Origin of the sequence: Pseudomonas sp. BNK-45 (assembly GCF_047456255.1) — a bacterium.
In the GTDB taxonomy this organism is placed as follows: Bacteria; Pseudomonadota; Gammaproteobacteria; order Pseudomonadales; family Pseudomonadaceae; genus Aquipseudomonas.
In genome coordinates this window covers 6058461-6283431 of sequence record NZ_CP179909.1, presented here as the reverse complement: position 1 = coordinate 6283431, position 224971 = coordinate 6058461, and the positions used below count along the sequence as shown (strand labels likewise).

At 63.4% G+C, this 224971-nt stretch carries 222 protein-coding genes and 2 tRNA genes (2 of these 224 only partly in view); 144 read left to right on the top strand and 80 right to left on the bottom strand.

Annotation, left to right across the window (positions count from 1 at the left end):
* The 6 genes from tilS to ispD all read left to right on the top strand — a co-directional run.
* Positions 1-384, top strand: the final stretch of a protein-coding gene (tilS, locus tag ACMGG8_RS28590; RefSeq protein ID WP_414158840.1) for a tRNA lysidine(34) synthetase TilS. Its footprint begins 933 nt before the window's first position; the window shows 384 of its 1317 coding nt (coding positions 934-1317); its start codon lies beyond the left edge, outside the window; it ends in the stop codon at positions 382-384.
* Positions 385-658: 274 nt separating this feature from the next.
* On the top strand, positions 659-2290 hold the full coding sequence (locus ACMGG8_RS28585) for a CTP synthase (protein ID WP_016964687.1): 1632 nt from the start codon (positions 659-661) through the stop codon (positions 2288-2290).
* 5 nt (positions 2291-2295) lie between these two features.
* Positions 2296-3141 carry a 3-deoxy-8-phosphooctulonate synthase gene (gene kdsA / locus ACMGG8_RS28580; protein ID WP_042940934.1) on the top strand — a complete coding sequence of 282 codons (846 nt, stop codon included), beginning with the start codon at positions 2296-2298 and terminating at the stop codon, positions 3139-3141.
* 157 nt (positions 3142-3298) lie between these two features.
* Entirely contained in the window at positions 3299-4588 is a 1290-nt protein-coding gene (gene eno, locus ACMGG8_RS28575; protein ID WP_060837772.1) for a phosphopyruvate hydratase, read from the top strand.
* Positions 4589-4760: 172 nt separating this feature from the next.
* Positions 4761-5039, top strand: a complete 279-nt coding sequence (ftsB, locus tag ACMGG8_RS28570; RefSeq protein ID WP_011059544.1) for a cell division protein FtsB — start codon at positions 4761-4763, stop codon at positions 5037-5039.
* A complete protein-coding gene (ispD, locus tag ACMGG8_RS28565; RefSeq protein WP_108544478.1) occupies positions 5036-5743 on the top strand; it encodes a 2-C-methyl-D-erythritol 4-phosphate cytidylyltransferase in 708 nt (235 codons plus the stop codon). The genes ftsB and ispD overlap by 4 nt, the downstream gene beginning before the upstream one ends.
* A 116-nt stretch (positions 5744-5859) precedes the next feature.
* Here ispD and ACMGG8_RS28560 read toward each other — a convergent pair whose 3' ends face one another.
* Complete coding sequence (locus ACMGG8_RS28560) at positions 5860-6759, bottom strand: LysR substrate-binding domain-containing protein (protein ID WP_060837774.1); 900 nt, start codon at positions 6757-6759, stop codon at positions 5860-5862.
* Positions 6760-6863: 104 nt separating this feature from the next.
* On the opposite strand from ACMGG8_RS28560, the gene ACMGG8_RS28555 reads away from it, so the two are divergent.
* The 8 genes from ACMGG8_RS28555 to rpoS all read left to right on the top strand — a co-directional run bounded on the left by ACMGG8_RS28555 (position 6864) and on the right by rpoS (position 14102).
* Complete coding sequence (locus ACMGG8_RS28555; protein WP_060837775.1) at positions 6864-7976, top strand: S-(hydroxymethyl)glutathione dehydrogenase/class III alcohol dehydrogenase; 1113 nt, start codon at positions 6864-6866, stop codon at positions 7974-7976.
* 87 nt (positions 7977-8063) lie between these two features.
* On the top strand, positions 8064-8909 hold the full coding sequence (fghA, locus tag ACMGG8_RS28550; RefSeq protein WP_060837776.1) for an S-formylglutathione hydrolase: 846 nt from the start codon (positions 8064-8066) through the stop codon (positions 8907-8909).
* A 52-nt stretch (positions 8910-8961) separates the two neighbouring features.
* On the top strand, positions 8962-9435 hold the full coding sequence (gene ispF, locus ACMGG8_RS28545; protein ID WP_060837777.1) for a 2-C-methyl-D-erythritol 2,4-cyclodiphosphate synthase: 474 nt from the start codon (positions 8962-8964) through the stop codon (positions 9433-9435).
* Positions 9432-10490 (top strand): tRNA pseudouridine(13) synthase TruD, encoded by a 1059-nt coding sequence (gene truD / locus ACMGG8_RS28540; protein WP_108544480.1) that lies wholly within the window; start codon positions 9432-9434, stop codon positions 10488-10490. The genes ispF and truD overlap by 4 nt, the downstream gene beginning before the upstream one ends.
* Positions 10478-11227, top strand: a complete 750-nt coding sequence (surE, locus tag ACMGG8_RS28535) for a 5'/3'-nucleotidase SurE (protein WP_047302063.1) — start codon at positions 10478-10480, stop codon at positions 11225-11227. Before truD ends, surE begins: the two co-directional genes overlap by 13 nt.
* A gap of 41 nt (positions 11228-11268) precedes the next feature.
* Positions 11269-11904 carry a protein-L-isoaspartate(D-aspartate) O-methyltransferase gene (locus ACMGG8_RS28530; protein WP_173655928.1) on the top strand — a complete coding sequence of 212 codons (636 nt, stop codon included), beginning with the start codon at positions 11269-11271 and terminating at the stop codon, positions 11902-11904.
* 211 nt (positions 11905-12115) lie between these two features.
* Positions 12116-12988: a peptidoglycan DD-metalloendopeptidase family protein gene (locus ACMGG8_RS28525; RefSeq protein WP_414158839.1), complete on the top strand. Its 873-nt coding sequence runs from the start codon at positions 12116-12118 to the stop codon at positions 12986-12988.
* Positions 12989-13094: 106 nt separating this feature from the next.
* Positions 13095-14102, top strand: a complete 1008-nt coding sequence (rpoS, locus tag ACMGG8_RS28520; RefSeq protein WP_414158838.1) for an RNA polymerase sigma factor RpoS — start codon at positions 13095-13097, stop codon at positions 14100-14102.
* 517 nt (positions 14103-14619) lie between these two features.
* On the opposite strand, the gene fdxA is transcribed toward rpoS, so the two are convergent.
* Both fdxA and mutS read right to left on the bottom strand, forming a co-directional pair.
* Entirely contained in the window at positions 14620-14943 is a 324-nt protein-coding gene (fdxA, locus tag ACMGG8_RS28515; RefSeq protein ID WP_016964674.1) for a ferredoxin FdxA, read from the bottom strand.
* A 142-nt stretch (positions 14944-15085) separates the two neighbouring features.
* Positions 15086-17665, bottom strand: a complete 2580-nt coding sequence (gene mutS, locus ACMGG8_RS28510) for a DNA mismatch repair protein MutS (RefSeq protein WP_414158837.1) — start codon at positions 17663-17665, stop codon at positions 15086-15088.
* Positions 17666-17851: 186 nt separating this feature from the next.
* Here mutS and ACMGG8_RS28505 point away from each other — a divergent pair, with 186 nt between their 5' ends.
* The 40 genes from ACMGG8_RS28505 (at position 17852) to recX (ending at position 49917) form a co-directional block, all read left to right on the top strand.
* Positions 17852-18598 carry a LexA family transcriptional regulator gene (locus ACMGG8_RS28505; protein ID WP_414158836.1) on the top strand — a complete coding sequence of 249 codons (747 nt, stop codon included), beginning with the start codon at positions 17852-17854 and terminating at the stop codon, positions 18596-18598.
* Positions 18599-19115: 517 nt separating this feature from the next.
* On the top strand, positions 19116-19466 hold the full coding sequence (locus ACMGG8_RS28500; protein ID WP_016967167.1) for a phage holin family protein: 351 nt from the start codon (positions 19116-19118) through the stop codon (positions 19464-19466).
* An 80-nt stretch (positions 19467-19546) separates the two neighbouring features.
* Positions 19547-20068, top strand: a complete 522-nt coding sequence (locus ACMGG8_RS28495; RefSeq protein ID WP_414158835.1) for a hypothetical protein — start codon at positions 19547-19549, stop codon at positions 20066-20068.
* Positions 20065-20655, top strand: a complete 591-nt coding sequence (locus ACMGG8_RS28490) for a phage baseplate assembly protein V (protein ID WP_414158834.1) — start codon at positions 20065-20067, stop codon at positions 20653-20655. The genes ACMGG8_RS28495 and ACMGG8_RS28490 overlap by 4 nt, the downstream gene beginning before the upstream one ends.
* Before the next feature lie 80 nt (positions 20656-20735).
* The gene (locus ACMGG8_RS28485) at positions 20736-20939 is read left to right on the top strand and encodes a hypothetical protein (RefSeq protein ID WP_108544490.1); all 204 of its coding nucleotides are present in this window, start codon (positions 20736-20738) and stop codon (positions 20937-20939) included.
* A 4-nt stretch (positions 20940-20943) separates the two neighbouring features.
* Positions 20944-21270: a GPW/gp25 family protein gene (locus ACMGG8_RS28480; RefSeq protein WP_060837784.1), complete on the top strand. Its 327-nt coding sequence runs from the start codon at positions 20944-20946 to the stop codon at positions 21268-21270.
* Positions 21267-22148 (top strand): baseplate J/gp47 family protein, encoded by an 882-nt coding sequence (locus ACMGG8_RS28475; RefSeq protein WP_414158833.1) that lies wholly within the window; start codon positions 21267-21269, stop codon positions 22146-22148. The genes ACMGG8_RS28480 and ACMGG8_RS28475 overlap by 4 nt, the downstream gene beginning before the upstream one ends.
* 1 nt (position 22149) lies before the next feature.
* A complete protein-coding gene (locus tag ACMGG8_RS28470) occupies positions 22150-22755 on the top strand; it encodes a phage tail protein I (RefSeq protein ID WP_108544492.1) in 606 nt (201 codons plus the stop codon).
* On the top strand, positions 22752-25214 hold the full coding sequence (locus ACMGG8_RS28465) for a phage tail protein (protein WP_414158832.1): 2463 nt from the start codon (positions 22752-22754) through the stop codon (positions 25212-25214). The genes ACMGG8_RS28470 and ACMGG8_RS28465 overlap by 4 nt, the downstream gene beginning before the upstream one ends.
* Before the next feature lie 11 nt (positions 25215-25225).
* Positions 25226-25654 carry a phage tail assembly chaperone gene (locus ACMGG8_RS28460; protein WP_414158831.1) on the top strand — a complete coding sequence of 143 codons (429 nt, stop codon included), beginning with the start codon at positions 25226-25228 and terminating at the stop codon, positions 25652-25654.
* A 101-nt stretch (positions 25655-25755) separates the two neighbouring features.
* Positions 25756-26922, top strand: coding sequence for a phage tail sheath family protein (locus tag ACMGG8_RS28455; RefSeq protein WP_060842615.1), 1167 nt, complete (start codon positions 25756-25758; stop codon positions 26920-26922).
* Between the two features lie 12 nt (positions 26923-26934).
* Complete coding sequence (locus ACMGG8_RS28450) at positions 26935-27444, top strand: phage major tail tube protein (protein WP_016965333.1); 510 nt, start codon at positions 26935-26937, stop codon at positions 27442-27444.
* 12 nt (positions 27445-27456) lie between these two features.
* Positions 27457-27762, top strand: coding sequence for a phage tail assembly protein (locus ACMGG8_RS28445; RefSeq protein ID WP_414158830.1), 306 nt, complete (start codon positions 27457-27459; stop codon positions 27760-27762).
* A gap of 141 nt (positions 27763-27903) precedes the next feature.
* Positions 27904-30459, top strand: a complete 2556-nt coding sequence (locus ACMGG8_RS28440) for a phage tail tape measure protein (RefSeq protein WP_414158829.1) — start codon at positions 27904-27906, stop codon at positions 30457-30459.
* A 9-nt stretch (positions 30460-30468) separates the two neighbouring features.
* A complete protein-coding gene (locus tag ACMGG8_RS28435) occupies positions 30469-31314 on the top strand; it encodes a phage tail protein (RefSeq protein ID WP_060842618.1) in 846 nt (281 codons plus the stop codon).
* A complete protein-coding gene (locus tag ACMGG8_RS28430) occupies positions 31289-31495 on the top strand; it encodes a tail protein X (protein ID WP_047302087.1) in 207 nt (68 codons plus the stop codon). The genes ACMGG8_RS28435 and ACMGG8_RS28430 overlap by 26 nt, the downstream gene beginning before the upstream one ends.
* Positions 31496-31556: 61 nt before the next feature.
* Positions 31557-32600, top strand: a complete 1044-nt coding sequence (locus tag ACMGG8_RS28425; RefSeq protein WP_108544501.1) for a phage late control D family protein — start codon at positions 31557-31559, stop codon at positions 32598-32600.
* Between the two features lie 104 nt (positions 32601-32704).
* Positions 32705-33856 carry a glycosyl hydrolase family 18 protein gene (locus ACMGG8_RS28420; protein WP_414158828.1) on the top strand — a complete coding sequence of 384 codons (1152 nt, stop codon included), beginning with the start codon at positions 32705-32707 and terminating at the stop codon, positions 33854-33856.
* A 162-nt stretch (positions 33857-34018) separates the two neighbouring features.
* Positions 34019-34594: a hypothetical protein gene (locus ACMGG8_RS28415; RefSeq protein ID WP_060837794.1), complete on the top strand. Its 576-nt coding sequence runs from the start codon at positions 34019-34021 to the stop codon at positions 34592-34594.
* Entirely contained in the window at positions 34591-34773 is a 183-nt protein-coding gene (locus ACMGG8_RS28410) for a DUF2635 domain-containing protein (protein WP_047302105.1), read from the top strand. The genes ACMGG8_RS28415 and ACMGG8_RS28410 overlap by 4 nt, the downstream gene beginning before the upstream one ends.
* Positions 34773-36269, top strand: a complete 1497-nt coding sequence (locus ACMGG8_RS28405) for a phage tail sheath subtilisin-like domain-containing protein (RefSeq protein WP_414158827.1) — start codon at positions 34773-34775, stop codon at positions 36267-36269. Before ACMGG8_RS28410 ends, ACMGG8_RS28405 begins: the two co-directional genes overlap by 1 nt.
* 66 nt (positions 36270-36335) lie before the next feature.
* Complete coding sequence (locus ACMGG8_RS28400) at positions 36336-36683, top strand: phage tail tube protein (RefSeq protein ID WP_016965085.1); 348 nt, start codon at positions 36336-36338, stop codon at positions 36681-36683.
* A complete protein-coding gene (locus ACMGG8_RS28395) occupies positions 36680-36976 on the top strand; it encodes a phage tail assembly protein (protein WP_041116251.1) in 297 nt (98 codons plus the stop codon). The genes ACMGG8_RS28400 and ACMGG8_RS28395 overlap by 4 nt, the downstream gene beginning before the upstream one ends.
* A 130-nt stretch (positions 36977-37106) precedes the next feature.
* The gene (locus tag ACMGG8_RS28390) at positions 37107-38642 is read left to right on the top strand and encodes a hypothetical protein (RefSeq protein ID WP_060837797.1); all 1536 of its coding nucleotides are present in this window, start codon (positions 37107-37109) and stop codon (positions 38640-38642) included.
* Positions 38632-39876 (top strand): DNA circularization protein, encoded by a 1245-nt coding sequence (locus ACMGG8_RS28385; RefSeq protein ID WP_060837798.1) that lies wholly within the window; start codon positions 38632-38634, stop codon positions 39874-39876. Before ACMGG8_RS28390 ends, ACMGG8_RS28385 begins: the two co-directional genes overlap by 11 nt.
* Positions 39877-39879: 3 nt before the next feature.
* Positions 39880-40920: a phage baseplate assembly protein gene (locus ACMGG8_RS28380; RefSeq protein ID WP_414158826.1), complete on the top strand. Its 1041-nt coding sequence runs from the start codon at positions 39880-39882 to the stop codon at positions 40918-40920.
* 108 nt (positions 40921-41028) lie between these two features.
* Positions 41029-41535, top strand: a complete 507-nt coding sequence (locus ACMGG8_RS28375; protein WP_060837800.1) for a phage baseplate assembly protein V — start codon at positions 41029-41031, stop codon at positions 41533-41535.
* A 2-nt stretch (positions 41536-41537) separates the two neighbouring features.
* On the top strand, positions 41538-41936 hold the full coding sequence (locus ACMGG8_RS28370; RefSeq protein ID WP_060837801.1) for a phage GP46 family protein: 399 nt from the start codon (positions 41538-41540) through the stop codon (positions 41934-41936).
* A complete protein-coding gene (locus tag ACMGG8_RS28365) occupies positions 41926-42966 on the top strand; it encodes a baseplate J/gp47 family protein (RefSeq protein ID WP_414158825.1) in 1041 nt (346 codons plus the stop codon). Before ACMGG8_RS28370 ends, ACMGG8_RS28365 begins: the two co-directional genes overlap by 11 nt.
* The gene (locus ACMGG8_RS28360) at positions 42954-43562 is read left to right on the top strand and encodes a YmfQ family protein (RefSeq protein WP_414158824.1); all 609 of its coding nucleotides are present in this window, start codon (positions 42954-42956) and stop codon (positions 43560-43562) included. Before ACMGG8_RS28365 ends, ACMGG8_RS28360 begins: the two co-directional genes overlap by 13 nt.
* Complete coding sequence (locus ACMGG8_RS28355) at positions 43563-44312, top strand: hypothetical protein (RefSeq protein WP_414158823.1); 750 nt, start codon at positions 43563-43565, stop codon at positions 44310-44312.
* Positions 44313-44321: 9 nt separating this feature from the next.
* Entirely contained in the window at positions 44322-44744 is a 423-nt protein-coding gene (locus ACMGG8_RS28350) for a phage tail assembly chaperone (RefSeq protein ID WP_414158822.1), read from the top strand.
* A 50-nt stretch (positions 44745-44794) separates the two neighbouring features.
* Complete coding sequence (locus ACMGG8_RS28345; protein WP_414158821.1) at positions 44795-45358, top strand: glycoside hydrolase family 19 protein; 564 nt, start codon at positions 44795-44797, stop codon at positions 45356-45358.
* A 156-nt stretch (positions 45359-45514) separates the two neighbouring features.
* Positions 45515-46021, top strand: a complete 507-nt coding sequence (locus tag ACMGG8_RS28340; RefSeq protein ID WP_414158820.1) for a hypothetical protein — start codon at positions 45515-45517, stop codon at positions 46019-46021.
* A gap of 70 nt (positions 46022-46091) precedes the next feature.
* Positions 46092-46277: a Com family DNA-binding transcriptional regulator gene (locus ACMGG8_RS28335; RefSeq protein WP_414159989.1), complete on the top strand. Its 186-nt coding sequence runs from the start codon at positions 46092-46094 to the stop codon at positions 46275-46277.
* Between the two features lie 8 nt (positions 46278-46285).
* Positions 46286-47128 (top strand): putidacin L1 family lectin-like bacteriocin, encoded by an 843-nt coding sequence (locus ACMGG8_RS28330; protein ID WP_060837808.1) that lies wholly within the window; start codon positions 46286-46288, stop codon positions 47126-47128.
* Between the two features lie 177 nt (positions 47129-47305).
* Entirely contained in the window at positions 47306-47638 is a 333-nt protein-coding gene (locus ACMGG8_RS28325) for a hypothetical protein (RefSeq protein WP_020372545.1), read from the top strand.
* 166 nt (positions 47639-47804) lie between these two features.
* Positions 47805-48305, top strand: a complete 501-nt coding sequence (locus tag ACMGG8_RS28320; RefSeq protein ID WP_060842639.1) for a CinA family protein — start codon at positions 47805-47807, stop codon at positions 48303-48305.
* 83 nt (positions 48306-48388) lie between these two features.
* Positions 48389-49441, top strand: a complete 1053-nt coding sequence (gene recA, locus ACMGG8_RS28315) for a recombinase RecA (RefSeq protein WP_011059579.1) — start codon at positions 48389-48391, stop codon at positions 49439-49441.
* 8 nt (positions 49442-49449) lie between these two features.
* Positions 49450-49917 carry a recombination regulator RecX gene (recX, locus tag ACMGG8_RS28310; protein WP_060837811.1) on the top strand — a complete coding sequence of 156 codons (468 nt, stop codon included), beginning with the start codon at positions 49450-49452 and terminating at the stop codon, positions 49915-49917.
* 39 nt (positions 49918-49956) lie between these two features.
* On the opposite strand, the gene ACMGG8_RS28305 is transcribed toward recX, so the two are convergent.
* Positions 49957-51075 (bottom strand): TIGR00730 family Rossman fold protein, encoded by a 1119-nt coding sequence (locus tag ACMGG8_RS28305; RefSeq protein ID WP_060837812.1) that lies wholly within the window; start codon positions 51073-51075, stop codon positions 49957-49959.
* Between the two features lie 440 nt (positions 51076-51515).
* Here ACMGG8_RS28305 and ACMGG8_RS28300 point away from each other — a divergent pair, with 440 nt between their 5' ends.
* Positions 51516-51710: a hypothetical protein gene (locus ACMGG8_RS28300; RefSeq protein WP_060837813.1), complete on the top strand. Its 195-nt coding sequence runs from the start codon at positions 51516-51518 to the stop codon at positions 51708-51710.
* Here ACMGG8_RS28300 and ACMGG8_RS28295 read toward each other — a convergent pair whose 3' ends face one another.
* A complete protein-coding gene (locus ACMGG8_RS28295; protein ID WP_060837814.1) occupies positions 51711-52136 on the bottom strand; it encodes a quorum-sensing-regulated virulence factor family protein in 426 nt (141 codons plus the stop codon).
* A 191-nt stretch (positions 52137-52327) separates the two neighbouring features.
* Between ACMGG8_RS28295 and ACMGG8_RS28290 the strand changes: the two genes are divergently transcribed.
* On the top strand, positions 52328-53038 hold the full coding sequence (locus ACMGG8_RS28290; protein ID WP_060837815.1) for a tRNA-uridine aminocarboxypropyltransferase: 711 nt from the start codon (positions 52328-52330) through the stop codon (positions 53036-53038).
* Here the strand turns inward: ACMGG8_RS28290 and ACMGG8_RS28285 are convergent.
* Entirely contained in the window at positions 53022-53930 is a 909-nt protein-coding gene (locus ACMGG8_RS28285) for a DMT family transporter (protein ID WP_414158819.1), read from the bottom strand. The genes ACMGG8_RS28290 and ACMGG8_RS28285 overlap by 17 nt on opposite strands.
* A gap of 238 nt (positions 53931-54168) precedes the next feature.
* Between ACMGG8_RS28285 and erdR the strand changes: the two genes are divergently transcribed.
* Positions 54169-54819, top strand: coding sequence for a response regulator transcription factor ErdR (gene erdR / locus ACMGG8_RS28280; protein ID WP_060837817.1), 651 nt, complete (start codon positions 54169-54171; stop codon positions 54817-54819).
* A 69-nt stretch (positions 54820-54888) separates the two neighbouring features.
* Positions 54889-55257, top strand: coding sequence for a diacylglycerol kinase (locus ACMGG8_RS28275; protein WP_173655929.1), 369 nt, complete (start codon positions 54889-54891; stop codon positions 55255-55257).
* Here ACMGG8_RS28275 and ACMGG8_RS28270 read toward each other — a convergent pair.
* Positions 55254-56180, bottom strand: coding sequence for a LysR family transcriptional regulator (locus ACMGG8_RS28270; protein ID WP_060842641.1), 927 nt, complete (start codon positions 56178-56180; stop codon positions 55254-55256). The two genes, ACMGG8_RS28275 and ACMGG8_RS28270, sit on opposite strands and share 4 nt — an antisense overlap.
* A gap of 119 nt (positions 56181-56299) precedes the next feature.
* Here ACMGG8_RS28270 and fpr point away from each other — a divergent pair, with 119 nt between their 5' ends.
* Positions 56300-57079 (top strand): ferredoxin-NADP reductase, encoded by a 780-nt coding sequence (gene fpr, locus ACMGG8_RS28265; protein WP_016966062.1) that lies wholly within the window; start codon positions 56300-56302, stop codon positions 57077-57079.
* Positions 57080-57201: 122 nt separating this feature from the next.
* On the opposite strand, the gene tsaA is transcribed toward fpr, so the two are convergent.
* The 5 genes from tsaA to rimO all read right to left on the bottom strand — a co-directional run bounded on the left by tsaA (position 57202) and on the right by rimO (position 61203).
* Positions 57202-57897, bottom strand: coding sequence for a tRNA (N6-threonylcarbamoyladenosine(37)-N6)-methyltransferase TrmO (gene tsaA / locus ACMGG8_RS28260; RefSeq protein WP_108544532.1), 696 nt, complete (start codon positions 57895-57897; stop codon positions 57202-57204).
* Positions 57898-57973: 76 nt separating this feature from the next.
* The gene (locus ACMGG8_RS28255; protein ID WP_016966060.1) at positions 57974-58435 is read right to left on the bottom strand and encodes a DUF1456 family protein; all 462 of its coding nucleotides are present in this window, start codon (positions 58433-58435) and stop codon (positions 57974-57976) included.
* 66 nt (positions 58436-58501) lie between these two features.
* A complete protein-coding gene (locus tag ACMGG8_RS28250) occupies positions 58502-59212 on the bottom strand; it encodes an rRNA pseudouridine synthase (RefSeq protein WP_129405452.1) in 711 nt (236 codons plus the stop codon).
* Between the two features lie 82 nt (positions 59213-59294).
* Positions 59295-59768, bottom strand: a complete 474-nt coding sequence (locus ACMGG8_RS28245; RefSeq protein ID WP_414158818.1) for a GNAT family N-acetyltransferase — start codon at positions 59766-59768, stop codon at positions 59295-59297.
* 97 nt (positions 59769-59865) lie between these two features.
* Entirely contained in the window at positions 59866-61203 is a 1338-nt protein-coding gene (rimO, locus tag ACMGG8_RS28240) for a 30S ribosomal protein S12 methylthiotransferase RimO (RefSeq protein ID WP_047284184.1), read from the bottom strand.
* A gap of 380 nt (positions 61204-61583) precedes the next feature.
* On the opposite strand from rimO, the gene ACMGG8_RS28235 reads away from it, so the two are divergent.
* On the top strand, positions 61584-63425 hold the full coding sequence (locus ACMGG8_RS28235) for a potassium transporter Kup (protein WP_375136254.1): 1842 nt from the start codon (positions 61584-61586) through the stop codon (positions 63423-63425).
* 155 nt (positions 63426-63580) lie between these two features.
* Here the strand turns inward: ACMGG8_RS28235 and ACMGG8_RS28230 are convergent, their stop codons facing one another.
* The 5 genes from ACMGG8_RS28230 to ACMGG8_RS28210 all read right to left on the bottom strand — a co-directional run bounded on the left by ACMGG8_RS28230 (position 63581) and on the right by ACMGG8_RS28210 (position 68876).
* Positions 63581-63856 carry a DUF3077 domain-containing protein gene (locus ACMGG8_RS28230; RefSeq protein WP_016964747.1) on the bottom strand — a complete coding sequence of 92 codons (276 nt, stop codon included), beginning with the start codon at positions 63854-63856 and terminating at the stop codon, positions 63581-63583.
* 438 nt (positions 63857-64294) lie between these two features.
* Positions 64295-65593: a virulence factor family protein gene (locus ACMGG8_RS28225; protein ID WP_060837823.1), complete on the bottom strand. Its 1299-nt coding sequence runs from the start codon at positions 65591-65593 to the stop codon at positions 64295-64297.
* Entirely contained in the window at positions 65593-68244 is a 2652-nt protein-coding gene (gene mprF, locus ACMGG8_RS28220; RefSeq protein WP_060837824.1) for a bifunctional lysylphosphatidylglycerol flippase/synthetase MprF, read from the bottom strand. The genes ACMGG8_RS28225 and mprF overlap by 1 nt, the downstream gene beginning before the upstream one ends.
* A gap of 277 nt (positions 68245-68521) precedes the next feature.
* A tRNA-Met gene (locus tag ACMGG8_RS28215) sits at positions 68522-68598 on the bottom strand.
* A gap of 201 nt (positions 68599-68799) precedes the next feature.
* Positions 68800-68876: transfer RNA gene (locus ACMGG8_RS28210), tRNA-Met, on the bottom strand.
* A 294-nt stretch (positions 68877-69170) separates the two neighbouring features.
* Between ACMGG8_RS28210 and dinB the strand changes: the two genes are divergently transcribed.
* Positions 69171-70238, top strand: a complete 1068-nt coding sequence (gene dinB / locus ACMGG8_RS28205) for a DNA polymerase IV (RefSeq protein WP_060837825.1) — start codon at positions 69171-69173, stop codon at positions 70236-70238.
* 80 nt (positions 70239-70318) lie between these two features.
* Here dinB and ACMGG8_RS28200 read toward each other — a convergent pair whose 3' ends face one another.
* From ACMGG8_RS28200 to ACMGG8_RS28185, 4 genes are all read right to left on the bottom strand, one after another.
* Entirely contained in the window at positions 70319-71272 is a 954-nt protein-coding gene (locus ACMGG8_RS28200) for a hypothetical protein (protein ID WP_060837826.1), read from the bottom strand.
* A gap of 17 nt (positions 71273-71289) precedes the next feature.
* Positions 71290-73005, bottom strand: coding sequence for a proline--tRNA ligase (locus ACMGG8_RS28195; RefSeq protein WP_060837827.1), 1716 nt, complete (start codon positions 73003-73005; stop codon positions 71290-71292).
* A gap of 129 nt (positions 73006-73134) precedes the next feature.
* Positions 73135-74700 carry an AmpG family muropeptide MFS transporter gene (locus ACMGG8_RS28190; RefSeq protein ID WP_060837828.1) on the bottom strand — a complete coding sequence of 522 codons (1566 nt, stop codon included), beginning with the start codon at positions 74698-74700 and terminating at the stop codon, positions 73135-73137.
* Positions 74701-74742: 42 nt separating this feature from the next.
* Positions 74743-75096 carry an MGMT family protein gene (locus tag ACMGG8_RS28185; protein WP_060837829.1) on the bottom strand — a complete coding sequence of 118 codons (354 nt, stop codon included), beginning with the start codon at positions 75094-75096 and terminating at the stop codon, positions 74743-74745.
* A gap of 159 nt (positions 75097-75255) precedes the next feature.
* Here ACMGG8_RS28185 and ACMGG8_RS28180 point away from each other — a divergent pair, with 159 nt between their 5' ends.
* On the top strand, positions 75256-76263 hold the full coding sequence (locus ACMGG8_RS28180; protein WP_060842651.1) for a DUF481 domain-containing protein: 1008 nt from the start codon (positions 75256-75258) through the stop codon (positions 76261-76263).
* Between the two features lie 106 nt (positions 76264-76369).
* Here ACMGG8_RS28180 and ACMGG8_RS28175 read toward each other — a convergent pair whose 3' ends face one another.
* Positions 76370-76579: a cold-shock protein gene (locus ACMGG8_RS28175; RefSeq protein ID WP_002554837.1), complete on the bottom strand. Its 210-nt coding sequence runs from the start codon at positions 76577-76579 to the stop codon at positions 76370-76372.
* Positions 76580-76931: 352 nt separating this feature from the next.
* Here ACMGG8_RS28175 and dcd point away from each other — a divergent pair, with 352 nt between their 5' ends.
* Both dcd and ACMGG8_RS28165 read left to right on the top strand, forming a co-directional pair.
* Complete coding sequence (dcd, locus tag ACMGG8_RS28170) at positions 76932-77498, top strand: dCTP deaminase (protein WP_016965530.1); 567 nt, start codon at positions 76932-76934, stop codon at positions 77496-77498.
* A gap of 105 nt (positions 77499-77603) precedes the next feature.
* On the top strand, positions 77604-77816 hold the full coding sequence (locus ACMGG8_RS28165; protein WP_060837831.1) for a hypothetical protein: 213 nt from the start codon (positions 77604-77606) through the stop codon (positions 77814-77816).
* A gap of 69 nt (positions 77817-77885) precedes the next feature.
* On the opposite strand, the gene ACMGG8_RS28160 is transcribed toward ACMGG8_RS28165, so the two are convergent.
* The 7 genes from ACMGG8_RS28160 to ACMGG8_RS28130 all read right to left on the bottom strand — a co-directional run bounded on the left by ACMGG8_RS28160 (position 77886) and on the right by ACMGG8_RS28130 (position 85728).
* The gene (locus ACMGG8_RS28160; RefSeq protein WP_060837832.1) at positions 77886-78650 is read right to left on the bottom strand and encodes an ABC transporter ATP-binding protein; all 765 of its coding nucleotides are present in this window, start codon (positions 78648-78650) and stop codon (positions 77886-77888) included.
* 13 nt (positions 78651-78663) lie between these two features.
* Positions 78664-79782, bottom strand: a complete 1119-nt coding sequence (locus ACMGG8_RS28155; RefSeq protein ID WP_060837833.1) for a succinylglutamate desuccinylase/aspartoacylase family protein — start codon at positions 79780-79782, stop codon at positions 78664-78666.
* A 24-nt stretch (positions 79783-79806) separates the two neighbouring features.
* The gene (locus tag ACMGG8_RS28150; protein WP_016965526.1) at positions 79807-80517 is read right to left on the bottom strand and encodes an ABC transporter permease; all 711 of its coding nucleotides are present in this window, start codon (positions 80515-80517) and stop codon (positions 79807-79809) included.
* Positions 80514-81242 carry an ABC transporter permease gene (locus ACMGG8_RS28145; protein WP_060837834.1) on the bottom strand — a complete coding sequence of 243 codons (729 nt, stop codon included), beginning with the start codon at positions 81240-81242 and terminating at the stop codon, positions 80514-80516. Before ACMGG8_RS28145 ends, ACMGG8_RS28150 begins: the two co-directional genes overlap by 4 nt.
* A gap of 56 nt (positions 81243-81298) precedes the next feature.
* Positions 81299-82081 carry a transporter substrate-binding domain-containing protein gene (locus ACMGG8_RS28140; RefSeq protein WP_060837835.1) on the bottom strand — a complete coding sequence of 261 codons (783 nt, stop codon included), beginning with the start codon at positions 82079-82081 and terminating at the stop codon, positions 81299-81301.
* Positions 82082-82411: 330 nt separating this feature from the next.
* Positions 82412-84853, bottom strand: coding sequence for a penicillin acylase family protein (locus ACMGG8_RS28135; protein WP_414158817.1), 2442 nt, complete (start codon positions 84851-84853; stop codon positions 82412-82414).
* A gap of 233 nt (positions 84854-85086) precedes the next feature.
* Positions 85087-85728: a glutathione binding-like protein gene (locus ACMGG8_RS28130; protein ID WP_060837837.1), complete on the bottom strand. Its 642-nt coding sequence runs from the start codon at positions 85726-85728 to the stop codon at positions 85087-85089.
* 141 nt (positions 85729-85869) lie between these two features.
* Here ACMGG8_RS28130 and ACMGG8_RS28125 point away from each other — a divergent pair, with 141 nt between their 5' ends.
* Complete coding sequence (locus ACMGG8_RS28125; protein WP_414158816.1) at positions 85870-86445, top strand: cysteine hydrolase family protein; 576 nt, start codon at positions 85870-85872, stop codon at positions 86443-86445.
* 36 nt (positions 86446-86481) lie between these two features.
* On the opposite strand, the gene ACMGG8_RS28120 is transcribed toward ACMGG8_RS28125, so the two are convergent.
* The 4 genes from ACMGG8_RS28120 to ACMGG8_RS28105 are packed head-to-tail and all read right to left on the bottom strand — an operon-like array spanning position 86482 to position 88208.
* On the bottom strand, positions 86482-86682 hold the full coding sequence (locus ACMGG8_RS28120) for an SEC-C metal-binding domain-containing protein (protein ID WP_007923047.1): 201 nt from the start codon (positions 86680-86682) through the stop codon (positions 86482-86484).
* 6 nt (positions 86683-86688) lie between these two features.
* Positions 86689-87174 (bottom strand): LEA type 2 family protein, encoded by a 486-nt coding sequence (locus tag ACMGG8_RS28115; protein WP_414158815.1) that lies wholly within the window; start codon positions 87172-87174, stop codon positions 86689-86691.
* A 55-nt stretch (positions 87175-87229) separates the two neighbouring features.
* A complete protein-coding gene (locus tag ACMGG8_RS28110; protein ID WP_060837839.1) occupies positions 87230-87706 on the bottom strand; it encodes a YchJ family protein in 477 nt (158 codons plus the stop codon).
* Positions 87707-87710: 4 nt separating this feature from the next.
* Entirely contained in the window at positions 87711-88208 is a 498-nt protein-coding gene (locus tag ACMGG8_RS28105) for a DUF6231 family protein (RefSeq protein ID WP_060837840.1), read from the bottom strand.
* A gap of 190 nt (positions 88209-88398) precedes the next feature.
* Between ACMGG8_RS28105 and ACMGG8_RS28100 the strand changes: the two genes are divergently transcribed.
* The 3 genes from ACMGG8_RS28100 (at position 88399) to ACMGG8_RS28090 (ending at position 90368) form a co-directional block, all read left to right on the top strand.
* Entirely contained in the window at positions 88399-89088 is a 690-nt protein-coding gene (locus ACMGG8_RS28100; protein WP_060837841.1) for an OmpA family protein, read from the top strand.
* A gap of 247 nt (positions 89089-89335) precedes the next feature.
* Positions 89336-89617 carry a DUF1145 domain-containing protein gene (locus tag ACMGG8_RS28095; RefSeq protein WP_060837842.1) on the top strand — a complete coding sequence of 94 codons (282 nt, stop codon included), beginning with the start codon at positions 89336-89338 and terminating at the stop codon, positions 89615-89617.
* Positions 89610-90368: a hypothetical protein gene (locus ACMGG8_RS28090; protein ID WP_060837843.1), complete on the top strand. Its 759-nt coding sequence runs from the start codon at positions 89610-89612 to the stop codon at positions 90366-90368. Before ACMGG8_RS28095 ends, ACMGG8_RS28090 begins: the two co-directional genes overlap by 8 nt.
* A 57-nt stretch (positions 90369-90425) precedes the next feature.
* Here the strand turns inward: ACMGG8_RS28090 and ACMGG8_RS28085 are convergent, their stop codons facing one another.
* Positions 90426-90890: a CopD family protein gene (locus tag ACMGG8_RS28085; RefSeq protein WP_060837844.1), complete on the bottom strand. Its 465-nt coding sequence runs from the start codon at positions 90888-90890 to the stop codon at positions 90426-90428.
* Positions 90891-90989: 99 nt separating this feature from the next.
* Between ACMGG8_RS28085 and dinG the strand changes: the two genes are divergently transcribed.
* From dinG to pdxH, 5 genes are all read left to right on the top strand, one after another.
* Entirely contained in the window at positions 90990-93134 is a 2145-nt protein-coding gene (gene dinG, locus ACMGG8_RS28080; RefSeq protein ID WP_060837845.1) for an ATP-dependent DNA helicase DinG, read from the top strand.
* A 93-nt stretch (positions 93135-93227) separates the two neighbouring features.
* Positions 93228-95618, top strand: coding sequence for a beta-galactosidase (locus ACMGG8_RS28075; RefSeq protein WP_414158814.1), 2391 nt, complete (start codon positions 93228-93230; stop codon positions 95616-95618).
* Between the two features lie 112 nt (positions 95619-95730).
* Positions 95731-96876 carry a serine hydrolase domain-containing protein gene (locus tag ACMGG8_RS28070; RefSeq protein WP_108544553.1) on the top strand — a complete coding sequence of 382 codons (1146 nt, stop codon included), beginning with the start codon at positions 95731-95733 and terminating at the stop codon, positions 96874-96876.
* A gap of 140 nt (positions 96877-97016) precedes the next feature.
* Complete coding sequence (locus ACMGG8_RS28065) at positions 97017-98255, top strand: OmpA family protein (RefSeq protein ID WP_060837848.1); 1239 nt, start codon at positions 97017-97019, stop codon at positions 98253-98255.
* Between the two features lie 23 nt (positions 98256-98278).
* On the top strand, positions 98279-98926 hold the full coding sequence (gene pdxH / locus ACMGG8_RS28060; protein WP_108544555.1) for a pyridoxamine 5'-phosphate oxidase: 648 nt from the start codon (positions 98279-98281) through the stop codon (positions 98924-98926).
* A 10-nt stretch (positions 98927-98936) separates the two neighbouring features.
* Here pdxH and ACMGG8_RS28055 read toward each other — a convergent pair whose 3' ends face one another.
* Entirely contained in the window at positions 98937-99173 is a 237-nt protein-coding gene (locus ACMGG8_RS28055; RefSeq protein ID WP_016965080.1) for a hypothetical protein, read from the bottom strand.
* A gap of 174 nt (positions 99174-99347) precedes the next feature.
* Between ACMGG8_RS28055 and ACMGG8_RS28050 the strand changes: the two genes are divergently transcribed.
* Positions 99348-99812: a glycine zipper 2TM domain-containing protein gene (locus ACMGG8_RS28050; protein WP_016965081.1), complete on the top strand. Its 465-nt coding sequence runs from the start codon at positions 99348-99350 to the stop codon at positions 99810-99812.
* Positions 99813-99890: 78 nt separating this feature from the next.
* Here the strand turns inward: ACMGG8_RS28050 and nhaA are convergent, their stop codons facing one another.
* Positions 99891-101078, bottom strand: a complete 1188-nt coding sequence (nhaA, locus tag ACMGG8_RS28045) for a Na+/H+ antiporter NhaA (protein WP_060837851.1) — start codon at positions 101076-101078, stop codon at positions 99891-99893.
* Positions 101079-101400: 322 nt separating this feature from the next.
* Here nhaA and ACMGG8_RS28040 point away from each other — a divergent pair, with 322 nt between their 5' ends.
* Entirely contained in the window at positions 101401-102495 is a 1095-nt protein-coding gene (locus ACMGG8_RS28040; protein WP_060837852.1) for a PLP-dependent cysteine synthase family protein, read from the top strand.
* Positions 102496-102627: 132 nt separating this feature from the next.
* Here ACMGG8_RS28040 and ACMGG8_RS28035 read toward each other — a convergent pair whose 3' ends face one another.
* The 3 genes from ACMGG8_RS28035 to ACMGG8_RS28025 all read right to left on the bottom strand — a co-directional run bounded on the left by ACMGG8_RS28035 (position 102628) and on the right by ACMGG8_RS28025 (position 105824).
* Positions 102628-104241: an NAD(P)/FAD-dependent oxidoreductase gene (locus tag ACMGG8_RS28035; protein ID WP_060837853.1), complete on the bottom strand. Its 1614-nt coding sequence runs from the start codon at positions 104239-104241 to the stop codon at positions 102628-102630.
* A gap of 112 nt (positions 104242-104353) precedes the next feature.
* Positions 104354-105031 carry a hypothetical protein gene (locus ACMGG8_RS28030; RefSeq protein WP_414159988.1) on the bottom strand — a complete coding sequence of 226 codons (678 nt, stop codon included), beginning with the start codon at positions 105029-105031 and terminating at the stop codon, positions 104354-104356.
* Positions 105032-105224: 193 nt separating this feature from the next.
* The gene (locus ACMGG8_RS28025) at positions 105225-105824 is read right to left on the bottom strand and encodes a short chain dehydrogenase (protein WP_060837854.1); all 600 of its coding nucleotides are present in this window, start codon (positions 105822-105824) and stop codon (positions 105225-105227) included.
* 104 nt (positions 105825-105928) lie between these two features.
* On the opposite strand from ACMGG8_RS28025, the gene ACMGG8_RS28020 reads away from it, so the two are divergent.
* Entirely contained in the window at positions 105929-106837 is a 909-nt protein-coding gene (locus tag ACMGG8_RS28020) for a LysR family transcriptional regulator (RefSeq protein ID WP_060837855.1), read from the top strand.
* A gap of 71 nt (positions 106838-106908) precedes the next feature.
* Here the strand turns inward: ACMGG8_RS28020 and ACMGG8_RS28015 are convergent, their stop codons facing one another.
* From ACMGG8_RS28015 to ACMGG8_RS27975, 9 genes are all read right to left on the bottom strand, one after another.
* Complete coding sequence (locus ACMGG8_RS28015) at positions 106909-107418, bottom strand: DoxX family protein (protein WP_414158813.1); 510 nt, start codon at positions 107416-107418, stop codon at positions 106909-106911.
* A 2-nt stretch (positions 107419-107420) separates the two neighbouring features.
* A complete protein-coding gene (locus ACMGG8_RS28010; RefSeq protein ID WP_414158812.1) occupies positions 107421-108191 on the bottom strand; it encodes a putative DNA-binding domain-containing protein in 771 nt (256 codons plus the stop codon).
* Positions 108188-109078 (bottom strand): DUF692 domain-containing protein, encoded by an 891-nt coding sequence (locus ACMGG8_RS28005; protein ID WP_414158811.1) that lies wholly within the window; start codon positions 109076-109078, stop codon positions 108188-108190. Before ACMGG8_RS28005 ends, ACMGG8_RS28010 begins: the two co-directional genes overlap by 4 nt.
* Positions 109079-109103: 25 nt before the next feature.
* A complete protein-coding gene (locus ACMGG8_RS28000; RefSeq protein WP_060837859.1) occupies positions 109104-109406 on the bottom strand; it encodes a DUF2282 domain-containing protein in 303 nt (100 codons plus the stop codon).
* Between the two features lie 155 nt (positions 109407-109561).
* Complete coding sequence (locus ACMGG8_RS27995) at positions 109562-110263, bottom strand: ABC transporter ATP-binding protein (protein ID WP_016967589.1); 702 nt, start codon at positions 110261-110263, stop codon at positions 109562-109564.
* Positions 110264-111031 carry a high-affinity branched-chain amino acid ABC transporter ATP-binding protein LivG gene (gene livG, locus ACMGG8_RS27990; RefSeq protein ID WP_060837861.1) on the bottom strand — a complete coding sequence of 256 codons (768 nt, stop codon included), beginning with the start codon at positions 111029-111031 and terminating at the stop codon, positions 110264-110266.
* Positions 111028-112284 (bottom strand): high-affinity branched-chain amino acid ABC transporter permease LivM, encoded by a 1257-nt coding sequence (locus ACMGG8_RS27985; protein ID WP_047302207.1) that lies wholly within the window; start codon positions 112282-112284, stop codon positions 111028-111030. Before ACMGG8_RS27985 ends, livG begins: the two co-directional genes overlap by 4 nt.
* A complete protein-coding gene (gene livH, locus ACMGG8_RS27980; RefSeq protein ID WP_025127777.1) occupies positions 112281-113204 on the bottom strand; it encodes a high-affinity branched-chain amino acid ABC transporter permease LivH in 924 nt (307 codons plus the stop codon). The genes ACMGG8_RS27985 and livH overlap by 4 nt, the downstream gene beginning before the upstream one ends.
* 230 nt (positions 113205-113434) lie before the next feature.
* Entirely contained in the window at positions 113435-114562 is a 1128-nt protein-coding gene (locus tag ACMGG8_RS27975; RefSeq protein ID WP_060842659.1) for a branched-chain amino acid ABC transporter substrate-binding protein, read from the bottom strand.
* Positions 114563-114902: 340 nt separating this feature from the next.
* Between ACMGG8_RS27975 and ACMGG8_RS27970 the strand changes: the two genes are divergently transcribed.
* Positions 114903-115208, top strand: coding sequence for a DUF2288 domain-containing protein (locus ACMGG8_RS27970; protein WP_060841883.1), 306 nt, complete (start codon positions 114903-114905; stop codon positions 115206-115208).
* A gap of 253 nt (positions 115209-115461) precedes the next feature.
* On the opposite strand, the gene ACMGG8_RS27965 is transcribed toward ACMGG8_RS27970, so the two are convergent.
* The gene (locus ACMGG8_RS27965; RefSeq protein ID WP_060837863.1) at positions 115462-117642 is read right to left on the bottom strand and encodes a hypothetical protein; all 2181 of its coding nucleotides are present in this window, start codon (positions 117640-117642) and stop codon (positions 115462-115464) included.
* A gap of 197 nt (positions 117643-117839) precedes the next feature.
* Here ACMGG8_RS27965 and ACMGG8_RS27960 point away from each other — a divergent pair, with 197 nt between their 5' ends.
* Complete coding sequence (locus ACMGG8_RS27960) at positions 117840-118736, top strand: NAD(P)-dependent oxidoreductase (RefSeq protein WP_016967503.1); 897 nt, start codon at positions 117840-117842, stop codon at positions 118734-118736.
* Here ACMGG8_RS27960 and ACMGG8_RS27955 read toward each other — a convergent pair.
* On the bottom strand, positions 118627-120903 hold the full coding sequence (locus ACMGG8_RS27955) for a putative bifunctional diguanylate cyclase/phosphodiesterase (RefSeq protein ID WP_060837865.1): 2277 nt from the start codon (positions 120901-120903) through the stop codon (positions 118627-118629). The two genes, ACMGG8_RS27960 and ACMGG8_RS27955, sit on opposite strands and share 110 nt — an antisense overlap.
* Positions 120904-121045: 142 nt before the next feature.
* Positions 121046-121414, bottom strand: coding sequence for a YkgJ family cysteine cluster protein (locus tag ACMGG8_RS27950; protein WP_047302217.1), 369 nt, complete (start codon positions 121412-121414; stop codon positions 121046-121048).
* 325 nt (positions 121415-121739) lie between these two features.
* On the opposite strand from ACMGG8_RS27950, the gene ACMGG8_RS27945 reads away from it, so the two are divergent.
* Positions 121740-123086: a spinster family MFS transporter gene (locus tag ACMGG8_RS27945; RefSeq protein WP_060837867.1), complete on the top strand. Its 1347-nt coding sequence runs from the start codon at positions 121740-121742 to the stop codon at positions 123084-123086.
* Between the two features lie 90 nt (positions 123087-123176).
* Here ACMGG8_RS27945 and rapA read toward each other — a convergent pair whose 3' ends face one another.
* A complete protein-coding gene (rapA, locus tag ACMGG8_RS27940) occupies positions 123177-126026 on the bottom strand; it encodes an RNA polymerase-associated protein RapA (protein ID WP_060837868.1) in 2850 nt (949 codons plus the stop codon).
* Positions 126027-126245: 219 nt separating this feature from the next.
* Here rapA and ACMGG8_RS27935 point away from each other — a divergent pair, with 219 nt between their 5' ends.
* Entirely contained in the window at positions 126246-126587 is a 342-nt protein-coding gene (locus ACMGG8_RS27935; RefSeq protein ID WP_060837869.1) for a hypothetical protein, read from the top strand.
* On the opposite strand, the gene ACMGG8_RS27930 is transcribed toward ACMGG8_RS27935, so the two are convergent.
* From ACMGG8_RS27930 to ACMGG8_RS27920, 3 genes are all read right to left on the bottom strand, one after another.
* Positions 126584-127780: an aminotransferase class V-fold PLP-dependent enzyme gene (locus ACMGG8_RS27930; protein ID WP_414159987.1), complete on the bottom strand. Its 1197-nt coding sequence runs from the start codon at positions 127778-127780 to the stop codon at positions 126584-126586. The genes ACMGG8_RS27935 and ACMGG8_RS27930 overlap by 4 nt on opposite strands.
* Positions 127781-127785: 5 nt before the next feature.
* Entirely contained in the window at positions 127786-128256 is a 471-nt protein-coding gene (locus ACMGG8_RS27925) for a RidA family protein (protein WP_414158810.1), read from the bottom strand.
* A gap of 88 nt (positions 128257-128344) precedes the next feature.
* Positions 128345-129235, bottom strand: coding sequence for a LysR substrate-binding domain-containing protein (locus tag ACMGG8_RS27920; RefSeq protein ID WP_414158809.1), 891 nt, complete (start codon positions 129233-129235; stop codon positions 128345-128347).
* Between the two features lie 195 nt (positions 129236-129430).
* Between ACMGG8_RS27920 and ACMGG8_RS27915 the strand changes: the two genes are divergently transcribed.
* Together ACMGG8_RS27915 and ccoM are read left to right on the top strand one after the other, a co-directional pair.
* Complete coding sequence (locus ACMGG8_RS27915; protein ID WP_092320233.1) at positions 129431-129592, top strand: hypothetical protein; 162 nt, start codon at positions 129431-129433, stop codon at positions 129590-129592.
* Between the two features lie 145 nt (positions 129593-129737).
* Positions 129738-129854 carry a cytochrome c oxidase subunit CcoM gene (ccoM, locus tag ACMGG8_RS27910; protein WP_015634423.1) on the top strand — a complete coding sequence of 39 codons (117 nt, stop codon included), beginning with the start codon at positions 129738-129740 and terminating at the stop codon, positions 129852-129854.
* Positions 129855-129988: 134 nt separating this feature from the next.
* Here the strand turns inward: ccoM and ACMGG8_RS27905 are convergent, their stop codons facing one another.
* Complete coding sequence (locus ACMGG8_RS27905; RefSeq protein WP_060837872.1) at positions 129989-131464, bottom strand: inorganic phosphate transporter; 1476 nt, start codon at positions 131462-131464, stop codon at positions 129989-129991.
* A 374-nt stretch (positions 131465-131838) separates the two neighbouring features.
* Complete coding sequence (locus ACMGG8_RS27900) at positions 131839-132039, bottom strand: hypothetical protein (protein ID WP_016962562.1); 201 nt, start codon at positions 132037-132039, stop codon at positions 131839-131841.
* A gap of 685 nt (positions 132040-132724) precedes the next feature.
* Here ACMGG8_RS27900 and pcaR point away from each other — a divergent pair.
* The 11 genes from pcaR to pcaC all read left to right on the top strand — a co-directional run bounded on the left by pcaR (position 132725) and on the right by pcaC (position 143824).
* Positions 132725-133567 carry a pca regulon transcriptional regulator PcaR gene (gene pcaR / locus ACMGG8_RS27895; protein WP_060837873.1) on the top strand — a complete coding sequence of 281 codons (843 nt, stop codon included), beginning with the start codon at positions 132725-132727 and terminating at the stop codon, positions 133565-133567.
* A 289-nt stretch (positions 133568-133856) separates the two neighbouring features.
* Positions 133857-135203, top strand: coding sequence for an MFS transporter (locus ACMGG8_RS27890; RefSeq protein WP_060837874.1), 1347 nt, complete (start codon positions 133857-133859; stop codon positions 135201-135203).
* 309 nt (positions 135204-135512) lie between these two features.
* On the top strand, positions 135513-136370 hold the full coding sequence (locus ACMGG8_RS27885) for a CoA transferase subunit A (protein WP_060837875.1): 858 nt from the start codon (positions 135513-135515) through the stop codon (positions 136368-136370).
* Positions 136370-137149 (top strand): CoA-transferase subunit beta, encoded by a 780-nt coding sequence (locus ACMGG8_RS27880; RefSeq protein WP_060837876.1) that lies wholly within the window; start codon positions 136370-136372, stop codon positions 137147-137149. The genes ACMGG8_RS27885 and ACMGG8_RS27880 overlap by 1 nt, the downstream gene beginning before the upstream one ends.
* Complete coding sequence (pcaF, locus tag ACMGG8_RS27875) at positions 137146-138351, top strand: 3-oxoadipyl-CoA thiolase (protein ID WP_173655930.1); 1206 nt, start codon at positions 137146-137148, stop codon at positions 138349-138351. Before ACMGG8_RS27880 ends, pcaF begins: the two co-directional genes overlap by 4 nt.
* Before the next feature lie 37 nt (positions 138352-138388).
* A complete protein-coding gene (pcaH, locus tag ACMGG8_RS27870) occupies positions 138389-139093 on the top strand; it encodes a protocatechuate 3,4-dioxygenase subunit beta (protein WP_060837878.1) in 705 nt (234 codons plus the stop codon).
* A gap of 1 nt (position 139094) precedes the next feature.
* Positions 139095-139661 carry a protocatechuate 3,4-dioxygenase subunit alpha gene (pcaG, locus tag ACMGG8_RS27865; protein WP_414158808.1) on the top strand — a complete coding sequence of 189 codons (567 nt, stop codon included), beginning with the start codon at positions 139095-139097 and terminating at the stop codon, positions 139659-139661.
* A 239-nt stretch (positions 139662-139900) separates the two neighbouring features.
* A complete protein-coding gene (locus tag ACMGG8_RS27860) occupies positions 139901-141196 on the top strand; it encodes an MFS family transporter (protein WP_060837880.1) in 1296 nt (431 codons plus the stop codon).
* Between the two features lie 48 nt (positions 141197-141244).
* Positions 141245-142609 carry a 3-carboxy-cis,cis-muconate cycloisomerase gene (locus ACMGG8_RS27855; protein WP_060837881.1) on the top strand — a complete coding sequence of 455 codons (1365 nt, stop codon included), beginning with the start codon at positions 141245-141247 and terminating at the stop codon, positions 142607-142609.
* A gap of 11 nt (positions 142610-142620) precedes the next feature.
* The gene (gene pcaD / locus ACMGG8_RS27850) at positions 142621-143409 is read left to right on the top strand and encodes a 3-oxoadipate enol-lactonase (RefSeq protein WP_060842666.1); all 789 of its coding nucleotides are present in this window, start codon (positions 142621-142623) and stop codon (positions 143407-143409) included.
* A gap of 22 nt (positions 143410-143431) precedes the next feature.
* Positions 143432-143824, top strand: a complete 393-nt coding sequence (pcaC, locus tag ACMGG8_RS27845) for a 4-carboxymuconolactone decarboxylase (RefSeq protein ID WP_060837883.1) — start codon at positions 143432-143434, stop codon at positions 143822-143824.
* Positions 143825-143895: 71 nt separating this feature from the next.
* Here pcaC and ACMGG8_RS27840 read toward each other — a convergent pair whose 3' ends face one another.
* Positions 143896-145158: an OprD family porin gene (locus ACMGG8_RS27840; RefSeq protein WP_060842667.1), complete on the bottom strand. Its 1263-nt coding sequence runs from the start codon at positions 145156-145158 to the stop codon at positions 143896-143898.
* A gap of 607 nt (positions 145159-145765) precedes the next feature.
* On the opposite strand from ACMGG8_RS27840, the gene ACMGG8_RS27835 reads away from it, so the two are divergent.
* The 4 genes from ACMGG8_RS27835 to ACMGG8_RS27820 all read left to right on the top strand — a co-directional run bounded on the left by ACMGG8_RS27835 (position 145766) and on the right by ACMGG8_RS27820 (position 149736).
* Positions 145766-146023, top strand: coding sequence for an Os1348 family RiPP precursor (locus ACMGG8_RS27835; RefSeq protein WP_016965124.1), 258 nt, complete (start codon positions 145766-145768; stop codon positions 146021-146023).
* Between the two features lie 93 nt (positions 146024-146116).
* Positions 146117-146587: a GNAT family N-acetyltransferase gene (locus ACMGG8_RS27830; RefSeq protein ID WP_414158807.1), complete on the top strand. Its 471-nt coding sequence runs from the start codon at positions 146117-146119 to the stop codon at positions 146585-146587.
* Between the two features lie 20 nt (positions 146588-146607).
* Entirely contained in the window at positions 146608-147768 is a 1161-nt protein-coding gene (locus tag ACMGG8_RS27825) for an aKG-HExxH-type peptide beta-hydroxylase (protein ID WP_060842668.1), read from the top strand.
* A gap of 15 nt (positions 147769-147783) precedes the next feature.
* Complete coding sequence (locus ACMGG8_RS27820; protein WP_414158806.1) at positions 147784-149736, top strand: DUF692 family multinuclear iron-containing protein; 1953 nt, start codon at positions 147784-147786, stop codon at positions 149734-149736.
* A 60-nt stretch (positions 149737-149796) separates the two neighbouring features.
* Here ACMGG8_RS27820 and adeC read toward each other — a convergent pair whose 3' ends face one another.
* The 3 genes from adeC to emhA are packed head-to-tail and all read right to left on the bottom strand — an operon-like array spanning position 149797 to position 155558.
* Positions 149797-151257 carry an AdeC/AdeK/OprM family multidrug efflux complex outer membrane factor gene (gene adeC, locus ACMGG8_RS27815; RefSeq protein ID WP_060842670.1) on the bottom strand — a complete coding sequence of 487 codons (1461 nt, stop codon included), beginning with the start codon at positions 151255-151257 and terminating at the stop codon, positions 149797-149799.
* Positions 151254-154397 carry an efflux RND transporter permease subunit gene (locus tag ACMGG8_RS27810; RefSeq protein WP_060837888.1) on the bottom strand — a complete coding sequence of 1048 codons (3144 nt, stop codon included), beginning with the start codon at positions 154395-154397 and terminating at the stop codon, positions 151254-151256. The genes adeC and ACMGG8_RS27810 overlap by 4 nt, the downstream gene beginning before the upstream one ends.
* Before the next feature lie 3 nt (positions 154398-154400).
* Positions 154401-155558, bottom strand: coding sequence for an efflux RND transporter periplasmic adaptor subunit EmhA (emhA, locus tag ACMGG8_RS27805; RefSeq protein ID WP_060837889.1), 1158 nt, complete (start codon positions 155556-155558; stop codon positions 154401-154403).
* A gap of 265 nt (positions 155559-155823) precedes the next feature.
* Between emhA and emhR the strand changes: the two genes are divergently transcribed.
* Both emhR and ACMGG8_RS27795 read left to right on the top strand, forming a co-directional pair.
* Positions 155824-156474: an efflux system transcriptional repressor EmhR gene (gene emhR, locus ACMGG8_RS27800; RefSeq protein ID WP_060837890.1), complete on the top strand. Its 651-nt coding sequence runs from the start codon at positions 155824-155826 to the stop codon at positions 156472-156474.
* Positions 156475-156616: 142 nt separating this feature from the next.
* Complete coding sequence (locus ACMGG8_RS27795) at positions 156617-157501, top strand: DMT family transporter (protein WP_060842671.1); 885 nt, start codon at positions 156617-156619, stop codon at positions 157499-157501.
* 65 nt (positions 157502-157566) lie between these two features.
* Here ACMGG8_RS27795 and ACMGG8_RS27790 read toward each other — a convergent pair whose 3' ends face one another.
* The 3 genes from ACMGG8_RS27790 to ACMGG8_RS27780 are packed head-to-tail and all read right to left on the bottom strand — an operon-like array spanning position 157567 to position 160138.
* Positions 157567-158616 carry an alkene reductase gene (locus ACMGG8_RS27790; protein WP_060837892.1) on the bottom strand — a complete coding sequence of 350 codons (1050 nt, stop codon included), beginning with the start codon at positions 158614-158616 and terminating at the stop codon, positions 157567-157569.
* Between the two features lie 33 nt (positions 158617-158649).
* Positions 158650-159816 (bottom strand): MFS transporter, encoded by a 1167-nt coding sequence (locus tag ACMGG8_RS27785; RefSeq protein WP_060837893.1) that lies wholly within the window; start codon positions 159814-159816, stop codon positions 158650-158652.
* A 19-nt stretch (positions 159817-159835) separates the two neighbouring features.
* Positions 159836-160138 (bottom strand): ArsR/SmtB family transcription factor, encoded by a 303-nt coding sequence (locus tag ACMGG8_RS27780; protein WP_016965050.1) that lies wholly within the window; start codon positions 160136-160138, stop codon positions 159836-159838.
* A gap of 153 nt (positions 160139-160291) precedes the next feature.
* Between ACMGG8_RS27780 and ACMGG8_RS27775 the strand changes: the two genes are divergently transcribed.
* A complete protein-coding gene (locus tag ACMGG8_RS27775) occupies positions 160292-160873 on the top strand; it encodes an ACP phosphodiesterase (protein WP_060837894.1) in 582 nt (193 codons plus the stop codon).
* A 104-nt stretch (positions 160874-160977) separates the two neighbouring features.
* On the opposite strand, the gene ACMGG8_RS27770 is transcribed toward ACMGG8_RS27775, so the two are convergent.
* Together ACMGG8_RS27770 and olsB are read right to left on the bottom strand one after the other, a co-directional pair.
* Positions 160978-161772 (bottom strand): lysophospholipid acyltransferase family protein, encoded by a 795-nt coding sequence (locus ACMGG8_RS27770; RefSeq protein ID WP_414158805.1) that lies wholly within the window; start codon positions 161770-161772, stop codon positions 160978-160980.
* The gene (gene olsB / locus ACMGG8_RS27765; protein ID WP_060837896.1) at positions 161772-162527 is read right to left on the bottom strand and encodes an L-ornithine N(alpha)-acyltransferase; all 756 of its coding nucleotides are present in this window, start codon (positions 162525-162527) and stop codon (positions 161772-161774) included. Before olsB ends, ACMGG8_RS27770 begins: the two co-directional genes overlap by 1 nt.
* Before the next feature lie 140 nt (positions 162528-162667).
* Between olsB and ACMGG8_RS27760 the strand changes: the two genes are divergently transcribed.
* The 9 genes from ACMGG8_RS27760 (at position 162668) to ACMGG8_RS27720 (ending at position 172193) form a co-directional block, all read left to right on the top strand.
* Positions 162668-163546, top strand: coding sequence for an acyl-CoA dehydrogenase (locus ACMGG8_RS27760; protein ID WP_060837897.1), 879 nt, complete (start codon positions 162668-162670; stop codon positions 163544-163546).
* A 170-nt stretch (positions 163547-163716) separates the two neighbouring features.
* Positions 163717-164814 carry a serine hydrolase domain-containing protein gene (locus ACMGG8_RS27755; protein ID WP_414158804.1) on the top strand — a complete coding sequence of 366 codons (1098 nt, stop codon included), beginning with the start codon at positions 163717-163719 and terminating at the stop codon, positions 164812-164814.
* Positions 164811-165140, top strand: a complete 330-nt coding sequence (locus ACMGG8_RS27750; RefSeq protein ID WP_414158803.1) for an amidase — start codon at positions 164811-164813, stop codon at positions 165138-165140. Before ACMGG8_RS27755 ends, ACMGG8_RS27750 begins: the two co-directional genes overlap by 4 nt.
* A 171-nt stretch (positions 165141-165311) precedes the next feature.
* Positions 165312-166487 (top strand): M20 aminoacylase family protein, encoded by a 1176-nt coding sequence (locus tag ACMGG8_RS27745; RefSeq protein WP_060837900.1) that lies wholly within the window; start codon positions 165312-165314, stop codon positions 166485-166487.
* A gap of 99 nt (positions 166488-166586) precedes the next feature.
* Entirely contained in the window at positions 166587-167897 is a 1311-nt protein-coding gene (locus ACMGG8_RS27740; protein ID WP_060837901.1) for an MFS transporter, read from the top strand.
* The gene (locus ACMGG8_RS27735; protein ID WP_414158802.1) at positions 167894-169357 is read left to right on the top strand and encodes an amidase; all 1464 of its coding nucleotides are present in this window, start codon (positions 167894-167896) and stop codon (positions 169355-169357) included. The genes ACMGG8_RS27740 and ACMGG8_RS27735 overlap by 4 nt, the downstream gene beginning before the upstream one ends.
* An 86-nt stretch (positions 169358-169443) precedes the next feature.
* Positions 169444-170214, top strand: a complete 771-nt coding sequence (locus ACMGG8_RS27730; protein ID WP_060837902.1) for an IclR family transcriptional regulator — start codon at positions 169444-169446, stop codon at positions 170212-170214.
* Between the two features lie 238 nt (positions 170215-170452).
* Positions 170453-171034, top strand: a complete 582-nt coding sequence (locus ACMGG8_RS27725) for a YceI family protein (RefSeq protein ID WP_414158801.1) — start codon at positions 170453-170455, stop codon at positions 171032-171034.
* A gap of 1 nt (position 171035) precedes the next feature.
* Positions 171036-172193, top strand: a complete 1158-nt coding sequence (locus ACMGG8_RS27720; protein WP_414158800.1) for a phospholipase D-like domain-containing protein — start codon at positions 171036-171038, stop codon at positions 172191-172193.
* Between the two features lie 184 nt (positions 172194-172377).
* Here the strand turns inward: ACMGG8_RS27720 and bglX are convergent, their stop codons facing one another.
* A complete protein-coding gene (gene bglX / locus ACMGG8_RS27715; protein WP_414158799.1) occupies positions 172378-174669 on the bottom strand; it encodes a beta-glucosidase BglX in 2292 nt (763 codons plus the stop codon).
* 398 nt (positions 174670-175067) lie between these two features.
* Between bglX and ACMGG8_RS27710 the strand changes: the two genes are divergently transcribed.
* The 7 genes from ACMGG8_RS27710 (at position 175068) to ACMGG8_RS27680 (ending at position 180487) form a co-directional block, all read left to right on the top strand.
* Positions 175068-175676 carry a LemA family protein gene (locus ACMGG8_RS27710; protein ID WP_016965469.1) on the top strand — a complete coding sequence of 203 codons (609 nt, stop codon included), beginning with the start codon at positions 175068-175070 and terminating at the stop codon, positions 175674-175676.
* Positions 175676-176614 carry a TPM domain-containing protein gene (locus ACMGG8_RS27705; RefSeq protein WP_414158798.1) on the top strand — a complete coding sequence of 313 codons (939 nt, stop codon included), beginning with the start codon at positions 175676-175678 and terminating at the stop codon, positions 176612-176614. Before ACMGG8_RS27710 ends, ACMGG8_RS27705 begins: the two co-directional genes overlap by 1 nt.
* 33 nt (positions 176615-176647) lie before the next feature.
* Entirely contained in the window at positions 176648-177406 is a 759-nt protein-coding gene (locus tag ACMGG8_RS27700; RefSeq protein WP_414158797.1) for a TPM domain-containing protein, read from the top strand.
* A 29-nt stretch (positions 177407-177435) separates the two neighbouring features.
* Entirely contained in the window at positions 177436-178053 is a 618-nt protein-coding gene (locus tag ACMGG8_RS27695) for a TPM domain-containing protein (RefSeq protein WP_060837908.1), read from the top strand.
* A 169-nt stretch (positions 178054-178222) separates the two neighbouring features.
* Positions 178223-179437 carry a class I SAM-dependent methyltransferase gene (locus ACMGG8_RS27690; RefSeq protein ID WP_060842681.1) on the top strand — a complete coding sequence of 405 codons (1215 nt, stop codon included), beginning with the start codon at positions 178223-178225 and terminating at the stop codon, positions 179435-179437.
* A gap of 148 nt (positions 179438-179585) precedes the next feature.
* Entirely contained in the window at positions 179586-180167 is a 582-nt protein-coding gene (locus tag ACMGG8_RS27685) for a DJ-1/PfpI family protein (protein ID WP_060842682.1), read from the top strand.
* Between the two features lie 14 nt (positions 180168-180181).
* Complete coding sequence (locus tag ACMGG8_RS27680; protein ID WP_414158796.1) at positions 180182-180487, top strand: ribbon-helix-helix domain-containing protein; 306 nt, start codon at positions 180182-180184, stop codon at positions 180485-180487.
* A gap of 133 nt (positions 180488-180620) precedes the next feature.
* On the opposite strand, the gene ACMGG8_RS27675 is transcribed toward ACMGG8_RS27680, so the two are convergent.
* Positions 180621-181622: a GntR family transcriptional regulator gene (locus tag ACMGG8_RS27675; RefSeq protein WP_414158795.1), complete on the bottom strand. Its 1002-nt coding sequence runs from the start codon at positions 181620-181622 to the stop codon at positions 180621-180623.
* 367 nt (positions 181623-181989) lie between these two features.
* Here ACMGG8_RS27675 and ACMGG8_RS27670 point away from each other — a divergent pair, with 367 nt between their 5' ends.
* The 8 genes from ACMGG8_RS27670 (at position 181990) to ACMGG8_RS27635 (ending at position 189825) form a co-directional block, all read left to right on the top strand.
* The gene (locus ACMGG8_RS27670) at positions 181990-183348 is read left to right on the top strand and encodes an amidase (protein WP_414158794.1); all 1359 of its coding nucleotides are present in this window, start codon (positions 181990-181992) and stop codon (positions 183346-183348) included.
* Between the two features lie 47 nt (positions 183349-183395).
* The gene (locus tag ACMGG8_RS27665; RefSeq protein WP_060837914.1) at positions 183396-184277 is read left to right on the top strand and encodes a polysaccharide deacetylase family protein; all 882 of its coding nucleotides are present in this window, start codon (positions 183396-183398) and stop codon (positions 184275-184277) included.
* Between the two features lie 28 nt (positions 184278-184305).
* Entirely contained in the window at positions 184306-185646 is a 1341-nt protein-coding gene (locus ACMGG8_RS27660) for an MFS transporter (RefSeq protein ID WP_060837915.1), read from the top strand.
* A gap of 12 nt (positions 185647-185658) precedes the next feature.
* On the top strand, positions 185659-186420 hold the full coding sequence (locus ACMGG8_RS27655; RefSeq protein ID WP_060837916.1) for an SDR family NAD(P)-dependent oxidoreductase: 762 nt from the start codon (positions 185659-185661) through the stop codon (positions 186418-186420).
* A 130-nt stretch (positions 186421-186550) separates the two neighbouring features.
* Positions 186551-187300 carry an SDR family NAD(P)-dependent oxidoreductase gene (locus ACMGG8_RS27650; protein ID WP_060837917.1) on the top strand — a complete coding sequence of 250 codons (750 nt, stop codon included), beginning with the start codon at positions 186551-186553 and terminating at the stop codon, positions 187298-187300.
* 13 nt (positions 187301-187313) lie between these two features.
* On the top strand, positions 187314-187613 hold the full coding sequence (locus tag ACMGG8_RS27645) for a hypothetical protein (RefSeq protein WP_060837918.1): 300 nt from the start codon (positions 187314-187316) through the stop codon (positions 187611-187613).
* Complete coding sequence (locus ACMGG8_RS27640; protein WP_060837919.1) at positions 187610-188617, top strand: CobW family GTP-binding protein; 1008 nt, start codon at positions 187610-187612, stop codon at positions 188615-188617. Before ACMGG8_RS27645 ends, ACMGG8_RS27640 begins: the two co-directional genes overlap by 4 nt.
* A complete protein-coding gene (locus tag ACMGG8_RS27635) occupies positions 188617-189825 on the top strand; it encodes an ABC transporter substrate-binding protein (protein ID WP_060842686.1) in 1209 nt (402 codons plus the stop codon). The genes ACMGG8_RS27640 and ACMGG8_RS27635 overlap by 1 nt, the downstream gene beginning before the upstream one ends.
* Positions 189826-189828: 3 nt before the next feature.
* On the opposite strand, the gene ACMGG8_RS27630 is transcribed toward ACMGG8_RS27635, so the two are convergent.
* The 7 genes from ACMGG8_RS27630 to ACMGG8_RS27600 form a co-directional block, all read right to left on the bottom strand.
* Entirely contained in the window at positions 189829-190449 is a 621-nt protein-coding gene (locus tag ACMGG8_RS27630; protein WP_060842687.1) for a hypothetical protein, read from the bottom strand.
* 9 nt (positions 190450-190458) lie between these two features.
* Positions 190459-190749, bottom strand: coding sequence for a hypothetical protein (locus ACMGG8_RS27625; RefSeq protein WP_414158793.1), 291 nt, complete (start codon positions 190747-190749; stop codon positions 190459-190461).
* Between the two features lie 210 nt (positions 190750-190959).
* Positions 190960-193521, bottom strand: coding sequence for a TonB-dependent receptor (locus ACMGG8_RS27620; protein WP_129405473.1), 2562 nt, complete (start codon positions 193519-193521; stop codon positions 190960-190962).
* Between the two features lie 119 nt (positions 193522-193640).
* Positions 193641-194603, bottom strand: a complete 963-nt coding sequence (locus tag ACMGG8_RS27615; protein WP_060837924.1) for a FecR family protein — start codon at positions 194601-194603, stop codon at positions 193641-193643.
* A complete protein-coding gene (locus ACMGG8_RS27610) occupies positions 194600-195148 on the bottom strand; it encodes an RNA polymerase sigma factor (protein ID WP_060837925.1) in 549 nt (182 codons plus the stop codon). The genes ACMGG8_RS27615 and ACMGG8_RS27610 overlap by 4 nt, the downstream gene beginning before the upstream one ends.
* A 259-nt stretch (positions 195149-195407) precedes the next feature.
* A complete protein-coding gene (locus tag ACMGG8_RS27605) occupies positions 195408-196991 on the bottom strand; it encodes a rhodanese-related sulfurtransferase (RefSeq protein WP_414158792.1) in 1584 nt (527 codons plus the stop codon).
* Positions 196988-197617, bottom strand: coding sequence for a cysteine dioxygenase (locus ACMGG8_RS27600; RefSeq protein ID WP_414158791.1), 630 nt, complete (start codon positions 197615-197617; stop codon positions 196988-196990). Before ACMGG8_RS27600 ends, ACMGG8_RS27605 begins: the two co-directional genes overlap by 4 nt.
* A 106-nt stretch (positions 197618-197723) precedes the next feature.
* Between ACMGG8_RS27600 and ACMGG8_RS27595 the strand changes: the two genes are divergently transcribed.
* The 8 genes from ACMGG8_RS27595 to ACMGG8_RS27560 all read left to right on the top strand — a co-directional run bounded on the left by ACMGG8_RS27595 (position 197724) and on the right by ACMGG8_RS27560 (position 206421).
* Complete coding sequence (locus tag ACMGG8_RS27595; protein ID WP_060837928.1) at positions 197724-198611, top strand: LysR family transcriptional regulator; 888 nt, start codon at positions 197724-197726, stop codon at positions 198609-198611.
* A gap of 244 nt (positions 198612-198855) precedes the next feature.
* The gene (locus tag ACMGG8_RS27590) at positions 198856-199677 is read left to right on the top strand and encodes an ABC transporter permease (protein ID WP_060842692.1); all 822 of its coding nucleotides are present in this window, start codon (positions 198856-198858) and stop codon (positions 199675-199677) included.
* A gap of 2 nt (positions 199678-199679) precedes the next feature.
* On the top strand, positions 199680-200459 hold the full coding sequence (locus tag ACMGG8_RS27585) for an ABC transporter ATP-binding protein (RefSeq protein ID WP_414158790.1): 780 nt from the start codon (positions 199680-199682) through the stop codon (positions 200457-200459).
* Complete coding sequence (locus tag ACMGG8_RS27580; protein ID WP_414158789.1) at positions 200456-201661, top strand: acyl-CoA dehydrogenase family protein; 1206 nt, start codon at positions 200456-200458, stop codon at positions 201659-201661. The genes ACMGG8_RS27585 and ACMGG8_RS27580 overlap by 4 nt, the downstream gene beginning before the upstream one ends.
* Positions 201658-202596 (top strand): D-isomer specific 2-hydroxyacid dehydrogenase family protein, encoded by a 939-nt coding sequence (locus tag ACMGG8_RS27575; RefSeq protein ID WP_414158788.1) that lies wholly within the window; start codon positions 201658-201660, stop codon positions 202594-202596. Before ACMGG8_RS27580 ends, ACMGG8_RS27575 begins: the two co-directional genes overlap by 4 nt.
* Before the next feature lie 502 nt (positions 202597-203098).
* The gene (locus tag ACMGG8_RS27570) at positions 203099-203908 is read left to right on the top strand and encodes a class II aldolase/adducin family protein (RefSeq protein WP_414158787.1); all 810 of its coding nucleotides are present in this window, start codon (positions 203099-203101) and stop codon (positions 203906-203908) included.
* A gap of 12 nt (positions 203909-203920) precedes the next feature.
* A complete protein-coding gene (locus tag ACMGG8_RS27565) occupies positions 203921-204883 on the top strand; it encodes an ABC transporter substrate-binding protein (protein ID WP_060837934.1) in 963 nt (320 codons plus the stop codon).
* A 344-nt stretch (positions 204884-205227) separates the two neighbouring features.
* Positions 205228-206421: a dipeptidase gene (locus ACMGG8_RS27560; RefSeq protein WP_414158786.1), complete on the top strand. Its 1194-nt coding sequence runs from the start codon at positions 205228-205230 to the stop codon at positions 206419-206421.
* Positions 206422-206434: 13 nt separating this feature from the next.
* On the opposite strand, the gene ACMGG8_RS27555 is transcribed toward ACMGG8_RS27560, so the two are convergent.
* Together ACMGG8_RS27555 and ACMGG8_RS27550 are read right to left on the bottom strand one after the other, a co-directional pair.
* Positions 206435-207187 carry a hypothetical protein gene (locus ACMGG8_RS27555; protein WP_414158785.1) on the bottom strand — a complete coding sequence of 251 codons (753 nt, stop codon included), beginning with the start codon at positions 207185-207187 and terminating at the stop codon, positions 206435-206437.
* Entirely contained in the window at positions 207181-208200 is a 1020-nt protein-coding gene (locus ACMGG8_RS27550) for a hypothetical protein (protein ID WP_414158784.1), read from the bottom strand. The genes ACMGG8_RS27555 and ACMGG8_RS27550 overlap by 7 nt, the downstream gene beginning before the upstream one ends.
* A gap of 322 nt (positions 208201-208522) precedes the next feature.
* Here ACMGG8_RS27550 and ACMGG8_RS27545 point away from each other — a divergent pair, with 322 nt between their 5' ends.
* The 11 genes from ACMGG8_RS27545 (at position 208523) to ACMGG8_RS27495 (ending at position 221656) form a co-directional block, all read left to right on the top strand.
* Complete coding sequence (locus ACMGG8_RS27545) at positions 208523-210100, top strand: flavin monoamine oxidase family protein (RefSeq protein ID WP_414158783.1); 1578 nt, start codon at positions 208523-208525, stop codon at positions 210098-210100.
* A gap of 88 nt (positions 210101-210188) precedes the next feature.
* On the top strand, positions 210189-210686 hold the full coding sequence (locus tag ACMGG8_RS27540; RefSeq protein WP_414158782.1) for a RidA family protein: 498 nt from the start codon (positions 210189-210191) through the stop codon (positions 210684-210686).
* A 25-nt stretch (positions 210687-210711) separates the two neighbouring features.
* Complete coding sequence (locus ACMGG8_RS27535) at positions 210712-213180, top strand: TonB-dependent receptor plug domain-containing protein (protein ID WP_060837939.1); 2469 nt, start codon at positions 210712-210714, stop codon at positions 213178-213180.
* 824 nt (positions 213181-214004) lie between these two features.
* On the top strand, positions 214005-215093 hold the full coding sequence (locus tag ACMGG8_RS27530) for an aliphatic sulfonate ABC transporter substrate-binding protein (RefSeq protein WP_414158781.1): 1089 nt from the start codon (positions 214005-214007) through the stop codon (positions 215091-215093).
* A gap of 291 nt (positions 215094-215384) precedes the next feature.
* Entirely contained in the window at positions 215385-216161 is a 777-nt protein-coding gene (locus ACMGG8_RS27525; protein ID WP_414158780.1) for a 2OG-Fe(II) oxygenase, read from the top strand.
* A 4-nt stretch (positions 216162-216165) separates the two neighbouring features.
* On the top strand, positions 216166-216915 hold the full coding sequence (locus tag ACMGG8_RS27520; RefSeq protein ID WP_060837942.1) for a tRNA-dependent cyclodipeptide synthase: 750 nt from the start codon (positions 216166-216168) through the stop codon (positions 216913-216915).
* Between the two features lie 112 nt (positions 216916-217027).
* Entirely contained in the window at positions 217028-218455 is a 1428-nt protein-coding gene (locus tag ACMGG8_RS27515; protein WP_414158779.1) for an MFS transporter, read from the top strand.
* The gene (locus ACMGG8_RS27510) at positions 218448-219800 is read left to right on the top strand and encodes an LLM class flavin-dependent oxidoreductase (RefSeq protein ID WP_414158778.1); all 1353 of its coding nucleotides are present in this window, start codon (positions 218448-218450) and stop codon (positions 219798-219800) included. Before ACMGG8_RS27515 ends, ACMGG8_RS27510 begins: the two co-directional genes overlap by 8 nt.
* A 77-nt stretch (positions 219801-219877) precedes the next feature.
* Positions 219878-220216: a YegP family protein gene (locus ACMGG8_RS27505; RefSeq protein ID WP_060842706.1), complete on the top strand. Its 339-nt coding sequence runs from the start codon at positions 219878-219880 to the stop codon at positions 220214-220216.
* 262 nt (positions 220217-220478) lie between these two features.
* Positions 220479-221123, top strand: coding sequence for a hypothetical protein (locus ACMGG8_RS27500; RefSeq protein WP_414158777.1), 645 nt, complete (start codon positions 220479-220481; stop codon positions 221121-221123).
* Positions 221123-221656 (top strand): hypothetical protein, encoded by a 534-nt coding sequence (locus ACMGG8_RS27495; protein ID WP_414158776.1) that lies wholly within the window; start codon positions 221123-221125, stop codon positions 221654-221656. The genes ACMGG8_RS27500 and ACMGG8_RS27495 overlap by 1 nt, the downstream gene beginning before the upstream one ends.
* Before the next feature lie 69 nt (positions 221657-221725).
* On the opposite strand, the gene ACMGG8_RS27490 is transcribed toward ACMGG8_RS27495, so the two are convergent.
* The gene (locus tag ACMGG8_RS27490; RefSeq protein ID WP_414158775.1) at positions 221726-222613 is read right to left on the bottom strand and encodes a dihydrodipicolinate synthase family protein; all 888 of its coding nucleotides are present in this window, start codon (positions 222611-222613) and stop codon (positions 221726-221728) included.
* 31 nt (positions 222614-222644) lie between these two features.
* Complete coding sequence (locus ACMGG8_RS27485; RefSeq protein ID WP_060837949.1) at positions 222645-223427, bottom strand: aldolase; 783 nt, start codon at positions 223425-223427, stop codon at positions 222645-222647.
* 161 nt (positions 223428-223588) lie between these two features.
* On the opposite strand from ACMGG8_RS27485, the gene ACMGG8_RS27480 reads away from it, so the two are divergent.
* A complete protein-coding gene (locus ACMGG8_RS27480) occupies positions 223589-224131 on the top strand; it encodes a helix-turn-helix domain-containing protein (RefSeq protein ID WP_060837950.1) in 543 nt (180 codons plus the stop codon).
* A 213-nt stretch (positions 224132-224344) separates the two neighbouring features.
* Here the strand turns inward: ACMGG8_RS27480 and ACMGG8_RS27475 are convergent, their stop codons facing one another.
* Positions 224345-224971, bottom strand: the 3' portion of a protein-coding gene (locus tag ACMGG8_RS27475; protein ID WP_414159986.1) for a DUF4917 family protein. 393 nt of this gene lie beyond the right edge of the window; only the last 627 of its 1020 coding nucleotides appear in the window; its start codon lies beyond the right edge, outside the window; the stop codon is at positions 224345-224347.

Genomic DNA, 224971 nt, shown 5'->3' with positions numbered 1-224971 from the left:
CGTGCGTGCGGGCGGGTCTGGTGGTTGTCCGGTGCCTGGTTGCAGCCGGTGCAGGGGTCGGTTGAATGGCTGGATCCGACATGCCCATTGCGTTTGCCGGGCAATGGCGAGGTGTTTTTCAGTGGAAGGGCGCCCCAGGGACCGTTGCGCATAGGCTACCGACAGGGAGGGGAGGTCGTGCAGGTGGCAGGGCGCGGCCATCGTGACCTGAAGCGTTTGCTCAACGAAGCCGGGCTACCGGGTTTTGTCCGTGGCAGATTGCCGCTGTTGTATCAGGGGGAGCAGCTGTTGGCGCTGGCTAACCTGACTGGGCCCGGCGCGAAACCTCTGGCCGACTGGCAATTGCATTGGCGACCACTGACCAGCGATCAAGGTTTGAGCTGAAAGGGGCTTTCCGGTAGACTACGCTCCCTTCTTGATACAACTTCTGTGGATTCGCCTGAATTGCAGGAGTTGCCGATTACCAAGCAGTCTTTGCTGGGCGATTCCAAAAAATGTGTAGCGAGCAACCTACCGGTGTTTTTGCATCCGGTCTGTCACCACGCGGCGGTTTTTTTGAAAGGTGCACTGTGATTAATGCAGGTGATCGGGGGCTTCGGCCTTCCTTCGCTTTCCCCGGCGGCACTGACCGCTTTAACGCAGACTTCTAGGGTTTTTCATGACGCGCTACATATTCGTCACGGGCGGTGTTGTTTCTTCATTGGGGAAAGGCATTGCCTCGGCTTCATTGGCGGCCATCCTGGAGGCGCGGGGGCTTAAGGTCACCATGCTCAAGCTGGACCCGTACATCAACGTCGACCCGGGCACCATGAGCCCGTTCCAGCACGGTGAAGTGTTCGTCACCCACGACGGCGCCGAGACCGACCTGGACCTGGGCCACTACGAGCGGTTCATCCGCACGACCATGACCCAGAACAACAACTTCACCACTGGCCGTGTCTACGAGCACGTACTGCGCAAGGAGCGCCGTGGTGACTACCTGGGCGCCACCATCCAGGTGATTCCGCACATCACCGACGAGATCAAGCGTCGCATCATCAAGGGCGCCGGCGATGCCGACGTGGCCCTGGTGGAAATCGGCGGTACCGTGGGCGACATCGAGTCGCAACCGTTCCTCGAAGCCATCCGCCAGTTGCGGGTCGAAGTCGGCTCCAAGCGCGCGATGCTGATGCACCTGACCCTGGTTCCGTACATCGCCACTGCCGGCGAAACCAAGACCAAGCCAACCCAGCACTCGGTGAAGGAGCTGCGCTCCATCGGCCTGCAGCCTGACGTGCTGATCTGCCGCTCCGACCATCCGGTGGATGTGTCCTCGCGTCGCAAGATCGCCCTGTTCACCAACGTTGAAGAGCGTGCGGTGATTTCCCTGGAAGACGTCGACACCATCTACAAGATCCCGGCCGTGCTGCACGCCCAGGGCCTGGACGATTTCGTCGTCGAGCGTTTCGGCCTGCAATGCAACGGCGCCGACCTGTCCGAGTGGGAAAAGGTGGTGGACGCCAAGCTCAACCCCGAGCACGAAGTCACCATCGCCATGGTCGGCAAGTACATGGAGCTGCTGGACGCCTACAAGTCGCTGATCGAAGCGATGAGTCACGCCGGCATCACCAACCGCACCAAGGTCAACCTGCGCTACATCGACTCCGAAGACATCGAGAACCAGGGCACCGCGCTGCTGGAAGGCGTCGACGCGATCCTGGTTCCGGGCGGTTTCGGCTTGCGTGGCGTGGAAGGCAAGATCACCGCTGTGCAATACGCTCGCGAGAACAAGGTGCCGTACCTGGGTATCTGCCTGGGCATGCAAGTGGCTGTCATCGAATTCGCCCGTAATGTCATGGGCTGGAAAGATGCCAACTCCACCGAATTCGATCGCGCCAGCGGTCACCCGGTCGTCGGCCTGATCACCGAGTGGGAAGATGCCACCGGCGCCGTCGAAGTGCGTAACGAAGCGTCCGACCTGGGCGGCACCATGCGCCTGGGCGCTCAGGAATGCTTGCTCGAAGCGGGCTCCAAGGTGCACGACTGCTACGCCAAGGACGTGATCGTCGAGCGTCACCGCCACCGTTATGAAGTGAACAACAAGTTGCTGCCGCAACTGATCGAGGCGGGCCTGAAGATCTCCGGTCGCTCGGGCGACGGCGCGCTGGTCGAAGTGGTCGAAGCTGCGGATCATCCATGGTTCGTCGCTTGCCAGTTCCACCCCGAGTTCACCTCGACGCCACGTGACGGTCACCCACTGTTCAGCGGTTTCGTCAAAGCTGCATTGGCTCAACACCAGAAGAAGGCTTGAACCTGATGGCGCAGAAGATCATCCGCGTAGGCAACATCGAGATCGCCAACGACAAGCCGATGGTGCTGTTCGGCGGCATGAACGTGCTGGAAAGCCGCGACATGGCGATGCAGGTCTGTGAAGAGTACGTGCGGGTGACCGAGAAGCTCGGGATCCCCTACGTGTTCAAGGCCAGCTTCGACAAGGCCAACCGTTCGTCGGTGACCTCCTACCGTGGCCCGGGCCTGGAAGAGGGCATGCGGATTTTCGAAGACGTGAAGCAGGCCTTCGGCGTGCCGATCATCACCGACGTCCACGAGCCGGCCCAGGCCGCCGTGGTCGCCGAAGTCTGCGACATCATCCAGTTGCCGGCGTTTCTCTCGCGGCAGACCGACCTGGTAGTGGCCATGGCCAAGACCGGCGCGGTGATCAACATCAAGAAGGCCCAGTTCCTCGCGCCTCAGGAAATGAAGCACATCCTGAGCAAGTGCGAAGAGGCGGGCAACGATCAGTTGATCCTCTGCGAGCGCGGTTCCAGCTTCGGCTACAACAACCTGGTGGTGGACATGCTCGGCTTCGGCATCATGAAGCAGTTCGAGTACCCGGTGTTCTTCGACGTTACCCATGCCCTGCAGATGCCGGGCGGTCGCGCCGACTCCGCTGGCGGTCGTCGGGCCCAGGTCACCGACCTGGCCAAGGCCGGCATGAGCCAATCCCTGGCGGGTCTGTTCCTGGAAGCCCATCCGGATCCCGACCACGCCAAGTGCGACGGTCCCTGCGCCCTGCGTCTGGACAAGCTTGAGCCGTTCCTGGCTCAGCTCAAGGCTCTGGACGAACTGGTCAAGAGTTTCCCCACGGTAGAAACCGCGTAAAAAACGGCGACTTCCTCTGTAGGAGCCGGCTGACCGGCACCGCGTTTTCGCGGGCCTGTTCGCCGGCAAGCCGGCTCCTACGAACCAGCAGTTTGACCCACAAGTTATAAATCGAGCGGTACTCAGCGTTTTCGTCAACTTTGGAGTGTTTACAACAATGGCAAAAATCGTCGACATCAAAGGTCGTGAAGTTCTCGACTCCCGTGGCAACCCCACTGTCGAAGCGGACGTGCTTCTCGACAACGGCATCATCGGCAGTGCTTGCGCGCCGTCCGGTGCCTCCACCGGCTCGCGCGAAGCGCTGGAGCTGCGTGATGGCGACAAGAGCCGTTACCTGGGCAAGGGCGTGCTCAAGGCGGTAGCCAACATCAACGGTCCGATCCGCGATCTGTTGCTGGGTAAAGACCCGATCGACCAGAAAGCGCTGGATCACGCGATGATCGCCCTGGACGGTACCGAGAACAAAGCCTCCCTGGGCGCCAACGCCATCCTCGCCGTGTCCCTGGCTGCGGCCAAGGCTGCTGCCCAGGACCAGGACCTGCCACTGTACGCCCACATCGCCAACCTCAACGGCACTCCAGGCGTCTACTCGATGCCTGTACCGATGATGAACATCATCAACGGTGGCGAGCACGCCGATAACAACGTCGACATCCAGGAATTCATGGTGCAGCCAGTCGGCGCCAAGTCTTTCTCGGAAGGTCTGCGCATGGGCACCGAGATTTTCCATCACCTCAAAGCCGTGCTGAAGGCCCGTGGCCTGAATACTGCGGTGGGTGACGAAGGTGGCTTCGCCCCGAACCTGGCCTCCAACGAAGACGCGCTGAAAGTCATCTCCGAAGCCGTGGCCAACGCCGGTTACACCCTGGGCACCGACGTGACCCTGGCTCTGGACTGCGCCGCCAGCGAATTCTATGAAGACGGCAAGTACAACCTGTCCGGCGAAGGCCAGGTGTTCACCGCCGAAGGTTTCGCCGAGTACCTCAAAGGTCTGACTCAGCGCTACCCGATCATCTCCATCGAAGACGGCCTGGACGAGTCTGACTGGGCGGGCTGGAAGATTCTTACCGACAAGATCGGCGACAAGGTGCAACTGGTCGGTGACGACCTGTTCGTGACCAACACCAAGATCCTCAAAGAAGGCATCGACAAGAAGATCGCCAACTCGATCCTGATCAAGTTCAACCAGATCGGCACCCTGACCGAAACCCTGGAAGCCATCCAGATGGCCAAGGCTGCCGGTTACACCGCCGTGATCTCGCACCGTTCCGGCGAAACCGAAGATTCGACCATTGCCGACCTGGCCGTGGGCACCTCGGCTGGCCAGATCAAGACCGGCTCCCTGTGCCGTTCCGATCGCGTATCCAAGTACAACCAATTGCTGCGTATCGAAGAGCAATTGAACGGCAAGGCCAAGTACAACGGTCGCGGCGAGTTTCGCGGCTAAGCAGTAGATGGTAAAAAGACACCGGATTGTGTCGGGAAAATCGCGACAGCGAGTTTTTTGCCACTAATCTGATGCCTTAAGAGCACAAGCCTGGTTCTTCCAGGCTTCGTGCTATCAGTAGGTCCGAAGTTGTTGGCATGGCTGTCTTTTTTCACTGGATACCCGATATTCGATGCGCAGTCCCAATTGGTTGTTCCTGGTCTTGCTCTTGCTGCTGGCCGGCTTGCAGTACCGCCTGTGGGTGGGGAACGGCAGCTTGGCCCAGGTAGCTGACCTGACTCAGCAGATTGCCGACCAGCACGCTGAAAACGAGCGTCTGCTGGAGCGAAATCGCGTACTCGATGCGGAAGTCATGGAGTTGAAGAAGGGCATGGAGACCGTGGAAGAGCGGGCTCGCCATGAGCTGGGCATGGTCAAGGAGGGTGAAACCCTCTACCAGTTGGCCCAATGAGCAATCGGCTACCGGCCTTCTGGGCCGTGATTCCTGCCGCGGGCGTCGGTGCCCGCATGGCCGCGGACCGTCCCAAGCAGTACCTGCAACTGGGCGGACGCACAATTCTCGAACACAGCCTCGGCTGTTTTCTCGACCATCCCGGCCTCAAGGGGCTGGTGGTCAGTCTGGCGCTGGATGATCCCTACTGGCCGACCCTGGCCTGCGCCCACGATTCGCGGATTCAGCGGGTCGAAGGTGGCGCCGAGCGCTCCGGTTCGGTGCTCAATGCCCTGCTTCATCTGCACGCCCAGGGCGCGGCCGACGAAGACTGGGTGCTGGTTCACGATGCCGCGCGCCCCAATCTTTCCCGAGATGACCTGGACAAGCTACTGGGCGAGTTGGCGCACGACCCGGTGGGCGGGCTGCTGGCGGTGCCGGCCCGGGACACCCTGAAGCGGATCGACAAGCACGGAAGGGTTCTGGAAACCGTGGATCGCAGCCTGATCTGGCAAGCCTACACACCGCAGATGTTCCGGCTTGGCGCGCTGCACCGGGCCCTGGCCGACAGCCTGGTGGCCGATGTGACGGTCACCGATGAGGCTTCGGCAATGGAATGGGCCGGGCAGGCGCCACGCCTGATCGAAGGCCGCTCCGACAACCTCAAGGTCACTCGCCCCGAGGACCTTGAGTGGCTGCGCCAGCGTTGGTCCAATCGGCGCTGATCGCGGGCGGCCGACGAACCTCGTAGCCGCTGCCGCAGGCTGCGAACGACTCCGAAGGAGGCGCCGCTCTTGAAACCTGAAGGCCCTGCGGGCCTTGTCGCAGCCTGCGGCAGCGGCTACACATCGCGGTATTCCGGGCGTTCGGCCAAGCCGTGCTTGAGATAGTCCACCAGCTTGCGCACTTTCGGCGACAGATGCCGTTGCTGCGGGTACAGCGCCCAGACCGCGGTATTGGGCGGCTGGTGAGCGTCCAGCAAGGAAACCAGCGTACCGTCCTGCAGGTGCTCCAGCACGTAGTAGTCCGGCAGTTGGCAGAGCCCGACGCCTTGTAACGCCGCATCCAGCACTGCCTGTCCGCTGTTGCAGCGCCAGTTGCCCTGCACCCGTTGCGAAAATTCGCGCCCATCGACCTCCAACTGCCAGATATCCGAGCTGCCAATCAGGCAGTTGTGTCGGCTCAATTCCGACAGGCTGTGAGGGCGGCCATAGCGCTCCAGATAGGAGGGCGATGCACATAGGTACATGCGGCGTGGTGCCAGGCGAGTGGCGACCAGGCGTGAGTCCTGCAGGCGTCCCAGGCGAATGGCCAGGTCGAGCCCCTCGTGCACCAGGTCCAGAGGCCGGTTGCTCAATTCGATGTCCACCCGCAACTGTGGATAAAGGCTCATGAAGCGCGTGACCAGTGGCACGATGAACCGCTCGCCATAGGCCACTGCGCAAGTCATGCGTAGCATGCCCTTGGGCTCGCTGGTCAGGTCCCCTACGGCGCGCAACGCTTCCTCGCGACCGTCCTGCAAGCGTTGGCAATGCTGGAGGAAGGTCTGTCCGGCCTCGGTCAGGGTGACGCGACGGGTACTGCGATACAGCAGGCGGGTCTGCAAGCGCTCTTCGAGGCGCGCCACCTGGCGGCTGATGTGAGATGAGGAAACCCCCAGGCGCTCGGCAGCGGCAGTGAACTGGCTGCATTCGGCAACCGCGACAAATTCGTCGATGCCTTCCCAACGGTTTTCGCTCATTGATTATCCCTGCATGGCAATAATGTTTTGCTTTTGCCTGGATTATTCATCGCATTGCGCTGTTTTACACTCACTGCCTCGTTTTTATTCGCTGGAGAGTCAGGATGATCAAGTCACGTGCTGCCGTAGCCTTCGAGGCCAAGAAGCCCCTGGAAATCGTCGAAGTGGATGTCGCCATGCCCAAGGCCGGCGAAGTGCTGTTGCGGGTCGTCGCTTCCGGCGTCTGCCACACCGACGCCTACACCCTGTCCGGCGCCGATCCGGAAGGCATCTTTCCGGCGATCCTCGGCCATGAGGGTGGTGCAGTCGTAGAAGCGGTGGGTGAGGGCGTGACCTCGGTGGCCGTGGGCGATCATGTGATTCCGCTGTACACCCCGGAATGCGGCCAGTGCAAATTCTGCCTGTCGGGCAAGACCAACCTCTGTCAGGCCATTCGTGCAACCCAGGGCAAAGGCTTGATGCCTGACGGCACCACGCGCTTTTCCTACAAAGGCCAGCCCATTTTCCACTACATGGGCACCTCGACATTCTCCGAGTACACCGTGCTGCCGGAAATTTCCGTGGCCAAGATCCCCAAGGAAGCGCCGCTGGAAAAGGTCTGCCTGCTCGGTTGCGGCGTGACCACTGGTATTGGTGCGGTGATCAACACCGCCAAGGTCAAGGCCGGTGACACCGTGGCCATCTTCGGCCTGGGCGGCATTGGCCTGTCGGCGGTAATCGGTGCGGTCAAGGCCAAGGCCGGGCGCATTATTGCCATCGATATCAACCCGGCCAAGTTCGAGATCGCCAAGCAACTGGGCGCTACCGACTGCGTCAACCCCAAGGACTTCGATCGTCCGATCCAGGAGGTCATTGTCGACATGACCGACGGCGGCGTGGATTTCTCCTTCGAGTGCATCGGCAATGTCCAGCTGATGCGCGCCGCGCTGGAATGCTGCCACAAGGGCTGGGGCGAGTCGGTGATCATTGGGGTGGCCGGTGCCGGCCAGGAAATTTCGACCCGTCCCTTCCAATTGGTGACCGGTCGCGTATGGCGTGGTTCGGCTTTTGGCGGCGTGCGTGGTCGCAGCGAACTGCCAAGCTACGTGGAAATGTCCCAGACCGGCGAAATCCCGCTGGATACCTTCATTACTCACACCATGGGCCTGGAAGACATCAACAAGGCCTTCGACCTGATGCACGAAGGCAAGAGCATTCGTTCGGTCATTCATTTCTAAGAGCAGCGGCAAGCGGCAAGCCACAAGCACCAAGAAGGGATTCCCACTTGCGGCTTGTAGCTTGCGGCTTGTGGCTGGAGGTCTGCCATGAGTCTGGAAAACCTTTCCTGCCAGAAGAGCTTCGGCGGCTGGCACAAACGCTACAAGCATCATTCCCAGGTGTTGGGCTGCGACATGGTGTTCGCGGTGTATTTGCCGCCCCAGGCGGAACAGGGCGGCAAGCTACCGGTGCTTTACTGGTTGTCCGGCCTGACCTGCACCGACGAGAACTTCATGCAAAAGGCCGGCGCCCAACGGCTGGCGGCGGAGCTTGGTCTGATCATCGTCGCTCCGGATACCAGCCCTCGCGGCGCCGGCGTGCCCGGTGACCCTGAGGGCGCCTGGGACTTTGGCCTGGGAGCCGGGTTCTATCTGAACGCGACCCAGGAGCCCTGGGCCCAGCATTATCGGATGCATGACTATGTGGTGAACGAACTGCCGGAATTGGTAGAGGCGCATTTTCCCGCGTCGCAGAAACGTGGGATCAGCGGGCACTCCATGGGCGGTCATGGGGCATTGGTCTGTGCCTTGCGTAATCCCGGTCGCTATCAGTCGGTTTCGGCGTTCGCTCCTATCAGTAATCCCATGGATTGTCCTTGGGGGCAGAAGGCGTTTTCCCGTTACCTGGGTGAGGAACGTTCACGCTGGCGTGAATGGGATGCCAGCGTACTGCTTGCCGAAGCCAGGGAAAAACTGACGTTGCTGGTGGATCAAGGGGATCGAGATGACTTTCTTGCCACCCAGCTCAAGCCAGAAGTGCTGCAGCAGGCGGCCAGGAGCGCCGGCCATCAGCTGACGCTGCGGATGCAGCCGGGCTACGACCACAGCTACTTCTTCATCGCCAGCTTTATCGACGATCACTTGCAGCACCATGCACGTGCTCTTAACGCCTAATGCCTGCCAAAGCAGGTAGAATCACGCCCTGACTTTTTCGGGGCGTTTTTTTATGCGTATTGGCCACGGCTACGATGTGCACCGTTTCGCTGAGGGCGACTTCATTACTTTGGGTGGTGTGCGCATCGCCCATCATTGCGGCTTGCTCGCCCACTCCGACGGTGACGTGTTGTTGCACGCGCTCAGTGATGCCCTGCTGGGCGCTGCGGCGCTGGGGGACATCGGCAAGCATTTTCCGGACACCGATCCGCAGTTCAAAGGTGCCGACAGCCGCGTCCTGCTGCGTCATGTTGTCGCGCTGATCCACGCCAAAGGCTGGAAGGTCGGCAACGTCGACAACACCATCGTCGCCCAGGCCCCGAAAATGGCGCCTCATATTGAAACCATGCGGGCCTTGATTGCCGAGGACCTGCAAGTTGAACTGGACCAAGTGAACGTGAAGGCCACCACCACTGAAAAACTCGGTTTCGTCGGCCGCGAGGAAGGTATCGCGGTGCACTCCGTGGCCTTGTTGCTGCGCCCATGAATGAATCGCAACTGTTGGGCCCGCGGGCCTATGGTGACGCCCTGGGCAGCGCGGTGCTCAAGGCCACTGCCGAAGATTTCCAAGTCGATGAAGTGCTCGATATCCCGCTGAGCGGTGAAGGCGAGCACCTGTGGCTGTGGGTGGAAAAGCGTGGCCTGAATACCGAAGAGGCCGCGCGGCGGATTGCCAAGGCCGCCGGAGTATCGTTGCGCACCGTCAGCTACGCCGGGCTCAAGGATCGCCAGGCGCTGACTCGCCAATGGTTCAGCGTGCAACTGCCGGGCAAGGCTGACCCGGATCTTGGCGCTGCGGAAAACCACACCCTGAAAATCCTCAAGGCTACCCGCCACAAGCGCAAGCTGCAGCGCGGTGCCCATGCGGCCAACGGTTTTACCCTGCGCCTGACAGAGCTCACGGCGGATCATGCGGCCATCGATGAGCGTTTGCGCCAGATCGCCCAGCACGGGATTCCCAACTATTTTGGCGCCCAGCGGTTTGGCCACGACGGCGGCAACCTGGTGGATGCCCGTGGCTGGGCCGCGCGCCAGGCTTTGCCAGAGCAGCGCAATGTGCGTTCGCGCCTGCTTTCCACGGCCCGCAGCTATCTGTTCAATCAGGTGCTGGCGGCACGGGTGGCAGACGGCAGCTGGCAGCAGGCGCAAGTCGGTGACCTGCTGGCGTTTACCGACAGTCGCAGTTTTTTCATGGCCGGTCCTGAGGAATGCTCGGACCCGCGCCTGGCGATTCTCGACCTGCACCCCACCGGTCCGTTGTGGGGCGAGGGCGCCTCTCCGGCGAGCGGTGTGTCCCACGAACTTGAGCAACAGATTGCCGGCCGCGAGGCGGCACTGTGTGATTGGCTGATCAGAGCCGGCATGAGCCACGAACGACGCATCCTGCGGCTGCCCATTGGCGGTTTGACGTGGCATTATCCCGAGCCTGACATTCTGCAACTGGAATTCGTCCTGCCGGCCGGGTGTTTCGCCACCGCATTGGTGCGTGAACTCGTCGATCTGGTGCCGGTGGGGCAGACGGACAGCTCATGCGTATTCTGATTTCTAACGATGATGGGGTAACCGCACCCGGTATCGCCGCGCTGCATGCTGCGCTGGCGGATTACGCCGACTGTGTGGTGATCGCACCGGACCAGGACAAAAGCGGCGCCAGCAGCTCGCTGACGCTTGACCGTCCGTTGCATCCGCATACCCTCGGCAATGGCTTCATCAGCATCAACGGCACGCCGACCGACTGTGTGCACCTGGGGCTCAACGGCCTGCTGGAGCATGAGCCGGATATGGTGGTGTCGGGGATCAACCTGGGGGCCAACCTCGGGGATGACGTGCTGTACTCCGGAACGGTCGCCGCAGCCCTGGAAGGGCGCTTTCTGCAGCGTCCGGCGATTGCCTTTTCGCTGGTGTCGCGGCAGGTGGAAAACCTTGCCACGGCGGCCCATTTCGCGCGCAAGCTGGTGCAGGCTCAGGGCTTGCTGGATTTACCACCACGGACGGTGTTGAACGTGAATATTCCCAACCTGCCACTGGATCATATTCGTGGCATACAGCTGACCCGCCTGGGCCATCGCGCGCGCGCGGCGGCACCGATGAAGGTCGTCGATCCCCGTGGCAAGTCGGGTTACTGGATTGCCGCCGCCGGGGATGCCGAAGATGGCGGCCCGGGCACCGATTTTCATGCGGTGATGCAAGGTTATGTCTCCATCACTCCGTTGCAGCTGGATCGCACGTTCAATGACGCGTTCCGGAGCCTGGACGGCTGGTTGGAGGGGCTGCGCTGATGGCTCGTGAGCAAGACGATTTGCTGCGACGGGGAATCGGCATGACTTCCCAGCGTACCCGCGAACGCCTGATTCAACGGCTCTACGATGAAGGGCTGTCCAATCCACAGGTATTGGAAGTCATTCGTCGTACGCCGCGGCACCTGTTCGTTGATGAAGCCCTGGCCCATCGGGCCTATGAAGACACGGCCCTGCCGATCGGCCACAACCAGACCATCTCCCAGCCTTACATGGTGGCGCGCATGAGCGAGCTGCTGCTGGAGGCCGGTCCTCTGGACAAGGTCTTGGAGATAGGCACCGGGTCCGGCTACCAGACGGCGGTGCTGTCGCAGTTGGTGGAGCGGGTGTTTTCTGTGGAGCGGATCAAGGTCCTGCAGGACCGTGCCAAGGAACGGCTGCAGGAGTTGAACCTGCGCAATGTGGTGTTTCGCTGGGGTGACGGTTGGGAGGGCTGGCCAGCCTTGGCGCCTTACAACGGCATCATCGTGACCGCTGTGGCCACTGATGTTCCCCAGGCGCTGCTCGACCAGCTGGCTCCGGGCGGACGCCTGGTGATTCCGGTGGGGGCAGGAGAAGTGCAGCAGTTGATGCTGATCATTCGAGAAGAACACGGCTTTGCCCGGCATGTCCTGGGGGCGGTGCGTTTTGTGCCTCTGCTCAATGGGCCGCTGGCCTGAGTATTTGTCGGGGCTGGGTGAATTCTGTTTGAAGTGCTGTGTCTTAGTGCCGTATTGATCGTCAATGAGTCTGGTGGCCTTCAATGGTCATTTCTTGCCACTGTGTGGTGCGCTTTGCCAGCGGTAAAGCGCGGTCGTCCAGTTATACTTGCGTCATTTCACGCCTGAGCAAGGCAATCTATATCGTCAACCACCATAAAGGGAGCGGCGGGTGAGTCTCACAGTCATTGCGCAGCGAATAGGTATATCAAGCTTTCAGCGACTGATGATTGGCCTTGTCTTGAGTTCCTTGTTGGTCGGTTGTTCCAGTACCAAGTCCAGCAGCGTAGGTGTGGTTGAGCGCAGTAATACCGCCGCGCCTCAGCGTCCGACAGTCACGACTGGGCAATATGTGGTGCGTCGTGGCGACACCTTGTTCTCCATTGCCTTCCGCTATGGCTGGGACTACAAGGCATTGGCCGCTCGCAACAATATTGCCGAGCCCTATACCATCCATCCCGGGCAAACCATTCGCTTTGATGGCCGCACTGGCGCAGCGCCGGCCACGGTGGTTACCAGTACCCAGTCCGGTGCCTCGTCGTCGAGCAAGACCACGGTTATTCGTCGTCCCGTTGGTGCTGCTACGGCCCCCGCAACGGCTCCAGCATCAGGCACCGCAGCCCCCGCGGCCAGCAAGCCGGCGCCTGCCCCGGTTACGCCTGCGGGCCTCGCACCGACAGGTTGGGGCTGGCCTTCAAACGGCGTTCTGATTGGAAAATTCTCTTCAAACGGTAGTTTGAATAAAGGCATTGATATCGCCGGGGATTTGGGACAGCCTGTTTTAGCTGCGTCTGATGGGACGGTGGTTTACGCCGGGAGTGGCTTAAGGGGCTACGGCGAATTAGTCATCATCAAACACAACGAAACCTACGTCAGTGCTTACGGCCACAACCGCAAGCTATTGGTTCGGGAGGGACAGCAGGTCAAAGTCGGACAGACAATTGCCGAGATGGGATCAACTGGTACAGACCGGGTGAAACTGCACTTTGAGATTCGCCGACAAGGTAAACCTGTAGATCCGCTGCAATTCCTGCCACGACGTTGATCCGTCACCAGCCTGTTCCACTCACGTAGAGGGAACAGGCTCCAGCGTTGCCAAGGATTAAGGCGCCGCTTGAGCCTGAGGTCGAACTCACCAAAGGACTATAACAATGGCTCTCAGTAAAGAAGTGCCGGAGTTTGACATCGACGATGAAGTTCTCCTTATGGAGAGCAGTATCGATATGGATTCGATGTCGAATAATGAGGGGGCAACTCCACCTTCCGTTCGCGCCAAATCCAAAAGCTCCGCATCACTTAAGCAACACAAGTACATTGATTACGCGCGCGCCCTCGATGCGACGCAGTTGTATCTCAATGAAATCGGTTTTTCTCCATTGCTCTCTCCTGAAGAGGAAGTGCACTTTGCGCGTTTGTCGCAGAGTGGCGACCCTGCCGGGCGCAAACGCATGATTGAAAGCAACTTGCGCCTGGTGGTGAAAATCGCCCGGCGCTATGTCAATCGCGGCTTGTCGCTGCTGGACCTGATCGAAGAGGGCAACCTCGGCCTGATCCGGGCAGTGGAGAAGTTCGACCCGGAACGCGGTTTCCGCTTTTCGACCTACGCCACCTGGTGGATTCGTCAGACCATCGAACGGGCGATCATGAATCAGACCCGCACCATTCGGCTGCCGATTCATGTGGTCAAAGAGCTCAACGTCTACCTGCGCGCCGCCCGTGAGTTGACGCAAAAACTCGATCATGAACCCTCTCCCGAAGAAATCGCCAACCTGCTGGAGAAGCCGGTGGCCGAAGTCAAACGCATGCTCGGTCTGAATGAGCGGGTTTCTTCGGTTGATGTCTCGCTGGGACCGGATTCGGACAAAACCCTGCTGGACACCCTGACGGATGACCGTCCGACGGATCCTTGTGAGCTTTTGCAGGACGACGATCTGTCACAAAGCATCGATCAATGGCTTTCCGAACTGACTGAAAAGCAGCGTGAAGTTGTGGTTCGCCGCTTTGGTCTGCGGGGGCACGAGAGCAGCACGCTCGAAGACGTCGGCCTGGAGATCGGCCTGACCCGCGAGCGGGTTCGGCAGATTCAGGTTGAAGGGCTCAAGCGCCTGCGGGAGATCCTTGAGAAGAATGGCCTGTCCAGTGAGTCGCTGTTCCAGTAGCTTCTGGAGCTGATCCGCAAGAGCCCCGATTCGTTCGGGGCTTTTTATTGGCTAAGTGTTTTGGCCCTGAGTGCTCGGATTCTGATCAAGGATGGGATTACTCTTAACTTGCGTGTAAGCAATAGATTACTTTTTCGTAGGTGTTCGGTTCGCTAGTGCTTCAGGCTTGCCTAAAACACCTTAGGTTGTTTTTTATCTATTTGATTTATAAGAGTATTTTTTATTTTTCCTATTGGCCTTCGACAGTATTTCCCGGGATAGGTGCGATTGCTCTTATCAGGGAACTCTCTAATATCAGCCCTGTGTCGACGGATAGACACAGCCATCAAGGACGATGGTCAGGACATCGCAGGAAGCGATTCATCAGGACGATGAAAAGGAACACAGGGACTAGGGAAAAAGTGGGCGGGTCATACCGCCCCTTTTTTTTGCCTGGCGAAAAGTCCCCAATCGCAAGAACCCCGTTCCCAGAAACGCAAAAAGGCCCGCAAGGGGCCTTTTCAGGAACGCGGGGCAATCAGCGTTCGAGGTCTTTGATCTTGCCTTTGACGCCATCCCACTCTTCGGCATCCGGCAACGGTTCTTTCTTTTCAGTGATGTTCGGCCAGATCTCTGCCAGCTCGACGTTCAACTGAATGAATTCCTGCATTTCTTCCGGGACTTCATCCTCGGAGAAAATAGCTACAGCGGGGCACTCAGGCTCGCACAGCGCGCAGTCAATGCACTCATCCGGGTGAATCACCAGGAAGTTCGGGCCTTCGTAAAAGCAGTCCACCGGACAGACTTCTACGCAGTCGGTGTACTTGCACTTGATGCAGTTGTCGGTGACGACGAAGGTCATTTCTAATTCTCTCCTCAGGCGGCGGCAGCGGAGCCCCAACATGACGGGGTCGCCAGGTTTGGGAGCGATAGTCTGCGAACCAGGCTAATAGTCCGCAGCATCCCAAACCGCGCGAGATTCTAACAGCTTGAAGGCGTTCGCGTTAGATGCGCGTCTTCAATGTATAGAGCATTTCCAGCGCTCGGCGCGGGGTCATGTCATCCAGATCCAGCTTGGCCAGTTCTTCCAGTACCGGATGCGGCAGGCTGGCGAACATGTCGCTTTGCTGCGGAATCGAGGTTTTACCCGGTGCTGGAGGCGCCACCTCATGGGGCAAACTGGTGGTTTCCAGACGGCTCAAGTGCTCCCTGGCGCGGCTGATGACAGCGCTGGGAACCCCGGCCAGCTGGGCTACCGCCAGGCCGTAGCTCTGGCTGGCAGGTCCTGGCAGCACGTGGTGCAGGAACACGATGCGTTCATTGTGCTCGGTGGCATTGAGGTGCACGTTGGCCACCAGCGGTTCGCTTTCCGGCAGTACGGTCAGCTCGAAGTAGTGGGTGGCGAACAGGGTGTAGGCCCGTAGCTGGGCGAGACGTTCTGCCGCAGCCCAGGCCAGGGATAGTCCGTCGAAAGTGCTGGTACCGCGGCCCACTTCGTCCATCAACACCAGGCTGCGCTCTGTGGCGTTGTGCAGGATGTTCGCGGTTTCGCTCATTTCCACCATGAAGGTCGAACGGCCGCCGGCCAGGTCGTCGCTGGAGCCGATCCGGGTGAAGATCCGGTCCACCAGGGACAGCTCGCAGCTGGCCGCCGGGACGAAGCTGCCGATATGGGCCAGCAGCACGATCAGCGCGGTCTGGCGCATATAGGTGGATTTACCGCCCATGTTCGGACCGGTGATCACCAGCATCCGTGTGTTGTCGTCCAGGCTCAGGTCGTTGGCCACAAAAGGCGTGGTCAAGACTTGTTCCACCACCGGGTGACGACCCTGGGTGATGCGCATGCACGGCTCGCTGACAAAACGCGGGCAATTGAGGTCCAGGTTCAAGGCGCGCTCGGCCAGGTTGCTCAGCACATCCAGCTCCGCCAGGGCGCCGGCGGTGTCCTGCAGCGGTGGCAGATGGCTGATCAGGGTTTCCAGCAGCGCATCGTAGAGCATCTTCTCCCGGGCCAGGGCCCGGCTCTTGGCCGACAGCGCCTTGTCTTCGAACGCCTTGAGTTCCGGCGTGATGAAGCGCTCGGCGCCTTTCAGGGTCTGCCGGCGAATGTAGTCCGCCGGTGCCTGCTCGGCCTGCTTGCTGGGCAGCTCGATGAAATAGCCGTGAATGCGGTTGTAGCCGACCTTGAGGTTGGCCAGGCCGGTACGGGCTTTCTCGCGGGCTTCCAGGTCGATCAGGAACTGCCCGGCGTTCTCGCTCAAGGATTGCAGCTCGTCCAGCTCGGCGTCGTAGCCGGTCTTGAGCACGCCGCCGTCACGGATCACCGCCGGCGGGTTGTCGATGATGGCCTTGGCCAGCAGCGCTGCCAGCTCCGGGTAGGTGCTGGTGGTGAGCGCCAACTGCTTGAGGTGATCCGCCTCCAGCTCAGTCATCGCCTCTTGCAGTTCCGGCAGCGCGGCCAGGGCGTCGCGCAGGCGGGCCAGGTCGCGCGGACGGGCGTTGCGCAAGCCGATTCGCGCGAGAATCCGCTCGATATCGCCGATTTCCTTCAGCTGCGGTTGCAGCCGTTCGAAGCGGTAACCGTCCAGCAAACAGGTAATGGACGACTGACGCGCCTGCAGGACCTTGAGGTCGCGCAGCGGGCGGTTCAGCCAGCGAGTCAGCAGGCGGCTGCCCATGGCGGTCTGGCAGCGATCGACCACCGATTGCAGGGTGTTGTCGCGGCCACCGGCCAGATTGGTGTCCAGCTCCAGGTTGCGGCGGCTGGCGCCGTCCAGCACCACGGTGTCGTCCAGGCGTTCGTGACGCAGGCTGCGCAGGTGGGGCAGGGCAGTACGCTGGGTTTCCTTGGCGTAGCTGAGCAGGCAACCGGCGGCGCCGATGGCCAGGGTCAGGGTTTCGCAACCAAAGCCCTTGAGGTCCTGGGTGGAGAACTGCTGGCAGAGGCTCTTGTGAGCCGAATCGCGCTCGAAATCCCAGGGCGCGCGGCGCCTTGTACCGCGGCGTTTTTCCGCCGGCAGGCCCTGCGGCCAGTCATCGGGGATCAGCAGTTCGACCGGATTGATCCGCTCCAGCTCAGCCAGCAGGTTTTCCCAGCCCTTGATTTCCAGGACGCTGAAGTTGCCGCTGGTGATATCCAGTACCGCCAGGCCGAACAGGCGCTCATCGCCCAGCACGGCGGCAATCAGGTTGTCGCGGCGCTCGTCCAGCAGGGCTTCGTCGCTGACAGTACCCGGGGTGATGATGCGCACCACCTGGCGCTCCACCGGGCCTTTGCTGGTCGCGGGGTCACCAACCTGCTCGCAGATCACCACCGACTCGCCGAGTTTCACCAGTTTGGCCAGGTAGCCCTCGGCGGCGTGGTAGGGAATGCCGCACATGGGAATCGCCTGGCCCGCCGACTGTCCGCGCGCCGTCAGGGTGATGTCCAGCAGCTTGGCGGCCTTCTTCGCGTCTTCATAGAAGATCTCGTAGAAGTCGCCCATGCGGTAGAACATCAACTGATCAGGGTGCTGGTTCTTGAGGCGCCAGTACTGCTGCATCATCGGCGTGTGGGAGGACAGATCGGAGGTAGTTTTACTCATTGGTATTTAGGCGGATTCGTTGAATGGGTGAAGCAAAGGAGCGCTGGGCCCGGCTTTTTGCAGATGGCGGCAAGGTTACCATGGGTGCCCCGGGCTCGCAGGCACCAAGGCGCGAGCAGGGTTGTCCGGCAAATGCATTGCAAATATGCAAAACAGCATTTGTCATTGCCTAAAAGATCGAGCAATATGCGTTCTATGCAAATACGCAATGTTTCTACCGTCTTAAGAGAGCTGCTGGATCGCGATGGAATCTCCCCCACGGAGCTTCACCGCCGTACCGGTGTGCCTCAATCCACCCTCTCGCGGATTCTCAGCGGGAAGATCGTCGATCCCTCGGATAAGCACATCTCGCGGATCGCCGAATACTTCCAGGTGAGCACCGATCAACTGCGCGGGCGCGTGGACATCGCGCCTGCCCGCGCGGCGGCCCCCCGTGACGAGATTCATTCGGAACTCAAGGACATAAGCCTGTGGGACGACGATACCCCTGTCGATGACGACGAGGTGTCGGTTCCCTTTCTGCGTGAGGTTGAATTGGCTGCTGGATCAGGAAGATTCGTCATCGAGGAAAGCGAGCGCGCCAGCCTGCGCTTCGGCAAGCGCAGCCTGCGGCACAACGGCGTGCAGTTCGATCAGGCCAAGTGCGTCACGGTGCGGGGCAATAGCATGTTGCCGGTGCTGCGCGATGGCGCCACGGTCGGGGTCAATGCCGGCAAATGCGCCATTGGCGACATCATCGATGGCGACCTCTACGCGATCAACCACAATGGCCAGCTGCGGGTGAAGCAGCTGTATCGCCTGCCCACCGGGATCCGCCTGCGCAGTTTCAACCGCGATGAACATCCGGACGAGGACTACAGCTTCCAGGATATCCAGGAGGAGCAGATCAGCATCCTCGGTCACGTTTTCTGGTGGGGCATGTACGCCCGCTAAGCCATCACGGTCAGACACAGCCCGCCACTGAGCGGGCTTTTTTTCGCCCTCGAAAAATCCTCCCCCCTGCATTTATGCGGGCTCCATGCACGCGTGCAATTTTTTCGCATAAATAAATGCATTTACGCATTGACTGCATATGCATGAATGCATATTATCCATCTCAAGCCGTTCAACAACGGCTGCAACGACGCTCTTTAGTGGCAAAGCAAAGGCAGCGATGAGCCGGCCTCGACGGTTCAGAGGGTTGGCAACTGACCCGGGTGTGCAGCGTAAAGCACCAGAAGCAGTTATCCGGCGGACAGGGTCGCGGTCGGAGGAACAATTTGAATGGGTCCGTACCGCACCAGTAGTGCCGAAAGACCAAGGTTTGCATTACTGAAAAGCCCGGGCGACCGGGCTTTTTGGAATGCCTGCCTAACGTGGGCCGCCAATAGACAGGGACCCCTTGAATCACCCTTTTCAGCTTTCTATCAACTGGCCATCTCGCTGGCCTCAATCCGCACGGGAGACGTGAATGACAAACGAGCAGCAAGCGTTGCTGGACATGCCGATCTGGCTGGTCATCGTCCTGGCGCTGGTCGGTGGCGTTTCCGGCGAAATGTGGCGCGCCGACAAGGAGGGCGCCCGTGGCTGGTCGCTGTTACGGCGCCTGGCGCTGCGCTCTGGAGCCTGCGTGGTCTGCGGGGTCTCGGCCATCATGCTGCTGTATGCCGCCGGCGTCTCGATCTGGACCGCCTGTGCCTTCGGTTGCCTGACCGCCATGGCCGGTGCCGACGTCGCCATCGGCCTCTACGAGCGCTGGGCGGCCAAGCGCATCGGAGTATGCGAACCGCCCTCACGGGACTCGAACCCGGATCAGCGCTGATCCCGCATCGGCTCCGGCCTTCAACAAGGCTCATCGGCCCTGGCGGCTGGGGCGCCTCGACCTGATTCAGGAACTACACAATGAACGAACTGACCCAGCTAAAAGACGCCATCACCTCCACCATCAAGCTGGCGATGCCGCAACTGCAGAGGGTTGAGGCCTTCCCCAAGATCCTCGAAGGCGTCACTGAACCGGCGCTCCACTTCGCGGTTACCGGCCTGGACCAGGCCGCCGACCCCGGGGATGGCCGCAGTTGCATGCGGGCCACCTTCGAGGCGCGGATACGGGTTGACCCCGAACTGGCACAGGCGCCTTTGCAGGCGGCCATGCTGGCGGCGCAGTTGCTTGAGCTGTTGCGTTGCCAGCAGTGGAACCTGGACTTTGTCGAAGGGGCAACGGCGGTATGGGCCAAGCCTGCCGGCCCGGTGGCCGATCCGGCTTATCGCGCCGAGTGGATCGTGCAGTGGCAGCAACTGGTCTACCTGGGCCAGGAGCAATGGCCCTGGCCCGATCAACCACCGGGCACGCTGGTGTTGGGCTTCAGCCCCGATACCGGACCCGGCCACGAGGGCGACTACCAGTCGCCGGAGCACATGGCGTGAGTTACGTGTCTGCAACCCACGACCGCATGATTGCCGGTCTGATCCTGCCTTGCAGCGTGGTCGGCGTGGATCTGGCTGCCGGTCTGGTGCGGGTTTCCGATGGTGCCGGGTGGACCAGCGCCTGGCTGCGCTGGCACAGCCAGGCCGCGGGCAAGGCCCGGCACTGGCGGGCGCCGAGCCTGGGGGAGCAGGGCGTGCTGATCAGCCCCAGCGGCGAGCCGGCCCAGGGCACCTTCGTTCCCGGCCTGTATGGCAACGCCGGTCCCCAGCCGGACAACCGCGACCATGTCGAGGTCTGGCGTTTCGAGGATGGCGGCTCGCTGGTCTATGACTGGCAGGCCAAGAGCTACAGCATCAGCCTGCCCAGCGGCACGGTGAGCATTCAGGTCGGCGCCAGCTCGGCGCAGGTCACCGACAGCAGCATTACCGGCAAGGCCGACAGCATCACCCTGAGCGGAGCGATCACCTTGAATGGCGATGTGCAGATCAACGGTGGGAGCCTGAAGCATAACGGAGTCAACGTCGGTTCGACCCATACCCACCCGGGTGTGATGTCAGGCCCCGGTGCAACGGCTCCGCCGCAGTGATCCTTGGCCCCATCGCCCGCACGACCCACCTATCACTCAAGCAACCCGCCCAGAGCGGTTTTTTCTACCCGGAGAATCCAATGGCCACCCCCAAGAAAAAAAACGGCCGTCCGGCCGGCACCGGTGCTGTGGTGTTTCGCGACAGCCTCTACACCTCGCGTCATCTGATCCTGCCGGATGGCCGCCAATTGCCGGTGGTCCAGGGACAGGTATCGGTCAAGGCCGGCGACCGCGTTGCCCTGGACTACCTCGCCAGCCACCCGGATCTGCAAGCACAGGAGTAAGGCCATGATCGGAATGGATCGCCGTACCGGCCTGTCGCTGTCCGGCATCGAGCATGTGCGGCAGTCCATCGAGGACATCCTGACCACGCCCCTGGGCAGCCGGCGGATGCGCCCCGAATACGGCAGCAACCTGCGTCGTTATGTCGACCTGCCAGTGACCGGCGGCTGGAAAAGCGCGGTGCAGGCCGAAGTGGCACGGGCGCTGTTGCGCTGGGAGCCACGCTTGAAGCTGGAGCGGGTCAGTGTGGTCGCGGTGGTGGGAGGCCAGATCAGTTTTCAATTGACCGGCCAGTACCTGGGCAATCGCGCGGTTTTGGAGGTGACGGCATGAGTACGTTGGACCTGTCGGCGCTGCCGGCACCCCAGGTGCTTGAAGCCCTGGATTTCGAGGCCTTGTACCAGGGCAAGCTGGACACCTTTCGCCGGCACATGGGCGAGAACTGGACGGCCAACCTGGAAAGCGACCCGGTGAGCAAACTGCTGGAAGTCTCGGCTTACGCTGACATGCTGCTGCGGGCCCGGGTCAACGACGCCGCCAAGGCGTTGCTGCTGGCCCATGCCCAGGGCACGGACCTGGACCACCTGGCGGCCAACGTCAAACTGCAGCGCCTGGTGATCCAGGCCGCAGACCCGCAGGCGGTACCGCCGTTGGAGGAGGTCAAGGAAGCTGACGACGCGCTGCGCGAGCGTGTGCAATTGGCCTATGAAGGACTGACCACGGCCGGCCCGCGCAACAGCTACATCCTGCATGCCCGTAACGCTTCTGCGCTGGTAGCCGACGCCGAGGCCGAAAGCCCGGCACCGGCCCGGGTGACGGTCACGGTGCTGAGCCTGGAGGGAAATGGCGCGGCCAGTCCTGACTTGCTGGCGACCGTTGCCGCAGCCCTCAACGATGAAGACGTGCGACCGCTCGGCGACCGGGTCACGGTCCAGAGTGCCCAAGTCTTGCCGTATCGCATCGACGCGGTGCTGCACATGAAGGGCTCCGGCCCGGAAGGTGACGCCGCCCTGGCAGAAGCCGAGCGCAAGCTGGCTGCCTGGGTCAACCCACGCCGGCGCCTGGGCATCGAGGTGGCCCGTTCGGCCATTGATGCGCAGTTGCATGTGGCCGGCGTGGCTCGGGTCGATCTGGCGGGTTGGCAAGACATCACCCCGACCAAGGCTCAAGCGGCGTATTGCACCGGTTACAGCGTCACGCTGGGGAGCTGAGATGACCAGCCTATTGCCGATCAATAGCACGCCGCTGGAGCGCGCCCTGGAGGCGGCCGGTAGCGGTGACAGCGCCATCATGCTGCGCACCCTGTACGACCCGGCGACCTGCCCGGTGCATCTGCTGCCGCAACTGGCCTGGGCCTGGTCGGTGGATCGCTGGGACCCGCGCTGGTCCGAGACGGTCAAGCGCAACGCCATTCGCGCCTCCTACTTCATCCACGCCCGCAAAGGCACCCTCGGTGCGCTGCGCCGGGTGGTGGAACCGCTGGGTTACCTGATCGAAGTGGTCGAATGGTGGCAGACGGTCCCTGAAGGCGAACCGGCCACCTTTGCCTTGAAAGTCGGGGTGCTGGATACCGGCATCACCGAGGAGATGTACCAGGAGTTGACCCGGTTGATCGACGACGCCCGGCCGGTCAGCCGGCACATGACCGGCCTGGCCATCAGCCTGGAAACCTCCGGTGTCATCGGTTACGGCGCCTACGTGGATCAAGGCGAAGTGCTCGACGTTTATCCCCCGACACCCCGCGACATTGAAGTGACCGGCCGTTATGGCCAGGTCATGTGTATTGATGAAACAGACACCCTGGATGTGTACTCATGATTGATTCCAACAGTCAGTTCTTCGCCATCCTCACGGCAGTGGGCGAGGCGAAACAGGCGAATGCCACGGCCCTGGGCACGTCCTGGACCTTCAAGGAAATGGCGGTCGGCGATGCCAACGGCACCGACCCCATCCCGAACAAGGCCCAGACCAAGCTGATCAACGAATGGCGCCGCGCCCCGGTCAACCAGGTGCGCACCGACCCGGCCAACCCCAACATCATCATCACCGAGCAGGTGATCCCGCCTGATGTCGGTGGGCGCTGGATCCGCGAGATCGGCCTGTTCGACGCCGACGGCGACCTGGTGGCGGTGGCCAACTGCGCCCCGAGCTTCAAGCCCCTGCTGGCCCAGGGCACCGGCAAGACCCAAGTCATCCGCATGAACTTCATCGTCGCCAACACCGCGCAAATCGTGTTGAAGATTGATCCTGCTGTGGTGCTGGCGACTCGCGAGTATGTCGACAGTGCGGTGATCGAGGCCCTGGCCAAGCTGGACTTCAAGCACTCGGCGCTGGTGGCCACCACCGCCAATATCGCCTTGAGCGGAATTCAGACCATCGACGGCGTGCTGCTGCCGGCCGATGCCCGGGTGCTGGTGAAGAACCAGGCCCAGGCCAAGGACAACGGGCTGTATGTGGTGTCGTCGACGGGCGTCTGGACCCGTGTCCAGGATGCTGACACCAGCCTGGAGGTCACCCCCGGGCTGTTCGTCAGCATCGAGAAGGGCACGGTCAACGGCGACAGCGTCTGGCAGTTGGTTACCGACGGGCCGATTGTCCTCGGCACCACGCCGCTGGCCTTCGAGATGGCCATCGGGCGAACCGGCATCAGCGCGGGCTCCTATGCCAACGTCACGGTCGACAAGTACGGCCGCGTGATCGCCGGGACCAACCCGAGCACCCTGGCCGGGCATGGCATTACCGACACCTACACCAAGGCTGAGATCGAGTCGATTGTGGCGCAGTCGTCATCGTTGCCGGTGGGCTCGATGGTGGCGTTTCCCAGGGCCAGCGTGCCGCCGGGGTTTCTGGAGATCGATGGCAGTGTGCAGAGCATTGCGGCTTATCCAGACCTGGCGGCGTATCTGGGGAGCACTTTCAACAAGGGGGATGAGGGGGCTGGAAACTTTCGCTTGCCCGAGTCTCGGGGCGAGTTCCTGCGGGGGTGGGATCATGGGCGTGGGGTGGATGCTGGGCGGGAAATTGGAAGTCGGCAAGATGCGTCGATTGTCTCAGCAGGCGATGCGGTAGTTTCAGGAGTAAGCGTTGTAGCGTTTTACAATGATCTCAATGATGACTCTGCAGCATTCAGGGCGCGGCTGAACTCTGATGGGACTCCGACGGCTCTACCAAATGTTCAGTACGTTGGGACCGGGGCAAATATTAGTGGTCCCGGTATAGCTTCTGCAATGTACGTCCGCCCACGCAACCTGGCGGTCATGTGGTGCATCAAAGCCTGGAACGCACCCATCAATCAGGGAAACATCGACGTAGCAGCGCTGGTAAAGGAACTGGCCGCACTCAAGTCTGCACACCCTGTCGGTGCCATCATTCCATTTCCCAAGGGTGAGGTTCCACCGGGCTATCTTGAACTTAACGGTAGCGTGCAAAGCATTGCCGCTTATCCCGATCTTGCGGCTTATCTCGGGACCACCTTCAACAAGGGCGATGAGGGTGCTGGAAACTTCCGATTGCCTGAGTCTCGGGGGGAGTTCTTGCGGGGATGGGACCATGGGCGCGGTGTGGATGCTGGGCGTGCTCTTGGCACTTGGCAGGCTGATGAGTTCAAGTCGCACACTCATCCAATCGGTAATCAAAATACATACGGCAGCGGCGGGTCTTCTGGGCCGTTGCACAACGGAGCGAAAGTTGGAGAACTAACCCAGCCAACCAGCCCGACTGGGGGAGCTGAAACCCGTCCGCGCAACCTCTCTGTCATGTGGTGCATCAAAGCCTGGAGCGCGCCCGTCAATCAGGGGAACATTGACATTGCGGTTTTGGCCCCGCTTGCAGCTCAAGCGACTGAGAACAATCAGGGGACCGCAAAAGTCGGAACCCAGACTCAGGTGAATGCTGGTACTGATGACTCAGTGATGGTGACGCCGAAAAAGCTGCGGTGGGGTTTCTCCTTCTCGTTCGCGCAAAATGGTGGAATCTTTTTGCCATTCTGGCTGGGCGGGCTGGTGATTCAGTGGGGAGTGATTATCACCACAGGCGGCAGAACAGGTCCGTTTGGAAACTTCGCTTTTCCCTTCGCTTTCCCGACAAGCGTGCTTTCACTCATAGGCTCATCAGCAGCGAACAACGCCAATAGCGGGCTTGATCTCGCGGCAAGCGGTATTCCAATTGTTGCATTTGACTCTGTGACTACCACTGGTGCGCGCTGGCGAACCGATAGCAACAACGGCACAAATATGGCGAACGGAATCCCTGTCCGCTGGCTGGCCTTCGGCTACTGATAAGGAGTGATATGTACAGGCTATATAGCAAAACAACTCAAACGACTTATGTCCCTGGTTTGCACGTATCAATTCCGGAGGACGCGATCGAAATCTCTGATGATCTGTACTTGGCAGTTATTGGCAATCCGGCTCCCGGCAAGATCCGTGCGCACGATGAACGAGGCCTACCGTATCTTGTAGATGCGCCAGTTGTTGAGCGTGATCTTTCTGTAGAAGAACGGATATGGCGCGATGCAGAGTTGACATCTGTCATGTGGCTACGCGAACGTCACCGTGATCAGCTCGAAATTGGGACCGCCACCACGCTGACAGGTGACCAGTTCAATGAACTGTTGGTGTACATACAAGCCCTACGCGACTGGCCCCAATCCCCGGACTTTCCACAAGCCGAGCATCGTCCAGTAGCCCCATCCTGGATCGCCGAACAAACCCAGTAAACGCCCCGCACCGCCGGGGCGTTTTGTTTCCCGCTTCCCACCAATCAATCATCCCTACGAGCCCCCTTCACCCGGGGCTTTTTCATGTCTGGAGTTTATCCATGAGTGGTTTTTTCCACGGCGTTACCGTGACTAACGTCGACACCGGCACGCGCACCATTTCGCTGCCGTCGTCTTCGATCATCGGCCTGGTGGACACTTTCACCGAAGGCCCGACCGCCGCTGCCAAGGCCAACGATCTGCTGCTGATCACCAACGAGCGCGAGGCCATTGCCGCCTGGGGCCCGGATGCGGCCATCACCAAGGCCTGCCAGGCCATCTACCAGCGGGCCAAGGCGGTGATCGTCGCTTGTGGCGTGGCCAAGATGACCGACGCGGCCGAGCAGACTTCGGCGATCATCGGCGGGGTGCTGGCCGACGGCAAGCGTACCGGTCTGCAGGCGCTGCTGGACGGCAAGAGCCGTTTCAACGCCCAGCCACGTCTGCTGGTCACCCCCAAGCACAGTTCGACCCTGGCCATCGGCACCGCCCTGGTGGCCCTGGCGGACAAGCTGCGTGGCCTGGCCATTCTCGATGGTCCCAATACCACCGACGAAGCGGCCATGGCCTACGCCAAGAACTTCGGTGCCAAGCGCGCCTATATGGTCGACCCGGGTGTTCAGCACTGGGACAACGGCGCCAATGCCACCGTCGATGCGCCGGCCTCGGCCTGGGTTGCCGGTCTGTTCGCCTGGACCGACAACGAGTACGGCTTCTGGGCCTCGCCGTCGAACAAGGAGTTCGTCGGCATCACCGGCACCAAGCGGCCGATCGAGTTCCTCGACGGCGATGAAACCTGCCGCGCCAACCTGCTGAACAACGCCAACATCACCACCATCATTCGCGATGCGGGCTTCCGCCTGTGGGGCAACCGCACGCTGTCCAGCGATCCGAAGTGGGCCTTCGTCACCCGGGTGCGGACCATGGACATCGTCATGGACGCCATCCTCTTCGGCCACAAATGGGCCGTGGACCGCTCGATCACCGCGACCTACGTCAAGGACGTCACCGAGGGCCTGCAGGCCTTCATGCGTGATCTGAAGAACCAGGGCGCGATCATCAATTTCGAGGTCTACGCGGACACCGAACTGAACACCGCCAGCCAGTTGGAGCAGGGCAAGGTGTACTGGAACATCCGCTTTACCGACGTGCCGCCCGCCGAAAACCCCCACTTCCGGGTCGAGGTCACCAACCAGTGGTTGACCGAAGTCCTCGACCAAGCCGCTTAAGGAGCCCCCGCAATGGCAATGATTCCCGAAACCCTGGCGAACATGAACCTGTTCGTCGATGGCATCAGCTTTCAAGGCGACGTGCCGAGCCTGACCCTGCCCAAGTTGACCCTCAAGACCGAGGAACACCGTGTCGGCGGCATGGATGTGCCGGTGGAACTGGACATGGGCATGGAGAAGCAAGAGGCCGGCTTCACCACCACCGGCGTGCGCCGCGAGTCGCTGAAGATGTTCGGCCTGGCCGATGGCAGCGGCTTCAACGGTGTGTTCCGTGGCGCCTTCAAGGGCCTCAAGGGCAAGGTCACTCCGGTGATCGTCACCCTGCGCGGCCTGCTCAAGGAGGTCGACATGGGCGACTGGAAATCCGGCGACAAGGCCGAGATCAAGCACAACGTGGCCCTGACTTACTACAAGCTGGAAGTCGACGGCCGCCTGATCTACGAGATTGATGCCCTGGGCATGAAGCGCGTGATCAACGGCGTCGACCAGCTCGCCGCCCAACGTTCGGCCCTGGGCCTGTAAGGAAGACACCCCATGTCTCAAGCAAGCGACAAGACCCCGAGCTGGATGACCCTGAGCAGCGACAGCGTGATGGTGGCGCTGAGCAAGCCGGTGGAGATGAACGGCGTGGTCTGCGACCGGCTCACCCTGCGGTCGCCGACGGTACGTGATGTGCGCGCCGCCAGCGCCGCCGGTGTGGGGGACGATGAACAGCGCGAGCTGATGCTGTTTGCCAGCCTCGCGCAAATCAGCACCAAGGACCTGGAGAGCATGGCGCTCAAGGACTATCAGCGCCTGCAGGCCGGCTATTTTCGCCTGGTGCAAGACGACGAGCTTTGATCCGGCGGTGATGAAGGTGGCGGCGAAACGGCTCGCTCGCGAGCTGCATTTTTCCGCCGAGGAAATCATGACCATGGGCTTTTCCGACATGGTCTGGTGGCTCACGGATTGAGCCCGTCACCCAAGGAGCAGGAGAAGCACATGGCGAACAAGCTGGTATCGGGGTTGGTGGTAGTGGGTACTGCCCTCAGTTCGACCTGGGACGCCGCCTTCAAGACGATGGAAGGCCGGATCAAGCAGCTGGAGCAGCAGGGCAGCAAGGCCAGGGTGCTGGAGAAGACCCTCGGCCAGACCCTGCGCCTGCAGGATGAATGGAAAAAGGCCCATGACACCGGCGCCGCTTCCGCAGCCGGGCTGTTGCGCCGGTTGGAAGAGAGCCGCAACGGGCTGCGCCAGCAGGGTATTGAGGTGCACAAGCTGCGCCAGGAATATCAAGCGCTGGGCAAGGTGGCCCGCGGTTCTGAGCTTCAGGCTCGTGGGCTGCAGCAGGTCGCCCAAGGCAAGGCCGACTTCAAGGCGGCTTATGGCTGGGCAAAGTTTGGCGTCGATAAACTGCGCGCCCCGGTCAAGATCAGTGCCGATTATCAGGCGCTGATCCGCGACATGGCGATCAAGGCCAATGTGGTCAACCAGCCTCAGGAAGCGCAGCTGAGCCGCACGGTGATTCAGACATCCCGTGACACGGGCATGGCCCGTAACGATGTGGCGGCCCTGGTGAGCCAGATGATGGCCAGCGGCATGTCGCTGGACAAGGCACAAGGCTACACAGGGCTGGCCGCCAAGTTTGCGGTGGGGCAGGGCGCGAGTGTCGACGACACGGCGAAGCTGATGCGGGCCCTGGAGCTGAAGGCCGGGATCAGCGATCCCAAGGTCATGGAGCAGGCTCTTGAGGCCATCGCCCTGCAGGGGCAGGCCGGCAATTTCGAGGCGGCCGACATGGCGCGCTTGCTCCCGGCGCTGCTCAAGAGCGCGAGCGCGGAAGGACTCACCGGTATGGAGGCGGTGAGTCAGTTGGGGTCCATGCTGCAAGTGCAGATGAACACTGCGGGCAGTGCTGATCAGGCCGCTGGCCAATTGCAGAACTGGATCGAGAAAATCGGCTCCAGTGAGGCGGTCAAGGCTTATGAAGACGCCGGCATTGATTATCAGGCTTCGCTGAATACCGGTATCCAGAAGGGCATGTCGAGCCTGGAGGCGAGCTTTGCCCTGGCCATGCGTTACGTCAGGGCCATCGACCCGGGCAAGGCGGCGAAGATGGCCGAGGCCCAGGCGCAGATCAGCCAGGAAACCGACCCGGCCAAGGCCAAGGCCATGCTTGAGGCCCTGGAAGAGTCCCTGCGCACCGGTGACCTGTTCACCGATATGCAGATCAAGGCGGCCTTGCTGGCCCAGACCCAGGGCCGGCAGCAGTACGAGCAGGTGAAGAAGGACTCGTTGAGCGCCTCTGGCGTTCTCGCCAGGAACCTCGCGGAGCGTCGAGAAGCCTCCAAGCAGTTGTGGGCTGAAGCAGGTTTAGCCATCGATGAAGGCCAGCGGGTCGTGGGAGAAGCTCTGCAACCGGTGACGGATCTGGTGGCCAAAAGCATCACCGTGGTGGTCGGCAAGCTGACCGAGCTGGCGGAGCACAACCCATCGTTGGTGCAGGGTGTGGTCGCTTTGGGCGCCGCGTATGTCGCGGTGCAAAAGCTCATGGCGGTCTACACCATGGGCAAGGGCCTGATCAATGTCCTGCGGGGTGGGTTGAAGGTTGACCCCAAGGCGGCAAAGCGAGCGCCTGGCCTCAGTGCGGGAGGCATTGACTGTTGCGAGCCCATGATCGACTGCGGCTTGGACAAGCAACGCCGTCGGGGCCGTGGTGGGCGTAAGGCTGACAGGCGCAGGCCACCTGCGAGGGGGGCGGGCATTCAAGGTGGCAAGAGCCCTTTGACGCCCAGTGGTCTGGAAAAACTGCCCAGAGGGGCGGTCAGGTCTGGCGTGGCCGGTGCCGCACTGAAAGGCGCTGGCTCTGTGGCCAAAGGGTTCGCACCTTTGCTCAAGGGCGGCGCGATCCTATCGGTGCTCGGTGCCGGTTTCCAGGTTGCGGACACCTATCTGAATGCCAAGACCCAGGATGAAAAAGCCGAAGGCTATGGCGAGGCGGCAGGCAATCTTGCAGGCGCCGCTGCCGGAGCAGCAGCAGGGGCCGCCATTGGTTCCGTGGTGCCGGTCATCGGTACTGTTATTGGTGGGCTGGTGGGCGGTGCCCTGGGCGCTTGGGGCGGTTCTGCCGCAGGTGGCGCCTTGGGCAAAAAACTGTTCGGCTCCGACGACTCGCTCAAGCAAATGCCCGCTGCCGGTCCGCTGATGATGCGCAATGCCGGGCAGAACATCCCGCCGGTGATGGGCGATATCGCCAAGTCCTTCCAGTCGGGCCAGACGCCTCCGCTGATGGGCCAGGCCGCGCGTTTGCTGGCCAGCCCGGCACCGTCGGCGTCGAGCCTTTCGCTGAGCAATCCCCCGGAGCCGTTCAAATCGGCGGCGCCCCCGGCAATCGAACAGCAGTTCAGCTTCGCGCCTTACCTGTCGATCTCGGTCCAGGGCGATGTCAGGGATCCGGCGCAACTGGCCCGGGAGCTGGAACCCTATCTGCGCTTTCAGTTCGACGAATACAGCCGCCAGGCGGCGGGTCGTCAGTTGTTCGACGCGGCACACGTTTAAGGAGGCGGCATGGCCTATATGGAACAGCTGCAATCGGGGCTCACGTCCCTGGTGGCGGCAGCGGAGGCGGGGCGACGCAGCGCCGATGAAATGCTGGGGCCGATGAACGGTGCCATCAGCGACATCACCGGCGCCGCCTCGGAGCTGGAAAACCTGCCCTGGGTCGGCCCGGTGCTGGGCGCCAAGCTGCAACGCACGATGCGCAGCATCGGCGCGGCGCAGTCGGCGGTGGGTGAGGTCGCGGCCAAGTACAGCCAGGCCGTGACCGTGGCGGGGCAGATGCAGCAGCGTCTTGGCGCCTTGCAGGAGCAGGTGGCCAAGGCCGGCGCGGCGATCAACCGCATCGGCGGGCAGATCAGTCCGGCCCTGGGCAATATCTTTCCTTCCGGCGCGCTGGCGCCCCAGGCCACCCCGGCGGCGGAGGCGGTGAAACCCTTCCCGCACCTGCTGATCCTGCAGCCCTTGGGGGCCGCGGCCGAGCCGTTCTACTTCAACCTCGACACCGCGGCCTTCGATGAGCTGCGCCGGCAAACCGGCTTTCGCTGGGCGGCCCAGGAGCGCCTGAGCCGCAGCATCGCGCAGCAGGCAGTGGGGCAGGGTGACGACAAGATCTCCCTCAAGGGCGCGATCTTTCCCGGGTTCAAGGGCGGGCTGGGGCAGTTGCAGGCGTTGCGCAGCATTGGCCGGCGCCTGCAGCCCCTGAGCCTGACCACGGGCTACGGCGAAGTGCTGGGCACCTGGTGCCTCACCAGCATCGACGAGGAACAGAGCCACCTGCTGGCGGGCGGCATTCCCCGCAAACAAGGGTTTTCACTGGAGTTTGTGAGCTATGGCAACGACCTGCAGAACCTCTGACGGCGATCTGCTCGACACCCTGTGTCATCGCTACTACGGGCACCTCAATGGCAGCGTCGAGGCGGTGCTGGATGCCAACCAGGGCCTGGCCGACGAGCCACAACCCTTTCGGGCCGGGGTACTGATCCTGCTACCGGAGCTGCCGATCCGCACAGAGGCGATGGTTCAGCTATGGGACTGACCTGGCCTCCACTCAACAGACCCCGCTGCGTGCGGGGTCTTCATTTTCTGGAGCACAGGCCATGACCCCGGTCTTTCGCATCCTCGCCGATGGCCGCGACATCACCGCGCAGATCAATGACCGGCTGCTGACCCTGCGCACCCTGGACAAGCCGGGCATGGAAGCGGACGAGTTCGAACTGCGCATCGACGACCGTGACGGTGCGGTCGCCTTGCCCGGTCGTGGCGCCGCCATCGAAGTGTTCCTCGGCTATGCCGGGCAGGCATTGACTCGCCTGGGGCGCTACACGGTGGATGAAGTGGTGGTCAACGGGCCGCCGGATTCCATCGAGATCCGCGGCAAGGCCAGCGACATGCGCGGCAGTGGCAAGACCACCCGCAGCGGCAGTTGGGAGAACGTGGCGCTGGCGCAGATCGTCCGCGATCTGGCGGCCCGCAACGGCTGGCAGCCGGTCTGTCCGGTGGCGACCAAGGTGCCGCGGATCGACCAGCTCAACGAGTCCGACTTCAACTTCATCACCCGCCTGGCCCGGCAGTACGACTGCACCGCCAAGGTGGCCGAAGGCAGGTTGCTGGTGCTGCCCCGGCAGTCCGGGTTGAGTGCCAGCGGCAAGGCCCTGGGCGTTGTCAGCCTCAGCCGCCGCGACGTCAGCCGCTATCAGTTCCGCCTCAGTGACAGCAGCACCCACAAGGCGGTGCAGACCAAGCACCAGGACCCGAAGAGCGGCACGCTCAAGGTCATCGACCTGGGCAACAGCGACTCGCCGGCCAGCGTGCCGGCGGTGCACACCGATCGGCACCTGTACCCCAACAAGTCCGCCGCCGAGCAGGCGGCCAAGGCACGTCTGGCCGCCTTCAACCGCAGCAGCGCCAGCCTGCGCCTGGAAATGCCCGGGCGTACCGATCTGTTTGCCGAGCGCCTGATCAATGCCCAGGGCTTCAAGGCCGGCCTGGACGGCGAGTACCTGGTGGACTCGGTGGAGCAACTGTTCAACCCGTCGGGGTGGAGCACCACGGTCGAATGCAACGGCGGCAAGCAAGGCAAGGCCAAAGCCAAGGCCAAGAAAACCCCCGCCAAAAAACCACTCAGGGTGGTGCAGCTTTGACGCTGCGTCAGCCCCGCGAGCTTTGCCGTGGCCACCCCATGTGCAGCGTTGCGCTGCAACCCACTCTGCCTTTTCAAGTACGCGGACAATCCGCAGGAGTAGTCATGAACCCAGGCATCAGCAGCCCGGCCTCGAAGCGAGGCCTGCGCTTTCTGTTCCAGACATTGATCGTCGGCTGCAGCTTGCTGCTGGCGGCCACAGCCCATGCCGGGCCCTTTGTCCTGGCCTACACCGACGGCCAGGTCGAAGCCTCCTACAGCAACCTGCAAGCGTTCCACGGCAACCTGTCCGCAGTGGGCCTGGGCAGCATCTACGGGCTGACCGTCACCGGCCAGTTGCACCAGGAAGGGATGAACCCGACCAGCGAAAACATCATTCGCTTCGCCCAGTCCAAATCGCTGCCGCTGTACCCCACCGTGTCCGACTACAACCAGGGCATTGCGGATTTCGACCCGGCCATCTCCCACTCCATCGTCAACGACAAGACCTTGAGTGCCGGCAGCATCAAGCAACTGGTGAGGCTGGCCAAGGAGGGCGGTTTTGCCGGGATCAACCTGGACTTCGAACAGGTCGAACCGAGGAATGCCAAGGCGTTTTCCGCCTATGTCAAAGCCCTGGGCAACGCCCTGCATGCCAGCGACAAGAAACTGATCATCAGCGTTCCGCCCAAGTCCAGCGACCGCGAGCCCGAGTACCTGCAAGGCTACGACTACAAGGCCCTGGGCGCGGCGGTGGATTACGTCCAGGTCATGACCTACGACCAGGTCGGCCCCGGCTGGAGCAGCGGCGGTTTCCATGACGAAGTCTGGCCCGGCCCGGGCTCCGGCGCCGACTGGCAACGGGCTGTGCTCGGCTACGCGGTATCGCGAGTCGCGCCGGGCAAGGTCCTGGCCGGGCTGCCGGCCTACGGTCAGGACTACAGCATTGGCAACCGGGTGCACTGGTCGGCCTATCGGGAAATCATTGCCGAGCACCGCGCCGTCACCCACCGGGACGCCGCTTCCGCAACGCCTTACGCCACCTGGGGGCCGGTCAAGAGCTTCGCCGATGGCGTGGAGTGGACCCCGGAGCGCGCGCAACCGGTGCTCTGGTACGACGATGCTACGAGCATCAAGACCAAGACCGCGCTGGTGACCAAGCTGGGCCTGGGTGGTACCAGCGTCTGGGCCATGGGCTATGAAAATGCCGAGTTCTGGACGGCGCTGCAGGCGGGGCTCAAGGCCGGTGCTGAGCTGTTGTCGGCGGGGCGGGAGTGACGGCTCGGATCGGCTCTGCAGCCGTCGGTCACAGATCCCGCCAGCAACCTGGGGCAGCGGTTCCCGGCGCTTGCTGCAAAACCCGTTGCGACGGGTTTTTTCATGCCTCCAACAATTCAGCCTCGCCGTTGCCTTGATGAATCCCGTTCCAGGAGTCTTGTGATGAAACTCACGGCTGTTCTCGATCAGCTACAAGCACAGTGCCCGAGCCTTGCGGGGCACATCGTTGTTGGCAGCGATGCCGCAACCGGCGCTGGTGCATCAACCCCGGTTGCCTATCTGGCGCCGGTCAATGATCTGGCCAGCGCCAGCGCCGGACAAAACATCATTCGCCAGACCATCCGCGATCGTTTTGAAGTGGTTCTGGCACTTGGCGCCACCGACCCCACAAAAGCGCTGAATCCGCTGCACGACCTGCGCGCCGAACTCTGGCGCGCCCTGGTCGGTTTCAAACCCGGCGCCGAGTACAACCCGATCCAATACGACGGCGGTGAACTGGTGTCGTTCGACGCCACCCGCCTGCTCTACCGCCTGCGCTTCTTCGCCGAGTTCCAGCTGGGGCGCAACTTGCCCGGGCAGCCGGCGGAAACCTGGCATGAGCGTGAACTCGACGGCCTGCCGTCCTTTACCGGGGTCACGGTGCGGGTCGATGCCATCGATCCGGCGGACCCCAATCTGCAACGTCCAGGGCCCGACGGGCGCCTGGAGCTGACTTTTTCAGGAGAGCTGAAGCAATGAGCAAACGCATCACCGTGCTGCCGGTCGCTGGCCGTGCCGTACCGGACCCGGAAGCAGGCGATCTGCTGCCCGCCTCCGGCCGTGAAGTGCCGGACAACGCCTGGTGGCGCCGGCGTCTGGCCGATGGCGATATCACTAGCAAGGCCGTGAAAGCGGCGAAATCTCAAGGAGCCAAATAATGGCGATCGGTTTCAGCAATATCCCGGCGGACATCCGTGTTCCGCTGTTCTACGCCGAGATGGACAACTCGGCGGCCAATAGCGCGTCGTCGGCCATGCGCCGGCTGATCGTCGCCCAGGTCAATGACAATCAGACCGGCGACGATCTCGGCAAGCTGGTGCTGGTGTCCAGCGTGGCCCTGGCCAAGAGCATCGGCGGGCAAGGTTCGATGCTCGCCTCGATGTATGAAACCTGGCGCAAGACCGACCCGGTGGGCGAGATCTGGTGCCTGCCGCTGCACAGCACCGAGGGCAGCGTGGCCAAGGCCGAGCTGAAGCTCACCGGTAGCGCCAGCGCCGCCGGCCTGCTCAATCTGTACGTCGGCGGTGTGCGGGTGCAGGCCTCGATCGTCAGTGGCGCCAGCGCTGCCCAGGCGGCCAGCGCCCTGGCGCTGAAGGTCAACGCGGCGGTGGAACTGCCGGTGACCGCGGCGGCGGTCGACGGCACGGTGACCCTGAGCGCCAAGTGGACCGGCGACAGCGGCAACGACATCAGCCTGCAACTCAATCGCCTGGGCAAGAGCAATGGCGAAGAAACCCCGGCCGGCCTGACCCTGGTGCTGGGCAAGATGGCCGGCGGCACCGGCGTGCCGGATCAGGTCGCGGCCCTGGCGGCCCTGGGCGACGAGCCGTTCGAGTTCATCTGCATGCCCTGGACCGACACCGCCAGCCTCAATGCCTGGCAAGCGGTGATGGACGACAACACCGGCCGCTGGTCCTGGGCCAAGCAGCTGTTCGGCCATGTCTACAGCGCCAAGCGCGGCAGCGTCGGCACCCTGGTGGCGGCCGGTCAGGCGCGCAACGACCAGCACATCACCATCCAGGCCCTGGAAACCGGCGTGCCCCAGCCCGTGTGGGTTCAGGCCGCAGCCCTGGCAGCGCGGACCTCGGTGTTCATCTCCGCCGACGCCAGCCGTCCGACCCAGAGCGGCAGCCTGCCGGGGATCGACCCGGCGCCGGCCAGCGAACGCTTCACCCTCACCGAGCGTCAGTCGCTGCTCAGCTACGGCATCGCCACCGCCTACTACGAAGGCGGCTACATGCGCATTCAGCGGGCGATCACCACCTACCAGAAGAACGCCTACGGCCAGGCCGACAACTCCTACCTGGACAGCGAAACCATGCACCAGTCGGCGTTCATCGTGCGTCGCCTGCAAAGCGTGATCACCAGCAAGTACGGGCGCCACAAGCTGGCCGCCGACGGCACCCGTTTCGGCGCCGGCCAGCCGATCGTCACCCCGAGCACCATTCGCGGTGAGCTGATCGCCCAGTACGCCAAGCTGGAGCTGGAAGGCCATGTGGAGAACGCCGACCTGTTCGCCGAGCACCTGATCGTCGAGCGCGACGTGCAGGACCCGAGCCGGGTCAACGTGCTGTTCCCGCCGGACTACATCAACGGCCTGCGGGTGTTCGCGCTGCTCAATCAATTCCGCCTGCAGTACGACGCCGCGGCCTGAGCCGGACCTGCATCACTGCGTTTTTTCAGCCCGCCTTGAGCGGGCTTATTTTTTGGGAGAAACATCATGGGTCAACTGATTGCGGGCACCTGCTACGTCAAAGTGGACGGCGCTCAACTGACCATCAGCGGCGGCTGCGAAGCACCGCTGATGGCCGTCAAGCGGGAAACCGTGGTTCCGGGTTTCTACAAGGAAACCGACCTCACCCCGTCGTTCAAAGTCACCGCGCTGCACACCCCGGACTTTCCGCTCAAGCAACTGATTGCCGGCTCCGACATGACCGTCACCTGCGAGTTCGCCAACGGCAAGGTCTACGTGCTGGCCGGCGCCTACCTGGTGGACGAGCCTATTGCCAAGGGCGACGACGCCAGCATCGAGCTGAACTTCGAAGGGCAGAAGGGGACCTGGCAATGAGCAATGCCGTGAAGCTGCAGGTGCCGATCGAAGCCCACGGCGAGCCCCTGGCCGAACTCACCCTGCGCCGTCCGACGGTGCAGGAAGTGCGGGCGATCAAGGCGCTGCCGTACAAGATCGACAAGAGCGAAGAAGTCAGCCTCGACATGGACGTCGCGGCCAAATACATCGCGGTCTGCGCCGGTATTCCACCGTCCTCGGTGAACCAGCTGGACCTGGTGGACCTCAACGCCCTGAGCTGGGCGGTGGCGAGTTTTTTCATGAGTGCGGCATCGCAGCCATCGCCGACCTGATCGCTGTCGCCTATGACCTGGCCTGGTTCTGGAAGGTCGACCCCGAACAGATGATGGCCAGGCCACTGGATGTGCTCCGGGAATCCCTGGAGCACGCGCAACGGATCAATGCGATGCAGCAGGTGCAGTGATGGCGTATCGAAAAAGAAACAAGACCAAGGGCCGGCGGCCCAAGCAGGCAAGACAGGCTAAACCGGCAGCACCTGTGCAGCAGGTCAAAGCCGAAACTGAGGTGGTCAAGCCTGCTGTGGCCGAGAGCGCAAGCAAAGCCGTCGACCCGGAGCTCACCGGCATTCGCCAAGTGGTGGGCAAGTTCAGGAAAAGCCTGGAAGAAAGTGGTCTGGGAGATCTGGATCTTTCAGGATTGTTCTCTGGGCAGGGCCTATTGACCCCCTTTGTTGCGGGCATGCAGTCGGCGATCAAGGCGGAGAACATCCAGGCTGTCACTGCTGCCGCGGTCAGGGGGGAGGCAAGTCCGGAGAACGAGCTGGGCAATACCGCGCAAAACCTCAAGCACTTTGATGAGGCGGTGGAAAGAATCACTCTCAATGTGGGGGTTGCACTGTTGCCGGCCATCAACAGCATTGTCACGGGACTTCAGCCCGTACTGACATCGGTCGGTCAATTTGTCGCTGATAACCCCGGGTTGGTGGAGGGGCTAGCGGCCGCAGCAATCGCCTTTACGGTGGCAGCCTCGGCGGCCACGGTCTTTGCCGCACTGTCCTCGCCTATAGGTTTGGCGATGCTGGCGATTGCTGCGGTAGCCGGTGTGGTGGTGGCCAATTGGAAGCCGGTTTCACGGTTTTTCATCCAGCTGTGGGGGAAGATTTCACCCACGGTCATGTCCATGGTTGGTCTTTTCAAGGAGGTGTTCGCATGGACGCCCATCGGGCAATTGATTGCCAACTGGGGGCCGGTCAGCGCTTACCTGAGCGCCCTCTGGCAAGACTTCAGCGCCGGTACCGGGCGGGTGTATCAGGCGTTGAATCTGCTCTTCAACATGAGCGGGTTTGGGGTGTTGATCAGAAACCTGGAGCCGATCAGAGAGGCTGTCCAGGTGCTTTTTCGCAGCCTGCGAGAGGTTTTCGAGTGGAGCCCGCTTGGCTTGATAAGCAGTAACTGGCAACCCGTGGTGGGGCTGTTTGCAGCGATCTGGGATCTGATCTGGGCGTTGTCGATCACGGCAAAGAACAACGTTGCCAGCCTATTCAGTTGGTCACCCGGTGAGGGGATGAGAAAGGACCTCGACGGTTTGATCCAGTGGTTCTCTTCGTTTCGTGAGCGGCTGGAAAAGGTCCTGGAGCCAATCCGCGAAAAGCTCAGAGCGACCTTTGGCAATTTGCTTGTCAGTGTCACCGGGAGCATCAACTCGCTGACCGAGAGTGTGGTGGAGCACAACAACTCGGCAAACCGGGGTGAGGACTCGCTGACCGATAAACCTTCTCCGCTGCTGACCCCGGGCAATTTGCCGCAAAGCTCCAGTTCGCTGCTGCAACAGGCGGCGGCCAACAATCGCACTCGGCTTGAAGGCGGGTTGCTGTTGCGCTTTGAGAACGCACCTCCCGGCCTGCGTGCCGAACAGGCCAAGACCAATCAACCAGGCCTGAACGTGGCTTCGACCCTGGGCTATCGCTCACTTTCCCTAGGAGGTTCCAATGGCGGATAACTGGCGTGATCGTTTGTTGCCCGCGTCCTTTCGCGGTGTGCCGTTCTGGGTCGATCAGGCGAAAACCCCGGTGGGCCAGAAAGGTCAGTTGCACGAGTACCCGCAGCGTGACCAGCCGTTTTTCGAGGGCCTTGGCCAGCAGGCGAAAATCCATGACCTGACGGCCTTTATCGTCGGCGCCGATTGCCTGGAGCAGCGCGACAGGCTGCTCAAGGCCCTGGAGGAGGGCAGCGGCGAGCTGGTGCACCCCTGGCTTGGGCGGATGCAGGTCAAGGTCGGCGAATGCGAGATGACCCAGAGCCGCCAGGACGGCGGCCTGGTGACCTTCAGCCTGAAGTTCTATCCGGACCAGCCGCTGCGCTTTCCCTCGGCGGTGGTCAACACCCAGCAGCAGGTGCTGGTGGCCAGCGATACCTTGCTGGGCTCGGCGGTGCTGCGTTTCGAGTTCGCCACCAATCTGATCAAGCAGGCGCGGATCGGCGTGGACGCGCTGCGCAAGGGGCTGACCGAGGTGTATGCGGTCATCGAGCACGAGTTCAAGCCGCTGATCGAGTTCTATGGCGACCTCAACACCCTGGTCAAGGCGGTCAAGGACATACCCAGGGAGCTGAGCACGGAGTTCAAGGGGTTGCTGGAGGATGTGCGCGGGCTCAAGGATTTTGCCCGCAGCGGCTATCGGCAGATGCTCGCCGATATTGCCCAGCAGGTGGAGGCGGCCCGGCGCATCGATGCGCCGAAGCTGACCACCGGCAAGGACACCACGGCGGCGGCCGAGGCAGTGGCCAACCTGGTGCAGGATGCGCTGCTGGTGCAGATCGCCCGCCTGGTGTCGGCGTTACCGGTGGCCACGCCCGTGGTGAAGCTCAAGAACACGCCGCCCCTGGCGCAGCAGGCCAGCCGGCCGGTGCAGCGCCTGGAGGTGCCGGTGGCCGACGATGTGCTGGCGCTGCGCGATCAGTTCAATGAGCTGATCTGGCAAGCCTCGCTCAAGGCCGACGCGGTGCATTACCAGGCGCTCAACACTCTGCGTCAGCAGGTGCAGGGGCACCTCAATGCCGTGGCTTCCTCGGGGGTGCGGCTGGTCAGCCTCAGCCCCAAGAGCAGCCTGCCGGCGCTGGTGCTGGCCTATCAGCGGTTTGCCGATGCGACCCGGGTCGGCGAAGTGGTGCAGCGCAATCGGGTGCCTCACCCGGGTTTCCTGCCGCCCGCCGACCTGCAAATTGCTCGGGAGTGACCCATGGACGAACTGGCAAATATCGTCACCCTGACGGTGGACGGGCTGGACTACAGCGGCTGGAAGAGCGTGGAGATCAGCGCCGATCTGGAGCGTCAGTTCCGCACCTTCAGCCTCAACATCACCTGGCAATGGCCGGGGCAGGACTCGCAGGTGCGGATCCGCCCGGGCGCTCGCTGTCAGGTGCGCATCGGTTGCGATCTGGTGCTCACCGGGCATGTCTACAAGGCGCCGATCAGTTACGACGGCAAGCAGATCAGCCTGAGCATCCAGGGCGGTTCGCTGACCCAGGACCTGGTGGATTGCGCGGCCATCAACCGGCCGAGTCAGTGGCGCCAGCAGGACGTGCTGAGCATCGTCCGCGCCCTGGCCGGCTCCTATGGGGTCGGTGTGCGCAGCGAGATCGCCCCGACCGGCAAGCTGCACACCCACAGCATCGTGCCGGGGGAGACGGTGTTCGCCTCCATCGACCGTTTGCTGACCCTGTACCGGGTGTTCTCCACCGACGACGCCGACGGTTACCTGCTGCTGGCGGCGCCGGGCAGCGGTGGGCGCGCCAGCGATGCCCTGGAGCTGGGCAAGAACATTCTCTCGGCCAATGCACCGATGGATTTTTCCGCGGTGTTTTCCGAGTACCGGGTGATCGGCCAGCACAAGGGCAGCGATCAGAGCAGCGGGGTGGCGGTCAGCGAGGTGTCTGGCCGGGCCAGCGATGCAAGGGTTTCGCGCAAGCGGGTCACGGTGATCAACGAAGCCGCGCAACTGAGTGCCGAGCTGGCTCAGCAGCGCGCTGACTGGGAGTGCGGCACCCGCACCGGCAAGGCCCTGACCACCACCTACCAGGTGCAGGGCTGGCGCCAGAGCAATGGCGATTTGTGGCGCCACAACACCCTGGTGCGAGTGATCGACCCGGTGCTGGGGTTCGACCGGGACATGCTGATCTCCAAGGTCACCTGGTCGCTGTCCGAGCAGGGCTCGATCACCACCCTGCAGGTGGCGCCGCCGCAGACCTTCGACGCCAACCCGACACCCGGTAACACCTGAAACCCGCGCCCATCCGTAGGCGCCGGCTGGCCGGCGAAGGCATCCGGCCCGAAACCGCGCAACCCCTGTTCGCCGGCAAGCCGGCTCCTACCCTCCAAGGAACTCAGCATGAGCCTACTGACACGCCTGTTGGCGCGGGGCACCGTGGTGCTCGCCAACTCGGCCAACAAACTGCAATCGCTGCAAATGCGCCTTACCGCCGGCGAGGTCAACGACGACATGGAGCATTTCGAGCCTTACGGTTTCACCAGCAATCCCCTGGCCGGCGCCGAGGGCATCGCCACCTTCCTCGGCGGCGACCGGTCCCACGCGGTGGTGCTGGTGGTGGCCGACCGGCGTTACCGCCTCAAGGCCCTGGCCGCCGGTGAGGTGGCGATCTACACCGACGAGGGCGACAAGATCCACTTCAAGCGTGGGCGCGTCATCGACATCGACACCGCGACCCTGAACATCCGCGCCAGCAGCGGCGTCAACATCGACAGCCCGACCCTGAGCATGAGCGGCAAGATCGTCTCCCAGGGCGATCAGCTTGCCGCCGGCATCAGCCAGATCAACCACGTCCACAGCGGCGTGCAACCCGGTCCGGGCCAGACCGGCGCGCCGGTGGGAGGTTAAGCATGTTCGCCACCTATGACCTGAAGAACGCCCTGACCCGGGCTGTGGAAATCAGCCTGTTCACCTGGCGCCGCGCCGCCGATGACGATGCCCTGGACGACGATCAGCGCTATGGCTGGTGGGGCGACAGCTTTCCCACAGTGGCCGACGACCGCATAGGTTCGCGGCTGTGGCTGCTGCGCCGGGTCAAGCTGACCCGGCAGACCCAGCTCGACGCCGAGTTCTATGCCCGCGAGGCCTTGCAGTGGCTGATCGACGATGGTCATTGCAACGCCGTCGAGATTCTCAGCGAACGCCTCGATGCCCAGCGCCTGAACCTGCGCACGGTGCTGATCCTGGCCGACGGCGAACGCCTGGACCTCAACCCCATTCACAGTTGGCAGGTGACCTATGCCGTTTGAAACCCCTTCGCTGCCGGTGCTGATTCAACGCACCCAAAGCGACCTGGCCAGCGATTCGCTGCGCCAGTCCGATGCCCAAGTGCTGGCCCGAACCCTGAGTGGGGCCGCCTTTGGCCTGTACGGCTACCTGGATTGGATCGCCGAGCAGATCCTTCCGGACAAGGCCGATGAGTCGACTCTGGAGCGCATCGCTGCCCTGCGCCTGAACCAGCCGCGCAAGGCCGCCCAGGCGGCCCGTGGCAGCGTCAGCTTCACGGCCGCGGCCGGAGCCGTGCTGGATGTCGATACCCTGCTGCAGAGCAGCGACGGTCGCAGTTACAAAGTGACCGCCGCGCGCACCACCAGCGCCGGGCTCAACAGCACCACGATCCAGGCGGTCGATGGCGGCGCCCTGGGCAATGCCGGCGCCGGTCTGGAGTTGACCGCGGTGCAGCCGGTGCAAGGCATTGGCAACGCGTTCACCGTGCTGGCCCCGGGGCTGAGCGGTGGCGTGGCTGAAGAAAGCCTCGAATCCCTGCGCTCCCGGGTGATCCGCTCCTATCGGATCATTCCCCACGGCGGCTCGGCGGACGACTACGAAACCTGGGCCCTGGAATGCCCGGGGATCACCCGTGCCTGGTGCCGGCGCAATTACCTGGGGCCAGGCACGGTGGGCCTGTTCGTCATGCGTGACGACGATACCGATCCGATGCCAACGGTTGAACAGCTGGCCGAGGTTAAGCAGTACATCGAACCGCGGCGACCAGTAACGGCTGAGTTGTACGTCTTAGCCCCCACGCGCAAATCGGTGGTGTACAGCATCCGACTGAATCCGGATACCTCCGCGGTCCGGGCGGCCGTCGAGGCGCAGTTGCGTGACCTGCATGCAAGTGAGGCTGCGCTGGGTGAGACCCTTTTGCTGACTCATATCGCCGAATCCATCAGCGGGGCCGCTGGTGAGTGGGACCACCAACTGGTGGCGCCGGTTGCTGATGTAGCAGCAGAGCCTAACGAGCTGCTGACGTATGGGGGCTGCGTATGGCTGGCTTAAGAACGGCGCAGCAGTACCGCGCCCAGTTGAGGGCGTTGCTCCCCTCGGGGCCGGCCTGGGAGCCTGAACGCGTCCCTGAACTGGCGTTAGTGCTGACGGGCTTGTCGCAGGAGCTGGCGCGCATCGATGCCCGGGCCTTCGCCCTGCTGAATGAGATGGATGCTGGCGGCGTGAATGAACTGGTGCCTGACTGGGAGCGGGTCACGGGGCTGCCGGATCCCTGCATCGGGCTTGAACCGGTATTTGAGGACCGCCGTCTGGCTGTGCGCCAACGGCTGATGGCGGCCGGCGGGCAATCCTGTGGCTACTTCATCGAGATCGCGGTGCGCCTCGGTTATCCCGAAGCCACCATCACGGAGCGCCGGGCCCCGCGGTTTGGCCGCTCCCGATTTGGCGCAGACCACTTCGGTACCTGGTCCGCGCAGTTTATGTGGACGCTCAACACGGGCCCGCGGCGCCGTCTGGGGCGGCGCTTTGGGGCCAGCTATTGGGGTGAGCGCTTCGGGGTCAACCCGAGCGGCGCCCTTGAATGCGTTATCCGTCGCAGCGCTCCGGCGCATGCACTGGAATCAATCAATTATGGGGTGGGTGTGTAAATGGATTATCCGAAAAGTGTGCCCAACGTGGGGTTAGTCAACGGCAAGTTTGTTGACGAGAACACGGCCACTGGGCAAGTCGGCTCGTTGATCCCGTCAGTTTGGGGAAACTCGGTTACTGATGAGTTGCTGAATGTAATTCGTAATGGTGGGTTTACTCCGGAAGAAAGCAATAGCGGCCAGCTCTTGGCGGCTATTATGAAAATTGTTTCAAATGCAATTCCGAGTAGTCACACAACTCTCGCAGGTTATGGCATCACTGACGCATATACAAAACAGCAAGTAGATACTTCGCTGAGTAGTAAAGCTGCAAAAGCCAATACCTTGAGCGGCTACGGAATAACTGACGCTTATACAAAATCACAAACTGATTCGGCGCTTGACGCTAAGGCCGCCAAAGCTAATACCCTTGCGGGCTATGGCATCGGCGATGCTTTTACAAAGGCAGAAGTTAATAGTCTGTTTAATGCAGGCTTTGGCCTTCTCCTTGGGGAAAATGGATTTCTCGCGTTCCCGACAGTTTTAGGGCGGTTTGTAATTCAGTGGGGATCAACGACGGCAGGGAATGTAACGTTTCCAATACAGTTCCGGGGTGTCAGTCATCTCGACCTGAAGATAAACAATTTCAATAGCACTTACGCGGCTTCCGGTGCTTACACGAATAATGAAGCGCTATCGACAACGGGCTTTACCGTTACCAGTGCGCCGCCTGCCGGCGCTCGCCTCAAGTGGATAGCCTTTGGCAACTAAGGGGTAAATATGATTTACGCAAAATGGATTGAGGCTGATGCTCGATTTGCTTTCTCAATGACTGACAACGATGGGCAGCGCATTACCGAAGAACAGCACCGCTCCTTGCTGCTGAAAGAGTCGCAGGGGATGCTCATAATTCCGGACAGTAACGGGTTCCCTGTTGTCGTTGACGCGCCGCCGCCGACAGTAGAGCGGCAGGGGGAAAACGAACGGCTATGGCGCGATAGTGAGTTGTCTGCGGTCATGTGGCTGCGCGAGCGGCACCGGGATCAACTGGAAATCGAAGCACCGACGAGCATTGACGGCGAGCAGTTCAAGGAGCTGCTTGTGTACATGCAGGCCCTGCGCGATTGGCCTCAGTCGGCGGACTTTCCTGACACTCTGCGCCGGCCTGCGGTGCCGCTCTGGATCGCAGAACAAATTGAGTAAACGCCCTGCACTGACATGGCGTTCTCATTTCTGACCTATGAGGATTCCCTATGCCTATAACACAGCACCAACTGCTGCAGATCCTTCCCAACGCCGGCGCTAAAGCCGGCGTTTTTGTTCCTGCTCTCAACACCGCCATGGCCCATCGGCAGATCGATACGCCGAAGCGTCAGGCGGCTTTCCTGGCCCAGATCGGTCACGAATCCGGGCAACTGCAATACGTGCGCGAGCTGGGCAGTGATCAATACCTGAGCAAGTACGACACCGGCACGCTCGCGGCACGCCTGGGCAACACTCCCGAGGCCGATGGCGACGGTCAGCGCTATCGCGGGCGCGGGCTGATCCAGATCACCGGGCGCAGCAACTATCGCCAGTGCAGCCTCGGGCTGTTTGGCGATGAGCGCCTGCTGGAGTTGCCCGAGCTGCTGGAGCAGCCGCAATGGGCCGCCGAGTCGGCGGCCTGGTTCTGGGAGCGCGGCGGGCTCAATGCCCTGGCCGATCGCGATGAGTTCAACAGCATCACCCGTCGCATCAATGGCGGTTTGAACGGCTTGCAGGATCGCCTGCAACTCTGGGCCAGGGCGCGGGCGGTGCTGTGCCTGCCCGTGGTCTGAGTTCATGCGGAGGCGGGCACCTTCTGTAGTCGCTGCCGTAGGCTGCAATTGGACCTGGAGGGAAGGTCCTGCGGACCTTTTCGCAGCCTGCGGCAGCGGTTACAGGGATTTTTGCAGGCGGTTTGATGCATTTCATATCGGTCCGAGGAGGACGTGATGAATATCCGCAGTTGGCTGGCTCTCGCCGTCGTAGCGGGGTTGCTTTATGCCCTTGGCTTCGTCAGCGGTGCCGGCAGCGAACGCAGTCAGCAGCAGCGCCTGGACGAGGCCCGACTGCAGCAATCCTTCGAGCAGGGCCAGGCGTTGGGCAGGGTCAAGGAGAAGGTGGTGGTCGAGTACGTCGATCGCGTCGTCAAGGTCTATCAGGCGGGCGCCACTGTCACCAAGGAGGTTCCGATCTATGTTTCGAAAGCAGCTGATAACGCCTGTGTTGTGCCTGGTGGTTTTGTCCGGGTGCACGACGCCGGCGCCGCCAACCTGCCCGTGGCCCCAGGCCCCGGCGTCGCTGATGACGCCGCCTCGGGCCTTGCACTCTCTACCGTCGCCGCCAGCGTCGTCGACAACTACAGCCAATGCCATGCCAATGCCGAGCAATTGAGGGCGTTGCAGCAGTGGGTGCGGGAGTCTCAGTCGCTGTTGCAAGGTGCTCCGGCGATGCCCTGACGGCCTTGAGACCTTTATGAAATGGATCGCTGCCGCAGTGTGGGGCAGTTGAAATCAAATGGATTTGTCGATGTTAAAAGAATGCAGATGCGGTCGTTGCAAACGACTTCTCGCCCGCGTGGGTGAGTTTACCGAGCTCCAGATCAAATGTTCCCGCTGTGGAACCTTGAATCACGTGAAGGCCTCGAGCCTTGGGCAATCGCCTGTGAGCGACATGAGAGCGGACTTTTCCGCGACTGATCATTCGACTCAATAGGTATCAACATGGCTTGGATTCGCTACGACTTCACCGACAACGGTTCTTCGGTGCTGCCGGCTCGCTATTACATGGCGCCGAACCAGTATCTGCAGTCCCCCAACAAACGCTTCAAGTTGCTCTTTCAGCCTGATGGCAACCTTGCGCTTTATGACGGCGCCCAGTTGGCGTGGGTCGCCGACCAGAACACGCCCTTTACCAATGTGAGCAAGGGCAACAAGAAAGACCCGATGATGGTCTTTATGAATTACGGCTTCGTTCTGGATGACCCGTTGCGCGGCCGTATCTGGTCGACGACACCGAGCGATCCCACCATGGGCTCTCGCGAGGATGCGTCCTTGCGTGCGTTCACCCAGGTTCAGGATGACGGGAACATCGTGACCATCGACACCATCCCTCACTGGTATGCGCCCAACGGTCGCGTGTTCACTCCGGCAGTCGGGGCGGCCATGATCATCGGTGGCCCTGCGGAGTTGGTACCGGGCCAGTTCTACCGTGCCGGTGATCATTCCCTGGTCTTCCAGGGCGATGGCAACCTGGTGGTCTACGGTCCGAACTGGAGCGTTGTCTGGGCGACGTACACCCAGAACAGGGGCGGTGCGCGATGCGTCATGCAGGCAGACGGTAACCTGGTGATCTACGCAGCGAACAATGCCGTCGTTTGGCAAAGTGGTACTGCTGGCCATCCGGGCGCAACCATTCGCCTGCAGGCCAACGGCAGCTTGAGCATCGTGACCGAGCGGCCGATCTGGGCCCGTTTCGGGTACACCCCGACCATCAAGCCGCCGCGTGTCTTTTACCCGGATCACAAGTGGCAAACCGCTAGCTACACCTGGGACAACGTGTTCTAAAAGGCCGCAAGAAGCCCCGCGATCGTGCGGGGCCTTTGCCTGGCGTCTTCAAGATATCGGTGGGTGTGCTGTTGCAGCTCGTCCATCGAGAAGCCCAAGAGCTTCGACCCCATCGCCTTTGAGCGACATGAAAACGGCACTTTCCGTGACCGCCCCTTCCATTCAAAGGTGAAAAATATGAACGCAGTAACCATGGGCAAGCACTTCATTACCGTATTCCCAAAAGGCATTGTGGAGATCGTTTCGGCGGCCCAAAACACGGGGGGGCTGATCATCCAGACGGGGTTGATCAAGACCTCGACCGGTGTGGTCGATCTGTATGTGGGACCGACCGGGTCTTCCATCTCCAATGCGGCCATCATCTTCTCGGGCAACGGCTCCAGCATTTCCGGCAGTGACTCCGAGATTGTCATGCCGTACCCGATCCGTATTCCCGCAGGCCAGGCATTGTGGGCCTATGCATCCACTCCGGGTGGTGCAATCGCGTTGACTTGGGACTTGCTGGCCTGAGTTGTGTGTCGAGCTTCGCGAGCTTGCGCGAGCGCTTTCCTGTTCTTTGGGGCTTCGTTGTCTGAAGCCGTGTTCCAGAGCCGTTGGTTTTCCTGACGGCTTGTCACTTGCAAGCCGTCTTTGCTGGTGTACGGTAAGCACACGCCAGCCCCATCAGGAGAGGATTGTGAAAGAAATTACCCAGCTTGCCGCTGAACTTGGCCGGCGTCTGCAGGTTCTGAATGCCCATGTCACCACCGCGGAGTCCTGCACCGGCGGCGGTATTGCCGAGGCGATCACGCGGATTCCGGGCAGTTCGGCCTGGTTCGAGGCCGGTTATGTCACTTATTCCAATCGCCAGAAGACTTTGCAACTGAATGTACCGGCCGGGTTGTTCAACTCGGTCGGTGCGGTCAGTCGTGAGGTGGTAGAGGCCATGGTTCGCGGAGCGCAGGCCAAGAGCCATGCACATTTTGCCGTGGCGGTCAGTGGCATCGCCGGGCCGGATGGCGGTTCCGCGCAGAAGCCGGTGGGTACCGTGTGGCTGGCCTGGGGCGCGGGAGAGACGCTGACTGCCGAGTGCCGGCACTTCCCCGGGAATCGCGATGAGGTTCGCCGACAAACGGTGAAGGCCGCGCTAGAGGGGCTGCTGCAACACGCCGCAGCAGAAATCGCAAATCAGGGGTAGGCGATCCTTGAGCGCTGTGGAATAATACTGGCTACTTATACAGGTGTTGGCCGTCAGGCCTTATTGATTACGTGAGGACTTTAATGGACGACAACAAGAAGAAAGCCTTGGCTGCGGCCCTGGGTCAGATCGAACGTCAATTCGGCAAGGGTGCCGTAATGCGTATGGGCGATCATGACCGTCAGGCGATCCCGGCCATTTCCACCGGCTCTCTGGGTCTGGACATCGCTCTGGGCATTGGCGGTCTGCCAAAAGGCCGTATCGTTGAAATCTACGGTCCTGAATCGTCCGGTAAGACCACCCTGACCCTGTCGGTCATCGCTCAGGCGCAGAAAGCCGGTGCCACTTGTGCCTTCGTCGATGCCGAGCACGCGCTGGACCCGGAATACGCCGGCAAGCTGGGGGTCAATGTCGACGATCTGCTGGTTTCTCAGCCGGATACCGGCGAGCAGGCCCTGGAAATCACCGACATGTTGGTGCGTTCCAACGCGGTTGACGTGATCATCGTCGACTCCGTGGCGGCTCTGGTGCCCAAGGCTGAAATCGAAGGCGAAATGGGCGACATGCACGTGGGCCTGCAAGCCCGCCTGATGTCCCAGGCGCTGCGTAAAATCACCGGTAACATCAAGAACGCCAACTGCCTGGTGATCTTCATTAACCAGATCCGCATGAAGATCGGCGTGATGTTCGGCAGTCCGGAAACCACCACCGGTGGTAACGCCCTGAAGTTCTACGCTTCGGTTCGTCTGGACATCCGTCGTACCGGCGCGGTGAAGGAAGGCGACGAGGTGGTCGGTAGCGAAACCCGAGTCAAGATCGTCAAGAACAAGGTGGCTCCGCCGTTCCGTCAGGCCGAGTTCCAGATTCTTTACGGCAAGGGTATCTACCTCAACGGCGAGATCATCGATCTTGGCGTGCTGCACGGTTTCCTGGAAAAATCCGGTGCCTGGTACAGCTACCAGGGCAACAAGATCGGTCAGGGCAAGGCCAACTCGGCCAAGTTCCTGCAGGACAACCCGGAAATCGGCAACGCGCTGGAGAAGCAGATTCGCGAGAAGCTGCTGACAGCCTCGCCAGACGTCAAAGCCAATCCGGTCAAAGAGACCGAAGACGATATGGCCGACGCTGATATCTGATTGATCCAATGACCGCCGTACTCGATACCCTCGTCGCGGTGCGGCGAACTGCAATGGACCTGCTCGCGCGACGCGAGCACGGTCGAGTCGAGCTGACGCGTAAACTGCGTCAGCGCGGCGCCCCTCCTGAAATGATCGAAGCTGCCCTTGACCGTTTGACGGAAGAGGGCTTGCTGTCCGAATCCCGTTATCTCGAAAGCTTTGTTTCCTACCGTGCCCGTTCAGGTTATGGGCCAATGCGTATTCGCGAAGAACTCAGTCAGCGCGGCTTGCAGCGAAGTGACATCGATCTTGCCCTGCGTGAGTGCGGTATCGACTGGCAAGAGCAGTTGCGAGACGTCTGGCAGCGCAAGTTTGCCGGGCACTTTCCTGCGGATGCCCGGGAGCGGGCCAAGCAAGGGCGCTTTCTGAGTTATCGCGGCTATTCCATGGACATGATCGGCCGCCTGTTGAGCGGCCGAGGGCTGGATGACTGAGGCTGTACCCGCTGCGTGATGCCGCGGGCGAGAGGCGGATCAGTTGGCGTCGCTGGTTTCTCTCACGCTTTGGTGGGCCTTGGGGGGCTGTCTGGCCCAGTTCTGCGGCAGGTTGATGAAGTCGATCAGTTCCCGCAGGCGGCCATTGTCGCGAGCGTTGAAAGTGAACGACAGCCGTGTCAAATGGCTGAATTGCGCTTCATCGTGTTCCTCTCCACGGTAGGCATGTTGCTGAAACCGACCACTGAGACACAGGTCGGAGAACTCCGTCTGCATCTGTGCCAGCGCCTGTTCGGTGAGATTGTGGTGCATGCGAATGACGAACTCTTGCTTCAGCCAGCGGCTGGAGTGGAAGTTGGCGTAGAACTGCTGGATTTCCTTGACGGCGTCTTCGGTGCTATGCACCAGACGCACCAGTTTCAGGTCGCTGGGCAGGATGTAGCGATTGGCTTCCAGCTGGTTGCGGATGAAGTCCAGGGCGCCCTGCCAGAATTGCCCGCCAGGTACGTCCAGTAGCACCACCGGTACCAGGGGGCTTTTGCCGGTCTGGATCAGGGTCAGGACTTCCAGTGCTTCATCCAGGGTGCCGAATCCACCGGGGCAGAGCACCAGAGCATCCGCTTCCTTGACGAAGAACAGCTTGCGAGTGAAGAAAAAGTGGAATGACAGCAGGTTCTCCGTACCGCCGACAGTCGGGTTGGCATGTTGTTCGAAGGGCAGGGTGATGTTGAATCCCAGGCTGTGCTCCAGGCCTGCGCCGTCATGGGCTGCGGCCATGATGCCGCCTCCGGCACCGGTGATGACCATCAGGTCCGAGCGCGCCAGGGCAGCGCCCAGCTCCTTGGCCATGGCATACAGCGGGTGCTCGCTGGGGGTTCGCGCCGAGCCGAATACCGTCACTTTGCGCCGACCCTTGAACTGTTCCAGGACTCTGAAGGCATGTTCCAGTTCACGCAGGGCTTGCAGGGTGATCTTGGCGTTCCAGCGATTGAGGTCGTCCTCGGCCATGCGCAGGACAGTGAGAACCATGTCGCGATAAAGAGGGATATTCGGGCTGTTGGGGGCAATCTGGTTGAGTTGCGCTTCGACCTGGCTCGTGAGGTCGGCGCCCTTGCTCTGAAAATGACGGGTTAACAGGTCATTCGATTGGTAAGGCATTCAGCTTCTCCTTCTGCACAGAACCTTGTGCACGCTCGAGGTATTCGAATGTGCCACGACACAGCCTGTGTCGCTGCCTGCTCGGCCCAGCGTGCGAGCAATGCTCCTGCGCCGATTGCTGCTGACCGTCGCTGGGCGGCAATCGAGGTATCCACAGAGGTCCTGCTTTCCTTTATTGAGAAAACAATTGCACTGCAAGGCGCATCAGGGCGGCCTCCTGAACCGTCCTCAAAGCATTAATGGAAACCTTCGGACATGACTTGATCATGTGCCCAGAAAGTCTTGGCGGCAATCGCTTCTTGATGAACTTATTGGCTTGTGCACCATTGGTCGGGCGCGGCGGCAGGGGGCTGTACCCCTGATTTACTAAGTTACAGCGCTGGGCCCGGGAAGGGGCCGCGGGCGTTCATTCGTGAAAGCGAAGGGCAAGGAGGCAAGGGATGACCACTGTTGTGCTGGAAATCGATCCGCAGTTGTACCAGCTGTTGCAAGCCGCTGCGGCGGCCCATGATTTGAGCCTTGAGGAAGAGTGCCGGCGGCGCCTGGCGGGCGAGGAGCCGCACTCGCGTTACCTGCAGGCCCTGGTGGCGGAGTTGCGCGCCGAGGATCTGCAGCGACGCGCGGCCCGCTCTTGATTACTTCTTCTTGGGAGTGTTCTGGGAGGGGCAGTCCGATTCCTGGAAGCGTGCCGAGGCGACCGGGCGATTGGTACGGTTCTCGGTAAATTCGTAGCGCATGATTGCGCCTTTGGCCATCAGCTTGCGGTAGTTGGGGTTGCGGCAGACGCTGGCACCCAGTTGCAGGTAGACCGCCTTGGGATTGGCGCGCATCTGGGCGGCGTGAGCGGACTGGACGCTGAGGTGGTTGATCAGCTCTTTGCCTTCAACGGTATAACCCTGATCGAGGATGTTTTCGTTGATTTCCCGGGGAGTGCCGACGTTGCTTTCCGCAGCGACCTTCTCCAGCATTTTGCTCAGTTCGAACTCTTGCAAAGACGCAGCCTGGACTCCCAGAGGCAAGGCCAGCAGAAGGGCGACGGTAGGGATGGTAAAGCGCAACATGAAACTCTCCTGGTGCAATGACTGAAGCTTCGACCAGTCACTCGACTGTGCGTTCAGTGGCGACGAATTATAGGGGGAGAGCCAGGAAGGCGGTACAGGTTTGAACAGATAGCTCTGATAAACTTGTCCGACTTTTTCCCGCCTCGAGTTTTTGACGTGTTGATTCCTGCCCTTTGCCGGTGTGGCCTGCGATGAGCCACGCGGTATCCCGCCTACGTGATTTGCGTATGGCTCGTGTGGTCAAACCCTTTTTCGCCCGGGGCTCGCGAGCCGAGCGTTGCCCGCGCTGCCGCGTGATTCCCAGTCATTGTCTGTGTGCCTGGCGGCCAAAGGTCAGCGCCGAATCGGCCATGTGCCTGGTGATGCACGATGTGGAGCCGCTCAAGCCGAGCAATACCGGGTGGTTGATCGCCGATGTGATTGCCGACACCTGGGCGTTTCACTGGTCCCGCACCGAGGTCGATCCACAATTGCTGGCCTTGCTGGCGGATCCGCAGTGGCAGCCTTATATCGTGTTCCCCGGCGAGTTCGTGGCCCCCGAGCGGGTGGTCAGTGAGGTCCGGCGGCAAGAAGGCAAGCGCCCGTTGTTCATTCTGTTGGATGCCACCTGGAGCGAAGCCCGCAAGATGTTTCGCAAGAGCCCGTATCTTGAGCACTTGCCGGTCCTGAGCCTGTCGTCCGAGAAGCTGTCGCGCTACAAACTGCGCCGCTCCAAGCGCGACGACCATTTCTGTACCGCCGAGGTTGCCGCGTTATGCCTGGAGCTGGCGGGGGACGAGCAGGTCAGCCAGGTCCTGGATGCCTACCTTGATGTGTTCAGCACCCATTACCTGTCGGCGAAGTTCCAGAAGGCCATCGATCCCCAGGATGAAGTGCACTCCCGGCTCAAGCCCTTTGTGTAGTGGTGGCGTTTGCCTGGTTTTTTTGCGGCCATAGCTGGGCAACCAGCATGCCGCCGAGCATCAGGGCGCAGCCGAAATAGCCGCGCATCTGCAGCGACTCATCCAGTAGCCAGGCCCCGGCGACGGCGGCGAACACGGCTTCGAGGGAGAGGATGATCGCGGCGTGGGAGGCAATTGCGTCCTTTTGAGCGATCACCTGCAAGGTGTAACCGACGCCGACCGCAATCACCCCGCCATAAAGAATGGCTGGCCCGGCACCGACGATCGCGCTCCAGCGAATCGGCTCCAGGCACAGCGCCAGGATCAGGCTCACCACCGAGCAGGTGGCAAATTGCAGGAAGGCCAGGCGAATCGGGTCATGGCGGCTGGCGAATACGCCCACCAGAATCACGTGCCCACCCCAGACAAAGGCGCCGATCAGTTGCAGCCAGTCGCCGGAGGCCACCTGAAAGCCGTCGCCGACGCTCAGCAGGAACATCCCCACCACGGCCAGCACCGCGCCGATCCAGGTACCCAGGCCGGTCTTGTGGCCAATCAGCAATCCCAGCAGCGGCACTACAATGACGTAAAGCCCGGTGATGAACCCGGCATTGGTGACACTGGTAAACAACAGCCCGACCTGTTGCAGATTGATCCCCAGAGCAAGGGCCAGCCCCATCAGCACGCCGCCCAGCAACAGGCCGCGATTGAGCAGCGGTGCGGCAGGGCGATCGGCCGCCGCCCTGCGCAGGACCAGCGGTAGCAGGCAGAGTGAACCCAGAGCGAAGCGCAGTCCGGAATAAAGGAAGGGCCCGATATGATCCATGCCGGAGGTTTGGGCAACAAACGCCGATCCCCAGATCACGGCGGTGATCAGCATCAGGACATCGGCACGCAAGGCTTGGCTTCGCATGATGGCACTCTTATTAGTTAGCCGGCTAAGATGCCGCAAAGCTTCACGCTTGACCACCCCGGCTGCGCTGGGCATGCTTGGCGCCGATTAGGGCGCCAGCGCTGTTTGAACCACCGTTTTGCTCAGGCTTTTCGCGGTGTTCGTGCTCTTTGGGTGTCGCACTCTGGCGAGCACTCGTGTTGCCTGGATAAGGGCTGAATGCATCAGTCCTGCCATGAAAAACAGGATCATTTGAAAAATGGCCACATACGAAATCCTGATTGCCGATGACCACCCGCTGTTTCGCAGTGCGCTGCATCAAGCCGTCACCCTGGGCCTGGGGCCTGATGTGCGTCTGGTGGAAGTGGCGAGCATCGCTGAACTGGAAACCCGCCTGACCGAAAAAGCCGACTGGGACCTGGTCCTGCTGGACCTGAACATGCCCGGCGCCTACGGCTTTTCCGGTCTGGTGCTGTTGCGCGGGCAATACCCGCAGATTCCAGTGGTGATGGTGTCGGCCCAGGAAGAAGCCTCCGTCATGGTCCGTTCCCGAGAGTTCGGGGCCAGCGGTTTCATTCCCAAGTCCAGCTCCCTGGAAGTCATTCAACAAGCGGTGCGCAGTGTGCTGGACGGTGATGTCTGGTGGCCGCCCCAGGCGTTTGAAGAAGTCAGTGTTTCGGCGGAAGCCAAGGCCGCCAGCGAAGGCCTGGCCAGCCTGACGCCCCAGCAGTTCCGGGTCTTGACCATGGTTTGTGAAGGTTTGCTGAACAAGCAGATCGCGTATGAACTGAGTGTGTCGGAAGCGACGATCAAGGCCCACGTGACGGCGATCTTCCGCAAGCTTGGGGTTCGCACACGCACCCAGGCGGCCTTGCTTCTGCAACAACTTGAGTCAATTTCCAGCCATTAACCGGCTGCTGGTTCACGCTTTTTTGACTTTGGTTGAACTAGCTTCCCCACTTCTTTTTCTTCAGTTGCCCTGCCTATGTCGCCTTTCAAAGGTCAAACCGGTCTTAAACGCATCCTTAACGCCGCCGGCTATTCGTTCGATGGCTTGCGCGCCGCCTTCACCGGCGAGGCAGCCTTTCGTCAACTGGTGCTGCTCAATGTGATCCTGATTCCCTTGAGCTTTTTGCTCCATGTCAGCCGGGTCGAGCGCGCGCTGCTGATTGCCGTGTGCCTGCTGGCGCTGATCGTCGAGCTGCTCAACTCGGCGGTGGAGGCGGCCATCGATCGCATTTCCCTGGATCGCCACCCGTTGTCGAAAAACGCCAAGGACATGGGCAGTGCCGCGCAGTTTGTTGCCCTGAGCATGATCACTATCGTCTGGGCGGTGATCCTGATCTAAGGAATGCTCGGCAGGACGATCTCGTCGCTGCGCTGCACCCCGGCGGTGAACGAACGGCACAGTTCGAGAAATTCGCGCATCGCCGAGGTCTGGTACTTCTGTTTGTGCCAGATGAAATAGAACTGCCGGGCCAAATCCAGCCCCGGCGTTTCCACCGGCACCAGGCTGCCCCGGCGAAAGGCGTCCCGCAGCGCCAGGCGGGAGATGCAGCCAATACCCAATCCCGACTCCACTGCGCGCTTGATGGCTTCGGTATGTTCCAGTTCCAGGCGAATGTTCAGTGCGCTGCGATGATGACGCATGGCCTGGTCGAAGGTCAGGCGCGTGCCGGAACCCTGTTCGCGAAGAATCCAGGCTTCGTGGGTCAACTCCTCCATGCTGGCGTGGCCGCGCTTGGCCAGCGGATGCTGGGGCGCGCAGAACACCACCAGCTCATCCTCGACCCAGGTCTGCACCTCGATATCCGGGTGGCTGCAGTCGCCTTCGATTAGACCCAGATCAATTTCGTAGTGAGCCACCTGTTGCACGATATGCGCAGTGTTCTGCACATGGAGCTTCACCTGGCTTTCCGGGTGTACCTGCATGAAGCTGCCGATCAGCAGGGTCGCCAGGTAGTTGCCGATGGTCAGGGTCGCACCCACCGACAGCGAGCCGAAGCCGGACTTGCCGTTGAGCAGGTCCTCGATTTCCTTGGCCTGATCGAGCAGGGCCACCGCCTGGGGCAACAACTGCTTGCCCAGGGCATTGAGACTCAAGCGCTTGCCGGCACGGTCGAACAGCTGGCAGCTGGATTGGCGCTCGAGTTCGGTGATCGAGGTGCTCGCCGCGGATTGCGACAGGGCCAGGAGCCCGGCAGCGCGAGAAACGCTCTCTTGCTGGGCGACGGCGACGAAGACTTGCAGTTGACGGAGAGTAAATCGCATATCGATATAACCGATAACCCTTATCTTAATAATCCAGTTAACAGATATTGTCGCCGCCATTAGAATGCTGTGCAATTGCGCTCATGGTCAGCGCAGGCAATTTCTAGGAGCCCCCGTACATGAGCAACATGAACCACGAGCGTGTCCTCAGTGTTCATCACTGGAATGACACTCTGTTCAGCTTCAAGTGCACCCGCGACCCGGGTCTGCGCTTCGAGAACGGTCAGTTCGTGATGATCGGCCTGCAACAGCCCAATGGCCGTCCGCTTATGCGTGCTTACTCCATTGCCAGCCCGAACTGGGAAGAGCATCTCGAATTCTTCAGCATCAAGGTTCCGGACGGTCCGCTGACTTCCCAGCTGCAGCATCTGAAGGAAGGCGACGAGATCATCATCAGCAAGAAGCCAACCGGTACCCTGGTACTGGATGACTTGAAGCCGGGCAAGCACCTGTACCTGCTCAGCACCGGCACCGGTCTGGCGCCGTTCATGAGCGTGATCCAGGATCCGGAAACCTATGAGCGTTTCGAAAAAGTGATCCTGTGCCACGGCGTACGTTACGTCAACGAAGTCGCCTACCGCGAGTTCATCACCGAGCACCTGCCGCAGAACGAGTTCTTCGGCGAAGCGCTGCGTGAAAAGTTGATCTACTACCCCACCGTGACCCGCGAGCCGTTCGAGAACGAAGGCCGTCTCACCGACCTGATGCGCAGCGGCAAGCTGTTCCGCGACATCGGTCTGCCACCGATCAACCCGCAGGACGACCGCGCCATGCTGTGCGGCAGCCCGAGCATGCTGGAAGAAACCAGCGAAGTGCTCAACAGCTTCGGCCTGACCGTTTCGCCGCGCATGCGCGAACCGGGTGACTACCTGATCGAACGCGCCTTCGTCGAAAAGTAGGAGCGAGCTTGCTCGCGAAGATCGCCCAAGCAGCGCATTCGTGCTGATTGGGCACGATCTCCCGAACGCAAAAAAGCCCGCGTTGCCTGACCAGGCAACGCGGGCTTTTTCGTTTCCGGGGTTCAGCCCGCCGGGACCACTTCCAGCACCCGGATCAGCCCCGGCTCGGGGTAATGCCAGCGCACATCCAGGTCCCAGAACTGCGCACCGTATTCCCGCTCGGCAGTGGGCACCTGATAGGCCGGGCGCGGATCCTGGGCCAGGCACTGCTCGATCAACTCCACCAGGGGCTCCTGAAGGCGCTGAGCGTGGATCTGAGCCTGTTGCAGGGCATTATCCTGCCACTGCACCGGAATAATCTGCGGCGCGGCGCTGGCGATGTCATTGCTCGCCGTGGCAATGATGTCGGCGTAAGGCACGTAGGGCTTGATATCGAGGATCGGCGTGCCGTCCAGCAGGTCGATGCCGGAGATCCACAGGCGGTTGGCCTCGACCTTGTCCAGCTTGACCACCGACTGGCCGATGCCGTTGGGTCTGTGGGTGGCACGGGTAGCGAAGACCCCCATGGACTTGTTGCCCCCCAGGCGCGGCGGGCGGACCTTGAGCCGTGGCTTGTCCTCCAGGGCCTGGTGAAACAGGAACAGCAGCCAGACGTGGCTGACCTGCTCCAGTCCTTGCACCGCGTCGCCCTGATCGAAGGGCGCCACCAGCTCCAATACGCCGCGAGCGGCCGGGGCCAGTTGCGGTTGGCGCGGGATGGCGAACTTCTCCTTGAAGCAGGAGCGCACGAAGCCGATGGGCGAAACGCTGTAGGTCATTTGGCAAGCCTCAAGCCTTGCGCTACAAGCCGCCAGCTACAAGCCTTGAACTTGCAGCTTGAAGCTTGCAGCTGTCTTACGCTCTAACACGCAGGGTCAGGCCCTTGAGGAAGTTGCGCAGCAGCTGGTCGCCGCAGGGGCGGTAGTTGGTGTGGCCAAACTTGCGAAACAGCGCGCTCAGCTCCGGCTTGGACACCGGGAAGTCGGCGGCCTTGAGCACGGCGTGCATGTCTTCTTCCTTGAGCTCGAAGGCTACCCGCAGCTTCTTCAGGATGATGTTGTTGGTCACCGGCAGCTCGATCGGCAGCGGCGGACGGCTTTCGTCCTTGCCGCGCTTGAAGATCACCAGGCCGTCGAGGAAGTGCGCCATGACTTCGTCAGGGCAGTGCACGAAGCCTTCTTCCTCATCCTTCTTCAGGTAGCTGACGATGTCGTTGAGGCTGACCTTGAAGCCGGTCAGCTTGATGATGTCCACGACCTTCTTGTCGCTGATGTCGAGCATGTAGCGCACGCTGCGCAGTACATCGTTATGAATCATGGTTACAGTCCTGATCAATGCGCGTGGAGCGCCGCGCCAGGGCACGGCGTCTGAATGGGGGCGGCTTTAGAACTTCTCTTTGGCCGACAGGTAGCGCCACTGGCCCAGCGGCACCTTGCCGATGGACACGCCGCCGACACGGATGCGGCGAATGGCGACGACCTTGAGGCCGACGGCTTGGCAAAACTGCGCGATCACACCCGGCTGCGGATTCTTCATGGCGAAGCGCAGGCGGTTTTCGTTCTGCCAGCTGGCCTTGACCGGCGGCAGCTCGCGGCCCTTGTAGGTCAGGCCGTGGTTCAGGCGGTTGAGGCCGTGATCGATCATCTCGCCTTCGACCTCGACCACGTATTCCTGCTCGATCTTGGCCGCGTCCGCGGTCAGCTTGCGCAGCACCTTCCAGTCCTGGGTGAACACCAGCAGGCCGCTGGCATTGGGTTGCAGGTCGTCACCGGCGCTCAGGCGCAGGAAATGCCCACGCAGCGGACGTTTGCCGTAGCGGTGCTCCTGGGACAGGCTGTCGGCGCTGATGGACTGCATGGCGCTGTCCAGGTCCTGGCCGGCGGGCACGTTGAGCAGGATGGTCACCGGCTCCGGTGCGGTGGCCTTGGCTTCGGGGTCGAGCACGACGGTTTGCGCGCCGACCTTGAACTGCGGCTCGTCGATGACTTCGCCGTCTACGGTGACCCAGCCGCCCTCGATGAACAGCTCAGCCTCCCGGCGGGAGCAGCCGACCAGTTCGATGAGGCGTTTGGAGAGACGAATCGGGTCAGTCATGTCAGGGGCCGTAACAAAAGAGGGCAGCTATTGTACCTGCCTGGCGCTGGTTAATCGCGGGTCCATTTGCCGGCTGTGGCTTTTAGCCGCGCAGGGCTTGCAGCTGTGGCTGCTTCAGGCGCATGTGCAGCAGTGGGTAGGGCTGGCCCAGGCCGTCCTGTTCCGAGCGGCCGACCACTTCGAAACCCTGCTTGAAGTAGAAACCCAAGGCCTGGGGATTCTGCTCGTTGACGTCCAGCTGATAGGCGTTCAAGTGCTCCACCGCGTAGTGCAGCAGTTGCCGGCCTAGGCCCTGGCCGCGATGGGCCGCGTCGATGAACAGCATCTCGATCTTGCCCGCCGCCACCCCGGCAAACCCGGTGATGCGCTGGCGTGGGTCGCGGGTACAGATCAGCATCACCGCATCCAGGTAGCGGGTCAGCACCAGGTTGCGCAGCAGCGCTATGTAGCTGTCCGGGAGAAAGTCGTGGGTGGCGCGCACCGAGTCTTCCCAGACGCGGACCAGTTCCGGGTAGTCGCTGACTTTCGGTGTGTGGATGACCGAGTGGTGGCGCATGCCGCTTGTCCCTGAGGTGATTGGCAAGGGCTAACGATAGACCGAAAAAAGCCCCGCATCTCGTGGTGAGAGCGGGGCTTGGCAGTTTTTTTACGCCTTACAGGGTTTCGGCCCAGAGGTCGTATTCGTCGGCGTCGGTGACCCGGCACCAGACCTTGTCACCCGGCTTCAGATCGCCGGCGCCATCGATGAACACGTTGCCGTCGATCTCCGGTGCATCGAAGAAGCAGCGGCCCACCGCGCCATTCTCATCAACTTCGTCGATCAGCACTTCGATCTCCTTGCCGATGCGCTGTTGCAGGCGTGCCGAGCTGATTTCCTGCTGGTGCGCCATGAAGCGTTCCCAGCGGTCCTGCTTGACCTCGTCCGGGACCACTTCCAGGTCCAGGTCGTTGGCCGGAGCGCCTTCCACCGGCGAGTACTGGAAGCAGCCGACGCGGTCCAGCTGGGCTTCGGTCAGCCAGTTGAGCAGGTACTGGAAGTCTTCTTCGGTTTCGCCGGGGAAGCCGACGATGAAGGTCGAGCGGATGATCAGCTCCGGGCAGATCTCGCGCCAGGCCTTGATCCGCGCCAGGGTCTTGTCTTCGAAGGCCGGACGCTTCATGGCCTTGAGCACTTTCGGGCTGGCGTGCTGGAACGGGATGTCCAGGTACGGCAGGATCTTGCCGGCGGCCATCAGCGGAATCAGCTCGTCCACGTGCGGGTAGGGGTACACGTAGTGCAGGCGCACCCACACACCCAGGGTACTCAGGGCCTCGCACAGTTCGGTCATGCGGGTCTTCACCGGCGCGCCGTTCCAGAAGCCGGTGCGGTACTTGACGTCGACGCCATAGGCGCTGGTGTCCTGGGAGATCACCAGCAGTTCCTTGACCCCGGACTTGACCAGGCGCTGGGCCTCGTCGAGCACATCGCCCACCGGGCGGCTGACCAGCTTGCCGCGCATCGACGGGATGATGCAGAAGCTGCAGCTGTGGTTGCAGCCTTCAGAAATCTTCAGGTAGGCGTAGTGCCGTGGCGTCAGCTTGATGCCTTGCGGCGGCACCAGGTCGATCAGCGGGTTGTGGTCCTGTTTCGGCGGCACCACTTCGTGCACGGCGTTGACCACCTGCTCGTACTGTTGCGGGCCGGTCACCGCCAGCACGCTTGGGTGCACGTCACGGATATTGCCTTCTTCGACGCCCATGCAGCCGGTGACGATGACCTTGCCGTTTTCCTTGATGGCTTCGCCGATCACTTCCAGGGATTCGGCCTTGGCAGAGTCGATGAAACCGCAGGTGTTGACCACCACGACATCGGCGTCCTGATAGGTGGACACCACGTCATAGCCTTCCATGCGCAGTTGAGTGAGGATGCGCTCGGAGTCGACCAGAGCTTTTGGGCAACCCAGGGATACGAAGCCGACTTTCGGGTTGGCCGGCGCGGAGGGGGTGGACATGTCTAACCTCGGTATTGGGTGTCGAGCCACTTGGGGGGCAAGTGCGACAGTTGGGCGCTGGCTGCGCCTCTGATCAAAAAGTGCGCAATTCTAGCGATGGTCGAGGCGCTTGACCAGCTTTATGCAGGGGAAATACGACGAGCGCTGGACTATGCTTCTTCGCGTTATGCCCGGTGGTTTTCATGCGGCTTTAGTTAAGTACCCAGTGGTAATAAAAACCTGCAAGTTACATGGGAAACTGCACAAGTTTAGAGAATAGCCCTTGTATAACCTTGCGCTTTCTATATAAGAAGCCCCGGTCTTGGTAGTAGGAGTCATTGATGGGTCAGGCAAGTGGTCAGGCGGTGAGTGGCGAGCACTCCGGGGCTAAGCCTCTGGGGATGCTGGTGGCAGCGGTCGGGGTGGTGTATGGCGATATCGGCACCAGCCCGCTCTATACCCTCAAAGAGGTGTTTTCCGGCAGTTATGGCGTCCAGGTCAACCACGATGGGGTGTTTGGCATCCTGGCGCTGATTTTCTGGTCGTTGGTCTGGGTCGTTTCGATCAAATACGTGCTGTTCATCCTGCGGGCCGACAACCAGGGCGAGGGCGGCATCATGGCCCTGACGGCACTGGCCCGGCGGGCGGCCGGCTCCTACCCACGTCTGCGTTCGGTGCTGGTGATCCTCGGCTTGATCGGCGCCGCCTTGTTCTATGGCGACAGCATGATCACCCCGGCGATCTCGGTATTGTCGGCGGTGGAAGGGCTGGAGCTGGCGTTCAGCGGCCTGGAGCACTGGGTGGTGCCCATGGCCTTGGTGGTGCTGGTGGGGCTGTTTCTGATCCAGAAACACGGCACCGATCGCATCGGCAAGCTGTTCGGCCCGGTGATGGTGGCCTGGTTCCTGGTGCTGGGAGGCTTGGGGGTCAACGGCATTCTCCAGCACCCGGAAGTGCTGCAGGCGCTCAACCCGGTGTGGGGCGTGCGCTTCTTCATCGTCCATCCCGGCATGGGCGTGGCCATTCTTGGCGCCGTGGTGCTGGCGCTGACCGGCGCCGAGGCCCTGTACGCCGACATGGGCCACTTCGGCCGCAAGCCCATTGCCCGTGCCTGGTTCGCCCTGGTGCTGCCGGCCCTGGTGCTGAACTACTTCGGCCAGGGCGCGTTGCTGCTGGAGAACCCCGACGCCGCGCGCAACCCGTTCTACCTGCTGGCGCCGGGCTGGGCCTTGATCCCGCTGGTGGTGCTGGCGACCCTGGCCACGGTGATCGCCTCCCAGGCGGTGATTTCCGGCGCCTTCTCCCTGACCCGTCAGGCGATCCAACTGGGCTACATCCCGCGCATGTACATCCAGCACACCTCCAGTGCCGAGCAGGGGCAGATCTACATCGGCGCGGTGAACTGGTCGCTGATGGTGGGCGTGATCCTGCTGGTACTGGGCTTCGAGTCCTCCGGCGCCCTGGCCTCGGCCTACGGCGTGGCGGTGACCGGGACCATGCTGATCACCAGCATTCTGGTGTCCGCGGTGATGCTGCTGCTGTGGAAATGGCCACCGGTGCTGACCGTGCCGATCCTGGTGGGTTTCTTGCTGGTGGACGGGCTGTTCTTCGCCGCCAACGTGCCGAAGATCGTCCAGGGCGGTGCCTTCCCGGTGCTGGCGGGGATCGTGCTGTTCGTCCTCATGACCACCTGGAAGCGCGGCAAGGAACTGCTGGTGGATCGCCTGGACGAAGGCGGCCTGCCGCTGCCAATCTTCATCGGCAGCATCCGCGTGCAGCCGCCGCATCGGGTCCAGGGCACCGCGGTGTTCCTCACCGCGCGCCCGGACGCCGTGCCCCACGCACTGTTGCACAACCTGCTGCACAACCAGGTGTTGCATGAGCAAGTGGTGCTGTTGACCGTGGTCTATGAAGACATTCCCCGGGTGCCCGCCCAGCGGCGTTTCGAGGTGGATGCCTACGGCGAAGGCTTCTTCCGGGTGATCCTGCATTTTGGGTTCACCGACGAGCCGGACGTGCCTGAAGCCCTGAAGCTGTGCCACCTGGATGAACTGGACTTCAGCCCGATGCGCACCACCTACTTCCTCAGCCGCGAGACGGTGATCGCCTCCAAGCTCGAAGGCATGGCCCGCTGGCGCGAAGCGCTGTTCGCCTTCATGTTGAAGAACGCCAACGGCAACCTGCGCTTCTTCAAGCTGCCGGTGAACCGGGTGATCGAACTGGGCACCCAGGTCGAGATATAAACCCGGGCCCATAAAAGCCCCCGTTGCCTTGCGGCAGCGGGGGCTTTTTCGTTTCACGGCCCTGTAGGAGCGAGCTTGCTCGCGATAACGGACTGACCATCGACATCGATGCTGGTGGTTGGACGGTTTCTCCCGGAGCCCGCTGGCCGCAAGATTTACGCGGCGAGCGCCTGCACCACATCGTCCACCACCGCCTTGCCCATGGCGGTCAGGTAGTGCGCGGCCCAGGCGTGACGATCGCTGTCCTGGCTGTAGGCGGCGTCCTCGGCAAAGGCCTTGGCCAGGGACAGCAGGTCGGAGGCTTGGGCCAGGGCGTCGCCGATGGGGAGGCCGGGGCTGACCTGGAACAGCGGGCGTTCCGAGCAGTAAAGGAAAGTGCTTAAGCCGATAGTTTTCAGATCTGACAGTTGAGGCGGGTTCGCATTGTTCATGGTCCAACTCCTGAATTTGAGGAGCTACCACGTTCGTTTCCAAGCGAATGGGTGGCAGCTGTACGCAGGTTGGAAAACCGGGAATCCAGGAAACCGGCAGACCCGAAGGTCTCCCACGCACAGCCGCCATAACAGATGGATTGCAGGTGCTAAATTCGCCTGCAATCACTATGGGGTGCTAGTTGCCCAGACTCTTCGGGTTTCCAAGCCCGGTTGCTGAAGTTCAGCGACACCCGGAGCCTAGCCCGTGCAAGCGCAGGCCAACAAGGCAGCAAAGTGCCCAAAACGCACCCCTTACACAACTCTCGGAGTTTGCCTACAACCTGGGCGGGAGTCATCCGCTATTGCGCCGCTTTCAGCGAGACAACTCAGGCAACTGATGTAAAAAAGCCCCCGCAGCTTCAGGGCTGCGGGGGCTTTTATGGGGCGAGGCTCAGCTCACTCTTGAGCGGTGGCCTGATCCTTGACCTGGCGCTTCTCGATGGCATCCACCAGGCGCTTGGCCAGTGCCGGGTAGTTCTCATCGAAGTGATGGCCCCCTGGCAGCTTCATGGCTTCACCGACGGCGGTCTTGTCGGTGCAACCGCTTTCATCGACTTCTTCCACGCCATAGATGCACACCACCTTGGCCGCTGGCAGCTTGGCCATTTCCGGGCCGGTGGCGGCTTCCTTGCCGGCGTTGCCCAGCCAGCCTTCGACTTCGATCTCGAAGCTGCCGGTGCGGGCGAAGGCCAGCAGGATAATGGCGTCGATGCGCTGTTGCTCGGCTTCCGGCAGGCGGTTGTAGATCGCCGGCAGCACGTCGGCGCCGAAGGAGTAGCCGGTCAGCACGAAACGCTTGGTGCCCCACTTCTGCCGGTAGTGCTGCATCAGCTCGGTGAGGTCGATGGCGCTCTGTTCCGGGGTCTTGTGCTGCCAGTAGTAGCGCAGGGTGTCGATGCCCACCACCGGGTAGCCGATCTTGGCCATCTCGCCGGCCACGTCGCGGTCCAGGTCGCGCCAGCCGCCGTCGCCGGAGAGGAACAGGGTCACGGTGTCCTTGGCCTGGCCGGCCGGGACTTCCACCACGGGGATGCTCAGGCCGCCGTTCTCCGAACCCACCAGCAGCTTGCGCAGCTCGTTGTTCAGCACCTGGGGCAGGTGGATGTCGTAGTCGCTGATGCTGGTGGTGGCGTTGGGGGTGTCACGCACGAACCCGGCACTTTCGTCGTCCGGGTTGTCGTTCCAGGCCACCAGCCAGTGGCCGTGGGCCAGGGTCTTGGGCAACGGATCGGTACAGCCGGGCGCCGGGTTGATGGTGAAGCCTACCGACACGGCCTGGGCCTTGTCGTCGTTCTGGGAGGCGATCCAGCGCCAGGCCAGGGCGGCGCCCGGGCCGATGCCGCTGACCAGGGTGGCCGGGCCGTTGAGCTGGGGCAGGGCGTCTTGCAGGGCTTGCTCCTGCAGCTTGCAGTCGTCCTTGGGCAGGACCACCTGGACGATCTGCGCCGCACCGCTGCGGCTCAGGGCCAGCAGTTGCTTGTCGGTCAGGGTGGCGTCAGGCAGCACCGCCACCACCACTCGGGCCTTGGCCTTGGTGCCTGGGGTCACTCGGGTCAGGGTCGAACCGTCGGCCTGGGTCAGTTGTTCCAGGGTGGGTTCGGGAGCTGGGCGGTTCCACCACCAGTAGCCGCCACCTGCAATCAGAGCCAGCACCACCAGGGTTGCCAGCAGGTACCGCCAAGAGCGTCGAATCATTAGCGTTTCACCAATCCAGTCAAGCCGCCTGCAATCAGGGCGGCAGTGTCGGCCAATGCGACCAGCGGGTCCAGACCTGCCGGCACGGCCATGTAACGAGGTTCCCAGTCAGGCTGGAATTTGTCTTTGAAGCGGCGCAGGCCCTGGAAGTTGTACAGCTGCTCGCCACGACGGAACACCATCGAGCCCAGGCGTTGGGTCAACGGCGCGCCACGCCGGGGTTGCAGGCCGGACAGCGGCACCATGCCCAGGCTGAAGCGGGCGTATCCATGATTTTTATAGTGCTGGATCAGGCCGACCATCATGAACTCCATGGTCAGCTTCGGCGCGTCCGGGTGCGCCCGCATCAGGTCGAGGCTGGCCAGGTCGTGGCTGTAGGTCTCGAGCAGGTTGGCGAAGGCCACCGGGCGCCCTTCAAAACGGATGATCGCGATACGGAAGTGCTTGAGGTAGTCGTCGCTGAAGCGGCCCAGGGAGAAGCCTTTCTCGCGGACGTTCTTGCCGGTCAGCCAGGCATCGGAGATGACCTTCAGCTCATCCATCGGCGCTTGCCCGGGTTCGTGGATCTCCAGCGACAGGCCGTCGCGGGTGCCGCGGTTCCAGGTGTAGCGCAGGTCCTTCATCTCCTTGCCCTTGGCTTCGAGATCAAAGCGCTTGAGATCGACCCGGGCTTCTTCGCCGAGCTTGATCGCGGTCAGGCCGATGTCCATGTAGTAGGGCAGGTTTTCCGCCCGTACCTGGTAGAACACCGGGCGTGCGTGGTGTACGTCGCACAGGTCGCGGAACTGCCAGATCATTTCCGCGCGTTGCTGGGTCGGGCCGATGGGGTCGTACAGCGCCACCAGGCTGCGGCCACGGCGGGCGTACATGAGGAAGGCGTCGTCGTTGGGGTGGAACAGCAGCGCCTTGTCACCGGTCAGGGCCAGGCCGCCATCGGGTTGGGAGGAGGCCATGAGGATCTGCGCCGCCTTGTCCAGCTCTTCGCTGGTGGGCAGGTGGATCACCGGGCGCGCGGTGCGCAGCAGCCAGGTCAGGGACACCACCAGCAACAGCACTGCGGCGCCCAGCAGCGAGCGCAGGCCCCGGGGAGCATCGGCGTCGAGGGTGAACTGCCACCACAGCTGATGGCTGTAGGGCACGTCCTGATAGGCGAACAGCAGCAGCCAGATGGAGGCACCGAGCACACAGACGCTGGCCACCAGATACAGCGGCGAGAAGGGCAGTTCGGTCAGGCGGCTGGGGCGGTAGAACGAGCGCCGGAACACCGCCAGCAGGCTGGCCGTGAGGGTCATCAGGCAGGCTTCTTCCCAGTCGAAGCCTTTGAGCAGCGAGAGCAGGGCGCCCACCAGCAGCAGAATGGTGGTGAGCATCCAGGCCGCCGACAGGCGCCGGCGCAGGCCCTGGGCCAGTAGCAGGCAGAGCACGCCGATCAGGCTGGCGCCGAAGTGCGAGGCGTCCACCAGGCGATGGGGAATGAGAAAGCCGATGTGTTGCAGGCGGGTGTCGATTTCCGGGGTGGCGCCGGAGAACAGCAGCACCACGCCGGAAAGAAACACCAGCACCGCCAGGATCGGTGCCGCCAGGCCGGAAGCCACCCGCAGCGATTGCCGGGTCTGGAACAGGCGCTGGGCTTCGTTGATCAGCAGCAGGACGCAGGCCGCCAGCATCGGCAGCACCACGTAGATCAGGCGGTACAGCAGCAGTGCGGCGGCCAGGGGCGCGGCGCCGAGCTTGTCGGCGAAGGCTGCCAGCAGGATGGCTTCGAACACCCCGACGCCGCCGGGCACATGGCTCAGTACGCCCGCTGCCAGGGCCAGCAGGTAGACCAGCAGGAAGGCGCCGAAGGGCGGTGCTTCGGGCAGCAGTAGGTAGAGCACGGTGGCGGCTGCGGCGACGTCCAGGGCGGTGATGATCAGTTGCAGGAAGGTCAGGCGGCGACCTGGCAGGCGCAGGGTGCGGCGTCCGACCCGGACCAGCAGGTTGTCGCGCAGGGGTTGCTCCGGCAGGCGCCGGCGATAGATGCCGACGGCCAGTACCGCGCCCAGCAGCAGGATGGCCAGGGCGATGCCGGCCAACAGGCTCTCTGGCATGCGCAGGGCCGCCGAAGCGGCCGGCAGGTTGCTCAGGGTGGCCAGGGCCGCCAGCGGTGGCAAGGCGCAGCCCAGGGAGAGGCTGGCGAACAGGGTCATGTGGGCGACGTCTGAGGCCCCCAGCCCGTGGCGTGCATATAGGCGATAACGCACCGAGCCGCCGGACAGCAGCGACAGGCCGATGGCGTTGCCGATGGCGAAGGCGGTGAAGCCGCCCAGGGCCAGGGTGCGACCGGGCAGGTTGACTCCGGCATAGCGACTGGCGGACCACTCGTAGCCCAGCAGAATGATGAAGCCGACGATGGTCGCGCCCAGGGCGCCGAGCAGGGCCGGCTTGGGCACTTCAAGGATCGAGTCGTGCAGCGCGTAGAAGTCCAGCTCGCTGAGCAAATGCCGGCAAGCGACCAGGGCAATGGCGAACAGCAACAGGGTTACGGCCAGGCCCAGGGGCTGGCGGTATTTGCTCAACAGGTCCAGCCAGCGCAAGCGAGTGGCTGTCACAGGTTGAGTGGCGGTAGCGGTGGTATCGCTGTCTTGTGAGTCAGACGTGTTGGCGCGCATCAATCACCTCTTGGATTGTGCGCGACAGGATGGGGGTATCCAGCCAAGTTACCAATCCCTGTAGAAAAAATAGTTTCAGATATTAACGCGTCTCACCGTGGCCCGGCGACCCTGGGCGCTTGCCGCCGGGTGGTTGCTCGAGACAGAGCATAGCTCGCGTCTTGAAGGGTCGAAGCACCGCTAACGGTTCGCAATACTTTCTCAGGTCATTGTTGCGAAAGAACTTTTTCAACAGATACAAAAAAGGCCACTCTTTCGAGTAGCCTTTTTTGATGTTTGGTTGCGGGAGCCGGATTTGAACCGACGACCTTCGGGTTATGAGCCCGACGAGCTACCAGACTGCTCCATCCCGCGTCTGTGTGGCGGCATTCTACAGGCGAACGACTGAGTGTCAACCATTAATGGTCCGACAGGTCAAATAAACGTCGAATGGCCGACTCTGCCGCTTAAGTCAGCGACAGCTAAAGAGTTTTGCCGCGCTGCTGGTGAGTACGGGCAGGGAAAAACAGACGCGCACAAAAAAGGCCACTCTTTCGAGTAGCCTTTTTTGATGTTTGGTTGCGGGAGCCGGATTTGAACCGACGACCTTCGGGTTATGAGCCCGACGAGCTACCAGACTGCTCCATCCCGCGTCTGTGTGGGCGGATTCTACAGCGTCGCGGGCGCCTGTCAATCATTAATTTTTAAAAAAGGCTTCCTGTTCAATCGCTTAGCGTGCTCGCAGGAGCGTTTGGCGAGGCTTGGGCCCAGGTAGAACGTGGCTTGCAGCTCTATGGAAGGCTTGGCGCTCATTGAGAGAATAAATGTCTCATGGTGCTTTGCCGATTGCTCCGAGATGCAAGGTACTGGTGCTATATACAGGGGCCGGTAGATACTGATCGCCCGCTTTGATTCCGACTTCAGCTTTCAATGATCCCTGCCTTTATATGATGCAGCGCAAAATCATCCACATTGACTGTGATTGCTTCTATGCCGCCATCGAAATGCGCGATGACCCGCAGCTGGCCAGCAAACCGCTGGCAGTGGGCGGCTCCGCGGATCGGCGGGGGGTGATTGCGACCTGCAACTATGAGGCGCGGGCCTATGGCGTGCGTTCGGCCATGTCGTCGCGGCACGCGTTGACCCTGTGTCCGGACCTGGTGATCGTCCGGCCGCGCATGGATGCCTACCGCGAGGCGTCGAAAGAGATTCATGCGATCTTTCGGGATTACACCGATCTGATCGAACCCTTGTCCCTGGACGAGGCCTACCTGGACGTTTCCGACAGCCCGAACTTCGCCGGCAGCGCAACGCGCATCGCCCAGGACATTCGGCGGCGGGTGTCCAATCAATTGCATATCACCGTCTCGGCCGGGGTCGCACCCAACAAGTTTCTGGCCAAGATCGCCAGCGACTGGAAAAAGCCCAACGGCCTGTTCGTCATCACTCCGGATCAGGTGGAGGATTTTGTCTCCGAATTGCCAGTGAGCAAGTTGCATGGGGTGGGCAAGGTCACGGCGGACAAACTGGGTCGTCTGGGGATTGTCGACTGCCTGCAGTTGCGCGACTGGAGCAAGCTGGCGCTGGTGCGCGAGTTCGGCAGTTTCGGTGAGCGTCTGTGGAGCCTGGCCAGGGGGATCGACGAGCGGCCGGTGCAGAATGACAGTCGGCGCCAGTCCATCAGCGTGGAAAACACCTATGACGTGGATCTGCCGGATCTGGACAGTTGCCTGCAGAAGTTGCCGGAGCTGATGGAGACGCTGGCCGGGCGCATGACCCGTATCGACGCCAGCTACCGACCGGGCAAGCCGTTCGTCAAAGTGAAGTTCCATGACTTTACCCAGACCACCCTGGAACAGGCGGGGGCGGGGCGGGACCTGGAGAGTTATCGGCAACTGCTGACCCAGGCCTTCAAGCGGGGCGGAAAGCCAGTGCGCCTGTTGGGCATTGGTGTGCGTTTGCAGGATCTGCGCGGCGCTCATGAACAGCTGGAGCTGTTCCAGGGCGGAGTGTAGGCGCTGGCTTGCCAGCGAACCGGGCTGTTATTCAGCCGCGGTAGCGCTTTTCGCCGGTAAGCCGGCTCCTACAGGGGATGTCAGTTGCTGCCGGGGTCGGCGACCAGGCGGCCGGCGTTCTTGGTCAGGGACTTGAGAAACTCGCTCTGCAGTTCCGGATCGTTGCGGGTCAGCTCGATCAGGCTCTGCTCCAGTTCGCTGGCTTCTTCTTCCAGGCCCAGTTCCGACAGGCGCTTGACTCGGTGCACCCATTGGCTCACTTCGTCATCTTCCAGGTCGTCGTAGATCAGGGCGTGAGCTTCCACCAGCTTGCCGCGCAGGCTGCTGCTCAGGCTCAGGGACGAGTCGGAATGCACTTCGTCCTGGGCGTCTTCGACACTGATCTGCAACTTGCCGATGTGGTTCAGGTCCTGTTCGGAGAACGGCGCGTCCAGCAGGTTCAAGCGCAGCACACCATTGCGATCGGTGCTCATGTCGTAGGTCTGCTTGCCGGCCTTGACTTGCACCGGGCGCTCGCTCCAGGGCAGGCTCGAATACTCCAGGCGCTTGTCACGCTGGACTTCATCGATGGCTGCCAGGTTCTGCTGGGCCCGACCGTGGGACGGCATGTTCATGAACGGGTTGAGCCCCGACACGCCATAGCTGACCCAGTCCTTGGTGACGCTGTCCGGCAGGTTGCCCAGGGCGAACACATTGACCACGTTGGCACCGACGCCGGCCACCAGTGCTACCGCACCCAGCGGGATCTCGTAGATCTCCCGCCAGGGTTGGTAGGGCGTATAGCGATCGTAGCGGCGGGTGACCTCGAACTCGGTGACTTCGAAGGTCTTTTGCTCGTGGATACGTACCCGGCGTTGCGGCAGCTCAAGCACCTTAGGCTCACCGACATCGATCTGCAGGCTGTGATCGAGCAATTTGCGCTCGATCCGTTCCTCGTGTTCGCTGCGTTGCGACATCTGATTGGCGCAGCCGCTGACCAGCAGGGCGCCGCACAAGGCGGCGCCCCCGAGGCTTAAGGTGTTTCGCTTGAACATGACTTCTCTATCTGGTTTCAGCGACGGATACGGGCTTGGAGGAAGGACAGAACGTCGGCCACGGGCAGCGCTTGCGCCTCGGCTTCGGTACGGCTCTTGTATTCCAGGTTGCCTTCGGCGAGGCCGCGATCGCTGACCACGATGCGGTGAGGAATGCCGATCAGCTCCATGTCCGCGAACTTGATGCCCGGGCTGGTTTTCTTGTCGCGATCGTCCAGCAGTACTTCAAAACCGGCGGCAGTCAGTTCTGCGTAGAGTTTGTCGGTGGCTTCGCGAACCTGCTCGGTTTCGTAGCGCAGCGGTACCAGGGCGATCTGGAACGGCGCCAGGGTGTCGCTCCAGATGATGCCGTTTTCGTCGTTGTTCTGTTCAATGGCGGCGGCCACCACGCGGGACACGCCAATGCCGTAGCAGCCCATTTCCAGGGTCACCGGCTTGCCGTTCTCGCCCAGCACTTCGCACTTCATCGCCTTGCTGTACTTGTTGCCCAGCTGGAAGATGTGCCCGACTTCGATGCCGCGCTTGATTTCCAGGGTGCCCTTGCCGTCCGGGCTCGGGTCGCCAGCGACCACGTTACGCAGGTCGGCCACGGTCGGAACGGGCAGGTCACGCTCCCAGTTGACGCCGAAGTAGTGCTTGTCGTCGATGTTGGCGCCGACGCCGAAGTCGCTCATCAGCTCCACCGAACGGTCGATGATGATGGGCAGTGGCAGGTTCACCGGGCCCAGGGAGCCGGCGCCGGCACCGATGGCGGCACGCAGTTCGGCTTCGGAAGCCATGACCAGCGGGCTGGCAACGCCAGGCTGGTTGGCGGCCTTGATTTCGTTCAGTTCGTGGTCGCCACGGATGATCAGGGCGATCAGCTTGCCGGCTTCTTCGGCATGCACCACCAGGGTCTTGACGGTCTTCTCGATCGGCAGGTTGTAGCCTTCCACCAGCTGGGCGATGGTTTTCGCGTCAGGGGTGTCGACCAGGCGCATCTCTTCGGTCGGCGCCGGGCGCGAGGTTTCGCGCGGCACGGCTTCGGCCTTCTCGATGTTCGCAGCGTAGTCGGAACCGTTGCTGAAGACGATATCGTCTTCGCCGGACTCGGCCAGTACGTGGAATTCGTGGGAGCCGGCGCCGCCGATGGAGCCGTTGTCCGCTTCAACCGGACGGAACTTCAGGCCCAGGCGGGTGAAGACGTTGCAATAAGCCTGGTGCATGCGGTCGTAGGTGACCTGCAAGGACGCCTGGTCGGCGTGGAAGGAGTAGGCGTCCTTCATGATGAACTCGCGACCGCGCATCAGGCCGAAGCGCGGGCGGATCTCATCGCGGAATTTGGTCTGGATCTGGTACAGGTTCAGCGGCAGCTGCTTGTAGCTGCTCAGCTCGTTGCGCGCCAGATCGGTGATCACTTCTTCGTGGGTCGGGCCGGCGCAGAAATCGCGACCGTGCCGGTCTTTGAAGCGCAGCAGCTCAGGGCCGTATTCTTCCCAGCGACCGGATTCCTGCCACAGCTCAGCCGGCTGAGTGCTCGGCATCAACACTTCAAGCGCGCCCGCGGCGTTCATTTCTTCGCGAACGATGGCTTCAACCTTGCGCATCACCCGCAAGCCCATCGGCAGCCAGGTGTACAGGCCGGAAGCCAGTTTACGGATCATGCCGGCGCGCAGCATCAGCTGATGGCTGATCACGACCGCGTCGGAAGGCGTTTCTTTCTGTGTGGCGAGCAAATATTGACTGGTACGCATGGTAGGCCGTTGTCGGTTGCTGAAGACTGGAAGTGACGGAGCATTGTACGGGCGAGTTCCGCTGGCGTACAGGATTGCGCTTGGAAGGGCGGGGAGCGACGGGGAACGGCCCGTAACTCCCGGGATTTTCTAGGATTCTTCGCTCACGGCGGTGCCATTGGCGGGGTGCTCCGGCTCGGGTTTGGGCCCGGCGCGGCGGCTCTCCTGGAACCAGTGCAGGGCGATCAGGATCAGCGTCGGGACCCCGAGTATCGCGGTGATGAGGAAGAAGTCATGGTAGCCGAACTTCTCCACCATGACCCCGGAATAGCCGCCGATCAGGCGCGGCAGCAACAGCATGATCGAGCTGAGCAGGGCGTACTGGGTGGCGGAGAACTTGAGGTTGGTCAGGCTCGACAGGTAGGCGACGAAAGCCGAAGTGGCCATGCCCGAACTGAAGTTGTCCAGGGAAATGGTGACAATCAGCATTTCCAGGTTCGGGCCCATGTCGGCGAGCATGAGGAACAGCAGGTTGGTGGCGGCGGAGGCGGCGCCACCGATGAACAGGATCGGCAGGATGCCGAAGCGCACGATCAGCAGGCCGCCCATGCCGGCCCCGAGCAGGGTCATGATCAGGCCGAAGATCTTGCTGACCCCGGCGATCTGGTCCTTGGTGAAGCCCTGGTCGATATAGAACACGTTGGCCATGACGCCCATGACCGTGTCCGACATGCGATAGGTGGCGATGAGCCCCAGCAGCAGGAAGGCTTGCCAGCGATAGCGCAGGATGAAGTCGTTGACCGGCGTCAGCACCGGCGCCAGGCCCCGGCGGCCCATGGCCGACAGGCACAGGGCGGTGAGGGTGATATAGAGGATGGCCCGCAGGAACGCCCGGTCTTCCAGCAACAGGTCCAAAAGGCTCATGCCATCGAAGATCACGCTGGCGAAGTCGGTGTTGTAGAGCTGGGTGAAGGTGGCGGGCACCGAAACCAGCAGCACGATCAGGACGAATACCGAGATCAGCTGGTGAGCGAAGCTGTAGCGTCCCGCGGAGAGTTGGGTGCGCAGTGGCACGGCGGGCTCACGCATCAGCAGGGTGGTGATCAGCGCGGGAATCATCAGCACGCCGAACAGCACGTAGGTGCCGGTCCAGGCTGAATGCTTGTAGCTGAAGCCGGTGGAGCCGAAGCCTTCGGCAAAGAACAGGGCGCCGGCGGTCGCTAGCAGCACCGCTACCCGATAGCCGGACATGTAGCTGGCGGCCAGGGCGGCCTGGCGGCTGTCGTCGGCGATTTCCAGGCGGTAGGCGTCGATGGCGATGTCCTGGGTCGCCGAGGCAAAGGCCACGATCACGGCAATGGCGATCAGCCAGGACAGATGTTTTTGCGGGTCACAGAAGCCCATGCCGATCAGGCCGAGAATCACCAGGGTCTGGGCCAGTACCAGCCAGGAGCGGCGTCGGCCGAGCTTGCCCAGTATTGGCAGGCGCCATTGGTCAAGCAGCGGGGACCATACCCATTTAAAGGCATAGGCCAAACCGATCAGGCTGGCGTAACCGATGGTTTCGCGGGCCACACCGGCCTCGCGCAACCACACCGAGAGAGTCGAGAACACCAGCATGTAAGGCATGCCGGCAGCGAAACCAAGCAGCAACAGCACGAGCGTCGAGGGGCTGGCATAGGCGGCAAGTGCGGCGCGCCAGGTTTTACGGGGCATGGGCTGAAGTCTGCCTCAGATTGCGGAAACAAAGCGCGCACTCTAACCGCTGTGCTCTACCGGGCGCCAGCCATGGCGCTGAATATCCACGCGATTATTCCGGATAGTGATGCCTTCGCCGCGCAGTCTGGCGCGCTGCTCATCACCTGACGGGCTGCCGGCCGGCAGGCTGATGCGGCCGCCGGCGGCCAGTACCCGGTGCCACGGCAGGCGGGTGTCAGCCGGCAGCTGGCTGAGGGTGCGGCCAACCCAGCGCGCGGCGCGGCCCAGGCCGGCCATTTCTGCCAGTTGGCCGTAGCTCACCACCTTGCCTGCGGGAACCTGGGCCAGGGTCAGGTACAGCGCCGTGCGTCGGATTTGCGCCGGGTCCTGCGGGGCGTCGCCGTGTTCGGTCACATTCGCGGTTCCAGATCAATGAAGAGGCGTTGGTCGGTTCAGGGGATGAGGGGTGGATGCATATTGAACTCACTCTCAATACCCGGGTCAGTCCTGACTAAGGCGTGTTCAGCAGGAATAATGCCGTTTTTTTTCGCAAGATCGAGCCCTGTATTACCTATGTTGCCTAGAACGTTGTTGTGTTTCGCGGTGCTCAGCGCCTCCACGCCTGTCCTGGCCGATACCGTCTGGTTGAAGAACGGTGATCGCCTGAGCGGCAAGATCAAGGTTTTCGACGGCGGCAAGCTGTTGCTCCAGACCGACTATGGCGGCGCTATTTCCATCGACTGGAAACAGGTCAAGACCCTGGAAAGCGACCAGGAGCTGTTGGTCAAGCAGGATGCCTACATCGGCGAGAAGACCAAGTCGTTGCAGGCGGCAGAGGAGGGCAAGGTCATTCTTGCCAATGGTGAAGCGCCCAAGACGGTGGAGCTGGCGAGTATCCAGCAGATCATGAAGCCCAGGCCGCTGGTGGAGGACATGGTCTGGAAGGGCAATGTCGATGTCGCCATGGACTACAAGCGTGCGGAGAAGGATACCGATGACTACGACATCGACTTCAAGACGTCGGCGCGCCATGGGGCTTGGCGCCACAATGCGCAGGGTGAGTACAACCGTGAGTTCCAGGATCATGTGGTGACCACGGACAACTGGAGTGCCGAATATGCCCTGGACCGTTTCATCACTGAAAAATGGTTCTGGGAAGGGCGTCTGACCTACAAGCGTGACAAGGTCGAGGAGCTGGAGCGGCAGCGGGTCGTGGGTACCGGCCCTGGCTACCAGTTCTGGGACGATGAATTGGGGGCGTTCTCCCTGGGCTCGCTGCTCAACCGTACAGATTACGAGTACGCCGAAGGCGGCAGGGACAACTTCTATTCCCTGGCAATGAAGTGGGACTACAACCGCTATCTGATCGGTAAACGGGTGGAGTTCTTCACCAATGGCGAAGTCGGGCGACCGCTTTCCGGGGTGGCCGACTATGCGCTGGATGCCGAGATGGGGTTGCGCTACAAGGTCACCGACTGGGCGTCGCTGAACCTGAAGGCGGAAAAGGACCTGATTCGCGGCACCAAAGACAGCGATCTGGACAAGACCCGCTACACCGTGGGCTTTGGCGTGGCCTGGTAAACCGGAGCGGCCCGGGCGCCTTTTCAGTAAAAGGCGCCGACAAAAACACCGGGCACAAAAAAGCCCCGCTGTTGAGGGCGGGGCTTTTTTACTGGATCAGTACAAGTTAGATAACTTGAACTTCTTCAGCTTGCATGCCTTTCTGACCGCGGGTAGCGATGAAAGAAACCTGTTGGCCTTCTTTCAGGCTTTTGAAGCCGTCGGATTGGATAGCTTTGAAGTGTACGAACAGGTCGTCACCGGATTGTGGAGTGATGAAGCCGAAGCCTTTTTCATCGTTGAACCACTTAACGGTACCGGTTTGGCGATTAGACATGGTGTATCTCCTTGGACAAAGTTAACTGCGACTCAGGAAAAGCCCTGGCCGAGACTGAGTGCAAAGAGCAGGAAAAATTCTTGGAGATGGTTGGATCGAAATTCAACATCGTGTAGAGATTCTCAGTGACACAAGCAGCACAGTGGCGCCACCTTAACCCTTTTTCCTGAACGTGCCAATGGCTAGGGCCAAGGTTTCTCGGTTTTCGTGACTGACGGCCCGTCGTTCGTCGCCGAGCCCTTGAAAATCGTGGTGTCGGGCGAGAAAAACGCCCCGGACTTTGAACCCGACCCCGCGCCCCGGTAAGATGCCTGACCGTTTTTTTTCACCTCGCTATTTCAGGACACCCGCCATGAGCATCAAATCGGACAAGTGGATTCGCCGCATGGCGCAAGAGCACGGCATGATCGAGCCCTTCGTAGAGCGCCAGATGCGTGGCGAAGGCCCGGATCGGCTGATCTCCTTCGGGGTGTCGAGCTACGGCTACGACGTGCGCTGCGCCGATGAATTCAAGGTGTTCACCAACATCAATTCGGCCACCGTCGATCCGAAGAACTTCGATGAAAAGAGCTTCGTCGACATCAAGAGCGACGTCTGCATCATCCCGCCGAACTCCTTTGCCCTGGCGCGTACCGTCGAGTACTTCCGCATTCCGCGCAACGTGCTGACCATCTGCCTGGGCAAGAGCACCTATGCCCGTTGCGGCATCATCGTCAACGTGACCCCGCTGGAACCTGAGTGGGAAGGCCACGTGACCCTGGAGTTCTCCAACACCACCACCTTGCCGGCGAAGATCTACGCCAACGAAGGCGTGGCGCAGATGCTGTTCCTGGAGTCCGATGAAGAGTGCGAAGTGTCCTACAAGGACCGGGGCGGCAAATACCAGGGCCAACGTGGCGTCACCCTGCCGCGCACCTGAGTACGTCCGTCTGACAGACAGCGGGAATTCCTGAGCGGACCCACACTCTATTGGGTGTATTTCCGGTATGCGCAAGGCATGCCGGGCCCAGCTCAGGAGTGCCCCATGAAGATAGATCCGCGAATCAGCGCCACCTTGGCCCAGCTGGAACCCAATCAGGTCGGGCTCTTGGCCTGGACCCTACTGGCCCATCCGTCCGCCGAGATGGCGGGTGGCATTCCCGGTCAGCCTGACCCGGATACCCCGCAACCCCTTGACCCCCAGGAACCAGGCGAGCCCACCTTGCCCGACGAGCCGCCACCCGCACCCGTGGCCTGAGCCGGCCCGTCGCCGCTCGACGCCCCGCCCGCGGCAAGCCGGTGCGGACGGGAGCGTCGTAGCGGGTCGCTACTTCAGATTGCCACTGAGGAACTGCTGCAGGCGCTCGCTTTTCGGGTTGCCCAGCACGTCCTCCGGGGCGCCTTCTTCTTCCACCAGGCCCTTGTGCAGAAACAGCACCTGGCTCGACACCTTGCGTGCAAAGCTCATTTCGTGGGTGACCATGATCATGGTCCGGCCTTCTTCGGCCAGGCCCTGGATCACCTTGAGCACCTCGCCCACCAGTTCCGGGTCCAGGGCCGAGGTCGGTTCGTCGAACAGCATGACTTCCGGCTCCATGGCCAATGCCCGGGCGATGGCCACCCGCTGCTGCTGGCCGCCGGACAGGAACGCCGGGTACTGGCCGGCGACGCGGGCCGGCAGACCGACCTTGTCCAGGTAGCGCCGGGCCCGCTCTTCGGCGTCCTTGGTGCTGATCCCCAGCACCCGGCGCGGGGCCATGGTGATGTTTTCCAGCACGGTCATGTGGCTCCACAGGTTGAAATGCTGGAACACCATCGCCAGGCGCGTGCGGATCCGCTGCAATTCGGCAGGATCGGCCACATGCATGCCGTGACGGTCGCTGACCATGCGGATCTGCTGGCCATCCAGGCTCATGGCGCCGTCGTCCGGGGTTTCGAGAAAGTTGATGCAACGTAGAAAGGTGCTTTTGCCCGAGCCACTGGCGCCGATCAGGCTGATCACGTCGCCGGTCTTGGCCTTGAGCGACACACCTTTGAGCACTTCATTGTCGCCATAGCATTTATGCAGGCCTTCAACGGTCAATTTGTACATGGGGCTTGCATCCTCAAGGCGAAAGTAGATAGCCGCTGCGATAGGCTTCGCGGCCGGCGACATGGGCGATCACCATGCCGGCGGTGGCCATGCGCCGCAGCGAGCGGGCATACAGGAGCCCGGCGTTGTTGCAATGGATAGGGGTGACCCGGTCGTGGATCGGGTCGATGATTTCAGCCACCTGCTGTCCGGCTTGCAGGTATTCCCCCGGCAGTGCGGTGAACACCAGCAGCCCGCCCACCGGCGTTGCTACCGGTTCCACTCCCGCCAGCGGCGTGGCCGGGAAGGGCAGTTCAGGCAAGGGCGGCGCCTCGGCGGCGATGGCACCGAAATGGGTCAGGTAATCGAGCATGGCCTGGCAGTCGAGACGGGCCAGGCCATGATTGACGTCGCCCTGGCCGCGCAGTTCGACGGTGACCGCGAAGCTGCCGGTGGGAATGGCAAAGCGCTCGCCGAAGCGCTGTTGCAGTTGCCACCACAGCAGGCTGAAGCACTCATCGAACGACCAGGCCGCCGAGTCGGTGGCCAGCAGGCAGGCTTCGGCGCCGATGTAGCGGGCCAGGGGCTCGACCTGCGGCCAGGCTTCGGGGGTGGTGTACAGGTGCGCCACGGCTTCGAAGTCGCAATGCAGGTCCAGCACCATGTCGGCGTCGCAGGCCAGCCGTTGCAGGGTCAAGCGCAGGGATTGCAGTTGCGTCTCGGGGCGTTGCCGGGCCAGGGCGTCGGCCAGGTGCCGACGCACCAGATCGAGGTTGTGCCGGGGGTCGTGATTGAGCAGTCCTTCGACGGCGTTGCCCACCTCTTCGCTGAGATCGACGAAGCCGCGATTGAAGTTCTGCCCACTCTCCAACTGATAGCGACCCAGGGGCACGTCCATCAGTATCTGCTCCAGGCCTACCGGGTTGGCCACCGGCACCAGAACGATTTCATGCCGCAGGCGACCTTCGGCTTCCAGTTCCGTCAGGCGCTGCTTGAGGTGCCAGGCCACCAGCATGCCGGGCAGTTCATCGGCATGCAGGGACGACTGGATGTAGATCTTGCCCGCGGCCTGGGTGGGGCCGAAATGAAAGCTGTGGACCTGGCGCGCGGTGCCCGGCAAGGGGGCGAGCAGGTCGTGGATCTCGTGGCGCATTGACGGTTATTCCTGCTGCAAGTCCTAGTGGGTCGGTCCGAGGAAGGCCAGCCAGCGGCGCTCGGCGAGACGGAACAGGCCCACCAGGGTGAAGGTCACGCACAGGTAGATGAGGGCGGCGATGCCGAACGACTGAAAGGTCAGGAAGGTCGCCGAGTTGGCGTCCCGGGCGATTTTCAGAATGTCGGGAATGGTCGCGGTAAAGGCCACCGTGGTGGAGTGCAGCATCAGGATCACTTCGTTGCTGTAGTAAGGCAGCGAGCGGCGCAGGGCCGAGGGCATGATCACGTAGGCATACAGCTTCCAGCCGCTCAGGCCGTAGGCCTTGGCCGCTTCGACTTCGCCGTGGGCCATGCTGCGAATGGCCCCGGCGAAAATCTCCGTGGTGTAGGCGCAGGTATTCAGGGCGAAGGCGAGGATGGTGCAGTTCATCGCGTCACGAAAGAACGCATCCAGCAGCGGTTGCGCGCGGATCGCGGCGATGCTGTAGATCCCGGTGTAGCAGATCAGCAGCTGGATATAGAGCGGCGTGCCGCGAAACAGGTAGGTGTAGAACTGCACTGGCCAGCGGATGTAGCGCTTGGGCGAAACCCGGGCGATGGACAGCGGGATCGACACCAGGAAACCGATGCAGATCGACGCCGTGAGCAGCCACATGGTCATGGCCAGCCCGGTCATGTGGTAACCGTCGCTGTAGAGGAAGGGACGCCAGTATTCCTGCAGGAGTTCGATCATCGCACGGCCTCCCGGGCGCCGGCGGCGTAACGCCGTTCAAGTTTGCGCAGGACAAAGTTGGAGGCACTGGTGATCAGCAGATAGATCAGCGCCGCCAGGACCAGAAAGTAGAACAGCTGATAGGTGCTCTTGCCGGCGTCCTGGGCGGCCTTGACCAGATCGGCCAGGCCGATGATCGATACCAGGGCCGTGGCCTTGAGCATCACCATCCAGTTGTTGCCGATGCCCGGCAGGGCGAAGCGCATCATCTGCGGGAAGACCACGAAGCGAAAGCGCTGGCCGCGTTTCAGGCCATAGGCGGTGGCTGCTTCCACCTGGCCCCGGGGCACGGCAAGGATCGCCCCGCGAAAGGTTTCGGTGAAATAGGCGCCATAGATGAAACCCAGGGTGATCACCCCGGCGCTGAAGGGGTTGATCTCGATGTATTCCCACTCCATGAAGTCGGTGAAGGAGGTCAGCCAGGTCTGCAGGCTGTAGAAAATCAGCAGCATCAGCACCAGGTCCGGCACGCCGCGGATCAGGGTGGTGTAGAGCTGGGCCGGAATCCGTAGCAAGGCCATGCTGGAGAGTTTGGCGCTGGCGCCGATCAGGCCGAGCAGGACGCTGACCAGAAGCGACAACACCGACAATTTGATGGTCATCCAGGTGCCTTCCAGCAGCAGGGGGCCGAAACCCTTCAGGCTGAATGCGGAAAGCCCCAGGTTTTTTAGAAGTTCTTCGAGCATCGATCAGTGACCCGTAGCGATAAAAAAGGCGCCCATCGAGGATGGGCGCCGACAGGTTATTTACCGCTGTAGAGGTTCAGGTCACCGAAGTGTTTTTTCTGGATGGTGGCGTAGGTGCCATCATCGTGTAACGCTTTGATACCTTTATCCAGGAGCGCTTTCAGCTCTTTGTTACCTTTCGAGATACCGACGGCGGTCTTGGCCGGCAGCAAGGGGTCTTCCACCGGCTTGCTGACTTCGTAGTCCGCGCCCTGTGGCGATTTGAGGAAGCCCAGCTCGGCTTGCAGCATGTCCTGAATCGAGGCGTCCAGGCGCCCGGAGGTCAGGTCGGCGTAGACCTGGTCCTGGTTCTGATAGGCCTGGGTCTTGACCCCGGCCTTGTCCAGCACGGCCTTGGCATAGGCTTCCTGAATGGTGCCCTGCTCGTAGCCGACGGTCTTGCCCTTGAGCGTGGCGGTGTCCGCGCTCAGGCCCGAGCCCTTCTTGAACACGAACGAGGTGGGGCCGGAGAACAGCTCGTTGGAGAAGTCGATGACTTTTTCACGGGCCGGGGTAACGGTCATGGAAGAGATCACACCGTCGAACTTATTGGCCTTGAGGCCGGGAATCATGCCGTCGAAGTCACTTTCGACCCATTTGCACTTGACCTTCAGCTCGGCGCAGATGGCGTTGCCCAGGTCGATGTCGAAGCCCACCAGGCTGCCGTCGGCGGCCTTGGATTCGAAGGGGGCATAGGACGGGTCGACGCCAAAGCGCAGTTCCTTGTATTCCTTGGCCAGCGCGGAGCCGGCGGCCATGCAAAGAGCCAGTGCAGAAAGGGTCAGCAATGCTTTTTTCATTATTCAATCCCTAAGAACCAATATGAGCGCTTGTGGCGCATGAGTACTGTTACTGGAACGCATAAGACATATTGAAAGTAGCAATTTCCGAACCAGAGTCCCGAACAAGTGTTTTAAACCGTTGGCAGGTGTCGGTGTCAGGGGCGGCGTGCGCTCAAGTGGGGCGTGTTTTGGGGCGGGCGCCAATAAGGTGCAAGGTGCGCGGTTGATCGCGGCAGGCGCTGGCTTGGGCATCACGCTGGCGCGTCATGCCCTCGGCGGGGGCGGGCTGTTCGTTTTGGGGCAGGCCCGCTTGCACCGGATGGGCAAGCGGGTGGCAGGGCCAGGCGCTTACTTGCCCGGGACCAGGGTCAGACGGGTCTTGCCGTAGCTGCGTTCAAAGTTTTGCGGTTGCATCGGGAAGCTCAGGTACTGGGCCTTGAGCCAGCCGTCGATGCCATTGGCGTAGTTCGGGCTCACCGGGTTGCTGGATTGGCCACTGCTGTTGAGGCCCATCAACGGCTCGCTCAGCGCGAAGTCGACGATGAAACGCAGGGCCGGGGTCGTGGTGATGGCAAAGTCCTGTCCCCAGCGATAGCCGGCGCTGTTGACGGTGTTCTGGTCGCCACCGGCCTGCAAGGGACCGCGTATCGCCTGGCCACTGTTGTTGGTCCAACGGTAGCTGTGCAACTTGCCCCACTGCCAGGCCTTGCGGTCCGTGCCCAGCAGTTGCTCGCCTGAACTGATGGCCGCCGCCAGGCTGCGGGCGATAATGGCCGGCTTGTCCTCTTTTTGCCCGTTCCGCGCGTCGCCCCAGAACGGGCTGTCTTCGCGGCTCAGAAGATGGTCGGCCTGGGCCGAATAGGACAGGCCCGCATTGGCAACGAACGCCTGCCAGGCAACGCCGGGCTCCGGACCGAGCTGTTTGAGGAAGGTCTGCTTGGCGCTTTCCTGGAGGAACAGTTCGTAGAGCGCGGCGTCGGCAGAGCCGGCAGTGAGCTTGCCGTCGAACGCCATCAGCCGGCTGTAGGCTTCCCGGGCCTTGGCGCGGTCTGCCTCGGGCAGGGTGTCAATGGCGTTTTTCAGCGGCTGGGCCATGCCCGGCGCCTCGAACATCTTTTTCAACTTGGCCGCGAACAGGGTGGTCTGGTCGTACTGCAGGGCAATCAGGCTGCGGTTGTCCTGCTTGCCGCCAGACAGCAATTGCCCGATGCGCTCGGCCCGCTCCGGCGCCTCCCAGGAGTTGGACAGCTGCATGCCGTAACCGCGGGAGATGACCCGCTGATTGGCGGTGGCGATCCAGCCTTGGGGCGGGTCCTGGTCATAAGGGTGGAGCATCGGATCGGCATAGCCATCCCAGTCATAGCGTCCATCCCAGCCGGGAGACGGCAGCAGGCCTTCGCCTTCGCGGCGGTTGGGGAAGCGTCCGGTGACCTGCCAGCCGATGTTGCTGGCATCGGCATAGACCATATTCAGGGCAATGGCGCGAATCTCGCGGCTGGCGTCGGAGGCTTTCTCCACATTCTGTGCCCGTGACAGATCGAAGAACGCATCCAGGCTCTTGTCGTCCTTGAGCTCCGGCATTTGCAGCGCCACGCCGTAGCCACTGTCCAGGGCATTGTTGGCGTTGATCCCCAGGGCGCTGTTGAGCAGCGGACCGTGGCGGGTTTCGTACACGGCTTCGCGAATCGGCCGCTGGCCTTTGACGAAGTAGGTCTCGTTGCGAACGATGACCGGCTGCCATTTTCCGTTGTTCTGGTAGTACAGGGCATTGCCCTGGCGCTTGAGTTTTTCCAGGAACAGGTCCTGGTTGTCGCCCATCGCCGAGCTCATGCTCCAGGCCAGCTTGCCGTTGAACCCTTGCAGAATGGCCGGTAAACCGGCGATCGAGGCCCCGGCCGCCTGATATTTCGGTGCGCGGATCTGTACGTAGTACCAGGCACCGATCTGGCTGTCGCTGGCCAGCAGGCTGCGACCGCTGCGAGCGCGCTGCGGGGCGACGGCCAGGTTGCTGCCGGCGGTGACGCCCAGGGAGTTGAGGGTCGACATCTGCTTGGCGGCCAGGCTGAGCTCGCTCAAACCCGGCACATACAATGCCAGCCCCTTGAGCTTGTCGGCCTCGGCCATGGGCAGCGGCTCATCGGGGTAGCTCGGGGTCAGCCAGGGCAGTTTGTCGCTGCCGACCCTTTGCGCCAGTACCAGGCTGTTGATCTCTTCCAGCAGATTGGCCGACTGGCCGAAATTCAGCAGGCAGAAGATCAGTGCCGAGTCTTCGGCCTTCCAGTATTCAGGAATGTAGCCACGGGCGGCGAGGTCTGGCGGCAGCTTGTCGCGGTAGCGGAACAGGTAGGCGTTGACCCCCCGGGCGTAGACCTCGAAGAAGCGCTTGATCCGTGGCGACGAGGCCTTGTACAGCTCGTCGGCGCTTTTCTTCAGGTTTACCGCGCGCATCAGGCGGTCGACATCCAGCGCCTCGGCGCCGGACATCTCTGCCAGGCGGCCCTGAGCCAGCAGGCGCAGGGTGACCATTTCGCCGATGCGGTCGCTGGCATGCACGTAGCCCAGGGTGAACAGCGCGTCATGGAAACTGTTGCTTTCGATCAGCGGCACGCCCACGGCGTTGCGGCGCACGGAGACGTTCTGGGCCAGGCCCTTGAGGGGCTGCACGCCAGAGGTCGGGGGCAGGCTGTTCTGCGAGTTCCAGGATTGGCAACCGGCCAGGCTCAGGGCACCGGCCACAGCCGCGGCAACGCCGAGCCGGGGAAGAAAATGTGAAAGGGCTGGCGAGGCCATGGTCAAGCTCCTGCGGGGGGTAACGTCGATAAAGGCGCTACGTTAGTGAGCAGGCGAGTGCCGCGCAAGCGGGGGCGGGAGGTATTTCTTGAAGGCGCTGCAAATAGCCATCGCCGGCCCTTCGGCCGCGGCCAAAGCACGCAGGAGCCGGCTAGTGGGCGAACAGGTCCTGGCGCCTGGCCTTGGAGCTTGCGGACGCCTTCGCTGGCAAGTCGGCTCCCGCAAGGCGAGGTTCAGATGGCGGGATTGACCTGCTCGACCAGGGCATAGGCCCGTTCAGTGGCCGGTCGGGCCTGGATGCTGTTGAACCAGCGATGCAGATGCGGGAAGTCCTCGAGTTTCTGGCTCTGCTTCTTGTACGAAGCGATCCAGGGGTAGATCGCCATGTCGGCAATGCTGTAGGTGCTGCCCGCGACGAACGCGCGGTCCGCCAGGCGTCGGTCCAGCACGCCGTACAGGCGCGCAGTCTCATCCACGTAGCGCTTGATGGCGTAGGGGACTTTTTCCGGGGCGGCGTGGCTGAAATGATGATTCTGCCCGGCCATCGGTCCCAGCCCGCCCATCTGCCAGAACAGCCATTGCAGGGTTTCCTGGCGCCCGCGCAGATCCTGGGGCAGGAACTGGCCGGTCTTTTCCGCAAGGTAGAGGAGGATCGCGCCGGACTCGAACAGCGACAGCGGCTGGCCGCCATCGGCGGGTTGCGGATCGACGATGGCCGGAATGCGGTTGTTCGGGGCGATCTTCAGGAACTCGGGCTTGAACTGTTCACCCAGGCCGATGTTCACCGGGTGCAGGGTGTAGGGCAGGCCGGCCTCTTCGAGGAACAGGGTGATCTTGTGGCCGTTGGGGGTGGTCCAGTAATACAGGTCGATCATGCAGTGCTCCAATTGGAATGTATCCGTACGTTATGGACAGCCAATGCCGGCATGAGGTCGTCCTGTTTGCCCTCGATGGCTTGCCTGAATAGGCATGTGATGCTCAAGTGCATCGAATTCAATGACCGCACCGGAGAAAATATGCCCCTTTCGGCCAGCACTGCACTGATGCTCATCGACCAGCAGCAAGGCATCCTCGAGCCCCGGCTCGGGCCGCGCAACAACCCCGAGGCGGAGGCACGCATGCTTGAGCTGCTGGCTCACTGGCGGGCCCGCGCTTGGCCGGTGATTCATGTGCAGCACCTGTCGCGCTCCCGGGACTCGGTGTTCTGGCCTGGGCAATCCGGGGTGGAATTTCAGCCGCGCTTTCGTCCCCAGGACGGCGAGTGGCTGATTCGCAAGCAGGTGCCGGATGCGTTTTGTGCCAACCCGCTGGAAGCGGATTTACGCCGGGAAGGGATTACGGGGCTGGTGATGGTCGGTGTCGCCACCAACAACTCGGTGGAGTCGACGGCGCGCACCGCAGGCAACCTGGGTTTTGCGGTATGGGTGGTGGCCGATGCCTGCTACACCTTCGACAAGCCCGACTTTGCCGGTCGGGCCCGTACTGCCGAGGAGGTGCATGCCATGTCGCTGGCCAATCTGCAGGGCGAGTACGCCACGGTCCTGAGCCAGGAGCGGCTCCTGGCCGGGGAGGCCGGGCAGTGTTGCCGCTGACGGCGTAGCGCCCTGGCAGCCCGGCCTGCGCTCAGATCAAGCGCCGTGGCACTTCTTGAACTTCTTGCTGCTGCCGCAAGGGCAAGGATCGTTGCGGCCGACGTCTTTCAGCGCGTTGCGGACCGGCTCCTGGTGCGCGTGGTTGCAGTGCGGGCCGTGAACATGGCCATGGTCGTGATCGTGATGGTCATGATCGTGGTTGCAGTCAGGGCCATGGACATGAGGTTGCTGGGTCATTGCGGGTTACTCCGGAATAAAATCGCCGGGAATTATCACGCCATTGCGCTTCAGGTGCACGTCCTTGCCGATGAATAATCCGATTTCCAGTTCGCCTTCCAGGCGATAGGGAATGGGGTGTTCAGGCTTGCGCAGCAGTTTCACCACGTCGCGGATTTGCGGCCAGAGGTTGGTGCGCACCGGCACCTTGAACAAGCGGCTGCTGTGGGGCGAGACGGTGAACCAGTGTTCGTGCTCGCCCTCGCTGAGCAGGAAGCGCTGCAGATAGACCCGGTAGGTCAGGCGGCGCACGGTCAGGTCGCTGTCGTTGGGGTTGTCCACCCGCAGGTGCAGGGTGAAGCGCTGTTCCAGCAGATTGGCCTTGACCACCTCGACTTTCACCAGATGCACCGCGGGGTCCAGTTCCTCCTCGGTGAACCAGGACACGCACCCCGACAGGCTCAGCAGTCCGAGCAGGCAGAGGGTTCGCAGGACGCGCAGTTCACCGATCATTGCAAGACTCCCTTTGAATTCCCCGGGCCCGTCCTGGGCCTGGGGCATTCCCGGTTCAGCGGGTGAAGTAGCTGGCGCAGCACTTCTTGAATTTTTGCCCGCTGCCGCAAGGGCAGGCGTCGTTGCGCCCGGCGTTCAGCGGCACCGTCGGATCGATGAAATACCAGCGTCCCTGGTTCTGCACGAAGGATGACCGCTCACGGTGGCTGTGCTCGCCCTGGCTGTCGTGCCAGCGCGCGGTGAAGGTGACGAAGGCATGCTCCGGCTGGCCACCGAAGACCTCCGAGCTCTCCACTTGCAGCCCCAGCCAGGTGCTTTGCGCACTCCATTCGCTGATGGACTGGCGATCCAGGCCGGCCTGCTGCACCGGCAGGGTCGTGGCCAGCAGGTAATCCACCTGGCCCAGCACATAGGCGCTGTAGCGCGAACGCATCAGGGCCTCGGCGCAGGGCGCGGGATGGCCGGCATGGTAGTGGCCGCAGCAGGCATCCAGGAGGTTGCCGCTGCCGCAGGGACAAATCGAGGCGCTCATCGTGTTACCACCAATACTTTCCAAAGTTCTCCGGGTTCGCCCAGAAGCGTGAATTGAGCCAGTCGGGCACCTGTTTGTATTCAAGCAGATCATAGGTAAACAGGGTCAGTACCTGCTGTTCCCGCTGGAAGCGTTCGCTGGCCTGCAGGGCCAGGGAGAAAAAATCGGTTTCCTGCCAGCCGCAGGCGGACAGGTCGGCCAGTACCGCAATCCGACTGGCATTGAGGTTGCGGATGCCCCCCAGCAGGTTCAGGCCGTCGCGCTTGGGCAAATGCTCCAGGCAGTCCACCGCCAGGGCCAGGTCGAAACGCCGGGCCGCCAGTTCCGCGGGCAAGGGGCCGGGCGCTGCCTGGGCGACCTGAGTGCCGGGGTGGGCTTCCTTGAAGGCCGTCAGGGCCGGGAAGTCGCTGGCGCCGATCAGCAGCAGCTGTTGCGGTGCATAGCGATCCAGCAGGGCCGCCAGGGCCTGCTGGGGTGTACGAGTAGAAATGCCGGCGCTCATCTTAGCTCCTCGATCAGAACGCCCAAGACTAGCGTGCCGCCACCTTCGGGCCTAGAGCGGTTCACCACTTATTGCGCGAGGTTCCCGTGTTTACGGGGTGAAAACGGCGCTGGCCTACTGCTGGCGCAGATCAATGCCGGGGTCTTTACTCCGTGAATCGGCCTTGAGCCGATCCCTCAGGAGAAATCAGATGAGCATCATTCGGACGGCAGTACCCTTGGTTCTGTTAACCAGTGTGTTGACTGGTTGTGCAGGTTTGCAGAAAACCGACTGGCCGATCTGCGCCGCGGTGGGCGGTGTCACGGGCGCGGCGCTGGGCGCCACCGAAAGCTCCTCGTGGGCGGGCGGTGGCGCATTGCTGGTCGGTGGCCTGGCCGGCGCCTATTGCTGGGTAAAAGGTGATGGCGACGAGGACGGCGATGGTGTGCCGGACAGCCGTGACAAGTGCCCACATACCCCAAGGGGCGTGAAGGTCGATGCCAACGGCTGCCCACCACCGCCACCCGTGGTGGAAGAGGTGGTAGTGGTCAAGGAAGAAACCATCGTCATTCGCGATGTGTACTTCCATTTCGACTCGGCCAAGCTGACCGAAGCCGACAAGTCCAAGCTCAACACCATCGTCACCCGCCTGAAACAGGAGGCGCCGAGCGCGCAACTGCGAGTGACCGGCCACACCGACAGCGTCGGCAGCGACGCCTACAACCAGAAACTCTCGGACAAGCGTGCCCACTCGGTGGTGGAGTACCTGATCAGCAACGGCATTCCACGCAACAGCTTCGTCTCGGTGACCGGCGCGGGTGAAAGCAAGCCGGTGGCGGACAACAAGACCGCCGAAGGCCGAGCCATGAACCGTCGCACGGAGATTCAGATCAACCGCTGAAACCTAGACCTGCGCGGCGTGACTGCCGCGCAGGGTCGTTTCGGCTTCCGGCTCCGGGCGTTGTTGATAAGGCCGGCGCTGGTCTTCTCCTGGGTCTCGATGCGTCCGCCGAGTTCGGCCGTGGCAGGCGATCCTCGCCGATCGAGGGGCTAAACAGAGCCTTCGGGAAGAATTTTCATCCTCCTCTGGCGTCCCCCCGGGATAAGTCGTTACTGTGCGCGCAAAGAATAATTCACGAGGGGAGCGTATGAAGTTCTTGTGGGGGATGGGTAAGTTTCTGACCTTGGTTTTTTGGCTGGTGGTGCTGATCAATCTGGCCAAGCCATTGATCAATCCATTGCACCTGCTGGTGAATCTGGCGGGCAGTCTGTTGCTGTTGACCCATCTGCTGGAACTGCTGCTGTTCAACGGCAGCCTCAAGGACCGTCCGCATCCCTGGCGTGATCGTTGGCAAATCCTGCTGGTGGGCATCTTCCACCTGCAAACCCTTCCCGCTGCTGTTCCTGCTGTCGAGACCGATCATGCGTAAGCTCTGCCTGCTGGCCCTGTTCTGCAGTCCCCTGGCCGTGGCCCAGGTGGTGCAGGTCGAAAGCAACTCCTTCATGCGCCTGCCCAATACCGCCAGCACCCTGCAGCTGGAGCGCCTCGATGTGGCGGACTACGGCACCTTGCTGATTCCGGCCAATGTCACCGAGCTCAAGGTCGAGGAGCTGCACCTGGGACGTGAGGCGCGCATCGCCATCGTGCCGACCGGGCAAAGCCTGCAATTGCGGGTCCAGCGTGCGCAGTTGGACAGCGGCAGCCAGATCAGCTCCCGCGGCGCGCCGGGCACCTATGAAAAGGCGCCCAAGCCGGGGCGCAATCTGAACCTGCGGTTCGAATCCCTGAAGGCCGAGACCTTGTCGGTGGACGCTCGAGGCGGTGCCGGTGTTCCCGGCTATGTCGGCCTCGACGGCGCCAATGGCCAGGAGCCGGGGTGCACCTGGGGCCAGGCCGGGCGCGGCGCCGATGGTGACAACGGCGGCGACGGACGACCCGGGGCGGCGGGCGCCCAGGTCCGGCTCGAGTTGCCCCGCGACTTCCCCGGCGAGCGGATCAAGGTGCTGGTCGATGGCGGTGCCGGTGGCCTGGCCGGTGCCGGAGGCAAGCCGGGGGCCGGGGGCAAGTCCAAGGGCTGCCTGGTGTATCGCACCGACGGCGGCAAGAGCGGTCGTCCCGGCGCCCAAGGCCAGCCAGGGCCGGCGGGAGAAGCCGGCACGCTGACGGTCCAGCGTTTGTAACAGCGGCCTTGAGGCCGCGCTTTCCCAGTCGCCCGCTCCTGTAGCGGGCGCTTGCTTTCAGAAGGTCGGCCGGGCCGCGGCCAGGGCCACCAGCACCAGGCCGATGATCAGGTTGCTGCCCACCAGCCGGCGGATCTTGCCCAGCGCCGCGGCGCCAGCGGGCCAATCCTCGGCGGCCAGCGCCTTGCGCAGCTCCGGCAGTTGCAGGGACTGGATGCGAATGAACAGGGCGGTCATCACCAGATACAGCCCCATCATGATCTGCACATACTTGGGCGCGGTTTCAAAGCCGCTGAAGCGCAAATGCAGCAGGCCGATACCGCTGATCGGCAACAGCACCACGGCCAGCCATACCCAGACGAAAAAGCGCGGAAACACCTGGGCCCACAGCTTCAGCCGTGCGGGGCCTTCCAGAGCGACCACGGCCGCGGGGCGCAGGACCATCCAGGCGAAGAACATGCCGCCGACCCAAACCAGGGCGGCCAGCACATGCAGGGTGTAGGCAAGGGCGAAAGGGGTCATTCGGGTACTCCGTTCTGCGCGGGATGAATTAGCGGGGTATGATAGCGGCCGATTCGAACCACTGAAAATTTATCCAGCGTTTTGTGCGCCCGAAAAACCATGATCAGCAACGAACTCAAAACCACGATCCAGGGCGCCTATTCGCGTTTTCTCGAAGCCAAGAGCCTCAAGCCGCGTTATGGCCAGCGCCTGATGATCGCCGAAGTGGCCAAGGTCCTGGGTGATATCGACACCGACGACGAAGGCCGGCGCAGTGGCGACCCGGCGGTGGTCGCGGTGGAAGCCGGCACCGGTACCGGCAAGACCGTGGCCTACAGCCTGGCGGCGATTCCCACGGCCAAGGCCGCCGGCAAGCGCCTGGTGATCGCCACCGCCACCGTCGCCCTGCAGGAGCAGATCGTCTACAAGGACCTGCCCGACCTGATGCGCAACAGCGGGCTGAACTTCAGCTTCTCCCTGGCCAAGGGGCGGGGGCGCTACATGTGCCTGTCCAAGCTCGACATGCTGCTCCAGGAAGGCCACGCCCAGACCGCCACGGCCCAGCTGTTCGAGGAGGAAGGCTTCAAGATCGAAGTGGATGAAGCCAGCCAGAAGCTGTTCACCAGCATGATCGAGAAGCTCGCCGGCAATAAATGGGACGGTGACCGCGACAGCTGGCCCACGGCCCTGGAAGACGCCGACTGGGCGCGCCTGACCACCGACCACAGCCAGTGCACCAACCGCCATTGCCCGAACTTCGGCCAGTGCGCCTTCTACAAGGCCCGCGAAGGCATGGGCAAGGTGGACGTGATCGTCACCAACCACGACATGGTCCTGGCCGACCTGGCCCTGGGCGGCGGCGCCGTGCTGCCGGACCCGCGCGACACCCTTTATGTGTTCGACGAAGGCCACCACCTGCCGGACAAGGCCATTGGCCACTTTGCCCATTACACCCGGCTGCGCTCCACCGCCGACTGGCTGGAGCAGACCGCCAAGAACCTCACCAAGCTGCTGGCCCAGCATCCGCTGCCCGGGGACCTGGGGCGCCTGATCGAGCAGGTGCCGGAGCTGGCGCGGGAGATCAAGACCCAGCAGCAGTTCATGTTCAGCGCCTGCGAGCAGATCGCCGACTTCAAGACCGGCGAAGACATGGAGGGCCGCGAACGGCCGCGCCATCGCTTCGTCGGCGGGCTGATCCCCGAGCACATGCGCGAGATGGGCATCGAGCTGAAGAAGGGCTTCTCCCGTCTGACCGACCTGTTCACCCGCCTCACCGAGCTGCTCAAGGAAGGCATGGATGGCGAGGTCAATATCGGCATCGCCAGCAACCAGGCCGAAGAGTGGTACCCGCTGTTTGGCAGCCTGCTGGCGCGGGCCTCGGGCAACTGGGAGTTGTGGACCGCATTCACCGTCGAGGACCCGGAAGACAACCCGCCCATGGCTCGCTGGCTGACCCTGGCCGAGAGCGGCTCGCTGTTCGACATCGAGGTCAACGCCAGCCCGATCCTTGCCGCGGAGATGCTCCGGCGCAATCTGTGGAACGTGGCCTACGGCGCCCTGGTGACCTCGGCGACCCTGACCGCCCTGGGCACCTTCGACCGTTTCCGCATGCGCGCCGGCCTGCCGAAGAAAGCCGTGACCGCCGTGGTGCCCAGCCCCTTCCATCACGCGGATGCCGGGGTACTGCGGGTGCCCGACCTGCGGGCCGATCCGCGGGATGCGCCGGCGCATACCGCGGCGATCATTCGCGACCTGCCGCAACTGGTGGAAGGTTCCCGCGGCACCCTGGTGCTGTTCTCCTCGCGCAAACAGATGCAGGACGTGTTCGACGGCCTGGATCGCGACTGGCGCAAGCAGGTGTTCATCCAGGGCAACCTGTCCAAGCAGGAAACCCTGAACAAGCACAAGGCCCGGGTCGACGGTGGCGATTCCAGCGTGCTGTTCGGGCTGGCGAGCTTTGCCGAAGGGGTGGACCTGCCCGGTGCCTACTGTGAGCACGTGGTGATCGCCAAGATCCCGTTCTCGGTGCCGGACGATCCGGTGGAAGCGGCGCTGGCGGAGTGGATCGAGGCCCGGGGCGGCAATCCGTTCATGGAGATCTCGGTGCCGGACGCCTCCCTCAAGCTGGTCCAGGCCTGCGGTCGCCTGCTGCGCACCGAACAGGACCGCGGCACCATCACCCTGCTGGACCGCCGTCTGGTCACCCAGCGCTACGGCAAGGCTATCCTCAATGCCTTGCCGCCATTTCGCCGAGAAATATCTTGAGCACGGCGCGCACCTTTGCGCGCCGTGCTGTCTATTTCACGTCACCGCTTCAGCACCGGCCGTTCATCGGCCTTTAGGGAGAGCCAGGTTCATATGATTCGCCGTTCGTTGCCCACTGTATTTGCCCTGTTGTTTGCCGCGCCCGTACTGGCGGCCCCAGCCGGACAACAGACGCTGTTCAACTTTGTCCGACCTGCTGCCGTGGTGCAGGTGGCGACACAAGATGCCAGCCTGCCGCAGTCCAACGCGGAGCAGACGGCCGAGGGAGAAGTGCTGCGGCGGATCACCTTCAACCCCACCGCCAAGCCGAGCCTGAGCCTGACGCCACAGAGCGGCGCCTGGGACTGGTCGCAGTCGGGGATGATGAGCCTGCGCATCCAGAGTGCGATGAACTGGGCCCTGACGCTCTACGTGACCATTCAGAGCAACGACGGCAAGACCCTGGTCAGCCGCGTCGACCTGCCCGCCGGTCCGGCGCAGACCCTGCTGGTGCCCCTGGTGGCCAGCGGCCCCCTGAGCCAGGGCATGAAGGCCGCTCCGCCGATGCCGATGACCGTGGACGGCCAGCGCATTCTGCTGGCCAGTAGCGAAGGGCAACTGGACCGCAGTCAGGTGGTGTCGGTCACCCTGTCCCTGGATAACCCCAAGGCGACCCAGAGCATCCTCCTCGAACGCTTCGGCGTGCTGGACGGTGAGGGCGTGGTCAAGGCGGTCTACGGTTCGCTGGTGGATGGCTACGGTCAATCGACCCGGGCCCGCTGGCCGGAAAAAGTCAGCAGCGATGATCAGCTCAAGGCGGCCGATGCCAGGGAGCAGCAACAGCTCAAGGGCTGGCTCGGCGAGCGGGAAAAGGCGCCGCTGGACAAGTTCGGCGGCTCAAGCCTGGGCCCGGACTTCAAGGCCAGCGGCTTCTTCCGCACGGAAAAACGCGATGGCCGCTGGTTCCTGGTCACCCCACAGGGGCATCCGTTCTACTCCCTGGGGGTCAACACCGTGGCCGCGGACAACAGTCAGACCTATGTCGCCGGGCGCGAGTGGATGTTCAGTGCCTTGCCCAAGGACGACGAGCCCCTGGCCGCCTATTACGGCGAGGGCGACAACCGCGGGGGCAACGGTGCCGACCAGGGGCGTGGCTATAACGCCGGCCGCTGGTACGACTTCTACCGGGCCAACCTGCAACGCACGTATGGCAAGCCCTGCACCCACGATGACCCGGCGGCGCAGCAGGCGGCCGCCAGCCAAGCCCAGCCTGTGGCTTCGGAGGCGGCCATTGCGTGCGCGCCGCCGGCGTTTGATGAGAAGCGCTGGGTCGCTCACACCCTGGATCGTCTGCAGGCCTGGGGATTCAACACCATTGGCAACTGGAGCGCGCCGGCCCTGGGGCTGGCCGACCGTGTGCCCTACACCGTGCCGCTGTCCATCGTCGGCGACTACGCCAGCATCAGCACCGGCAGCGATTGGTGGGGTGGCATGCCCGATCCCTTCGACCCGCGCTTTGCCATGGCCACCGAGCGCGCGGTGGCCATTGCCGCCCGCGATCACCGCGACGATCCCTGGCTGATCGGCTACTTTGCCGACAACGAACTGGCCTGGGCCGGTCCGGGTGACGATCCTAAAGCCCGCTATGCCCTGGCCTACGGCACGTTGCGCCTGACCACCGACGTCCCGGCCAAGCGGGCCTTCCTCAAGCAACTGCGGGACAAGTACCGCAATCAGGCGGGCCTGTCGAAAGCCTGGGGCATCGACCTGCCGGCCTGGGAACTGATGGAAGACCCGGGCTTTGTGCCGCCGTTGCCGAGCCCCGAGCACCCGGAAATCGAGGCTGACTTCAAGTATTTCCAGAAAGTCTTTGCCGAGACTTATTTCAAGACCATCGCCGATTCGTTGAAGTGGCATGCCCCCAATCATCTGCTGCTGGGCGGTCGTTTTGCCGTCAGCAACCCCGAAGCGGTGGCCGCCTGCGCCCAGTACTGCGACGTCTTGAGTTTCAACCTCTACACCCTCAAGCCTCAGGACGGTCAGGACTTTGCCTATCTGCGCAGCCTGGACAAGCCGGTGCTGGTGACCGAATTCAACTTCGGCTCCCGGGATCGTGGTCCGTTCTGGGGCGGTGTGACCGAACTGGCCCGGGAAGAGGAGCGTGGCCCGGCCTACGCCAACTTCCTCAAGCAGGCGCTGAGCGAGCCGTCGATCGTCGGTGTGCATTGGTTCCAGTATCTGGACCAGCCCGTGACCGGGCGCCTGCTGGACGGTGAAAACGGACATTTTGGTCTGGTGGGCATTACCGATGTGCCGTTTCAGGGCTTTGTCGACACGGTGCGCAAGAGCAACCTGCAGGCGCTTGAGCAATTGGCCAAGGAAGCGCAGAAGGCTCAGGCGCAACAGGCCGGTGCCGCCGCACAGGGCGCCGGTGACGCCGGCCAGGCGCACGGCGCCAGGGACAGCGGCGTGCATGCCGGTGGTCACGCCGCCAACGGTCACTGATCGGGCGGGGGCTCTGGCGCCATGAGCGCAGCCCCGCCGGCTGTTCCCAAATCCGTTACGGGCTGGAACAATGCGCGCCTCGTTGTCGAGCAAATGTGCTGGGGGAGTCAGGGTGCAGATTCAGGGTCATTACGAACTTAAATTCGAGGCGGTACGCGAAGCTTTCGCGGCATTGTTCGAGGATCCCCAGGAGCGCGGCGCGGCACTGTGCATCCAGATCGGTGGCGAAACCGTCATCGACCTCTGGGCCGGCACCGCCGACAAGGATGGCGCCGAGGCCTGGCACAGCGACACCATCGCCAACCTGTTCTCCTGCACCAAGACCTTCACCGCAGTCACCGCGCTGCAACTGGTGGCCGAAGGCAAGCTCAAGCTGGATGCGCCAGTGGCCGATTACTGGCCGGCGTTCGCCGCCTCGGGCAAGGCGGCGATTACCCTGCGTCAGTTGCTCTGCCACCAGGCCGGGCTGCCGGCGCTGCGTGAGCTGCTGCCTGCCGAAGCCCTGTACGACTGGCAGACCATGGTGGATGCCCTGGCTGCAGAGCAGCCCTGGTGGACGCCGGGTGAAGGGCACGGTTACGCCGCCATCACCTATGGCTGGCTGGTGGGGGAACTGATCCGGCGGGCCGATGGCCGTGGCCCGGGGGAGTCGATCGTGGCCCGGGTGGCCAAGCCTTTGGGGCTGGATTTCCATGTGGGCCTGGCTGACGAGGAATTTCATCGGGTCGCGCATATCGCCCGGGGCAAGGGCAATGTCGGCGATGCCGCGGCCCAGCGCCTGTTGCAAGTGACCATGCGCGAGCCCACGGCGATGACCACCCGGGCCTTTACCAATCCGCCGTCTATCATGACCAGCACCAATAAACCCGAGTGGCGGCGCATGCAGCAGCCAGCGGCCAATGGCCATGGCAATGCCCGCAGTCTTGCCGGTTTCTACAGCGGCTTGCTGGACGGCAGTTTGCTGGAGGCCGACATGCTCGAGGAACTGACCCGTGAGCACAGCCTGGGCATGGACAAGACCTTGCTGACCCAGACCCGGTTTGGCCTGGGTTGCATGCTCGATCAGCCCCAGGTCGCCAATGCCACGTTCGGCCTGGGCGCCCGGGCATTTGGGCATCCGGGGGCGGGCGGCTCCATCGGATTTGCTGACCCGGAGCATGATGTGGCCTTCGGTTTTGTGACAAACACTCTGGGGCCTTATGTCTTGATGGATCCGCGGGCGCAGAAGCTGGTGCGGGTTTTGTCGGATTGTCTGTAAAAAGGTTGCTGTTAAGAACTTTTTTGCTTAAACATGCTGGAAAAGCTGCAGGCATGAACCCTGTGGCTTTTATAATTTCCAAGCGTCTGTTTGTAGCGGTTATTTAGACCGAATTTTTTATCTCATTTTGTGGATATCCCATGTCGTCAAACAAGTCTCTAGCCTTGGCCATCTGCCTGACCGTCACAGGTTGTGCACAAACCCCACAAAATGAAGCGGATGGCGGCCATTGGTGGTCGTTCGGGTCCGACAAGAGCAGCAGCAATCAAGCCCCGCAAGCGGCCGAGAAACCGGCCGCAGCCGAAGCGGCGCCTGCCGCTCCTGCGGGCAAACCGGCGGTAGCGGCCAAAGCCGCTGCGCCGGCACCTGCCGCCAAAGCCACCGCTTCTGCCAAACCTGCAGCGCCAGCCGGCAAAGCACCGGCCGCCGCCAAGCCCGCCGTTGCTGCGGCTGCCGAACCGGCGCCCGCCCCCGCTCCTGTGGCCGCCGCCCCAGCCGCGCCCGCCGCGAAGGCCGAAAGCAGCAGCTGGTGGTGGCCGTTCTCCTCCAAGGACTCGGCTGACAAGCCGGTCGCCGAAGCCAAGAAGGCCGAGCCGGCTCCCGCTCCGGCAGTGGCCAAGGCCGCGGATTCCGAGACTCACTGGTGGTGGCCGTTTGCCAAGAGCGAGCCCAAGCCTCTGAACAAAGTGAGTGTGGCGGACGTGCCGATGCCTGATCCGAAAATCACCCAGGCCTGGCTCGACGACTACGAGCCGCGCCTGCGTGAAGCGGTGAAGGACAGCAAGCTGCAAGTGGAACGTCGCGAAAACGTGCTGGTGGTCACCGCACTGGTCGACGCCTCCTTCAACCCGGATCGTCCGGCCATGCTGCTGCCTGTGACCCTGGGCCCGTTCACCCGCGTGGCCAAGGCGGTTGAAGGCGATCCCAAGACAGCGGTGCTGATCCTCGGGCATGCCGATGCGACCGGTCCGACCCTGGCCAACCAGAAGCTGAGCCGCGATCGTGCACAGTCCGTTGCGGCCATCTTCAGCCTCAGCGGCTTGAAGCAGGACCGCCTGATGCTGCGTGGCATGGGCGCAGTGATGCCGCGCGCCGCCAACGACAGCCCGCAGGGTCGTTCGCTGAACCGTCGTGTGGAAATCATGCTGACCCAGCGCAGCACCCTGTTGGGCCTGTTGAGCAAGTACAACCAGCCGACGCCATCGGAGACTGAAATGGTCGCCGTGCAGGACGCCAAGCCGCCTGTGCCAGCTGCAAGCGGCAAAAAGGCCGCAGCCCCGGCGAAGAAGTCCACCGTCGCCAAGAAGCCTGCCGCCAAGAAGGCTCCAGCGAAAAAAGCGGCAGCTCCGGCCAAGAAGGTCGCGCAAGCTAACAACTGATTCTCAAGGAAAAGGAAGCAGGCATGACGCAGTCTCTGGCTGATATGCGCCGCGATTACACCCGCGATGGTTTGTCCGAGGCCCAGGCCCCGGACGAACCCTTTGCGCTGTTCCACCAGTGGTTTGCCGATGCGGTGAAAACCGAGCAGCCCCCGGTCGAGGCCAATGCCATGACCCTGGCGACCGTCGATACCGACGGTCGTCCCCATTGCCGCATCCTGTTGCTCAAGGGGTTGGATGAACAAGGTTTTACCTTCTTCACCAACTATGAGAGCGCCAAGGGGCAGCAACTGGCTGCACGGCCCTTTGCCGCCATGACCTTCTTCTGGCCAACCCTGGAGCGTCAGGTGCGGATTGAAGGCCGGGTGGCCAAGGTCACGCCCGAGGAGTCCGATGCCTATTACCAGGTTCGTCCTCTGGGCAGCCGCCTGGGCGCCTGGGCGTCACCGCAAAGCCGGGTGATCGCTGATCGCGCCGAGTTGCAGGAACTGCTCAAGGCCACTGAGGCGCGCTTCAGCGACAGCCAGCCCGATTGCCCGGAACACTGGGGTGGTTATCGCTTGCTGCCAGAGCGTATCGAGTTCTGGCAAGGGCGTCCCAGTCGCCTGCATGATCGTTTGAACTATCGCCTGCAGGGCGAGCAGTGGGTTCGCGAACGTCTGGCTCCCTGAAGACTGCGGATCACTCGCCGGGATAACCGGCCGCGGCGGCTTCGAGCCATTGCGGCAGGTCCCGGCGTTTTACTTTCTGGCGTTGGGCCTCGGCCAGTTGTTGCAGCATGAATTGCTTCTTCTGTTCATCGCTCCCGGCCATGGACAGTGCCAGGTCCCGGTCTGTCCAGCGCTTGATGCGTACATACAGCCACCAGTGGAAGTACAGACCGGCGACGGTGGTCACGATGATGATGAAGTAATCCATGGAGAATCCTTTGTTCGGTGGCGCTCTGCGGCAAACTGGCGTCACCGTATTGAGAAGGTTTAGCGTTTATACAGTCTGTACTTCGGCTGAATGAAACCAATTTTATCCGGGCTGCGCCGTGACAGGCGTCAAGCTGCGGAGTCTAATGACCATCTGTCCTTTGGAGTTGATCCTATGCGTAAGTCTGTTTTGCTGGTTGCGTCTTTCACCGCGATGGCAACGTTGCTCGGCGGTTGTGCCTCTAACCTGACCGGTGACTCCTACTCCCGTGACGAAGCGCGTCGCGTGCAAACCGTGCGTATGGGCACCATCGAATCCCTGCGGCCGGTGAAAATCGAAGGCACCAAGACCCCAATCGGCGGCGCTGCTGGCGCTGTGATCGGCGGTGTGGGTGGCAGCGCCATCGGCGGCGGTCGTGGCAGCATCGTCACTGCGGTGATCGGCGCGGTAGCGGGTGGTCTGTTGGGTTCGGCCACTGAAGAAGGCCTGACCCGCACCCAGGGCGTCGAAATCACCGTGCGTGAAGACGACGGCAGCATGCGTGCCTATGTGCAGCAGGTGCAGGAAAACGAAGTGTTCCGGGTTGGCGATCGGGTACGCATCATGACCGTCAACGGTACCAGCCGCGTTACCCGCTGATACCTTTGCTGCAAAACAAAACCCCGGCCAGGCAACTGGTCGGGGTTTTGTGTTTTCAGGCTGGCCGATCCTGCTTGATCAGGAGCTCAGCGCCGTGTTCTTGCGGCTGGCGGCCGCGGTGACGGCGTAACCGATCAGCGCCGCCAGCAGCGAGCCGGTGAGAATCCCCATGCGGTCCATGCCCGCGTAGTCGCTGCTGCCGGGCTCAAAGGCCAGGGAACCGACGAACAGGCTCATGGTGAAGCCGATACCGCAGAGAATCGCCACCCCCAGGATCTGGCCCCAGTTGGCGCCGGCAGGCAGGGCCGTGAGTCCGCTCTTGACCGCCAGCCAGCTGAGGCCGAACACGCCGATTGTCTTGCCCAGCAGCAGGCCGATGGCGATGCCCATTGGCACATGGTGGGTGAAGCTCTCAAGGGTCACGCCGCTCAGGGACAGGCCGGCGTTGGCGAAGGCGAACAGTGGCAGGATGCCGAACGCCACCCAGGGATGCAGGGCGTGTTCCAGGGCCTGCGAGGGCGAGGGCTCGGCATTGCGGGTGCGCAGGGGAATGCAGAAGGCCAGGGTCACGCCGGCCAGGGTGGCATGGACGCCACTCTTGAGTACGCAAACCCAGAGAATCAAGCCGATGATCATGTACGGCCCGAGTTTCACCACCCCCATGCGGTTCATCGCCACCAGGGCGGCGATGCAGGCGGCCGCCAGCATCAGCGACAGGGTCGACAGGGCGCCGGAGTAGAAGATCGCGATGATCACGATGGCCCCCAGGTCATCGATGATCGCCAGGGTCATGAGGAACAGCTTGAGCGAGGTCGGCACCCGTTTGCCCAGCAGGGCCAGGACCCCCAGGGCGAAGGCGATGTCGGTGGCCGTCGGAATCGCCCAGCCATTGAGCGCCGCCGGATTGTCCCGGTTGAGAAACCAGTAGATCAGCGCCGGAACCAGCATGCCGCCAATGGCCGCCATGCCCGGCAGAACGATTTGCGAAGGTTTGGACAGTTGGCCTTCCAGAACTTCGCGCTTGACCTCAAGGCCGATCAGCAGGAAGAACAGCGCCATCAGGCCGTCGTTGATCCACAGCAGAAGCGGTTTGGCGATCTTCAGGGCGCCGATCTGGGCCACCACCGGGGTTTCCAGCAGACCGTTGTACAGCCAGGACAGTGGCGAGTTGTTGATGATGAGAGCCAGGATGGCAGCGGCGATCAATAACAGACCGCTGGCAGCTTCCATGGCAAAGAAACGAGTGAAAGTGCTACGCAGAGGCAAGGTCGCTCTCCATCTAAATCGAAAATAGGTGGCACACCCTAACCCGTGCAGTTAGTTGTTAAAACAAAAATTATATTCTTTTTTGTTATATGCAGAGGCTAAAGGGCCCGCTTAAAAATGCTCATTTGCAGTTGTGTTTCCAATTGCTTCTCAGCTGTACCTGTAAGCCCTGAAAGTTATTTCATAACATGTCTGATCCGGGGCGTTGCGGGCCGTTTTTCCTGGGGAAAGCGCCTGTCAGTCCCGGCTCCCCGGATCATCCAGCCCGGGGGCATTTCATCTTCTTGCGCCGGTACGGCGTTCGATCTGACGAGAATAGAACATGAGCGACAATCGCCAGTGGGCCCGTGAGGCCATCCGCATCATCGAAGCCGACTTCCAGCGCAGCGCCGACACCCATCTGATTCCATTGCCGCTGCCGGGGCAGCCGGGCATCGAGCTGTATTTCAAGGATGAATCCAGCCATCCCACCGGCAGTCTCAAGCATCGTCTGGCCCGCTCGCTGTTTCTCTACGCCCTGTGCAACGGCTGGCTCAAGCCCGGTGCGCCGGTGATCGAGGCGTCCAGCGGCTCGACGGCGATTTCCGAAGCCTATTTTGCCCGTCTCCTGGGCCTGCCTTTCATTGCCGTGATGCCCGCCAGCACTTCCCAGGAAAAGATCGCCCAGATCGCTTTCTATGGCGGCAAGAGCCATTTGGTACAGGATCCGACGCAGATCTATGCCGAGTCCGAGCGCTTGGCCCGTGAAAGTGGCGGTCACTTCATGGATCAGTTCACCTACGCCGAGCGCGCCACCGACTGGCGGGCCAACAACAACATCGCCGAATCGATCTTCCAGCAGTTGCGGTTCGAGCGTTACCCGGAGCCCAGCTGGCTGATCTCCAGCCCCGGCACCGGAGGCACCACCGCGACCCTGGGGCGTTACGTGCGTTACCGCCAGCACTGCACCCGGGTGCTGTGTGCCGACGCCGAGCGTTCGGTGTTCTTCGACTACTACCAGAGCGGCGATGCCAGCCTGCGCCTGGATTGCGGTTCGCGGATCGAAGGTATCGGCCGGCCGCGGGTCGAAGCTTCGTTCCTGCCCAAGGTGATCGACGCCATGGTCAAGGTGCCGGATGCCCTGTCCCTGGCAGCCATGCACTACCTGGCCCAGCGCCTGGGTCGGCGGGTCGGCGGTTCCAGTGGCACCAACCTGATCGGCGCATTGATGGCCGCCCAGCACATGGCCGCGGCCGGCGAAAGCGGTTCGATCGTGGCGATTCTCTGTGATGGCGGTGAGCGCTATGCGACCACTTACTACGATCAGCAGTGGCTGGCGGAGCAGGGGTATGAGTTGGATGCCTTGATCGACGCGGTAGCGGCCAGCGTCGAGCGTGGCGAGGCACTCCCCGCCAGCGTATTGCGCGCCGGCATCTGAATCTGTCGTAGGAGCCGGCTTGCCGGCGAACAGGCCCTTGAGCCTTGCACTGTCCTGGATGACATCTTCGCTGGCGAGCCAGCTCCTACGGCTGGCGGTAGGAGCCGGCTTGCCGGCGAAAGGGCCGCTGCGTCAGGCCTGGATGCCGAGGATGTCGCGGGCCACGGCTTCGGCAATGCGAATCCCGTCGACCCCGGCGGAGAGAATCCCCCCGGCATAACCGGCGCCTTCACCGGCCGGGTACAGCCCCTTCACATTCAGGCTCTGCATCGAGGCATCGCGGGTGATGCGCAATGGCGATGAGGTGCGGGTCTCGATACCGGTCAGCACCGCGTCGTGCAGGGAGTAGCCCTTGATCTGCCGCTCAAAGGCCGGCAGCGCTTCACGAATGGCCTCGATGGCGAAGTCCGGCAAGGCCAGGGCCAGGTCGCCCAGGCTCACGCCGGGCTTGTAGGAGGGCTCGACGCTGCCCAGGGCGGTGGTGGGTTTGCCGGCGATAAAGTCGCCCACCAGTTGTGCCGGGGCCTGATAGTTGCTGCCGCCCAGGACGAAGGCGTGGGATTCCAGACGCTCCTGCAGCTCGATACCCGCCAGCGGGCCACCCGGGTAATCCACTTCCGGAGTAATGCCGACCACGATGCCGGAGTTGGCGTTGCGCTCGTTGCGCGAGTACTGGCTCATGCCGTTGGTCACCACCCGGTTCGGCTCGGACGTGGCGGCCACCACGGTGCCGCCTGGGCACATGCAGAAGCTGTAGACCGAACGGCCGTTCTTGGCGTGGTGCACCAGCTTGTAGTCGGCGGCGCCGAGTTTCGGGTGGCCGGCGTACTTGCCCAGGCGCGCACTGTCGATCAGCGACTGCGGGTGCTCGATACGGAAACCCACCGAGAACGGCTTGGCCTCCATGTACACGCCACGGCTGTGGAGCATGCGGAAGGTGTCGCGGGCGCTGTGGCCCAGGGCCAGGATCACGTGCCGCGAATGCAGCTGTTCGCCGCTGGCCAGCTCCACGCCCTGCAATTGGCCGTCTTCGATCAACACGTCGGTAACCCGCTGCTCGAAGCGCACTTCACCGCCCAGGGCGATGATCTGCTGGCGCATGTTCTCCACCACACCGGTCAGGCGGAAGGTGCCGATGTGCGGCTTGCTGACGTAGAGGATCTCGTCCGGCGCACCGGCCTTGACGAACTCGTGGAGCACCTTGCGGCCGTGGTGCTGCGGGTCCTTGATCTGGCTGTAGAGCTTGCCGTCGGAGAAGGTCCCGGCACCGCCTTCGCCAAACTGCACGTTGGACTCGGGGTTGAGCACGCTCTTGCGCCACAGGCCCCAGGTGTCCTTGGTGCGCTGGCGCACTTCCTTGCCGCGTTCGAGGATGATCGGCTTGAAGCCCATCTGCGCCAGCAACAGGCCGGCGAAGATCCCGCAAGGGCCGAAACCCACCACGATCGGCCGTTCGCTCAGCTCTGCCGGGGCCTGGCCCACCACCTTGTAGCTGACATCCGGCGCCGGGTTGACGTTACGGTCGTCGGCGAACTTGAGCAGCAGGGGCGCTTCGTCGCGCACGCTGAGGTCGATGGTGTAGATGAAGCACAGCTCGGACGACTTCTTGCGTGCGTCGTAGCTGCGTTTGAACAAGGTGAAATCGAGCAGCTCATCGCTGGCGATTCCCAGGCGCTGCACGATAGCGGCGCGCAGGTCTTCATCGGGATGGTCGATCGGCAACTTGAGTTCGGTGATTCGTAACATGACAGGATCCGGGTAGGCGGTGCGCAACAGTGCGCCGGCTTGCTTTGCACAAACCGGCGATTATAAGCCGCAATCCTCCCTGGCCGTGAGGCTAAAACCGCTGCTCGTCGAATCAGTCGTTGCGCGAGCCGCCGAAATAGCCGCAACCGCGCTGCACCTGACCGTCCACCCGCAGTTCGGCACTGAGGTGCTGGACGCTGCCGGTCGTCGGGTCGACGCAACGCTGCGGCGCCACCCAGAGTTCCACGCGCTGGTGATTGGCTTCGCTGGTGAGGTTGAAACGGCCGTCGCCCAACTGTTCTTCCAGATAGGGCAGGGCCAGGGTCGGTTGGCCGGCGCGTTCGATCATCATGCCCTTGGCGCTGACATCGACGTTCCAGGCCGGGTTCTTGCTGCCGGCCCGCAGGATCAGGCGCTGGAAGTTCGGGTCGCCGCAGGCGCTGGCGGAGCGCTCGACGCGGTACAGCTGGCGCAGGTCCAGCTGGCCGTCGCTGCTGCCACTGGCGGAGAACTTGCCCCGCAGGTCGGCGAACAGCTTGCCCTGTTTCTCCGCCAGGGTGGCGGCCTCCTGCAGCACGCTGGTGCCGCCGCCGTCACTGACCACATAGCGGCGATCCTCGGTGCAGGGCTTGAACAGCAATTTGCCGTCCGCCGCACTGAGTTCACCCTGCATCCGGGTCAGCCCTGCCATGGAGGGGGGCTGGGGCTGTTGGTTGAACATCGGCAGCATCTGGCAGCCGGCAAACAGCGGCAACAGGGCGAAACAAAGCAGTGAACGGGCAGTGCGCATCATCGGGCCTCCAAGCGGAAGCCGACACGTTACGCAGCCCGCCCGGTCACCACAACCCCGGATTGAACGCCGCGGCGCCATCAACCGCAGGAGCCGGCTTGCCGGCGAAGAGGTCATGGAGCCTTGTGTGGTTCGGGAGGACGTCTTCGCTGGCAAGCCAGCTCCTACACAAGCCAGCCCCACTCAAGCGGGATCAGCCGACGCGGTAGGTCTGGCCGGTCTGCAGGCCTTCCACGCTCTTGGCGTAGGCCAGGGCCACGTCAGCCGCCGGCACCGGCTTGAAGCCACGGAAGTACGGGGCATAGCTGCCCATGGCTTCCTGCAGCACGTTGGGGCTGATCGAGTTGATCCGCAGGCCCCGCGGCAGTTCGATGGCGGCGGCGCGCACGAAGCTGTCGAGGGCGCCGTTGACCAGGGCCGCCGAGGCCCCGCTGCGGATCGGGTCGTGGCTCAAGATGCCGGTGGTGAAGGTGAAGGACGCGCCATCGTTGGCGTACTCGCGGCCGATCAGCAGCAGGTTGACCTGGCCCATCAGCTTGTCCTGCAGGCCCAGGCTGAAGTGCTCGGCGGTCATGTCCGCCAGGGGCGCGAAGGTGACGTTGCCGGCGGCGCAGACCAGCGCATCGAAGCGTCCGGTTTTTTCGAACAGGGCGCGAATCGACTGGGCATCACTGATGTCCACCTGGAAGTCGCCGCTGCTACGGCCGATCCGGATCACCTCGTGACGCTGGGACAGTTCCCGGTCAACCGCCGAACCAATGGTGCCGTTGGCACCGATCAAGAGAATCTTCATGGGGCGTTCCTCGATAAGGGGGGAAGAACTTGCAGTCTAGAGTGGTTTTTTTTGTGGATTAACGCGCTAATAGGCAACCTTTGGTTTTCAAATGGAAACAGTCCATGAGCGAGATGGATGACCTGGCGGCGTTTGCCGTGCTGGTGGAGGCGGGCAGCTTTACCCTGGCGGCCCAGCGCCTGGGTTGCAGCAAGGGCCAGTTGTCCAAGCGCCTCAGCGCCCTGGAGGCACGCTACGCCGTGGTGCTGTTGCAACGCACCACCCGGCGCCTGGACCTGACCGCCGCCGGCGCGGCGTTGCTGCCCCAGGCCCAGGCCCTGGTTGCCCAAGTGGAACGAGCGCATCAGGCCCTGGCGCGGCTCAAGGACGACATGGCCGGGCCCGTGCGCCTGACCGTGCCGGTGTCCTTGGGCGAAACCTTTTTCGACGGCCTGCTGCTGGAGTTCTCCCGGCACTACCCCCAGGTGCAGATCGAGCTGGACCTGAACAACAGCTACCGCGACCTGGCCCGGGAAGGCTTTGACCTGGCCGTGCGTTCCGAGGTGGCCAGCGACCAGCGCCTGGTGGCCCGGCCGCTGCTGGCCTGGCATGAAATGACCTGCGCCAGCCCGGCTTATCTGGAGCAATTCGGTGAGCCGCAGACTCCCGCGGAGCTGGCCGAGCATCGCTGCCTGCTCAACAGTCACTACAGTGGGCGGGAGGAGTGGCTCTATCACCAGCGTCACGAGCTGCTGCGGGTGCGGGTCTCCGGGCCCTTTGCCAGCAATCACTACAACCTGCTGAAGAAGGCCGCCCTGGTGGGGGCGGGAATAGCCCGGCTGCCGTCCTATGTGCTGCACAGCGAGCTGGCCGATGGCCGCTTGCGCTGGCTGTTGCGGGACTACCAGACCCGCAGCATGCCGATGTACCTGGTGCACCCCTATCAGGGCGGCCTGCCCAGGCGCACCCAGGTCCTGGCCGATTACCTGATGGACTGGTTCCGGCGCAGCGGTGAGGCGCTGGATCGTCTGTAGTCGCGGCCGGCGGGTTGCGAACTTGAATCGGTTCCAGGACCTTCGGCCCTGTTCGCAGACTGCGGCAGCGGCTACAGAGGACGGTGGTGAAAATGCCGGGCCAGCAGGTGGTCGAGGGAGAACACGCCCGGGCCACGGGCCATCAACAGCAGGAAGATCGCCACCCAGGTGCCGTGGGTCGGGTAGGCGTCGGGGTAGACGAAGAGCTGGATGGTCAGGGTCATCCCCAGCAGCGCCAGGGCGGAAAAGCGCGTGGCCAGTCCCAGCAGGATCAGCACCGGGAAAAAGTGCTCGGCGAAGGCCGCCAGGTGCGCCGCCACTTCCGGGCTCAGCAGGGGCACGTGGTATTCGCTCTGGAACAGGGGAAGGGTGGAGTCCGCCAGACGCGGCCAGCCCAGTTCGAAGGTTCCGGAGAACAGGTCTATGGCCAGCCCCTCGACCTTGGTCTGGCCGGATTTCCAGAACACCGCGGCAATGGAGAAACGCGCGATAAAGGCGATCAGGCTGTAGGGAATGCGCTCGAACCCTTGAATGATCCGGTGCAGCAGTCCGCTAACGGGGGCAGGTGTCTGGGTGTTCATGGTCAAGCCTTCTGGTGAGGTTGCAGGTCGATGAGGGCGCCGTGGGCCAGCAGCAGGCCCAGGCACTGGCCCAGGTCGAAGTCGGCCTGGGCGTCCAGGGCATGAGCGGCGGCGATTTCCAGCGGCCAGTGGTGGCGCAGGCTGTCGATGAAGGTGGCGCTGCCGGCGTCCAGCACCATCACCTGCACCTCCAGGGCGTTGCGCAGCACCAGGGCGTGCTGGCCCTGGTGCAGATCGAACGCCGGCCAGGCAGCATCGCTCTGGTGTGCGGCCCACAGGCTGACGATGGCGAAGGCCGAGTGCAGGGTGCGCAGTGATGGATGCAGCCGCAGGCAGAGCTGGCCGAGGCGATCGGGCTGGTTCATCGCCGCCAGCAACCGGGCCGGTGGCAGAGGTTCGGCGTCGGCGGCGTGATAAGCCTCGACCCGCAGCCGTTCCAGGCGCGCCATATCGGCCAGATAGGGCAGGGCCGCCGCCGGAGCGAAGCCCCGGATAAAGTCCGCCAGGTCCTGGCCGTAGTCGCCGAGCAACGGGCTGTGCGGGGGGAAATCCTGCACATACAGGCGGGCCATGGCACTGAAGAATGTCTGCCCCACCAGTTGCGTCACCACCGGGTAGGCTTCCGAGAGGGCGTTGATCAGCGAGCCTTGCACGTTGTTGCGATAGACCGCGAAGCGGCTGGCCGGATCGGCGCCGTTGCTGCTGCAAAGCCCCGCTGGGCAGGTGGCTTCGCTGCTCAATAGCGCCTGGGCGAAGAGGGCGTTGTTGCTCATGGCTGCACCTGCGCCCGGTGCAACAGCGCCTGTGCCTGCGCGGCCTCCCCCAGCAGGGTGGTGAGGCTCGGTACCTGATTGTCCCGTTCGATCAGGGTGGCCATGGGGCCGATCCGCTCCAGCACCTGCTGGTACAGGGCCCAGACTTCCCGGTCCACCGGGGCGCCGTGGTCATCGATCAACAGGCGGTCGCCGAGGCTGTCCCGGTCTTCGGCGAACCCGGCCAGATGAATCTCCCCCACCGCGTGCAGCGGCAGCGCCTGCAGGTAGGCCTGGGGATCGCGCTGGTGGTTGATGCACGAGACGTAGAGGTTGTTGACGTCCAGCAGCAGGCCGCAGCCGCTGCGCTGGATCACTTCGCGGATGAAGTCCGTCTCGTCCAGGGTCGAGCGTTGGAACTGCAGGTAGGTGGCGGGGTTTTCCAGGAGCATGGTTCGCCCCAGGTGATTCTGCAGTTGATCGATGTGTTCGCAGACTCGCTGCAGGGTCGGCCCATCGTAGGCCAGGGGCAGCAGGTCGTTGAGGAACACCGGGCCGTGGCTGGACCAGGCCAGGTGTTCGGAAAAGGACTGGGGTTGATAGCGTTCGACCAGGACCGCCAGGCGCTGCAGATGCGCGCTGTCCAGGGGGCCTTCGCCACCAATGGACAGGCCGACACCGTGCAGCGACAGCGGATACTCCTGGCGAATCAGCCCCAGGTAATGATGGAAGGGGCCGCCGGCCACCATGTAGTTCTCGGCGTGCACCTCGAAAAAGCCCAGGTCGGGCCGCTGTTCGAGAACCTCCTTGAAGTGTTCGCTCTTGAGCCCCAGGCCTGCGCGGGGCGGCAGGCTCGGGGCGCACGCCTGAATGTCGTGGCGGGGGCAGTGGTTCAGGGCGTTGTTCATCATCGACACTCAGGCTGATGCAGGATCAGGACTTGGCTTTGAAGGCTTCGAGCTGGCCGAAACCGGTGGGCGAGGTGCTGCTGGCGGTTTTTTCGCAAGTGCCCTTGGGCACCAGCTTCCAGGCGTTGGCCTGATCGTTGACCTTGGAAGTCCCGGCGCAGGTGGTGCCGGCGCCCGCGGCGCAATCGTTCTTGCCCTTCATGGCCACGCCGAAGCATTTCTCCATATCGCCGGCAGCCTGGGCGCTGGTGGACACCGCGGCGATGCTCAGGGCGGAACCCAGGGCCAGGACCAGGGCGGTGGCGGACAAGGTGCGAGTGGTGTTCATGGTGTTTCTCCGGATCGGGGTGGGTTTAAGAAAGCGTGTTTGCTTGCTTATCCCTCTAGAGAAGGCACCTGGGGATTTGTTACAGCCTGGGACGGAGTTTTTTATTCCGGAACAAAAAAACGGCCCCGAAGGGCCGTTTTCATTGACGCGCGGGCTTAGCCGCCCAGATAGGCTTCGCGCACCTTCGGATCGGTCAGCAGTGCCTCGCCGGTGCCTTGCATCACCACCCGGCCGTTTTCCAGCACATAGGCGCGGTCGGCGATCTTCAGCGCCTGGTTGGCGTTCTGCTCCACCAGGAACACCGTCACGCCGTCGCGGCGCAGCTGTTCGATGATGTCGAAGATCTGCTGAATGATGATCGGCGCCAGGCCCAGGGACGGCTCGTCCAGCAGCAACAGCTTGGGTTTGCTCATCAGCGCCCGGCCGATGGCGAGCATCTGCTGTTCGCCGCCGGACATGGTGCCGCCGCGCTGGGTGAAGCGCTCCTTGAGCCGTGGGAACAGCCCCAGGACCTTGTCCATCTGCTCCTGGTAGTCGCCCTTGTCGGTGAAGAACCCGCCCATGGCGAGGTTCTCCTCCACGGTCAGGCGGGCGAATACCCGGCGGCCCTCGGGCACCACGGCAATGCTCTTGCGCATGATCTGCGCCGAACTTTGCCCCACCAGCTCTTCACCCAGGTAACGGATGCTGCCGCTGTGGGCCTGCGGCGAACCGCAGAGGGTCATCAGCAGGGTGGATTTGCCGGCACCGTTGGCGCCGATCAGGGTGACGATTTCGCCCTGGCGGATCTCGACGTTGACGCTGTGCAACGCCTGGATCTTGCCGTAGAAGGTGGAAACGTTTTCGAACTGCAGCATTTACGCTTCCCCCAGGTAGGCTTTGATCACTTCGGGATTGTCGCGGATCTGTTCCGGCGTACCGTCGGCCAGGGGCGTGCCCTGGTTGATCACCACGATATGGTCGGAAATGCTCATGACCAGCTTCATGTCGTGCTCGATCAGCAGCACGGTGACGTTGTGCTCCTCACGCAGCACGCTGATCAGCGCTTTCAGGTCCTCGGTTTCCTTGGGGTTGAGGCCGGCGGCCGGCTCGTCGAGCATGAGGATCCGCGGACGGGTCATCATGCAGCGAGCGATTTCCAGGCGCCGTTGCTGACCGTAGGCCAGGGTGCCGGCGGGACGGTTGGCGAACTCCCGCAGGTTGACCTTGTCCAGCCAGTAGCCGGCGTATTCCATGGCCTCGCGCTCGCTCTTGCGGAACGCCGGGGTCTTGAACAGACCGGCCAGGAAGTTGGTGTTCAGGTGCCGATGCTGGGCGATCAACAGGTTCTCGACCGCCGTCATGTCCTTGAACAGCCGCACGTTCTGGAAGGTCCGCACCACGCCCTTGCGGGCGATCTTGTGGCCCGGCAGGCCTTCGATCGGCTCGCCGTCCAGGAGAATGCTGCCGGCGCTGGGCTGGTAGAAGCCGGTCAGGCAGTTGAACACCGTGGTCTTGCCGGCGCCGTTCGGGCCGATCAGCGCCACCACTTGTTTTTCCTTGACGGTCAGGGCCACGCCATTGACCGCCAGCAGGCCGCCGAAACGCATCGACAGGCCGGTTACTTTGAGGATCTCGCGGCTCATTTGCGCAGCTCCATGTGAGGACGTTGCATGGGCAGCAGACCTTGAGGACGCCAGATCATCATCAGCACCATCATGGCGCCGAACATCAACATCCGGTATTCGCTGAATTCACGCATCAGTTCAGGCAAGAGGATCATCACGATCGCCGCCAGGATCACCCCCAGCTGCGAGCCCATGCCACCCAGCACGACGATGGCGAGAATGATCGCCGACTCGATGAAGGTGAAGGACTCCGGGGTCACCAGGCCTTGGCGCGCGGCGAAGAAGCTGCCGGCAAAACCGGCGAACGCGGCGCCCAGGGTAAAGGCCGAGAGCTTGATCACGGTGGGGTTCAGGCCCAGGGCGCGGCAGGCGATCTCGTCTTCACGCAAGGCTTCCCAGGCGCGGCCAATCGGCATGCGCAGCAGGCGGTTGATGACGAACAGCGCTCCCAGCGCCAGCAGCAGGGCCACCAGGTAGAGGAAGATCACCTTGTTGATCGAGTTGTATTCCAGGCCGAAGAACTCGTGGAAGGTCTGCAGGCCTTCCGCCGCCTTGCGTTCGAAGGTCAGGCCGAAGAACGTCGGCTTCTCGATGTTGCTGATGCCGTTCGGGCCGCCGGTGAGATCGGTCATGTTGCGCAGCAGCAGACGGATGATCTCGCCGAAGCCCAGGGTCACGATGGCCAGGTAGTCGCCCCGCAGGCGCAGCACCGGGAACCCCAGCAGGAAGCCGAAGGTGGCCGCCATCATCCCGGCGATCGGCAGGCAGATCCAGAAGCTCAGGCCGAAGTAGTGCGACAGCAGCGCGTAGCTGTAGGCGCCGACGGCGTAGAAGCCCACGTAGCCCAGGTCCAGCAGGCCGGCCAGACCGACGACGATGTTCAGGCCCAGGCCCAGCATCACGTAGATCAGGATCAGCGTGGCGATGTCCACCGCGCCGCGGGAGCCGAAGAACGGCCAGATCAGGGCGCCGAGGATCAACGCCAGGATGATCCAGCGCTGAGTGCCGGGCAGGGTCAGGAAGTTGCTGGCCTTGGCCGGGATCAGCGGCATGCTGGGAGAGGACTTCCAGGCGGCGCTGATCTGGCTGTGGAACAGCACCCGCAGGAACATCAGCACCGAGCACACCGCGATGGTGGCGAGAATGGCCGGGCTGGTGTCGTGGACTTCCAGGTTGATGCCGACGATGGTCAGTTTCAGGCCCAGCACCGGGTAGGCGACGGCCCAGACCAACAGGGCGCTGAACAGCGCCGATTTAAGATTCCTAGTCATACTTTCTCAACCTCCGGACGGCCCAGAATGCCGGTCGGACGGAACAACAGCACCAGAACCAACAGGCCGAACGCCACGACATCCTTGTACTGGTCGCCGAACACGTCGGCGCCAAAGGCTTCGGCCACCCCCAGCACCAGCCCGCCGAGCATCGCGCCCGGGATACTGCCGATGCCGCCCAAGACCGCTGCGGTGAAGGCCTTGAGGCCCACCAGGAAACCGGCGTTGGGGTTGATCACACCGTATTGCATGCTCAGCAGCACGGCGGCGATAGCGGCCAGTGCGGCGCCGATCACGAAGGTCAGGGCGATGATGTTGTTGGTATTGATCCCCAGGAGGTTGGCCATCTTGATGTCCTCGGCGCAGGCGCGGCAGGCGCGTCCCAGGCGAGAACGGGAGATGAACAGCGTCAGACCGAGCATGGCCACCAGGGTCACCACGAATACCACGATCTGCATGTAGGAAATCAGCACTTCATGTGCGCCGCCTGGCCCGATGGAGAAGTTGCCCGGGATCAGGTTGGGAATGGATTTGTCCTTGGAGTCCTGCGCCAGCAGAACGGTGTTCTGCAGGAAGATCGACATGCCGATGGCCGAGATCAGCGGGATCAGGCGGTTACTGCCACGCAAGGGGCGGTAGGCGATCCGTTCGATGCTGTAGCCGTAGGCACTGGTGACGACGATGCTCGCGATGAAGGCTGCGGTCATCAACAGCGGGACACTGTCGAGTCCCATCATGGCCAGCCCGGCGATGGCGATGAACGCCACGTAGGAGCCGATCATGTACACCTCACCGTGGGCGAAGTTGATCATTCCAATGATGCCGTAGACCATCGTGTAGCCGATGGCGATCAGGGCATACGTGCTGCCAACGGTCAGACCGTTAACCAGCTGTTGGAAAAAGTGATAGATGTCAGGCATTACAACGCTCCTAAAAACCTGATACGCATTTCACTGGTGGAGTCATTTTCCCGCCCAGGCCCCGTGGATCTGCACCCACTTCGGGCTGGGTTTTGCCAGCGAACCGCTGATGACGGTTTTGAGATTTTCAGGTGGGCGGGATTCCGGATCACGGAATACAGGCCCATACATTCTTAAAACAAAGCCCACGGCGAGCCGTGGGCTTTATTGGCAGTCAGTCAGGCCGCGCCTTACTGAGGAGAAACTTCGGTTTTAGGTTTGCCGAAGTGCCACTCGTAGACCACGAATTTGAAGTCTTTCAAGTCGCCCTTGGCATCGAAGCTCAGGTCGCCGGTGGGGGTCTTGAAGGTGCCGGCGTGGATGGCTTCAGCCACCTTGGCCGAGTCTTCGCTCTTGGCGTTGGTAATGGCGCCAGCGATCACTTCAACGGCGGAGTAGGAAGGGAATACGAAAGGACCGCTCGGGTCTTCTTTCTTGGCCTTGAACGCGTCAGCCAGGGCGACGTTGGCCGGGTCCTGGTCGAAGGATTTCGGCAGGGTTACCAGCAGGCCTTCGGAAGCGTCCTTGGCGATCTGCGAAATGGAGTCGTTACCTACGCCTTCCGGACCCATGAACTTGGCCTTCAGGCCCTTTTCCTGGGCTTGACGCAGGATCAGGCCCAGCTCTGGGTGGTAGCCGCCGTAGTAGACGAAGTCGACGTTGGCTTGCTTGAGCTTGGCGATCAGCGAAGAGAAGTCCTTGTCGCCGGCGTTGATGCCTTCGAACACGGCCACTTTGGTGCCTTTCTTCTCCAGGGTCTGCTTCACGGCGGTGGCGATGCCTTCACCGTACTGCTGCTTGTCGTGGAGCACGGCGACGATCTTGGGCTTCACGTGATCGGCGATGTAGTTGCCGGCGGCCGGGCCCTGGGCGCTGTCCAGGCCGATGGTGCGGAACACCATCTTGTAACCACGGGCGGTGATGTCCGGGCTGGTGGCGGCGGGGGTGATCATCACCACGCCTTCGTCTTCGTAGATGTCGGAAGCGGGTTGAGTGGAGCTGGAGCACAGGTGGCCGACCACGAACTTGACGCCATCGTTGACCACTTTGTTGGCCACCGCCACGGCTTGTTTAGGGTCGCAGGCGTCATCGTATTCAACGGCTTCGAGCTTCTTGCCGTTGACGCCGCCCTTGGCGTTGATCTGTTCGATGGCCATTTTGGCGCCACTGAACTGCATGTCGCCGTATTGGGCTACCGGGCCGGTCTTGGGGCCGGCGATACCGATCTTGATGGTGTCAGCTGCGAACGAATGGCTGGCAACACCGGCCAGGACCATAGCGGCAAACAGTTTGGAAATCTGCTTAGTAGCCTTATTCATAGTGCTCCACTCTTACTGTTGTAATTTTTATAGTTCCGGCGGCCTTGGGTCGCAGAACCGAATCAGATATATCGCGAATATCCGTCGGAAATGCCCCTGGCAACTGTACCGGTACAGTGTAGAGCGCCGGTTGTTCGCTTGAAAAGCTGGCGGCTGGGGGCAAAAACGCGGAGTGTCGCTTAATTGAAAGAAAAAGACAGATTTGCGGCGTGGCTTGCGCCCGGTTTGGCGTCAGTCCCTGGCGCTTCTGAGCTTCTCGATCGGTGACGCATTTGCTTCTGGGTTTTTCTGCCAGAGCACCGACGTTATGATTGCGCCGATTTCATTTCTGGACAGTCCCATGACTCAAGAACCTAGCACCCTCTATGCCAAGCTGCTTGGTGAGACCGCATCTATCAGCTGGAAGGAACTGGAGCCGTTCTTCGCCAAGGGTGCCCTATTGTGGGTCGACGCCGAGCTGGATCTGATCGAGGCGGCCCAGGCGGTGGCGCAGAACGAGGCGCAAAAAGTCGCGGCCTGGCTGGCCGAAGGGAAGGTTGAAAAGCTGTCTGCGACGCGGGCGTCCGATCTGTTGGAACGTGATCCGCAGCTGTGGGCGGTGGTGGTTTCGCCGTGGATTCTGACCCAGGAAAGAGCAGCGCGCTGACGGCGTGCGCCGATTTGGTGCGACGTTTTGTCGGACAAAAGTGTGTAGCCGAGTAACCGTGAATTTCGTGATGGCACCTTGCCGTGGAGAAAGGCCCCACAAGGCTTTCAGCCAGGGTGACGTTCACGGAAGGGGCACAGTTTCAAGCCCATCCGACGAGCTGCTTAATTGTTTCGTGGTGTGAGCCAATAACCCATTCGCCGACAAGCCGGCTCCTGCAGGGCGCAGGAGCCGGCTTGTCGGTGCAGCCCGGTCAGTAGGCGGTCTTGCCCGTGTGGCTGTTGAGGGAGATGACCCGGGTCTTGCCGATGCGGTGACGGTAGATTTCCCGCAGGTACTTGATGGCCTTCTTCACGCAATCCCGAGACAGGCGGATGTCGTTGATCGAGACGAACTTGTCCTTGTCGTTGATCAGCTCGCGGTACTTCTTCTCGTACATCGGCTTGATCGCGTACCAGTTGGTATCGAGGATCTTCGCCGGGTTCTCGAATTCGTTGAGCAGATCGTCGATGCGGTCTTCGTCGAATTGCTCGCTGACGATGAAATCCAGCACCGAGTTGTCCAGGGTGTCGTCGAAACGGTACGGATTGCGCGCGAAGCAACGCTTGATAAAGGCCACGATCAGGGTCAGGAAGTCGTCCGACAGGCACGGGCTCTTGGCGATCAGGGTGGTCAGCGACAGGTTGGCCGAAGCGCCGATCACTAGCGCATAACGCTTGAGGGTGGTGTTGGGGAACAGGCTGTTGAGGTGGGTCTTGAGCCGGTTCAGGTCCATGTAGGACAGCTTGTAGTCCTTGGGCAGGGAGACGATCGACACCACCGACGAGCAGTTCTTGAAGAAGTGCAGGTCGTGCAGCGCCGCCGCGTCATAACCCGACGCCTTGTACTGCTCCAGGGCCGCGCGGTAGCGCTTGGACTCGATCGGCAGCAGGCTGATGCCCTCGATGGCCTGGGTCACCTTGTTGAAGTGCGGCAGGTCGATGGAGCGGAAGAACAGGTCGTCGATGTTCAGGCGCTGCGGCTCTTTCTCGAACACCTTGAACTTGTCGCCGGTGGGCACCGGCTGCTCCGGCACCACGGATTCGGCATAGGCGATCGCCACCGGGCCGGCCAGGCTCATGAACAGGTCGTTGGCGTCCAGGCGGATGGTCTCGCCGATGTCGATGCCGGCGCGCCGGAAGTAGTTCTGGTCGTAGTCGGTGGTCACCGCCTGGGCGGTGAGGATGTTGAAGATCTGCTGGGAGATGTACTGGTTGGCGTGCTTCTCCATGGCGTTGACGTCGATGTTCTGGATGTTGCCGTCATCGCTTTCTTCGGCGTAACGCATGATGTCGTTGGAGATCAGCATCATCGCGTTCCACGGGCGGATCCGCCCCATCACACTGGCTTCGCTGCTGTCTTCGTTGTCGAAGTTGTAGGAGAAGTCCCACTCTTCCGAAAGGTATTTGCACAGCAGGCGGCCTGCGTTGATATGCAGCGCCTCGGACATTTCGCTGCGATGGTCCGAGATGTTCGGCAGCACGCAGATGCCACTGGTGAAGATCGGCTCGAAGACGAAGGAGTGGCCGCTCTTGCTGTCGTGCTCGTCCATCGGCTTGGTGTCGAAGGTCTTGTTCATGTACGAGTACTGCTGGGCCAGGCCGAACTCCGAAGCCATGCCCGAACCGGTACCGCCGCCGGCACTGAAGATCGAGAAGTACAGGCGCGACTGGTTGGCCTTGATCCCGCAGGAATCGATCAGGTACGAGTGGATCATTTTCCAGTCGGGGCTGGAGAAACGCTGGGTGTCCTTGTTGAGGATGATCTTGGCCAGGTACTGGCCGAGGATCGGCGCGTTACCGGCGCCGCCGGCGTGGACTTCCGAGAGGTCCATGATCTTCATCTTGCTGTAGTCGCGGATGAAGCCGCTCTTTTCGCCCTTGCGCGAGAAGCGGATGCGCCCGGCGATGTCCTTGTCCAGGTCGCCGAGCATCACCAGCGGTTCCACCAGGAACACCGGCTTGCTGGCCTTGCTCTGGCCCAGGCGCAGGTTCTGGCGGATCCACTGCGCGGGGCTGTAGCCGCCTTCGTAGACCTTGTCTTCGTTATTGAATTCGTTGAGGTAGAACTTGCGGGCGTTGTACACCAGCTCCGCCACATCCAGGGCGATGTTGGAGCCGCAGCGGCCCAGGCCGATCAGGCACACCGAGGGGAATTCCTGGTCGCGGCGGTTTTCCTGCTCGTCTTCCAGGTGCGGTGGACGCGGAAACACGGAATCGCGCAGGCCGTCGAGGTTGTCGAGGATGCGGTCGGTGTTGGTTTCGGTGAAGTACAGGTACTGCTGGGTCGACAGGGGGCGTGAACTGGACAATGGCTTCGTATCTGAGTGGCTTGATGTGGGGGAGGTCAGCGTCATCTCGGAGACTGCGTTGGCAGGATTGTTTTTAGAAGTCATTGTGCGCCATATGCCTGGTCTGGTTGGCTCGAGACGAGGTGTCAGCGAACCATCACGGAATGGGACCTCGTCGCTGCGTGGAGCGCGAATTTTGCCCAAGGCGTCAGGGTATTTACTGAGCGTCGCTCGGGGGAATCCTTTCCTGAATCATGATGAATCGGCCAGTATTCGATGATCTTTAATCAAATGGGGGCAATATGATGTCAGCGTTACCTTCACTCGGGTTTGCCGGGATCGGCCTGATGGGGCTGCCCATGTGCCGCCGGCTGCTGGCTGCGGGCTATGAGCTGACGGTGTGGAACCGCAATCCGCAGAAATGCGCGCCCCTGGTGGCCGCCGGGGCGCGACAAGTGGCCACACCGGCGCAGCTGTGCGAACACGCCGATCTGGTACTGCTGTGCCTGGCCAATACCGACGTGGTGCGCGAAGTGGTGTTTGGCGTTGATGGCGTTGCCCAGGGCGCCCGGGCCGGGCAACTGCTTCTGGACCTGTCCAGCCTGGAGCCCAGCGCCACCCGGGACATGGCCGCGGCGCTGGCTCGCGACACCGGCATGACCTGGGTCGACGCCCCGGTTTCCGGCGGCACCCCCGGCGCCGAGTCCGGCAGCCTGGCGATCATGGTCGGCGGCGAGGCGGCGGACATCGAACGGGTGCGCCCGGTGCTTCTGACCCTGGGGCAGCGGGTCACCCATATGGGCGCGGTGGGCGCCGGTCAGGTGACCAAGGCCTGCAACCAGATGATCGTCGCCTGCAACGCCCTGGTGATTGCCGAAGTGGTGGCCCTGGCGGAACGTTCGGGGGTGGATGCCAAGCTGATCGCCGAGGCCCTGGCCGGCGGCTTTGCCGATTCGAAACCCTTGCAGATTCTCGCTCCGCAAATGGCCGAGAGCCGCTTCGAACCGGTGAAGTGGCATGTGCGGACCCTGCTCAAGGACCTGGACGGCGCGGTGAAATTGTCCCGGGAGCAGGGCTCGGCGACCCCGATCAGCGGATTAGCTGCACAGTTGATGCGCCTGCATGGAGCGCAGGGCTACCTGGAGCAGGATCCGGCGACCCTGATCCGCCTGTACCGGGATCCGACAGGGCTGGATTGAGCCGCTCCTGGCGCTGGTCCAGTTCATCCAGCACCCGGTGCAGATCCTGCAGCGGCACCGGGCGGCTGAGCAGGTAGCCCTGCAGGTAGTCGCAGCCGTAGCGTTCTAGGAAGCGCTGTTGCTCCAGGGTTTCCACCCCCTCGGTGACCACCTGCAGGTGCAGGGTGTGGGCCATGACGATGATCGCCTGCACGATCTCCATGTCCTGGGTTGAATGGGGGATGTCCTGAATGAACGAGCGATCGATCTTCAGGGTGTTGAGCGGCAGGCGCTTGAGGTAGGCCAGGGACGAATAGCCCGTGCCGAAGTCGTCGATCGACAGCGACACCCCCAGCCTGCGGATCTGCTGGAGCAGCGCCAGGGTGCTGGCGATGTTGCCCATCAGGGCGTTCTCCGTGACCTCCAGCTCCAGGCGCTGCGGCGCCACCCGGGCATCGCGCAGGGCGCTTTCGATCTCCGTGGCCAGGGCCTCGCGCGTCAGGTTCAGGGCCGAGCAGTTGACCGCGATCTTCAGCTCGCCGCGCCCCTGTTGCGAGAGCTGGCCCAGGTCCTGGCAGGCCTTGCGCAGTACCCAGTTGTCCAGTTCGGCGATCATGCCGTTGGCTTCGGCGATGTTGATGAAACGATCCGGGGTCAGCAGCCCGTGTTGCGGGTGTTGCCAGCGGATCAGGGCTTCGAGCTTGGTGACCCTGGCGCGCTTGAGGTCGTAGATCGGCTGGTAGTGCAGCAGCAGCCCTTGATCGTCGCGCAGGGCGTTGCGCAGTTCCTCTTCCAGCTGCAGCTCCAGGGTGGCCCGGGTCTTGAGGCTGGTGTTGAAGAAGTGCAGGGTATTGCGCCCGGAGTCCTTGGATTGATACAGCGCCAGGTCGGCGTTTTTCAGCAGCTCCTCGCAGGTCTTGCCGTCATCGGGGAAGACGCTGATGCCGATACTGGTGGTCATCACCATGCGCCGGCCGCCGAGTTCGATCGGCTCCTTCATCTTGTGCATGATGCGCTGGGCCATGTGCCGCGCCTCATCGCGCTCGTGGAGAGTGATGAGAATGCAGAACTCGTCGCCGCCGAGGCGGGCCACCACGTCTTCATGGCTGCGGGTGGAGCTCTTGATATGCCCGGCGATGACCTTGAGCAACTCGTCGCCGGCGTCGTGGCCCAGGCTGTCGTTGATGCGCTTGAAATGGTCGATGTCGAGGAACATCACCGCCAGCATGCCGCCGTAGCGGGTCTTCTCCATGAGCTTTTCCGCAAACAGCTGGTTGAAGCCGCGGCGGTTGATCAGGTTGGTCAGGGCGTCGTAGTGGGCCACCTGCTGCAGTGACATCCGGGCCTGGTCCAGTTGCGAGAGCAAGGCGTTGACCCGGTGCAGGTCGCGTTCCTTGTGCTGCAGTTTCTTGTCCGCCAGGGCTGCGCTGAGGCCGCTGCCGATGATCAGCAGGATGATCACGCTGAGGGTCAGGCCCAGTTGCAGGTGCTCGTTGGGAATGGCCGGGACGACCGCGCTGCCGGCGGGCAAGACCAGGGTCATGGACCACATGCCGGTGAAGTGCATCAGCACGATGCCGCCGCCCAGCAACAGGCTGCTGGCGTACTTGAGCAGTTGATGGAACATCCCGCTGCCATCGCGCAGGTGTCGGGACAGCAGCAGCGCCGCCAGGCTGCAAGCGATCGCCAGCAGCAGCGACAGACCCATGAGCAGCGGCTGGTAATACAGGCCGGCGCTGGAGCGCATGGCCGAGACGCCGACGTAGTGCATGCCGCTGATGCCCAGGCCGATCCATATCGCGGCAATGACGCAGCGCCACAACGGCAATTGCTTGTGGCTCAAGGTGTTCATCGCCAGCCAGGCGGCAATCAGGGCGATGAGCAGGGACAGCAGGGTCGGTGGCAGGGCGTAGTGGATCTTCAGCGGTGCTTCGAACGCCAGCATGGCGATGAAGTGCATGGTCCAGATACCCCCGGCCAGGCAGCAGGCGCCGACACAGCGCCACAGGCGTTGGCTGGACGGTTGCTCCACGTGACTGATGCGCTCGGCCATGTCCAGGGTCGCGAAGCTGGCGGCACAGGCTACCAGGTAGGCCAGCAGCACCAGGACCGGGTTGTGAGTGCCGTGCAGGACCACCTGCCCACTGTCAGGAAGCTCGCTGATGAAATGCAGACCCAGCCAGTCCATAGCATGCCCATCTCTGAGTCATAGGATGTCGGCGGAGCCGCGCGCCAACGAGTGCTTGGAGTATAGAAGGCACCCGCTGGCTGCAATGGGAGGTGGCATTTTGGTGCCAATGATTTGCTTATGGGCGCTATCGCCAATGGTGCTAAGCGCTTTTCTCGAACCAGGGTTCGTGGTCGATGGGGTCCAGTGGCGCGAGGCCGAAGGCCGCGCGGGCGGCGTCGCAATCGCTGTTGTGCTGGCCGTCGGCCCAGGACGCTTCGAACTCCCGGCACGGGCTGGAGCGTTGTTCATAAATCGAGCAGCTCACGCGCTGGCCGACCTCGCCTTCAAGGGCGATGCAGCGCGGCGACTTGCAGTCGGTGCCGAGCATGGCCACCCGCGTGGGATTGATGCTCTGCACCAGATCGTCGGGGACCGTACCACCGGATGAGGCGCATTCGCCCCAGAAAAAAGACACACGAAAGTATGAACAGCAGGCACCGCAATTCAGACACGGACTGGCTTCGGACATGGGCGTATTCAAAGGGAAAGGGAAGGGTAAAGGGGGCAGGCAGGCGGCTATTCTAGGCTTCCCATTGGCCATGGGAAGGGGGGGCGCGAGGTATTTTTTCAACCTCGGCCAAGCCCTTGAAAAGACTGGGAAACGCCCGGGTAGCGGGGGCTGTGGCGGATTGGCCGATGCCGGGGTCGGCGCCTTGAGGCCGGGCCCGGACGCCGGGCTGCGATGGGTCGATATCAGGCTGGCGAATAATCACAGACAGCGGCACCGGGCCTGACTAGATTGCAGCTTCCAGGCTCGTCTGCGTCTGGCCGAATAACAATAAAGAGATCGACCCATGGATAACTCGACTCAAGCGGCAAATGCCTGGCGCATTCTGTTCCTGTTGTTTTTGGCAAACCTGTTCAACTTCTTCGATCGCACCATCCCCGCCATCATCATCGAGCCGATCCGCATGGAATGGCACTTGAGCGATTTTCAGCTGGGGATCATCGGCACCGCCTTCACCATCGTCTACGCCATCGCCGGCCTGCCCCTGGGGCGCCTGGCCGATACCGGCTCGCGCAGCAAGCTGATGGGCTGGGGGCTGGCGGTGTGGAGCGGGCTGACCGCAGTGAACGGCATGGTCGGCAGTTTCTGGAGCTTCTTGCTGGTGCGCATGGGGGTCGGCATCGGCGAAGCCAGCTATGCGCCGGCGGCCAACTCGCTGATTGGCGACCTGTTTCCGGCCCATCGTCGGGCCCGGGCCATGGGCATCTTCATGCTTGGCCTGCCCCTGGGGCTGGTGCTGGCATTCTTCACCATCGGCGCCATGGTCAAGGCCTTCGACAGCTGGCGGGCGCCGTTCTTCATTGCCGCGGTGCCGGGGCTGGTGCTGGCGGTGTTCATGTTCTTCATCAAGGAGCCCAAGCGCGGCGCTGCGGAAACGGTGAAGGTGGCGCAAGTGCCTATCGACCGACCGATCCGCCGGGTGCTGGCGATACCGACCTTTCTCTGGCTGACCCTGGCCGGGCTGACCTTCAACTTCGCCACCTACGCCTGCAACTCGTTCCTGGTGCCGATGCTCCAGCGTTACTTCCTCATGCCCTTGCAGGAGGCGGCGATGGCCACCGGGCTGATCGTCGGTGTCACCGGGTTGGTGGGGCTGACCCTGGGCGGCTGGTTCGCCGACAAGATCCATCAGCGGATCGCCAACGGTCGCCTGCTGTTCGCCGCCTGCAGCCTGATCATTTCGACCCTGGCCACCGGCTGGGCGCTGCATGCCGGGCGAGTCGAGATCGGGGTGTTTGTCGCGGTCTTCAGTGTCGGCTGGCTGTTTGCCTACAACTTCTACACCTGCGTCTACACCGCCCTGCAGGATGTGGTCGAGCCGCGCTTGCGGGCCACCGCCATGGCCCTGTTCTTCGCCGGCCTGTACTTGCTCGGTGGTGGCCTGGGGCCGGTGGTGGTCGGTGCGCTGTCGGACCATTTCGCCCACTCGGCGATGTACGCCGCCGGCGCGCAGCTGATGACCGAGGAGTTCAAGGCCATCGGCCTGCACGACGCCATGTACCTGATTCCGGTGGCGCTGTTCCTGACCCTGCTGTTTCTGTTTCAGGCCGCCCGCTGCTTTGTCGGCGACTCCCAGCGCATGAAGGACGGCTTGGCGCTGGCCGCGCCCGGGGCGCCGGCGCTGGCGGTCTGAGCCTGGGTGCCGCCCCATCTGCAGGAGCGGGCAGGCAAAAAAAAGGCCCGCATGATGCGGGCCTTTTGTTCAGCGGATGGAACCAGGCAATCAGCCCGCCACCAGCACCCGGATCGCTTCCAGGCGCAGGGCGGCTTTATCCAGCATCGCCAGGCCCTGTTCCCGTTGCTTGCGCAGGGCGACCAGCTCGCTGTCACGCACCGTCGGGTTGACCGCTTGCAAGGCGGTCAGGCGCGCCAGTTCTTCATCGGTATCGGCTGCCAGGCGACGTTTCGCTTCAGCCACACGCTCGGCGTGGCGTGGCGCGACCTTGGCCTCACCGGCGTTGATCTTCGGCGCCAGCTGGTCGCGCTGGGCCTGGATGAACTTGTTGGCGCTGGCCTTGGGCACGCTTTCCAACTGGTCGTTGAGGGTTTCGAAAGCCACCCGTGGCGACAGGTCGTTGCCGTTGGCATCCAGCAGGCAGCGCAGGGCGGCCGGCGGCAGGTAGCGACCCAGTTGCAACGAGCGTGGAGCGACCACTTCACTGACGTACAGCAGCTCAAGCAGCACGGTGCCGGGTTTGAGCGCCTTGTTCTTGATCAGCGCCACAGCGGTGTTGCCCATGGAGCCGGACAGCACCAGGTCCATGCCGCCTTGCACCATCGGGTGTTCCCAGGTGATGAACTGCATGTCCTCGCGGGACAGCGCCTGGTTGCGGTCGTAAGTGATGGTCACGCCTTCGTCGTCGCCCAGGGGGAAGCTGGCGTCGAGCATCTTCTCGCTGGGCTTGAGGATCAGGGCGTTTTCCGAGTGGTCTTCGCTGTCGATACCGAAGGCGTCGAACAGGGTTTCCATGTAGATCGGCAAGGCGAACTGGTCGTCCTGTTCAAGAATCGCCTCCACCAGCGCTTCGCCTTCGCCGGCACCGCCGGAGTTGAGCTCCAGCAGGCGGTCGCGGCCGGTGTGCAGCTCGGCTTCCAGGCGTTCGCGTTCGCTGCGGGCTTCGTCGATCAGCGCTTGCCACTCGCCATCGTCGGCGTTTTCCAGCAGCGGCAGCAGGCGTGGGCCGAACTGATGCTGCAGGGCGTTGCCGGTCGGGCAGGTGTTGAGGAAGGCGTTCAGGGCTTCGTGGTACCACTGGAACAGCCGCTCTTGCGGGCTGGTTTCCAGGTACGGCACGTGCAGTTCGATCACGTGTTTCTGGCCGATCCGGTCCAGGCGGCCGATCCGCTGCTCCAGCAGGTCCGGGTGCGACGGCAGATCGAACAGCACCAGGTGGTGGGCGAACTGGAAGTTGCGGCCTTCACTGCCGATTTCCGAGCAGATCAGCACTTGGGCGCCGAACTCTTCGTCGGCGAAGTAGGCCGCCGCGCGGTCGCGCTCGAGGATGTTCATGCCTTCATGGAACACCGTGGCCGGGATGCCGGAACGCACGCGCAGGGCGTCTTCCAGGTCCATGGCGGTTTCGGCGTGGGCGCAGATCACCAGGACCTTGGTGCGTTTGAGCATCTTCAGTTGGTCGATCAGCCACTCGACCCGCGGGTCGAATTTCCACCAGCGCTGTTCTTCGTCGCCGGCCTCGGGCTGCGCCTGGAAGCTGACTTCCGGGTACAGCTCGGCGTGTTCGCCCAGGGGCAGTTCCAGGTATTCGTCCGGGCATGGCAGCGGGTAGGCATGCAGCTTGCGCTCCGGGAACCCCTGCACCGCGGCGCGGGTGTTGCGGAACAGCACGCGGCCGGTGCCGTGGCGGTCCAGCAGTTCGCGCACCAGGCGCGCACTGGCTTCGCTGTCGCCGTCGTTGACCGCGGCCAGCAGGGCTTCGCCTTCGTTGCCGAGGAAGCCGTGGATGGTCTGGTGCGCTTCGGCGGACAGGCGGCCCTTGTCCAGCAGCTCTTGCACGGCTTCGGCCACCGGGCGGTAGTTTTCGCTCTCGGCACGGAAGGCCGCGAGGTCGTGGAAACGGTTCGGGTCCAGCAGGCGCAAACGGGCGAAGTGGCTGTCCTGGCCCAGTTGCTCCGGGGTCGCGGTCAGCAGCAGCACGCCGGGGATGGTTTCGGCCAGCTGTTCAACCAGGGCGTATTCCGGGCTGATCTGGTCTTCGTGCCACACCAGGTGGTGGGCTTCGTCCACCACCATCAGGTCCCAGCCGGCGGCGAACAGCGCGTCCTGGGCCTTCTCGTCGTCCACCAGCCACTCCAGGGCCACCAGGGCCAGTTGGGTGTCCTCGAACGGGTTGCTGGCGTCGCTTTCGATAAAGCGCTCTTCATCGAACAGCGCCACTTGCAGGTTGAAACGGCGGCGCATTTCCACCAGCCACTGGTGCTGGAGGTTTTCCGGAACCAGGATCAGCACCCGGCTGGCACGGCCCGAGAGTAGCTGGCGATGGATCACCAGGCCGGCTTCGATGGTCTTGCCCAGGCCCACTTCGTCTGCCAGCAGGACCCGCGGCGCGATGCGGTCGGCCACTTCACGGGCAATGTGCAACTGGTGAGCGATGGGTTGGGCACGCACGCCACCCAGGCCCCAGAGCGAGGATTGCAGCTGGCGGCTGGTGTGTTCCAGGGTGTGGTAGCGCAGGGAGAACCAGGCCAGCGGGTCGATCTGCCCGGCGAACAGACGGTCGCTGGCCAGACGGAACTGGATGAAGTTCGACAGTTGGGTTTCCGGCAGGGTGACGGCTTCGTTCTGCCCGTTGAGACCGTGGTAGACCAGCAGGCCATCGACGTCGTCGACTTCCTGAACGGTCATTTTCCAGCCTTCGAAATGGGTGATGCTGTCACCCGGAGAGAACCTCACGCGAGTGAGGGGCGCATTCCGTAGCGCATACTGGCGGGTGTCGCCAGTGGCCGGATAGAGCACGGTCAGCAAGCGACCGTCCTGTGCCAGAACGGTGCCTAAACCCAGCTCGGCTTCGCTGTCACTAATCCAGCGTTGCCCCGGTTGATACTGCTGCGCCATGCTGCCTGACTCCCGCTTTGAAAAAGCCGACTATCTTAACGGAACGATGCTTCCAGTCCAAAGAACTCTGATAAAAACCCCTGGATTAAAAGGTAGCGTACGGCGTGCATTCGTCGGTTGGCAGGGCACTATCGGCTGACGACTGGGTCACAGTTTTGCGACCGATGGCTCAAGTCGCCCATGCCGCAGCCGACAGCCTGCTGACAGGAGACCCATAACATGCTGCCACCGATGCTCCCCTTGAGTGCCGTGCCCATCACATCCCAGCAGGATCCGGTCCGCCAGCGTCCGGACATCCCGCCGGTGGTGCCGGTGCAGCAAAGCTCCAATGAAAGCACCATCGATCTGCAAAAGCGCGATCCCGAGCAGTCGGCTCTGCTGCTGCGCGAAGAGCAGCAGCGCCAGCAGGAAAAACAGCGGCGCAAGCGTGAGGCCGATGATGATCCCGAGCAGCACCTGGCCGTGCCCGGCGACGAGTTGAACGCCGACAACACCGTGCCGGTGGTGCCGCTGATTGACGACGCCCCGCGCCAGGGCCTGTGGGTGGATGTCGAAGTCTAGGGCCGATGGGCGCGCGCCAGTTCCGCGAGGGCCTGCAACAGGCGCTCGATTTCCTCTTCTGTATTGAAATAACTCACCGCGATCCGGGCAATGTCACCGAGGCCCCGGGCCTGCATGTCCAGCGGTGTGTAGTGCATGCCATTGGCGCCAATGTTGATGTCGCGGCGCGCCAGTTCTTCCTTCAGCGTCTGCCCGTCCCAGCCTTCGAGGGTGAAGGCGATCAAGGCCGATTGCTGCCCCGGTTGGCCCAGGTCTCGGAGTTGCACGCCGGGCAAACGCTCCAGCCCCCGGCGTACGCGGTCGCTCAGCATGCGGATCCGCTGGGCGATGGCATCGATGCCGATGCGCTCCAGCTCCTGCAGGGCATTGGCCAGACCGGCCAGCAGCACCAGCGACACTTCACTGGTTTCAAAGCGTCGGGCATCGTTGCGCAGGGCGAAGCCCTGGCCGTCCCAGGGGGCCGACAAGACGTCCCGTGGCAGCGGGCTGAGCTGTTCGAGGAAGCCTGGCCGTACATAGAGCAGGGCCGTGCCCCGAGGGCCGCGCAGGTATTTGCGTCCGGCGGCCTTGAGCACATCGCAGCCCAGCGCCTGCACGTCACACCGCAACTGGCCCACAGCCTGGGCGGCGTCGATGAAATAGGGGATGCGCCACTGGCGCGCCAGCTGGCCGATGGCCGCTGCCGGGTTGATCAGCCCGCCGTTGGCCGGCAGCCAGGTCAGGGCGATCAGCCGCACCCGGGTGTCGAGCATGGATTGCAGCGCCTCGACTGAAACCGCGCCCTGGCTGTCGCAGGGAATCACCTCCAACCGCGCGCCGGCCGCCACGGCCGGGGCCATGCAGGCCAGGTTGCCGGCCCATTCCTGGCGCCCCACGAGGATCCGGTCTCCCGGTTGCCAGGCGGGCAGGGCGTGGAAAGCCATGCTCCAGGCCGCCGAGCCACTGCTGGCAAAGGCGATCGCTTGCGGGCTGGTATTGAGCACACGGGCCGCGGCTTGTCGCGCTTGTTCCTGCCACTGCGCGCCATGGCGGGCGGCTTCCATCGGCCCGTTGTGCGCTTCGCGTTGCAGTTGCTCCAGCATGGCGTCCAGGGTGCCCTGGCTGGGCAATGAAGCCCCGGCATGATTGAAATGGCAGACTCGGGCACACCCCGGCGTGGCGGCCCGCAACCGGGAGATCTGCTCCAGGTCCAGGGGCTTCACGGCTTGAGCTCGAAAATCCCGTCGACCTCCACCGCGACACCGACGGGCAGGCTGGCGACGCCCACCGAGGTGCGGGCATGCCGGCCCTTGTCGCCCAAGGCATTGACCAGCAGGTTGGAGGCCCCGTTGGCGACCTGGCCATGCTGCTTGAAGTCGGCGCTGGCGGCGATGAACACCCCCAGCCGACTGATGCGTTGCAGCCGTGACAGGTCGTCACCCAGGGCGGCCGCCAGTTGCGCCAGCAGGGCCAGGGCCGCCAGTTCCGCGGCCTGGGCGCCTTGCTCGACGCTGAGGTTGTCACCGAGCCGGCCAAGCAATTGCGGATGCTCCTCGGCCGACGGCGTCTGCCCGGAGATGAACAGCAGGTTCTGACTGCTGACATGATTGACGTAGTTGGCGATCGGCTGGCCGGGACGCGGCAGCTCAAGACCCAGTTGTTGCACGCGTTGTTGCAGAGAGTCACCCATGGCAAGTCCTCGAATGAAAGGCTTGCAGCATCGGTGTTCGCTCCCGGGGCGACAAACGGATAGATCTAATCCGACGTATCTGAATTTCTCATGTGTCGCGGCCCTGTTCCATCAACCCTTGCTCCATTAACCAGTGTGCAAAACACTCGGCCGACGGATTGGCCGCGCCTTTGGCGGTCACCAGCCAGTAGCCGATGTGAGGGCTGTGCAGGGAGGGCAGGTCGAAGGCATCCACCAGGCTACCTTGGGCGAGGTGCCGGCGGATCAGCTGACGGCGGCCCATGGCGATGCCTTGGCCGGCCACTGCCGCTTCCACCACGATGTTGTAGTCGTGGAGCATGACGCTGGGGTGGGAGCCGAGGTCGATGCTGTTCTGCCTGCTCCAGTCGTCCCACTCAAAGGGCCGGTGGGCGCGGGCCATCAGCAAGGTGCCATTGGCCAGGGCGCGGGCCTTGAACTCCGGGCTGCACACCGGCGACAGCTGTTCGGCGAGAAAGCGCCTGGCCTCGACCTTGGGCCAGTTGCCCTTGCCGTAGCGAATGGCCAGGTCGACCTCGGCCCCGGCCACATCCGCCAGGTCGATTGCCGGTTGCAGCTCCAGCTGGATCTTTGGGTGACGGCGGCTGAAGTCCGCCAGGCGCGGGGCCAGCCACAAGGTGGCGAAGGACGCCAGCAGGCCAACGCGCAGCACCCGCGGCGGCTCCGCGGCCAGCAGTGCCCGGGTGGCTGCGGCGATCTGCTCCAGGGCCGGCCGGATCTGCTGGTAATAGGCGGCGCCAGCGGCGGTCAGGTCGATGGCGCGGGTGCGCCGCACAAACAGTGGCTGGCCCAGGTGCTGTTCGAGCTTGTGCACTTGATGGCTGATCGCGCTCTGGCTGACACACAGCTCACGGGCCGCCTTGCTGAAACTCAGGTGGCGGGCCACGGCCTCGAAGGCGCGCAGGGCCAGTAGGGGGGGCAGGTGCTGGGGCGTTTGCACATCCGCTTTCCTATGGGTGGGGGGGCGGCCATTGTGCGGATAAAAAATCTCTCCGGCAGCGACTTTATTGCATTCGCGTTGGTCTGATCACTGGTCAGGTGCGGCGCCGCGTCGCATTATTGGCACATTCGCCAAGGCCGCCCCGGGTTCCAGACCGTGCGGTCGATATTGACTTCGAGTGATGCAAGCCAAGCCATGAATCAAGACGACAAACTGATCGACCTGACCGCCGAGCGCGCCAAGCGCGTACATGACCTCAATGAAAAGCGCCTGAACGAAGTGCGCCAGGCATTCGAGCAGGCCATGCCGCTGGGCAAAGCCAAGAAAAAACCGAAAAACAAACCGAAAAAGCGCTGAACAGGGCGCTTTTTTGTTGATACAGGTCAGTTATTCCCCCTTCCTTGCGCCCACTCATGGGCGACATTGACCCCGGTCAATTTTCCCCGCCGCCTCTTTGGTTAACTTAGCCCCATCGCAACAGGGCAAGAGCAGGAGGCCAGTCATGTTTTTCGACAATGTGGTGATCGCCGGAGTGCTGACTGTCGGCCTCATGGTTCTGTTTTTCGCAGGGTTTGGATTCTTCATCTGGAAAGACGCGAATAAGCGTAAAAAACCTTAAGTCTCTCCAGAGCAACGAGCACGCAAGGCATTTTGGGCAACTTCGGTTGCCCTTTTTTTTGCCCGCAGAAAAGCGTGCGGCATAAAAAAGGTGCGTCCCTGGGGGCGCACCTTTTTTATTCCCGGGCGGGTGGATCAGGTGCCCAGGACCTTCGACGCCGCCCAGAACAGGCCGGCCGACAGGGCCACCGTGGCCGGCAGGGTCAGGACCCAGGCCAGCAGGATGGTCTTCACCGTGCCGCTCTGCAGGCCGCTCTTGTTGGCGACCATGGTCCCGGCCACGCCGGAGGAGAGTACGTGGGTGGTGGACACCGGCAGGCTGAAGATATTCGCCAGGCCGATCAGGCCCGCGGCGGTGATCTGTGCCGACATGCCCTGAGCGTAGGTCATGCCCTGTTTGCCGATCTTCTCGCCAATGGTCAGTACCACGCGCTTCCAGCCGATCATGGTGCCCAGGCCCAGTGCCAGGGCCACCGCCAGGATTACCCAGAACGGCGCGTACTCGGTGGTGGCGGTCAGGTCCTTGCGCAGCTTGTCCAGGTCAGCCTTTTCACGGGCTGCCAGGTCCGGCAGTTTGCCCACTTTCTTCGCCGTGTCGTCCAGGCACAGCAGGTAGCGACGCACCTCGATGCGGCTCTCCGGCGACAGCGAGTGGTAATCGGCGACACCCTTGAGGCTGCTCAGCAGGGCGCTGATGGTCGGCTCGGTTTGTTGCGGATTGCAGCGGAACTTGCCCGGCAGGTCGTCTTTCACGCTCTTGCCCAGGGCCAGGAATTCGCCCAGGGAGTCGTGGTTGCGCTCATAGAACTGGCTCAGGTGCAGGGTTGCGTCGCGGGTCCGCTCGATCTGGTAGGTGGTGCTGTTGAGGTCCAGCACGAACTGCGCGGGGACGATACCGATCAGCACCAGCATGATCAGGCCAATGCCTTTCTGACCGTCGTTGGAACCGTGGACGAAGCTCACGGCCATGGCCGAGATCACCAGCACCAGACGGTTCCAGAACGGTGGGTGCTTCTTGTCATCGACCTTGCGGCGCTGTTCCGGGGTCTTGTGCATCTTGGAGATCGGCCGCCACCATTTCAGGCCGATCAGCACCAGCGCGGCAATCAGGAAGCCGGCCATCGGCGAGAACACCAGGGAAGCGCCGATATCGATCGCTTTCTGCCAGTTCACGCCATCTCCCAGCGGGATGTCGTTGAGCAGGGCATTGGCCAGGCCGACACCGAGGATCGAGCCGATCAGGGTGTGGGAGCTGGAGGCCGGGATGCCGAAATACCAGGTGCCCAGGTTCCAGGCGATGGCCGCCGCCAGCAGCGAGAAGACCATGGCCAGACCGTGGCCGGTGTTGACATTGATCAGCAGTTCCACCGGCAGCAGGTGGACGATGGCATAGGCCACGCCGACCCCGCCCAGCAGCACACCGAGAAAATTGAATACACCGGAAAAGAATACGGCCAGGTGCGGCGGCATGGCTTTGGTGTAGATAACAGTGGCAACCGCATTAGCGGTGTCATGAAAGCCGTTGATGAACTCGTAGGCGAGGACAAAAGCCAGGGCGAGCAAGAGGCTCACAAGCACCCAAGCATCCAGTCCGCTGAATAAATCGATCATGAAGGTTTTCTGACCCGGTCATAAGGGGGCGCGATTATGCCAGAAAACCCTGGTAATCAATGCACAAGGTGCTCACCGGTAACATTCTTCAACGAAAAAACTGACCCAGAGCAGAGTTTTTGTCGATTCTCGTCGAGCCTGGCAACCCATTGAGTTTATTGGGTTTGAGCGCCATGAGTGCGGGCTCGACCGGCGTGAAGCAAAGGTTAAAACGATCGTATGAAATTTCAGCGAAAGGGCCTGCCGGGTGCCGATTCTCGTCCGGATGGGACAAGGTGGCGAAGGGCCCGGGGTGGCGAGCATCAATAGTCTGCCAGGCCGCCGAGATCATCGTGCGGACCAGCGAGCAAGCCCTATGAAGTCAGGCCGCCAGATTATGGCTGTTCGGCCTTGAGCTCTTTTTCCATCTTTTGCAGTTCTTGAGTGAAAGCCTGATCGCGAATAGTTGCGCGTTTGCGCCAAGGTTTGCGTTCCGGTTCGGGCTGGGCGGCATAGCGGGTGATCTCGCCGCCGTAAACTTCCTTGTAACGTTGTTCCTGGCGCTCAAGTTCCGCGCGCAGTTCGTCTTTCGTCACAGTGTTACCTAATTGAGTAAAGGTCCATTCCGGCGTAACGCATTGCCTGTGGGCGACTATAACAATCCGAATCGGGCTTCTGGGGCTGCCGATTCGTGATCCGTTCCAGCGTGCCTTTTGTTGCATGCGGCCACGTCACCGGATGAAGACAACTGTCGTAGCAACAGTGTTGTTTGTTGCAAGCGGATTGGCCGAATCTGCTTTGAGGTCAAGCGCTTGCGGCAGGTGATCGATTACAGCCTGGCGTCACCTGGGCGAGGCGGGAGCGGGACTCACTCCGTGTTCCTCGCTCGTGCAGTATAGCCGCGGCGAAGAATAACTCTATGGGCGACAAGTTTAAAATAGCCAACTTTATTGTGAGTGTTTTGTGACACGGAAGTTCGAAACACTTCCTACACGATGCTTCCTGTTTTCGTACTCCACCAATGGAAGTCTAGATGGGGTGTCGCTGCTCTTTATACAAGTGGCGAATGGAAAAAACAGCGCGCAGCGCCAGCTTCGGCTGGCGATTATTACTATGAGTTTTTGCAATAAAAGAGTGCTGAATAGGGTGGCGGCCTCAAGCGCGGCGGATTGCGATTATCGGTCGCCGGTTCGATAATCGCCCGATGTTGCCGGTGGCAGCTTGTGCTGTCTCTCCAATACGGCTTGTAATACGGCCGAATTTTGTCGCAGGGAACCTGAAATGAACGATCAGATGCGTAATTCCTTTACCTCGGTGGCGCCGCCGATCGTGGCTTCGGCGGCGAAGAGGATTCAGGCGTTGACCGGTGACCCGGATTTCATGACTTCCCTGGCTCGTGGCCTGGCAGTGGTGCAGGCGTTTCAGGAGCGCAAGCGCCACCTGACCATCGCCCAGATCAGCCACCGCACGGAAATTCCCCGGGCCGCGGTGCGTCGTTGCCTGCACACCCTGATCAAGCTGGGCTACGCCACCACCGATGGGCGCACCTATTCGCTGCTGCCCAAGGTGCTGACCCTGGGCCATGCCTACCTGTCGTCGACGCCCCTGGCGGTTTCCGCTCAGCCCTATCTGGACCGCATGAGCGAGCAGCTCCACGAGGCTTGCAACATGGCCACCCTGGAAGGCGACGACATTCTCTACATCGCCCGTTCCGCCACCACCCAGCGCCTGATTTCCGTGGACCTTTCGGTCGGCGGGCGCCTGCCGGCCTATTGCACGTCCATGGGGCGCATCCTGCTGGCGGCCCTGGACGACTCTTCGTTGCATGAGTACCTGGAGCACGCCGACCTGCAGGCCAAGACCAGTCGCACCCTGCATACACCGGAAGCCCTGCTGGAATGCCTGCAACAGGTGCGTCGGCAAGGCTGGTGCATTGTCGACCAGGAGCTGGAGCAGGGGCTGCGCTCGATCGCCGTGCCGGTGTACGACGCCTCGGGCCAGGTGCTGGCGGCATTGAACGTCAGCACCCACGCCGGCCGGGTCAGCCGCGCCGAGTTGGAACAGCGCTTTTTGCCCGGCCTGCTGAGCGCCAGCCGCGATCTGAGCGCCCAGCTGTTTGCTTAAGCTGTTCGATAAACGCACAGATCCGCCTCGGACGAATTGACGCTGTTTCCCCTGGCTCATTAATGTCGCGGCAGCGTCATCGGCGGCCAGCCGGCATTGCCGGTCTGCGCCGATGACCCGTCCAATAATAATGAAGAGGCCAACTCATGAGCATGCTCTCCCTGCGTCGTTGCCGTGACCGTTCCTGCCGTCCCGCCCGAGTCGCCTGATTTACTCCACCCTTTCTACGTGACCTGATCAGCCCTTGGCGGCCTTTGCTCGCCTGCGTTTTAGTGTGGAAATAACAACAATGAACCAACCTCAATCCGCTGTAGGGAACTGCCTTGATGTGCAGTCCTTCATCAATGCCCAACCCTTGTCCCGTTACCAGTGGCGAGTGGTGATCCTGTGTTTTCTGATTGTCTTCCTCGATGGCCTGGACACAGCGGCCATGGGCTTCATCGCCCCGGCGCTGTCCCAGGACTGGGGCATCGACCGCGCCAGCCTCGGCCCGGTGATGAGCGCCGCGCTGATCGGCATGGTCTTCGGCGCCCTGGGCTCTGGACCCCTGGCCGACCGTTTCGGGCGCAAGGTGGTGCTGGTGGGGGCGGTGCTGCTGTTCGGCGCCTTCAGCCTGGCGTCGGCCTATAGCACCAATGTCGATCAGTTGCTGGTCCTGCGCTTTCTCACGGGCCTGGGGCTGGGGGCGGGCATGCCCAACGCCACCACGCTGCTGTCGGAATACACCCCCGAGCGCCACAAATCGCTGCTGGTAACCAGCATGTTCTGCGGTTTCAACCTGGGCATGGCCGGCGGTGGCTTCATTTCCGCCAAGCTGATTCCGGCCTTCGGCTGGCACAGCCTGCTGCTGATTGGCGGAATTCTGCCGTTGATCCTGGCCCTGGTGCTGGTGGTCTGGTTGCCGGAGTCGGCGCGTTACCTGGTGGTGCGCAATCGCGGCACCGACAGGGTGCGCAAGACCCTGGCGCCGATCGCCCCGGCCATCGTCGGCGAGGCCGGCAGTTTCAGCGTGCCCGAGCAGAAGACGGTGAAGGCGCGCAACGTGTTCGCGGTGATCTTCTCCGGCACTTACAGCGTGGGCACCTTGCTGCTGTGGCTGACCTATTTCATGGGCCTGGTGATTGTCTACCTGCTGACCAGCTGGCTGCCGACCCTGATGCGGGACAGCGGGGCGAGCATGGAGCAGGCCGCCTTTATCGGCGCCCTGTTCCAGTTCGGCGGGGTGCTCAGCGCCGTAGCCGTGGGCTGGGCCATGGACCGTTTCAATCCGCACAAGGTGATCGGCTGTTTCTACCTGCTGGCCGGGGTCTTTGCCTACGCCGTGGGGCAAAGCCTGGGCAACATCACCCTGCTCGCCACCCTGGTGCTGATCGCCGGCATGTGCGTCAACGGCGCGCAATCGGCGATGCCGTCCCTGGCGGCGCGTTTCTATCCGACCCAGGGGCGGGCCACCGGGGTGTCCTGGATGCTCGGCATCGGCCGTTTCGGTGCCATCCTCGGCGCCTGGATGGGGGCGACCCTGCTGGGCCTGGGCTGGAACTTCGAACAGGTACTGACCGCCCTGGTGATTCCGGCGGCCTTGGCCACCACCGCCGTGGTGATCAAGGGCATGGTCAGCCACGCCGACGCCACCTGACGCCATCTCGCCCCCTAGGCAGTGTCGCAGGCTGCCCGCGGGCCCGGAGGGGCCCGCTGTTCCAAGGTCCTGCGCAAGGTTCTTCAAGCCCCGTCGCAGCCTGCGGCGGCGGCCACTAGCCGACCCGCAAGGCTGTTTCGGGATGGGAGAGCGGTAATCGATAGCCACGCAACAATGCGTTCGATAATCGAACACTCAGTCGATTATCGGATTGTTTGGGGTCTGGCTCCCGCTTAATCTTCAGTCACTGCGGCGCGCCCAGAGCGCCTTTTTCTCCAGTCGCTGAATAACAATCGGGAGACCCCATCCATGGCTGAAATCCTTTCGCTGCACGACGCGGTGAAGCAATTCGTCAACGACGGCGACACCGTCGCGCTCGAAGGCTTCACCCACCTGATTCCTACGGCCGCAGGTCATGAAATCATCCGCCAGGGCAAGAAAGACCTGACCCTGGTGCGCATGACCCCTGACTTGATCTACGACCAGTTGATCGGTGCCGGTTGCGCTCGCAAGCTGATTTTCTCCTGGGGCGGCAACCCGGGCGTGGGCTCCCTGCACCGCCTGCGCGATGCCGTGGAAAAGCAGTGGCCTCAGCCGCTGGAAATCGAAGAGCACAGCCACGCCGACCTGGCCAACGCCTATGTCGCCGGTGCCTCGGGCCTGCCGTTCGCCGTGCTGCGGGCCTACGCCGGCTCCGACCTGCCCAAGGTCAACCCGCTGATCAAGACCGTGACCTGTCCCTTCACCGGTGAAGTGCTGGCGGCGGTGCCTTCGGTACGCCCCGATGTCACGGTGATCCACGCGCAGAAAGCCGACCGCAAGGGCAACGTCCTGCTGTGGGGGATCCTGGGGGTGCAGAAAGAGGCCGCCCTGGCCGCCAAGCGCTGCATCGTCACCGTCGAGGAAATCGTCGACGACCTGAACGCCCCGATGAACGCCTGCGTGCTGCCGACCTGGGCCCTGAGCGCGGTCTGCCATGTGCCGGGCGGCGCCCATCCGTCCTATGCCCACGGTTACTCCGAGCGCGACAACCGCTTCTACCAGGCCTGGGATCCGATCGCCCGCGACCGTGAAACCTTCACCGCCTGGATCAACGAATACATCCGCGGCAGTGCCGACTTCAGCGAATTCCAGGCCAAGCTGGCCGCAGCTTCGGAGGCCAAGTAATGAACTACTCCACCAATGAAATGATGACCGTGGCCGCTGCCCGTCGCCTGCAGAACGGCTCGGTGTGCTTCGTCGGCATCGGCCTGCCCTCCAAGGCCGCTAACCTGGCGCGCCTGACCTCGTCGCCAGACGTGGTACTGATCTACGAGTCCGGCCCGATCGGCGCCAAGCCCAGCGTGCTGCCGCTGTCCATCGGTGACGGCGAGCTGGCGGAAACCGCCGACACCGTGGTGCCTACCGGCGAGATCTTCCGCTACTGGCTGCAGGGCGGACGCATCGACGTGGGGTTCCTCGGGGCTGCCCAGGTCGACCGTTTCGGCAACATCAACACCACCGTGGTCGGTGATTACCACCGGCCCAAGGTACGCCTGCCGGGCGCCGGCGGTGCTCCGGAAATCGCCGGTTCGGCGAAAAGCGTACTGATCATCCTCAAGCAGTCGTCCCGCTCCTTTGTCGACAAGCTGGATTTCATCACCTCCGTCGGTCACGGCGAGGGTGGCGACTCGCGCAAGCGCCTGGGCCTGCCCGGCGCCGGTCCGGTGGGGATCATCACCGACCTGTGCATCATGGAGCCGGAAGCCGGCACCCACGAATTCATCGTCACCTCGCTGCACCCGGGCGTGACCCGCGAGCAGGTAGTGGCCGCCACCGGCTGGGCGATCCGTTTCGCCGAGCACGTGGCCGAAACGGCCGCACCCACCGAAGTCGAACTCACTGCCCTGCGTGACCTGGAAGCGCGCACCGCCGCGGCCCATGGCCAAGCTCCTGGAGAAGCCTGATGCGTGACGTATTCATTTGCGATGCCATTCGTACCCCCATCGGCCGTTTTGGCGGCGGCCTCTCGGCCGTCCGTGCCGATGACCTGGCGGCAGTGCCGATCAAGGCGCTGATGGAGCGCAACCCGGGCGTGGACTGGAGCGCGCTGGACGAGGTGTTCCTCGGCTGCGCCAACCAGGCCGGCGAGGACAACCGCAACGTGGCACGCATGGCGTTGCTGCTGGCGGGCCTGCCGGACAGCGTGCCCGGGGTCACCCTCAACCGTCTCTGCGCCTCGGGCCTGGACGCCATCGGCACCGCGTTCCGCGCCATCGCCAGCGGCGAGATGGAGCTGGCGATTGCCGGCGGTGTCGAGTCCATGTCCCGCGCGCCCTTTGTCATGGGCAAGGCCGACAGCGCCTTCTCGCGCAACATGAAGCTGGAAGACACCACCATCGGCTGGCGTTTCATCAACCCGCTGATGAAGGCCCAGTACGGCGTGGACGCCATGCCGCAGACTGCCGATAACGTGGCCGACGACTATCAGGTGTCCCGCGCCGACCAGGACGCCTTCGCCCTGCGCAGCCAGCAGCGCACCGCCGCGGCCCAGGCCGCCGGCTACTTCGCCGAGGAAATCGTCCCGGTGCGCATCGCCCACAAGAAGGGCGAGACAGTGGTGGAGCAGGACGAACATCCGCGTGCCGACACCACCCTGGAAACCCTGGCCAAGCTCAAGCCGGTCAACGGCCCGGACAAGACCGTCACCGCCGGCAACGCCTCCGGGGTCAACGACGGCGCCGCGGCGCTGATCCTGGCGTCGGCCGAGGCGGTCAAGAAACACGGCCTGACCCCGCGTGCGCGGGTGCTGGGCATGGCCAGCGCCGGAGTGGCGCCGCGAGTGATGGGCATTGGCCCGGTGCCGGCGGTGCGCAAGTTGATCGAACGCCTGGGCGTGGCGGTCAGCGATTTCGACGTGATCGAGCTCAACGAAGCCTTCGCCAGCCAGGGCCTGGCGGTGCTGCGCGAGCTGGGCCTGGCGGACGATGCGCCACAGGTCAACCCCAATGGCGGCGCCATTGCCCTGGGCCATCCACTGGGCATGAGTGGTGCGCGCCTGGTGCTGACGGCCCTGCATCAGCTGGAAAAGAGCGGCGGTAAAAAAGGCCTGGCCACCATGTGCGTAGGTGTCGGCCAAGGGCTGGCGCTGGCCATCGAGCGGGTCTGACTGCCTGCCTTATACAAGAAGAGAACGAGGAACCACCATGAGTGACAAGCCCGGTTACCGGCGCCCGCAAGCGGGCACTCAGCCTGATTATCTGCACCCGGCCTACCAGTCGACCAACACCCGCTCGCCGTCCAAGCCGCTGGTGTTCCTGCCCCATTCGCTGTCGGAAATCACCGGCCCGAGCATCGGCGCCGAATCGATCCAGGAACGGGACAACGACCTGACCGCGCAGCACGCAGGCCAGCCCCAGGGCGAGCGGATCATCATCCACGGCCGCGTGCTGGACGAAAACGGCCTGCCGGTGCCGGGCATCCTGGTGGAGATCTGGCAGGCCAACGCCGCCGGTCGCTACAACCACGACCGCGACCTGCACGATGCACCGCTGGATCCGAACTTCACCGGCACCGGGCGCACCGTGACCGATGCCGACGGCTGGTATCAGTTCCAGACCATCAAGCCCGGCGCCTACCCCTGGGGCAACCACCACAATGCCTGGCGTCCGGCGCATATCCATTTCTCGCTGTTCGGCCCGAGCATCCTCACCCGCCTGGTGACCCAGATGTATTTCCCCGGCGACCCGCTGCTGGAATATGACCCGATCTACAACTGCGTGCCGGACACCCGCGCCAAGGAACGCCTGATCGCCCGTTTCGATCTGGAGAAAACCATCCCTTCCTACGCCCTCGGTTACCGTTGGGACATCGTCCTGCGCGGCCGCGATGCCACGCCGATGGAGAAATGACATGACCCTGACCGCGACTACCTCCCACACCGTCGGCCCCTACTACCACATCGGCCTGACCTGGCTGAACCGCGAAGACCTGACCGAGGAAGGCACTCGGGGCGAGCGGGTGGCGATCACCGGCCAGGTGGTGGACGGCAACGGCAACTTCGTCAACGACGCCATGCTGGAGGTCTGGCAGGCCAATGCCGCCGGCAAGTACCGCCACCCGGAAGATCAGCAGGACAAGCCCCTGGACCCGCACTTTCAGGGATTTGGCCGGGTGCCGGTGGACGCCGAAGGGCGCTTTCGCTTCACCACCATCAAGCCGGGCACGGTGCCGGGCCTCAAGGGCACGACCCAGGCGCCGCACCTGGTGGTGCTGGTGTTCGCCCGTGGCCTGGTCAAGCACCTGCTGACCCGCATCTACTTCGACGGCGAGCCGGCCAACGCCGCCGACCCGCTGTTGGCCTGCGTGCCTGCGGAGCGCCGCGGCACCTTGCTGGCCAGGGCCGATGCCGCCGGTCACTACCAGTGGAACGTGATTCTCCAGGGGACCGACGCCGAGACGGTGTTCTTCGATTACTGAGCCGGAGCACGGTGTAGCCGCTGCCGCAGGCTGCGAACGGCCCGAAGGGACGCGGTTGCGGCGAGTTTGGCGAGAGAGTGCCAAGCAAGGCCCTGCGTACCGAACGCGGCCCGGCCTTTCGCAGCCTCGCCGTGGCTCGGCAGCGGCTACAGGCAGAACCATAGGGCCCATGTCCCGTAGGGAACGGGAGTGTTGCCAGGTGTGTCTAGACTCACACTGTCCCCCACGAGTGAAAAATCATGACAACAAGCACAAGTCACTACACCGCAGAGGAGCGCAGCAAAAGGATCTTTGCCATTGTCGGTGCCTCCTCCGGCAACCTGGTGGAATGGTTCGACTTCTACGTCTATGCCTTTTGCGCCATCTACTTCGCCCCGGCATTTTTCCCCTCCGACGATCCCACGGTGCAGTTGCTCAACACCGCCGGGGTGTTCGCCGCCGGCTTTTTGATGCGGCCCATCGGTGGCTGGCTGTTCGGCCGGGTTGCCGACCGCCACGGGCGCAAGAACTCGATGATGATCTCGGTGCTGATGATGTGCGCCGGCTCCCTGGTCATCGCCTTTTTGCCGACCTACGCCAGCATCGGTGCCTGGGCGCCGTTCCTGCTGCTGGTGGCGCGCCTGTTCCAGGGCCTGTCGGTGGGCGGCGAGTACGGCACCACCGCCACCTACATGAGTGAAGTGGCGCTCAAGGGCCAGCGCGGGTTCTTCGCCTCCTTCCAGTACGTGACCCTGATCGGCGGGCAACTGCTGGCGGTGTCGGTGGTGGTGGTTCTCCAGCAGTTTCTCGATGAGGCCGAGCTCAAGGCCTGGGGCTGGCGCGTTCCGTTCGTGATCGGTGCCATCGCGGCGCTGATCTCGCTGCTGCTGCGGCGTTCGCTGAAGGAAACCACCAGCAAGGAGATGCGCGAGAACAAGGACGCCGGCAGCGTCGCCGCGCTGTTCAAGAATCACTCGGCGGCCTTCATCACCGTGCTGGGCTACACCGCCGGCGGCTCGCTGATTTTCTACACCTTCACCACCTACATGCAGAAGTACCTGGTGAACACCGCGGGCATGCATGCCAAGACCGCCAGCTACATCATGACCGGCGCGCTGTTCCTCTATATGTGCATGCAGCCGCTGTTCGGCATGCTGGCGGACAAGATCGGCCGGCGTAATTCCATGCTCTGGTTCGGCGCCCTGGGCACCCTGTTCACCGTGCCGATCCTGCTGACCCTGAAGACCGTCACCAGTCCGTTCCTGGCCTTTGTGCTGATCACCCTGGCCCTGGCCATCGTCAGTTTCTACACCTCCATCAGCGGCCTGGTGAAGGCCGAGATGTTCCCGCCGCAGGTGCGCGCGCTGGGGGTGGGCTTGGCTTATGCGGTGGCCAATGCGATCTTCGGTGGCTCGGCGGAATGGGTGGCCCTGAACTTCAAGAACATGGGCATGGAAAACACCTTCTACTGGTACGTCACGGCGATGATGGCGATAGCCTTCCTGTTCAGCCTGCGCCTGCCGAAGCAGGCGGCCTACCTGCACCACGATCTTTGACCTGTGTGCCTGCGCCCGAGCCGGGCGCAGGCTTGCTAAGGACTGTTTATGACCCTGACTGCGAGCAACCAGTTGTTCGATGCCTACTTCACTGCCCGGGAAATGCGCGGAGTGTTCTGCGACCAGGGGCGGGTCCAGGCCATGCTCGACTTCGAGGCGGCCCTGGCCCGCGCCGAGGCGCGGGTCGGGCTGATCCCGCAGCGTGCCGTGGCCCCGATCGAGGCGGCCTGCCGGGCGCAACTCTATGATTTCCAGGCCCTGGGAGAGGCGATTGCCACGGCCGGCAATTCGGCGATTCCCCTGGTCAAGGCCCTGGGCAAGCAGATCGCCCGCAGCGATGGTGAGGCCGAACGCTATGTGCACCTGGGAGCCACCAGCCAGGACGTGATGGACAGCGGGCTGGTGCTGCAACTGCGCCGCGCCGTGCAGTTGCTGGAGCAGGACCTGTTGCGCCTGGGGGACCTTCTGGCGGCCCAGGCCACGCGTCATGCCGACACGCCCCTGGCCGGCCGAACCTGGCTGCAGCACGCGACGCCGGTGACCCTGGGCATGAAGATCGCCGGTTGGCTGGGGGCGGTGACCCGCAGCCGCGAGCGCCTGCAACAACTCAAGCCGCGCCTGCTGGTGCTGCAGTTCGGCGGCGCCTCCGGAACCCTCGCGGCCCTCGGCGAGCAGGCCCTGCCGATTGCCCGGGCCCTGGCCGAGGAACTGCAGCTCCGCCTGCCGGAACAGCCTTGGCACACCCAGCGCGACCGTCTGGTGGAGTTCGCCTCGGTGCTGGGCCTGCTGGCCGGTAGCCTGGGCAAGCTGGGGCGCGATATCAGCCTGCTGATGCAGACCGAGGCGGCGGAAGTCTTCGAGCCTGCTGCGCCGGGCAAGGGCGGTTCGTCCACCATGCCGCACAAGCGCAACCCGGTGGGCGCGGCGGTACTGATCAGCGCCGCGACCCGGGTTCCGGGCCTCCTGGCGACAATGTTCACCGCCATGCCCCAGGAGCACGAGCGCAGTCTCGGCCTGTGGCACGCCGAATGGGACACCCTGCCGGACATCTGCTGCCTGGTGTCCGGGGCGCTGCAACAAGCCTTGCTGGTGGCCGAGGGGTTGCAGGTCGACAGCGCCCGCATGGCGCGCAACCTCGACCTGACCCGGGGCCTGGTCCTGGCCGAAGCGGTGAGCATTGAACTGGCCCAGCGCCTGGGCCGGGAAACCGCCCATCACCTGTTGGAACAATGCTGCAAGCGTGCGGTGGAGGAACAACGCCATCTGCGCGAGGTATTGGCGGACGATGCCCGGGTCTGCGCCGAGCTGTCGGCGGCAGAGCTGGATCGTCTGATGGATCCGGCGCATTACCTCGGTCAGGCCCAGGCCTGGGTCGAGCGCGCCGTGGCTGAACATTTTGCCTTGAAGGCCTGAAGGAGACTGCTGTGGGATTCGTGAAACTCGCCGAGGGCGATCTGCACTATCAACTCGAAGGACCAGAGGGCGCGCCGGTACTGGTGCTGTCCAACTCCCTGGGCACCGATCTGCGCATGTGGGACAAGCAGATGGCGGCCTTTACCCGGCACTTCCGGGTGCTGCGCATGGACACCCGCGGCCATGGTCTTTCGCTGGTGAGCGAGGGGCCCTACAGCATCGAGCAACTGGGCCGGGATGTGCTGGCGTTGCTGGATGCCCTGGATATCCAGCGTGCGCATTTCTGCGGCCTGTCCATGGGCGGCCTGATCGGCCAGTGGCTGGGGATCAACGCCGGCGAGCGTTTGCACAAACTGGTGGTGTGCAACACCGCGGCCAAGATCGGCGAGCCCTCGGTGTGGAACCCGCGGATCGAGACCGTGCTGCGTGACGGCCCGGCGGCCATGGTGGCGCTGCGTGACGCCTCCATCGCCCGCTGGTTCACCGCCGACTTCGCCCAAGCCCACCCTGACCAGGCCAAGCTGATTACCGACATGCTCGCCGCCACTTCGCCCCAGGGCTATGCCGCCAACTGCGCGGCGGTGCGCGATGCGGATTTCCGCGAGCAACTGGGGGCGATCAAGGTACCGACCCTGGTGATTTCCGGCAGTGACGACGCGGTGACCCCACCCTCCGGCGGTCATTTCATCGAGCAGCACGTGGCCGGCGCCGAGTACGCCGAGTTCTATGCCGCGCACCTGTCCAACGTCCAGGCCGGCGACGCGTTCAGCGCCCGTGTCGTGGAATTCCTGCTGGCCTGAGCATCGATACAAGGAGCCCTTCGTGGACGAGAAACAACGTTATGACGCCGGCATGCAGGTGCGCCGCGCGGTATTGGGCGATGCCCATGTCGACCGCAGCCTGAATGCCCTGAACGAGTTCAACTCGGAATTCCAGGAAATGATCACCCGCCATGCCTGGGGCGATATCTGGACCCGCCCGGGCCTGCCGCGGCACACCCGCAGCCTGATCACCATTGCCATGCTGATCGGCATGAACCGCAACGAAGAGCTCAAGCTGCACCTGCGGGCTGCCGCCAACAACGGCGTGAGCCGTGGCGAGATCAAGGAAGTGATCATGCAGAGCGCGATCTACTGCGGCATCCCGGCGGCCAATGCCACCTTCCACCTGGCCGAATCGGTGTGGGACGAACTGGGCACCGAGTCGCGCCTGTAACCTGTTCCACGGCCCAACAAAAAGGCCAGCCCGATCACCGGGCTGGCCTTTTTTGTGGGGCTGATGCGCCGTTACAGCAGGCTCAACGGATAGCTGACGATCAGGCGGTTTTCGTCGAACTCGTTGTTGCTGAAATCCCGGCGCATGGTGGAGTTGCGCCATTTCAGGTTGAGGTTCTTCAGCGTACCGCTCTGCACCGTGTAGCCCAGCTCGCTTTCCCGGCCCCATTCCTTGCCGTCGCTGACCGTGGCGGTGTGCACGTTGCTGCCGCTGATGTAGCGGTTCATCAGGGTCAGGCCTGGCACTCCCAGGGCGGCGAAGTTGTAGTCATGGCGCAGTTGCCAGGATCTTTCCTGGGCGTTGTCGTAGCTGGCGTTGAAGCTGTCGTTGGCCAGGGTGCCACCGCTGGTGCCGTTGACCCGCATCCAGGCGCTGGGGCCGGTGAGTTTCTGCAGGCCGACATAGAAGGTGTTGCCGCCGTACTTGGCCGAGAACAGGCCGGACCAGGTGCGGTTTTCCAGATCGCCGGCACGGGCGCTGCCGTCCTCCTTGCCGTAGAAGAAGCCCAGGTTGGCGCCCAGGGTCCAGTCGCCCAGAGGCTGGGTGTGGATCAGGTTGACGAACTGCTGGCGGTAGATGTCCTTGAGCTGGGCGTTCCACAGGGCGACCTGGGTGCGCTTGTCGTTGAAGGCGTATTCGGCGCCCTGGAAGTTGAAGCGGTCGGAAGTGAAGGCCGCTTTGCCGAACATCGTCATGTCGCTCATGCTGCTGTCGTCGCGCGGGCTGTTGCCGCGGAACTGGCCGCCGTAGAGCGTCAGGCCGGCGATTTCCCTGGAGGTGATCTGGCCGCCGCGGAAGGTCTGCGGCAGCGAGCGGCCGTCATCGGAACGCAGGATCGGCAGCACCGGCATCCACTCGCCGACCTTGACCTCGGTCTGCGACAAGCGGGCCTTGAACGCTACCCCCAGGCGCCCGAAGTTGTCCGCCGGGCGGCCGTCGTGGTCCAGGGGCAGCAACTGGGTGCCGCCGGTGCCCTTGCCACCGTCGAGCTTGAGCGAGTACAGGCCCAGCACATCCATGCCGAACCCCACGGTGCCCTGGGTGAAACCCGACTTGGCGTCGAGGATGAAGCTCTGAGTCCACTCTTCGGCCTTGCCCTGAGCCTTGGTCGGGTTGGTGAAGTTGCGGTTGATGTAGAAGTTGCGCAGGTTCAGGTTGGCCTGGGCGTCCTCGAAAAAGCCCGATTCCGCGGCCACTGCCGGCAGGGCGAGGCTGGTCAACGCCACCGCCAGAAGGCAGGGCACAAGGTGTTGTGGCGGGGTGATTGGCTTCATGTGTCGGTCTCTCTAATTGTTAGGGGTGCAGCAACCCACTGCCGGCAAATCTGCGGACAGCGTGCAATACCTTGAAGGTGCAGCGGGTGGGATCAGCCGGAGCGGGCAGGGCGTGGGGGCATGACATCGAACCTGTTGTTATTGGTGTGTTCGGGTGCCGGGAATGGTGCGTTGCCCCCCAGGGGCGATCAATTGGCGAATGGCGGTTTTGGGCGATTAACGAACACTTATCGAGTTCGCTTCCGGGGCGCCGACAACCCCGGGATGCCTGTTGAATCCTGGGGTTGTCCGCGCTGCTCGATGGGGCCTGGTCCTTGTGCGGTATTCCTGGCGCGCCACAGATTCATGACAAGTGTTTATTGCTTTGGTTGTAAGTCATTGTCTACAAGTGGCTTACTTATATAAAAGGTATAGGGGTAATCGCCAGTTAAGCTTTAAATTCGGTGTTATCTATTATCGTAAAAAGGTTTAAGCGAAAACTTTGCCGGTGCTGGAAATGCAGACTTGCCTTGCTATATTGAAAGTCCTCAGGGCGGATAGGGATAAGTTGTAAGTTTCGTCAGGAGAAAGGTTGTTATCGTGCTTTCAATATATAAGGAGAGATACCATGAGTACGAAAGTCAATCAGGAGCGCCTTGCATCAGTAGTAGGCCGCGCACTTCTGGATAAGGACTTCGCGGCGCAGTTGCATCAGGATCCTGAAGCGGCTGCCAAAGGCATCGGCGTGCACTTGAGCGCCACTGAAGTGGGCGCCGTGAAAAGTATCGATACGGCAAAACTGACCAGTGCCGGGTCGGCCATTCGCGACAAGATCGGTGTCGCGGCGATCTTTGACACTCAACAGCAACAGGCGCGAATGGACTGAGCGGGGCGTGTGCAGTCCGGTGTGTCGCCCTTCAGTGCGGATCAGGGCGGCACACCGGAATCGGGATTCAAGTCCACAGTGGAGTGCGTGTCCGTGTCCATCAGCCTGGTGTCGATGCAGGAAGCCGACTTCGAGCGTTTCGCCCGGCGAGCCTTGCAGGAGTATGCCGCCGGCATGGTGGCCGCCGGTGAATGGCCGCCGGAGCAGGCATCGTTCCAGGCGGCGGAGGTGTTCCGCCAGTTGCTGCCGCAGGGCCGCCTGAGTCCGCACAACCACCTGTGGCGGGCGCTGCATGCGGGGCGGGCGGTGGGTGAGCTGTGGATCGCCGAACGTCAGACCGGGTCCCGACGGATTGCCTTCATCCTCGATCTGTATATCGAACCGATCGAACGTCGCCAGGGTTACGCCAGGCAGACGCTGCTGGCCGGTGAGTCGCTGGCGCGCGAGTGGGGCTGTGATGAAATGCGTTTGCATGTCTTCGGTCGCAACCTTGAGGCGCGTCGTCTTTATGAACTGCTGGGCTATGAAGTCGCCAGCCTGACGATGAGCAAGCCCTTGCCGTGAACTTTAGGGAAGGTTGAACCATGGACAGCGTAAACAGCAAACAAGCGGAACTTTCCATCGACGAGCTGTTTAAGGGCACTACTTTTCTTGCGGACAGCGAACCGCAACGCTTTCTCCAGTTGCAGGAACAAGTTGCGAAGAATCGCTATACGATGTTTGTCGCGTTATATGCGGAACTGTCAAAGTTATTTGCGGCGAATTCTGCGCTGCGAGTATTTTTCAAACAGGCGCTGGATATTATTCTGTCGCCGGAAAGTGTCCGCAATCCACTGGTCGCGCATCCGGTATTTCAGATCTGGAGTGTGCTGACGTTTCGCGATGTCAACTATCTATTGACTGGAAAGACCCTGGATGACAGCGAGGTCAAGGCCAGGCTGCTGGAGTTTCCCCAAGTGCTGCAACGGATTGAAGCTGCGCAGCAGGCACGGCCCGATGAACAGTGCCCGCCGGTGTATCGCTTCGATGTCGATCCGCTGATCACGCAGGTCACGCCCCCCAGTTATGACTACCCACCAGACGAGGCGACCCGGCGTCAGCTGGAGCGCGCGGGTTATTCCAAAGCGTTTTTTCGCGATGTCATGCAACTTGCCCTGCAGCGGATCAAACACACCTGGCCGGCCTGTCATGAACAGTGGCAGGTGCTGGTCAAGGCCGTGTGCTACTTGCCCGACGGCAGTTTTCGCAGTTGCTCCGCGTCCCGCTATACCGGGGTGATCCTGCTGTCGAGCCGAGACAACTCGATACTCGATCTGGAGGAGTCGCTGGTGCACGAGGCGACCCACCAGTTGCTGTACAACGTGGTCGAAGTCGCCGCGGTGGTCGAGCCCCAGGCTTCGCGGGAGGTCCTGTACACCCTGCCCTGGTCGGGGCAGCAGCGCGACTTGTACGGGTACTTTCATGCCTTTTATGTCTACATCGCCCTGGTCAAGTACCTGGAACGGGTTCGCGACCGTCCGGCGCAGGAGATGCGCCGGGCCGAGCAACGCCTGCTGTTCATCCTGCGGGGTTTGAGCAAGGCGCAGGCGGATTTCGCCGCCGCACCGGGTTTTACCGCGCAGGGGCGGGAGCTGCTGGGCAATCTGCTGCAGGAGGTGCATCGCCTGGAGCGTCGCCATGCCGGATCGCTGAGTCGGGGCGAGGGCGCCAGTGCCGTTGCCACGGTCCTGCACATGACGGCCTGAGCCGGGGAGGCGGACATGCAAGACTTCGATGCTTCGCGTTTCCCCGACGCCGGGGTGGGCCTGGAATACCATTTGCCGCCTGGCGCCGGGAGCGGCGCGGTCGGGCTCGATCCCAGCCTCGAACGGATTCAGGCTGAGGGGCTGCCGTACTTCGATTACCTGGAGTTTCAGCCCACCCACTGCATCCTGCAGCCGCGCTTGAACGAGCTGGGCGGGCAGGTGCCGGTGCTGCTGCACTCGTCGAGCCTGTCCCTGGGCAGCGTCGGCATCGAGATGGACCGGGAGTTTCTGCACATGACCCGTCGCCTGTGCCAGCGGACCGCCTCGCCGTGGCTGGCGGAGCACATTTCCTGGTCACGCTTTCAGGGCGGCGATACCCAGCATTTCATCCTGCCAAGCCTGGCCCGGGAAGTGGCCGATACGGTGGTGGCCAACGCCCTCGAACTGCAGGCCTTCACCGGCACCCCGCTGGTGCTGGAGAACGCGCCGCGGCTGTTTGCCATGGACATTGGCCAGGAGCTGTCCGAGGGCGGATTCATTTGCAGCGTGGTGGAGCGCAGCCACAGCGGTTTTCTCCTCGACCTGGACAGCGCCATCTGCACCGCCCGGGCCCTGGGCTACGACTTGCGCGAGTACCTGCGATCACTGCCGCTCACGCGCCTGATCGAGGTGCATGTCGGCGATCCGCGCCGGGACTGGGACATTCTGCGGCAGTTGTTCGGCCACGCGCCGCTCAAGGCGGTCACCATCGAGTGGGACATTGCCGATCGCGCCGGCGATCCGGAGCTGGCGGCGCTGATTCGGGAGATCAAGGCGCTGCGGCCCGAGCCGCTATTCTGGCAGGCCGGCGCCCTGGCCAAGCCTGCGCCACCGGCGGCCGGCCCGCTGGATGGCCAGACCCTGTTGCAATTACGCCCGGGCACCTGGCTGGGTATCGACCGGGACCGCTTTACCCTGCGGGATCGACGGCGGGCCCCGGACTTGGAGTTGGCGCTGCAGTTTCTGCCGCTGGTCCGGCATTTTCTCTGTCCGCGGACCCTGGACAGCGCGCTGCTGCTTCCCGGCGCGCTGGAAAACCTCAGCCTGGCGCTGCTCCAGGACCTGATCGCCCGGGGGCTGTTGCAGCCCGTGGACGGGCAGGGCCCTGGGCCCTCCGAGCCCGAGGCGGCCGGCGAGATCTGGAGTCACTGGCAGGTTGCGCTGGATTTCTACCTGGGGACGCGCACGCAAACCGCCACGCCCTACATCAGCGTGGCGCAGATGGAGGAGCAACTGGCCGGCAAGGCGCTGCAGCAGCGCCAGCCGTCGGCGTTCAAGGACTACTTTTCCCATCCGTTCCAGGCCCTGGACAATCCCTTGCTGGCATCGCCCTCGCTGTTTGAGCAGCCGCAACTGCTGGAGGTTCTGGCCCGTCGCCAGACCTGCCGGACCTTCGACGGGGGCCCCGTGACCGCCCAACAGCTGTCGGCGCTGCTGTATTACACCTGGGGAGCGAGTCAGGTGCGGCGTAATCCCATGGGGGATTTCTTCCTGAAGAAGACCTCGGCGTCCGGGGGCTCCCTGCATGCCATCGAGGTCTATCCGATCCTGCTCAATGTGCAGGGCCTGGAGGCCGGTCTGTATCACTACTCGGTGCGGCGGCACGGGCTTGAACTGCTGTCGCGCGAGGACCCCAGGTCCTGGATCGGTGCGGCGTGCGGCGACCAGAGCTGGATCGAACAGGCCTCGGTGCTGTTCCTGTCCACCGCGTGTCTGCAGCGCCTGGCCTGGAAGTACCCGGGCAGCCGGGCCTTGCGGGTGGCCTTGATGGACTGCGGCCATCTGAGCCAGAGCTTTGCCCTGGTGGCTGCCGCCCTGGGGCTCAGGAGTTGCACCACGGCAGCCCTGCGCGACGAGACTTTCGAAACCCGCCTGGGCCTGGATTATCTGCGTGAGCCGGTGTTCTTGCTCAATGGGGCGGGGGGCTGAGGGGCGGTGACATAAAAAAACCCACCATGAGGTGGGTTTTTCCTACAGCCGGATCCTGTTTCAGAACAGGTGCAGCGCCGGGGCTTTTTCAGCCAGTGGCTGGTTCTTCGCCGTCTGCTCGCTCCAGCCGCCGCCGAGGGCCTTGTACAGGTTGACCTCGCTGGTCAGCTGCGCCAGGCGATCGGTGATCAGGGCCTGCTGGGCACTGAACAGCGAGCGCTGGGCGTCGAGGAAGGTCAGGTTGCTGTCGACCCCGATGCGATAGCGGCGTTCGGCCAGACGGTAGTAGTCCTGGTTGGCGTTGACGAAATCACGCTGGGCCTGCAACTGCTGGTTGTAGGTCTGGCGCGCCGCCAGGCCATCGGAGACTTCCTGGAAGGCGGTCTGGATGGATTTTTCGTACTGGGCCACGGTGATGTCTTTCTGGATCTTCGAGTAATCCAGGCTGGCGCGCAGGCTGCCGGCGTTGAAGATCGGCAGATTGATCTGCGGCTGGAACAGCCAGGTTCCCGAGCCGCCCTTGAACAGGCCCGAAAGGTCCGGGCTCAGGGTGCCGGCGTTGGCCGTCAGGCTGATGCTCGGGAAGAAGGCCGCCCGCGCCGCGCCGATATTGGCATTCGCCGCTTTCAGCTTGTACTCGGCTTCGAGGATGTCCGGACGCCGTTGCAGCAGCTCCGACGGCAGGCCGGCCGGCAGTTCGCTCAACAGATTGGCCGACAGCGGCTGGGCCGCCGGCAGGTTGCTCGGAATCGCCGTGCCCAGCAGCAGGGTCAGGCTGTTTTCATCCTGGGCCACCTGGCGGGTGTAACGGGCCAGTTGAACCCGGGCGTTTTCCACCGAGGTCCGCGCCTGGCTCAGGTCCAGGGCCGAGGCCACGCCTACTTCGTTGCTGCGCGAGGTCAGGCGGTAGCTTTCCTCGTAGGCACCGAGGGTTTCCTGGGTCAGCTTGAGCAGCTCCTTGTCGGCCTGCCAGGTCATGTAGGCATTGGCCACGCTGGCCACCAGGCTGATCTGGGTGCTGCGCCGGGCCTCTTCGCTGGAGAAGTAGGTTTGCAGGGCTTGTTCGCTCAGGCTGCGAACCCGGCCGAACAGGTCCAGCTCATAGGCGCTGATCCCCACCGTGGCGGAGTACTGGCTGCTGATGCCGGCTTCGCCGGTCTGCGACATGCGTGCCGGCGTGCGCTGGCGGCTGCCGCTGGCGTTGGCCGAAACCGCGGGGAACAGGTCGGCGCGCTGGATCTGGTACTGCGCGGCATAGGCGTCGATGTTCAGCGCCGCGACCTTGAGGTCGCGGTTGTTTTCCAGAGCGGTCTGGATCAGCTGCTGCAGCGCCGGGTCGTGGAAGAATTGCCGCCAGCCCTGTTCGGCGGCCGCCACGTTGGCGGCCTCCTTGGGCGAATAGGCGGGGCCTTGGGGGAATTGCGCCGCCACCGGCGCTTCCGGGCGCTGATAGTCTGGTATCAGCGAGCAACCACTTAGCGCGATGGCGGTGATTGCCAGGGAGAGTAGCGACTTGCTCATTGGCCAGCCTCGTTAGCAGTTGCAGTGGTTTCTGATAGATCCGCTTTCCTGCGGCCCATGGACGATACGGTGACGAAGAACAGCGGTACCCAGAAGATCGCCAGGATCGTCGCGGTGAGCATACCGCCGATCACCCCGGTGCCGATCGCATGCTGGCTGCCGGAGCCGGCGCCGGTGGAGACGGCCAGGGGCACAACCCCGAGGACGAAGGCCAGGGAGGTCATGATGATCGGCCGCAGACGCATGCGGCAGGCTTCCACCGCGGCATCCACCAGGGAGCGGCCCTGCTCGTGCAGTTCCTTGGCGAACTCGACGATCAGGATGGCGTTTTTCGCCGCCAGGCCGATGGTCACCAACAGCCCCACCTGGAAGTACACGTCGTTGGACAGGCCACGCAGGCTGGTAGCCATCAGCGCACCGATGATCCCCAGCGGCACCACCAGCATGACCGCGATCGGAATCGACCAGCTTTCATACAGGGCTGCCAGACACAGGAACACCATCAGCAGGGACAAGGCGTACAGCGCAGGTGCCTGGGAGCCCGACAGACGTTCCTCGTAGGACAGGCCGGTCCAGGAGATGCCCACACCCGGCGGCAGCTTGGCGGCAATGGCTTCGACTTCGTCCATGGCCTCACCGGTACTGTAGCCAGGGGCTGGGGCACCGAGGACTTCCATGGCTTCCACGCCGTTGTAACGGGCCAGTTTCGGTGAACCGTAGATCCACTCGCCCTTGGCGAAGGAGGAGAACGGCACCATGGTCCCGGCGCTGTTGCGTACGTACCACTTCTTCAGGTCTTCGGGGCTCATGCGCGCACCGGCCTGACCCTGGATGTACACCTTCTTCACCCGACCACGGTCGATGAAGTCGTTGACGTAGCTACTGCCCAGGGCAATCGACAAGGTGTTGTTGATGTCGGTGAGGGTCACGCCCAGGGCACTGGCGCGCTCGTCATCGATGCTCAACTGGTACTGCGGTTCATCGTTCAGGCCGTTCGGACGCACCTGGGACAGCACCTTGCTCTGGGCTGCCATGCCGAGGAACTGGTTGCGTGCCGCCATCAGTTTCTCGTGGCCGATACCGGCGCGGTCCTGGAGGAACACGTCGAAACCGGTGGCGTTACCCAATTCCAGTACCGCCGGAGGGGCGAAGGCGAACACCATCGCGTCGCGGAAGCTGAAGAAGTGCCGCTGGGCACGGGCCGCCAGGTTGAACACGCTGTTTTCCGCGGAGCGCTCGCCCCACGGCTTGAGCATGATGAAGGCCATGCCCGAGCTCTGGCCGCGACCGGCGAAGTTGAAGCCGTTCACGGTGAACACCGATGCCACGGTGTCCTTTTCCTTGTCCAGCAGGTAGGCGCGCATTTCATCGACCACCACCTGGGTCCGCTCGGCGCTGGAGCCGGCCGGGGTCTGCACCTGGGCGAACAGTACGCCCTGGTCTTCTTCCGGCAGGAACGCGGTCGGGATGCGGGTGAACAGCCAGATCATGCCCAGGACGATCAGCACATAGGCCAGCAGGTACGGAACCTTGTTGCGCAGGATGTTGCCGACGCCACGCTCGTAGCTTTTTACGCTGCGGTCGAAGGTGCGGTTGAACCAGCCGAAGAAGCCGCGCTTCTCGTGATTCTGCCCCGCAACCACAGGCTTGAGCATGGTGGCGCACAGGGCCGGGGTGAAGATCAGGGCCACCAGTACCGACAGGGCCATGGCCGACACCACGGTGATCGAGAACTGTTTGTAGATCACGCCCGTGGAGCCGCTGAAGAAGGCCATTGGCAGCAGTACCGCGGACAGCACCAGGGCGATACCCACCAGGGCTCCCTGGATCTGGCCCATGGATTTCTTCGTTGCCTCTTTGGGTGACAGGCCTTCCTCGTGCATCACCCGCTCGACGTTTTCCACCACGACGATGGCGTCGTCCACCAGCAAGCCGATGGCCAGCACCATGCCGAACATGGTCAGGGTGTTGATGCTGAAACCGGCCGCCGCGAGGATACCGAAGGTCCCCAGCAGTACCACCGGCACCGTCATGGTGGTGATCACCGTGGCGCGGAAGTTCTGCAGGAACAGGAACATCACCAGGAACACCAGGACGATCGCTTCCACCAGGGTTTCAACCACGCCCTTGATGGATTCGGTGACCACTGGCGTGGTGTCGTAGGGGAATACCACCTTCATGCCTTGAGGGAAGAAGGGTTCCAGGTCGCTGATGGTCTTGCGCAACGCCTTGGCGGTGTCCAGGGCGTTGGCGCCGTTGGCCAGTTTCACCGCCAGACCGGAAGCCGGCTTGCCGTTGAACTGGGCGCTGACGGCGTAGTTCTCGCCGCCCAGGGCCACATCCGCGACATCACCCAGACGCACTTGCGAGCCGTCCTTGTTGACCTTCAGCAGGATCGCCTTGAACTGCTCGGCAGTCTGCAGACGGGTCTTGCCGATGATGGTGGCGTTCAGTTGCTGGCCGGGCAGGGCGGGCAGGCCGCCGATCTGGCCGGACGACACCTGGACGTTCTGCGCGGCAACCGCAGTCTTCACGTCCACCGGGGTCAGGTTGAAGTTGTTCAGCTTGGCCGGGTCGAGCCAGATCCGCATGGCGTACTGGGCACCGAACACCTGGAAGTCACCGACGCCCGCGGTCCGCGAGATCGGGTCCTGCATGTTCGACACGATGTAGTTCGACAGGTCGTCCTTGGACATGCTGCCGTCCTCGGACACCACGCCGATCACCAGCAGGAAGTTCTTCACTGCCTTGGTCACGCGGATACCCTGTTGCTGCACTTCTTGCGGCAGCAGCGGGGTGGCCAGGTTGAGCTTGTTCTGTACCTGTACCTGCGCGGTGTCCGAGTTGGTGCCCTGCTCGAAGGTCGCGGTGATGGTCATGCTGCCGTCGGAGTTACTTTCCGAGGACACGTAACGCAGGTTGTCGATACCGTTGAGCTGCTGCTCGATCACCTGGACCACGGTGTCCTGCACGGTCTGTGCAGAGGCGCCCGGGTAGGTCACGGAGATGGCGATCGCCGGCGGGGCGATGCTCGGGTACTGGTTGATCGGCAATTTGAGGATCGATAGAGCCCCGACCAACATGATCACCAGGGCAATTACCCAGGCGAAGATCGGACGGTCGATAAAAAATTTCGACATGGTTTACTCCCCTTTGCCGCCTGCAGCTTTGTCAGTTGCCTGTGCAGGGGCCGGGTTTTTCGCGGCTACGTTGGTGGCTTCGCTGGCCTTGACCTCAATGCCCGGCTTGACGAATTGCAGGCCTTCGGTGATCAGCCGGTCGCCGGCCTTCAGGCCGTCTTCCACCAGCCACTGGCTGCCGACGGTGCGGCTGGCCTTGAGTTGGCGCAGCTCGACCTTGTTGTCCGGGCCAACCACCAGGGCGGTCGGGGTGCCTTTGAGGTCGCGGGTCACGCCTTGTTGTGGGGCCAGGATCGCCGCACTGTTGACCCCGGCTTGCAGCTGGGCGTGAACGAACATGCCTGGCAGCAGGGTGTGCTGAGGGTTGGGGAACACGGCGCGCAGGGTCACCGAGCCGGTGGTTTCGTCCACCGAGACTTCGGAGAACTCCAGTTTGCCGTCGAGCTTGTACTGGCTGCCGTCTTCCAGGGTCAGTTTGACCTTGGCGGCGTTGTCGCCGACTTTCTGCAGGCGCCCGCTTTCCAGCTCACGGCGCAGTTCCAGCAGTTCCACCGAGGACTGGGTGACGTCGACGTAGATCGGGTCCAGTTGCTGGATCACGGCCATGGCATCGGCCTGGCCATTGCTCACCAGGGCGCCTTCGGTCACCGAGGAGCGGCCGATGCGACCGGTCAGCGGCGCCAGCACCTTGGTGAACCGCAGGTTGATCTGAGCGCTTTGCAGGGCGGCTTCCGATTGCAGGCGGTTGGCCACGGCGGTGTCGTATTCCTGGCGGCTCACGGCCTGCTCGTTGACCAATTGCTTGTAGCGATCGGAAATCGACTTGGTCGATTGCAGATTGGCCTCGGCACTCTTCAGCGTTGCTTCATAGACCGATGGATCGATCTGATAAAGCTGCTGACCTTCCTTGACCTCCCCGCCTTCTTTGAACAGGCGCTTAAGAATGATCCCATTTACCTGCGGACGAACTTCGGCGATACGGAACGCAGTGGTCCGCCCCGGTAGTTCAGAGGTCAGGGTAAAGGCTTGTGGTTGCAGGGTGACGACGCCGACCTGAGGAGCTTGAGGGGCCGGTGCCGCCTCTTCCTTTTTACATCCGCTGAGCAGCGATGCCAGGGCGACGGCAGTGACCAGAGCGGTAACAGCTGGCTTGAGTTGCATGAAGATCCTCGGGTCAGGCACGCAAGATGCGCACAAGAAAAGTGGAAGGTTAAAAAGAGTTGGCTGAGTGGATTAGTAGCTTGCTAAGGAATATACTTACGTTCACGGCTGTTTGTAAATACCCTGGCGGCGTACCCATTCGGTTACACAAGCCCCTGTAGGTGTTGAATTGTAGGCTGGGCAAACGGCACCCGAGATGCCGTTTCATATTTATTCAGAAGGTCTTCACGCATCGCTGAAAGATCCTGATCGAGGTTTTACTGCCATGGTCCGTCGTACCAAAGAGGAAGCTCAAGAAACTCGCAGCCAGATACTCGAGGCCGCCGAAAAGGCCTTTTACGAGCGTGGCGTGGCGCGTACCACCCTGGCCGATATCGCGGCGCTGGCGGGGGTGACGCGGGGTGCCATTTATTGGCATTTCAGTAATAAGGCCGATCTGGTCCAGGCCATGCTCGACAGCCTGCGTGAACCTTTGGATGAGATGGCTGCCGCCAGTGAGAATGTAGATGAAATGGATCCGTTGGGCTGGATGCGCAAGTTGTTGATTCATTTGTTTCATCAAGTTGCCCTGGACCCGAAAACCCGACGCATTAATGAAATTCTGTTTCATAAGTGCGAATTCACCGATGAAATGTGCGATCTGCGGCGTCAACGTCGCACCGCCAGCCTGGAGTGCAACGTGCGCATCGAGCTGGCGCTGACCAATGCAGTGAATCGCGGGCAATTGCCCGAGAATCTTGATACGCAGCGGGCGGCTATCAGCATGCGCGCCTTCATCGATGGCATCCTTTACCAATGGCTGCTGGCCCCTGAGAGCTTCGCCCTGCACACCGAGGCAGAGCGCTGGATCGACATCGGGCTGGATATGTTGCGCTTGAGCCCGAACTTGCGTCATCAAGACAACATGCGTAATTGAATCCAGTTGTGTCAAGATTTACCGCGACGGATATCCATTCCCGCGCTCGCCATCGCGATGGGGTGCTTTTATATACGGGCTGGCCGCATCTTGATAGATAGCGAGCTACGTATTTTGTAGGGATTTTGTTGCGGGTGTGTGAATGAGTGTGAACCCTTCACCGTTCAAAGGCGCAGAGCAGCCGATCAAGGGGATTGCCCTGATCTGCCTGGCGGTTCTGCTCTTTGCCAGCCATGACACGTTGTCCAAGTACCTCTCGGCTTTTTATCCCATTGTCATGGTGGTCTGGGCCCGCTACGTGGTTCACACCCTGCTGATGCTGGTGGTGTTCGTTCCCCGCAGCGGTTTTTCCGCGGTCGTGCGTACCAAGCGTCCTGGCCTGCAACTGCTGCGGGCCCTGTGCCTGATCGGCACCAGCCTGTTGTTCACCACCGGCCTGCGTTATATCCCCCTGGCGGAAGCCACGGCGGTCAACTTCCTGGCGCCCTTGCTGGTCACTGCGCTGTCGGTGCCGTTCCTGGGCGAACGGGTCAGTCGGGCGCAATGGCTGGCGGTGCTCGCCGGGTTCGTCGGGGTGCTGATCGTGGTGCGGCCCGGGGGGGCGTTGTTCACCCCGGCGATCCTGCTGCCCCTGGGGTCGGCGCTGTGTTTCGGCTTCTATCAGTTGCTGACTCGCAAGCTCAGCGGTATCGACAGCCCGACCACCAGCAACTTTCTCACCGGGATTCTCAACAGCCTGATCATGAGTGCGCTGCTGCCGTTTTTCTGGAGCACGCCGTCATTTGTCCATGGTCTGTTCATGATCGGCCTGGGCACCTGCGGCATGCTCGGCCACATGCTGCTGACCCAGGCGTTCCGCCATGCCGCACCGGCGATGCTGGCGCCGTTCAGCTACGGGCAGATTCTGTTCGCCGGTCTGTACGGCTACCTGATCTTCGGGCATACCCCGGACCGCTACGGCCTGATCGGCATCACGGTGATCTGCCTCAGTGGCCTGGCGGTGGCCTGGACGCAACGCAGGCGCTGATCCCGGTGCCTACAAAAAAGCCCCGGCTCGCGAGAGTCGGGGCTTTTGGCTTTACCGGGGCCGGCTTACAGCGTCGGGTAGTCGATGTAGCCCACCGGACCTTTGCCGTAGAAGGTTTCCGGATGCGCCTCGTTCAACGGCGCGTCGGCTTTCAAGCGCGCGGGCAGATCCGGGTTGGCGATGAACGGCACACCGAAGGCCACGGCGTCAGCCTTGCCGGCAGCCAGCCAGGCGTTGGCGCTGTCCTTGGTGAAGCGCTCGTTGGCGATGTACGGGCCGCCGAAGGCTTCTTTCAGTTGCGGGCCCAGGCTGTCGGCGCCTTCTTTCTCGCGGGAGCAGATAAAGGCGATACCGCGTTTGCCCAGTTCGCGGGCGACGTAGGTGAAGGTTTCCGCCAGATTGGCGTCGCCCATGTCATGGGAATCGGCGCGAGGCGCCAGGTGCACGCCCACCCGGCCGGCGCCCCAGATCTCGATGGCCGCGTCGGTGACTTCCAGCAGCAGGCGGGCACGGTTCTCCAGGGAGCCGCCGTACTGGTCGGTGCGCTGGTTGGTGCTGCTTTGCAGGAACTGATCCAGCAGGTAACCGTTGGCGCCGTGGATTTCCACGCCGTCGAAACCGGCGGCCTTGGCGTTTTCCGCGCCGACCCGGTAAGCCTCGACGATGTCGGCGATTTCAGCGGTTTCCAGGGCCCGCGGGGTCGGGTAGTCGGCCAGAGGACGCACCAGGCTGACATGGCCCTTGGGCTGGATGGCGCTCGGGGCCACCGGGGTTTCGCCGTCCAGGTAGGACGGGTGGGAAATCCGCCCCACGTGCCACAGTTGCAGGAAGATCTTGCCGCCGGCGCCATGCACCGCCTTGGTCACGTTGGCCCAGCCACGCACCTGATCGTTGGACCAGATGCCGGGGGTATCCGGGTAGCCGACGCCCATTGGGGTGACCGAGGTGGCTTCGCTGAGGATCAGGCCCGCGGAAGCCCGCTGCACGTAGTACTCGGCCATCAGCGCGTTGGGCACGCGGCCGGCGTCGGCGCGGCAGCGGGTCAGCGGCGCCATGATGATGCGGTTGGACAGTTCGAGGTCGCCGATCTTGATCGGATCAAAGAGAGTGGTCATGGAATGCAGCCTTCTATAAAGGAAAGAGACGGATCAGTGGGTTGCAGGTGCCAGTTCGGCGTTGCCGCCCTGGCGAAAGGTAATCAGCGTCACCAGCAGGGCCAGAATCGCCAGCACCGCCGCCGCCAGCGGTACGCTGGTGAGGCCGAAACCGTGGGCGATGACGCTGCCGCCGACCCAGGCGCCCAGGGCGTTGCCGATGTTGAAGGCGCCGATGTTCAGGGTCGAAACCAGGTTCGGCGCGGCCTTGCCGAAGGTCACCACATTGACCTGCAAGGCCGGCACCGCGGCGAAGGAGGCGGTGGCCCAGAGGAACAGCGTGATTTCCGTGGGAATCAACGCCACGCTGGTCCAGGTCAGCACGGTGGAGACCACCGCCATGGCGGCGAACACGCCGATCAGGGTGGCGCCCAGGCGCTTGTCCGCCAGCTTGCCGCCGATGATGTTGCCCAGGGTCAGGCCCAGGCCGATCAGCAGCAGGGTCCAGGTCACGCCCCGGGGCGAGACGCCGGTGACATCACCGAGCAGGGGGGCGACATAGGTGAAGAGAGTGAACATCGACGCGGCGAACAGCGCGGTCATGCTCAGGGACAGCCAGATTCCGGCACCCTTGAGGGCGGCCAGTTCCGAACGCATGTCGAGTTTTTCCTCATCGCGCTTGGCCGGCAAAAAGCGCAGCAGACCGATCAGGGCGACCACGCCGATCACCGTCACCGCCCAGAAGGTCGAGCGCCAGCCGGCCGACTGGCCCAGGGCCGTGCCCAGCGGGACGCCAAGGACGTTGGCCAGGGTCAGGCCGGTGAACATCAGGGCCACGGCCGAGGCGCGCTTGTTGGCCGGCACCAGGCCGGCGGCCACCACTGAACCGATACCGAAGAAGGCACCGTGGCACAGCGCCGTGATCACCCGGGCGAACATCAGCACGTTGTAATCACTGGCCAGTGCGCACAGCAGGTTGCCGACAATGAAGATCCCCATCAGCGCCACCAGGGCCGCCTTGCGTGGCAGGCGGGCGGTGGCCAGGGCCATGAACGGCGCACCGATGGCCACGCCCAGGGCGTATCCGGTGACCAGCCAGCCTGCGCCGGGAATCGACACCCCGAGGTCCGCCGCCACATCGGGCAGCAAGCCCATGATGACGAACTCGGTGGTGCCGATGGCGAAGGCGCTCAAGGCCAGGATGATGAGTGAAAGGGGCATTGTCGGGTCCTTGTCAGGTCTAGAGCTGTTGGCTCATTTGCGTGAGGAACTGCTGGATGACTTCCTCATTGCGTTTGAAAAAATGCCATTGGCCGACTTTTCGGCTACTGATCAGGCCGGCGCGCTGCAGGGTGGCGAGGTGGGCGGACACGGTCGACTGCGACAGGCCGCAGCGTTGATCGATCTGTCCGGCACAGACGCCGTGCTCATTGCTGTGAGCCTGATCGGGAAATTCGACTGTCGGGTCTTTCAGCCAGTGCAGGATTTCCCTGCGAACCGGATGTGCCAGGGCTTTTATTATTTCGTCGAGGTCGAGGGACATGGCGGTGCTCGTTTTCCGTAAAACGTTGTATCGCGATGAGGCGAAATTTAAATCGTTATTTCGCGATATACCAATATGATTTTGGTCTTAAATCATTACTTATCGGTATATCGGGTTATAACGATATGTTGGGCGCGGTGCTAAGCTGCGCGAATGAATTATCTCGCACATCTACACCTCGGCGGCCAGCGTCCGGGTCAATTACTGGGCAGCCTATATGGCGATTTCGTCAAAGGCCGCCTGCAAGGGCAGTTTGCCCCCGAGGTCGAGGCGGCGATTCAGCTGCATCGGCGCATCGATACCTATACCGACAGCCACCCGCTGGTGAGTGCGGCGCTGTCGCGTTTCTCCCTGACCCGGCGGCGCTATGCGGGCATCGTCATCGACGTGTTCTTCGACCATTGCCTGGCCCGGGACTGGCAGCATTACGCCGATCAGCCCTTGCCGTCCTTCACTGCCGAGGTGTACCGGGTGCTGGCGGCCGAACCGCAGTTGCCGGCGCGCCTGGCGCAGATTGCGCCCTACATGACGGCCGATGACTGGCTCGGTTCCTACCGCGAATTCGCGGTGCTGGAGCAGGTGTTGCGCGGGATTGCCCGGCGCTTGTCACAGCCGCAGGAGCTGACGGCGGCGATGGGCGAGCTGGAGCGCTTGTATGAGCCGTTGAGCGAAGACTTTCGCGCCTTCTACCCGCAGTTGCAGGCATTCGCGGCGCAGCACGTCCATTTGCCCTGAAACAGATCCGCTCCTGTAGAGCCGGCTTGCCAGCGAAGGCGCCCTTATCAACGGCGCAGGCTTCGAGGGCTGCTTCGCCAGCAAGTGGGCTCCAGCAGGGCGGGTCAGGCGGCGACCAGTTCGCCGCTGCGGCGCGGTTCGGCCGGTTGGGGCACATCGCCGAACAGTGCCTTCTGCACCGCTTGCTGTGCCTGAAAGGCCAGTGCCGCACGTTCCTGGCCCTGACAGGCAATCGGCTTGAGCAGATGAATCTCCACCTGGCCCCGGTCGTGGGCGAACAGTCGCATCAAATGCGAGAGCAGGTCGTCGTCGCCAATGAAGGGGGCCAGGCTGTCGATCTGGCCATCGCGCAAATAACGGATCGCCACCGGTTGCAGCGACACTTCGGCGTCGATGGCACTGGCCAGCAGGCGGCCGTGGAAGGTCCGCAGGCCATGACCGTCGGTGGTGGTGCCTTCGGGGAACAACAGCAATGGATGCTGTTCCTGCAGGTGGCGGGTCATCTGCTTGCGGATCAGTTGGCTGTCGCCGGCCCCGCGGCGGATGAACAGGCTGCCGGCCTTGGCCGCCAGCCAGCCGGCCACCGGCCAGGTGCGCACTTCGGCCTTGGACAGGAAGGACAGCGGCGTGAGCATGCCCAGCAGCGGAATGTCGGTCCAGGACACATGGTTGCTGACCCAGAGCATTGGCTGCCCGGGCAACTCGCCATGTATCGAGATCTGGAAGGGTAGGGCATTGCTCAAGCGCGCCATGAAGAAGCGCGACCAGCGCTGGCGCCGGACCATGGAATTGGCCACGCCCAGGCGCTCCAGCAGACCGAAGACACTGGCCATGCTCAGCCCCAGCGCCACCACCAGCAGAACCCGGGCGATGCGCCCGTAGACCCGCAGCCGGCGCATCAGACCGCCGCCTTGAAGTGCCGGGCGTAGCGTGGGCACAACTCGTCACGCTTGAGCAGGATGAATACGTCGGCGACCTGGAAATCCTCGTCCCAGCACGGCTCGCCGCAGATTTTCGCCCCCAGGCGCATGTAGGCCTTGAGCAGCGGCGGCATCTCGGCGATCACGTTGGACGGAATGTCCAGGCTCGGCAGCGGGTTCTTCGGTTCGGCTCGCAGGTGTTCGGTGCTCAGGTAGCGTTCGCGCAGGCGCTGCATGATCGCCTGGGCCTGGATGCCACCGTCTTGCATCGGAATGCTGGCGCAGCCCATCAGGTAGCTGTAGCCGCCCTGGTTGAGGACCTCCGCCAGTTCGCCCCAGAGCACGGCGATGGTGCCGCCGTTGCGGTAGGCCGGGTCGACGCAGGTGCGACCGATTTCGAGAATCGGCCCCTTGAGCTGCATCAGGCCGTGCAGGCTGAATTCCTCTTCGCTGTAGAAGCGCCCCAGGCTGCTGGCGGCCTGGTGGTCCAGCAGGCGGGTGGTGGCCACCAGGCGACCGGTGTTCAGGTCGCGCACACCGATGTGGCTGCAGTGAATGTCGTAGTCATCCATGTCCAGACCCCATTCCGCGCCCTTGAGCTTGGCGTTGAACTCGCCGCTGAAGACGTTGAAGCGCAGGGCCTGGGCTTCCTGCAGGGCTTGGGCGCCGATCAGGCGTTCGGCCTGCAGGCGGCGTTCAATGCCGGTGTCGCTGATGCGGGCGATCTGAGTCATTGTGAATCTCCGTGCGGGCCACTGACCCGCCTTGGGTTGCAGCCGATCGACTTTGTTGTGCAAAGTCAGGCTATGTAGCCCCGGTGTCATCGCCATGAAGCTTTGGTGATGCTTATATGACAGCCCCTGAGGACCTTCGAATGCCCTGGCAAGCCCTGCTCGAGAGCCGTGAACGACTGCCCGCCAACCCTGATCTGGCCGAGGGTTACGGGGCTTTGCTGGCCCATCTGGGCGCGGTCACGCCGTTTGAACTGGCGGTGCGCGGCGGGCGTCTGATGAGCGCCCCCGGGCTGGCGTTCCTGGTGGGTTACCAGGCGGCCTTGCGCATGTTGTGGCCCAGCGCGCCGCTCAGCCTGGGGGCGTTGTGCGCGACCGAACGTCACAGCCTGCGCCCGGCGGACATGCAGACCCGGCTGGAGGATTTGCGTCTAAACGGACGCAAGGATTTCGTCACCGCCGGCGATGCCGCCGACTGGCTACTGGTGGCGGCCCGCAGCGAGGCCCCCGGGCAACCGGCGGCGTTGCGCCTGACCGTGGTCTATGCCGGGGAGCCGGGGGTCCAGGTCCAGACCCTGCCCGCCATCGGCCTGATGCCGGAGATCGGTCATGGCTGCCTGCTGCTGGACAACGCCGCTTGCGAACTGCTCGCCGGCGACGGCTGGGACGCCTATGTCAAACCCTTCCGCACCCTGGAAGACATCTACGTGCTGAGTGCCATGAGCGCCTGGCTGTATGGGGTGGGGCAGGACAGCGGCTGGCCGCAGCCTTTGCAATTGCAACTGCTGGCACTGCTGGCGGGGTGTGCCGAAGCCAGTCGGCAAAACCCGTCCTTGAGCAGCGGGCACGTTCTGTTGGGCGGCTTGTTCACCCAGTTCGAGGCCCTGAAGCCCGGGATCGATGCGGCCTTCGCCCAGGGCCCCGAGCCTTGGCGCAACCAGTGGTCCCGGGATCGGGGCCTGTTGGATCTGGCTGCCGGAGCCCGGGGCCAGCGCCTGGCCAAGGCCCTGGCGGCGTTTTAATCCCGGCCGAACGAGGCCCACCCTCACGCGGGATCGGCTGCCGGTGAGCGGGGCCGAGCGTCGTGTACAAGGCCTGATCACGCCTTGGCTGACAGGCAAGCACGGCGCTGCAGTAAAACGGTCATCTGTCCTGTTTAGGCTCGGCCACTGACGTCGTTCGAGTGTCCTTCATGCGCAAAGCTCCGACCCTGCTGGCACTCCTGCTCCTGTTCGGCTTGCCGGCCTGGGCCGAGGAGTGGCCGGGGGAGCAATGGCGCCGGGCCCCGGATGTCGCCGGTCCGGCGCTCCAGGCGCTTGAGGACTACGCCTTCGTGCCCAGGGACGAGAAGTCCCGGCAAGGCATTCGCACCGACGCGTTGCTGGTGATCCGCGATGGCCAGGTGCTTTACGAGCGCTATGCCGGCGCCACCGGAGCGCAGACTCCCCATCTCATCTGGTCTGCCAGCAAGAGTCTGCTGGCGGTGGTGTTGGGCGTTGCCTTCGCTGAAGGCCGCTTCCAGCTGCAGGACCCTGCCGCACAGTATTACTCGGCGCTGCAGCGGCATCCGAGCATCACCCTGGCCGACTTGCTGCACTGGGCCTCGGGCCTGGACTGGCAGGAAGACTACGAATACGCACCGCTCAACTCCTCGGTGGTGGCCATGCTCTACACCCGGGGCCATCGGGACATGGCCGCATTCGCCGCGCAGCAGGCAGCGGCCGCGCCGGCGGGGCAGGTGTTTCGCTACTCCAGTGGCGACAGCAACCTGCTGGCGGCCAGTCTGCGGGGGATGGTGGGCCCCGAGCGGTACGCGGACTATCCCTGGCACGCGCTGTTCGAACCCCTGGGAATCACCCAGGCCGTGTGGGAACGCGACGCGGCCGGCACCTTCGTTGCTTCGTCCTACCTGTACCTGACGGCTCGGGATCTGGCGCGCATCGGCCTGTTGATGCAGCGCGATGGCCGCTGGCGCGACCGGCAATTGCTGCCCAAGGCCTGGGTCGATTTCTGTCGCACACCCTTTGCCGGCTACCGCGCCAACCAGGACGTGGCCGTGGCGGGCGGGCACTGGTGGCTCAACCGCGCGGTGGACGGTGCGCCCCGGCCCTGGCCGGATGCGCCGGCGGACACTTATGCGGCGCTGGGACATTGGGGCCAGGCGCTGTACATCCTGCCCGCCGAGCGCCTGGTGATCGTGCGCTATGGCGACGATCGCGATGGCAGCTATCGGCACAACGAGCTGCTCAAGCGAGTCCTGGCGGCCTTTCCCGAGCCGAGTCCGCCATGAGGCGCCGGACCTGGGTGCGGTGTCATCCGCTGCTCGGCCTGTTGCTGCTGGCGCTGCTCCTGCTGCTGGGCTGGGGCTGGCAGCAGCGGGTGGCGTTGCAGGCCTTTCCCGACATCCTCGGGGCTTACACCGCCAAGGAGTACTGCTCCTGCCGTTACGTCATGCAACAACCCGCCAAAGACTGTCGCGCCTACGTGCGCCAGTACCTGCCCATCAGCGGTTTCAACGATGAGCCCCAGGCCCGGCGAGTCACCGCCAGCGCCCTGGGACGGACCCACGGCGCCTCCTGGCTGGGCCCCCGCGAAGGCTGCCGCCTCGATCCCTGATCCTCGATCAAGCCGCGCCGCAGATGATGTGTTCCATGCAGTGGAACCACATTTGATTGTCCTGTGCTGCGCCGCGCGGTTATCTGACGCAGCGCTTCGAGCAGGTCCGGCCCCTCGTGCAGCGCTCCGACAACAAGAACGGGAAGCCACCCGGCCCAGAGGAGATACGCCATGACCCGACACCAGCACATCCTTGCCTGGCTCAACGACATCGCCGGCGACCTGCGGGCCATCCGGCAGGACATTCATGCCCACCCGGAACTGGGGTTCGAGGAACAGCGCACCTCGGCCCTGGTGGCGCGTTGCCTGGAGGAGTGGGGCTACCAGGTGCATGCCGGGGTCGGCCGAACCGGGGTCGTGGGGGTTCTGCGCAACGGTACGGGCAGCCGCACCCTGGGGCTGCGGGCGGACATGGACGCCTTGCCGATCATCGAGAACACCGGGGTGCCCTACAGCAGTCGCCATGGCGGTTGCATGCACGCCTGCGGGCATGACGGCCACACCACCATCCTGCTGGGGGCGGCGCGCTACCTGGCCGCGACCCGCCGGTTCGACGGCACCCTGAACCTGATCTTCCAGCCCGCCGAAGAGGGCCAGGGCGGCGCCGAGGCCATGCTCGCCGATGGCCTGCTGGAGCGCTTCCCCTGCGACGCGCTGTTTGGCCTGCACAACATGCCGGGTCTGCCGGCCGGGCACCTGGGCTTTCGCGAAGGACCGATGATGGCCTCCCAGGATCTGCTCGAGGTGATAGTCGAAGGCGTCGGCGGCCATGGCTCCATGCCGCACCTGGCGGTGGACCCGCTGGTGGCGGCGGCGAGCATCGTGATGGCCTTGCAGACGGTGGTGGCGCGCAATATCGACACCCAGGAAGCCGCGGTGGTGACCGTCGGTGCCCTGCAGGCCGGCGAGGCGGCCAACGTGATTCCCCAGCAGGCGCTGTTGCGCCTGAGCCTGCGGGCCCTCAACGCACCGGTGCGCGAGCAGATGCTGGAGCGGGTCAAGGCGATCATCCGCACCCAGGCCGAAAGCTTCGGCTGCCGCGCCAGCATCGAGCATCGCCCGGCCTATCCGGTGCTGGTCAACAGCCCGGAAGAAACCGAGTTCGCCCGGCGGGTCGGGGTCGAGCTGGTGGGGGCCGATGCGGTCAACGGCAACACCCCCAAGCTGATGGGCAGCGAGGACTTCGGCTGGATGCTGCAACGCTGCCCCGGCAGCTACCTGTTCATCGGCAACGGGGTGGCGCAGCCGATGGTGCATAACCCGGGTTACGACTTCAACGACGACATCCTGCTCACCGGCGCGGCCTATTGGGCTGCCCTGGCGGAAAGCTGGCTCAAGCCCTCCTGAGCCTTGCCGCTCCTGTGTTTCCGAGCACCCCGGGCGTTACAGGCGCCCGGCACTTTTCCGAGCCCGGCCCAGGGCTCAAAAGTATCCAAGGAACGTCCCATGAGCACTTCGAGCCCCGCTGCTTCCAAGACCCGGCAGGTGGTAGCTGCCGTCGTCGGCAACGCCCTGGAATGGTACGACTTCATCGTCTATGGCTTTCTCGCCAGCTTCATCGCCCGCCAGTTCTTTCCGGCGGAGGATGAGTACACCTCGCTGCTGATGGCCCTGGCCACCTTCGGCGTGGGATTTTTCATGCGCCCGGTGGGCGGTGTGCTGCTGGGGATCTATTCCGATCGCAAGGGCCGCAAGGCCGCCATGATGGTGATCATCCAACTGATGACCCTGGCCATCGCGATGATCGTGTTTGCTCCCCATTACGCCGCCATCGGGCTGGGGGCACCCTTGCTGATCGTGGTGGCGCGCATGCTCCAGGGCTTCGCCACTGGTGGCGAGTACGCCAGCGCCACGGCCTATCTGGTGGAGAGCGCGCCGGTCCACAAGAAGGGCCTGTACGGTTCCTGGCAACTGGTCGGCCAGTGTCTGGCGGTGTTCAGCGGGGCGGCGATGGTGGCGGCGGTGACCCATTTCTTTTCGCCCCAGACCCTGGATCTCTGGGGCTGGCGCCTGCCGTTCGTGATCGGCCTGCTGATCGGTCCGGTGGGGCTGTGGATCCGCAAGTACATGGAGGAGCCGCAAGCCTTCGTCGAGGCGCGCAAGCAGGTGCGGGGCGATGGACCGGGGCTGTGGCAGGTGGTGTCGAGCCAGCGCCGGGCAATCCTGGTGTCCATGGGCCTGTGCAGCGGCAGCACCGTGTCCTTCTACGTGGTGCTGGTGAACATGCCGACCTTTGCCCACACCAACCTCGGCCTGCCCCTGGATCAGGTGCTGCTGGTGCAGATGTTCGCCGTGGCCCTGATGACCCTGGTGATCCCCTTTGCCGGGGCGCTGTCGGACCGGGTCGGCCGGCGCCCGGTGCTGATGGCGTTCACCCTGGCGTTTTTCGTCATGGTCTATCCCTTGTATGTGTGGGTCGCCGCCGCACCCTCCATCGAGCGCCTGCTGGTGATGCAGATACTGCTGTGTGGCGCCATTGGCGGCTTCTTCGGTCCTGGTCCCACCGCCCTGGCCGAGCAGTTCCCCATCGAGGTGCGTTCCACCGGCGTCTCCGTGGCGTATAACGTGGCGGTGATGCTGTTCGGCGGTTTTGCTCCGTTGATCGTGACCTGGCTGAGCCGGGTCATGGCCACGCCGGTGGCGCCGTCCTTCTATGTCCTGGCAACTTCGATCCTCAGTCTGCTGGGCATCTATTGCATGTACGACGCGGTCCGGGATGCCAAGCCCGATGCCCTGACCCTGGGAGGCGAGTCTTGATTCAGCACAAAGAAGCGGTGGCCTGCGAGCCCATCGTCGAACTGGATGCCCTGGCGCTGTCCCGGGCGATCCACGCCCGTCAGTTGTCCTGCCGCGAGGTGATGCAGGCCTACCTGCAACAGATCGAGCGCTACAACCCGCAATTCAATGCCCTGGTGTCCCTGGGCGATCCGGGCGAGTTGCTGGCCCAGGCCGATGAGCGCGACCGGCAACTGGACCGGGGGCAGTCCATGGGCTGGATGCATGGCATGCCCCAGGCGATCAAGGACCTGGCATCCACCGCGGGGCTGACCACCAGCCTGGGTTCGCCGCTGTTCGCCGAACAGGTGCCCCAGGTGGACGCCATCAGCGTGGCCCGGGTGCGGGCCAGTGGCGCGATCATCGTCGGCAAGAGCAACGTGCCGGAGTTCGGCCTGGGCTCCCACACCTACAACCAGCTGTTCGGCACCACCGGCAATGCCTACGACAGCCGGCTGAGCGCCGGCGGCAGCAGCGGCGGGGCAGCAGTGGCCCTGGCCCTGCGCATGCTGCCGGTGGCCGATGGCAGCGACATGATGGGGTCGTTGCGCAATCCGGCGGCCTTCAACAACCTGTTCGGCATGCGTCCTTCCCAGGGGCGGGTGCCCTTCGGCCCGACCCCGGAACTGTTCGTGCAGCAACTGGCCACCGAAGGGCCGATGGGGCGCACGGTGGCCGATGTGGCGCGGCTGTTGAGCACCCAGGCCGGTTACGATCCGCGGGTGCCCTTGTCCCTCAAGGAGGATCCGGCGCTGTTGCAGGCGCCTCTGCAACGGGACGTGCGGGGCCTGCGCCTGGGCTGGTTGGGGGACTACAACGGCTACCTGGCCATGGAGCAGGGAGTGCTGAGCCTGTGCGAAAAGGCGTTGGCCGACTTCACCCATCTGGGCTGCGAAGTGGAAAGCTGCCAGCCGGATTTTTCCATGGCGCAGTTGTGGGACTGCTGGCTGGTGCACCGGCACTGGCTGGTCCAGGGGGCTTTGGGGATGTTGCACGGCGACCCGGACAAACGCCGCTGGCTCAAGCCCGAGGCCCGCTGGGAAGTGGAGGGAGCGGCCAACCTGAGTGCTGCGGATGTGTACCGCGCGTCCCAGAGTCGCAGCGATTGGTACCGCGCCTTGCAGCGATTGTTCGAGCGTTACGATTTCCTGCTGTTGCCCACGGCCCAGGTGTTCCCTTTCGATGCACGGCAGGCCTGGCCAAGGCAGATCGATGGGCAGGAAATGGACACCTATCATCGCTGGATGGAAGTGGTGATCGGTCCGACCCTGGCCGGCCTGCCCAGCATCAGCATTCCGGTGGGATTCAACCTGGCGGGCCTGCCCATGGGCATGCAGATCGTCGGTCCGGCCCAGGCCGATCACGCCGTGCTGCAGTTGGCTTACGCCCATGAACAACTGACGCAATGGGTGCGCCAGCGCCCCCCGGGTAACCTGCTGTAACCAGGCGAGCGTCGCTGATAGGCTCCTGAGGCCCGCATCTTGCTGGGTAACGGCTTTACCCATTCTCAAGTCAGGGAGTTCGGACCATGGCCAGCAAGGTCGAAAGCGGCAGTGTGCGTTCCGTGGAACGGGCCCTGGGGATTGTCGAGTTACTCGGTCAGCACCAGGCCCTGGGGCTGGAGGAGTTGCACTACCTGACCGGGCTGCCCAAGGCGACGGTGTCGCGCATGTTGCTGACCTTGCAGGAGCAGGGCTGGATCTACCGGGGCTTGAGTGACCGGCGCTATCGCTTGAGCGCGCGCAGTCTGTTCGGCGACAGCCGACAACGGTTCAAGCGCCGCCTGGTGGAGCAGGCGGTGCCCTGGCTGCTGGAATTGAGTGCACGCACCGGGCTGGTCAGCGACTTGTCGGGTTTCGACGGCGAGCACCTGGAGGTCCTGGAAAGCGCAGTGCCCCCGGTGTTGCGCAAGCGTTACCCGATCAACAGCCGGATTGTCGGCCAGCATGCCAGCCTGTTTCATTCGGCCATGGGCAAGGCCTGCCTGGGGGCCCTGGCCAGCGCTGAAGTCCAGCGGTTGGCCGAGCGCGAGCGAGTACCGGTCGAAGATCAGCAACAGGCTTGCGCCCAGTCCCAGCACCTGGGGTTTGGCCAGCGCACTGAAGGCCACTGGGAGTATCCGGTGCGCCTGCCTTTTCTGATCCGCGCCGTGGCCTTGCCGTTGCAGGCCGAAGGCCGGGTGATCGGCAGCATCGCCCTGCATTGGCCGATGGATTTGGCCTGTGTCGAGCAGGTGCGCAGTCGTCATTTGCGATTGCTGGCCGAAACCGTCGAACAGCTGCAGAAAACCCTCGCCTGAGCCGTTCCCGGGCGGTGCAGGCGCGCAACGCCATGCGCTTCCTGTCGTGATCCATGCTTGGCGTGACTGGCAGCGGGGCGCCGAGCAAGGCCCGGATCCGTCCGGCGCGAGCGCTGCAGGTTTGTTCCTGAACTAAAGCCGCGGCTTGCCACTCTATCGCAGGGCGCCGCCCGAGCACGGCGTTTGCCAGCCTTACGGCAGCCGGTTAAGGTGGCGCCTTCTGTTCAAGGGAGCTTGCATGCGTACGCCGATCCGCCTACTTCTCAGCCTGCTCGGGGTACTGGCGCTGCCGGTCCAGGCCAACTGGTACCTGGACAACGAGTCATCCCGCGTGTCCTTCATCACCACCAAGAACGCCAATATTTCCGAAGTGCAGCGCTTCCTGGTGCTGCACGGCAAGGTCGATGGCAAGGGCCAGGCGCTGGTGCAGATCGAGATGGACTCGGTCAGCAGCGGCATTCCTCTGCGCGATGAACGCATGCGCCAGGAACTGTTCCAGGTGCAGCAGTTTCCCGAGGCGCAGATCACCGCACACATCAACCTGCGCCCGATCAACGACCTGGCTCCCGGTGCACAGATCGAGCTGTTGCTGCCGGTCACCGTGACCCTGCACGGCCAGGAACACACTTACAACGCCGAACTGCTGGCCACCCGCCTGGATGACCGGCGCTTTCAGGTGGTGACCCTGGAACCCCTGGTGCTCAACGCCGAAGACTTCAACCTGGCCCCGGGGCTGGACAGCCTGCGCAAGCTTGCGGGGCTTTCGGCCATCAGTTTCTCGGTGCCGGTGGGTGCGGTGCTGATCTTCACGGCGCGCTGAAATGCGCGCGGCGGTGTTCCCCTGGCGTGAAGGCAACCGCTTCGAGTTGCTGATCGATGGTCCCGAATTCTTTCCGCGCATGCTGCTGGCCATCGTCCGCGCCCAAGAACAGGTGGAGCTGGAACTGTATCTGGTGGAGGCCGGGGCCTGCGCCGAGGCCATGGTTCAGGCTCTGGTCCAGGCCGCCGAGCGCGGGGTGCGGGTGCGTTGCCTGTTCGACGACTACGGCAGCCTGGCCTTTACCCAGCCCCTGCGCCAGCGCCTGACAACTGCCGGTGTCGAACTGCGCTTCTACAACCGCCTGAAATGGCGCCAGGGCCTGCTCAACCTGTACCGCGACCATCGCAAGCTGCTGTTGGTGGACCAGTCCCTGGCAATGGTGGGAGGCACCGGGGTCACCGATGATTTCTGGCAGCCCGAGCACAACAGCTGCGACTGGCATGAAGTGATGGTGGAGATCGCCGGCCCTGCGGTGCGTGACTGGCAGCGGCTGTTTGACCGGCAATGGAGTGCCAACCTGCACCGGGGGGCCTGGAAGCCCAGTGTGGATTTCGGCCTGCCCCATCTGCCGCGCGTTCCTGACTCGGGGGAGGGCATGGGCCGGGTGGCGTATGCCGACTCTCGCCAGCATCGCGACATCCTGCACTCTCTGATCCGCGCCCTGCACAGCGGCCAGCGGCGCATCTGGCTGGCAACGCCGTACTTCTTGCCCACCTGGTCGGTGCGCCGTTCATTGCGCAAGGCCGCGGCCCGAGGGATCGACGTGCGCCTGCTGCTGACCGGGCCGAACACCGATCACCCGGCGGTGCGCTATGCCGGGCACCGTTACTACCCGCGCCTGCTCAAGGCCGGCGTGCGGATCTTTGAATACCAGCCGCGGTTTCTGCATTTGAAGATGGCCCTGGTGGACGACTGGGTCAGCGTCGGCTCGTGCAACTTCGATCACTGGAACCTGCGCTTCAACCTGGAAGCCAACCTCGAAGCCCTGGATCCGTCGCTGACCCGCGCGGTGGCGGCCAGTTTCGAGGCGGATTTCGCCCAGAGCGAAGAGATCAGCCTGGCGCAGTGGCGCAACCGGCCGTTGTGGCGGCGGATCAAGCAGCGGATCTGGGGCTGGGTCGACCGTCTGGTGGTCAACCTGCTGGACCGGCGCGGCTGACCGTAGCCGCTGGCGCAGGCTGCGAACCGGCCGAAGGGACGCAACATCTCAAGATCGCCAAGCAAGGCCCTGCGGGCCTTTGCGCAGCCTCGCAGGCTCGGCAGCGGCTACAGGAGTTGCGGGGGTTGTGGCGATTGCAGCGGCAGCCGGCCAGCGCAGGTCATGCGCCGGCCGGTGTCAGGGGTCAGAGCAGTTCGAAGCTCTGTTGCTTGACGTCCTGGGAGTCCAGGCCGATCTGCACATTGAAGTCGCCCGGTTCCGCGGCGTACTTGAGCTGGGCGTTGTAGAACTTCAGGTCGTCCTCGGTGATGGTGAAGTGAATGGACTTCTCTTCACCGGCCTTGAGCATGACTTTCTGGAAGTTCTTCAATTCCTTGATCGGGCGGATCATCGACCCGGCCACGTCCTGGATATACAGCTGCACCACGGTTTCGCCGTCACGCTTGCCGGTGTTCTTCACGGTCACGCTGGCGTCGAGCTTGCCGCTCTTGTTCAGCGTGGTGGAGGACAGGGCCATGTCCGACAGGCTGAAGCTGGTGTAGCTCAGGCCATAGCCGAACGGAAACAGCGGGCCGGTGGTGTCGTCGAAGTATTGCGAGGTGTAGTTGCCCGGCTTGCCCGGGGTGAACGGCCGGCCAATGGTCAGGTGGTTGTAGTAGGTCGGGATCTGCCCCACGGTGCGGGGAAAGGTGATCGGCAGCTTGCCCGACGGGTTGTAGTCGCCGAACAGCACGTCGGCGATGGCGTTGCCACCTTCGGTGCCGCTGAACCAGGTTTCCAGGATCGCGTCGGCCTGCTGGTTTTCTTCCAGCAGCGACAGTGGCCGGCCATTCATAAGCACCAGCACCAACGGCTTGCCGGTGGCCTTGAGCGCCTTGATCAGGTCGCGCTGGCTGGCGGGAATCAGCAGGTCGGTACGGCTCGAAGACTCGTGGGACATGCCCCGCGATTCGCCCACGGCGGCGACGATCACGTCCGCCTGTTTGGCCGCCTGGACCGCTTCGTCGATCATCTGCTGCGCCGGGCGCGGGTCGTCCACCACTTCCGGGGCATCGAAGTTGAGGAAGTTCAGGTAGTCCACCACCTTCTTGTCGGCGGTGATGTTGGAGCCCCGGGCGTAGACCAGCTGGGCCTTGTCGCCCAGGACATTGCGCATGCCGTCGTAGAGCGTCACCGACTGCGCCGGCACGCCAGCGGCGGCCCAACTGCCCATCATGTCGATCGGCGCCTTGGCCAGCGGGCCGACCAGGGCGATCTTCGCGGTTTTCTTCAGCGGCAGGGTGTCGTTGTGGTTCTTCAGCAGCACCAGGCTGCGGCGGGCGATGTCCCGGGCGTCGCTGCGGTGCAGACGGCTTTCGGCGTTGGTGTCGGCCGGGTCGTCCTCGGCCTTGCCGATGCGCACGTAAGGGTCCTTGAACAGGCCCATGTCGTACTTGGCCGCCAGTACTTCACGCACGGCGTTGTCGATGTCCTTCTGCTCGATCTCGCCGGACTTGAGCAGCCCCGGCAGCTCCTTGCCGTACAGCGAGTCGTTCATGCTCATGTCGATGCCGGCCTTGATCGCCAGCTTGGCCGCTTCGCGACCGTCCTTGGCCACGCCATGGCGGATCAGCTCGATGATCGCGCCGTGGTCGCTCACCGCCAGGCCCTTGAAGCCCCATTCCTTGCGCAACAGGTCGTTCATCAGCCAGGTGTTGGAGGTGGCCGGCACGCCGTTGATCGAGTTCAGGGCCACCATCACCCCGCCGGCACCGGCGTCAATGGCTGCGCGGTAGGGCGGCAGGTAGTCCTGGTACATCTTCACCGGGCTCATGTCGACGATGTTGTAGTCGCGACCGCCCTCCACCGCGCCGTACAGGGCGAAGTGCTTGACGCTGGCCATGATGCTGTCCGGCAGGGCCGGGCTCTGGCCCTGGTAGGCATTGACCATGACCTTGGCGATGCGCGAGACCAGGTAGGTGTCTTCGCCGAAGCCTTCGGAGGTGCGGCCCCAGCGCGGATCGCGGGAGATGTCCACCATCGGCGCGAAGGTGATGTCCAGGCTGTCGGCGCTGGCTTCCTTGGCGGCGATGCGCCCGGAGCGGCCGATGGCGTCCATGTCCCAGCTGGACGCCAGGGCCAGGCTGATGGGGAAGATGGTCCGGTGGCCGTGGATCACGTCATAGGCGAAGAACATCGGGATCTTCAGCCGGCTGCGCATGGCCGCGTCCTGCATCGGCCGGTTTTCCGGGCGGGTGATGGAGTTGAAGGTGCCGCCGATATTGCCCGCGGCGATTTCCTTGCGGATCAGCTCGCGGGGCATTTCCGGGCCGATGCTGATCAGGCGCAACTGGCCGATCTTCTCTTCCAGGGTCATGCGCTTGAGCAGGTCGTTGATAAAGGCGTCTTTGTTTTCCAGGGGGACCGGGGCAGATTCGGCCAACACAGGGTAACTGGCCAGGCTGACCAGCAGGCCCAGCAAACACAGCTTATTCATGAATAGTGTTCTCAAGGGCTCAAGACCGACGCATGAGTGACGCGTCGAACAGCCAAAATTTAGGGAGCGACTATTGTTGTTCAGATAAATCCAGCACACTTCAGGCCGTGTGAAAACCACTGCGTTCGGCAATACGGCGTTAAAAACAGGCTCGTGCGCGAGTCCGATCGGAATGCTCATGTAGGCTCCTACACTTCGCGTCCTCGCCTGTTTTTGCTTTGTCTTGCCTTCACTCGCGACGTTTTCACACCGCCTTATTTCTGAACTCTTTTTCGCGCTGGGCATCTTTTAGCCCATCAGCCCGATGCATTCCAGTGGCGCAGGCAGATTTTGCCCACAGGAGGCGTGAAACCGGGCAAAAGCTTCATTTCAATCAGGTTGTGCAAGGAGCCCCACCCATGAACATCACTCAAAGCCTGCGTTCGAGCTGGCCTGTCGCTGCCCTGTTGCTGCTCACCAGCCTGCTCAGCGGCTGTGGCATCAACAACATTCCGACCCTGGACGAGCAGGTCAAGGCCGACTGGGGCCAGGTGCAGAACCAGTACCAGCGCCGCGCCGACCTGATCCCCAACCTGGTGGAAACCGTCAAGGGCTACGCCAAGCACGAGGAAGAAACCCTGACCGCGGTGATCGAGGCGCGGGCCAAGGCCACCTCGATCCAGGTGGACGCCAAGACCCTGGACAACCCGGAAAAGCTCAAGCAGTTCCAGCAGGCCCAGGACCAGTTGAGCGGAGCCCTGAGCCGCCTGATGGTGGTGTCCGAGCGCTACCCGGATCTCAAGGCCAACCAGAACTTCCTGGCCCTGCAATCCCAGCTTGAAGGCACCGAGAACCGCATCGCCGTGGCCCGTCGCGACTTCATCCTGGCGGTGCAGAAGTACAACACCGAGATCCGCACCTTCCCCGGCCGCCTGTGGCACAGCCTGATGTACAGCGACCTGCCGGTGCGTGAATCCTTCGAAGCCACCAGCCCTGACGCCGACAAAGCGCCGCAAGTGAAATTCTGATGGCCCTCGGGCAGCGCGTGCTACGAGGCGCGCTCCTGTGGCTGGGGCTGGTGAGTGGCGTCGTACTGGCGCAACCCTCAGGTTCAACACCCATGGATGGGGTGCCGTTGCGTGCGACGCAGCCCTCTGTCCAGGTCGGGCCTGCACCGGCCACGGCGACAGCGGCACCGATTGCAAGCCTGTTCCCCCCGTTGACCGGGCGTGTGGTGGACACCGCCCAGTTGCTGACGCCTTCGGCGCAGGTCTACCTGACGCAGATGCTCGAACGGCTTGAACAAAGCACCAGCGACCAGGTGGTGGTGGTCACGGTGCCGAGCCTGGGCGGCTACAGCATCGAGGAGTTCGGCCTGCAACTGGGCCGGCACTGGGGCATCGGCCGCAAGGACAGGAACAACGGTGTCCTGCTGCTGGTGGCCAAGGACGAGCGCCAGGTGCGGATCGAGGTGGGCTACGGGCTGGAAGGGCGGATCGACGATATCTGGGCGCACCTGATCATCAACGACTCGATCATTCCGTACTTCAAGGATGAGCTGTACTCCTCCGGGATCATTACCGGCACCACCTCCATCGTGCGTCTGCTGGAGCCCAACAGCACGCGGATGCTGGAGCATCGCTGGGTGGTGCAGAGCTGGTACCAGCAGATCGAATGGCTGTGGTGGTTCAAGCTGGTGTTTTTCTCTGTGTTCGTCGGCGTGCCGCTGGTCGGGCTCTTGCTCTACACGCGCGACGACGGTGAAGCGGCAAGCGCCGGGCGGCGGGACACCGGCGATGACTCGTCCAGGCGTGAGCCCAGGGCCGAGCGCGACAGCAGTGCGAGCAGCGGTTCATTCGACTGGTTCGACTCCAGCAGCTCCAGCTCCAGTTCCAGCTCGGATTCGGACAGTTTCAGGGGCGGCGGTGGCAGTTTTGGCGGTGGCGGGGCGTCTGGCAGTTGGTAGTACACGCGGACAAACATTAAGGATGAGGTGCTGATGCGACTCTATAAAATCGGCCTGGTGCTGTTGCTCTGGGTCTTCGCGGTCTCGGCCCAGGCCGAACTCAGGTTCCCGGCCCTGACCGGGCGGGTGGTGGACGACGCGCAGATGATCGAGCCGAGCGTCCGCGCCCAGCTGACTCGGCAACTGCAAGCCCACGAACAGGCCACCAGCGAACAGTTGGTGGTGGTGACCCTGCCGGACCTGCAAGGCGCCAGCATCGAGGACTACGGCTACCAGTTGGGGCGCCACTGGGGCATCGGCCAGAAGGACAAGAACAACGGCGCGCTGCTGATCGTCGCTCGGGACGAGCGCAAGCTGCGCATCGAAGTGGGCTACGGCCTGGAGGAGCGCCTGACCGACGCCCAGGCCTCGGTGATCATCAACCAGGTGATCACCCCGGCGTTCAAGACCGGGCAGTTCAGCAAGGGCATCAGCGACGGGGTTTCGGCCATGCTCCTGGTGCTCGGCGGCACGCCGCTGGACGAGCCGGCCACGGCCTACGACAGCGGCGGCGAGAGCAGTCCCCAGGACGATTTTGTCCAGCGTCACCCGTGGCTGTTCCTCTTCATGGTGCTGCTGTTCATCCTGGTGGTGATGGTGGCGCAGGCGCTCGGTTTCATCACCACCACCAGCGGTCGTGGCGGTGGTGGGGGTGGTTTCGGCGGTGGCGGTTTTGGTGGTGGGTCCGGCGGTGGCGGCTTCAGCGGTGGCGGCGGCAGTTTTGGCGGCGGCGGTTCCTCCGGCGGCTGGTAACTCAAAATAAAAAGCGGAAATCCAACGACATGGCATTACTCAGTGAATACGAACAACGGCAAGTGGCCGAAGCCATTGCCCGGGTGGAGCAGCAGACCGACGCCGAACTGGTGACAGTGCTGGCCGCTCGGGCCGACGACTACGCCTATATCCCGCTGCTCTGGGCCAGCCTGCTGGCGCTGGTGGTGCCGGGGCTGGTGCACTACGCCACCGGCTGGCTGAACATGCACCTATTGCTACTGGCGCAATGGGCGACCTTCATCGTGCTGTGCCTGGTGTTTCGCCTGCCGCGGATCACCACCCGGCTGATCCCGCGCTCGGTACGCCACTGGCGGGCCTCCAACCTGGCCCGGCGCCAGTTCCTCGAACAGAACCTGCACCACACCGTGGGCGGCACCGGGGTGCTGATCTTTGTCAGCGAAGCCGAGCGCTACGTGGAAATCCTCGTGGACGAGGGCATTTCCAAGCGTCTGGATAACAAGCAGTGGAACGGCATCGTGCGCAACTTTACCCAGCAGGTCCGGCAGGGCCAGACCCTGCAGGGCTTCCTCGACTGCATTGAGGCCAGCGGCGAACTGCTCAAGGCCCATGTGCCCCTGACCCAGGTGCGCAACGAATTGCCCAACCGCCTGGTGGTGCTCAACTGAGCCCCCTTGGGGGCCGGCTTGCCGGCCCATGGCCCCAGAGCCTTGCACTGCCCTGGGGCGACGAATTTTTACCGTCGGGTGAATAACTCCGTGCCCCGACGGGATTTGCTCCCTAAAATACCCGCCACTCCCTGATTCACACCCCGCATCGCCCGAGGCACCTGCCCCCATGTCCGTTACTGCTCCTTCCGCCCGCTCCGCGCCGGATCATCACGCCCAGTTCCTGCAATTGCTCGACACCAGCCTTGCGCAGAACGCCTTTATCAAGCTGGTACTGGCCAAGCACGTGGGCCCGGAAGCGGACCTGCAACGCCTGATCATCAAGCAGCTGACGGTCAAGGAGCAGCCGTGCCTGTCCTTCGTCTATCGCTACAAGACCCGCGACATCACCAAGAACTTCACCCTGGACGAAGGCAGCGCCGCCATCGCCGAGCTGCTGCCGGCCGCGTTCAAGAACGCCCACCTGCTGACCCTGACCGATGAAGTGCAGCTGGAATACAGCAAGAAGGGCAAGAGCTCGCTGTTCAAGGGCAAGCCGCAAACCCAGCGCGATGTGCCGTCGGCCGAGCACAACCGTGAGAAGAACCGGTTCCTCGATCTCAGCCGGCCGTTCCTCGCCGACCTGGGGGTGACCAACAAGCAGCACGAGCTGATTCCGGCGATGTCGCGCAAGTGGAAGCAGATCAACAAGTTCATCGAAGTCTTCAGCCACGCCCTGAGCAGTTCGCCGATCAAGCTCGATCAGCCGGTACGGGTGGCGGACTTCGGTTCCGGCAAGGGCTACCTGACCTTCGCCATCCACGACTACCTGCGCAACACCCTCAAGGTCGAGGGCGAGGTGACCGGCGTCGAATTGCGCGAGGACATGGTGACCCTGTGCAACGCCGCCGCGCAGCGCCTTGCGCACCCGGGCCTGGTGTTCAAGTGCGGTGACGTGCGCAGCGTGGCCCCCAGCCAGCTGGAAGTGATGATCGCCCTGCATGCCTGCGACATCGCCACCGACTACGCGATCCACACCGGCATCCGCTCCGGCGCGGCGATCATCATGTGCTCGCCGTGCTGCCACAAGCAGATCCGCCAGCAGATCCAGAGCCCGGCGCTGCTCAAGCCGATGCTGCAATACGGCCTGCACCTGGGGCAGCAGGCAGAGATGGTCACCGACAGCCTGCGGGCCTTGTTCCTCGAAGCCTGCGGTTATGAAACCAAGGTCTTCGAGTTCATCTCCCTGGAACACACCAACAAGAACAAGATGATCCTGGCGGTCAAGCGTGCCGAACCGGTTGACCCGACCCCGCTGCTGGCCAGGATCGAAGAACTCAAGGCTTTCTACCAGATCAGCGAGCACTGCCTGGAAACCCTGCTCAAGGCAGACCAGCAGTTGTAAGTGACAAGCGACAAGCCTCAAGCCGCAAGCCAGCCACTTGCCGCTTACAGCTTGCCGCTGTAGTACCAGGCTATTACCCGGGCTGGCGTAATGGGACTACCTTGAGTACTTCTTCCGCCCACGTCTTTCCCTGAAAGGAGTCCACTCCATGGCCGCGAAAAAGATCCTCATGCTGGTTGGCGATTACGTCGAAGACTACGAAGTGATGGTGCCGTTTCAGGCGCTGCTGATGGTCGGTCACACGGTGCACGCCGTGTGCCCGGACAAGCGCGCCGGGCAGACCGTGCGCACGGCGATCCACGACTTCGAGGGCGACCAGACCTACAGCGAGAAGCCGGGGCACCTGTTTGCCCTCAACTTCGACTTCGCCCAGGTCAACTCCGCTGATTACGACGCGCTGCTGATCCCCGGCGGACGCGCTCCGGAATACCTGCGGCTGAACGCCAAGGTGCTGCAACTGGTCCAGGAGTTCGACCAGGCCGGCAAGCCGATCGCCGCGGTGTGCCACGGTGCGCAACTGCTGGCCGCGGCGGGCATCCTTGAAGGCCGCGAGTGCAGCGCCTACCCGGCCTGTGCCCCGGAAGTTCGGTTGGCCGGCGGCACCTACATCGATATCCCTGTGACCGAAGGCCACGTCCAGGGCAATCTGGCCACCGCCCCGGCCTGGCCGGCGCACCCCAGCTGGCTGGCCGGTTTCCTGGGCTTGCTGGGCACCAAAATCACCCTGTAAGCGAGGACCACGCCATGTGCGAGCTGTACGTCAAGGCCGACCCGATTCTCTACGAGTCCCGCTCCCGTTCGCTGCGCATCTGTGGCGTGGTCACCACCTTGCGCCTGGAAAACCAGTTCTGGGACATCCTCAGCGAGATCGCCGAAGCCGACGGCATGACCACCAACCAGCTGATCGCCAAGCTGTATGAAGAGGTCATGGACTACCGCGGCGAAGTGGTGAACTTCGCCTCCTTCCTGCGGGTCAGTTGCACCCGCTACCTGAGCCAGCGGCGTACTGGCGCGCCCGATCTCAGCCTGGTGCGGCGCAACGCACTGTAGCCGCTGCCGCAGGCTGCGAACGGCCCGCAGGGACGCGGGTTTCTGAAGGCCGCTCAAGGTTTGGCGGGCGATCGCCAAGCAAGGTCCAGCGGACCTTTGCGCAGCCTCGCGGGCTCGGCAGCGGCGCCCGGGCTCAGCTGATTTTGCTGAGGAAGCCCGGGAGTTGCGGTTCCGGGAGCACCGCCAGCACTTTGAGGCGTTGCAGCATGCGCTGGCGGGTGCGTTGCAGGTGTTCCCTGAGGTTCAGGGCGGCGGCGTCGAAGGCACCGTGCAGCAACAGTTCGAGAATCAGTCGGTGCTCGGCGAGCATCGCCGGGTCGGCACCGATGCCCAGCAGGCGGTAGAAAATCCGGTTGATGATCATCGGGCTCTGGGCCTGGCGGATCAGCGCTGCCATCTTGCGGTTGTGCAAGCCGCTCAGGCAGTGCTGGTGCAGGTCTTCTTCCAGGCGCTCCAGCACCTCCAGGTCGCAATGCTCGGCCTGTTGCGCCTGGGTCACCCGTTCCAGCATCTGTTCCAGGTGCTCGCGCGCCAGGCCCGGGGCGCTCTGGCGCAGGGCCTCGGGTTCCAGGCAGGCGCGCAGTTCGTAGTCTTCGGTGACTTCGCGAGCGGTCAGCGGCCCGGCCAGCCATTGAGAGTAGGGCTCCTTTTCCACCAGGCCGCGATCGCGCAGGCGCATCAGCGCCTCGCGGACCACCGCGCGGCTGACGCCGTAGTGCTCGGCGGCAGCCTGTTCGTCGAGGCGGAAGTGGCCAAAGGCGATGCAGGTGGAGAGGGCGCCGCTCAGTTCCTCGTAGATCCGTTCTCCCAGGGGGCGGGTGTCCACCAGTTCTTCATCGCTGGCCAGTCCCAGGTGCGCATGGCTCAGGGGCAGGCGCAGCGGTTCGATCTCCAGGCCCTGGGGGTTGATCAGGTAGCCGCGGCCATCAAAACGGCTGATCAGGCCTTCGCCGTGCAACAGGTCGAGGGCCTTGCGCACCGGCACCCGGCTGGTGCCGAACAGTTCAGCCAGCGGCGCTTCCAGCAGCACCAGGCCCTGCAGGGCGGTGCCCTGGAGGATGGCGTCGCGCAATACCTGACGGATCATGGCGTAGCGCGATGCGGTGCGCGGGTCCTCTGCTGACACTGCTTTCATCGGTTCCTCTAGGGGGCTGGGCGGCGATGGCCGGGGATTCTCTCACAGTTGCCGAGTGTCACTGAGTGCCACGTTTGCCTGCCCCGTCCTGGGGCCTTCATGGCCGGGTTGTTACCTTTCTGCACCAAAATGTACTTTTTAATAAAAGATACATTATTTCATTGGCATGAGCAGACGCGAGGCTTTTCTCCGTCGGTGGCTCAGCGGCCTGTCTCTGCAACCCACTCTGCCTCGATATTCCAGGGCCATTTCCAAGTTTTCGGAACGGGTGACGAGGTGCGCGGGCTCTTGAGCTGGCACGGAATCTGCTCTGAATAAAATGTACATTTTAATAATTAGTACATTTTATCGATTTGCGGAGTGAACCATGCATCCAGATTCGTTGAGCGACGCCACGGCGATGGCCCAAGCCTTCGCCCAGGGCCGCACCGATCCGGTCCAGGTCCTGGAGCAGGCCCTGGCGTTGGCCGAGGCGACGCCCCATGTGTTCATTTCCCTGTGCCCGGCCCGGGCCCGGCGCGAGGCCGAGGCGGCTGCCGCCCGGTGGCGTGACGGCCAGCCGCTGAGCCTGCTGGATGGCGTGCCCCTGGCCTGGAAGGATCTGTTCGACCTCGCCGGCAGCATCACCACCGCCGCCGCCCAGGTGCGGCGCGATGCAGCGCCGGCCGGCGTCGATGCGCCCAGCGTGCGGCAGTTGTGCCGCGCCGGGCTGGTCAGCCTGGGCAAGACCAATCTCAGCGAATTCGCTTACTCCGGGCTCGGCCTGAATCCGCACTTCGGCACCCCGATCAATCCCCACAGCGATGCCCAGCCACGGATTCCCGGTGGCTCTTCGGCAGGTTCCGCCGTGGCGGTGGCCGCCGGTATCGTGCCGATCGCCATGGGCACCGACACCGCCGGTTCGATCCGCATCCCCGCGGCCTTCAATGGCCTGGTGGGCTACCGCGCCACATCCCGGCGCTATGACCGCGACGGGGTGTTTCCCCTGGCCCACAGCCTCGACAGCCTCGGGCCGCTGACCCGCAGCGTGCGCGATGCCTGGGTGATCGACGCTCTGCTGCGCGGTGGCGACCCACGGCAACTGCCGCTGCCGCGCAGCCTGGCCGGGCAGCGCTTCTGGGTCGATTCGCCAGTGCTCGACGACAGCCGCACCCAAGCGGCGGTGCGCGCCAACCTGCTGCAGGTGGTCGAATGCCTGCAACAGGCCGGGGCGCGGGTGGAGCAACGGCCGCTGCACAGCCTGCAAGCCACCCTGCAACTGATCCAGGAACACGGCTGGCTCGGCGCCGCCGAAGCCTTCGCCCTGCACCAGCCGTTGCTCGACAGCGAGTACGCCGAGCAACTGGACCCACGGGTGCGCCGGCGCCTGGAAAGCGCCCGGCAGATGCCGGCCAGCCAACTGTTGCGGCTGTACCAAGCGCGGCGCCAGTTGCAGCAGCAAATGCACGACGAACTGGACGGCGCGGTGCTGATCACCCCCAGCGTGGCCCATGTGGCGCCGCCCCTGGCGCCCCTGGAGCAGGACGACGAACTCTTTGCCCGGACCAACCTGGCAACCCTGCGCCTGACCATGCCCGGCAGTTTCCTCGACATGCCCGGGGTGGCCCTGCCCAGCGGCCGCAATGCCCAGGGCCTGCCCACCGGGTTGCTGCTGAGCCTGCCCCAGGGCCATGACCAGCAGTTGCTGAACACGGCCCTGGCGCTGGAGGCGGTGCTGCCGCGCTAGGCCCCGACGATTTTTTTCCAACAACAAGCAATCACTGGAGGCCGCTCATGGCTAAAGAAATTCTCTGTGCATTTGGTGTCGATGTGGACGCGGTGGCCGGCTGGCTCGGCTCCTACGGCGGCGAGGATTCGCCGGACGACATCTCCCGGGGCCTGTTCGCCGGGGAAGTCGGCGCGCCGCGCCTGCTCAAGCTGTTCGAGCGCTATGGCCTGCGCACCACCTGGTTCATCCCCGGGCACTCCATGGAAACCTTTCCCGAGCAGATGAAGGCCGTGGCTGATGCCGGCCACGAGATCGGCGTGCATGGCTACAGCCACGAGAACCCCATCGCCATGACCGCCGAACAGGAGGAGATCGTGCTCGACAAGTCCATCGAGCTGATCACCCGAGTCACCGGCAAGCGCCCCACCGGCTACGTCGCGCCCTGGTGGGAATTCAGCAAGGTGACCAACGAGCTGCTGCTGAAAAAGGGCATCAAGTACGACCACAGCCTGATGCACAACGACTTCCACCCCTACTACGTGCGGGTCGGTGACAGCTGGACCAAGATCGACTACAGCCAGCACCCCGACACCTGGATGAAACCCCTGGTGCGCGGCCAGGAAACCGACCTGGTGGAGATCCCGGCCAACTGGTACCTGGACGACCTGCCGCCGATGATGTTCATCAAGAAAGCGCCCAACAGCCACGGCTTCGTCAATCCGCGACACCTGGAAGAAATGTGGCGCGACCAGTTCGACTGGGTCTACCGCGAGCATGAACACGCGGTGTTCACCATGACCATCCACCCCGACGTCTCCGGCCGCCCGCAAGTGCTGTTGATGCTCGAACGCCTGATCGAACACATCCAGAGCCACGCCGGCGTGCGTTTCGTCACCTTCGACGAGATCGCCGACGACTTTATCCGCCGCCACCCGCGCAACCGCTGATCCCGGCCACTTCATCGAGGCGTGATTGATGTCTATCTATAACAAGCTCGACCTGACTGGGTGGAAACCCCAGCAGCTGACCCCGGACCAAGTGCGCTTCGCCACCTGGATCGCCTTCTTCGCCTGGGTCTTCGCGGTGTACGACTTCATTCTGTTTGGCACCCTGCTACCGGAGATCGGCCGGCACTTCGGCTGGGGCGAGGTCGAGCAGGCCGAGATCGCCACCTGGGTGGCGGTGGGCACCGCGGTGGTGGCCCTGGCCATCGGGCCGCTGGTGGACAAGCTGGGGCGGCGCATGGGCATCATTTTCACCGTCAGCGGCTCGGCCATCTGTTCGGCGCTGACCGCCATCGGCGGCGCCTGGGGCAAGTCGCCGCTGATCCTGATCCGCTCCCTGGGCGGCCTGGGGTACGCCGAGGAAACGGTGAACGCCACCTACCTCAGTGAGCTGTACGCGGCGTCCGACGATCCGAAGCTGGCCAAGCGCCGGGGCTTCATCTACAGCCTGGTGCAGGGCGGCTGGCCGGTGGGGGCGCTGATCGCCGCCGGGTTGACCGCGGTGCTGCTGCCGATCATCGGCTGGCAGGGCTGCTTCATCTTTGCCGCGATCCCGGCCATCGTCATCGCGGTCATGGCGCGCAAGCTCAAGGAGAGCCCGCAGTTCCAGATCCACCAGCGCATCAGCCAGTTGCGCAAAAGCGGCTCGGTCAGCGAGGCCCAGGCGGTGGCCCTGACTTACGGCGTGGACTACGACGAGCACAGCAAGGCCGGGCTGGCCGCGGCCTTTCGTGGCCCGGCGCGGCGCGCGACTTTGGTGATCGGCGCGGCGATCCTGCTCAACTGGGCGGCGATCCAGGTGTTCAGCGTGCTGGGCACGTCGGTGATCGTCAGCGTGCACCACATCTCCTTCGAGAACTCGCTGATCATCCTGGTGCTGTCCAACCTGGTGGGCTATTGCGGCTACCTGAGCCACGGCTGGATGGGCGACAAGATCGGCCGGCGCAACGTCATCGGCCTGGGCTGGATGCTTGGCGGCCTGTCGTTCGCCGGGATGCTCTACGGCCCGAGCAACCTGCCGATGGTGGTGGGGCTCTACAGCCTGGGCCTGTTCTTCCTGATCGGCCCGTATTCGGCGGCGCTGTTTTTCATCAGTGAGAGTTTTCCCACCAGCATCCGCGCCACCGGCGGCGCGATCATCCACGCCATGGGCCCGATCGGTGCGGTGGTGGCGGGCTTCGGCGCGACCCAGGTGCTGTCCGCCGGTGGCGACTGGCAGACCTCGGCGCTGTATTTCGGCGCGCTGCCTTGCTTTCTCTCCGGTGCGCTGATGTTCGCCGCGCGCCATGTGCGTCCTGAAACCGTTCAATAAGGAAACTGATCCATGACTCGACAAGTCGCCTTGATCACCGGTGCCGCCAGCGGCATCGGCCAGGCCCTGGCCGTGGCCTATGCGCGCTGCGGCGTGGCGGTGGTGGGCGGGTACTTCCCCGCCGACCCCCATGACCCGCAAACCACCCGCGACCTCGTGGCCGAGGCGGGCGGGCAATGCCTGATGCTGCCCCTGGACGTTACCGACAGCGCCTCGGTGGACGCCCTGGCGGAACAGGCGGCGTCGCACTTTGGTCGTCTCGATTACGCGGTGGCCAATGCCGGCCTGCTGCGCCGTGCGCCGCTGCTGGACATGACCGACCAGGCCTGGAACGCCATGCTCGATGTCGACCTGACCGGGGTCATGCGCACCTTTCGCGCGGCGGTGAGGTACATGGGCGAGGGCGGTGCCCTGGTGGCGATTTCGTCGATTGCCGGCGGCGTCTACGGCTGGCAGGACCACGCCCACTACGCCGCAGCCAAGGCCGGGGTGCCGGGCTTGTGCCGCTCGCTGGCGGTGGAACTGGCGGCCAGGGGCATTCGCTGCAACGCGGTGATCCCGGGGCTGATCGAGACTCCGCAGTCCCTCGACAGCCAGAACTCCCTGGGCCCGGAAGGGCTGGCCAAGGCGGCCCGGGCGATTCCCCTGGGGCGCGTCGGGCGAGCCGATGAAGTGGCGTCGCTGGTGCGTTTTCTCACCAGCGACGAGTCCAGCTACCTGACCGGGCAGAGCATCGTCATCGATGGCGGCCTGACGGTGCGCTGGCCGGATTGAACCCACGGTGTAGCCGCTGCCGAGCCTGCGAGGCTGCGCATCGCTCTAATGCCAAACCTTCAACGTCCTCAAATCAGCCGCGCCCCTTCGGGGGCGTCCAGGGGCTGAGCTTTTTTAAGGAGTGCTGCACATGCAACACCTGCACAACCGCCGCGCCGTGATCACCGGTGCCGGCAGCGGCATCGGCGCCGCTATCGCTCGGGCTTATGCCGTCGCCGGTGCCCGCTTGCTGCTGGCCGACCGCGACCCCGCGCGCCTGGCCGAGAGCGCCCAAGCCTGTCGCGAACTGGGCGCCGAAGTCGTCGAATGCGTGGCCGATGTCGGCAGCGTCGAAGGCGCCCAGGCCGGGGTCGATGCCTGCGTCGAGCATTTCGGCGGCATCGATATCCTGGTCAACAACGCCGGCATGCTGACCCAGGCCCGTTGCGTCGACCTGTCCATCGAGATGTGGAACGACATGCTGCGCGTCGATCTGACCAGCGTCTTCATCGCCAGCCAGCGGGCCTTGCCCCACATGCTGGTGCAGCGCTGGGGGCGGATCATCAACGTCGCCTCGCAGCTGGGGATCAAGGGCGGCGCCGAGCTGACCCACTACGCCGCGGCCAAGGCCGGGGTCATCGGCTTCACCAAGTCCCTGGCTTTGGAAGTGGCCAAGGACAACGTGCTGGTCAACGCCATCGCCCCGGGACCGATCGAGACGCCGCTGGTGGCCGGCATCAGCAGTGCCTGGAAAACCGCCAAGGCCGCCGAACTGCCCCTGGGGCGTTTCGGCCTCGCCGATGAAGTGGCGCCCACCGCGGTGCTGCTGGCCAGCGATCCGGGGGGCAACCTGTTCGTCGGCCAGACCCTGGGCCCGAACTCCGGCGACGTCATGCCATGAAGGAGGGTTGAACATGTGCGGCTTATGCGGGCTGCTGGGCGAAGACGTGCACTGGAGCGATCCCCTGGGGGATGAACTGCCCCGGCGCCGCGAGCGCTTGCGCAGGATCGCCGCGATCAACCGGGTGCTGGCGCCGTTGCGGCTCAAGGTCGAGGACTTCCAGGGCTCGGCCTACTTGCTGCTCGGGGCCACTGGACGCCAGGAGCTGGCCAGCGGCCTGGAGCAACTCTGGAGCCTGGCCGAGGCCATGCTGGGCCGGCCCCTGGACCCTCTCGACCCTGTGCTTCTCAAACACCTGGAGCAACAGCCATGAGCATGCCCCTGAACGTCATCACCGGGTTTCTCGGCAGTGGCAAGACCACCTTGCTCAATCGTCTGTTGCAGGACCAGAGCCTGGGCGACACGGCGTTGCTGATCAACGAGTTCGGCGATATCGGCATCGACCACCTGCTGGTGCAGGAGGTGGCGCCGGATACCGTGTTGCTGCCCAGCGGCTGTGTCTGCTGTTCGATCCGCGGCGAGTTGAAGGAGGCGCTGCTGGAGCTCCTGGCGCGGCGTAGTCGGGGCGAGGTTCCGGCCTTTCGCCGGGTGCTGCTGGAAACCACCGGGCTGGCCGACCCGGCCCCGATCCTGGCCACGGTGAACAACGATCCGCAGTTGCGTGGGCGGGTGCACATCGGCTTGCTGGTGACCCTGGTGGATGCCAGCCACGCGGCGTTGCAGGAGCGCCTGCATCCGGAGTGGCTGGCCCAGGTGGCGGCCGCGGACCGCTTGTTGCTGAGCAAGACCGACTGTGTCGACGAAGCGACCCAGGCCGCCTTGCGTGAGCGTCTGCAACGGCTCAACCCCGGGGCGCCGCTGTTGCTGACCCGGCAGATCCGGAGCGGTGACCAGCTGTTGCTGGGCGAGGGGCTGCGCGGGGCGACGGCCGAGCGGGAGGTGGCGCGCTGGCAGTTGCAGCGGTCGTTGACGGTCGCCCCTGCGTCCCATGGCGCGGCGCAGGTGTGCAGCCTGGAGTTCGAGCAAGCGCTGGATTGGGTGGGCTTCGGGGTCTGGTTGTCGATGCTGCTAAGATGCCACGGCGAACGAATTCTGCGGGTGAAAGGATTGCTCAACGTCAACGCCAGCCAGGCCCCCATCGTCATTCATGGCGTGCAGCATTGCCTGCATGCTCCCGTGCATCTGCCACGCTGGCCCAGTGCCGATCATCGCTCGCGGCTGGTGTTTATCCTGCGCGGGCTTGAGCCCGAGCAACTGCGCCATTCCTTCGAGGTGTTCGCCCGCAGCTTCGCCCCGCTCGCCGGGGAGAGTGCCTGATGGCCGCGACGCAACCGGTCACCCTGCGGGTACTGGGCACCTCGGTGACCCTGCTCGAATCCCTGCGGCTGCGTGCCGAACAGGACCTGGGCATTCGCCTGGTGTATCAGGTGCACGATGTGGAACAGGCCCAGCGCATCGCGGTGATGCAGCCGGACAGCTACGACCTCTACGACCAGTGGTTTCACAACGTCGATTTCGTCTGGCCGGCCCAGGCGATCCAACCCATCGATACCCGGCGTATTGCCCTGTGGCACGAGATCAACGACCTGCCCAAGCGCGGACGCTTGTCCCCCAGCGATCGCCTGGGCAGTGGCAGCGTGCCCAGCGAGCGGCTCTACGTGCAGCACGACGGCAGCCTGGGCAGCACGGTCAGCGAGCGCATCAGCATGCTGCCGCTGACCCACAACGCCGACAGTTTTGCCTACCGCCCGGAGCGCCTGCCGGCCGGGTTCAGCAGCGCCAACGAAAGCTGGGGCTGGCTGCTGGAGCCGGCCTGGAGCGGGCGCATCGCCTTGCAGAGCGACGCCGCGATCGGTGCCCTGGATGCCGCCCTGGCAGTGCAGGGCTGTGGCCTGGAGTCGTTCAAGGACATCGGCAACCTGAGCATCGAGGAGATCGACCGGCTGGCACAGATCCTGGTACGCAAGCAGCGCGAAGGGCATTTCGCCGCGTTCTGGTCGGACGACGAAGAAGCCGCGCAACTGATGCTCAGCCCGCGCATCGATATCCAGAGCCTGTGGTCGCCGACCCTGATGCGCCTGCACCGCGCCGGGGTCAAATACCGTCTGGCGGTGCCGCGGGAGGGCTACCGCGCCTGGTTCGGCGGCCTGTCGTTGTCGCGCCATGCCCAGGGCGCGGTGCTGGACGCGGCCTACGCCTATCTCAACTGGTGGCTGTCGGGCTGGCCCGGAGCGGTGATGGCGCGCCAGGGCTACTACATCGGCAACCCGGCGCGTACCCGTGATCACCTGAGCAGCGCCGAGTGGGATTACTGGTACGCCGGCAAGCCGGCCCGGGAGGAGTTGCCGGGCAGCGATGGCGCGCCGCTGATCGAGATCGGCGAGACTCGCGACGGCGGTTCCTACCAGCAGCGCATGGGGCACATCGCGGTGTGGAACTCGGTGATGGACGAGCACAACTACCTGGTGCGGCGCTGGGGCGATTTCCTCCGGGCGGGCCGGGCGGCGGGCCGCGGCAAAGGCTGAGGACTAGAGCCCCAGGCGCGCCAGCTGGCGCAGGTCGGCGATCACCGCCGGGTTGCCGCCTTCCAGCACGTCCAGGCGCATTTGCGCGATCAGCGATTTCAGCAGCTCGGTCTGGGTCATCCGGGTGGCTTGCAGCAGGCGCGCGAGATCCTCGGCCACATAGTGGTTGACCTTCAGCGACAGGCGTTTCATGGCCGGCACGGCCGGCAACTGGCGGGCCTCGGCCTGTTCGGCCAGGTACGCGGCGAAGCCCTCATGCACCTGCTCCAGGGAAGACGCCGGAGGAGCGCTGAAGTAGTAGCTGAAGAACAGTTTGCGCATCTGCACCCCGGCGTCTTCGGCCACCGAGTGCATCGCCGCATCCAGCACATCGAGGTAGACCGCCGGCAGCCGCGCCTCGATGGAGGTCAATGACTGCTTGCGGGCTTCCTTGATCGCAGGCGTCGACTGGGGCGGGATGGCCACCACCGTGGCGCACAGGTCGCAGACCCCCACCAGGACCTCCCGGGCCTGGCCGTTGCCGTCGCTGAAAGGGACGTCACGGCGGGTGTAGGTGATGCCCACGACCTGTTGGCAATGCTCACAAAGCGCCTTGCCCCGGTCGCCCTGCAGATAGAGTTTCATGGGTTGCCCTCATCGGTGAACGCTGATGAACCAGGTTTCTGGCTCGATAAAGTAGAACTTGATGTACCAGCCCGCCTTCTTCAGCACATGGACGGCAAGGTCCGGGACGCTGTGGTGGGCACTGCAATGGTGGTCGGTGCCCTTGCAGGCGCCGATGGCCTCGATCAGTTGGCCCGCCGAAACCTCGCCAGTGGCCAGCAGGTTCTTGACCTCGATCGAACCGCGCGCGGCATGCAGATAGTTGCCGCTTTGTAGTGCATTGATCAGGTCCCGCCTGACCTTCCTGAAGCCTCTGTCCATGATGCGTTCTCGGTTGTACGACAGTCATCGTACATAATCAATGGGACGTTGACTGAAAGCGCCCAACGGCCTTTCAGCGGTGTTCAGGGGGGAGTCGATCTTAGCCCGGCAGGCGCGGGCGGCAGGGCCGGGTTAACGGCTTGCAATACATCGGTGATGGCCAACGGCTGGCCTGCTGCGGTGCGTCCGATGCACCGCAGCCAGTGGCCGTCAGAAGAAGCGGGTCACGCTGATCTTGGCGTTGCGTCCGACGCTGTAGGCGTTGTCGCCGCTGAGGGCCGGGCGGTAGTCGCGGTTGAACATGTTATCCAGGGTGAAGTTGACTTCGGTGCCCTTGAGGTAGGCCTGCTGGGGCTTCCAGTTGGCGAACAGGCCCTGCACGTTGTAGCGGTCATTGCCGTACTGGTCCCAGTAGGAGTCGCCCAGGCTGCTGGCCGGGCCACTGGGGTATTTGTCGCTGGGCAGGCGGTCGGTCTGGCGCACCCACTGGCCCTGCCAGCCGACTTGGGCATCCCACTGGGGAATCTTCACTCCCAGGGTCGCCACCCATTTGCGCGGCGGAATGTCCCGGGCCCAGACGTTCGGCCCCCAGGGGTTGGTGTAGGCGCCCTGGTGCTTGCCGGTGATCCACGAGTAGGACAGGGCGCCGAACAGGTAGCTGGAGTCGTAGTAGCTTTCGACTTCGAAGCCCTTGATGGTCAGGTCGCCGATGTTGCGATACACCGACATCGGCGACTCCTTGCACACCTGGGCGATGCTCTTGCCAGTGCTCAGTTGTTCCGCGCAGCCGATCCCGGTGGCCTTGAGGATCTCGTTGCTGATCTTGTTCTGGAACACCGTGGTGCGGATCTGCAGGTTGTCGTTGTCGGCCAGCACCTTGGAGAAGTTGTGGAGGGTCCCCGCGCGCAACGCGGTGATGCGCTCCGGGTCCAGGTTGCGGCTGGTGGCCGAGCGGCTGCTGCCGGGGGCCTGCACTTCGTACTGCTCGTCGATTACCGGAGCGCGCCAGGTCTTGCTGTAGTCGGCGAACAGCGCCAGGTTCGGATTGACGTTCCAGAACGCCGAGAGGCGCGGCGACCAGCCGGTGTAGGTCTTGTCGCCGTAGTCATGGCCGTCCTTGGGGTTGGTGCTGTTGTACAGCGGCGCGTCGTTTTCCTGGCCACGGTTGCGCACATGGTCGTAGCGCAGCGACGGGGTCAGGGTGAAGTCCCCCAGGGTCACCGCGTCCTGGATGTAGAAGGCGTTGTTGTCGACCTTGCCATGGGGCATGAACCCCGGCTGGTAGTGGCCGTAGTTGTACTTGGGCACTTCGTAGGTCTTGCCCGGCATCCACATGTCCACCTCGCGGGTGTGTTTGCGGATCTGCGTGCCGAGGGTCAGGGCATGGTCCAGGGAACCGGTGCTGAAGCGGCTGATGTTGGTCACTTCGAGGATCTTGTCCTCGTAGCCCACGGTGATCTTGCGACCGCCGGTGACCGGTTGATAGAAAGCGGTCGGGCCGCGTTCGTCGGTCTGATCGGTCGTGGAATTGGAGTACTGGACCTTGAGATCGATCCAGGGGTTGTCCACCGGCTGGTACTCGTACTTGGTCAGCCAGGTGGTGTCGATGGTGTTGCGCTGGGCCAGGTAGCGCTTGGTGGCGCCGTCGTAGCCGTACTTGTCGATGTTGGCCTTGCTGGGGGGCGCCGGGTAGCTCTTGGCCGAGAAGGGCGCCCAGATGTCGCTGTCGGAGCGCATGTAGCTCAGGCCCAGGCGCTGCTCGTCGGTCAGTTGCATGTTGAACTTGAACAGCTCGCCTTCCAGGTCCTGGGCGGTGTTGGGCTGGCGCTTGGGGTTGATCAGGTATTCATTGCGCGGGTCGGGAACGGAGCTGGCCAGTTTCATGTCGTCGCCGTCGCGCTTGGTCCAGTAGGCCAGGGCATCGAAACGATGATCGTCGGAACGGCCATACACCGCCGAGGTGTAGGCCTGTTGATGGTCGTTGCTGCTGTAGCCGTACTTGACCATGGCGCCGGCGTTGCGCCCGTCCTGCAACAGGTCCGGGGCGTCCTTGGTTTCGGTGTGCACGGTGCCGCCGAAACCGCCGTTGCCGGTCTTGGGCGAGTGCGGGCCCTTTTCCACTTCCACCCGCCGGATCAGTTCCGGCTCGATGAAAATCACTCCCTGCTGGTAGCGCTCGAAGCCGCTCTTGGTGGCGCCGTCGACGGTGATCGGCACGTCCTCGGCGTCCCCCAGGCCCCAGATGTTGATGGTCTGGCCGCCGGGTTTCAGCGAGCCGCCGAGGCTGACGCCGGGCAGGGTGTCGATCAGGCTGACCACGTTGTTGGACTGGTGGCGATCGATTTCCGCCTGGTTCAGGGTCGAGCGGCCGACACTGGCGGCGTCGACCTCGGTGCCGTTGCCGATCACGCTCATGGCCCCCAGTTGCAGGGCCGAGCCGCTGCTGACGCTGGTTTCGGCGGGGCGCACGACGTAGGTGTTGTCGACCTTCAGCAGATTGAACGGGCCGCCCTGGAGCAGGCTGCGGATCGCCTCTTCGGGGCTGAAGTCCCCCTGCAGGGCCGGTGCCTTGGCGTTGCGCAGCAATTGCTCATCGAACAGCAGCTGGATCTTCGCCTGCTGGGCGACCTGACTCAGGGACGCGGCCAGGGGCTGCGCCGGCAACTGGAAATGCAACGGCCCGGCCTGGACCTGCAGGCTGAAGGCCAGGCAGGCGGCGAGCAGGGTTGGGCGGGTACGGACTAACGGAACAGGCAAGAACGCGCGAAACATGACATCCCCCAGAGCGGCTTAAAGGCCAGAAAGGCGCTGCGGACAGAGCGCAGACAGGAGGAAGACGCGGCAGTGAAAAAATACCTCATATGCGAATGCAAAATATTCTCATGTATTGCTCAGCGGGCTTCGATCTTCAACTGACCGTCGGCCTGGACCCGGGTTTTCACCGGAATCAGGGCGGGCAGGGCCTTGACCAGGGCATCCGGGTCGTTGACGTCGAGGTTGCCGGACACCTTGTAGGCGCCGATGGAGCCCTCGGCCAGTTGCACCGGCTGCCGCCGATAGAGGTTCAGCTCGTCCACCAGGCTGGCCAGGTCGCGGTTGCGAAAGGCCAGGCGCCCGCTGCGCCAGTCGGCCACTTCGTCGCGGTCCAGGGACTGTTGGCGTAAGGTGCCTTGGTGCAGGTCGTAGACCGCCTGCTGCCGGGCCCCCAGCAGGGTCAGTTCCCCGGGCTTGCCGTCCGGGCTGAACGCCACCTGGCCGTGGGCCACGCTGACTACCAACTGGCGCTGACCGCGGCGCACGTCAAATGCGGTGCCCACCACCCGGACCTTGGCCGCACCGCTGTGCACCCACAGCGGGCGCTCCTGGTCGGCGGCGACTTCCAGGTACAGCTGGCCCTGCTGCAGGTAGATATCCCGTTGCCGGGCGCTGAAATCCACCTTCACCTGAGTATTGGCATTGACGTAGAGGGTGCTGCCGTCCGGCAGCTTGAAGGCTCGGGCGCCCTGTTCCTGTGCCGCGATCTGCTGCCGGTAAGGCGCCTGGGGTGTCCCCAGGTTGAGCGCCAGCACCGCGCACAGCACCGCGGCCGCCGCTGCCAGGGCCGGCCGCCAGAGCGGCGTCTTGCGCCGGGGGAGCGGCACGGGACGGTTCAGCTGCTGCAACTGCGCCAGATCGACCCACAACTGCTCGAACTCGGCATAGGCCCGGGCATGGGCCGGTTCACTGATCCAGCTGTCGAACGCCTTGCGCGTGGCCCGGTCCGGATCATTGCGGTTACGGGCGAACCAACTGGCGGCCTGGGCATCGATCTGCTCGCTGTCGAGGTCGTCCTGGGGGCCGGAAAAGCGGGTCATTCAGGCTGCTCCTTGCCATTTTCTCGTTGTAGGTGTTGCTTGCAATGCAGCAGGGCAAAGGCGATGTGTTTCTCCACCATGCTCACGGAAATCCCCATGCGCTCGGCGATCTGCGTCTGGCTCAGCCCCTCGAAGCGGTGCAGCATAAGGGCTTCGCGGCGCCGCGGCGAGAGCTGGGCGAGGACTTCTTTCAATTGTTCCAGGCGTTGCAGGCGCTGGGCGGCGGGCAGTGGCTCGTGCTGTTCGTCGGCCAGGGGCTCAGTGTCCAAGCCTGACTCGGGATGGACCTGGTGATGCACCCTGGAGCGCACCTGCTGGCGCCGCCAATGATCGCGCAGCAGGTTGCGTGCCATCTGGAACAGGAAGGCCCGGGGCTGTTCGACCTGGTCCCGGTCCCGGTAGTCGAGCCATTGGGTGAACACGTCCTGGGTCATGTCCGCCGCGTCGCTGGCGTTGTCCGTGCGTTTGCGCAGGAAATGCAGGATGTCCGCATAGAACCCGCGGACAGAGTCCGCCAGTGCAGAGTCGGGCTTGGAGCGAGACATGGATATCCTTCTTGACGACGCGGTGAGCACAAGGTCGCGAATGATATCGAGAATTATTGCTATTTGTCACTTTGGCAGAGTGACGATCAACCGGCACCGCCTACGCGTCCGAAATACCCCTCCTCGCAGGAGCGGGCTTGCAGCGAAGGCGACCTTGCGAGCGATGCCAGGCTTGCGGCCTCTTCGCCGGCAAGCCGGCTCCTACAAGGGGAAGCAGGCCTGTAGGAGCTGGCGTGCCAGCGAAAGCCCCCTCTAAGGCTCAGATCACGAAGAAACCGTGGGTGCCGTCGCGACGCAGTTGCTCCACCAGGCCGAATTCCCAGTCCAGGTAGCCCTGCATGGCTTCTTTCGGGTTGTCGGTGCCTTCATACGGGCGCCGGTAACGGTCGATCCGCGGCGAGGCCAGTTGCTGGCGGCTTTCCTCGACGGGCAGGCCGGCGTCGATCCAGGCCGCGGTGCCGCCGCTGAGCAGGAACACCGGGCGCTGGGTCAGGGCCTGCAACTGGGGCACCACGAAACGCGCCAGCAGGCTGCTGCCGCAGGTCAGGACATAGCGTTCGGGCTGGGGCAACTGGGCCAGGGATTCCTGCAACTGGCTGGGCAACACCCACCAGGCCCCGGGGATGTGGCGTTGCACGTAGTTGGCGCTGGCAGTGAAATCCAGCACCAGGGTGCCGGGCTGCTCCAGCCAGGCGGCCAGGGTCCGCGGGCTGATTTCTTCGGCCGGCGCGGTGTCCGGCAGCGGTGCCTGCCAGGGTCCGCGCACGCTGAAGTCGCTGTCGCGCAGGCCGTCGAGCACCGCCACTTGCCAGCCCATCTGGGCCAGCCAGGAGGCGCTCATGTTGGCCCGCACCCCGTCGTTGTCCACCAGCACCAGGCGCGCACCGCGCACGCTGGCGAAGTGATCGGTTTCCTGCACCAGTTGCCCACCGGGCGTGGAACGGGCGCCGGGCAGGTGACCGGCGGCGAATTCTTCCGGGGTGCGCACATCGAACAGATAGCTGGTGCGCTTGGGATCGGCTTGCCAGCGCCGCCACTGGGCCAGGTCGATGCGCGCCACATCGGCCCGGTCCGCGACCGCCCGTGCCGCCGTTTGCGCCTCGGCCCGCCGCTCTTCGTCGACCGGCCGGAAGCGCCGACTCTGGCCGTGCTCGAGTTTCTGTCCGGCCAGGGTCCAGCCGATGGTGCCATTGCGCAGGGCCGCCACCGGATTGGGAATGCCGGCGTTGACCAGGGATTGGGTGCCGATGATGCTGCGGGTGCGTCCGGCGCAGTTGACCACCACCTGTGTCCGCGGATCGGGGGCCAGCTCGCGCACCCGCAGCACCAGTTCGGCGCCGGGCACGCTGGTGCTGCCGGGAATGCTCATGGTCTGGTACTCGTCGAAACGCCGGGCATCGAGCACCACCAGGTCGGCCTGCCGGTCGAGCAGCGCCTGCAGTTCCTCGGCGGCCAGGGACGGGGTATGGCGCTCGGCTTCCACCAGTTCGCCAAAGGACTTGCTCGGTACGTTGACGTCCTTGAACAGCTCGCCACCGGCGGTGCGCCATCCGTCCAGGCCGCCTTCGAGCAGGGCGACGTCGCTGTAGCCCAGTTGCCCCAGGCGGCTCGCGGCGCGCTGGGCCAGTCCTTCGCCCTGGTCATAGAGGGTGATCGGGGTGTCGCGCCGGGGGATGCGCGCATAGGCCTCCAGCTCCAGTTTCGACAGCGGGATATTGGCCGCGAACAGCGGGTGGGCTTCGGCGAAAGGCGCCTCTTCACGCACGTCGATCAGCGCCAGTTCCTGGCGGTCGAGCAGGGCCTGACGGATCTGCGCCGGGCTGCGGGTAGGGAAATCGGTCATTGCGGGGGCTCCTTCGACAAGTCCCAGAGGTTAGGCAGCAAGCGGTTGGAATAACCGGAGATAAAGGGCTTCTCGTGACCTTCGGCGGTGTACACGGCCCGGCGTACCGCGCCGATGTTGGCGCCGTACACGTGGATGCTGATGGACACCCGGTCGGCGTAGGCATTGCTCACCTGATGGATGTCGCCAATGCGTGGCGACACCGCTTCCACTTGCCCCGGTACCAGGCGAATCGGAGCCCCCGCAGGTTGCAGGCGGCCGTCCGTCAGGCGCTCGAAGCCCTGGCTATCCTCGGCGCCGCGGAGCATGCCGATCAGGCCCCAGACCCGGTGATCGTGGATCGGCGTGCGCTGCCCCGGACCCCAGACGAAGCTGACGATGGAAAAGCGCTGGCGCGAGTCGACATGCAGCAGCCATTGCTGATAGTGCTGCGGGTCGGGCTGGGCGAATTCATCGGGCAGCCAGTCGTCCTGGCTCACCAGGCGCTGCAGCAGGTCGGCGCCTTGCTCCAGTATCCGGGGCTCATCGGGATGGCCGTCCAGCAGCTCGGCCAGGGCGGCGATGAAGTCCCGCAGGCGGGCGAAGTTGGGGGTATCGATAGCGACTGTTGCGGCGTTGTGGGGCATGGGCTCCCTCCGTGGACACAAGGCAAAGGACGCGAACTACACGGGCGAGCTAAAAGGTATTATTCTTATCGAACATTTTTCCAGTCATTTATTATGCGAAAAAAGAATGAAGATAGATGATCTGAACGCGTTCGTGGCGGTGATCCGCTGCCAGACCATCAGCCAGGCGGCCGATGCCCTGCAGTTGACTCAGCCGGCCATCACCCGCCGGGTGCAGAATTTCGAGGAAGCCCTGGGGGTGGAACTGCTGGACCGCAACACCAAGCCGCTCAAGCCCACCAGCATGGGCTTGCGGGTTTACGGCCAGTGCCTGGAAGTGCTGCGCAGCATCGACGCCCTGAACGAGCTGGTGGCCAATGACGGCGCCCCCAGCGGCGCCTTGCGCATCGGCGTGCCGCAGACCATTGGCGACGTGGTGCTGCTGGATGCCCTGAGCCAGCTCAAGAGCCTCTATCCGCAGTTGCAGACCTCGGTAGCCACCGGCTGGGGCAGCCACCTGCTGAACAAGGTCGAGAACGGTGAACTGGACGTGGTGGCCGCGCTGTTTCCCGCCGGCAAAGTATTCCCCGAAGGGGTGGTAGGGCGCTCCCTGGGCAGCATGAATCTGGTGGTGGTGGCGGCCAAGGGCGAGGTGCGCAAACGCTCGTGCAAGCTGGCCGACTGTTACCAGCGCGGCTGGGTGCTGAACCCCGACGGCTGCGGTTTTCGGGCCGGCCTGCAACGGGCCTTGAGCGCCCAGGGCCTGACCTTGCAGATCAACCTGGAAACCTTCGGCACCGAGCTGCAACTGGGGCTGATCGCCAATGGCCTGGGCTACGGTCTGGTGCCGCTGCCGCTGCTGGAGAACAGCAGTCACCGGGACAAACTGGAGATCGTCCCGGTCAGCGACTTCAAGCCGGTGATCGACCTGTGGCTGATCCACCCGCGCTTTCTCGGCAACCTGCAGGAGCCGGTGAGTCTGTTCGGCGAAATGGTCGCCGCTCGCGTCGGCTAGCCACGGGTGCGGCACAAATCGGCGGTAGGAGCTGGCTTGCCAGCGAAGGTGCCGGTAAAGGCGGCACAAGGCTCTACGGCCTTTTCGCTGGCAAGCCGACGTCTACGGGTTTATCCATTGTTTGCATATATATCTATTTGCTGAATGCAATTTTTGTATATTAAGTTAGAACCAAAACGAATTTCACGGACGTTTTTTATGTAGTTAGCATGGGGCTCGAACGCGCTGAAATAGGGATGTTGAAATGCCTGCGCAAGCCCCGCTCTCCTTGTATGCCCGCTGGACCGAGCGCCCCGGAGTGAAGTTCCTCGGCAACCTGTCGCTGCGCCTGATCAGCCCGCTGTTGCTGCTGTTGCTCTGGGAACTGGCGTCGCGCAGCGGGCTGTTGCCGGCGCGGATCATCGCCGCCCCCAGCACCATCGGCGGCACCCTGTGGCAGATGCTCGGCAGCGGCGAGCTGGGCGGGCACCTGTGGGTGTCCCTCCAGCGCGCCCTCAGCGGCCTGGCCATCGGCGTCAGCCTGGGCACTGTCCTGGCCCTGGTGGCGGGGCTGTCGCGGCGCGGCGAGATCGCCATCGACTCGCCGATGCAGATGCTGCGCACCCTGCCGTTCCTGGCCATCGTGCCGCTGTTCATTCTCTGGTTCGGCGTGGGCGAGACGCCGAAGATCGCCCTGATTGCCCTGGGCACCACCTTTCCCATCTACCTGACGCTGTTTTCCGGCATCCGCAGCCTGGACCCCAAGCTGCTGGAGGCGGCGACCCTACTCGGCCTCAAACGCTGGGAACTGATCGTCCACGTGATTTTGCCCGGGGCCTTGCCGGCGTTCTTCGTCGGCCTGCGCTACGCCTTCGGCATCAGTTGGCTGGGGCTGGTGGTGGTGGAGCAGATCAACGCCAGCGCCGGCATCGGCTACCTGGTCAACGACGCCCGGGACTTCATGCGCACCGATGTGATCGTCATCTGCCTCTTGGTCTACAGCGTGCTCGGCCTGGGCATCGACGGGCTGGTGCGCGGCCTCGAACGTTGCGCCCTGGCCTGGCGCCCGACCTTTATCAGGAACTGACCATGACTGTGTCATTGCCCCAGCCGCGCCCCGTGCGCGGCGCCGTCGAATGCCGCGGGGTGACCCGACGTTTCGCCGGGCAGGCGGTACTCGACAGCCTGGACCTGAACATCGCCCCGGGGGAGTTCGTCGCCCTGCTGGGCAGCAGCGGTTCGGGCAAGACCACCTTGCTCCGGGCCCTGGCCGGGCTGGAACCCATCGATGAGGGCCGGTTGCAGGTGCCTTCGGCCATGGCCGCAGTGTTCCAGGAACCACGCTTGATGCCCTGGAAGCGCGTGTGGCGCAACGTTGCCCTGGGCGTGCGTGGGGCTGGGGTCCGCGAGCGGGCCGAGGCGGCGCTGGCCGAAGTCGGGCTGGCCCATCGGTTGGGCGCCTGGCCCGGCACCCTGTCCGGCGGCGAGGCCCAGCGCGTGGCCCTGGCCCGGGCCCTGGTGCGCGAGCCGCAGCTGTTGCTGCTGGATGAACCCTTCGCCGCCCTCGATGCCCTGACCCGGATTCGCATGCATCAACTGATCATCCGCCTGTGGCGGGCGCACACCCCGGCGGTGCTGCTGGTGACTCACGATGTCGACGAGGCGCTGCTGCTGGCCGACCGGGTGCTGGTGCTGGCCAACGGGCAAATCGCCGAACAACTGCCGATCCGCCTGTCGCGTCCGCGTCAGGTGTCCGCCCCGGGGTTCCAGCCGCTGCGTGCGCGGTTGCTGCAACTGCTGGGCGTGGAAACCGAGGCCGAGCCGGCCGTCGACATCTCCCACCCCTTGAGTAGGACTGCCAGCCGATGAGCCTTTCCAGCGTGCAACCGTCTTCGTCCGTGTCCCGTCCCGTCCCTGATCCGGACTCCAGCGAGTTCGCCGACCTGCTGCAGCAGTTGAGCGAGGAGTTCGCCGCCAGTGCGGCCCATTACGATCGCCACAGCGAGTTTCCCCACGCCAACCTGCAGCGCCTGCACCAGCATGGCCTGCTGGCCCTGACCGTGCCCCGGGCCCTGGGCGGCAGCGAGGCGACCCTGGCCCAGGCGCGGCGGGTGATCGGCGCCGTGGCCCGGGGCGAACCTTCCACCGCGCTGGTGCTGGTGATGCAGTACCTGCAGCACACCCGCCTGCAACAGAACAGCGCCTGGCCCCTGCACCTGCGCCAGCGCGTGGCGCGCGAGGCGGTGCAAGAGGGCGCCCTGATCAATGCGCTGCGGGTCGAGCCGGACCTCGGCACCCCGGCCCGGGGCGGCTTGCCGGCCACCCTGGCGCGTCGGGTCGAGGGCGGCTGGCGGCTCAGTGGGCGCAAGATCTACTCCACCGGCATTCCCGGGCTGACCTGGCTGGCGGTCTGGGCTCGTAGCGACGATGCCCAGCCGCAGGTGGGCACCTGGCTGGTGCACCGCGACAGCCCCGGCATCCGCGTCGAGGAAACCTGGGACCACCTGGGCATGCGCGCCACCGGCAGCCACGACGTGATCTTCGATGAAGTGTTTGTGCCCCTGGAGCAGGCGGTGGACATCCAACCGGCCAACGTTCCGCGCCCCTCGGAGCTGGACAGCAAGGGCGTGCTCTGGCTGGCGGTGCTGCTGTCGGCGATCTACGACGGCGTGGCCCGCGCCGCCCGTGACTGGCTGCTGGGCTGGCTGGCCCAGCGCGCCCCGGCCAACCTCGGCGCGCCGCTGTCGAGCCTGCCGCGTTTCCAGGAGCTGATCGGGCGCATCGACGCCTTGCTGTTGAACAACCGGGTGCTGCTCGATGCCGCCGCCGAAGGGCGGATCGCCCCGGGCGAGGCGACCCAGATCAAGTACCTGGTGACCAGCAACGCCATCAGCGCCGTGGAGCTGGGCATCGAGGCCATCGGCAATCCCGGGCTGGCCCGGGGCAACCCCATCGAGCGGCATTACCGTGATGTGCTGTGCAGCCGGATCCACACCCCGCAGAACGACGCGATCCTTGGCGCCGTGGGCCGCGCCGCCTTTGCCTTGCCCAGCCGGGGAGCCCAGGTGTGACGCGTATTGCCAGCCAGCTCGACGAGGGCTTCAACCAGCAACTGCGCCAGTCGCTGCCAGGCGTCGAGGTGCTGAGCCTGCCCCGAGGGCTGCCCAGTGATCTGCCCGGGGATGTTCAGGTGCTGCTGGCCGCGCCCCATGCCGATTTTCGTGATGCTCCAGAGCCGCCTGCGGGCTGGCCCTTCGGCCTGCGCTTCGTGCAATTGGTGACCTCGGGCCTGGATTATTTCCCCCGTTGGCTGTTCCAGGATCTGCCGGTGGCCAGCGCCCGGGGCAGCACCGCCGAGAGCATTGCCGAGTTTGCCCTGGCGGCGATCTTCGCCGCGGCCAAGCAATTGCCCCAGGTGTGGATCGAGCGCGCCGAACACTGGCAGCCACGGCCGCTGGCATCGGTGGCCGGCAGCACCCTGGGCCTGTTCGGCTTTGGCAGCATTGCCCGCGAACTGGCGCCCAAGGCCCAGGCCCTGGGCATGCAGGTGCTGGCCCTGCGCCGTTCGGCGCAGCCTTTCGAAGTGCCCGGGGTCGAACCGGTGGCCGACCTGCACCAGCTGTTTGCCCGGGCCGATCATCTGCTGCTGGCGGTGCCCCTGACCGAGCAGACCCGACGCATCATCGATGCCGATGTCCTGGCGTCGGCCAAGCCCGGGCTGCACCTGATCAATATCGCTCGCGGTGGGCTGATCGATCAGCCGGCGCTATTGCAGGCCCTGGAGACGGGGCGCATCGGCCTGGCCAGCCTGGATGTGGCGGACCCCGAACCGCTGCCCGCGGGCCACGCTTTTTATCGCCACCCGGGCATTCGCCTGTCGCCCCACACCTCGGCCAATTCGCCACGGGTCTACCTGAATATCGCCCGCTTGCTGGGGCGCAATCTGCAGCGCTGGAGAGATGGTTTACCCCTGGAAAACCCGGTGGAGATCCAGCGTGGCTACTAACACACGGTTCCAGCCTTGGCCTGCAGCGCTTCGTGTAGCCGCTGCCGCAGGCTGCGCACGGCTCCGCAGGAGACGCAGGAGACGCAGGGGGCTTGAGGTCGCTGAAGGTTCGGCGGGCGATTGCCAAGCAAGGCCCTGCGGGCCTTTGCGCAGCCTCGCAGGCTCGGCAGCGGTTACAGGGTCCATGTCGGGCCGGGATAGGTGTAGCCGCTGCCGCAGGCTGCGAACGGCCCGAAGGGACGCGAGGTTCTCAAGGTTGCTGCAGGTTTGGCGGGAGATCGCCAAGCAAGGCCCTGCGGGCCTTTGCGCAGCCTCGCAGGCTCGGCAGCGGCTACAGGGCCCATGTCGGGCCGGGATAGGTGTAGCCGCTGCCGCAGGCTGCGAACGGCCCGAAGGGACGCGAGGTTCTCAAGGTTGCTGCAGGTTTGGCGGGAGATCGCCAAGCAAGGTCCTGCGGGCCTTTGCGCGCAGGGTATCGATGACCACTTCAAGGAGAGCGGACATGACCGCACATTTTCGTCCCGCGGTGTATGACTTGCCCCGCGATGGCCATACGGTGCTTCGCTGGGAGCACCCGCCCCAGCAGGCCACGGTCGAGCTGGAGCGCCAGCAGCGCAAGCAAAGCCTGGCCGCGGCCTTTAGGGTGTTCGCCCGGCTGGGCTTCGACATGGGGGGCGCCGGGCATATCACCGTGCGCGACCCGGGGCGCCCGGACCATTTCTGGGTCAACCCGGTGGGGGTGTATTTCGGCCATGTGCGGGTGTCGGACCTGCTGCTGGTCAACCCCGAAGGCGCGGTGATCGAAGGCGAGGGGGCGCTGAACCTCGCGGCGTTCGCCATTCATGCCGCCTTGCACGAAGCCCATCCCGAAGTGGTGGCCGCGGCCCATGCCCATTCGTTGCACGGCAAGGCCTGGTCGAGCCTGGGCCGCCTGCTGGACCCGCTGACCCAGGACGCCTGCGCCTTTTACGAGAAGCACGGGCTGTTCGACAACTTCTCCGGGGTGGTGCTGGAGGCCAGCGAAGGCGCGCGGATCGCCGCCGCGCTGCAGGGGCACAAGGCGCTGATCCTGCAGAACCATGGCCTGCTGACCGTGGGCGAAACCGTCGAGGCGGCGGTGTGGCGCTTCATCGCCATGGACAACGCCGCCCAGACCCAGCTGCTGGCGGAAGCCGCCGGCACCCCGCGACTCATTCCCCACGAGGTGGCGCGCCACACCGCGCGCCAGGTCGGCACCGAATTCGGCGGCTGGTTCAGCTTCCAGCCTTACCGCGAACGGATCGTGCGTGAAGAACCGGATTTTCTCGATTAAGGACCCTTGCCCATGCAGCGTCGTCACTTTCTCCAACTCTCGGCCCTGGCCGGCCTGGCCGCCGCCTTGCCGCGCCTGGGCCTGGGGGCCGCCGTGGATCTATCCGGGGTCACCCTGAATGTCGCCACCTACAAGGGCGCGGCGCCGAGCTTCTTTGCCGAGGCGGGCATCGAGCCGCCGCCCTACAAGGTCAGGTACGCCGAGTTCACCGGCGGCAACCTGAGCTTCGAGGCCCTGGTCAGCGGCACCCTGGACATCTCGCCGATGAGCGAGATCCCGCCGATCTTCGGCATCAAGAACCACGCCCCGGTGAAGCTGATCGCGGTGCTCACCGGCGACGTCAACAACCAGGCCTTCATCGTGCCCAAGGGCTCTGCGGTGCAGTCGGTGGCCGAGCTCAAGGGCAAGCGCATCGGCTACATCCGCTCCACCAGCTCGCACTACTTTCTGCTCAAGGCACTGAAGGAACAGGGCCTGGGTTTTGCCGACATCGTGCCCATGGCGCTGACCCCGCAAGACGGTTTCGCCGCCTTCCAGAACGGCGCCCTGGATGCCTGGGTCAGCTTCGGCTACTTCATCCAACTGGCGGAACTGCGGGCCGGGGCCCGGGTGCTGAAGACCGGCCAGGGCTACCTGTCCGGCAACTACGTGATCGCCGCCAACCAGAACAGCATTGCCGACCCGCTCAAGCACGCGGCGATCACCGACTACATCCTGCGCGAGTACCGCGCCTGGCAATGGATCGCCAGCCATCCCGAAGAATGGGCCACCAAGAGCGCCAAGATTCTTGGCATGCCCCGGGAAGTGTTCCTGGCCCAATACCGCGCCCAGAGCGGCCCACGACTGTTGCAACCGGTGGACGACGCGGCGGTGAAATCCCAGCAGGACGTGGCCGACCTGTTTTTCGAAGCCGGCGTCCTGCCCCAGCAGCTGGATGTTTCCGGGCTGTGGGACCGCAGCTTCCACTGGTCATGACCCCTTGTAGGAGCCGGCTTGCCGGCGAATAGGCCCTTGAGCCCTGCAACGATCTCGGGGCCGCCTTCGCTGGCAAGCCAGCTCCTACAGGTACACGCCCATGTTGATATTTCCGTGGGAACGGGCTTGCCGGCGAATAGGCCCTTGAGCCCTGCAACGATCTCGGGGCCGCCTTCGCTGGCAAGCCAGCTCCTACAGGTACACGCCCATGTTGATATTTGCGTAGGAGCCGGCTTGCCGGCGAATAGGCCCTCGAGCCTTGCAACGATCTCAGGGCCGCTTTCGCTGGCAAGCCCGCTCCCACGATCCGATGGGGCGATTTCTTTGATTGGTCAGGAGGCCCGATGTTTTCTCGAACCTTGCTGTGCCTGGCGCTGGTCAGCCCCTGGGCGCTGGCCGCCAGCCCGGCGCAATCGTTGCACCAGCGCCTGACGGTGCTCGACAGCCACCTCGATACCCCTATGCAACTGGCCCGCCCCGGGTGGGACATCACTCAGCGCCATGACTATCGGGACGACCTGTCCCAGGTCGATCTGCCACGGATGAAAGAGGGCGGGCTGGACGGCGGGTTCTGGGCCATCTTCACCCCACAGGGCCCGCTCAACGCCGAGGGCCGGACCCTGGCCAGCGAACATGGGCTGGCGGTGCTGGCGCGGATCCGCGACCTGATCGCCGCCCACCCCGATGATTTCGCCCTGGCCCTGCAGGCCAGCGATGTTCCGGCCATCGTCGCCCGTGGCCAGCGAGTGGTCTTCATCAGCATGGAGAACGCCGAGCCCCTGGCCGCCGATCCGGCCCGCTTGCACACCTATTACCGCCAGGGCCTGCGCATGCTCGGCCTGGTGCACTCGGCCAACAACGATTTCGCCGACTCCGCCACCGCCCTGCCGCAGTGGCACGGCCTGAGCCCGGCGGGGCGCGAACTGGTGGCCGAGGCCAATCGCCTGGGCATCCTGCTGGACGTGTCCCATGCCTCAGATCAGGTATTCGACCAGGTCCTGGCCCTGTCCCGCGCGCCGATCATTGCCTCGCATTCCAGCAGCCGGGCGATCACCGCCCATCCGCGCAACCTGGATGACCGGCGCCTGCGCCAGCTGGCGGCCAGGGGCGGAGTGGTGCAGGTCAACAGCTTTCCCAGCGACCTGATCAACCACGCGCCCAACCCCGAGCGCGACAAGGCCCTGGGGCCGCTGTACCGCGAGTTTCGCCTGGCGGCGAGCCTGAGCCCCGGGCAGGTGGCGGACCTGGCTGAGCGCATTCGCCAGGTCGAGGCTCGATACCCGCAGCCCAGGGCCAGCCTGGACGACTACATGCGCCATCTGCTGCACATCCTTGACGTGGTGGGGCCGGACCATGTGGGCATCGGTGCCGACTGGGATGGCGGCGGCGGGGTGCAGGGGCTGGAGGATGTGACGCAGCTGGCGCGAATCACCGAACGCCTGCTGGCGGCGGGTTACAGCGAAGCGGATATGGTGAAGATCTGGGGTGGGAATCTGCTGCGGGTGTTGGCGGCGGCGCAGGCCGTTCACGCTGGCTAGGAGGTTGAGTGTTTCAGGCCAGGTGAAAGGCTTGCCGGATGCGCCAAATCAGCTCTTGCAGGCTCTCTGTCAGCCCTATGGCGGCAGGATCCACGGCTTGTTCGGCCAGTTGCCGCAGGAACTGATGCAGGTCTTCAGCTATTGGACCGGGCAGGTGGGTTGAGTGGGGAGCAAGCAGGACCGAGAGGCTCAAGACATCGTTACGGTGTTTGCGAATGTTCCTGCTGTCGATCTGCTCCCCCTTGCCCTGGCGCTCGGTCAGGTTCAGCCAGGCATGGGCCTTGAGGGGAATCAGCCGGTCCGCCCCGATGTGGGTGATAGCGTCGATCTGCTGCATGCCTGCGAGTAAAAAGTCGTAGTACTGGTCGTTGAGCAAGATGGCCGAAAGGCTTGAGACGGCCTCGTCGACAGGAATAGGACTCAAGGTCGCGCCCTCGGCCAGATCGATGCCTTCCGGGCTGCGTGAGAACAGTTCGATCTGTACAGGGAAGCGGGTATCGGCCGGAGCCATGAAACGATAGAAAATCGGCCTTTGGTCATTGCGTTGCTTGATCTGATAACCGCCGGCTCGTATGAACTCCCAGAACCGAGCGACAAACGAAGGGGCCAGCGCTTCGATGATCAGGACGATGTCCAGGTCTCGGGTAGCTCTGAACGCCTGGCCGGCTTCTTCCATGCTCAGGTAGGCGGCCACGCCTCCGATCATCACGTAGCGGTCTGCGTAGTCGGTGAAGTATTCACGGAAGCGATCCAGCCCCCTTACCATTTCAAGTCTCCTTCCACTTGGCTCAAGCCGATCTGGATCCTTTCATCCTTGCTGTCCTGCAAGCTCAGGAGCAGCGAGAAAGGATCGACACAGCCATCCTTTGTCCGAGCATAGACGGTGGGTTCGTAGGACCAGATCTGCAATGCGCAGACGGCGTCCTCGGGGGCAACTTCGCTCAGCGCCGGGCAGTCCTTCAGGAGCGTGGCCAGGGTTTCACTGGAGCAGGCGTAAACCGGCAGCCGGGGTTCCATCAGCAGGCTGTGCTCGTGCAGCGCCGACTCGCCTGCCAGTAGCAGTGGCGTGTGATTCAAGTGCGGGATCTGGTTCAGCCACAGGGTCTTTTTCAAGGGGGAGCGCATGTGCTTCCTGGCGTCTTCCCAGAGTTGATGCGACGAAACCTGGATCTCGATATGGGCTTGCCGGTCGTTGTGTACCACGATCAAACCTAGTTCTTTCAGCTCTTTGACGGCGCGGGAAACGGTCATCTTGGAGTACTTGAACGGGTAGCCCAGCGTCGATTGGGACAACTGCAACGAGGGCGGCGAGGGATTCATCAACAGGTGGATCAGCATGGCCTGGGTGGCCGGACTCATGAGCGTGATTTTTTCCTGTCGAGCGCGGAAGTACTCCCGCAGATCAAGCCCCAGTTCGGGGATGAACAGCTGGTTGCCGGGGACGATGAACTGCACGCCCTTGTCAATCAGGCGCTTGCGCTCATAGGAGGCCAGGGCCTCGGCCACGAAGATCAGGGGGGCCTGGGTCAGCTTGCGCAGCGTATCCATGTGCTTTTTCACGTCCGGCAAGCTGGCCGCTTGCTGCGGGTTCTCCAGCAAGACCACGCAGGCTTGTCCGAGCAGGGTCATGTGCAGGAGGCAATAGTGGCTGTTGAGGTAGTAGGGAAGGTTGGGGGCTTGATCCCAGGCGCTGAAGCTTGGGGTATCGCCGAGCACTGTCTCGATGTAGGAGGCGAGCGCAGGCAGTTGGGGAGCCCTGTGCTGGAGTTCGGGGTTCATGCTCGGTGTCCTTTTAACATGATTTAAGAACGGTAACATTGAAAATGTTACTGTTCAATAAATACGTTGCAAACGGTTTTTCCCGGTGTAGACCCGCGGGCCGAGCTGGATTGTCCTGCGACTGGCTAGTCACTGTTGTTCATGCGTCTTGTGCAGTATTTGCGTGCCTGAATATGAAACAAAGTAATATTTGCATATGCTTAAAATGTATTTCTCTTATTAAATGAGCGCCCCTAGGATGGCTTCCCATAGACCCAAGTGACTGCATAAGTCCGCGGGCTATAACCGAACGCACTATCCATTCGCAGCAGGGAGCGCTGGCATGCCACTGACCAGAAGACAATTGATCGCCCGTATCGCCGCTGTCGGCGGGGTCCAGGCGGCGAGCGCGGTCATGGGCCTGTTCGGTGGCTCGGGCAATGCCGAGGCCTTCGAGGAGAACTATGCGTCGCTGCCCAGCGCGGCGGTGGGCAAGGGCGCTTCGGTGGTGGTGATCGGCGCCGGGATCGGTGGCCTGGTCAGCGCCTATGAGCTGAACAAGGCCGGGTTCAAGGTCACGCTGCTGGAAGCCCGGGACCGGGTCGGCGGGCGCAATTGGACGGTGCGCGGCGGCGATCGGGTGGAGTACAGCGACGGCAGTGTGCAGGTCGCCGAGTTCGACGACGGTTTCTACCTCAATGCCGGGGCCGGCCGCCTGCCCAGCCATCACCAGTTGATGCTCGGCTACTGCCGCGAGCTGGGGGTGGAGTTGGAGGTGCTGGTCAACACCAGCCGCAATGCCCTGGTGCGTCCGGACCTGAATCAGCCGGCGTTGCAGATCCGTCAGGCGGTCAACGACAGCCGCGGGCATTTTTCCGAACTGCTGGCCAAGGCGGTCAACCGGCATGCCCTGGACCAGGAGCTGACGGCTGCCGATCGCAGCAATCTGCTGAGCTTTCTGAAAACCTGGGGCGACCTTTCCGACAAGCTCGAATACCTGGGCTCGGCGCGCTCGGGCTACAAGGTCTGGCCCGGCGCCGGTGACCAGCTGGCGCAGAAGAACGACCCGCTGCCGTTGCAGACCCTGCTCAACCCGGCGCTGACCACGGCGCTGATGATCGATGAATACCCGGAATTCTCGCCCACCATGTTCCAGCCGGTGGGTGGCATGGATCGCATCCCCCAGGCGTTTGCCCGGCGTCTGCAAGGGCAGTTGCGGCTGCACAGCGAGGTGCGTTCCATCACCAACCGGGCCGACGGTGCCGAGGTGGTCTACCTGGATCGCCGCAGCGGCCGCACCCAGAGCCTCAAGGTCGACTACGTGATCAGTTCCCTGCCCTTGCCGCTGCTGGCCAAGGTCGAGAACAACTTCAGCACCCCGGTGCGTCAGGCCATCGGCGCGGTGCAGTTCGGTTACGCCAACAAGGTGGCCTGGCAGTCGCGGCGCTTTTGGGAAAGCCAGTACCAGATCTACGGCGGGCTGTCGTTCATCAATCAGGAGGCTTCCGGGCTGTGGTACCCCAGCGGTGGTTTCAACCAGGCCGAGGGGGTGCTGGTGGCGGCCTACAACAACGGTGAAACCGCCCGCAGGTTCGGGGAGAAAAGCCTGGCCCAGCAGATCGAGATTTCCCGTCAAGCGGTGGAGTTGCTGCACCCCGGCCACAGCCATGAACTGCGCAAGCCGCTGGTGATTGCCTGGGGCAAGATCCCCTACAACTTCGGCCCCTGGATCAGCCATGAAGTGGCCGAGCCGGACTACAGCCTGCTCAACCAGCCCCAGGGCCGGGTCTACCTGACCAGCGATGGCCTGGCCCACAGCGGCGTGGGCATCTGGCAGGAAGCCGCCGCCGGCGCCGCGCGGCGCGTGGTGCGCCACCTTTTTCAACGGGCGCAAGGCTCGTCGCTACAGCAAACGGCCTGAAAAAGCCGAGCACTCATAAAACAGCAGTCACCCATTGCCGGGTAGCGGACCTCCGAGGCTGGCAAACACAACCTTGGAGCGTCTTTGCATGTCTTTGAAAAACACCGTCGTAGGGCTGGGGCTGTTGTGCGCCGCCAGCAGCAGCTGGGCCGCGGGGATCCAGCGCGTGCCGTCCACCTATCCCCATTCGCCGATCCTGCAATCGGTGACCTTGCCCGCCAACAGCGAGGTGACCTACCTCTCCGGCCTGCTGCCGGACCCGGTGGACCCCAAGGCGCCCAAGGAACAGATCCACGCCGCTGGCAATACCGAGAGCCAGGCCCGCGAGGTGCTGCGCAAGGTGCAGACGATCCTCGCCGGCCAGGGCTTGACCCTGGGGGATGTGGTGCAGCTGCGGATCTACCTGGTGGGCGATCCGGCCCTGGGCGGCAAGCTGGATTTTGGCGGCCTGCAAGTGGCCTTTCGCGAGTTTTTCGGCACCGAGAAACAGCCGCTCAAACCGGCCCGGACCACGGTGCAAGTGGCGGGGCTGGTACTGCCCGGGGCCCTGATCGAAGTCGAAACCGTCGCCGCCCGAGCGCGCTGAGGCGCCTGTCAAAGGATCTGAAGTCATGAGTATGTCCTTGCATAAAATCGTCCTCGGCGCCGCGCCCCTGAGCCTTGGCCTGCTGAGCCTGGCAACCCCGGTGGAGCTGCTGGCCGCCGATGAAACCCTCGGCACCGTAGTGGTCACCGGCGTGCGCGGCAGCCAGCAGCGCACCGTCACCAACAGCCCGGCGCCGATCGATGTGATCGACAGCGAACAGCTGCGCAGCATCGGCCAGAACGGCCTGAAAGAAATGCTCGGGCGCCTGCTGCCGTCGTTCAACGTGCCCACCATCAACGGCGGCGGCACCGCCTTCCTGGTGCGCGGGGTGAGCATGCGCGGCCTGGGCGGCGATCAGGTGCTGGTGCTGATCAACGGCAAGCGCCGGCACAACTCGGCGCTGATCAACAACGGTGCGCGGGTCGGCAACGCCTCGGTGCCGGTGGACCTGGACCTGATTCCCACCGCCGCCATCGAGCGCATCGAAGTGCTGCGCGACGGTGCTGCTGCGCAGTACGGCTCCGACGCCATCGCCGGGGTGATCAACATCATCCTCAAGCGCAACGCCGAGGGCCTGACCTCGGACACCACCCTGGGCCAGTACTACGACGGCGACGGCACCACCGGCCACGAGGCCTTCAACTGGGGCAACAAGCTGGGGGAGGACGGCGGCTTCTTCAACCTGTCCTGGGACGCCAAGATCCAGGAGCCCTACGAGCGCTCCAGCGCCGCCAGCGGCCAGCTGTACTTCAAGCAGGCCGACGGCTCGCCGGACCCGCGAGAAAGCAATCGCCAGGGCTGGGGCACCGAATACGGCCTGGGCCGCGACCGCACCACCAGCCTGGCCTACAACGCCGAGCTGCCCCTGGCCGACGACCTCAAGCTGTATTCGTTTTCCACCCTGAGCTACCGCAACAGCAACAAGGATTTGGGCCATCGCAAGCCCACCGACATCACCAGCCTGGCGGGGGTGCCCAATGCGCCGTACCCCAATGGCGGCCAGGCGCGGCGGGAAATCCGCGAGACCGACTTCCAGGTCGCCGGTGGCGCCAAGGGCCTGGCGGGCGGCTGGGACTGGGATTTGTCCAGCACCTACGGCAAGGACCGCGGGGTGCTGGACACCGCCAACAACCTGAACATCTCCAACGGCCCCTACGGTCAGCACGACTTCCACCTGGGCAATCTGGTGTTCGACCAGTGGACCAACAACCTGGACTTCTCCCGGGCCCTGGACATCGGCTGGAGCAGCCCGCTGGAAACCTCCTTCGGGGTGGAATACCGCTGGGAGAAATACGCCCTGGAGGAGGGCGAACCCAATTCCTACAACCAGGGCAGCTATGTGCCGGCCACCGGCCCCTTTGCCGGCGTGGTGCCGGACCCGGGGCTGTTTTCGGTCAACGGCACCACCCCGGAAGACGCCTACAGCCTCAAGCGTCACAGCGAGGCGGCCTATGTGGACCTGGGCCTGAACATCACCCCCAACTGGTACGTCGGCGCGGCGGCGCGCTATGAGAAGTACAACCTCGGGGTGGGCGATACCACCAGCGGCAAGCTGACCACGCGCTACGAGTTCCTCCCCGGCTACGCGGTGCGCGCGGCGGTGAGCAACGGCTTCCGCGCGCCGTCCCTGGCCCAGAGCGTGTTCTCCACCACCAGCACCGTGACCCAGTTCGGCGCGGGCGGCACCACCAGCTCGGTGCGCACCAAGCAGATGCGCCCCAACTCGCCGGAAGCCATTGCCCTGGGGGCCAAGGACCTGGAGCCGGAAACCTCGCGCAACTACAGCCTGGGCTTCACCGCCGAACCCACCGAACGCCTGCGCCTGACCGCCGACTTCTACCTGATCGACATCGACAAGCGCATCCTCCAGACCGGCATCCTCAAGGGCCCGGCGGTGTCGCAGATCCTGGTGGAAAACGGCCTGTCGCCGAACCTCGCCGGGCAGTACTACACCAACGCCGCCGACACCCGGACCAAGGGCGTCGACCTGGTGGCGGACTACAGCCAGTCGTTCGGCGAGTACGGCACGGCCAAGTGGAGCCTGGCCTACAACCACAACAAGACCACCATCCGCGACCTGGCGGACACCCCGGCGGCGCTGTCGCGCCTGGGGGCCGGCTACGTGCTGTTCGACCGCCAGCAGCAGATCGACCTGACTAAATCCACACCCAAGGACAAGTGGATCCTGTCCACCAACTACAAGGTCGGCGATTGGACCACCAACCTGCAGCTGACCCGCTTTGGCGAGTACACCGAAGGCTCGAACATCCCGGCCAACGACCGCACCTACAGCGCCAAGTGGATCACCGACCTGGACGTGGCCTACGACGTGACCCAGAACCTCACCGTGGCGGTGGGCGCCAACAACCTGTTCGACGTGTACCCGGACAAGATCGGCCTCAAGGCCTGGGCGGGGACCTATGAATACGGGATGTTCTCGCCCTATGGCCTGGGCGGTGGCTATTACTACAGCCGCGTCAGCCTGGCGTTCTGAGCATGACCACGATCACTCTCGCAGGAGCTGGCTTGCCAGCGAAGGCGGTCGCATGACGGGTGCAGGGTTCAGGGGCTGTTCGCCAGCAAGCTGGCTCCTACGGCCGCTGTGTCAGCCTGGTGTTCTGAAGCACGCCAGCCATCCACCTCGTAGGAGCTGGCTTGCCAGCGAAGGCGGCCGCATGACGGGTGCAGGGTTCAGGGGCTGTTCGCCAGCAAGCTGGCTCCTACGGCTGCTGTGTCAGCCTGGTGTTCTGAAGCACGCCAGCCATCCACCTCGTAGGAGCTGGCTTGCCAGCGAAGGCGGCCGCATGACGGGTTCAGGGTTCAGGGGCTGTTCGCCAGCAAGCTGGCTCCTACGGCCGCTGTGTCAGCCTGGTGTTCTGAGCATGACCACGATCACTCTCGCAGGAGCTGGCTTGCCAGCGAAGGCGGTCGCATGACGGGTGCAGGGGTCAGGGGCTGTTCGCCAGCAAGCTGGCTCCTACGGCCGCTGTGTCAGCCTGGTGTTCTGAAGCACGCCAGTCATCCACCTCGTAGGAGCTGGCTTGCCAGCGAAGGCGGTCGCATGACGGGTGCAGGGTTCAGGGGCTGTTCGCCAGCAAGCTGGCTCCTACGGCCGCTGTGTCAGCCTGGTGTTCTGAGCATGACCACGATGATTCTCGTAGGAGCTGGCTTGCCAGCGAAGGCGGTCGCATGACGGGTGCAGGGTTCAGGGGCTGTTCGCCAGCAAGCTGGCTCCTACGGCCGTTGTGTCAGCCTGGTGTTCTGAAGCACGCCAGCCATCCACCTCGTAGGAGCTGGCTTGCCAGCGAAGGCGGCCGCATGACGGGTGCAGGGTTCAGGGGCTGTTCGCCAGCAAGCTGGCTCCTACGGCCGCTGTGTCAGCCTGGTGTTCTGAAGCACGCCAGTCATCCACCTCGTAGGAGCTGGCTTGCCAGCGAAGGCGGCCGCATGACGGGTGCAGGGTTGAGGGGCCATTCGCCGGCAAGCCGGCTCCTACAAGGGCTGGTGTTGTGTTTGTGGCTGGGCACTGCCCTGGCGCAGCCGGCGTTGCGGGTGTCCAGCCAGAAGCAGTCGCTGAAGATCCTGCTGCAGGCCGCCGGTGAGCTGGAGCAGGTGCCGTACCCCATCGAGTTCGCCTCCTTTGCCGCCGCTGCGCCCACCGCCGAGGCCCTGGCCGCGGGGGCGGTGGACATCGGCAGCCTGGGGGACGCGCCGTTCGTGTTCGCCGCGGCCGCCGGGGCGCCGATCAAGACCGTGGGGGTGATCAAGCTCAAGGTCACGCCCACGGCGGTGGCGCTGCTGGTCAGGGACGACTCGCCGCTACGGGATGCCGCCGACCTCAAGGGCCGGCGCATCACCACCACTCGCGGCTCCATCGGCCATTTCCTGGCCCTGGCAGCGCTGCGTTCGGTGGGCCTGCACGGCGCGGATGCGCAGTTCATCTTTCTCCAGCCGGCCGAGTCCCGCAGTTTGCTGAGCAACGGTCAGGCCGACGCCTGGTCGACCTGGGACCCCTACACCAGCATGGTGCAGATGGAAGGTGGAACCCGGGTGCTGGTCAGTGGCGAGGGCCTGTTCGCCGGGCACATGCTGCTGGTGGCCAATTATCAGGCGATCCATGACAAGCCGGCACAGATTGCCGATTTCCTCCGGCGCCTGGATCGCGCCTATGCCTGGGCCAATCAGCATCAGGCCGAGTTTTCCCGCATCCAGGCCGGCTACAGCGGCCTGCCGGTAGAGGTCCATGAACGCTCCAACCGCTACTCCGTGCCCCGACGCATTGCCGTGGGCCCGTCGGTGGTGGCGGACGTGCAGCACACCGCTGATCTGTATCGCGAGGAAGGCATCATCCAGAAGTCGTTTGATGCGGCGGCTTACATGGACGAACAGTTCAATGAAGTTGAATGAATTGATGGCGTTTTTATTAATTAAGCTCGGGAGGAATGAATAAATATCCCTTCAATAATGTCCGCTGTTTAACTTAACTATCAGCAAATTTAATAGTGTTCGCGCAGACCGTTGAAGTTGTCGGTAATGGCCGCTATTTGCCTGATTTTCGATACATTTTTAAGTTTGGATATTAGAGATAAAGGGTATTTCACAAGGTCTTGCCAACTGCCTAAGGTGGCCCTGAAACAAATTATTACGTTCTGCCAGTCTTGTACTTCGTCGCTACTTCCAGGGAATAAGGGAGCTTGCATGTTCACAGTCACTACTGCCGACAAACTTGAAGCGCGGCATATCCTCGATGTTGTGGAAAAACGCTCTTACGGCGTTCAGCTCAAAGGTTTCTGCCCACCGGATACCTTGCAGGTGGCGCGGGAGCATCTGTACCGGCAGGAACTGCGCAGTGCCTTCAGCCAGCAGCAGGAGTTTGTCCGGATCGGCAAGGCCTATATCGAGATCCAGGATGAACAGAGCCGGGCCGAATACCACGCCCTGGCCCTGCCCAACATCCGCAAGATCCGCAACCTGTTCCGGCCCCTGGCCTCGCCCATCGACGAGCTGCGCCTGTTGCTCGACGAGGTCTGGCCCCAGGGCGCGCACCTGCTGCAGGTGGACGGGCAGAAATGCTTCGTCGGCATCGCCCGTTTCCAGGGCTCGGGGGTCGATCTCACGCCCCACACCGACAAGCTCGAACGCAATGCCCCCGAGGGCCACAGCCCGCCATTGCTGACCCAGCTGTCGACCAACATCTACCTGGAGATCCCCGAGGACGGCGGTGAACTGGAGATCTGGGGCATCGAGCCGGACGAGGACGAATACAACCGCCTCAAGGGCGAGCGGGCCTACGGCATCGAGCGCCACCTGCTGCCGCCGCCGGACTTCGTGATCAAGCCCGAGCCCGGCGACCTGATCCTGCTCAACCCACGGCTGATCCACGCGGTCCGCCCTTCGGCCAGCAGCACCCGGGTCACCCTCGGGGTCTTTATCGGTTACTACGGCGAACACCAGCCTTTGGCCTACTGGAGCTGAACTCATGAGCAAGGTGCAGGAAATCAACCTCAAGGCCTACTTCAACAAGGGCGGCGAGGAGCACGAATTCGATGGCAAGCGCGTGGTCCTGGCGGTCAGCGTCGGCCAGGAATACCACGAGGACCAGAAGCTGCGGTCCACCATCCACCTGATCAACCAGTCCGGCTTCAGCCACGTCAAGGTGGTGGTCGCCGACACCCTGCAACGCCACAACAAGCACGGCAAATCCCCCGGCGAGGCGCTGTCGGCGTCGATCCGCGACGGCGATGCCTGGCTGGCGCGCAACCAGAGCATCCTCGACGGCCTGCGGGTGCCGTACCACATCACCCGCTGGAACCAGGAACTGGCCAGCGACCGTTACGCCGAACTGCGCCAGCAACTGGACCAGATCTATCAGCAGCGCGAGGAATTGCGCCAGGCCATCGACAGCACCATCAACGTGTTCACCGAGCGCCTGCGCCTGCGGGATGAACAGGCGGACATCGAACGGGCGGCGGCCCAGTGCCGGGAATACATCCTTGAGGAAATCCCGATCATCCTGCCGCTGTGGGCCGACGAGGGTTACCACTACGTGCTCTATCCGCAGCAGATGACCAGCGCCATGGCCACCAGCCGCGAGCTGCTGATCGAACCCCACAGCCCGGACCGGGTGCGCTGGCTGCCGCTGAAGTTCAAGAAGCGCGGGATTCCGATTCCGTTCACCTTGCCCGGCGCCATTCACCCCAACTGGACCAGCGGCGCCATCGCCATCTGACCCGCCGCGATCAATGCAGGAGCTGGCTTGCCAGCGATGCAGGACTCAAGGGCCTGTTCGCCAGCAAGCGGGCGCCTGCAGAGCGGTTTTTTTTGACTGACAAGGAGTTTCCATGAGCGTTTTTGCGCAACAGCAACGCAAGTGGTGGGCATTGCTCGGTGTGAGCATCGCCAGTTTTCTCGGCTGTGTGGATTTCACCATCGTCAACACCGCGCTACCGGCGCTGCAGGCCGATCTCGGGGCTTCGGTGGACAGCCTGCAGTGGGTGATCAACGGCTTCATCCTGACGCTGTCGAGTTTCATGGTGCTGGTGGGGCGCCTGGCCGACCTGCATGGACGCAAGCGGGTGCTGTTCATCGGCCTGAGCGTGTTCGGCCTGGCGTCCCTGGCGGCCGGACTGGCGACGCAGATCGACACCCTGATCGGCGCCCGGGTGATCCAGGGGCTGGCCTGCGCGGTGCTCTACACCGCCTCCGGGGCGATTGTCTCCAGCACCTTCGACAGCGCCGAACAGGGCAAGGCCTTTGGCGTGCTGTTCGGGGTCAACGGTGTGGGGCTGGCTGTCGGGCCGGTGCTGGGCGGGCTGATCACCAGTGGTTTTGGCTGGCAGTGGATCTTCCTGATCAACGTGCCTTTCGTGCTGCTGAGCCTGGGCATCTGCAGTGTCAGCGTTAAGGAATCGCGCTCGGCCGAGACCGGTGCGCGGCTGGATGGCTGGGGCGCCTTGCTGTTGCTGATCGGCTTGCCGAGCCTGGTGCTGGTGATCGTCCAGGGCGGAGCCTGGGGCTGGGGTTCACGCCTGACCCTGAGCCTGATCGCCGTGGCGCTGCTGGCCCTGGTGGCGTTCCTGGCGGTGGAGAAACGGGTCGCGGCGCCGATCATTGACCTCAAGCTGTTCGCCAACCGGCGCTTTGTCGCCGGGGTGGCGGCCAGTTTCGGCCTGGCGCTGTTCTATTGCGTGGCGTTCTTCGTCATGCCGCTGTACCTGGCGCAGATCCGTGGCGCATCGGTGCAGGCCAGCGGCCTGCTGTTGCTGCCCACCACCTTGGGCGTGGCGTTGCTGTCGCCGCTGGTGGGACGGCTGGTGGACCGCAAGGGCCCGGCGCTGTTGATCAAGACCGGGTTGCTGCTGTTCGTGCTCTCGGCGCTGCTGCAGGCCGGCTTCGATCGCCAGACGTCACTGGCGTATCTGCTGGGCGCCTTCGTCATCATGGGCCTGGGCTGGGCCAGCATTCTCGGGCCGTCGACGGTGCTGGGCATTTCCTCGGTGCCCCAGGCCGTGGGCTCGGTGGCCATGGGCTCGCTGATGACCCTGCACAACGTTGGCGGCGGCATCGGACTGGCGCTGGGGGTGGGCTTGTTCCACCACTTTTCCGCCACGCCGCTGGATGACCCCCAGGGCGCCTTTCTCAATGGCTATCGCGGGGTGATGCTGTTCTTGGCGCTGGCGACGCTGTTGGTCTGGGCTGCGGTGAGCCTGTTGCTGCGCGCCGCGCCGAGTCCGGTGGCGGCGGCCGAGGAGGGCGCCAGCCATGGCTGAGCGCGGCGGGCAGATGGGGCTGGGGGCCTTTCTCTCCGGCTCCGGGGCCCACGGCGGCAGTTGGCGCCATCCCCGGGCGGATGCCGATGCCTCGTTGAATTTCCAGCGCTATCGGCACTACGCCCAGACCCTGGAGCGAGGTTGCTTCGACGCGCTGTTTCTCAACGACAACGTGGCGGTGGGGGATCTCGATCCGCGGGTGCTGGCTCGCAGTTCCCACAGCCTGCGCTGGGACCCGCTGACCCTGCTGCCGGCCCTGGCGGTGGTGACCCGGCACATCGGCCTGATCGCCACCGCCAGCACCACCTACAACGAGCCCTACAACCTGGCGCGCAAGTTTGCCTCGCTCGATCACTTGAGCGAGGGCCGGGCCGGCTGGAACCTGGTGACGGGGCTGATCGGCGGCGAGAACTTCAATCAGCCCGTGCCCATGAGCCACGCCCAGCGTTATGCCCGCGCCGAGGAATTTTTCGACGTGGTCAGTGGCCTGTGGGACAGCTGGGCCGATGATGCCTTCCCCCGGGACCCGGCCAGCGGCCAGTGGCTGCGCCCGGAACGGATGCACCTGTTGCAGCACCACGGGCAGCACTTTCAGGTCCAGGGGCCATTGAACGCGCCACGGCCGGTGCAGGGCTGGCCGGTGATTGCCCAGGCCGGTTCCTCGGGCCCGGGCAGCGAACTGGCGGCGCGTTGCGCCGAGCTGGTGTTCACCGCCCAGACCGACCTGGAGCAGGCCAAGGCGTTCTACGCCGGGCTCAAGGAACGACTTCCCGCTTACGGCCGCCAGGCCGGGCAGTTGAAAATCTTCCCAGGCATCGCCCCCACGGTGGGCCGCAGCCTCAACGAGGCCGAGGAAAAGTACCAGCAATTGCAGGAGTTGCAGGATCCGCAGGCCCAGCTCAAGGCGCTGTCCTACCTGCTGGACCTGGGCATCGACCTGTCGAGCCTGCCCCTGGACGCCCAGGTGCCGCTGTTGGCGGATGCGGCGCCCACCGAACGGCACAAGAGCCGTCGGCAACTGGTGGTGGAGCTGATCCGCCGGGAACGGCCAACGCTGGCGCAACTGCTGCGCAGCCTGTCCGCCAGCGGGCACAAGGTGCTGGTGGGCACGCCGGGGCAGATCGTCGACGAGATGGCGACCTGGTACGAGGAATACGCCGCCGATGGCTTCAATGTGCTGTTCACCCACCTGCCGGGGGCCATCGACGACTTTGTGCAATGGATCACCCCCGAGTTGCAGCGCCGGGGCCTGTTTCGCCAGCGCTACACGGGGCACAGCCTGCGCGAACACCTGGGGCTGGAACGGGTGGCAAACCGATTCTTCAGCCAGCGGGGCAATGGCTGAATCGCCGAAAGGGACTTTACTCTCAAGGCGCAACGCCCATCGATCAACGCCCATCGAAAACCCCAAGGAGCAACAGCATGTCCGGATGGTATGAGTTGAAGAAAAGCAGCAGCGGCCAGTTTCGTTTCCTGCTCAAGGCGGCCAACGCCGAGACCATTCTCACCAGCGAGCTGTACACCACGCGCGCCGCCGCCGAGAACGGCATTGCCTCGGTGCAGGCCAACAGCCCCCTGGAGGAGCGCTACGAGCGCAAGAGCGCCAAGGACGGCAAGCCCTATTTCAATCTCAAGGCGGCCAATCACCAGATCATCGGCAGCAGTGAAACCTATTCGTCGGAGGCGGCCCGGGACAAGGGCATCGCCAGCGTCAAGGCCAACGGTCCGAGCCACAACATCAAGGACCTGACGGACGCCTGAACCCGGTTCGACAAGGTCTTTGCCGCTTGGCCCGATCAGGGGCCAGGCGGCCTTGTTGCAGCGCCATCGGCCCTGTGGCAGCGGGTCGCCCGCGATGGCGGCGGGCTTGGGTTCGAGCCCCTGGCGGGCGCCAGCCGATTGGCGACTGAATTCTGGCGAAATGCCATCACTTGTTTTATCCTCCGCGCCCGTCACCGGGCGCTCGGCATGCCTGGCACCTTGGGTGACGTTATCGATCATTGTCCAAGGGATCTGCGACCTCATGATTCGCCCTTTCGTTTTACTCGCCGCGCTGCTGGCGCTGAGCGGTTGCTACAGTCTGTCACCCACGAAAATTGCCAAGAACATGAACCCCGACCCGCAGTCGGGGGTGGCTTATGTGGTGGGGGTGGTCGGGATCTGGCCGAAGGCGGTGCACACCGCCAACGAACAGATGCTGCTGATTCGTCCACGAGGCGGTGACGGGTTCGCCTCGGCGCGCTTGTACAACGAGATCTACGGCCGCACGCCACGGGATGTGCGCGAGAGCTGGCACGGCATCGGCAGCCTGTTCGTCATGCCACTCAAGCCTGGGCGCTACGAGATCTACAACCTGCATTTCGATCGCGGCAACGCCAAGTCCTGGAGCCGGGAGGACTTCTCCATCCCCTTGGAGCTGGAAGCCGGCAAGGCCTATTACGTCGGCGATTTCCGCGCGGCCTGTCTGTCGGCGCTGGGGGCCAAATGCGTGTTTTTGCACAGTGACCATATGGAGCGCGACGCCGCCCTGGTGCGTGCTAAGTACCCGCAGGTGCCGAACCTGCAACGGGTCGATCTCGAGAAGATGGAAGAAGTCACCGCGTTGATCGTCAAGGAGCAGGGGCCCAAGGCCTCGATGCTCAAGGCCATGCTCTCGGGAGAATTGTGATGCGGACGCGGTTGTGGGTGTTGCTGGTGTTGATGCTGGGGCTGGGGGGGTGCCAGACCAGCCATAGTCTCAAGCCGGCCGAGGTGGATTATCAGCAGGCGTTGCCGGCGATCAGCGTCAGCGTCATGGGCGCCATTCCCGGGGGCCTGATCCGTGATGAACTGCGCCGCCGCGGCACCTTCGAACAGGTGCAGTCGGGGTTCACTGCCGATGGCTACAACGTGATCGTGATGGCCGACAGTGACTACTTCGGCTGGCAGAACATTCCCATGGGGCTGCTGAGCGCGATGACCTTTTTTATCGTGCCGGGCCGCGTCACCTGGGACAGCCAGGTGATGTTCCACGTCAGCCGTGGCGACCAGCCTTTGGCCAAGTATCGGGTCAGCAACCACACCCGCTCCTGGCGCGGTTGGGCCAATCTCGATGGCGGCCAATACCAGCATGTGCAGCGCATCACCGACGACTTCATCGCGCAGATGCTGCAGGACCCGCAGTTCAAGACCACGGCCCCGGTGGCGCTGAACCGCCACTGAGCCACGCGTGAACGCGGCCCATGCCAAAGCCCGGACGGTGTCAGCCGCCCGGGCTTTTTTGTCAGGGCTTCAACCCAGGGTCTGCAGCAGTGTGTGCAACTGTTGGCGACCGTCCGCGTTAAGGGCAAACACCGGCCGGCGTGGCTCGCCGGCGTTCAGCCCGGTCAGTTCCAGCCCGGCCTTGACCGTGGCCGGCAAGCCGCCCTTGAGGATGAAGTCCAGCAGCGGCAGCTGGCGGTAGAACAGCTCCCGGCCGCGCTGCAGGTCGTTGTCCAGCAGCGCCTGGTAGAGGTCGAGATTGAGCTGGGGGATCAGGTTCGCCGCCGCCGTGCACCAGCCGCTGGCACCGGCAGCGAAGGCTTCCAGGGCCAGCGGGTTGCAGCCGTTGTAGAACGGCACCTGGCCTTCGCCCAGCAGGTGCAGCTTGTGCATGCGCTGGATGTCGCCGGTGCTCTCCTTGACCAGGGTGACGTTCTCCACGCTGTGGAAGATCTTCAGGATCAGTTCCACCGACATGTCGGTGCCGCTGGTGGCCGGGTTGTTGTAGAGCATGATCGGCACGCCGATGCTGGCGCCGATGGCCTGGTAGTGGGCGAGGATCTCGGCTTCGCTGAGCTTCCAGTAGGAGGTGGGCAGCACCATCACCACGTCGGCGCCCTGGGCTTCGGCAAAGCGCGCGCGGCGGATGGCCTTGGCGGTGGTCAGGTCGGAGACGCTGACGATGGTCGGCACGCGCTTGGCCACGTGGCGGATGCTGAACTCGGCGACCTGGTCCCATTCAGTGTCGCTGAGGTAGGCGCCTTCGCCGGTGCTGCCCAGGGGCGCGATGGCGTGGACGCCGGCGTCGATCATGCGGTCGATGGAACGCCCAAGGGCGTCCAGGTCCAGGCCTTCGCCGTTGGCGCCGAAGGGGGTGACGGTGTAGCCGATGATGCCGTGGATCTTGGGGGTAGGCATGGTGCAACTCCTGCAAGGCATAAGGGGTGGATCAGTTCAGGCAGTCGGCGTGTTTTTTCAGGTTTTGCCGAGCGTAATAGTTGAAGGCGGCGCCGTGGCGCTTGGGCTTGGAGATCCAGTCGTGGGCTTCGCGGCCCAGCTCCGGGAGGATCGGCTTGATGCGGCCGGCGGCCATGGCCAGCAGTTGCAGCTTGGCCGCGCGCTCGATCAGTTGGGCGATCACGCAGGCTTCCTCGATGCTGGCGCCGGTGGACAGTTGGCCGTGGTGGGAAAGCAGGATCGCGCGTTTGTCGCCCAGGGCCGCGGAGATGATTTCGCCTTCTTCGTTGCCCACCGGCACCCCCGGCCAGGCTTCGAGAAAGGCGCAGTCCTCGTACAGCGGGCAGAGGTCCATGTGCGACACCTCAAGCGGCACTTCGAGCATCGACAGCGCGGCAACGTGGGTCGGGTGGGTGTGGATGATGCAGTTCACGTCCGGCCGGGCGCGGTACACCCAGCTGTGGAAACGGTTGGCCGGGTTGGGCATGCCGTGGCCTTCGAGGACTTCCAGGTCTTCGTTGACCAGCAGCAGGTTGCTGGCGCTGATTTCGTCGAAGCCCAGGCCCAGTTGCTGGGTGTAGTAGGTGCCCGGTTGCGGGCCGCGGGCGGTGATCTGCCCGGCCAGGCCCGAGTCATGGCCGTTTTCGAACAGGATGCGGCAGGTCAGGGCCAGCTTTTGCCGGTCGGTCCACGTATTATCCGCCAGGGTGTTTTGCATCTGGGTCAGGGCTTGCTTGACCAGCTGGTCTTTGGGCAGTGCTAATGTCTTGGCCATGTCGAAGGTCCTTTGAGAAGTGCAATGGACGTCGGATCTGCGCTTCACCTGCTGCTTGCGAGGTGGTTGGGTGAGGCGTGATGACACTTAAAAGGCTATATGACACTTTGTGTCATTGGCAAGCGCCAATCGTTGTTTCCTAGATGGATTAACCGCTCTACATGTCTATCCGTTTGAAATTACTGAGAAAAAAACTTGGCGTGACCCTGGAGGCCCTGGCCGAAAAATCCGGGATGACCAAGAGTTATCTGTCGAAAGTCGAGCGCGGGTTGAACACCCCGTCGATCGCGGCGGCGCTGAAACTGGCCAAGGCGCTGAACGTCAAGGTCGAGGAGCTGTTCGCCGAGGACAGCATCAGCCTCGACAGCTACAGCCTGGTGCGCAGCGACCAGCGCCAGTCGCTGGCGGCCAACGACCAGGCCCCGGGCTATGCGGTGCTGGCCCACCAGGTCAGCGAGCGCAACCTGCTGCCGTTCATCATCTACCCGGCCAGGGAGTTCAGTGACAAGACCTTCAAGGAGCACCTGGGGGAGGAGTTCCTGTTCGTCCACGAAGGCCAGGTGGAAGTGGATTTCATGAACGAACGGGTGATCCTCAACCGTGGCGACGCACTGCACTTCAACGCGCAGAAACCCCACCGAATCCGCTCCCTGGGGGACGAGCAGGCGCAGTTGCTGGTGGTGGTACACAGCAACGAAGAATGAACCCCGACCACTTCCTGTAGCCGCTGCCGCAGGCTGCGAACGGGCCGCAGGCCCGCGGCGATCCCCAGGGCGCCCAAGCCCCTGGCGGTGCTTATCGCAGGCTGCGCCAGCGGCTACACCAAGCCTGGCGCGTCCCCATCTGTAGCCGCTGCCGCAGGCTGCGAACGGGCCGCAGGCCCGCGACGATCCCCAGGACGCCCGCGCCCGGCGCGGTCAGTGTTCGACGGGCACCGCCAGGGCCGGGTTGCCCAGGGCGTGGGTCTTGGAATCGAAGAAGCGCAGGTTCAACTCCAACCCTTCGAACAGCTTGGCGTAGTGGCGCTTCTGGTGCTGGATGAACGCCGCGCTGCGCGGGTAGATGGAGATCGCCAGGGTCGTGACGGCCGACTGGCGGATCGCCTGCACCAGGTGCTGGTCCTGGGGCCCCAGGTTGTGGCCGAAGATGCACAGGGCGCCGCTGTGATCCAGCAGCTGCTGGTAGCAGAACGACAGGTAGTCCGAGCTGCGGATGGTCTTGAGCTTGTCCGCCAGCGGCCCTTCGCTGACGAACAAGGGCACGTCGTCCAGAGTCTTGAGGGTGTTGTTGATGGCGAAGCTGCCCAGCAGGGTGCCTTCGGTGGCACTCAGCTTGCGCGCGCTGCCATCGAGGTTGCGTACCAGGTGCAGGCCGCCGTGCAGGTAGAGGATGCGGGTCGCGGCACGGGGGGCGGTGCCCAGTGCGAAGGCCGGGTCGGCGCCGTGAAACAGGTCGTCGATGCCTTGGCTGTCATGCTGCACGGCCCAGTAGTTGAGCAGGTCGTAGTTGCTGGTGAACACCGTGGGGTAGCGCCGCAGTTCCTG

Coding starts and splice junctions, on each gene's coding strand:
- ACMGG8_RS28410 (WP_047302105.1), top strand. CDS start 34,591: ATGAGCAAACGCATCACCGTGCTGCCGGTCGCTGGCCGTGCCGTACCG.
- ACMGG8_RS28325 (WP_020372545.1), top strand. CDS start 47,306: ATGAACGCAGTAACCATGGGCAAGCACTTCATTACCGTATTCCCAAAA.
- ACMGG8_RS27880 (WP_060837876.1), top strand. CDS start 136,370: ATGAACTACTCCACCAATGAAATGATGACCGTGGCCGCTGCCCGTCGC.
- ACMGG8_RS27885 (WP_060837875.1), top strand. CDS start 135,513: ATGGCTGAAATCCTTTCGCTGCACGACGCGGTGAAGCAATTCGTCAAC.
- pcaG (WP_414158808.1), top strand. CDS start 139,095: ATGACCCTGACCGCGACTACCTCCCACACCGTCGGCCCCTACTACCAC.
- ACMGG8_RS27710 (WP_016965469.1), top strand. CDS start 175,068: ATGAACATCACTCAAAGCCTGCGTTCGAGCTGGCCTGTCGCTGCCCTG.
- ACMGG8_RS28485 (WP_108544490.1), top strand. CDS start 20,736: ATGGCCACCCCCAAGAAAAAAAACGGCCGTCCGGCCGGCACCGGTGCT.
- ACMGG8_RS28050 (WP_016965081.1), top strand. CDS start 99,348: ATGCGTAAGTCTGTTTTGCTGGTTGCGTCTTTCACCGCGATGGCAACG.
- ACMGG8_RS28445 (WP_414158830.1), top strand. CDS start 27,457: ATGTCTCAAGCAAGCGACAAGACCCCGAGCTGGATGACCCTGAGCAGC.
- bglX (WP_414158799.1), bottom strand. CDS start 174,669: ATGAATAAGCTGTGTTTGCTGGGCCTGCTGGTCAGCCTGGCCAGTTAC.
- ACMGG8_RS27655 (WP_060837916.1), top strand. CDS start 185,659: ATGACTCGACAAGTCGCCTTGATCACCGGTGCCGCCAGCGGCATCGGC.
- ACMGG8_RS28300 (WP_060837813.1), top strand. CDS start 51,516: ATGACCACTGTTGTGCTGGAAATCGATCCGCAGTTGTACCAGCTGTTG.
- ACMGG8_RS28245 (WP_414158818.1), bottom strand. CDS start 59,768: ATGCGCCACCACTCGGTCATCCACACACCGAAAGTCAGCGACTACCCG.
- ACMGG8_RS28085 (WP_060837844.1), bottom strand. CDS start 90,890: ATGACCCCTTTCGCCCTTGCCTACACCCTGCATGTGCTGGCCGCCCTG.
- ACMGG8_RS27675 (WP_414158795.1), bottom strand. CDS start 181,622: ATGAAAGCAGTGTCAGCAGAGGACCCGCGCACCGCATCGCGCTACGCC.
- ACMGG8_RS27725 (WP_414158801.1), top strand. CDS start 170,453: ATGCGTACGCCGATCCGCCTACTTCTCAGCCTGCTCGGGGTACTGGCG.
- ACMGG8_RS28405 (WP_414158827.1), top strand. CDS start 34,773: ATGGCGATCGGTTTCAGCAATATCCCGGCGGACATCCGTGTTCCGCTG.
- ACMGG8_RS28585 (WP_016964687.1), top strand. CDS start 659: ATGACGCGCTACATATTCGTCACGGGCGGTGTTGTTTCTTCATTGGGG.
- ACMGG8_RS27640 (WP_060837919.1), top strand. CDS start 187,610: ATGAGCATGCCCCTGAACGTCATCACCGGGTTTCTCGGCAGTGGCAAG.
- mprF (WP_060837824.1), bottom strand. CDS start 68,244: ATGCGCGCCAACACGTCTGACTCACAAGACAGCGATACCACCGCTACC.
- ACMGG8_RS28420 (WP_414158828.1), top strand. CDS start 32,705: ATGAACCCAGGCATCAGCAGCCCGGCCTCGAAGCGAGGCCTGCGCTTT.
- ACMGG8_RS27480 (WP_060837950.1), top strand. CDS start 223,589: ATGTCTATCCGTTTGAAATTACTGAGAAAAAAACTTGGCGTGACCCTG.
- ACMGG8_RS27630 (WP_060842687.1), bottom strand. CDS start 190,449: ATGAAACTCTATCTGCAGGGCGACCGGGGCAAGGCGCTTTGTGAGCAT.
- ACMGG8_RS27915 (WP_092320233.1), top strand. CDS start 129,431: ATGAATCAAGACGACAAACTGATCGACCTGACCGCCGAGCGCGCCAAG.
- ACMGG8_RS27550 (WP_414158784.1), bottom strand. CDS start 208,200: ATGAACCCCGAACTCCAGCACAGGGCTCCCCAACTGCCTGCGCTCGCC.
- ACMGG8_RS27840 (WP_060842667.1), bottom strand. CDS start 145,158: ATGAAGCCAATCACCCCGCCACAACACCTTGTGCCCTGCCTTCTGGCG.
- ACMGG8_RS28125 (WP_414158816.1), top strand. CDS start 85,870: ATGCCCCTTTCGGCCAGCACTGCACTGATGCTCATCGACCAGCAGCAA.
- kdsA (WP_042940934.1), top strand. CDS start 2,296: ATGGCGCAGAAGATCATCCGCGTAGGCAACATCGAGATCGCCAACGAC.
- ACMGG8_RS28430 (WP_047302087.1), top strand. CDS start 31,289: ATGGCAACGACCTGCAGAACCTCTGACGGCGATCTGCTCGACACCCTG.
- ACMGG8_RS27750 (WP_414158803.1), top strand. CDS start 164,811: ATGAGGCGCCGGACCTGGGTGCGGTGTCATCCGCTGCTCGGCCTGTTG.
- ACMGG8_RS28055 (WP_016965080.1), bottom strand. CDS start 99,173: ATGGATTACTTCATCATCATCGTGACCACCGTCGCCGGTCTGTACTTC.
- ACMGG8_RS28415 (WP_060837794.1), top strand. CDS start 34,019: ATGAAACTCACGGCTGTTCTCGATCAGCTACAAGCACAGTGCCCGAGC.
- ACMGG8_RS28100 (WP_060837841.1), top strand. CDS start 88,399: ATGAGCATCATTCGGACGGCAGTACCCTTGGTTCTGTTAACCAGTGTG.
- ACMGG8_RS27645 (WP_060837918.1), top strand. CDS start 187,314: ATGTGCGGCTTATGCGGGCTGCTGGGCGAAGACGTGCACTGGAGCGAT.
- recA (WP_011059579.1), top strand. CDS start 48,389: ATGGACGACAACAAGAAGAAAGCCTTGGCTGCGGCCCTGGGTCAGATC.
- ACMGG8_RS28465 (WP_414158832.1), top strand. CDS start 22,752: ATGATTGATTCCAACAGTCAGTTCTTCGCCATCCTCACGGCAGTGGGC.
- pcaR (WP_060837873.1), top strand. CDS start 132,725: ATGAACGATCAGATGCGTAATTCCTTTACCTCGGTGGCGCCGCCGATC.
- ACMGG8_RS27995 (WP_016967589.1), bottom strand. CDS start 110,263: ATGCTGCAGTTCGAAAACGTTTCCACCTTCTACGGCAAGATCCAGGCG.
- ACMGG8_RS27690 (WP_060842681.1), top strand. CDS start 178,223: ATGTCCGTTACTGCTCCTTCCGCCCGCTCCGCGCCGGATCATCACGCC.
- ACMGG8_RS28115 (WP_414158815.1), bottom strand. CDS start 87,174: ATGATCGGTGAACTGCGCGTCCTGCGAACCCTCTGCCTGCTCGGACTG.
- ACMGG8_RS27500 (WP_414158777.1), top strand. CDS start 220,479: ATGATTCGCCCTTTCGTTTTACTCGCCGCGCTGCTGGCGCTGAGCGGT.
- ACMGG8_RS27580 (WP_414158789.1), top strand. CDS start 200,456: ATGAGCCTTTCCAGCGTGCAACCGTCTTCGTCCGTGTCCCGTCCCGTC.
- ACMGG8_RS28370 (WP_060837801.1), top strand. CDS start 41,538: ATGTTCGCCACCTATGACCTGAAGAACGCCCTGACCCGGGCTGTGGAA.
- ACMGG8_RS28225 (WP_060837823.1), bottom strand. CDS start 65,593: ATGATTCGACGCTCTTGGCGGTACCTGCTGGCAACCCTGGTGGTGCTG.
- ACMGG8_RS27620 (WP_129405473.1), bottom strand. CDS start 193,521: ATGTTTCGCGCGTTCTTGCCTGTTCCGTTAGTCCGTACCCGCCCAACC.
- ACMGG8_RS28135 (WP_414158817.1), bottom strand. CDS start 84,853: ATGGCCTCGCCAGCCCTTTCACATTTTCTTCCCCGGCTCGGCGTTGCC.
- ACMGG8_RS27905 (WP_060837872.1), bottom strand. CDS start 131,464: ATGATCGATTTATTCAGCGGACTGGATGCTTGGGTGCTTGTGAGCCTC.
- ACMGG8_RS27755 (WP_414158804.1), top strand. CDS start 163,717: ATGCGCAAAGCTCCGACCCTGCTGGCACTCCTGCTCCTGTTCGGCTTG.
- ACMGG8_RS27890 (WP_060837874.1), top strand. CDS start 133,857: ATGAACCAACCTCAATCCGCTGTAGGGAACTGCCTTGATGTGCAGTCC.
- ACMGG8_RS27780 (WP_016965050.1), bottom strand. CDS start 160,138: ATGTCCCTCGACCTCGACGAAATAATAAAAGCCCTGGCACATCCGGTT.
- ACMGG8_RS28480 (WP_060837784.1), top strand. CDS start 20,944: ATGATCGGAATGGATCGCCGTACCGGCCTGTCGCTGTCCGGCATCGAG.
- ACMGG8_RS28385 (WP_060837798.1), top strand. CDS start 38,632: ATGGCGGATAACTGGCGTGATCGTTTGTTGCCCGCGTCCTTTCGCGGT.
- ACMGG8_RS27495 (WP_414158776.1), top strand. CDS start 221,123: ATGCGGACGCGGTTGTGGGTGTTGCTGGTGTTGATGCTGGGGCTGGGG.
- dinB (WP_060837825.1), top strand. CDS start 69,171: ATGATGCAGCGCAAAATCATCCACATTGACTGTGATTGCTTCTATGCC.
- ACMGG8_RS27570 (WP_414158787.1), top strand. CDS start 203,099: ATGACCGCACATTTTCGTCCCGCGGTGTATGACTTGCCCCGCGATGGC.
- ACMGG8_RS27505 (WP_060842706.1), top strand. CDS start 219,878: ATGTCCGGATGGTATGAGTTGAAGAAAAGCAGCAGCGGCCAGTTTCGT.
- ACMGG8_RS28180 (WP_060842651.1), top strand. CDS start 75,256: ATGTTGCCTAGAACGTTGTTGTGTTTCGCGGTGCTCAGCGCCTCCACG.
- ACMGG8_RS28435 (WP_060842618.1), top strand. CDS start 30,469: ATGGCCTATATGGAACAGCTGCAATCGGGGCTCACGTCCCTGGTGGCG.
- ACMGG8_RS27925 (WP_414158810.1), bottom strand. CDS start 128,256: ATGGGTGACTCTCTGCAACAACGCGTGCAACAACTGGGTCTTGAGCTG.
- ACMGG8_RS27730 (WP_060837902.1), top strand. CDS start 169,444: ATGGCCAGCAAGGTCGAAAGCGGCAGTGTGCGTTCCGTGGAACGGGCC.
- ACMGG8_RS28165 (WP_060837831.1), top strand. CDS start 77,604: ATGAAGATAGATCCGCGAATCAGCGCCACCTTGGCCCAGCTGGAACCC.
- ACMGG8_RS28000 (WP_060837859.1), bottom strand. CDS start 109,406: ATGAACACCACTCGCACCTTGTCCGCCACCGCCCTGGTCCTGGCCCTG.
- mutS (WP_414158837.1), bottom strand. CDS start 17,665: ATGAGTAAAACTACCTCCGATCTGTCCTCCCACACGCCGATGATGCAG.
- dinG (WP_060837845.1), top strand. CDS start 90,990: ATGATCAGCAACGAACTCAAAACCACGATCCAGGGCGCCTATTCGCGT.
- ACMGG8_RS27740 (WP_060837901.1), top strand. CDS start 166,587: ATGAGCACTTCGAGCCCCGCTGCTTCCAAGACCCGGCAGGTGGTAGCT.
- truD (WP_108544480.1), top strand. CDS start 9,432: ATGAATGAATCGCAACTGTTGGGCCCGCGGGCCTATGGTGACGCCCTG.
- ACMGG8_RS28090 (WP_060837843.1), top strand. CDS start 89,610: ATGCGTAAGCTCTGCCTGCTGGCCCTGTTCTGCAGTCCCCTGGCCGTG.
- ACMGG8_RS27590 (WP_060842692.1), top strand. CDS start 198,856: ATGCCTGCGCAAGCCCCGCTCTCCTTGTATGCCCGCTGGACCGAGCGC.
- ACMGG8_RS27985 (WP_047302207.1), bottom strand. CDS start 112,284: ATGACTAGGAATCTTAAATCGGCGCTGTTCAGCGCCCTGTTGGTCTGG.
- ACMGG8_RS27605 (WP_414158792.1), bottom strand. CDS start 196,991: ATGACCGATTTCCCTACCCGCAGCCCGGCGCAGATCCGTCAGGCCCTG.
- ACMGG8_RS28075 (WP_414158814.1), top strand. CDS start 93,228: ATGATTCGCCGTTCGTTGCCCACTGTATTTGCCCTGTTGTTTGCCGCG.
- ACMGG8_RS28015 (WP_414158813.1), bottom strand. CDS start 107,418: ATGAACACCCAGACACCTGCCCCCGTTAGCGGACTGCTGCACCGGATC.
- ACMGG8_RS27855 (WP_060837881.1), top strand. CDS start 141,245: ATGACCCTGACTGCGAGCAACCAGTTGTTCGATGCCTACTTCACTGCC.
- ACMGG8_RS27950 (WP_047302217.1), bottom strand. CDS start 121,414: ATGTCCGAAGCCAGTCCGTGTCTGAATTGCGGTGCCTGCTGTTCATAC.
- ACMGG8_RS28235 (WP_375136254.1), top strand. CDS start 61,584: ATGCTGGTGGCAGCGGTCGGGGTGGTGTATGGCGATATCGGCACCAGC.
- ACMGG8_RS28560 (WP_060837774.1), bottom strand. CDS start 6,759: ATGAGCGAAAACCGTTGGGAAGGCATCGACGAATTTGTCGCGGTTGCC.
- ACMGG8_RS28495 (WP_414158835.1), top strand. CDS start 19,547: ATGAACGAACTGACCCAGCTAAAAGACGCCATCACCTCCACCATCAAG.
- ACMGG8_RS27610 (WP_060837925.1), bottom strand. CDS start 195,148: ATGTCTCGCTCCAAGCCCGACTCTGCACTGGCGGACTCTGTCCGCGGG.
- ACMGG8_RS28040 (WP_060837852.1), top strand. CDS start 101,401: ATGAGCGACAATCGCCAGTGGGCCCGTGAGGCCATCCGCATCATCGAA.
- pcaH (WP_060837878.1), top strand. CDS start 138,389: ATGAGTGACAAGCCCGGTTACCGGCGCCCGCAAGCGGGCACTCAGCCT.
- ACMGG8_RS28200 (WP_060837826.1), bottom strand. CDS start 71,272: ATGTTCAAGCGAAACACCTTAAGCCTCGGGGGCGCCGCCTTGTGCGGC.
- ACMGG8_RS27665 (WP_060837914.1), top strand. CDS start 183,396: ATGGCTAAAGAAATTCTCTGTGCATTTGGTGTCGATGTGGACGCGGTG.
- ACMGG8_RS27790 (WP_060837892.1), bottom strand. CDS start 158,616: ATGACCACTCTCTTTGATCCGATCAAGATCGGCGACCTCGAACTGTCC.
- surE (WP_047302063.1), top strand. CDS start 10,478: ATGCGTATTCTGATTTCTAACGATGATGGGGTAACCGCACCCGGTATC.
- ACMGG8_RS27705 (WP_414158798.1), top strand. CDS start 175,676: ATGGCCCTCGGGCAGCGCGTGCTACGAGGCGCGCTCCTGTGGCTGGGG.
- ACMGG8_RS27545 (WP_414158783.1), top strand. CDS start 208,523: ATGCCACTGACCAGAAGACAATTGATCGCCCGTATCGCCGCTGTCGGC.
- ACMGG8_RS27560 (WP_414158786.1), top strand. CDS start 205,228: ATGTTTTCTCGAACCTTGCTGTGCCTGGCGCTGGTCAGCCCCTGGGCG.
- ACMGG8_RS27695 (WP_060837908.1), top strand. CDS start 177,436: ATGGCATTACTCAGTGAATACGAACAACGGCAAGTGGCCGAAGCCATT.
- fghA (WP_060837776.1), top strand. CDS start 8,064: ATGAGTCTGGAAAACCTTTCCTGCCAGAAGAGCTTCGGCGGCTGGCAC.
- ACMGG8_RS28010 (WP_414158812.1), bottom strand. CDS start 108,191: ATGAGCAACAACGCCCTCTTCGCCCAGGCGCTATTGAGCAGCGAAGCC.
- ACMGG8_RS27540 (WP_414158782.1), top strand. CDS start 210,189: ATGTCTTTGAAAAACACCGTCGTAGGGCTGGGGCTGTTGTGCGCCGCC.
- ACMGG8_RS28120 (WP_007923047.1), bottom strand. CDS start 86,682: ATGACCCAGCAACCTCATGTCCATGGCCCTGACTGCAACCACGATCAT.
- dcd (WP_016965530.1), top strand. CDS start 76,932: ATGAGCATCAAATCGGACAAGTGGATTCGCCGCATGGCGCAAGAGCAC.
- ACMGG8_RS28460 (WP_414158831.1), top strand. CDS start 25,226: ATGTACAGGCTATATAGCAAAACAACTCAAACGACTTATGTCCCTGGT.
- ACMGG8_RS28380 (WP_414158826.1), top strand. CDS start 39,880: ATGGACGAACTGGCAAATATCGTCACCCTGACGGTGGACGGGCTGGAC.
- ACMGG8_RS27745 (WP_060837900.1), top strand. CDS start 165,312: ATGACCCGACACCAGCACATCCTTGCCTGGCTCAACGACATCGCCGGC.
- ACMGG8_RS28335 (WP_414159989.1), top strand. CDS start 46,092: ATGTTAAAAGAATGCAGATGCGGTCGTTGCAAACGACTTCTCGCCCGC.
- ACMGG8_RS27615 (WP_060837924.1), bottom strand. CDS start 194,603: ATGACCCGCTTTTCCGGCCCCCAGGACGACCTCGACAGCGAGCAGATC.
- ACMGG8_RS27825 (WP_060842668.1), top strand. CDS start 146,608: ATGGACAGCGTAAACAGCAAACAAGCGGAACTTTCCATCGACGAGCTG.
- ACMGG8_RS27625 (WP_414158793.1), bottom strand. CDS start 190,749: ATGGACAGAGGCTTCAGGAAGGTCAGGCGGGACCTGATCAATGCACTA.
- ACMGG8_RS27600 (WP_414158791.1), bottom strand. CDS start 197,617: ATGCCCCACAACGCCGCAACAGTCGCTATCGATACCCCCAACTTCGCC.
- ACMGG8_RS28475 (WP_414158833.1), top strand. CDS start 21,267: ATGAGTACGTTGGACCTGTCGGCGCTGCCGGCACCCCAGGTGCTTGAA.
- pdxH (WP_108544555.1), top strand. CDS start 98,279: ATGACGCAGTCTCTGGCTGATATGCGCCGCGATTACACCCGCGATGGT.
- ACMGG8_RS28295 (WP_060837814.1), bottom strand. CDS start 52,136: ATGTTGCGCTTTACCATCCCTACCGTCGCCCTTCTGCTGGCCTTGCCT.
- ACMGG8_RS27490 (WP_414158775.1), bottom strand. CDS start 222,613: ATGCCTACCCCCAAGATCCACGGCATCATCGGCTACACCGTCACCCCC.
- olsB (WP_060837896.1), bottom strand. CDS start 162,527: ATGACTCAGATCGCCCGCATCAGCGACACCGGCATTGAACGCCGCCTG.
- ACMGG8_RS27965 (WP_060837863.1), bottom strand. CDS start 117,642: ATGACTTCTAAAAACAATCCTGCCAACGCAGTCTCCGAGATGACGCTG.
- ACMGG8_RS27565 (WP_060837934.1), top strand. CDS start 203,921: ATGCAGCGTCGTCACTTTCTCCAACTCTCGGCCCTGGCCGGCCTGGCC.
- ACMGG8_RS28155 (WP_060837833.1), bottom strand. CDS start 79,782: ATGCGCCACGAGATCCACGACCTGCTCGCCCCCTTGCCGGGCACCGCG.
- ACMGG8_RS28390 (WP_060837797.1), top strand. CDS start 37,107: ATGGCGTATCGAAAAAGAAACAAGACCAAGGGCCGGCGGCCCAAGCAG.
- ACMGG8_RS28175 (WP_002554837.1), bottom strand. CDS start 76,579: ATGTCTAATCGCCAAACCGGTACCGTTAAGTGGTTCAACGATGAAAAA.
- ACMGG8_RS28425 (WP_108544501.1), top strand. CDS start 31,557: ATGACCCCGGTCTTTCGCATCCTCGCCGATGGCCGCGACATCACCGCG.
- ACMGG8_RS28285 (WP_414158819.1), bottom strand. CDS start 53,930: ATGCGAAGCCAAGCCTTGCGTGCCGATGTCCTGATGCTGATCACCGCC.
- ACMGG8_RS27515 (WP_414158779.1), top strand. CDS start 217,028: ATGAGCGTTTTTGCGCAACAGCAACGCAAGTGGTGGGCATTGCTCGGT.
- ACMGG8_RS27955 (WP_060837865.1), bottom strand. CDS start 120,903: ATGGACTGGCTGGGTCTGCATTTCATCAGCGAGCTTCCTGACAGTGGG.
- ACMGG8_RS28110 (WP_060837839.1), bottom strand. CDS start 87,706: ATGAGCGCCTCGATTTGTCCCTGCGGCAGCGGCAACCTCCTGGATGCC.
- ACMGG8_RS28255 (WP_016966060.1), bottom strand. CDS start 58,435: ATGATTCATAACGATGTACTGCGCAGCGTGCGCTACATGCTCGACATC.
- ACMGG8_RS28195 (WP_060837827.1), bottom strand. CDS start 73,005: ATGCGTACCAGTCAATATTTGCTCGCCACACAGAAAGAAACGCCTTCC.
- erdR (WP_060837817.1), top strand. CDS start 54,169: ATGGCCACATACGAAATCCTGATTGCCGATGACCACCCGCTGTTTCGC.
- ACMGG8_RS27785 (WP_060837893.1), bottom strand. CDS start 159,816: ATGCCCCTTTCACTCATCATCCTGGCCTTGAGCGCCTTCGCCATCGGC.
- ACMGG8_RS27525 (WP_414158780.1), top strand. CDS start 215,385: ATGTTCACAGTCACTACTGCCGACAAACTTGAAGCGCGGCATATCCTC.
- ACMGG8_RS28340 (WP_414158820.1), top strand. CDS start 45,515: ATGAATATCCGCAGTTGGCTGGCTCTCGCCGTCGTAGCGGGGTTGCTT.
- ACMGG8_RS28500 (WP_016967167.1), top strand. CDS start 19,116: ATGACAAACGAGCAGCAAGCGTTGCTGGACATGCCGATCTGGCTGGTC.
- tsaA (WP_108544532.1), bottom strand. CDS start 57,897: ATGACCTACAGCGTTTCGCCCATCGGCTTCGTGCGCTCCTGCTTCAAG.
- ACMGG8_RS28450 (WP_016965333.1), top strand. CDS start 26,935: ATGGCAATGATTCCCGAAACCCTGGCGAACATGAACCTGTTCGTCGAT.
- emhA (WP_060837889.1), bottom strand. CDS start 155,558: ATGCAACTCAAGCCAGCTGTTACCGCTCTGGTCACTGCCGTCGCCCTG.
- ACMGG8_RS28395 (WP_041116251.1), top strand. CDS start 36,680: ATGAGCAATGCCGTGAAGCTGCAGGTGCCGATCGAAGCCCACGGCGAG.
- ACMGG8_RS28505 (WP_414158836.1), top strand. CDS start 17,852: ATGCGTTCTATGCAAATACGCAATGTTTCTACCGTCTTAAGAGAGCTG.
- ACMGG8_RS27650 (WP_060837917.1), top strand. CDS start 186,551: ATGCAACACCTGCACAACCGCCGCGCCGTGATCACCGGTGCCGGCAGC.
- ACMGG8_RS27835 (WP_016965124.1), top strand. CDS start 145,766: ATGAGTACGAAAGTCAATCAGGAGCGCCTTGCATCAGTAGTAGGCCGC.
- ACMGG8_RS27770 (WP_414158805.1), bottom strand. CDS start 161,772: ATGCGCCGGCTGCGGGTCTACGGGCGCATCGCCCGGGTTCTGCTGGTG.
- ispF (WP_060837777.1), top strand. CDS start 8,962: ATGCGTATTGGCCACGGCTACGATGTGCACCGTTTCGCTGAGGGCGAC.
- ACMGG8_RS27975 (WP_060842659.1), bottom strand. CDS start 114,562: ATGAATAAGGCTACTAAGCAGATTTCCAAACTGTTTGCCGCTATGGTC.
- ACMGG8_RS28140 (WP_060837835.1), bottom strand. CDS start 82,081: ATGAAAAAAGCATTGCTGACCCTTTCTGCACTGGCTCTTTGCATGGCC.
- ACMGG8_RS27510 (WP_414158778.1), top strand. CDS start 218,448: ATGGCTGAGCGCGGCGGGCAGATGGGGCTGGGGGCCTTTCTCTCCGGC.
- adeC (WP_060842670.1), bottom strand. CDS start 151,257: ATGAGCAAGTCGCTACTCTCCCTGGCAATCACCGCCATCGCGCTAAGT.
- ACMGG8_RS27520 (WP_060837942.1), top strand. CDS start 216,166: ATGAGCAAGGTGCAGGAAATCAACCTCAAGGCCTACTTCAACAAGGGC.
- ACMGG8_RS28250 (WP_129405452.1), bottom strand. CDS start 59,212: ATGACTGACCCGATTCGTCTCTCCAAACGCCTCATCGAACTGGTCGGC.
- ACMGG8_RS28470 (WP_108544492.1), top strand. CDS start 22,150: ATGACCAGCCTATTGCCGATCAATAGCACGCCGCTGGAGCGCGCCCTG.
- livG (WP_060837861.1), bottom strand. CDS start 111,031: ATGAGCCGCGAGATCCTCAAAGTAACCGGCCTGTCGATGCGTTTCGGC.
- ACMGG8_RS27635 (WP_060842686.1), top strand. CDS start 188,617: ATGGCCGCGACGCAACCGGTCACCCTGCGGGTACTGGGCACCTCGGTG.
- ACMGG8_RS28455 (WP_060842615.1), top strand. CDS start 25,756: ATGAGTGGTTTTTTCCACGGCGTTACCGTGACTAACGTCGACACCGGC.
- ACMGG8_RS28130 (WP_060837837.1), bottom strand. CDS start 85,728: ATGATCGACCTGTATTACTGGACCACCCCCAACGGCCACAAGATCACC.
- ACMGG8_RS28270 (WP_060842641.1), bottom strand. CDS start 56,180: ATGCGATTTACTCTCCGTCAACTGCAAGTCTTCGTCGCCGTCGCCCAG.
- ACMGG8_RS27945 (WP_060837867.1), top strand. CDS start 121,740: ATGGATAACTCGACTCAAGCGGCAAATGCCTGGCGCATTCTGTTCCTG.
- ACMGG8_RS27760 (WP_060837897.1), top strand. CDS start 162,668: ATGCCCTGGCAAGCCCTGCTCGAGAGCCGTGAACGACTGCCCGCCAAC.
- ACMGG8_RS28400 (WP_016965085.1), top strand. CDS start 36,336: ATGGGTCAACTGATTGCGGGCACCTGCTACGTCAAAGTGGACGGCGCT.
- ACMGG8_RS28230 (WP_016964747.1), bottom strand. CDS start 63,856: ATGAACAATGCGAACCCGCCTCAACTGTCAGATCTGAAAACTATCGGC.
- ACMGG8_RS28365 (WP_414158825.1), top strand. CDS start 41,926: ATGCCGTTTGAAACCCCTTCGCTGCCGGTGCTGATTCAACGCACCCAA.
- rimO (WP_047284184.1), bottom strand. CDS start 61,203: ATGTCCACCCCCTCCGCGCCGGCCAACCCGAAAGTCGGCTTCGTATCC.
- ACMGG8_RS27660 (WP_060837915.1), top strand. CDS start 184,306: ATGTCTATCTATAACAAGCTCGACCTGACTGGGTGGAAACCCCAGCAG.
- ACMGG8_RS28030 (WP_414159988.1), bottom strand. CDS start 105,031: ATGCGCACTGCCCGTTCACTGCTTTGTTTCGCCCTGTTGCCGCTGTTT.
- ACMGG8_RS27530 (WP_414158781.1), top strand. CDS start 214,005: ATGACGGGTGCAGGGTTCAGGGGCTGTTCGCCAGCAAGCTGGCTCCTA.
- ACMGG8_RS28025 (WP_060837854.1), bottom strand. CDS start 105,824: ATGAAGATTCTCTTGATCGGTGCCAACGGCACCATTGGTTCGGCGGTT.
- ACMGG8_RS27860 (WP_060837880.1), top strand. CDS start 139,901: ATGACAACAAGCACAAGTCACTACACCGCAGAGGAGCGCAGCAAAAGG.
- ispD (WP_108544478.1), top strand. CDS start 5,036: ATGAGCAATCGGCTACCGGCCTTCTGGGCCGTGATTCCTGCCGCGGGC.
- ACMGG8_RS28150 (WP_016965526.1), bottom strand. CDS start 80,517: ATGATCGAACTCCTGCAGGAATACTGGCGTCCCTTCCTCTACAGCGAC.
- ACMGG8_RS27810 (WP_060837888.1), bottom strand. CDS start 154,397: ATGTCGAAATTTTTTATCGACCGTCCGATCTTCGCCTGGGTAATTGCC.
- ACMGG8_RS28290 (WP_060837815.1), top strand. CDS start 52,328: ATGAGCCACGCGGTATCCCGCCTACGTGATTTGCGTATGGCTCGTGTG.
- ACMGG8_RS28305 (WP_060837812.1), bottom strand. CDS start 51,075: ATGCCTTACCAATCGAATGACCTGTTAACCCGTCATTTTCAGAGCAAG.
- ccoM (WP_015634423.1), top strand. CDS start 129,738: ATGTTTTTCGACAATGTGGTGATCGCCGGAGTGCTGACTGTCGGCCTC.
- rpoS (WP_414158838.1), top strand. CDS start 13,095: ATGGCTCTCAGTAAAGAAGTGCCGGAGTTTGACATCGACGATGAAGTT.
- ACMGG8_RS27685 (WP_060842682.1), top strand. CDS start 179,586: ATGGCCGCGAAAAAGATCCTCATGCTGGTTGGCGATTACGTCGAAGAC.
- ACMGG8_RS28095 (WP_060837842.1), top strand. CDS start 89,336: ATGAAGTTCTTGTGGGGGATGGGTAAGTTTCTGACCTTGGTTTTTTGG.
- ACMGG8_RS28105 (WP_060837840.1), bottom strand. CDS start 88,208: ATGAGCGCCGGCATTTCTACTCGTACACCCCAGCAGGCCCTGGCGGCC.
- fpr (WP_016966062.1), top strand. CDS start 56,300: ATGAGCAACATGAACCACGAGCGTGTCCTCAGTGTTCATCACTGGAAT.
- ACMGG8_RS27700 (WP_414158797.1), top strand. CDS start 176,648: ATGCGACTCTATAAAATCGGCCTGGTGCTGTTGCTCTGGGTCTTCGCG.
- ACMGG8_RS27670 (WP_414158794.1), top strand. CDS start 181,990: ATGCATCCAGATTCGTTGAGCGACGCCACGGCGATGGCCCAAGCCTTC.
- ACMGG8_RS28035 (WP_060837853.1), bottom strand. CDS start 104,241: ATGTTACGAATCACCGAACTCAAGTTGCCGATCGACCATCCCGATGAA.
- ACMGG8_RS28065 (WP_060837848.1), top strand. CDS start 97,017: ATGTCGTCAAACAAGTCTCTAGCCTTGGCCATCTGCCTGACCGTCACA.
- ftsB (WP_011059544.1), top strand. CDS start 4,761: ATGCGCAGTCCCAATTGGTTGTTCCTGGTCTTGCTCTTGCTGCTGGCC.
- recX (WP_060837811.1), top strand. CDS start 49,450: ATGACCGCCGTACTCGATACCCTCGTCGCGGTGCGGCGAACTGCAATG.
- ACMGG8_RS27970 (WP_060841883.1), top strand. CDS start 114,903: ATGACTCAAGAACCTAGCACCCTCTATGCCAAGCTGCTTGGTGAGACC.
- ACMGG8_RS28375 (WP_060837800.1), top strand. CDS start 41,029: ATGAGCCTACTGACACGCCTGTTGGCGCGGGGCACCGTGGTGCTCGCC.
- ACMGG8_RS28020 (WP_060837855.1), top strand. CDS start 105,929: ATGAGCGAGATGGATGACCTGGCGGCGTTTGCCGTGCTGGTGGAGGCG.
- rapA (WP_060837868.1), bottom strand. CDS start 126,026: ATGGCGCAGCAGTATCAACCGGGGCAACGCTGGATTAGTGACAGCGAA.
- ACMGG8_RS27555 (WP_414158785.1), bottom strand. CDS start 207,187: ATGGTAAGGGGGCTGGATCGCTTCCGTGAATACTTCACCGACTACGCA.
- ACMGG8_RS28160 (WP_060837832.1), bottom strand. CDS start 78,650: ATGTACAAATTGACCGTTGAAGGCCTGCATAAATGCTATGGCGACAAT.
- ACMGG8_RS28440 (WP_414158829.1), top strand. CDS start 27,904: ATGGCGAACAAGCTGGTATCGGGGTTGGTGGTAGTGGGTACTGCCCTC.
- ACMGG8_RS27535 (WP_060837939.1), top strand. CDS start 210,712: ATGAGTATGTCCTTGCATAAAATCGTCCTCGGCGCCGCGCCCCTGAGC.
- emhR (WP_060837890.1), top strand. CDS start 155,824: ATGGTCCGTCGTACCAAAGAGGAAGCTCAAGAAACTCGCAGCCAGATA.
- ACMGG8_RS27485 (WP_060837949.1), bottom strand. CDS start 223,427: ATGGCCAAGACATTAGCACTGCCCAAAGACCAGCTGGTCAAGCAAGCC.
- ACMGG8_RS28350 (WP_414158822.1), top strand. CDS start 44,322: ATGATTTACGCAAAATGGATTGAGGCTGATGCTCGATTTGCTTTCTCA.
- ACMGG8_RS28190 (WP_060837828.1), bottom strand. CDS start 74,700: ATGCCCCGTAAAACCTGGCGCGCCGCACTTGCCGCCTATGCCAGCCCC.
- ACMGG8_RS27795 (WP_060842671.1), top strand. CDS start 156,617: ATGAGTGTGAACCCTTCACCGTTCAAAGGCGCAGAGCAGCCGATCAAG.
- ACMGG8_RS27680 (WP_414158796.1), top strand. CDS start 180,182: ATGTGCGAGCTGTACGTCAAGGCCGACCCGATTCTCTACGAGTCCCGC.
- fdxA (WP_016964674.1), bottom strand. CDS start 14,943: ATGACCTTCGTCGTCACCGACAACTGCATCAAGTGCAAGTACACCGAC.
- ACMGG8_RS28530 (WP_173655928.1), top strand. CDS start 11,269: ATGACTTCCCAGCGTACCCGCGAACGCCTGATTCAACGGCTCTACGAT.
- ACMGG8_RS27775 (WP_060837894.1), top strand. CDS start 160,292: ATGAATTATCTCGCACATCTACACCTCGGCGGCCAGCGTCCGGGTCAA.
- ACMGG8_RS28360 (WP_414158824.1), top strand. CDS start 42,954: ATGGCTGGCTTAAGAACGGCGCAGCAGTACCGCGCCCAGTTGAGGGCG.
- eno (WP_060837772.1), top strand. CDS start 3,299: ATGGCAAAAATCGTCGACATCAAAGGTCGTGAAGTTCTCGACTCCCGT.
- ACMGG8_RS28345 (WP_414158821.1), top strand. CDS start 44,795: ATGCCTATAACACAGCACCAACTGCTGCAGATCCTTCCCAACGCCGGC.
- ACMGG8_RS27595 (WP_060837928.1), top strand. CDS start 197,724: ATGAAGATAGATGATCTGAACGCGTTCGTGGCGGTGATCCGCTGCCAG.
- ACMGG8_RS27720 (WP_414158800.1), top strand. CDS start 171,036: ATGCGCGCGGCGGTGTTCCCCTGGCGTGAAGGCAACCGCTTCGAGTTG.
- ACMGG8_RS28555 (WP_060837775.1), top strand. CDS start 6,864: ATGATCAAGTCACGTGCTGCCGTAGCCTTCGAGGCCAAGAAGCCCCTG.
- ACMGG8_RS28145 (WP_060837834.1), bottom strand. CDS start 81,242: ATGCTCGAAGAACTTCTAAAAAACCTGGGGCTTTCCGCATTCAGCCTG.
- ACMGG8_RS27960 (WP_016967503.1), top strand. CDS start 117,840: ATGATGTCAGCGTTACCTTCACTCGGGTTTGCCGGGATCGGCCTGATG.
- ACMGG8_RS28005 (WP_414158811.1), bottom strand. CDS start 109,078: ATGAACAACGCCCTGAACCACTGCCCCCGCCACGACATTCAGGCGTGC.
- ACMGG8_RS28330 (WP_060837808.1), top strand. CDS start 46,286: ATGGCTTGGATTCGCTACGACTTCACCGACAACGGTTCTTCGGTGCTG.
- ACMGG8_RS28355 (WP_414158823.1), top strand. CDS start 43,563: ATGGATTATCCGAAAAGTGTGCCCAACGTGGGGTTAGTCAACGGCAAG.
- ACMGG8_RS27935 (WP_060837869.1), top strand. CDS start 126,246: ATGCTGCCACCGATGCTCCCCTTGAGTGCCGTGCCCATCACATCCCAG.
- ACMGG8_RS27820 (WP_414158806.1), top strand. CDS start 147,784: ATGCAAGACTTCGATGCTTCGCGTTTCCCCGACGCCGGGGTGGGCCTG.
- livH (WP_025127777.1), bottom strand. CDS start 113,204: ATGCCTGACATCTATCACTTTTTCCAACAGCTGGTTAACGGTCTGACC.
- ACMGG8_RS27585 (WP_414158790.1), top strand. CDS start 199,680: ATGACTGTGTCATTGCCCCAGCCGCGCCCCGTGCGCGGCGCCGTCGAA.